Genomic DNA, 227,713 nt, shown 5'->3' on the forward strand with positions numbered 1-227,713 from the left:
GTTGATGGTGATCGACGAGGCGCACTGTATCTCGGAGTGGGGCCATAATTTTCGGCCGGATTATCTGAAGCTGGCCGGATTGTCCCGGAATCTTGGCGTCGAACGGGTCCTGGCGCTAACGGCGACGGCCACTCCCGAGGTGGCGGCCGATATTTGTCGCGAATTCCAAATCGCCGCCGACGACCATATCCATACCGGGTTTTACCGGCCAAATCTGGAGCTGCGGGCGACGGCGTGTAAGACGAACGAGCGCGACGGACTTCTCCGCGAACGATTGCGGAGTCGTCCCAAGGGCCCGGCGATCGTTTACGTGACCTTGCAGGCGACGGCCGAGGAAGTCGCGAAGTTTTTGGCGGCGAGTGGATTTTCCGCCAAAGCCTACCACGCCGGTTTGCCGAGCGAGGATCGGGTGGCGGTTCAGGATTGGTTCATGTCTTCGGCCGATGCGATCGTCGTGGCGACGATCGCCTTTGGCATGGGCATCGATAAGTCGGACATTCGTTACGTCTATCATTACAACTTGCCGAAGAGTCTAGAGAACTATTCCCAGGAAACAGGTCGGGCCGGACGCGACGGCAAGCCGTCGATTTGTGAAATCCTGGCCTGCCGGGATGACGTCGTGGTCTTGGAGAATTTTTCGTTCGGCGACACGCCGGATCGCGAAGCGGTCGGGGAGATGGTCGACGCAATGCTGGCTCATGACGGGGAGTTCGATGTTTCGACCTACGAGTTGTCGAACCAGTTCGATATGCGGCCGTTGGTGGTGAACACGCTTTTGACCTATTTGGAGCTCGCCGGGATCATCGAGGCGACGGCTCCTTTCTACAATGAATATCAATTCGTGCCGCTGAAGAGTTCGTCCGAGATCCTCAGTCGCTTCGATGAGGAGCGGGCGGCTTTTTTGCGGCAAGTATTTGCGTCAGCGGTCAAGGCGAAGAAGTGGTTTCATATCGATTTGGCGAAGACGGCGGGCCGTCTCGATACTACCCGGGACCGATTGGTCCGGGCGTTGAATTACCTCGAGGAGCAGGGCTTCTTGACCCTGAAGGTCGCCGGGCTTCGTCTTGGGTATCGTTTGGTGAAACGTCCGGCGGATGTCGATGGACTGAAGCGGGAACTGGCGGACCGTTTCGCCACACGGGAGCGGAATGATATTTCCCGTGTTCGGCAGGTGGTGGCGCTGGCGGAACATCCGGAGTGCCTGGTTCGCCGCTTGCTGAGTTACTTTGGGGAAACCTTGGAGCGTGACTGCGGGCATTGCGACCGTTGTTTGGGTGAATACAAACGGTCTCGGGCGAACGGAGCCTCGAATGGGACCCGTGGATCGTTCGATTTGACGGCGTTGGGTAAATTGCGGCGGGAACATCCGGACGCTCTCGGAACCCGCCGGCGGGCGGCTCGGTTTTTCTGTGGTTTGACCTCGCCCCGGTTGACGCGGGCGAAACTCACGCGTCACCCGCTTTTCGGCACACTGGCGAATGTTCCCTTTCGCGAAGTGTTGGAGGCAATGGGGGAGGATTGATGTCTGCCGCATGCTACGGAGGAAGCGACCGTAGATAACATGAGGGCGACAAGTGGGAAAGAATTCTCCAACATGTCGCCCGATATGAATAACCAATCGAAAAATAACTTCTCCAAATTGATTAACGGAATCGTCTCGTCCAATGGGCAGGAGGTCAAGCTCGGGATCGATCTTCATGCCCGCGATGGCGTGGCTTGCCTACAGGTGGACGGCAGCTTGCCGCAACGCCCGTTGCGCTTGAAGCACGAGGAACTGGTTCGCCTCGTTGGCAAGTTAGTGGCCGCCGACCTGAAGGTTTATGCCTGTTATGAGGCTGGTCCTTGCGGCTATGGATTATACCGCCAGCTCACCGAATTGGGAGCCACCGTTTTCGTGGTTGCCCCGGTGAGCCTGGCGGGCGGACGCAACCAAAAGACGGATAACCTTGATGCGCGGGGGCTGGTCGACCAACTCGACCGCTATTTGCGAGGCAACAAGAAGGCCTTCACGGTCATTCGTGTGCCAAGCCAGGAGGAAGAACAGGCGCGGGCGAGATCACGTCTGCGCGATCAGATCAAGAAGAGCCGGAGTGGATGGGAGGCACGTGGTCGAAGCGCGTTGCTGGCGCAGGGATTCCACGTGAAAGGCCGTTGGTGGGGGCCGCGCAAATGGAAGGATCTCTGTCTCGAATTACCCGAGTATCTGGTCCAGCAACTTGAGGTAATGCGTGAGATTCTGCTGAAGCTCGACGAGAAGGAAAGGGCCATCAAAAAGGAACTGGTCGAGGAGGTTAAACAGCCTCTGCCGGTCGGAATCGGAGCCCTGACCTGGGTGATGCTCCTGCGGGAGATCTGCGACTGGGGACGGTTTAAGAACCGGCGTCAAGTGGCCGGCTTCGTCGGATTATGTGCCGGGGTTCACCAAAGCGGAGGATCCTCCCGGGATCTGAGTATAAACAAGCACGGCAATCCGCGAATACGCGCCCTGTTAATCGAAGCGGTCTGGCGCATGGTGCGATGGCAACCCGATTACCCGCCCGTGCGCGAGTTGGTCGAGAAGCTTGTCAGCGGCCGGTCTCGGCGCAAGATCGCGGTCGCGGCCGCCCGCAAGCTCGCCATCGATCTGTGGCGGTTGGCCACCGGTCAAACCACGCCTGAGAAGCTCGGCCTGAGGATGCCCGAGGTTGCAGTCGGCTGAGGGCAACCAACTTCCCTTTTTGTTCTTTGATCTTTTTGCCTGAAGCGAACCCGATTTCGGAGTGGAGCGCGCACGTTTCGATGCTTGGACTTTCATCCGTTCCTGTAGATTGTGCCGCTTGCTCCGTCCCTCTTTTCCTCCGGCCTCGCCGGGGGTCGCATAAATTATAATGCGCTGCCTCTAAGGCACGCGCGGATAGCAGTTTGTCCCCCCGGCCAGTTCGAGGGGACCGGGGACGAGAGACATTCCTTTCCGGGGGCAACTCCAAAGGCCAAAAGATTGGGGCTCATTGCCGCCCCCAAACCCCCGCTAGGGGAACTAAGGTAAGAAAGCAGATCTTAAGAATGTCCTAAGAAAAATAAATCAAACAACGGTTTCATTTTCCGCTTGTCACGAAACCCTCATAGCAGCATCGAGTTTTCTCTCAATGGTACTTCCACGATGTTCATCCGGCGAAAGTCGGCATGCTACGGAGGAACCGACCGTAGATAACATGAGGGCGACAAGTGGGAAAGAATTCTCCAACATGTCGCCCGATATGAATAACCAATCGAAAAATAACTTCTCCAAATTGATTAACGGAATCGTCTCGTCCAATGGGCAGGAGGTCAAGCTCGGGATCGATCTTCATGCCCGCGATGGCGTGGCTTGCCTACAGGTGGACGGCAGCTTGCCGCAACGCCCGTTGCGCTTGAAGCACGAGGAACTGGTTCGCCTCGTTGGCAAGTTAGTGGCCGCCGACCTGAAGGTTTATGCCTGTTATGAGGCTGGTCCTTGCGGCTATGGATTATACCGCCAGCTCACCGAATTGGGAGCCACCGTTTTCGTGGTTGCCCCGGTGAGCCTGGCGGGCGGACGCAACCAAAAGACGGATAACCTTGATGCGCGGGGGCTGGTCGACCAACTCGACCGCTATTTGCGAGGCAACAAGAAGGCCTTCACGGTCATTCGTGTGCCAAGCCAGGAGGAAGAACAGGCGCGGGCGAGATCACGTCTGCGCGATCAGATCAAGAAGAGCCGGAGTGGATGGGAGGCACGTGGTCGAAGCGCGTTGCTGGCGCAGGGATTCCACGTGAAAGGCCGTTGGTGGGGGCCGCGCAAATGGAAGGATCTCTGTCTCGAATTACCCGAGTATCTGGTCCAGCAACTTGAGGTAATGCGTGAGATTCTGCTGAAGCTCGACGAGAAGGAAAGGGCCATCAAAAAGGAACTGGTCGAGGAGGTTAAACAGCCTCTGCCGGTCGGAATCGGAGCCCTGACCTGGGTGATGCTCCTGCGGGAGATCTGCGACTGGGGACGGTTTAAGAACCGGCGTCAAGTGGCCGGCTTCGTCGGATTATGTGCCGGGGTTCACCAAAGCGGAGGATCCTCCCGGGATCTGAGTATAAACAAGCACGGCAATCCGCGAATACGCGCCCTGTTAATCGAAGCGGTCTGGCGCATGGTGCGATGGCAACCCGATTACCCGCCCGTGCGCGAGTTGGTCGAGAAGCTTGTCAGCGGCCGGTCTCGGCGCAAGATCGCGGTCGCGGCCGCCCGCAAGCTCGCCATCGATCTGTGGCGGTTGGCCACCGGTCAAACCACGCCTGAGAAGCTCGGCCTGAGGATGCCCGAGGTTGCAGTCGGCTGAGGGCAACCAACTTCCCTTTTTGTTCTTTGATCTTTTTGCCTGAAGCGAACCCGATTTCGGAGTGGAGCGCGCACGTTTCGATGCTTGGACTTTCATCCGTTCCTGTAGATTGTGCCGCTTGCTCCGTCCCTCTTTTCCTCCGGCCTCGCCGGGGGTCGCATAAATTATAATGCGCTGCCTCTAAGGCACGCGCGGATAGCAGTTTGTCCCCCCGGCCAGTTCGAGGGGACCGGGGACGAGAGACATTCCTTTCCGGGGGCAACTCCAAAGGCCAAAAGATTGGGGCTCATTGCCGCCCCCAAACCCCCGCTAGGGGAACTAAGGTAAGAAAGCAGATCTTAAGAATGTCCTAAGAAAAATAAATCAAACAACGGTTTCATTTTCCGCTTGTCACGAAACCCTCATAGCAGCATCGAGTTTTCACTCGATGATTCCTTCCGCGATGTTCATCCGGCGAAAGCCGGCATGCTACGGAGGAACCGACCGTAGCATCGAGTTTTCACTCGATGATTCCTTCCGCGATGTTCATCCGGCGAAAGCCGGCATGCTACGGAGGAACCGACCGTAGCATCGAGTTTTCACTCGATGATTCCTTCCACGATGTTCATCCGGCGAAAGCCGGCATGCTACGGAGGAACCGACCGTATCATCGAGTTTTCACTCGATGATTCCTTCCGCGATGTTCATCCGGCGAAAGCCGGCATGCTACGGAGGAACCGACCGTAGCATCGAGTTTTCACTCGATGATTCCTTCTACGATGTTCATCCGGCGAAAGCCGGCATGCTACGGAGCGACTGCGATAGCGACCCGGATTATCAAAATATCCTGTTGGGCCGTTGCTTTGATTGCGGCGCTGTCTGGTGCACCGAATGTTCTTACCTTTTGAAGAACGACGAGAAGGAGTGTCCGCGCGCTGCGGAACATGAGGAAGAGTTGTCCGATTTCGAAGATTGAAGATGCCCGGGGGAAGCCGGAGCGTCACGCCGGGCTTCGTCCGGCGTGACGATGAAATCCGGACTTACTTGTGAACTTCCGCTTTGCCGCCGGGGCGATCGATGTCGGACCGCAACCCGGAAGCGCTCCCCTGCCGTCCGGCCAGCGACGCGGCGACGGCCCCGAGGAGCAGGCCGAGAAAAGCTCCAAACACCGTGGTGCCCCCGGCAGTGGCGGCTTGTTCGAGGTCTTCTTGTTGGATCTCGACGTCTTCGAGCGCCTCGCGGGCGGGATCACCGAACTCCTGAGCGACTGCTTCGGGGTCGTCGATCTGCTCGGACGCCACCCCGACGATCTCACTGGCCAAGCCGGCCGCTCCACCGATCAGGCCGCCGACCGCGGTGGTGAGAAGCATGAAGGTGACCACCGTCACCACGCCCCAAACCATGAATCCCTCCAGGAGGCCGTCGGTTTTGTTTCCCAACCCGGACATCCGGCCGGCGATCCATCCGCCGCAGTAGAGGGCGATAATGAAACTGACCACGGCCCAGATGACGGCTCCGATCCCGAGTTCCTGGGCGAACTCGGTCCCGACGGCCGGCATGGTCCAAAGGCCGATCGCCATTCCGAGAAGGGTGAGCAGTAGTTGAACGGCCAGGGCGGCGACGGTCCCGGCGATGATCGCGCCCCACGAGAGGCGGCGGCGGTATCCGACCGGTTCCCCGGTTCCGAACCCTGTCGAATGTTTGTAACGGTCTTCCATAATGATCTGATCCTTTCAGGTGTCTTGATTGACGATTTCGGTTTTCAGGAAACGTCCACGGCCCCGGGTGAATTTCCGGGGATGCGGGACGACGACGGATCGGAGTGGAGCCGTTAGAATCGTGAAACGGTCTTTGGCCGGGGAGCTTAGGCCGTGCCAAGGTCCGGGGTGGGGTCGGTTGTCGGAACGAATCATAGGGTTCGTTTCTCAAAATCGTCCTTTGTCCGGCGGCAGCCGCGCCCATTCTGGGGTTCAAATTTCTGCCGGACGGCGGGAAGCGTGCGAAATGCCTGCCTGGAGCCGAAGAATCGTGCGGTTTTCCCCTCAGTCGAGGGATTTCATCAGGATCCGGGAATTGCGTTTGTTCTTGTCGTAGGCGGCGAGCCGCTCCGGGGGGAGGGCGTCGCGGCCGGTTTCCTCGAAGCCGCAGACCGAGTGAAAAAAGGCGAAGGTTTGGGTGGAGAGGGCGATGAGCCGCCGGGCGCCGCGGCGTTTGGCCTCCATGCAGGCGAAGGAGACCATTTTGCGGCCGATTCCGCTGTGTTGGTTGCCCGGCATGACGTAAAGCGAGGCGATCTCGGCGGTCTCGTCGCCGGGATAAAGTTGGATGGTCATGCAAGCCACCGGAGTCTCGTCGATCTCGAAGACGTAGTAGTCGTCGATTTTCCGTTCGATGCTTTGGAGGGAGCGGTGGAGGAGTTCCTCCCGTTTGACCCCTTGGCGGGTGATGTTGTAGATCGTCCGGGCGTCGCGCCGGGCGGCCCGACGGATTTGCTGGTAGTCGTTCCCGTAGATCAACGTGCCGACTCCTTCGCTGGAAAAAATCTCGTTCAGCAAGCCCTCGTAGACCCGCCCGTCGACCAGGTGGACCCGGGGCGGACCGGATTTGATGGCTTTCACCGCGTGGACCGCTTTGCTCCGGGCGTTTTCGCCGATCGCTCCGGGATGTTTTTGGAGCAGGTCGTCCAACGTCTCCATGGCGATTTCCCGTTTCACCGATCCGTCGATTTCGAGGCCGGGGAACGGGCAAAGGAAAATGATTTTGGTCGCCTTGAGCGCGACCGCCAGCTCGGTGGCCAAATGGTCGGAATTGATCCGAAGGGAGCGACCCTCCCGGTCGAAGGCGATCGGCGAAACGATTGGGACGATATTGGCCTCCATCAGGTGTTGGATCGCCTTGTGGTCGACCCGTTCGACTTTCCCGGTGAAAAGCTGATCGGCGCCCCGCTTGATTCCGACCGGAATGGCCCGGATGGCGTTGGTGAGGGCGCACTTCAAGCCGCTTTGGGTCAGCCCCTCCATCACGCGGTGGGAAACCATGGTGGCGGCCTCGATTCCGAGGGCGAGGGTGGTGGAGTCGGTCACGCCGACGCCATGGACGTCGCTGATCGGGATCTTACGTTCGGCGGAGAGGTCGGAAATCTGTTGGCCGATCCCGTGGATCAGGACCACGCCGATGTGGAGGCTCCGGAGGACGGCAATATCGAGGAACAGATTCGGCAGGTTCTCATCGGCCAGGACGCTGCCGTCGATCGCGATCACGAACACCTGGTCGCGAAACCGGGGCACGTATTTCAGGATGCCGCGGAGATCGGTCGGTTTGATGGCGTTGGCTGGATCGGATTGAGTCATGTTGCTGAGAGGCAGGAAGAAAACCTCATTCCGCCCGAAAAGTCCACCGATTAACGCGACCCTCGGTGGAGAGGAATACCTCGTATTCGCCCGGTTCGAGGAATTCGGGCGGGATGATGAACAAGGTCCGGTCGGTATGTTCGGCGGCGAAACGTTCGGGAGGGCGGGGGACGATGAGAATCCTTTGCCCCTGGCGGAAAACGACCAATTGCGGGGCGCGGAAGCCTTCCGGTTTCTCCCACGCCAGGAGGGCGAGGTAAGGTTCGCCTGAAGGAACGACCGGACGAGCCTCGAGGCGCAGGAGTTGTTCACCTTGTTCGAGCGGAGGAAGGTGGCTCGACCAACGGACCACGCGGGGGTCGGACCGCATCATCACCTCGAACGGCACGTCCCGCAGGTCGAGGTCGTCCTGATCGACCGGGAGCCGCGCCATCTCCTCGGGGCCGGCCGCCATGCCGTAGGCGTTGGGAAACGGACGCCAACCGACCTCGCGCAACGCGTGTCCGCCGCGAATCTGAGATTCCTCGTAAGGATGGCGGGCGGCGTCCTCCTTGCGGTGGAAAAGGTTCACCACGGTGTAGAACCCGACGAATCCGACGATGGCCAGGATGATCCAGCGCATCGGCCAAGGTTTGCGAGGAGGCGGTTTGGAATGATTGCTCTTGTCCATCGGAGGAAATTCGTCAAATGAAGTGGGCTGCGGAAAAGGTATGAAGATTTAGGTCGGAACAACGTATTTGCAAGAAGATGCCTGTTTGGATGGTGGAGGTTTTCGGGGCCGCGCAGTTGAATCGGGCCTTTTTATTGATGAATCTGATCGTATTGCCGTTTTGGACGGCGATGATCGTCTTTCCGCATAACCGGTTGGTTTGGAAGATCTCCCACCCGTTTCTGGTGCCGGCGTTGCTCGGGGGCGTGTATTTGTATGCGATTTACCTGTTGGTGACGATCACCGGGGTGCCGCCGCTGGTGGGATTCGAGCTGAAGGCGATGCGGAATTTCGTCAATCACCCGCTGGTTTTCCTGGTGGTTTGGGCACACTATCTGGCGATCGACCTTTTCCTCGGCATGTCGATTTATCGGGATGCGGCCAAACGAAAGATCCGCGCGCCGGTGGAGTTGTTGCTCTGTTGGATTTTCGGACCGCTCGGATTGATGGCTTACGTCGCCCGCCTCGGGTGGATCAAGTTGACGCTGCGTTGAAGGGGCCGATCCGGGAGTTGCTGGAGGTGCGGAGCCAAGGAGGGAGCTTCGTGCTTTAGCCGAAGGCCGTCGGAAAAGGGGAATGGTTTCGGATGGCCGGAGGTCGAACGACGACGGCTGAAGCGCGTCGCTCCGGTGGCCGCAGGCCGTTGGGAAAGGGGAATGGTTTCGGATGGCCGGAAGTCGAACGACGACGGCTGAAGCGCGTCGATCCTATTCGTCGGTCGCTTCGGTGGGCTCCCAGCCGCCGCCGAGGGTTTTGAACAAGGTGGCGGTGGCGGTCAGTTGGTCGCGGATGGTTTCTTCGAGGGAGAGACGGGCGGTCAACAGGGCGCGCTGGGCGTCGAGGAGTTCGATGAAGGAAATGAAGCCTTCGTCGTAGCGTAGTTGCGCCAAATCGCGGGTTCGCTCGAGGGCGGCGACAAGGCGACGGGTGGCGGCCGCGCGTTCGCCGCTCGTTTCGTAAAATACCAGGGCGTCGCGGACTTCGTTGAAGGCGGCGTTCACGGTGCGGTGATATTGGACTTCCGCTTGCTCCGCGACCGATTCGGCGGTTTGGATGCGGGCGCGGGTCCGGCCGAAATCCCAGATCGGGCCGGCGAGCGAGGCGCCGGCACTCCAGGTGGTGGCGCCGGATCCGAGCAAGTCTCCGCCGGAGGTGGCGGCGGTGCCGAGGAGGGCGGCGAGGTTCAACCGGGGAAACCGGTCGGCCCGGGCGACGCCGATGCGGGTGTGGGCGGCGACGAGTCCGGCCTCCGCCGCCCGGATGTCGGGACGACGTTCCAGGAGATCCGATGGAAGGAGGCTCGGCAATTGTTCCGGCAGGGAGATCGAGGCGAGGTCCCCCGAGGGGAGGTCGGCATCATTCCAAAGCTCGGCCGGGTTCGCTCCGGTCAGAATGCCGAGGGCGCCTTCGAGCAAACGTTGGCGTTGGATTCGGGCCGGTAGTTCGGCTCGGGCAGTTTCCCATTCCGTGCGGGCTTGCTGCAGGCTGAGTTCGTCGATGTCGCCGCCGTCGCGCCGGATCTGTTGCAGGCGCAAGGTTTCGGCCCGCGATTCAATGGTTTCCCGGGTGATCGCCACTTGGCTTTCGGCGGCCCGGAAGTCGAAATAGGTGGCGACCAGGTCGGCGACGACGTTGAGACGGACCGCGTCGCGGGCAAAGGTGTTCTCTTGAAGGAGCGCTTCGGCGGCTTCCCTCTCCCGGGCCAGCCGTCCCCAAAGATCGATTTCGTAGCCGAGCGTTCCCGAGAGGACGAAGAGGTTGTTGGTGGAGGGGGTGACCCCCGGAATTCCGATGGCGGCACCGGAAAGGCGTTCGCGTGAGGCGGAGGCCTGGGCTTCGAGGGTCGGGAGTTGGTCGGCGCGGGTCAGTCCGAGGCGGGCCCGGAACTCCTCCACCCGCAAAGCTTGCAGACGGATTTCGAGATTCCGGTCGAGGGCTTGGGCGATCAGGCGATTCAGGACGGGATCGTCGAATCGCTCCCACCAATGTATCCAGTCTTCGGATTCCGTTTCGCCGAAGAGTTCATGGTCGGGCCATTCCGCCGGGAGAGTGGTTGCGGGCGTCCGGTAGTCGGGACCGCTGGCGCAGGCGGCCAGCAACGTGACCGGCAGCCACAAGATGAATTGTTTACGCATGGGATGAGTCACTCCGTTTGGAGGTGATTCGGTCGCGGCGCCAAGTGGCCGCGTCTTCGAGCAATTTGTAGGACAAGGCGACGAACGGGAGGGCTAGAGTGCTGGCGATGACCATCCCTCCGACCACGACGGTGCCGATCTCCTGACGGCTGGCCGCGCCGGCTCCGGTTGCGATCACCAGCGGCATCGAGCCGACGATGAAGGTGAGGGCGGTCATGATGATCGGACGGAAACGTTGACGGGCGGCAGTTTCGGCCGCTTCGAGCGACGACATCCCGGCCCGCCGGTTTTGCGCGGCGAACTCGACGATCAGGATCGCGTTTTTCGCGGCCAATCCGATCAGCACCAGCAATCCGACCTGGAAGTAAATATCGTTCGGAAAACCGCGGAGGATGGCGGCGAGGGAGGCCCCCAGCACCGCGAACGGGACTGCCGTGGCCACCGCCAGTGGAAGCGTCCAGCGTTCGTATTGGGCGGCGAGGATCAGGAAGACCATCAGGAGTCCCATGCCGAACGCCGCGCCCCCGGCTCCGGCGGCCGCCTCGATCTGGAACGCTTCGCCGATCCAGCCAAGGACGATATTCCCTTCGGAGCGAAGACTTGCCGCGACTTCCTCCATGGCCGTCTTGGCCTGACCGGAGGTGTATCCAAAAGCCGGATCCGCCATCAGGCGGGCGGCCGGATAAAGATTGAAACGGTTGAGGATGTCGGCGCCGCTTTCCCGCTCCAAGGTGACCAATGAACTGAGCGGAATCATCTCCCCGGTGGCGGACCGGACGAATACTTTTTGCAAGTCTTCCGGTTGGCTGCGGAACTCGGCTTCCGATTGCAGATTGACCTGCCAAAGGCGGCCGAAATAGGTGAAGTCGTTGACGTAAAGCGAACCGAAGGTGCTTTGCATTGCCTCGAAGATCTGATTGATCGGCACATCCATCGCCTTGCCTTGTTCGCGGTCGACATGGGCCCGGAAGCGGGGGATGCCGGTCGAAAAGGTGGTCATGACGTTGGTCAATTCCGGTCGCTCGCTGGCGGCGGCGACGAAACGTTGGGCCCAGGCTTCGACTTCGGCGCTGCTTGTTTCGCCCCGGATCTGAAGATACCCCTCGACCCCGCCGGTCATGGAAAGTCCCATGATCGGGGGCGGCACGAAAGCCATCACGTTCGCTTCGGGAATTCCCATGCCGAGACCGAAAATCTGTCCGGCGATCGACGCGGCGTCCTGGCCGGGACCGGTCCGGTCGCGCCAGGGAGCGAGATTGGCGAAGCCGAGGAGCGAGTTGGTCCGCAACGAGAAGGAGAACATGTCGAAACCGGCAAACGAGGTGAAGTCGTCGATTTCGTTCATCGCGGTCAATTGTTGCGACAGGGTGTCGCGGACCGCTTCGGTGCGGGGGAGGGCGGAGACCGGCGGCAATTGGGCCACCACCAGGACGACGCCCTGGTCTTCCTGAGGAACGAGGCCGATTGGCATCCGGGTCAGCACGAACAACGTTCCCCCGATCGCCACCAGGAAGAGAGCGAGTCCGACGATCCAGCGGCGGATCAGGAATTGGACGCCGAAAACGAACGTGCCGGTGATCCAATCGAAACCTTTGTTGAAGATCCGGAACGGCGCCGCGACCTCCTTCGACTCGCGGTCGAGCAGGAGCGCGCACATCGCCGGGGTCAATGTGACCGCCACCACCCCGGAGACGACGACCGAGACGGCGATGGTGACGGCGAACTGCCGGTAGAGTTCGCCGCTCAAGCCCCCTAGGAAGGCGACCGGGACGAAGACCGCCACCAGCACCAAGGTCGAGGAGATGACGGCGCCGGTTACCTGCTTCATGGTCTCGATCGCGGCCTCGCGGGCGCGCATTCCTCTTTCGTGCATCAACCGTTCGACGTTTTCCATCACGATGATGGCGTTGTCGACGACGATGCCGATTGAAAGGACCAGTCCGAAAAGGGTGAGCAAATTAATCGAAAAACCGAAAGCCTGCATTCCGGCAAAGGTGCCGATCAGGGAAACCGGAATCGCCGCCACCGGGATCCAGGTGGCGCGCAAATGTTGGAGGAAGAGGAAGGTGACGAGGACCACCAGGACCGTCGCCACGATCAAGGTGATGAACACTTCCCGGATCGAGACTTCGACGAATTCGGTGGTGTCGTAAGGAACCGAATACGTCATTCCAGCCGGGAAACGGACCGACATTTCGTCGAGCGCCGCCCGGACCCGTTGGGCGGTTTCGAGGGCGTTCGATCCGGGGGCGAGGAAGATCCCCATCGGCACCGCCATTTCTCCGTTGTAGGTGGCGGAAAAGGCGTAACTTTGGGCTCCCAGTTCGGCCCGGGCGACATCTCCGAGGCGCAAGGTGCTGCCGTCTTCGGTGGCCCGCAGGATGATGTTTTCGAACTCAGCCGGAGAAGCGAGTTGGCCATGGGTGGTGATGGCGAAGGTGAAGGCCTGGCCCTCGACCGACGGTTCGGCTCCGATGGTGCCGGCGGCGAATTGAGCGTTCTGCTCGCGGATGGCGGCGACCAGGTCGGAAGGCGTCAGCTCGTACTGGGCGAGTTGGTCGGGCCGTATCCAGATCCTCATGGCGTAATCCTGGGCGCCGAAAAGCGAAGCGTTGCCGACTCCCGGAATCCGCACCAATTCGTCGATGACGTTCAGCAGGGCGTAGTTGCTGATGGTCAACGTGTCGTCCTGGGTAGAGGTCAACACCGGCACCATCAGGATGTTGGTGGAGCGGGCTTCGACCCGCACCCCGAGTTCCCGCACCAGTTGAGGAAGGCGGGGGAGGGCGGCCTGGACCCGATTGTTGACGTCGATCGCCGCCTGGTCGGGGTCGGTGCCGATCGCGAAGGAGACGGTGACGGTGAGGAAGCCGGAATCGGTGCTGGTCGATTCCAGATAGACCATGTTGTCGACCCCGTTGATCTCCTGTTCGAGGGGAGCGGCCACCGACTCCGCCAGCACCTCGGCACTGGCCCCGGGATAGACGGCGTTGACGACGATGCGCGGAGGCACCACGTCGGGATACTGTTCCACCGGAAGGTTGAGCAGGGAGATGATCCCCGCGATCACGATGACGATGGAAATGACCGACGAAAAGATCGGCCGGTCGATGAAAAAGCGTAACATCACTCCACCTCGCCTTCCAAAAGCTGAACCGAGACCGGCATGCCATCCCGCAAAGTGATATGTCCTCCGACGATCAATCGGTCGCCGGACCGGAGGCCGTCGAGCACCACTTGGCGACCGTCGGTCAAGGGACCGAGCCGCACCCGGCGGGCTTCGGCGGTCCCGTCGTCGGTGGCCACGAAAACCCGGGGCCCGTCGCGGCCCTCGCCGACGGCGGTTGGATCAATCAGGAAGGCCTCCTCGAATTCCCGCAACACCAGTTCGATCCGAACGAATTGGCCGGGCGTCAGGCGCAAGTCAGGATTTTCGAATACGGCCCGCAACGAAACTGTTCCGGTCCGGGGATCGATCCGGCTGTCGGTGAAATCGACCACTCCGGCGGACGGGTAGGCGGAGCCATCGGCGAAAAGTAGCCGGGCTTCCCGGCGGTCGGTTTCATCCGCCGCCGTCGCGGCCTGGCGGATCGCTCGTTGCGCGGCGGCATCGCTCTCCGGCACGGAAAAGCGGACCTGGACCGGGTTGAGTTGAACCAAAGTGGTGAGCAACGCCCCGCGGTCGATCAAGCTACCCTCGGGGACGGTTTCCAAACCGGTGCTTCCGGCGACCGGCGCGCGGACCTCGGTGTAGCGGAGATGCAAATCCGCCTCCGCCCGTCCGGCTTCGGCGGATGCAACGCGGGCCTCGGCGAGTTCGAGCTCGGAGATGGCGCGATCGCGTTCCCGCTCGCTGACCGCGTCCTGTTCGAACAAGCGGGAAATCCGCCGCCATTCGCGCTCGGCCTGGTTGAAGACGGCTTGGGCGTTGGCCAATTCGGCGTCGGCGTGGCGCAATGCGATCTGATAAGGCTCCTGTTCGATCCGGAAAAGGACGTCGCCTGCCTCGACCGTTCCGCCCTCGGTGTAAAGACGCTCTTCGAGAATGCCGCCGACCCGGGCCCGGACCTCCACCTCACGGGCGCCCCGGACCCGGCCGGGATAATTCGCCCGGATGGTCACCGGTTCCGGTTCGACCACGACCGCGGTGACGGTTGGCGGAGGCATGCCGCCGCCGTATCCGCCGTTGCCATCGGCCGCGGAGTCGCTGCAGGCGGTGAAGGCGAAGGCGGTCGCGGCGAGGAGGAGGCCGTGCTTCGCTCGATTGAGAGCGGATGATGCGGATCGTTTGTTCATTTGGAAATCAGGATCTCCGACGGCGCGGAATCCCGCGACCTTGAAAAGATTCATACATGAATGTAGGATTGATTAGGAGTTGCCATTCGCGAGTCAATCGAGATGTTTGGAAATTTTGCAGAAATATGCCCGGCCGAACCAAAGAAGTATCCGAAGCGACGCGCCGCGACCTGTTGGCCGCAGCGATTGATCTGTTTCTCGAAAAAGGAGTGGCCCGGGTCACGTTGGAACAGATCGCCAAGGCGGCGGGTTACACTCGGGGGGCGATTTACCATCATTTTTCCAACAAGGGTGAAATCATCGAGGCGTTGATGCGGAGCGTCGAATTGCCGATGGAGGAGTTTCTGCAATTCGAGGAACGGCAGGACAGCGCCGATCCGCTCGGGGCGTTGCAGCGGCGTTGCACCAAGGCGATGGGAATTCTCCTGTCGGATGAATGCCGTCGGCGGATCCATACGATTTTGTATCATCGGTGTGAATTCGTGGAAGAGTTGAACCCGGTTTTCCGGCGGATCGTGGAGCGGGATTCGGATTTGGTGGCGATGAGCGAGAAATATTTCGAGCGGGCGCGGGACCTGGGGCAATTACGTCCGGGGGTGAGCCCGGCGGCCGCCGCTTTTTCGTTGTATTCCTTCGCCACCGGACTCCACCGGGCGATGTTGCGCGAACCGTGGCGGGATCAAATCACCTTGGATGTCACCGCCACCATGGATGTTTTCTTCTGCGGATTTCGCGCGCGTTAAGCCCGGTCGGTTGCGGTGGCGGGCGAGTGCTCCGGGGCGGTTTGCCAGTCGGTTTTCGCGGCCCAAAGCCCGCGGTAATGCCGGCGGCAGGCGTAGGCGAGGAAGAGGTTGCCGATGAGCACGAAAATCGCCACCGGTAGACCGGCGGGGTCGAGGAAGAGATGGACCCCGACAATGTTCACCGTGATCGGAAACAGGATCACGGTGGCCAGTGGCACGAAGCGCCCGGCGAGGAAGGCGATCGCGCAGAGCAGTTCCACGCCTTTGACCACCGGGAAAACGTAGACGGCGGCGGCGAGGCCGAGGTTGAACGCCAGGAGATCCCCCTCCATTTCGGGCGGCGTGATCCACTGCAGGAAAAAGGCGACCGATGCGAAAAGAAAAAGGAGACCGAGCAGGACGCGGACGATATGGTAAGCGATTTTCATCGGGAGAGAGAACGGGTGTGCGGTTTAATTTACATACTGGTCGGTATGTTTTGGGGTGGAGGTGATTTTTGTCAACCTTCGGTTTGGGGAAAAGAGCCTTCCTTGGGTGCGTCAAAATGTCGCGGTTGGGGGACGGAGTCGAATTGTTTGTCTCAGTGTGGACAGGTGGCGTGATCGTTGATGTGTGCGGAACTCCGGTCGCCGGGCGGTTTTGGGGGCGGGGAGCCGAAAGTTTTTTTAGGCACGCTTTCTGCAAGGTGTTTATTAAACTTAAGGAGAACGAAACGCCATGGACCCGAGAAAACTTACTGAAATGTCGAGAACCGCCGTCGCCGAGGCGCAGGATCAGGCGCGGCGGCGCAATCACAACGAGGTGGACACGTTGCATCTGCTGGCGGCTTTGTTGTCGCAGGAGCATGGGATCGTGCAGGGAATTCTCCGTAAGATGGAGATCACTCCCAACGCCCTGCAATTGGCGCTGGAACGGGAACTCGAGCGTTTGCCGAGCGTTTCCGGAAGCGTCGACACGTCCCGGATCTATGTGTCCCAGGCGTTCAACAACGCGGTGACCATCGCCGAGCGGGAGGCGAAACAGCTCAAGGACGAGTTCGTCAGCGTGGAGCATCTCTTCCTCGGCTTGATCGAAGGCGGCAAACCGGCGGTGTTGAAGAAGTTGTTCGACAGCTTTTCCATCGACCGGGCCAAGGTGCTGAAGGCGTTGCGCGAAGTGCGGGGGAGTCAGCGGGTCACTTCGGAAAACCCGGAGGCGACCTACGAGGCGCTCGAAAAGTATGGGATCGATCTGGTCAAACAGGTGAAGCGGGGGAAGATCGATCCGGTGATCGGCCGCGACGCGGAGATCCGCCGGGTGATCCGCATCCTTTCGCGCCGGACGAAGAACAATCCGGTTCTGATCGGGGAACCGGGGGTCGGAAAGACCGCGATCGTCGAGGGGTTGGCCCAACGGATCGTCCGAGGGGACGTGCCGGAGGGGTTGAAGGACAAAACCATCTTCTCTCTCGACATGGGGGCGCTGGTGGCCGGGGCGAAGTACCGCGGCGAATTCGAGGAGCGGTTGAAAGCGGTCCTGCAGGAGATCAAGAACAGCGACGGGGAAATCATTCTCTTCATCGACGAACTCCATACGATCGTCGGTGCCGGCAAGGCGGAAGGGGCGATGGATGCGGGCAACATGTTGAAACCGATGTTGGCGCGCGGCGAGTTGCATTGCATCGGCGCCACCACGCTCGATGAATACCGCAAGCATATTGAAAAAGACGCCGCCTTGGAACGCCGGTTTCAGACGGTCATGGTCGACCAACCGACTGTCGAGGACACGATTTCCATTCTTCGCGGGCTGCGGGAACGTTTCGAAGTGCACCATGGGGTGCATATCAAGGACAACGCCATCGTGAACGCGGCGGTGTTGTCGCACCGCTACATCACCGACCGCTTCCTGCCGGACAAGGCAATCGACTTGATCGACGAGGCCTGCGCGATGATCCGGACCGAAATGGACAGCATGCCCGCCGAACTCGACGAATACACCCGCCGGGTGATGCAGCTCGAGATCGAAGAGGCCGCCCTCAAACAGGAGAAGGACGAGGCGAGCCGTAAACGGTTGGAAAGCCTCCGGGAGGAATTGGCCGACGTCCGGGAAAAGGCCGATGTGTTGCGTCGTCAATGGGAGGAAGAGAAGGGAGCGATCGGCAAAGTCCAGCAGGTCCGGGAGCGGATCGAGCAAGTGAAACTGGAGATGCAACAAGCCGAGCGCGCTTATGATTTGAATAAGTTGGCGGAGCTGCGTCACGGACGCTTGCCCGAACTGGAGGCGGAACTCGCCCGGCTGGAAGAAGCCGGACGGGAGGCGACTTTGCTGAAGGAGGAAGTCACCGAAGAGGAGATCGCCGACATCGTTTCGCGCTGGACCGGAGTTCCGGTGACGCGGTTGCTGGAAGGCGAAAAGGAGAAACTGTTGCGCCTGGAATCGGTCTTGCACGAACGGGTGATCGGCCAGGACGAAGCGGTCACCGCGGTGTCGGAAGCGATTCTCCGGGCGCGGTCGGGGATCAAAGACCCCCGGCGTCCGATCGGAAGTTTCATCTTCCTCGGACCGACCGGCGTCGGGAAAACGGAGCTGGCGAAGACGCTGGCCGCCTCGTTGTTCGACACCGAGGAAAACATGATCCGCATCGACATGTCCGAGTATATGGAGAAGCACGCCGTGGCCCGGATGATCGGGGCGCCTCCGGGATACGTCGGTTACGAAGAAGGAGGGCAACTCTCGGAAGCGGTCCGGCGGAAACCGTATTCGGTGATCCTGTTCGACGAAGTGGAGAAGGCCCATCCGGATGTATTCAATATTCTGTTGCAGGTTCTCGACGACGGCCGGATCACCGATTCCCAAGGACGCACGGTCGATTTCAAGAACACCGTGATCATCATGACCTCGAACATTGGCAGCCGTTTCCTGATCGAGGGAATGGGGCGAAACGACGAGACGATTCCTGAGGAGATCCGGTCCAATGTATTCGCGGAATTGCGACGCGGATTCCGTCCGGAGTTTTTAAATCGGATCGACGACATCATCCTCTTCAAGCCGCTCGCCTTGGGCGAACTGGAAAAGATCGTGGAGCTCTTGTTGGAGGATTTGAACCGGCGCTTGGCCGACCGTCGCATCCGGGTGGAGTTGGAACCGGAGGCGAGCAAATGGGTGGCGGAGAAGGGTCACGACCCGGTCTTCGGCGCCCGGCCGTTGCGCCGCTTCCTCCAGAAGCAGATCGAAACCCGTTTGGCCCGGGCCCTGATCGCGGGCGACATCCGCGAAGACCAGACCGTGACGTTCCGGGTGGAAGAGGATGCGCTGGCGTTCCGCGTCGCGTAGGGCCGAGCCGAGATTGAACAGAAGGTCGCGAAGGGAAACGAAGGGTTTCAATCACGACGTCACGTCGTGATTACTGAACTACGCCGTAGTCGGGTTGGCTCCGCCGCCCGACCGCAGCGGCCGAAACTGTTTGTCCTTCTTCGACGTCGAGTGGTGAGACTGGGTTTCAAAGTCGCGGGCATTTCGACCGCGTCGGAAAATGGGGCGGCGAAGCCAACCCCACTACTTACCATGACCTGATTCATGCGGATTGAAGGGCTAAATCGGAGGGTGGCTTCCAGCCGACCTTCTTCTGGGGCGGACGCCGACGGCGGACGGCAGGATGCCATCCCTCCCAGTGGCGGAGAATCATCTCGCTCGTTGCCGTAGTTGGGTTGGCTTCGCCGCCCGACCGCAGCGGCCGAAACGGTTTGTCCTTCTTTGATGTCGAGCGGCGAGACTGGGGCCAGAAATCCGGGCCTTTCGTTCATTTGGATTGAAGGGCTAAATCGGAGGGTTGGCTTCCAGCCGACCTTCTTCTGAGTGCGACGCCGACGGCGGACGGCAGGATGCCATCCCTCCCAGTGGCGGAGATGGAATGAATCCGCTGCGTTCTACTGTCGTCAATACCCGCCGTTTTGCTCTCCGACGGAGGTCCGTTGCGGGGGAGGGCGTTCGCCGGCGGCGGCTCTTTCCTGGGCGGCCCGCTCCCATTGCGGGACCACCGTGCGGAGGAATTCTTCGTTCTCCGCGCGGAGGGCGTCCATGTCGAGGCCGATGTATTCCTGGGCCTTGGCCTTGGTCGAAAGATCGGGCATCGGCACCGGTTCGGTGATGCCGTGGCGGTTGAGGACCCGGTTGAGTTGGAGTCGGGCTTCGCCGGCTTTCTGGATGGCGGTGCCGAGCACGCGGGCCGATTCCTGCGGGGCGTGGAAGCCCATGCCGTTGGAGGCGGCGACGTAGTCCCAACGCCATTGGGCGTGCCGGATCAGTTGCAGGATCGGATGCATTTCCTCTTCGGTCGCCCCGGCCTCCCAAGCGGCGCCGGCCTCGATATGGGCCTTGGTGATCGCGTCTTCGGCCAGGTAGCGGAGATTGGAGATCCGGTCCTGGCGGGTGATCACGTCGCGCCGCAAGGTTTCCTCGCTTTCGCGGTGGCAGACCTGGCACGAGGCGGCGATGTTGTTGAGAGGCGAGACCAGGTGGTGGTCGGTGAATTTGATTCCCCCCTCGCTCCGGTAGGGCATGTGGCAATCGGAGCAGGAGACGCCCCGTTGGTAATGGACGCCGGTGGTGAAGAGTTCGTAATCGGGATGTTGCGCTTTCAGCATCGGAGCGCGACTGATCGAGTGGACCCAGTCGACGTGGCCGATCCGGTCGAAATAAGCTTCCATTTGTTCGGCGCCCATCCCTTCGTCCCACGGGAACATCAGGTAATTGTCCTCTTTGCGGAAATAGTATTCGACGTGGCACTGGGCGCAGACGAGGGAGCGCATCTCCTGGTGGGTGGCGTCGTTGATGTCTTTGCCTTGCCGTTGGAAGGCTTCGACCAGGGCGGGACGGGTGATCCGGAGGTTCATCGTTTTCGGATCATGGCAATCCTGGCAACCGATGTGATTCACGACCTCCGCCCCGAGTTCTTTCCAAGTGGAGCTGTAGAACTCCGCCACGCCCATCTCGTTCATCAGGCGCGGGACGTCGGTGCTTTTGCAGGCCCAACAGGTGCCGGGTTGGGGGACGTTGGTCCGCAAGGTTTGCCGGATGTCCTCGACCGAATAGTAGTGGCCCCGGCCTTGACTATAGTCGCGGGAAAAAGCGTAACCGGCCCACATCACCACCAATTTCGGATACCGTTCGAGGTAGTCAATGTCGGTGGAGCCGGCGTATTTGCTCTGGAAATCGGTTCGGGCGGTGCGACGGTAGCGTTCCCATTGGCGGGGGAAGTTTTGTCCCCAGACCTCGTTGCGCGGTTCCCATTCCGGGAGCGGAGCGATGTGTTGGGTGATGAAGGCCTCCTGGCGGCGCTCGACGATCGAGGCGCCGAACAACCCGAATAAGAATACGACGAGCAAGGTGACGCCGAAGAGCGCCCACCCGACCCATGGTTTTTCGCTGACTAGTTCCGATATCGACTTCATCGTGTTTCCTCCTGCGGACGGCTATAGTTGGCCGGGGCCACGGGTGAGTCGTGGGCGGCCGGATTTGGGTTACGTTCAAAATATTCGTGCATCCAATCGGGCATGATCGGGGTGACCAACGGGACCCGGGCGTCGGGGGCCGAGGCGAGGCTGCGGACGCTGCCGTGGGGGACGTCGCGGTGGCAATCCCAGCAAAGTTTGCCGTCGCCCGCGAGGGCCATCCGGCCGGTGACTTCGGGCAACCGGGTTTTGTGCATTTGGTCGGTGTGGCAGCGGACGCAGTTTTCCTGGACCACCCGGATGCCCGGTTCGTGCATCTGGATCACCTGGGGTTCGAGGCGGAAGGTGAACATGTAGGAGTGGCGGCCGCCGTCCATCGCCTTGAAGGCGTAGTGCCGCAGGAAATTGTCGTGGGGGACGTGGCAGTCGTTGCAGGTCGCGACCCGCCCATGGCTTCCTTTTTGCCAGGTGGCGTATTGGGGGGCCATGATGTGGCAATTCACACAAGTCCGGGGGTCGTCCGACAGGTAGGAGGTGGCGTTCGAAATATGGAGGATGACCAGGCCTAGCCCGCAAAACACCCCGGCGGTCATGATCACCGGGACCATCCAACCGCGCGGCGGTCGAAGAAAGTTCGACAACCGGCGAAACGGTTCGAGGCCGGAGGCCATTCTGTCGCGCATCGAGCCCATTCGTAAGTGGTTATTGAAACTACCCGACTAGAATTCCTTTGTCACCCCTGAAATCGTTTCCAATCAGTTCATTCGGAGAATTCCCCAGCTTCCGGCTTCCGCAGTCGATCCTTCCAGGCGATGTTCTCCTTTTTCACTGTCGCCGGGACCCCCGCGACGAGGCAGCGTGGCGGGACGTCGCGGATCACCACCGCTCCAGCGGCCACGGCGGCTCCATCCCCGATGGTGACCCCTTTGAGGATGGTGGCGTTGAGACCGATCCAGACATCGTCGCCGATCCGGATCGGGGCGGTCGGGGAACGGACCGGATCGAGGGAGTAGGTGTCGCTGTCGCGGATGGTGACATTTTCGGCGATGGCGACCCGTTCGCCGATTTCGATCCGTTCGAAGCAGGCGAGGTTGAGCCGGGAGTTGGCGTATCCGCTGCCGAGGATGAGGTTTGCGCCATCGTTGACGGAAATCTGGCAACCGGTGAAAAGCCGGAACTTCCCCCGGACCTCCAATTTCGCGTCGGCGAAAAGGATCAGTTGCGATGGCAGGAAACAATGATGATCCCACCGGCAACCGAGGTGGAAATTGGAATCGAGTTCGATCCGCGCGGTGGGATCGGCGTGGAAGTGGGTGTTCCGGTAAACGATCATCCGCCGGTTTCCGGCGGTGCGGCGGGCGGCGAAAGTTTTCCAAAGGTCGGCCTGCCGGGCGAACAGCCAGCGGGCTTTCCAGCGGTCGAATGATAGGGCGAAGCTGCTCATTGGATGAAAGCGCGATAAAATGGTTCGAGGCTTACCCTAACCCGGAAACGGACCAATCGGCAACTTGAGTCCAGTCGCCGAGGCGGAGAGGGGGCCTCCCCCCGTGAAACAGACATTCCTGTCTGTCTGAGCCCAACTTCGTCCGACCTGCCTTCCGTCCCGGCTGGCCTTCCTATGCCCCGTTCCGAGTCGACATCTCCGCCTGCTTTAAAACCAATTGGGTAGCGTCCTCGGAGAGGTCCGGTGGGTAGCCGTATTTTGCCAGGAGCCGGCGGACGCTGCGCCGGAGGTTGGCGCGGACGGATTCGCGCTGGGTCCAGTCGAGCTTGGGCATCTTCTCACCATCTCGGTTAGTTCCCGCGCCATGAGGCGGAGCTTCCGGCTGAGGACGAGGTAGGTCCGCACCACCGCCGCCTTCACCCGCCCCCGCAGCATCCACTCAAAAAGCTCACTCCGCTCGCCCGCAACGGCCGGTCATGATTGTCTGCGTCTGGCTTGGCGGGTCTTGTAAAGGCGCTCCGTGAAGCCGCCCTCTTTTTCAAAAGAGGCGGCCTGCGCCGCCACCTGACGATCCAGGAAATAACAACACAGATTCAGCAAAGACAAGGCCGCATTGGCCGCGTAAATGGCAGAGGGCGGAGCTTTTAGGGTGGCTCGACCGCTCCGAAGAGAAGAAGACACGGACAAGGACTGACACGGAGAGAACACAGACGAACACGGACTGGACACGGACTGAAGATTGGGAGGAAATTTCTGTTCTTTCTCCGTGTGTCCTTGAAAGTCCTTGTTCTGTCCTTGTTCTTCGCCCGTCGTTGTATTCTTCGAGGCGCTACGCTCCGACTTCTCCCGCTGACGCTCTTCTTGTATCCATTTTCTGATTTCTGCGAGGCTTTTGCAGCGCTTTCCTTTGAAGCGATGCAGGGCCGGGTGGTCCGGTGTCCAAAGCGGCTCGCCGCGTTGGCGCAGGTAATCTTCGAAGTCGAGGCGGAGTTCCTCCAGGCTGGCCCGGGCGACCTGGGTCAGTTTGAGCTCCATCTTCTTCGAGGTGGCGCTGGCCACCGAGCCCTCGGCGATGTTCTGCACCCCGCTCCGCGCCGCCTGCACCATCTGGTCATGGGTGCGGCTGCGCGGCGGAATGTAGAGGTCGCAGAAACGGACCGTCAGGTCATAAATGAGCTGGCCGAGCTGAAAGCTCTTCAACCGCCGGAATCCGCCATGCTTGGGGATCAGGGGTGGAGGCGTCGGTTCGGGGCGCTTTCGGGGTGGGCGTTGGGGGTTGTTCGGATTCATGAGGGGCAGAGGATTCGGTAGGTATGGACGTCAGGTGGATTGTTTATGACCGATCTTCCCTTGGTGCGTCAAGGCGTCAGGGGGGCGACCCGGTTTCAGCCGTCGACCGATCCCGCGCGTTGGAGTTCCGCATTTATGCGGTCTTCGTTCGGTTCCCGGCGGGGGACCAGCTCCGTCTGGTCCGCGCGGCTTTAAACGGGCAGGAAAGCTCGTTCTCCTTTGTTGGGGCTTCGGAAAGGACCGCCTGAAGGCGGAACTCGTGCGTCATCAAGTCGCAAACGTCTGACAGGTGCGAGACCTGTTCCGGGCAAACCGTGCGCTGCCCGCGAATCGAACCGAAACTGCGTCGCCGCGAGGCGGGGTGGAGAGCAACGGAAAGAGAGAATGCAGACCATAACGAAAGTGAACCTGATACGGCCGTCATGCGGGCCGAGCCTGCGGGTTGTTGAGCGAAGGCACGCGCGACGAATGAGTCGCGACTCATGGAGGGCGGATCCCACGGCAAAGCCCTGCCATGGCTGCATGGAGGTGGTTGGGGATAGTATGCATTCAAGGACGTCTGCGATGAAGATGAGAGATCTGATGGGAAAGGCCGACCTGTGTCCGACACCGTCCCGGAACGAGCGCGACCGGGTTACCAACGCTCAGCCAAATCGGACGTCCCGTCGCCCATCAGAAGTCAGAGTCCTCATAGGAGCGATGATCCCCGGGTAACGCCGGAGTAGCAAAGGAGGGCAGGAAGATGAAAGGAACTCGATTATGACCGAAGGACCACCCCCGTCGCAAGTGCCGGAAACGGCCATCCAGGACGGACAGGCCCGCGAGTTGCGCAAGCGGCTTGGAGCCGACCCTTTGGTCTGGACCGATCCCATGCTGGCAGCCCTCAAATCGGGGGTGAAGGGAGAACAATTACTTCGCCGAGATGGGATTGTTCAGCCTTGAACGAGCCCATCGGGAAGCGTGCCAGTCTCGATAAAGAGCAATCATCAACCGGAGAGCCGGATGCGGGAGATCTGCACGTCCGGTTCGGAGGGAGGGGCGGGGCTTCGGCCCCGTTCCTACCCCTATCAACCTGGGGCATGGGGACCGACCTTGTTTGTCACCAGGCACGGACCGCATAAACCTTACTCCGCAGTTGGAATAGCCGCGAAAAAGCGCAAAGTACACAAAAAGCATGAGATCTTTATGAAAGGCCGATTATTACCAGTCACCCGTTGGGTGAATTGGCTTCCGCCTAAGTTCTTATCTTGCGCCCTTTTGTGCCTTCTCGCGGCTAAAGACTGCTGTTTTAAGGATAAGGCACGGGGACCGGAGGTTAGAGCGGCGGGCGGGCGGCGGTGGAATGTCCTTCATAATTCGTCATTCATCCTTCATAATTTTCTTCCATGTTGAGTTGCGCGGAGGCGGTGGAACTGGAGAAGGAGGTGCTGCGGGGGGCGCCGGAGGCGGAGTGGGAGGCGATGCTGCGGGCCGGAAAGGGGATTGCCGACGGGATTTTGGACGATTACCAGGAAGGAGCGGACTGGCCGGATCATTGGCGGATGTTGATCGTCGCGGGCAAAGGTCACAACGCCGGGGATGCCTTTCTAGCGGCGCGGGAGATGGCGGCGGCGGGTGGAGGGGGTTCGGTCGAGGTGGTTTTCGTTTTCGGAGAGGAGGCCCTGAGTCCGTTGGCGAAGCGGGCGTGGAACAGCCTGCTCGGCGCGACCGGACCGGGGCTCCGGATTCGGACCTTGTCGCTTGATCGCGAAGGAGAGGTCGTCGCGCAGTTGGAAGGTTTTAGCGGGAAGCGGTATCATCTTTGTCTCGACGGTTTGTTCGGGATGAATTTCCGTCCGCCGTTCCGGGCACCGGTCGACGAGGTTATCGATTGGCTCAACCAACGCCTCCGGGCCGATTTCCGGGCGGCGGTCGACTTGCCGAGCGGATTGTCGGACGAACCGGCGGAGCGGGCCTTCCGGGCCGATTTCACTTACATGACCGGGAGCGCGAAACGGCCCGCCTTCGAGCCGCGGAACGCCGAGTGGGCGGGTCGGCTCCGGTATTTGGATCTTGGATTCTTCGAGCGGGCACCGGCGCGATTCGCGGAAGCGGGGCGGGCGGTGTTGTCGTCGGACGTGTTGGACGGCCTCCGGGGATGGCGCCGACCGATGACCCACAAACGGAATTACGGTCACCTTCTGGTGGCGGGTGGGTCGCGGCGGATGCCGGGGGCGATTCTGATGAGCATTCTGGCGGCGGCTCGGAGCGGGGTCGGATTGTTGACGGCGGCGGTGCCGGAGTCGTTGGTCCCCTCGTTTGCGACGGTGGTTCCGGAGGCGATGTGGATCGGTTGTTCGGAAACGGAGGCGGGGGGATTGGCGTTGGACGGACTGCATCGGTTGGAAAATATCCTGCCGAAGGCGACGGCGGTCTTGATTGGACCGGGGGTCGGAACCGAACAGGAAACGCAGGCGATGTTGGAGGAACTGGCGGAAAAGATCGAAGTGCCCCTGGTGATCGACGCGGAAGCCTTGCAGGTCACCCTTGTCGAACGCCTGCGGAGGCGACCGGAAATGAGGGGAAAAGTGGCGGTGACGCCCCACGCTGGTGAATTCGCTCGAATCTCGGGACGGGATTTCGCGGAGGAAGGAGAAGAGTCGCTGTATCAATTCTGTCGCGACACCGGATTCTTGACGCTGTTGAAGGGTCCGCCTTTCACCCGTTTGTGCGACGGCGGGATGATCTGCTACGGTTTGGCGGGCGGGCCGGTATTGTCGCGGGGGGGGAGCGGGGACCTCCTGGCCGGGATCGCGGGAAGTCTGGTGGCGCGCACGCCGGACGACCTTGGGCTGGCGATGCGGCGGGCGATCGTCTGGCATGGTTTGGCGGCGGAAGCTCTGGCCCGGGAGTCGGGTCAGGAGGCGGTGCGGACCACGGACTTGCTCGATTATCTGTCGCGGGTGTTGCGGCGCGGCGGCCGAACGGGATGAACGGGCGGGGGGCGGAACTGGCGGTGTTGGCGCTGCGGCGGGCGGGGGCTCTGGCGGTGATGTTCGGGGTGGTCAGTCTGCTGCTTTTTCTGGCGATCCGGGCGATTCCGGGAGATCCGGTGGCGTTGCGGTTGAAGAATCCCGATCCGGCGCAAGTGGCGGCGGAGCGGGAGCGGCTCGGCTTGGACCGTCCGTGGCCGGTGCAATTCGGGGTGCAGGCGAAACAGTTTTGGACCGGGGAGTGGGGGACCAGTTTCGGAACCGGGAGGCCGGTGGCGGCGGACGTCCGGGCGTATCTTCCGGCGACCTTGGAATTGGCCTTGGCGGCGCTGTTGCTCGGGGTGGCGGCGGGGGGGATTTGGGCGTTGTTGGCGGAGTGGAGCGGAAGCCGGGTGGTCGGGCTGTTGTCGTATTCCGTCGGGATGGCCGGATTGACCGTACCCATTTATTGGATCGGGTTGCTGTTGATCATCGGCGGGAGTCTCTGGCTCGGGTGGTTCCCATCGGGAGGGCGGTTGCCGGCGGGAATCGATCCGCCGGGAGGCACCGGATTTCTATTGGTGGACGCGCTGGCGGCGGGACGGATCGGGGTGGCCGGGGAAGCGGTGCGGCACCTGTTTTTGCCAGCGCTCTGTTTGTCGTTGTATCCGGCGGCGCAAGTTTGCGCGACACTCCGGGCGCGGTTGCGGGAGCCGCGGGTTGGATGGCTGTTGGCCGGGTTGCGGGCGCGGGGGTTGGGTTCGGCGCGGATCTGGCTGGTGCATGTGTTGAAGTTGTTGGCCGGACCGGTGGTGACGATCATCGGGACCACCTTCGGGGTTTTGCTCGGAGGGGCGGTGTTGACGGAAACGGTGTTTTCGTGGCCGGGAATGGGGCGGTACCTGATTGGGGCGGTGTTGGACCGGGACATCTACGTGATTCAAAACGCGTTGTTGCTGGTGGTCTTCCTGGTGTTGGCGGTGGTCCAGGCGAGCGATCTGCTGGCGGCCTGGTTGAACCCGGCGGCGATGCGGGAGGAGGAGTGAGGAAGATGGAATCACGAGGAAACGAAATGAAGTCGGCATCCGGGCAGCGCCAGTTTAACCCTGTGGGATTCAATTGGGTTTCATGCGTGCGGAAAGGCTTTGGTCGTCGAATGACTGTCGAGCGGGCGGCCATCGCCGACCATTTGAAAGCGGTGCGGGGACGCACCCGCACTCCAAAGCGCTTCGCGCAAAAATTTAACCGGCAGGATGACGTCAAGTTAGGATAAAGGATGGGATGGTGGCGGGAAGTTTTGCTCTTGTTGTTGGTCGGCGGGTTGCTGGCGGGGTTGGTGGTGGCGCCGCATGATCCGTTGGCGCAGGAGTTTTTGGAGGAGCGGCTGAGCGGTCCGAGTTGGGGTCACCCGATGGGGGTGGACGGACTCGGGCGGGATATGGCTAGCCGGGTCTGGGTCGGCGGGGCGCACACCCTGTTGATGGGGTTGGCGGCCACGACCGGGGCGTTCGGAGGAGCGGTGGGATTGCTGGTGGTGGAGCGAAGCGGGCCGCGGTGGCTGCGGAGGGGGATCCGGCAGGCGGTCGCGGTTTGGATCGCGATCCCGGTCTTGTTTGTCGGGTTGTTGCTGTTGGTTTTCCTGCGGCCCTCGCCTGGGACGTTGGTGGCGGCGGCAGCGGTCGGGACGACTCCGTTGGCGTTTCGGCAATTGAGGGTTTTGTGGCTGGGCCAGGTGGGGACGGAGTATGTGCGGGCGGCGGTGGTCCTGGGGGCGGGGAAGGTTCGGTTGTTTTGGCGGGAGATTTGGCCGAACCTCCGTCCGGATGTTTGGGCGGTGGTGAAGTTGGTCTTCGCGTTGGCGGTGTTGGAGTTGAGCGGGCTCGCCTTTCTCGGATTGATCGGCGACCCCGACTTTCCGGAGTTGGGGGCGTTGTTGCGGGAGAATCAGCGGTATCTCTTCCTACGTCCCTCGCTCGTGGTTTGGCCGGGATTGGTGTTGAGCGGACTTTTGTTGGCCGTTCAACTCTCCGGAGTGAAGAAGTGAGGGGGCGGCCGGACGGTCAATCCGTTTCGGGATTGGGATGGACGTCGAGTTCGGCGAGCATGGCGCGGAGTTCGGATTCGGGCGCTTCGTGATTTTGTTCGACCGCGAGAGCGAGCGCGCTTTCCAAGGTGCGGTGGGCGGCGTCCGGTTCGCCGGTTCGAAGGTAGGCCTTTCCGAGGAGAATGCGGGGCATCATCCAATCGGTTTTCTTGTCGCAGCAGAATTTCAAATGTTCGATCGCGGCGGCGTGTCGGCCTTCTTCGAAAAGGGCTTGGCCAAGGCTGAAGCGGAAGAGTTCGTTGGCGGGAGCGTTTTCCACCATCTTTCGGAAGTGTTCGGAACGAGCGGTCATGTGAAAAAAAAGATATTAATCGATGAAGATTGCCACTGCGGTCAAGTTGTCGGAACCACCGCGCCGGTTGGCTATTTTGATCACTTCATCGACGATGGACTTCGGTGACGAGTGTTGTTTGAGCCATTGGTGAATTTCGTGCGGGTCGACGTGGCGGGTGATACCGTCGGTGCAAAGGAAAAGCCGGTCGCCGGGCGCGGCGGTGTGGGTCAGCCAATCGACTTCGAGCGGGGAAGGTTGTCCGAGGCACCGGGTGAGCGTGTGTTCCGCGAGGAGCGGGATTTCCGTGCCCGGGACGGTCCGGCGAAGGATTTCGGCTTCGGTGTGGTCGGTGGTCAGTTTGCGCCATTGGTCGGAGCGAAAGAGATAGGCGGCGGAGTCGCCGGCGTGCCCGATCGACACGGTCTCGTCGGTGATCCGGGCGACGGTGAGCGTGGTGCCGGAGCCGCGGACCGGATCGATCTGGGCCCCGAGCTTCGTGATCGCGGAATGGGCATCGGCGAAGGCCTGGGGGAGGTCGAGAGCGCGTTCGTTTTGTGACGCCTCCTTTTGATGGGCCTTGAGGAGGGTGACCGCGAGCCGGCTGGCTTTGTCGCCGCCGGCCAGACCGCCGAGACCGTCGGCCACCGCGTAAAGGTGGTGGGTGGCGTCGTTGAGGAAGGCGTCCTCGTTCCGGCGCCGCATCCGGCCGGTGTGGCTGTTGCCGTGGGAGCGAAACTTCATCGTAATGAAGTGAATGCGACCTGCGGGGATTCGCAAGTGCGGATTTTGGAGAAGGGAGGCGCGCGCGCAGTGGAGCGTTCGAGGTGGGGACCGCGGGAACGCGGGCACACAACCACCGTGACACGGACATTCCTGTCTGTGATAAAACAGGCAGGAATGCCTGTTTCACGACAACAGGCGCGCGGGAGGCATTGCGGAGGCGCGAGAGGAGAAGCTGGCGGGCGGAGGAGACCCCGGCCACATCATTCGTCCGATTTTGTCTGATTCCTGTTCTTGCTTTGTCGGATCGATCAACTAGAAGGGGGGAATGCGGAACTATTGTTGCTTAGTAGGGATCCTCGCAGTCGCTTTTTTGGGGGCCGGATGGGATTCGCCGAATTCGCGCGGAGGCTTGGAGGCCGAGCCGATGCAGTCCAACGACCAGCGGATTGAAATTGCCAACCTTCGGGCGGACGTCCAGGCGCTCGATCGGCGGGTGCGCGAATTGACTTTGGCCATGGAGGAGGTGCTCCGGCGCAACCGGGACCTGCAGAACGAGTTGGAACAGCAGCGGCGGCAAAATGCTCAATCGGATGATTTGGTGCGCCAAGCGCAGTTGGACCGGTCGATCCGGGAACTGGAACGGAAGACCCAGGCGGCCAGCGTTGAACAAAGGCGTCAGATTATCCGGGAGGTGACGACCCAGATCGAGGAATTGGGGAAACAAACCCAGGCGGCGATCGACGCTCTGGCGAGGAATATTTCGAGCCGGCCGGCCCCGGTGCCGACCCGGCAAGTCAGTTTTTCGGATGATTTTCCGCGGGAAGGCGTTTCCTATGTTGTCCAGCGAGGCGATACGTTGTCGGGGATCGCTTCCCGGCACAATTCGACCGTCCGCGACATCCAGAACGCGAATCAGATATCCAATCCCGCCGCGATCCAGGTGGGCCAAACCTTGTTTATTCCACAGAGAGGAAATTGATGGCCAGCAACAAGTCACGACTGGGACGCGGTTTGAGCGGCCTGATATCGGGCGGGACCCGTCCCTCGGCGGCCTCGGACGGCAAATCGGCTCCGGCCGGAAACGGGGCGGCGAAAAAGGAGTCGAAGAGTGATGCTCCTCCGTCGGCCCCCGCCACTGCCGGGATGCCGGGGTATCTGGAGATTCGGGTCGACCGGATCGACGTGAATCCCTACCAACCGCGGAAGGAATTTGATCCGGAGCGGTTGCGGGAATTAGCGGCGAGTATCCAGGCGGAAGGATTGTTGCAGCCGATCGTCGTGCGGAAAGTGGGCGACCGGTATGAGTTGATCGCGGGGGAACGCCGTTGGAGGGCTTGTCAAAGTCTTCAATTGAAGACGATTCCGGCCCGCTTGATCGAAGCGAGCGATGCCTCCTCGGCCTCGATTTCGCTGATCGAGAACTTGCAGCGGGCCGAGTTGAACCCGGTGGAAGAATCGCTCGGCTACGCCAGCTTGATCCGGGACTTCGATCTGACCCAGGAGGAGGTCGCGGAGCGGGTCGGCAAAGGCCGGGCCACGGTGGCGAACGCGTTGCGTCTGCTGCAGTTGACCGGGGAAATCCAAGGTTATCTCGGGAAAGGGCTGATTTCGACCGGGCACGCCAAATTGTTGCTCGGGGTGGAAGGAGAAGCCGAGCAGACCGTATTGGCCCGTAAGATCATCGAGGAAGGACTCAGCGTCCGGGCGGTGGAAAAACTGGTCAAGAATCTGAAGATCCGGAAAGCCACCTCTGGCAACGGCATGGCCGAGCGGACTCCGGCGGAGTCGGAGGTTTCGGCGGTGAAGGATATCGAGAAGCAGATTTCCACCCGGTTGAACACCCGGGTCGCGTTGAAACATTCTCCGAAGAAGGGGAAAATCGTGATCGAGTATTACGGCAACGACGATTTGCAGCGGATTCTGGAAAAGATCGGGGTGACCGGATAGTCCTCTGAGCGGATATCAGCTCATGGACGGCGAGAAATTCGACGGAAAATCGAACAAGGAGGCGACGGCTCCCCGCTTCGTCTTGCCGATCCTGCGGGAATTGCACGGTTACCGGATGGGGACCTTGCGGGCCGATGGGATGGCGGCGACCACCGTCGCGTTGGTGTCGATTCCGCAGACGATCGGTTTCGCGCTCATCGTCGGGATTCCGCCTCAGATCGTTTTGTATGCGGCGATTGTCGGGGTCTTGTTCACGGCGCTTTTCAGTTCCTCGCGGCACCTGGTGGCCGGGCCGACCACCAGCATCAGCATCATTTTGGCCAGCACGATCCACACGCTGCAAGGTCAGTTCGGAGCGGTGGAAATCGTGGTGGTTTTGGCCCTGTTGATCGGTGCGATCCAGGTGATCGCCGGGGTGGTGAAACTCGGGACGTTGAACCGTTTCATCTCGCGGTCGGTGATCATCGGATATACCACCGGGGTGGCGCTGTTGATCGCGGCGGGTCAGATCAACAACCTGCTCGGGGTCGACCGGGCGCAGGGAACGGATTTCATCGCGGTGGTGCTGAATGTGTTGCGCAATGTGTTGGCCGCCAACGTCAACGCCCCCTCGGCGATCATCGGGATCGTGACCCTGGTTTTCCTGTCGGTTGCGTGGAGATTGGTGCCCCGGTTGCCGGCCGGGTTGATCGCCTTGATCTTGTTCGGCTTCGCGGCGGCGGTGTTCAATTTGGAAAAATACGATGTGACGCTGATCGGTGGGATCGGGGAGATCGTGCCGGCGTTGCCGACCTTCGGCGACCGGGCCTTGCCGCAGGATTTGGTCGCCCTGGTGCCGCATTTGATGAGCGCGGCGATCGCTATCGCGATTCTCGGGATGTTGGAAACGGTCTCCCTGGGGAAAGCGGTGGCGATTTCGTCGGGACAGAAAATCAACGCCAATCAGGAAATCATCGGCCTCGGGATCGGCAACATGATGTCGGGTTTGTTCGGCACAATGCCTGGGTCGGCCTCCTTCGTGCGGACCGCCACCAATTATCAGAGCGGAGGGAAAACCCAGATCTCGGCGGTGTTGAGCAGTTTCATCGTGGCGGGGGTGATCCTCCTGTTCGCCCGCTACGCCAACTACATTCCGATCCCGACGCTGGCGGCGATGTTGGTGTTCATCGCCCTGCGTATGATCAACTTCGAGCAAATCATGATCGCGGTCAGTTCGACCCGGTCGGACGCTCTGGTCTTCGCCGCCACCTTTTTGTCGACCCTGTTTTTGCGATTGGACACCGCCATTTACGTCGGGGTCGGATTATCGCTCGTCTTATTTTTGCGGAAAGCGGCCACGCCGCATTTGGTCGAATACGGATTCACCGACAGCGGGACCTTGTCGGAACTCGATTCCTCGGAGAAGCGGAAGAACAACCAGATTTCGATCATCCATGTGGAAGGGGAACTCTTTTTCGGAGCGGCGGAGTTGTTTCAGGATCAAATCCGGTACATCGCCCAGGACGAAGGGATCCGGGTTTTCATTCTTCGTTTGAAAAACGCCCGGCACATCGATGCCACGTCGATCGTCGCCTTGCAGCAATTGCTCGACTTTTTGAACAAGAACAACCGCTTTTTGCTCATCAGTGGAATCAACGACGAAATCGAACGGGTTTTAATCAACAGTGGTTTCATGGCGAAAATCGGTAAGGAGAACGTCTTCCATACCGAGGCGAATCCGACGATGAGCACCAAGCGCGCTTTGTTGCGGGCCTCCCATCTGTTGCAAAGCAGCAGTCCCGACATCCGGATCTTTTACGACCAGGTTCGGAAGAAAGGATTCGATTCGGCTCCGAAAGCCGACGAAAAGACCGGTCCGGTCGATTATCAGATTTGAGACGCGGGTGCGCCTGCGGCCGAATAGACGATAGCAGGCGAAGACGCATAGACGATAGCCGCATAGACGACAAGCGATGGTCTGACGGATGGCAGACCATCGCCAAAAGTGGTTTTTCTTGCTTTTTCCCTTGCGGGGAGGGCGCTTCCGCCTATTTATTTACCCTTTTTCCGGATTTCCATAGAAAGCTAGAGCTTAGATGAACCTTCTTATCGGTTTCTTCACCGTCATTCTCGTTTTGGTCAGCCTTTTGATGTGCCTGATCATTCTCATGCAGCGCCCACGTTCCGATTCCGGCTTGGGGGCGGCCTTGGGCGGAGGTGGTGCGGCCGAATCCGCATTTGGGGCGGAGACCGGCAACATCTTGTCGCGGAGCACCATTTATTGCGCGATCTTCTTTTTCATCGCCACCTTCATTCTCTATCTCGGTCACATGTACACCAGTCACCGGGGAGTGACCGACGTCCGAGGCTTGCCCGAGATGAGGGGTGTCGGTGAGATCGATCCTCCGGCCACTCCGGATGCCGATGAGACCCAGCCTCCTCCGGAAGGAGAAGTCGTTGCTCCGGCGGAAGGCGCCGAGGACGAGGAAGGCGTGGCTCCTTCGCCGCTCGATTGATCCCGCGTCGCGCGGGAAAATGGAGGCGCGGAGGGAACAAACCGCTCCGCCGCTTGATCCATCTCTTGTAATGAGGTCGTCTTTCCTTCCGAACTCCGTTTATCGCGGATCGTTCCCCCGTTGGTTTTTCGCGGGGCCAGTGTTGCTGGCGTTCTTTTTCGGGGCCGTCCTGCCCCTTGAGGCCCAGCGTCGGTTGCCGCCCCGTCCGATCCCTTACAGCGAACTGGAGCGGGAAGAAGGGGAACAGCGGTTGGCCGAAATGCGGCAAATGGGGATCGAAGGTGTTTCCACCTTTTTGTTCGATCTCCGGGTGATGCCGCGCCGCGGTCCGGAAAGCCGGATGCGGGGACAGATGTGGGGAAGCCGCAATGAAATGGGACCGGTTTTCCGGTATGAGATCCGGACCGGGGAAGGGGATCCGGAACGCCGGCTTCGCTTTCTGATCCAGAACGGCCCGCGCCCCGCGATCTGGTTTTACGACACGGCGGATGAAGCGTCGGAGGTGCGCCGATTGGAAGGCCCCGAGTTGTTCGAGGCGATTCCCGGGACTGATTTCACGCCGTTCGACTTGCAAATGCCTTACCTGTTTTGGGAGGACTTCGCCTACGAAGGGTTGCGACGAATTCGGGGACGGTCGTCGCACGGGTTTTTGATGTATCCTCCCGCCGGGACCGCCGAGGACTTCCCGGAACTGGAAGGGGTGCGGATCTACCTCGATGCCGAGTTCAATGCGCTGACCGCGGCCGAAGTGATCGGGCGGGGCGAAGTCGTGTTGCGGTCGTTCAACATCATGGAAATCAAGCGAGTCGAGGGGCAGTGGATTGTGAAGTCGATCGATTACCATGACCGCCGGTCCGATGACAAAACCCGGCTTTCGATCCGGGGCGCCGCCTTCGAGTTGTCTCCGGCCGATTTTCCTTTCACGCCGGAGGAGTTGGACCGGGGATTCCCGACCGTGCCGCGCGAAGAATTCTCCCTCTTTTAATCATCCTGAAATCTACTGCAATGTTGCCTGTCACAAAACGTTTGGGCCTGGTCTTCGACCTGGATGGAACCTTGGTTAACAGCATGCCGATGGTGTTGGCGTCCTTCACCTATGCCATCGAGGTGTTTCAAAATTCTCCCGAGCCGTTGGAGATCTTCGAGAAGCTGGCCGGCCCGGCTGATATCTGCTTGCGCAATCTCCTCGACGACGAGCGGAATCTCCCCGACGCGATGGCCCGGTTGTTGGAATACAACCGGAACCACCACCACCAGATCGTCCCATTCGAAGGGGCGGTCGATTTATTGGAAACGCTGTTAAAGAACGGCACGGAAGTGGCGCTCTGGACCGGACGGGATCGCCGGACGACGGACGAAATTTTGAGCGCGCACAACCTCTGGAAGTATTTCCAAGTGGTGGTGTGCGGCGACGATTTCACCAGTCACAAACCGGACCCGGAAGGGCTGGTGCACATCCTCGACGAACTCTCGTTGAAGAGCAGCGAAGTCTTGTTCGTCGGTGATTCCGATGTCGACGTATTGGCGGGACATGCCTGCCAGGCTCCGACGATGTTGATCCGGCATGGACGGACGGTTTCGAAGCAGATCCGTTCCCTCTGCCGCGAATGGGTGGAGACTCCGCAGCAAGCCTACGAAATCATCGCCGCGAAGGTCTCGACTGAAGGGGTCGGTTGCCTTTCGAAGCGCTGAACTGAACCTAAAAACGCAGTTGGAGTAGCCGCGAAAAAGCTCAAAATACGCAAAAAGCATGGAATAGGCTTCTTTGCGTCTTTGGTGCCTTCTCGGGGCTAAGTAGACCCCGTCCGAAAGGGGGTGGCGTTCGGCGGATCGGCTCTGCTACACACCCCACCGCTCTGGCGAGCGGTCCCCCCCTCTCAAGAGGGGATCTGTTGTGAGCAATTCCGCTCTTGCGAGCGGTTCCCACTCTCTAGAGGGGAACTGTTTGTGAGCAATTCCGCTCTGGCGAGCGGTCCCCCTCTCTCAAGAGGGGATCTATTGTGAGCAATTCCGCTCTTGCGAGCGGTTCCCACTCTCTAGAGGGGAACTTTTTGTGAGCCATTCCCCTCTTGAGAGGGGGGGACCATGCGCGAGCATGGTGGGGTGTGTTGTCTTCCCCGCTGTTACAGCCACGGAGCGACCGAAAACCTTTTCGGATACCCGTTAAATAACTGCTGTTCTTAGGCTTAAGGCTGAAAACCGAACGGCCCCCCGATGGCCCCGAAGGGTCGCCGACCGAAGCGCGCGACAAAAAAACCAACAGGTGTTAATTTTTTTGTCGCGGCTGAGTGGAACGGGCGGGATCAGAGATTGCCGCAGATCGAGACTTCGAGGCCGAGGGCCCGCATGGCGGCTGCTTTGGCGAGGAGACCTTCTTTGGCTTGGTCCCGGGAGGGGGCGTAAACCACTTGGATGTGGTTCGACTTGTGGCGGGCCATCATTTGGTCGCGGTCCACCCCATCGAGCACGGCGTGCATGATCGGCCATTGGGGAGTGGTTTGCTGCCAGCGGTCGGCGGTTTCGTTCTCCGGGAGTTCGACCACTTTCGCGAGACCGGTGTCGAATTTCAATTTGCCGGCTTCGACGAAGACCCGGCTCCAGACGATGTGTCCGGGTTTGCTGATGCCCTTGAGGGTGCCGCCGCCGAGACGGAAATACATCGAAGGTTGCCGTTCGCTGCTGGCGCCGCGGTAGCCGTCGATGAAGTGGGCGGCGGGGGCGGCGCCGGAAATCAGGAACACCCAGACAAAATCGTCGATCCCGTCACCCTGGTATTGGCGGCCCCAGCGAAGGTCGTGGAGGGTGTTCTCCGGCGGGAAACCGAGTTCTTTCCAGAGTTGGTAGGTGACCAAGCCATCGAGTCCGGCGCATTCGTCGACTTCGTTGAAATGGGGAACCGCTTCGCCGGCATAAAGCTCCTTGCCGGTTTCCTCGTGGTAAACCGGGGGACGCTCGACGTTGTTGAGTAATCCTTCGACCAGGTCGGACGCGGGGGCGAGGTCCTTGAGGCCCTGTTGGTATTGGATGCCGATGGTGGCGCAGCCGAATTCGTCGGCGATGCGGACCGCCGCGATGTACATTTTGCACTGTTGGAGGACTTGGTTTTCGGTCAGGTCGGATTCTTCGTTCGACCCGAAGCGGAACTGAATTCCTTTCTCACGGCACCAATCGAATACCTTTTTCGCTTCGTCGTCGGAAACGGTCAGCATTTTGGCGTAAAGGGCGGACTGGCTGAGTCGTTCTTTGAAAACGCCGGTCGGATTGAGGAGTTCGTCGGGGATGATGGCATTGTACATGCCCATGCAGCCTTCGTCGAACACCCCCATGATCCGTTTTTCGCGGATCAGGCGCTCGGCGAATTCCTGGCCTTTGCGGACGGCGTCGCCCTTGAAGCCGTCGTCGAACGGTTTCACGTGCGGGGTCGGGTGTTCGACCTTGCCGGAGCGGAGCCATTGGCGGAGTCCGTTGAGGAAGAAGTCGTCGGTGAAGTCCTCGCTCCACAAGGTCGAGTATTCGACACCCATCCGGGTGAGGGAGCCATTCAGATTGAGCATGCCGACGAGGCCCGGCCAAGTGCCGCTCCAGTTGGCGACGGTGAGGATCGGGCCGCGATGGGTGAAGAGACCGGGGAGGATGTGTTGGCTGTATTGCCAAACGGCTTCGGCGACGATCAGGGGCGATTCCGGATCGATGTCGCGGAAGACTTCGATGCCATGCTTTTGGCTATCGATGAAGCCATGTTTTTTTTCCGAGTCGTAGGGATGTCCCCGGGTTACCGAGTAACCCTCTTTTTCGATCGCTTGGGTGAGCGCGGCTTCCATTTGGGACTGGGCGTCCCAGCAGTTTTGGTTGGCGGCGATGCGGAGGTCGCCGTTGGCGATGAGTGTGATGGGTTTAGGCATGACCGGTCAGTCTAGAGAGAACCGATCGATTGTGGAGATTATTTTCAGGAAAATGCATTGAATTTGACGGAAAAGCGGACCGGGCTGGCCGGTTCGAGTGGAATCACAAATCGTGGCGGATTCCGGCTTGGTCCGGCGGTTCGTTTCTCGGGGTAAGTTCGATGTGGCCGAGGTCGAGGTCCTCGGTTTGAGGGTTTTCGCGGGCGAGATCGTCTTGGGGTTGATATCCGATCAATTGGCGGGCGTCGGTGATGTCGAGACGTTTGTAGCGGTTGTCGCTGATCCCATGGAAAATGGCGAATTGGAGATGATCGGCTTCGATAGACCGGGTGATCAGTTGGACGAGATCGCGGCGGGAGGCGAAGGCATCGAGCATCCGGGCTTTTTCCGGATTTGCGGCCTCCTTTAAGGGTTGGAACGCGCCGATGCGGATCGCGATGGTGGACAAGTCGTGTTTTTCGGCCATGTAGCGTCCCATCGCTTCGCCGAAACATTTGGATACTCCGTAAAGATCCCCCGGATTGACCGGATCGACGGTTTTCACCTGCATGTCGCTCGAGTAACCGGATACGGCGTGGATGGAAGAAGCGTAGATCAACCGGCGGCAGTTCGCGGCTTTCGCGGCGACAAAGGCGTGATAGGTGCCGGTGATGTTGGTCTTCAAGACCGAATCCCACGCGGCCGAAGGACTGGGGTCGGCGGCCAGGTGGACCACGGTGTCGATGCCCTGGCAAAGTTCTTTCATTCGGTCGAGATCCAGGAGATCGCCGGAGACGACATCGCCCAGATAGGTGAGATCCGCGGGATCCTCGTCCTCGGCGACCATGAGGCGGAGGTGGTATTTGCCGTGGGTTTTCCCGGCGAAATAGGAACCGATCCGGCCATGCGCCCCCGTGACGAGGATTTTCCGTTTCCCCGCGTCGTCGCGACGACTCTTGTTCCGGTTTCGCCCGGGTGGGACTTGGGTGAATGAAAGGGCCATGGTTCAACGATACCCGGAGGTCGTGAGATGGACAACTGCGCCGGGTGATTGGAAGGCTCGTGGGAGGGCTTGGTTTGGCTTGAAATAAATAAAACGTCGTGCGACGATTAATTCATGAAGAAGGGACTTCGGCGGGAGCAAATCGTGGAGGCGCTTTCCCGTTTGGGGGAATTGGCTCAGGCGGACGGGGTGGAGTTGGAGATCTGTTTTTACGGTGGCTGTGCGATGATGTTGGCGTTTGATCGGAGGGCGATTACTCGGGACGTCGACGCCATCTTTCATCCTCGGAAACTGGCGTTGCCATGGATCGAGCAGGTCGCGCAGGAACTTGGGTTGCCGCCCGACTGGCTTAACGACGACGTGAGGCAATTCTTGGCTCCAGCGGGGGCGTTTCGTTCCTTGCCGCTGGATCTGCCGGGAATTAGAATCAATGTTCCCACGGCCAGCTATTTACTGGCAATGAAGGCGTTGGCTGGAAGAAGGGCATTGCCGGGATATGGAGGCGATGAAGAGGATCTGCGTTTTCTGATCAAGAAAATGGGAATTCGATCCCTGGACGAAATCCAAGAGCATATCAATCGATATTATCCCGATGACCGTCCGAGTGACGCTGCTTGCGCGATGATCGCTCGAGTTATTAAAGAGGAGACAAGCGAATGAAGAAGACGGTGACACGGCCGGCGACGCTGGAGGAGGTGGCGGAGCAGGCGGAAAGCCTGGAGGATTTCGGCCTTCTGTTACGGGAGTTCAATCAGACGCTGCGGCGGAACGACGTGTCGAGTCGTCCGGCGTTGGCGCGGGCGATCCAGAAGGCGCCGGCTCGGTTGAAAGACCGGTTTGATGGAGGCGAAATCGCGGATGCTTATCTCGCTGCCTTCGGCGAATGGATTGCCCAACAGGCGGGATTGGAATGGCCGGAGTGGACCCAGGAGCCGGCGCGGTCGTGCGAAAGGCCATGGTTTGCGGACGAAGCCCGGGCCTCGTTGTTGGTGTTGGCACCGTCGGCCTTCCGGCGGCGGGGGGTCTTCACCCTGCCCGAAGATGTGGTGCGCCTTCGGCGTGGGCGGCCCAGGGTGAGCCTCGAAACGAAGAGGGAGAAAGCCCGGGAGAGGGACCGGCGTTATCGCGAACGGCTGCGAACGTGGGCGAAAGCCGGACGGGTGGAAGCGGAGGATGTTTTCCGCTCGCGTGGCGGCGGGAAGAGTGGGTAGTTTGATTGGCATCAAGCATGGATGAGCCTCTGAATTCTTCCGCCCCCGTCCCTGATCCGCTATTTCATGCGCCGGCCGAACGACTGTTCGAGGCGCTGATGGCGCAATCGCCGGATCGGATCTACATCAAAGATCTGGAGAGCCGGTTCGTGACGGTGAGCCGGACCATGTTCGATTTTTTCGGGGTGCGATCGCTCGACGAAGTGAAAGGCAAAACCGATTTTGACTTCTTTACGCGGGAACATGCGGAACAGGCGTTTGAGGACGAGCGGCGGTTATTGAGCAGCGGCAAGCCGATGTTGGCGAAGGAAGAGAAGGAGACTTGGCTGGATGGAACGGTGACCTGGGTTTCCAGCACGAAGGTCCCGTTGGTGCTTGGATCGGGGGAGGTAGTCGGTTTGCTCGGGATCTCTCGCGATATTACGGAGCAACGGAAGGCGCAAGTCGCGCTGCGCGAGAGCGAAAGCCGGTTGCGTTTGCAGAATGAAATGATGCAGGAGGATTTCGAGAGCGCCCGCAGCGTCCAGTCGGTCATGATTCCGGGGGAGATTCCTTCGCATGATCGCTTGAAGATCGCGGTGCGCCTGAATCCAATGGTTGCGGTCGGCGGTGATGTCGTGACGTTTCCTCCGGACCCGGGGCGTCGGGCCCTTTTCTTTTTGGGCGACGTGGCCGGGCATGGGGTGCGGGCGGCGTTGTTCACGGTTTTGATCAAGTATTTGACCGACAAGCTGGGCGAGAAATACACGGGCGATCCGAACGCGTTCCTGAATGAATTGAACCGAAATCTAGCCGGTCGGATTCCCGGAGGATTTGTCACCGGTTTGTGCGGACATTTCGAAGAGACGGGGGAAACGCTGAATTTGTGCCTGTCGAACGCCGGCCATCCGGAGGTCTTTTGGTTCCATGCGAAGAGCGGAGAGTTTCGTCGGGTGAGGTTGCGGGGCGGAGCGGTGCTGGGGTTGCCGGTGAGCGCCGGTTCTCCGGCGGATTGTCTGGAATTGGGTGTGGGCGACCGGATCTATGCGTTCACCGATGGTGTGGTCGAAGCGAGGAACGAAGGAGGGGAGTTTTACGGGGTTGAGACGATTCTGGAGGGGGCGGAAGAATGGATGAAGCTGGACCTGGACGGATCTTTGGACGCGTTGATCGCGGATGTTCGGCGCCACTGCGCGGGCCTCGAGCAGCAGGACGATATTTCGATCCTGGCGATCGAGGTGGAAGCCTGAGTCACTCTTGGCCGAGGAGCTCGGCGGCGAGACCGTAGCGAAGATTCAAATACGAATGATGGAAGGCTTCTTTGCCGGTCAGGTCCGCCAATTTCAGGAAAGTCGCCAGGGCGGTCGGGAAGACGTCCGCTCGTCCGGCGGTGAGGCGTGGGATTTGGAGGCGCTCGGAAAGAGGTCGACTGCCGGTCCGTTCGAGAAGGGATCGGAGGTCGTCGCGGGTGAGGAGGGAAGGCATTTCCTCGAGTTGTTTTCCCTGGAGTCCGGCGGCGATGTTGAGGGCGGTGGTGAGAGTGCCGCCGGTGCCGATAGCTATCGCCGTGGAGGGGAGGGAGAATTGGAAGCCGCTGGCTTCGATCACGGCGGTGATCTCGTCGCCGATCCGGCGTTCATCGTCGGCTGTGAAGGGAGCCGACGGGTCGGGAATCAGTTTTTCGGTCAGGCGGACGCAACCCAACGGGAGGCTGACGACCTCGTCGAGTTGTTTGTCGGAAAACCGGAGGCATTCGAGGCTGCCGCCGCCGAGGTCGAAGACATAAAAGTGGGTGGACGTGATGGATGAATCGAGTCGGATGGCGTGTCCGATTAATTCGGCCTCCCGGTCGCCACTGAGGATTTCGGGGATGAGGGAGGTTTTTCGCCGAATCGATTCGACCAGGGCGTCGCCATTGGCGGCGTCGCGGGCGGCGCTGGTGGCGACAATTCGGATGCATTCGGGGTCGTGGGTGCGGGCCTCTTCGACAAGGGCGGACACGGCTTCGGTGGCGCGGGCGATACTGTCGGGGGTCAAAACAGGGTTTTGTAAGCTGATTCCCTGGCCGATGCGGGTTTCCCGGGTGTTTCGGTAGATCATTTTGATCTGGCCGGAATCTTCGGCTCGGGCGGCGACGAGAAGTTTGATCGTGTTACTTCCGATATCGATGACGGCGACTGTACTGGGCATGGGAAATAGGTGGGAACGAGCGGGGCCGGTGGGGGCGCCGACGGGATTGGGAGTGGGGCGTCCGGAGGAAAACGTGGTCGGCATCAGGAGAAGAGCTGATGCATCTGGGCGGTGGGGAAGTGCCGGCCCGGGCACAAGGTACGGTTGCCGTCGACCTCTCGATGGACGGTGAATTGGCCGCGGCCTCCGGTGAGGTCGAACTTCAGGTAGCGGACCAGTTCGGTGAGGGCGGCGATTTGTTGGGAGGATGGGCGGCGTTGTTCGAAATTGCCGACGAGGCAGATCCCGATGCCGACCTCGTTCACCGAGTGGTTACGGACATGGCCGCCCTGAAGCTGCTGCAGCCAGCGGTCGCCGATTTCGATCTCCCCGTTGCCGGAGTCGCGGCCGTTTCCAATCACAAAGTGGTAGGCGAGTCCATTGGGCATTCTCATCTGGCGGCGGTGGAAGCCGTCGTAGATGCGGGCGTTGCCGTTTTCGATGCCGCTGTGGTGGGCGACGATGTATTCCCAGGGGCGGAGTTGGGTCGGGAGTCCCCGTGTCACCCGGACCACTTCGCCGATGTAGCGGTGGGTGCCGGTGTTTCCGGCGGCGCCTGGGATGATCAAGGTTTGCCCGGGATAAATCCGGTCGCCGGTGATGTTGTTGGCGGTCTGGATGGCTCGAACGGTGGTGCCGTGGTCGCTAGCGATTTTCCCGAGGGTGTCGCCGGCTTTGACGGTGTAGGTCCGGGTGGGGGCGGCGGAGCGGATGACCAAGGTTTGACCAACGAGGATTCGGTCGCCGGTGATTCCGTTGCGGGCGCGGAGCTCGGCCGCGGTCGTTCCGAAACGCTGGGCCACGCCGCTGAGGGTGTCGCCCTGGCGGACGGTGTAGGTGACGTCGCCGGTGGCACCGTGGAGCCAACCGTGTCCGGCACCGACCATCGAGGCTGCGGTGGCGGCGGCAGCGGTCTTCAAAAACTGGCGGCGATTCAACATGGTTACCGTAATGCTCCGATCCCGGATTGCGGGGCATGCTTTCCTTTTAGGAGAAAACGGGCGAGGGAAATCTTCAAGACTTTTTCGAGAAGTGATTCGGAGGAGATTTGGGGGAGAGGGGATGATCATCGAAGGTTGCGGACGGGAACGGGAGGGCGATGTGCCTCCTCGAAAACGAGGGAAACACACCCCACCGCTCTGGCGAGCGGTCCCCCCCTCTCAAGAGGGGAATGGGAACACACCCCGCCGCTCTGGCGAGCGGTCCCCCGGCGCGAGGGGGACGAATCAACTATCCAGGGATTAGCGTCTGTGCCATACGGTCGCCTCGGCGACGCTCCATTGGAACTTGCGGGCGTGTTCGCGGATCAGGAACGGGAGGTCGATGCGTTTGACGGATTCGAAATGGGTCCCGAGGGTTTCCTGAAGGGTGTTGAACGTGGTGACCGGTTTTCCGTTGCGTTCGAATCCGCCGAGCCATTGGTCGCGCGGTGTGAAGTCTTCGAGCCAAGTGTAGGGGGAGACGAGAATCAGTTGACCGCCGGGATTCAGGAGATCGGGGAGCTGTTTCAGGAAATCGCCGGGGCGGGGCAGGCGGTCGATGAGGTTGGCGGCCAACACGACGTCGAAGCGGCTGAGATCGGGGCGGAGGTCGAGGGCGTCGCCGACCTCGAAATGGACCCGGTCGCGACGCAGGTCCGCGGGAACACGAGCCGTCAGGGAGCGCTGCAGTTCGCCTTCGGTGGGAGAAGTGTAGGGAAACTCCCCGGCGGCTTGCAGGCGGCGGGCGGCGGCGATGAAAGAGGCGGAGTAGTCGATGCCGACGACTTCCTCGACATGGCGGGCCAATTCAAAGGAGGACCGCCCGACTGCGCAGCCGAGATCGAGCGCCCGGGATCCGGTGGCCGGAAGGCGGGTGGGATCGAGGCATTCGCTGACGCATCGGGCGGGAAAGCCGAGTGCATCCGACGGTCCGAACGGATACGGGAGGATTTCCGAAGCGGTCCCGTAATGAAACAGAAGGTATTCGTGGAGAAGTTTGTCCGATTCGTAATACGGTCGAGCTCCTTCCTTCGCCTCATCCATGGAGAAGGGAGTCGATGTAGGCGGAGGGCCGGAAGTTTTCGATCAACACCTCGGTTTTACCATTCCGGTGCAGACGCACCTGGGAGACATTGATTTCCGGCGTTTTGGTCGGGGAAAAAAGAATGTCGTCATGGGTGGCGTGAGAGGCCTCGGTGAACAACTCGGGCGTCAAGTGGCCGCCGAGGTGGTCGCTGCGGCCAGTGGCGACGTGGACCGTGCCGAGGATTTTTTCGTCCTGGATGTCCCGGCCGGAAACCGGCAACACCTGGGTGCCGAAACCGAGTTCGCCGAGTTCGCCGGTCACCGGGTCGGAGGCGAGTTTTTCGTTGTGGGCCTCGACGATCGCCGGATCTCCCGTGAGGAGCTCCGCTTTCTGAATGCGGCCTTTGGCGACGCGCATCAATCCGATCGTGCCGTCCTCGTAACGCATGGGGAAAACGCCTTCGGCTCCGGTCGGCACATAATAGATTTCGCCGGCCGGGAGGTTGGCCACGTCTGGTCCGTTGCGGCAGAGGCCGTGGCTTTTTTGGGCTTCCTGGCCCCCGAGAAGAAGTCGCAAGGTGTGGGTGTTTCCGCTGATTTCAAAATCGATCTCCGCCCAATCGGCGCGGGTCATGCCGAGACGGAGTTTTTCGGCGGTCCGGCTGACTTCGTCGTAATCGACCGCCAGCCCCGACGAAAGGATGATGTCGTTGACTCCGTGGAGGGTGGCGCCGCGGAAACCATGTTTCTTGGCGGAGGCGGTCAGCGGAGCGGTGGCGGAGTAGGTGGACACGCAGAGAATGATGTCGTAGTTCGGATAAACATCCCGCTCCAAGCTGACTGGTGTGCCATTTGAGTCAAAGGCCTCGTCCGGAAGGTCGAGGTTGCTTCCGCCGGTGGTTCGGTAGGCGAACATCTCGCCTCCCTTCAATTGGAGTTCACGACCGGTTTCTCCCTGGATTCCTTGATGAAAAACCTCGTAGGCATGCCTTTGAACGGTCAGCTCCTGGTTCCGCAGGAACCGGAATTCCTCGATCTCGCGGGGATCATCCAAGTCGATCAAAACGCAAACCCTCGAACCCGGTTTCGGGGCGAAAACGGTTCGAAGAAGCCGACCGAGGTCGAACGGCGGAAACGTCACATTCTCAGGAGAATATACTGTCGTCATCCCGTCAGCGAATCATAGCGCGAGGTGAAATGCAACCATGCCGGGGGAAACTTTCCGGAAGGCGGAACCCACGGAAAGTTCCCCCGGACGGATTACTTCCGGGGACCTTTGTCGAGGTCGTCGAAGTCGCCCCTTAGGGCCATCAAGGCGTATTTTTCGCGGTCGATTTCCTGGCGGGTTCGGACACCCATGCTCCGGAAGAAGCGGACAGGGGGGCACCAGCCGCGGACCGCGTGGTTGAATAGCAGGGCGCCGGTGACGACGGGTACCAAGAGCCATTTGCGGGAGAACGCCACTCCGAGGACTACTCCGAGCAGCGAGACCGTGGCGGCGTTGGCTTCGAGGAATTGTTCGAGATCCCGTTCTTCGTCGAGTTCTTCGATTCGCTCGGAGATCGTCTTCTCGTCCTGGACGGCGTAATACTGGATCCGCATGTCCAGATCGCGGTCGATCTCCGCGTTGATTTCCGGCGGGGTGTGGACCCGGATTTGGTCTTCTCTTGATTTCGGTTTTACCATCGGTTCGTGTCTCCTGTTGTTGGCCGGCTCCCGGACCTGCGAGGTTCCGAGAGGGTTTTAAAAATCGCTAACGTAAGTCTCACCGTCCCGCACGGAGGCCCAGCCGTGGGCTTCCAAGCGTTGAATTTCTTCGGTGCCGGAGCGAATGGTCCGGGTGAATCCGAGCAGGGAGGAGGGGGCGAGACCGTGTTGTTCGAGGCTGCGGCTGCAAACCATAAAGTCGATTCCGCGGTCGGCCAAGCGGCTAAGGCGCTGATCGAACGGGTTTTCCGCGCTCTTGAGCAAGCGGACGCCATCGGCCGAGGCGATGACCGCGATGTCGGCGAGGTTCGCGAAGTTTCGTTGGACGCCTTCGACATTGGTCAGGAACAGGTCGTAAGCAACATCGGTGGGACTGCTGATTTCGAAAACGATCCTGAGACGTTGTTTTTCGTCGACGTTTTCGGTGGCGGAGGCCGGTGCCCGGCCGAAGCCGAGGACAAGCGTAGCCGCGAGGGCCAGCAGGAAAGCGTTCCTGGGCCAAGCGGCCGTGGGACGGACGGTTGAGACGTGTGAGGAGAGATCAGGTTTTGCCATGCGAGTGGCGGTAGCAGAATCCGTTCCGATTCAATGGCAAATCAAAGATAGGAATGTCGGTGTCACGGTGTGGGACAGGTATTCCTACCTGTTTTTTTTAACAGACAGGAATGTCTGTTTCACGGTATTGCAGAATGCGTGTTGGCCGACCGGTGCGGCGTGCCGATTGCATGCTTGGTCGGCTCTTGCCAGAGAAACGTTCCGGACTAATTTTGTAACGGGACTTTCAGGAGAAAGACCAGTCGCTCATGAGCATCGAATTCAAGGACTACTATCAAATCCTCGGGATTCCCCGGACCGCCGGGCAGGACGAGATCAAGCAGGCCTACCGGAAGCTGGCGCGGAAATATCATCCGGATGTGTCCGGGGGAAAGCCTGGAACCGAGGAGCGTTTCAAGGAGATCAACGAAGCGTATGAAGTGCTGAAGGATCCGGCGAAACGAAAGAAATATGATTCCATGGGCTCCGGATTCGATCCGGAGAGAGAGTTCCGTCCGCCCCGCGGGTCGAGCGGTCGTCCAGGTGGAGGCACGCGGGGCGGTTTTGGGGTCGGAGGAACCGGTTTCAGCGACTTCTTTGAAGTGTTTTTCGGCTCGAGGCGGATGGGAACGGACCCGTTTGGCGGTGGAGTGCCGTTTGGCGAGAGCGGAACGGGAATGGGCGGACGTCGTCGGACCGGTCCGGTGAGGGGGAGCGATCTTGAAGCGGATATTTTGGTGACGCTGGAGGAGGCGATCCGTGGTTCGACCCGGCAGGTTAGCGTCGACCGGGGCGTCACGGGCGGGAATGGCGGCCGAATCGAAACCTATCAGGTGAAGATACCGCCGGGCGTGCGGCAAGGGCAACGAATCCGTTTGGCGGGGAAGGGGGAGGCGGGGAGCGGGCCGGGCGTGGCCTCCGGTGATTTGTATCTACGGGTTCGGTTGAGTGAGGACCCGTTTTTTCGGGTCGAAGGCGACGATCTTTATTACGACCTGGCGCTGGATCCCTGGGATGCGGTGCTCGGGACCGCGGTCGAAATCCCGGCGCCATCCGGCAAGGTTTCGCTCCGGATTCCGGCGGGGACTTCGTCGGGAAAGCAATTTCGGCTTCGTCACCTGGGAATGCCCCGGGCGGGAGGCGCCCGGGGGGATCTCTATGCGGTGGCGCGGATCCGTATCCCTACCCGGCTGACTCCGCGGGAAAGGGAGCTTTGGGGCGCGTTGCGCGCGGCGCGCATAGACGATAGACGATAGCTGATAGGGGGCGCGGGCACCGGGGAGGGTTCCCCGGCGCCTTTCGGAAACCGATTAACGGGAGGTGGATCCGTTGGCTGACGAACCGTTGCTGGAGGATTCCGTTTCGGCGGCCCGGGTGGAGCGTTCGCGGAGATCCTGTAGTCGGAGGTGCTGGCGTCGGCGGTATTCGTAAGGGGCGGATGTATGGGAGTGGAGTTGGATGACGCGGATCTGCTGGTCGAGGTTCGCCTGTTCGAGTTGTTGGGCTTCGAGGATGCGTTGTTGTTCGAGGGCGTGGGCGAGGCGAATGCGTCGTTCCTCGGCTTCCCGTTCGGCGAGGGTGCGGGCTTCGGCCTCGCGTTGGAGCGAAGCCAGGGCGGCGGTCAATTTAGATTCAAGCTCGGCGTTCTGTTGTTGATGGGTCGCGGCGAGCTGCTTTTTCTGGGCTTCCAATTCCGCCTGCAATTCGGCCTGGCGCCGGAGATATTCTTCATGGCGAATGCGGGCGAGTTCGGCTTCCCGCTCGGCTTCTTCCCGCGCCCGTTGTTCGGCGAGGGTTCGTTCTTTTTCGGTGGCCAATTGCCGGGCGGCTTCTTCCTTGGCGCGCGCCGCGCGTTCCGCCGCCAAGCGGGCCGCTTCGGCTTCGCGCTCGGCCCGGAGCAACGCTTCCCGCTGTTGTTCTTCATGGGCCGCCAATTCCGCGGCGCGGGCGGCATCGAGGTCCGCTTGGCGCCGGTTTTCGACCTGGACGTAGCCGTAGAATCCGGCGGATCCGAGAATGAGCAAGGCAATGGCTGTGATAATGGCAGTCTTCATGGTGGGTGCGAATCGTGCGGAAAAACCGCGGAATGTCGATTTTCGAATGATGATTAGGTTGATAAAGGATCAGTTCCGCGAGGAAATGTTCCCTCGGTTGAGAGTGACGTAGGGATCGCCTTGCCGACCGTTGACGGGGCGGTTGTGGTCGAGCCATTCGTCGAGCCCGGCGATTCGGCCGGGGAAATGGTTGTGGATGATCTCGAATGGGTTTTGCCGGAGATCGGTTTGCCGAGGAGAGTTGTGCCAGGGGAATGGTTCGGCGAGGACGTTCCAACGGTAGTAGGTGTCGACCACACCGAGGAGGGTGGCTCCGTTGGGCGCTTCGCGATCCCACCAGTCGAAACCGGCGTAGCGGGCGATTTCCATGGCTTGTACCAGCGAGGTCAGGCTGTAAGCGGTGTAAGTGACCCCCCGCTCGCCGCCTCGGCGCTTCACTTCGCGGGGAAGATAAATGGTCTCGTCCATCACCGCGAACTTCCAGTCCGCGCCCCGGTGAATCAGGCCGTTTCGAGGGAGGAAATAACGGTCGAGCTCGGTCAGACCGAGGGCGAGGAGGTCGGGATCCTCGAAGACCACGGCGGCGGTGAGGACGCCGAGAACCCCCGCCTCCTGCCAGTTGTTGCGCCGGGTAGTGGCGACGCGGACGACATGGGGGAGGACTTCCCGGCGCCACCAGGATTCAAACACGGCGGCGTGGCTTGTTTGCCACGATTCGGAGGATTTCAACAGGTCGGCGGCGTAGAGCATCCGGTTGAACCAGGAACCGAGTTGGAGGCCGCGGTCCATGCCGGTGAAGCGGGTGCCGGCGTCGGTCCAGGCGCGGAGGATTTCGGTTGATTTCGCGGCATAGCGTTCGTCACCGGAGTAAAGCCAGGCGAGGGCGGTCACATAGGCGGCGTTGGCTTCGCGCTCCATCAAATCGCGGACCTCGTTGAGGTTGGAACCGACCTGGTAACCTCCCATCACGTGAAGGCGGACGGGAGGAGCTGGGGTGAATTCGAGGGCGGCGTCGGCTTCGCGCAACATCCGGCGGTAGGCGACGTTTTGGGGGGCGGCGCCGGAGTCGATTCGATCGCGGACAATCGCCAACTCGGCCGGGTTCAGGACGGTCATGGGGGTGGCGAAGGTGACCGCCGTCGTATCGATCCGGGAGGCTTCCCGGGAGGTGGTGCAGGCGGCGGAGACGAAAACAAACGCCAGGAGGAGGAGGACGTGATGCGGAAACGGAAACGGTGGGCGGCGGGGCGAGGCCGGGGCTTGATCGGTTGCGGTGGATGGGAACATGGGTGGTTCGGTTGGATTCGACGGGTGGAATGGTTCGGTTTTCGCCGGTTTTGACAACGTCAAACCGGGAGGGTTCTTGGAAAGTTTCGGGATCCTTCTCGCCAAATTGCTGCGGAGATGGCACAGAATTGTGACGAATCCGTGACATGGGGCGGATATAAAGGAGGTGGATTTAAAGTGATGAGCGAACCGACGCCGAAAATTTTGATCGTCGATGACGAAAAGGATGTGACCGAATTGGTCGCGTATCACCTGCGGGCCAAGCGGTGGAACGTCGAGACCTTGAGCGACCCGAACCGGATCCTGGAAGTCAGCCGGCGGTTTTCGCCCGACCTGATGATCGTGGACGTGATGATGCCCGGGATCGACGGATTGCAGATTTGCCGTTTGTTCAAGGCGGATCCCGCCTTCGCCCACGTGCCGATCATTCTCTTGACCGCCCGGGCCGAAGAGGAAGACCGGGTGAAAGGATTCGAGATCGGCGCGGACGATTATGTTTGCAAGCCATTCAGTCCCCGTGAGTTGACCCTGCGGGTGCAAGGTTTGCTGCGCCGTCGGGAGTCCAAGCCGGAGGAGGAGAGCCGTCGGTTTCGGATCGGGATATTATCTTTGGATGAAGAACGCCACGAAGTAACCGTCGACGGAAAACCGGTGGAGTTGACCCCGACCGAGTTCAAGCTTTTGGCCCTCTTGATGGAACGGCGGGGCCGGGTGCAGAGCCGGGAGCAGTTGTTGGTCAACGTCTGGAACTACGATGAAGAAATCGAGACCAGGACGGTCGACACCCACGTGATGCGTTTGCGGGAAAAACTGGGCAAGGCGGCGGAATTGATCGAGACCATCCGTGGCGTCGGCTATCGGATCGCGGGCGAACGATGAGTCCGTGGCTGTTGATCGTGCCGCTGGCGGCCGGGCTGGTTTGGGCGCTTTGGCGGATCCGAAACGAGAACCGTATCATTGATGGGCTTGCCCAATCGTTGCGGGAAGGGCACGGATTCCTCCGCGACACCGCCGATGGATTGTACCGGAAGGCCTCCTGGCGTCGTCTGATCGATTCCGCCAACGAAATTTTGGAGGAAAAAAAGCGGTTGGAGGCCGACCGCGCCGGACAAGTGGAACGGTTGAAAGCGACGTTGAGCAACATGCAGGAAGCGGTGCTGATCGTCGACGACCACGACCGGGTCTTGTTGGCCAACGAAGCATTCCGGCGCCTCTTTCCGGGCGGCGAGGAAGGGGACGAAGGGATTCGGATGGTTTTCCGCAACAGCGCCTTCAACGAGCAGATCGGGGAAGTCCGGGAAGGAAAAACCCCCGGGCGGAGGGAGATCGAATTTTCGGCGGTCGGGGGGACGGTATGGACGGAGGCGAGTGCGTCGCGAATCCCGGGATTCGGGGCGGAGACCGCCGATGCGACGTTGGTGGTGTTGCACGACATCACCCGTTTGCGTTTGTTGGAGTCGGTCCGAAAGGAGTTTGTGGCGAACGTCTCCCATGAACTGCGCACCCCGTTGAGCCTGATCAAAGGTTATGTGGAAACGCTCGCCGACCCGGAAGCGGAGATCCCGGAAGAAGATCGGCGGCGGTTCCTGGGAATCATCGACAAGCATACCACGCGTCTCGAACGGCTGGTGGAGGACCTTTTGGCTCTTTCCCGGTTGGAAAGCGGAAATCCGCGGTTGCGGAAAGAGACGATCGATCTCGGCGGCCTGATCGAAGAAATCGTCGAGAATTTCCGGACCGGGGAGAATGGCGCCCCCGGCCGTTTTTCGTTGAAAATCGAGGCGGAGCCGGTGGCGGTGCGGGCGGATCCGCTACGGATCGCCCAGGTTTTGGGAAACCTGTTGGAAAACGCCATTAAGTATTCCGGAGGGGAAGCCGAGATCGAAGCCGGGTCGTGTCGCGAAGGTGACTTCGTGAAGGTCTGGGTGCGGGACAACGGGGTGGGGATTTCGGCGAAGGATTTACCGCACATCTTCGAGCGATTTTATCGAGTCGACAAAGGGCGTTCCCGCGAAAGCGGCGGTACGGGCCTCGGTCTGAGCATTGTGAAACATATCGTGCAATTGCACGGAGGCCGGGTTTGGGCCAATAGTTCCCCCGGCCGCGGCACCTGCATCTGTTTCACACTGCCGGTGGCGGAAGAGTCGGCGGGTTGAGTCCGGGGAGGCAGGGGCGAGGGGGTCGGTCGAGGGGGGATGTCGCCCTTTCAGGGCTGGCTTTGTGGATGTTGCCTGAACCCAGGGCGTTGCCCTGGGCTGTAGGATGTCGCCCCTTTGGGGCTGGGGATCTGCGGAACGGTCAGACGAAGAAGGATGAATCGCGCCGGTCGGGAGATGTCGCCCTTTCAGGGCTTCGTTTTCAGATGGTCCTGGACCCAGGGCGTTGCCCTGGGCTGTAGGATTCCGCCCCTTCGGGGCTGGGCAGGGCGCGATTGAAAGTGGTGGGAAAAACAGACACCGTCTGTCATTGCGAGGAAGGAGGAACGACTGACGCGGCAATCCACGTTCCGGGAAGAGCATCTGGCCCTGGCGAGTTTTCGGGGATTCGCCCGAGGAACGACTGACGCGGCAATCCACGTTCCGGGAAAGGGGCCGCGGGTCGCTGTTTCGTGGATTGCTTCGTCGGCGGAGCCTCCTCGTAATGACACGACGCGGGGGGTCGAAGCAGGAGCCAACGGCAAAATGAAGGCTTGCGATTCGATTCGGGCCTCGGAACATGGTTCCTTGATGGATTTTCTAAGGTCATGCGAATCGGAATGGGTGCATGGGACCGGGGGCTTCGGACCCGGTGGTGAAGCTTGCCGGACCGGGGTGGTTTCATGCCCGGTGATTTGCCAGGCGGACGGTCCGGCGGGAGAATAGTTTTTCGCACCTTTTTTCGATGCCATTCAGCGACCTACCAAAACCAGCCGCTCTTGTTCTCAAAATTTTGGGGATTTTCCTCTGCCTTTACCTCTTCATCGTCGGAGTGAGTGGCATGGGCGAGGCCTTTAAGCTGTTCGGCAAGGAATTCGCCGAGCGGGTGCTGGCAACCACCGCGAATCCGGTCACCGGGTTGTTCCTCGGCATTTTGGCCACCTCGCTGGTGCAGAGTTCCTCGACCTCGACTTCGATCATCGTCGGGATGGTGGCGGGCGGAGCGATTTCCCTGGAAGGAGCGATCCCGATGATCATGGGCGCCAACATCGGAACGACTTTGACCGCGATGTTGATCTCGCTCGGCCACATCAACCGGCCGAACGAATTCCAGCCGGCTTTCGGCGCGGCGATGTTGCACATGACCTTCAACCTGATCGCGGTGGGGATCCTGTTTCCGTTGGAAATGGCGACCGGCGTCGTCACTCAGGGGGCGACCGTGCTCAGCGATCTTTTCCAGAACATGGGGGGGATGCGGATCAGCAATCCCCTTAAGGCGGCCACGGAACCGGCCATCAAGCTGTTGCTGTTCGTTCTGTTCAACAATGCAATCCTCCTGCTGATCGTTACGGTGGCGCTGACTTTCGCGATGTTGATCGCCATCGTGAAGTTGCTCCGGAGCCTGGTCCTTCGGCGATTGGAAGCGTTCTTCGACCGGTATTTGTTCCTCAACTGGCGCCGGGCGATGGCGTTCGGTTTTTTCCTGACCATCGCGGTGCAGAGCAGCTCTATCCCGACCGCGTTGGTGGTCCCGCTGGCCGGGGCGGGGATTTTGAAGTTGATCCAGGTTTATCCGTTCAACCTCGGGGCGAACGTCGGCACCACCATCACCGCGATGTTGGCCGCTCTCGCGACGGCTAATCCGACCGCGATCACCGTCGCTTTCGCCCACGTGTTGTTCAACCTGCTTGGGATTCTGTTGATCTGGAGCATTCCCCCGATCCGTCAGATTCCGTTGACGATCGCCGAATTTGTCGCCGCCCGGTCGACCCGCAAACGGATCATTCCCTTGGGGATCATCGGTGGCGTTTATTTCGTGATTCCATTCATCGTCATTCTGCTGGTGCGGTGACCGAATCACGCCGGGCGGAAAATCGGCGGATCAATCGCGCGAATTTACCCCTTTGTTTCGGAGAAGTCATCCGGTTGTGACATTGGGAGGCTAGTCTGGAGGTGAGCCTGACGAAAGGCTCGGAAGAAAACCAAGAACCAGACATTATGAAACAAGCACTCAAATTCGCGGGAATCGCTCTGTTGACGACCGCTTCCTTCGTGTCCGCCCAGCTGAGAGTCGATCCCGAACTGCCGGAATATACTCCGGTCTCCGGGATCTCCGGAAACCTGAACTCGATTGGTTCCGACACCCTGAACAACTTGATGCTCCTGTGGGGCGAAGCGTTCCGGGAAATCTACCCGAATGTAAACATCCAGGTCCAGGGCGCGGGCTCGGGAACGGCTCCCGCGGCCTTGATTGATGGGACCGCCCAAATCGGCCCGATGAGCCGCCCGATGACCGGCACCGAAAAGGATCGGTTCGAAGCCCGTTACGGCTACAAGCCGACCGAAGTCCGCGTCGGGATCGACGCCCTCGCCGTATTCGTCAATCGTGACAATCCGATCGAAGGGATGACGTTGCCGCAAGTCGACGCGGTATTCTCCAGCACCCGCCGCCTCGGCGCGCCGGCCCCCATTCTGAATTGGGGGCAACTCGGTCTCTCGGGGGATTGGCGGAACCGCCCGATCTCGCTCTACGGCCGCAACAGCGTGAGCGGGACTTACGGTCTCTTCAAGAGCATCGCCCTCGGCGGCGGTGACTTCGATGGAAACCGTTACCAGGAACAGCCCGGTTCTTCCACCGTGGTGCAATCGGTGACCGCCGACCGTTTCGGCATCGGGTATTCGGGAATCGGATATGCAACCTCCGGAGTCCGGGCGATTCCGATCGCCGCGGAAGAAGGTGGCGAATTCGTCGCACCGACCCCGGAAACCTGCATCTCCGGCGACTATCCGTTGGCCCGCTTCCTGTTCGTTTACGTGAACAAGAATCCCCGCCAGTCGATGGACCGCCTGACCTTCGAGTTCATCCGCTTCATCAATTCCCGCCAAGGCCAGGAAATCGTGGCCCGCGACGGATTTTTCCCGGTTCCCGCCGCCGTGGCCGAGGAGACCGTGAATTCCCTCCGTTGATTTGACCCATCAAACTGGATTTGCCAACGGGGACGTCATTAGGCGTCCCCGTTTTGCTGTCGGGCGGCGGAGTCAATCCGGCTCTCCCAGTGGACCCTCAAAACGTCTTTTCCCTATCTGCGGTCATTCGCGTTATCCGCGGTTCCCAACTTTTTCCCGATTGTGACAAAACCGTCATCCGGTTGTGACAATTCCTCATTAAGCTTCCCGGACCAACAGGATTCATGAGCACCACCACACATAACCCGCCAAAACCCGTCCAAACGCGAACCCGCCCGGCTGTTCCGGAGCGCTTTCAGGTGGCGAGACCGACTTTGTTCTTCGACCGCTTTATGAACCAGTTCATCAAGATCGGGGGACTGGCGGTGATCGGCGCGGTTTGCGCCATTTTTGTTTTCATTCTCCTGCAGATCCTTCCGCTCTTCCGGGGCGCCGAGGTCGCGGAGGACCGGACATTCGCCCTGGGCGAAATCGATATCGTGGAAATGGGCAGCGACGAATGGGGGGAATTACCGTTCTTCGTGACCGCCGACGGCCGCGTGCGCCTGTTCGATACGGTGGACATCGGCGGCGAGCACAACCGGGGATGGTTTGAGTTGCCGTTCGACCGGCCGGCCGATGCCGAGTTTTCGGTGGTCCGCTACAGCGAGCGCTCCGGCGACATCCTTTATGGCACCACCGACGGACGATTTTCGGCGGTTCGTTTGAGCTACCGTCCCTCCTTTCCCGACCGGGGCGGGCGCGAGGTGGTGGCGTCGTTGTCGCCGATTCCCTGGATGAACATCGGCCGGGCCGGTTATCCGATCGTCGATCTGGCTTACGGGGATTCCGGAACCCGGAAGCTCGCGGCCGCCATCCAGCGCATCGAAGGTGTTCCGGGATTGCACGTGGTGACCTTGAGTCAGCGGCGCACCTTGATGGGGTTGGGGGAACTCCGGGTGGACAACTCGTATGATTTAACTGAATACATGCTGGGCGACCCGCGTTTCGTTTTGGTCGGGGGCGAAGCCGATTCGATGTTGGTCGCTACCACGGAGGGAGATGTGAATTACATTTTTCATGACCGCCGTGAGTTTTACCTTCGGCAAACTTTCCGTCCTTTCGGGGATTTGCGCGACGCCCGTATTGCCAGCATGGATTTCGTTCTTGGTGATGTTTCGGTCGTCTTCACCCACGTTTCGGGAGCGATGCGGGTGTTCAGTCTGTTTCCCGATCCGGAGACTGGACGCCGGGTCTGGGGGCAGACCAAGGAGTTCCCGCCAATGCCCGGCGCGGCCTCTTTTTATTCGGCGGGAATGCGTAATAAAGCATTTATGGCCGGTCTCGGGAATTTCGCTTCCCTTCGCTATATGACCACGGAGAACATCCGGTGGGAGGAGGAACTTCCGTTTGAGGTCCAACGAGGATTGATCGGTCCGCGCTACGATCGACTGATCTTTCTGGATACCGAAAACAACCTCCACTATTACCGATTGAGCGATCCACATCCCCAGGCGAGTTGGAAGACTTACTTCGGGCGGATTCATTACGAAGGACGATCGGGGCCGGAGTTCGTCTGGCAATCGACCGGCGGAACTGACGATTTCGAGCGGAAGCTGTCCCTGGTGCCGCTGATCATTGGCACTTTGAAGGGGACGGTCTACGCGATGATGTTCGCGTTACCGATTGCTTTGCTGGCGGCGGTTTACACTTCGCAGTTTCTCGATCCGCGGATGAAAAAGATCGTCAAGCCGACGATGGAGATCATGGCCTCGCTTCCATCGGTCGTCCTCGGGTTTCTCGCCGCCCTTTGGTTGGCCCCGATCGTCAGCAATCAAATTCCGTCGGTCCTGGTGGCGATCATCGGCATCGTCGTAGGAGCTTTTTTTCTTGGGTCGGTTTGGAATCTCTTGCCCGGGAAGATCCGCTACGGAGTCAAGCCGGGGCATGAATACCTGTTGGTCGCTCCAGTGATGCTCCTGTTCGCCTGGATCGGATGGCGGTTGGGTGCCCGACTGGAGGAGATCTTCTTCGTGGTGACCGATCCGGAAACCGGTCGGCGGGTAGCGGACTTCCGCCTCTGGTTTCCGACGGTCACCAACCTGAACTTCGAGCAACGGAACGCGGCGGTGGTCGGCTTTGTTATGGGCTTCGCGGTGATTCCGATCATTTTCACCATCGCCGAGGACTCGATGGCGAACGTCCCTTCCGCCTTTCGATCGGGATCGCTGGCGCTTGGCGCCTCCAGGTGGCAGACCGCCATGCGGATTGTGTTGCCGACCGCATCGGCCGGGATTTTTTCGGCGACCATGATCGGGCTTGGACGGGCGGTCGGAGAAACGATGATCGTGGTGATGGCGACCGGGAACACTCCTGTCACCGATTTCAACATCTTCACCGGCATGCGGACCTTGTCGGCGAACATCGCGGTCGAGTTGCCGGAAGCGCCATATCTCGGAACGCTTTACCGGACGCTCTTTCTTGGGGCGATGGTGCTCTTCCTCATGACCTTTGTGGTGAACACCATCGCTGAAATCATGCGTCAACGCCTCCGGGAAAAATACCGGGCTGTGGAATAAGACGGACGGTGCAGGGATGATCCATTTTTCAACTACAAAACGTATGTATTCGAAGACCAAGAAACCCCGTCCGGCTCCGCCGAAGGGCGAAGTGATGGTGTGGTTTACCGCGGTCGGGCTCGCGGTCGGATTGGCGATGATCCTCGCCCTGCTGGCCCTGATCCTGGTGAACGGTGTCACTGTATTCTGGCCGAAGCCGGTCGCACTGCTTCAGTTCGAAGAAGGCGGGGAGTTCCGCGGCAGCCGGACGGTGGCGGGGGTGATCGTCGCCGAAGGGCCGAAAGACGACCGGGATCTGACGCCCGAGCAGAGGGAGAGCGACGACCCCCGCGACCGCCGCGAGATGCAGTTGTTTCTCGGCAATCGGGATGCCTACGGGGTGGCGTTCGCCCACTTCAATGTCGGGGCCATTGAGGAGATCTCCTATCCGACCGACTTGATCCATGCGGAGCGTCTGGAATGGGGACATGCGATCTTCCGACCGTTGAAGTTGCGCCTGGCAGATCAAACCGAAGTCGCCGCCGACGCTCCGGAGTTCGAGCGGAAGTTGCGGTCGCTGGTGCGAGAGGTAAATGAACGGAGGCGGACGATCGAACGGATCGAGCGGCGTCGGATCGGTCGGATCAATTTGCAGATGCGGGAACTTGAGTTGGAGCGCCGTTTTTACGAAGGGCGGGGAGCGCTCACTCAGGAGGAACGTCGTGCGCTGGAGGGATTGGAGGAACGGATCGCCGCTCTTCAGGCCGAATACGACCCGCTGGCGGCGGAGGCGCAACGACTCAGGAGCCGACAGCACGAGCACCAATTGATTGTTCGGTTGGCGACGGGAGAAGAGCGAACCATGCCGCTCGGGCATTTGGTCGGATTCTATTACCCGAACCAGCTTCACCTCGGACAGAAAACCGTCCTCTTCTTTAGTCATATCTGGGATTTCCTGAGCGGGTTCCCCCGGGAGGCGAACACGGAAGGAGGAATCTTTCCGGCGATCTTCGGAACGTTTGTCATGACGCTCATCATGAGCGTCGCGGTGACTCCGTTTGGAGTGATGGCCGCAATCTACCTGCGGGAATACGCCCGGCAAGGCCCGTTCGTCCGATCGGTCCGGATTGCGATCAACAACTTGGCGGGCGTCCCCTCGATCGTATTCGGAATTTTCGGACTCGGATTCTTCGTCTACTTCATGGGCGGAACGATCGACCGGCTCTTTTTCCCGAAGGCGTTGGCCAGCAACACGCCGACCTTTGGGACCGGCGGAATCATGTGGGCTTCCCTGACGCTGGCGCTGATGACCGTGCCGGTGGTGATCGTCGCCACGGAAGAAGCTCTGGCGGCGGTCTCGCGGGGCGTGCGGGAAGGATCGTTGGCATGCGGGGCCTCGAAATGGCAGACCATTCAGAATCTTGTCTTGCCGGCGGCGGCCCCGGGGATTTTGACCGGCTTGATTCTGGCGATGGCTCGGGGGGCGGGGGAAGTCGCGCCGTTGATGTTGGTCGGCGTGGTCGCTCTGGCGCCCAACCTGCCCCTTGACACGATGTTTCCGTTCATCCACCCGGAGCGGAAGTTCATGCACCTCGGGTTCCATATCTACGACCTCGGTTTTCAGTCGCCCGACTCGGAGGCGGCCAAACCGATGGTCTTCGCCACCACCCTGGTGCTGATCTCGTTGGTGATTCTATTGAATCTCGCCGCCATTTTCATTCGCAACCATCTCAGGAAGAAATACCGCGCATCCACATTTTAAGGACGTTTCATGAGCAACTCAACCATCACAGAACGACAAACCGGCTCGGGCGAACGGCACCCGGCATTCGCTCCCGGGGCCGTGCCTCCGACAGAGAAAGCCGACCAGGCATACATCCGGATCGAGGATTACCGGTTTTGGTACGGATCGACCCAGGTGTTGTTCGACTTGAACCTCGACATTCCAGAGCGTCAAGTGACGGCGTTCATCGGTCCCTCCGGTTGCGGAAAATCGACCCTGTTGCGAAACATCAACCGGATGAACGATCTCGTCGATGGGATTCGTCACGAAGGGGACATCACGATCCATGGAGACAGCATTTACGATCCCTATCTTGAAGTGATCTCGCTGCGGAAACGGATCGGGATGGTGTTTCAGAAATCGAATCCGTTTCCGAAGTCGATTTACGAAAACATCATCTACAGCCTCCGGGTGGCCGGCCGCAAAAAGAAGGGCGAACTGGATGAAGCCGTGGAGCGGAGTCTCCGCGGGGCGGCTCTCTGGGATGAGGTGAAAGATCGACTGCACGAAAGCGCTTTCAGTCTTTCCGGAGGTCAAATGCAGCGGTTGTGCATCGCGCGGGCCATCGCGAACCAACCGGAGATCCTCTTGATGGATGAGCCCTGCTCGGCGCTCGACCCGATCGCCACTGGAAAAGTGGAGGAGTTGATCCATGAGTTGAAGAAGGATTTCACCATTGTGATCGTCACCCACAATATGCAGCAAGCGGCGCGGGTTTCCGACAGGACCGCCTTCTTTTATCTCGGCAAATTAATCGAATATGATGAGACCGAGAAAGTTTTTCTGAATCCATCGGATCCACAGACCGAGGCGTATGTGGCCGGCCGGTTCGGATGATCCCACCAACGAATACACCAGAATGAAACGTTTCTTTGAACAGGAGTTGTTTGTGATGCGCGACCATCTCACCCAGATGGCGCGCAAGGCGGTCGAGCAGGTCCGCCTGTCGGTCGAAGCCCTCGAAAAACAGGATACGCAGTTGGCAGCCTGGATCCGGGCCGAGGACGACGAGTTGGACCGATTGGAAATGGAGGTCGACGCCGAGGCGATCCGCTATATTTCCCTGCGGGCACCGGTGGCGAAGGAACTTCGCATGGTGGTGATGGCGATGAACGTCGGCCATGAAATCGAACGGGTGGGTGACGAGGCCAGCAATATTGCCAAGCGGGTCCAGAAGCTGGCACATCACGAACGGTCGATGCCTCTCCCGGAGGAGATCGCCGAAATGGCCGAACGGGTGGATTCGATGCTGGAACGGGCAGTGGAGGCCCTCCTCGAAGGGGATGTCGAGAAGGCCCTCGGCGTTTGCCAGGCCGACGCGGCGGTCGATGAGATCCACAAGCAGTTTAGTCGGAAAATGACCAAGCGGACCGTGGAGGATTCCAGTGTGGCGCCGGTTGTCATCGAACTCTTGTTCGTCGCTCGTTCGCTGGAGCGGATCGGCGACCATGCGACCAACGTGGCCGAGGAAGTTGTTTACATACAGCGCGGCCAGGATATTCGTCACGCCGCCAAGCCGCCGGAGCAAAAACCGGCGAATTCGAATTGAATTTTCGGATACGTGACAATTCCGACATGAAGTTGTGACATTTATCGGGTAAAAGCTTATTCAGTCTTCGGTTTGTTCCACGAACGGACTGCCGGGGGCCACACCAGAAACTCATTCCATATATGAACCTAATCCAAAGCAAAAAAACCGGGATCGCGGTAAGCGCCGCGATCTGTTTATCCCTGAGCCCGGCGGCGTTCGGACAGAAGGAGCTCGTCGAGGCCTTGGTCGAGAACGGGCACCTCACCGCGGAACAGGCTGAGAAAATCCTGACTCCGGCCCGGCCTTCGATCGTTCCGGCGGGGACGAACTTTAAGGACTTTCGCATCCGCGGTCGCATCCAGACTCAGTTCGGATACGTCCGGGCCGAAGACGATACCGGCAGCGAATCGTACTCGACTCTGGAGTTGAGGCGGGTCCGTCTCGGCGCTCAAGCGACGCTGTTGCAAAACGTCCGGGCGCAAATGGAGATGAACCTCGTTCCGGGATCCGACTTCACCATGCGGTCGGCTTTTCTCCAATGGCGGGAACATGAGCAAGCGTATCTGAAGGTTGGTTACGACCGTCCGGCGTTCGGGTTGGAGCGGACCACTTCTTCGGCCAGCATCTTCACGGTCGAGCGTTCGCATTTGACCAATACCATTATCTCCAATGACATGCTTGGCGCGTCGTTGGAAGGCAAGATTGCTCCCTTCAGTTACGGGGCCGGTGTTTACACCAACCGCGACGGAATGAATCCGGCCAACAACGCCCGTTACCTCTACAACGGCAGCGTCGGTCTCGATCTCGGGCATCTGATGCCGGAGGATCACGGTCTGCGCCTTCGGGCCGACGTGTTGTTGAACGACGACGCCGGTGGTAATTTCGGTTTTGAGGAAGGCTTCGCTCTGAGTGCGGCCTGGACTTACGGTCCGTTCGAATTGAGCGCCGAGTATCTCCACGCCAACACCTTCGGTGGCGACACCACGAACGGATGGTACATCATTCCCTCTTACTTCGTCACCGAGAAGGTCCAACTCGTCGGTCGTTACGAGTGGATGGATTCCGACGCGGGCAATGGGATTCGTTCGCCCAGTCGATACTCGCGTCGGGTGGCCGATCTCCGGGGCGACGGCTACCAGGCCCTCTACGGCGGGGTCAATTATTACGTGAAGGGAGACGCCAACAAGTTCATGGTAGGGGTTGAGCTTGCGGAGTTGGACAACACCGCCCTCGGCGATCAGGAGGCCGTCACTCTCTACGGTGCCTGGCGGGTGCTGTTCTAATCGATCGGCAACCTATTTCATGTGGTGAATCAGCGGGGACGGCGACGTCCCCGCTTTTTTGCCTGTAGCGGTTCGGCGAAGCCAACCCTGTTAAATCTTCGACGGACGTTTTTTCCACCGCTTGCTGATGAGGAATCCGGCGACGAAACCTCCGAAGTGGGCCCACCAGGCGACTCCGCCGGTCTCGGCGTCGGCGGCCATCATTGTCCCGATTCCCTGCCATATTTGCAGGGCGAACCAAGCAATCAGGAAAAGGAAAGCCGGCACTGGAATGATCGGGGCGAACCAAATCGGGACGAACGTAAAGATGAGCGCTTTGGGGAAAAAGATCAGGTAGGCCCCGAGCACTCCGGCGATCGCTCCGCTGGCCCCGACCATTGGGATCGGCGAGAATGGTCCGACCGCGAATTGGGCGAAGGCGGCCCCCAAGCCTGAAAGCAGGTAAAGCAGGAAGTAACGGAACGACCCGATGCGGTCTTCCACGACGTTTCCGAACAGCCAGAGGAACCACATGTTGAAGAGAAGATGGAGAAAACTTCCATGGAGGAACATCGAGGTGACGACGCTCGCCGCGGTTTCGGGGGTGGGGGAATCCGTGAGATTGGCCGGGATGAATCCGAATTGGTGAATAAACGGGAGGAGTTGGCCTTGTTGATGCAAAAACAACTGGTAGCCGAACACTCCGACGTTCGTCAGGATCAAGGCGAGGGTGAGCACCGGCTTCTTCCGGCGGACGTTGTTGTCGAAAAGAGGGACCATGAGCGACGGAGAATACCGGCGACGCGCACGGAAATGCGAGCTCTGAAAAGGACGATAGACGATAGTACCCGGAACGGGAACACACCCCACCGCTCTGGCGAGCGGTCCCCCCCTCTCTAGAGGGGATCGGCGTGAAAAAGTTCCCCTCTTGAGAGGGGGGCCATGCGCCAGCATGGTGGGGTGTGTCGCGATCAGGGGACTCGACGATGATGGGACGCTGGGTTTGCATCCTTGCGGCTTTTCTGGGATAATGTCCTTAGGTTATGAGGTACAAGTGGTTTCCATGGAAGTTTGTCGTTAAAAAACTGGCCAGGCGGCATGGGTTCTTGGATCCGCTTTCGATTTTAGCCCAGATGCAGCGGTTCGCGCAGCCCTCCGAAGTCGGGGAACCGGTGGAATTGCTTCGGGCCGGGATGATTTTTCATGCCCGAGGATTAATGAACGTCCGGGCCATCCAGCATAACCTCGATTGGATCTGGCCGTATTGGGTGGTCCGTCAATTCGATCCGGCCGACGAATCGTTCGTGCCGCGGGCGTTTTCCTTTTCCCATATCAACATGACCCACCGCAATTGGACCGCCGTCGGTCTGCCCGACTGTCCGGCGATGCCAATCGTCGATCCGCGGGGATTGGTGACCCCGTTTTACGACGGCTGGTCGGTCGATGTCTGGATCGTCACCGAGAAAGGTCCGGCCCTCGTTCCGGCTCGGCAGTTGGAGGCGGACCAGGAACTGATTCTCGATCCGACGGTGAAGGTGGTCAGCGGCGCGGAAAAGGCTGGGTTCGGCTTGCGGCAGGAAGTGGAACTGGTCTGGGAGGAAGGGGAACCGCGCTGCCGGATCCGGGTGGCCGGAGCGGCCCCGGAGAAAGCGTGGTTGGCGGTGGCGGTCCGTCCGTACAATCCGGAAGGAGTCAGTTTTATTTACGACCTCTCCTGTTCGAAGGATCGGTCGAAGATCACGGTAAACAAGGAACAGGAGGTCTGGCTCGACCGACCGGCGGAGCGGATCGCGTTTTCGCGGTATCACGAAGGAGATATTTCCAACCATTTGTTCGAAAGTCCGGATACGGACCGGTCCGAGTGCGACGTCGGCATGGCGACGGTCGCGGCGTTGTTTCCGATGGAGGCGTCTGGGGAAACCGCCCTGAGCGTGACCATCCCCCTCGCCGGAGACGAAGAGATGAAGCGGGGGCACACTTACCCGTTGCGGGAAGTGCCGGGATGGACGGAGACCTTGGCGCCCTCCAGTCGGATGCGTGTCGCCGACGAACGGATACAGTTTCTTTATGACGCGGCGGTGCGAACCCTGGTTCTCCATTCGCCGCTGGACGTTTATCCGGGGCCCTACACCTACAAACGCTTTTGGTTCCGGGACGCCGCGTATTTGATCGACGCGCTATTGACGGCGGGTTTCGTCGCGCGGGCCGAACGGGCGTTGGACCAGTTCGCCCACCGGCAGACGGCGGCCGGGTATTTCCGTTCGCAGGAAGGGGAATGGGATTCGAACGGGGAAGCGATTTGGATTTACTGGCGCTTTTGCCGACTCACCGGGCGTAAGCCGAAGCCGGAATGGTTGAAAGCGATTCGCTCCGGGGCGCGGTGGATCGGTCGCAAACGGGAGCCGTCGGGGACTGGCGAGAAACACGCCGGATTGCTGCCGGCCGGGTTCAGCGCGGAGCATCTCGGTCCGAACGATTATTATTATTGGGACGATTTCTGGGGTGTGGCCGGATTGCGGGCGGCGGCGGAGTTGTTGGAGGAGGAAGGCGATTCGAAGGCGGCGGACGGGTTTCGGACGGAAGCGGACGACTTCATGGAAGCGATCGAAACGACGATCGCGGCGACCCGTTCCTACGCCAACCGCGGCTCGATTCCGGCTTCCCCCTATCGTCGGATGGATGCCGGGGCGATCGGATCGATCGTGGTTGATTATCCGTTGAAACTCTGGAAACCCGGCGATTCCCGGGTGATTGCCACAGCGGATTTTTTATATGCCAACTGCTTCGTGAAAGGAGCGTTTTTCCAGGACATGATCCATTCCGGCTTGAACGCCTATCTGACGCTGCACCTGGCGCAAGTTTATCTGCGGGCGGGCCGGGCGGAGCGGGCGTTGGAGTTGGTTGAAAGCGTCGCGACGGCGGCCTCTCCCACCGGTCAATGGCCCGAGGCGATCCATCCCCGGACCGAAGGCGGATGCATGGGGGACGGCCAGCATGCCTGGGCGGCGGCCGACTGGTTGATCGCGGTGCGGAATTTTTTCGTGCGGGAGGAAAAGGAGGAAATTGTGTTGCTCTCCGGCGTGCCGGAAAAGTGGATACCGGAAGATGGCGGAGCGGCGAGTCTCGGTCCGACTCCGACCCGCTGGGGCGATGTGACCGTGTCGGTCCGCCGCGAAGGAAGTGGGATGAAAGTCGTCTGGCAAGGGAAATGGCGGGAAGGAGACTGTCGGATTCGGGTGGCCTTGCCCGGATTCGAAGAGGTGCAAGTTTCGGATGAGTCCGGGGAAGTGTTGCTGAAACGTGCGGTCGGCTGAGGCCCGGGGGCGGATCGGCCCGGTTGTATTCAATTTATTGTGATTGAGAAAATCGAGTCGTGGATTCGCCGACTCCGGCGAAAGATCAGCCGGAGCGAAATCTCGTTGCGATTGCTTGGCTTGATGCCGGAGGAAGGGACGCAGGCGGAGCCTGGGTTGTTGATCATCCAAGTGGACGGGTTGTCCCGGCGGCAATTGGAGCGGGCGATCGTCCATCGGCGGATGCCGTTTTTGCATCGATTGCTGCGGCGCGAGAAATACGAGATGCACTCGCACTACTCCGGTTTGCCGTCGAGCACCCCGGCGGTGCAGGCGGAGGTCTTTTACGGAGTGCGGGGGGCGGTGCCCGCTTTCAGTTATTACGACCGGGAGCGGGGGGAAGTGGTGCGGATGTTTACCCAGGACGCCGGGCTCCGGATGGAGGAGGAGTTGGAGAAGAAAGGGGAACCATTGCTGAAAGGAGGAAGCGCCTACGCCAACATCTATTCGGGCGGCGCCGAGGAGAGTCATTTTTGCGCGCGGGATCTCGGGTGGGGAGGGGCGAAGAAGGCGCCGTCGCGGTTGCGCGGGACGACGGTGTTGATGTTGAACGCCTTCGGGTTTTTCCGGATGCTCGGTTTGATGGCGGTAGAGTTCTTTCTCGCCTGGATCGATTTTTTCCGAGGCTTGGCAAAAGGGGAGAGTTTGTGGAAGGAGTTGAAGTTCGTTCCGGCCCGGGTGGCGGTGTCGATCGGGTTGCGGGAATTCATCGTCGCCGGTGCCTCGATCGATCTGGCTCGGGGAAAGCCGGTCGTTCATTTGAATTTTCTCGGATACGACGAGCAAGCGCATCGGCGGGGACCATCGTCGGCGTTCGCCCATTGGACCCTGCTCGGGATCGACGGGGCGATCCGGCGGCTTTACAGCGCGGCGGTGCGGTCGCATGCGCGGGACTACAGTGTCTGGATTTTCTCGGACCACGGGCAGGAGGAGACGGTTGGATTCGAGCGGGAATGCGGGCGGCCGTTGCGGGAAGTGATGAAAGAAGTGTTCGAAGAAAGCGATTCGCAGGTGTGGTCGCGTCACGCGGACGAACGGCGGGTGCAGGAGGAGCGGGCGCATTGGGCTGGTTTCCGGAAGGCGCCGCAGCGGCGGTTGAACGAACGGCACATTCCGCAAAAGCCGTCGGAAGAGCGGATCGTGATCGCTTCGATGGGACCGGTCGGGCATGTTTACGATCTGTCGGAAAAACCTGGATACGATTGGATGAAGGTGGCCGAGAAAATGGTGGCCCGGGGAGTGCCGATGGTGTTGTTTTGCGGAACCGGCGAGGAAGTCTTCGGGGTGAACGCCGATGGGCAGTTTCAATTGCCGCGGGATGGGGCTGCGCTTTTCGGTCAGGACCATCCGTTTTTGGAAGATGTGGTCCAGGATTTGATCCGTTTGGTGAAACATCCCCGGGCGGGGGACTTCGTGATATCCGGATGGCGGGCGTCGCGTCGGATGCTGAGTTTTCCGGATGAAAACGGGGCGCACGCCGGGCCGGGGCGGGAGGAAGTGCATGGCTTTCTGCTATTGCCGCCGGGAACGCCGATTTTGTCGAACCGGCCGGGATATTATCGTCCGGGCGATCTGCGGCGGGCGGCGTTGCATCATCTCCAGCGTGAGCCGTTTCCGCGGGGGAGTCATTCGGTGCGGGCTCCCGGGCAATTGACGGACCGGATTCGGGTGATGACCTACAACATTCACGGTTGTCTGGGGATTGACTCGAAGCTCTCTCCGGCGCGGATCGCCCGGGTGATCGCGCGGCATCAGCCGGATGTGATCGCCCTGCAGGAAGTCGACGTCGGGCGGACCCGGAGTGGATGGGTGGATCAGGCGAAGATGATCGCGGACCTGTTGTTGATGAAATTTCATTTTTATCCGGCGTTCGAGATCGAGGACGAGAAGTACGGCCTGGCGGTGTTGAGTCATTTTCCGATGAAGCTGGTGAAAAGCGGGGCGTTGCCCGGGTTGCCGGACCGCCCGGATCTGGAGCCCCGGGGGGCGCAATGGATCGCGCTCGATCTGGGCGGAGGGCGGGAGGTGCAGGTGGTCAACACCCATCTCGGGTTGCGTTTCCGCGAGCGGCGGAATCAGGTGGAGGCGATTTTGGGGGAAGAATGGCTGGGGCAGTTGAAGAAGGACGATCCGCTGATTATTTGCGGGGATTTGAACGCGTTGCCCGATTCGTTCGTGCACCGGGAGATTTGTACCCGGTTTTCGGATGTGCAGCAGAAGACGCCAGAGCACCGTCCGTTGCGGACGCTTTATGGGCGTTATCCGTTGGGGCGGATCGATCACATTTTTATTTCGTCGCACTTCGACGCCCAGCGGATCGAGGTGCCGCGGACGACCTTGACGATGGTGGCCTCGGATCATCTGCCGGTGCTGGCGGAGCTACGGTTGAGAACCGCGGATGGCACGGAAAGGTGAGGGAGGGGGAAGGGGGGAGGCACTGGGGGGAGAACCGCAGATGCACTGGGGGCTGTGGCACTGGGGGGCACTGGTTTTTGACCGCAGATGGGCGCAGATAGGCGCGGATGCACTGGGGGGCACTGGGGGGCACTGGTTTTTGACCGCAGATGGGCGCGGATAGGCGCGGATGCACGGGGGGGCACTGGAGGTTTTCTTTAGCCGGCGCGGGTTTTGCGGAATTGGCTGGGGGGGAGGCCGCGGAAGTGTTTGAACTGGCGGCTGAAAAAATAGACGTCGCTGTAGCCAAGGCGTTGGGCGATGGCGTTGATGTCGAGGTGGGTTTCGAGGAGGAGGTGCTCGGCGCGGGCGATCCGTTCGCGGATCATGAATTGGGTCGGGGCGTAGCCGGTGAGGCGTTTGAAGTTGCGGGAGAAATGGACGTCGGAGAGGCCGACCTCGCGGGCGAGTTCGGCGACCTGGTAGGCGGCGGCGGGATTGCGGCGGATGCGTCCGATGATTTCGAGGATTTTTCCGGAGGGTTCGTTTTGGAAAGGACGCTCTTGATTGAGGCGGAGGGTTTGGAGCAGAAAGGAGAGTCCGGTGAAAATCGGGGTGACGTCGCGGTTGCGGATTCCGAGATGGAGGGTGGTGAGGTGGCGGCAAAAATGTTGGAGCCAGACCAGTTGTTGGAATTGTTTGCCGGATAATTCCGCCGCCAGGGCATCGAGTTCGGTCGCGGCCCGTTTCGTCTTGGGAATCAGGTGGACGGCGAAATTGGCGAAGCGGAGGGAGTCCCGCATTTGGCCTTCGAGTGGCTCGTCGGGGATGAAAAGAAAACAGCTTCCGGGAATGAAAGTTTGGGATTTTGCACCGAATCTCATTGTTCCGGATCCTTCGAGCGCGATCCAGAGGTTGTAGTGGGGCCGCCTTGCGCTGTGCCAATTCCACGCGGAAGGGTATTCGTGGATGAAGATATCCTTGAGGGAAAGGTTGGCCGGCAGACTCGGGATTGGCTCGGACATGATGGAATAGTGCAAAAGGATGGCATCATTATCTATTTTCACGCAAGGGGTTTTTCGGTAGGCTGTCCGCCATGAAGAAATCGGAGTCGGTGCGTTTGGGCATCATCGGGGTCGGAAGTATGGGGCGGAACCATGCCCGCAAGGTCGCCACCGGTGGGGTTCCCGGGCTGGAACTGACCGCCCTGGCCGACGCCGATCAGACCCGGTTTGCCGAATTTCCCAAGGCGAAACAGTTCTCCGACGCGGGCGAGTTGATCGTCTCCGGAGAAGTCGACGCGGTATTGATCGCGACCCCGCATTACAGTCACACCTCGCTCGGAATCGCCGCGTTAGAGGCAGGGCTTCATGTGTTGGTGGAGAAGCCGATCTCGGTGCACAAGAAGGATTGTGAGCGGTTGCTGGCGGCCCATGATCCGGCGAAAGGACAGGTCTTCGCCGCGATGTTCAACCAACGGACCGATCCCCGTTACCGGAAGTTGAAGGATCTGATCGATGGCGGAGACTTGGGGCGGGTGCAACGGATCGATTGGGTCGTCACCGATTGGTTCCGGACCAATGCCTACTACCGGCTCGGTGGTTGGCGGGCGACTTGGGAAAAGGAGGGCGGAGGTGTTCTGCTAAACCAATGCCCCCACAACCTCGACCTTTGGCAATGGTTGTTCGGGATGCCGTCTACGGTTTACGCCCGGTGCCGCCTTGGGTGTCATCATCCGATCGAGGTGGAGGATTCGGTCACCGCCATGCTCGAATACGAGGATGGCGCCTATGGGGTGTTCGTCACGACGACGGGAGAGGCGCCTGGGGTGAACCGCCTGGAAGTGGCGGGCGACCGGGGGCATGTCGCGGTGATGCCGGACGGATTGGTTTTCCGCCGTAACGACCGCCCGGCGTCGGAGTTCTGCCGGAGCGCGGTGGATCCGTTCGAGAAACTTCCCTTTATGGAAATGAAATTTCCGACCGAAGGCCGGGGAGAGCAGCAGACCGGAATTCTCAAGAATTTTGTCAATGCGATTGTCGGCAAGGAGGAGCTGATCGCCCCGGCGGTGGAAGGCATCCGTTCGGTGGAATTGGCGAACGCGATGGTGCTGTCGTCGTTTCGCGGACAAACCATTCATTTGCCGATGGACGCGGAGGAATACGCCGCGGAATTGGAACAGAAAATCGACGAATCCCGTCTCAGGAACGAGCGCGGGACCGCAGTCGAGTGCAGTTAGAAAACAATAAGTGATATGAGCAAAGACGGAATGAATTACATGCCGGAAATGAAACCGGCGGAAGTGGTGAAACGGGGCGAGTTTGTGTTCGCCGCCAGCCATTTCGATCACGGCCACATCTATGGGCAGACCATGGGTCTGCACAACGCCGGCGGGGTGTGCAAATACATCTGCGAAACGCGGCCGGAGAAACTGAAGCCGCTTCAGTCGCTGATCGACAACGGCACGAAAGTGGTGAGCGATTTCCGGGAAGTTCTCGACGACCCCGAGGTGCAACTGGTGACCTCCGCCGCGATTCCGAACCAGCGCTGCGAGGTCGGGATGCAGGTGCTCGACGCCGGCAAACATTACTTCACCGACAAATCTCCCTTCACCACCTTGGATCAATTGGCGACCGCCCGAAAAAAAGTGGCGGAGACCGGGCGGAAATACATGGTCTGCTATTCCGAGCGCCTCAGCAGCGAGTCGGCTTGGTACGCCGGGGAATTGATCGCCCAAGGGGTGATCGGACGGGTTCTCCAGGTCTTGAATCTTGCGCCCCACAATCTCGGCGCGAAGTCCCGTCCCGACTGGTTTTTCCAGAAGGAATGCTATGGCGGGATTTTGACCGACATCGGCTCCCACCAGTTCGAGCAATTCCTCGCCTACACCGGAGCAGGCGGCGGCAAGGTAAACTTCGCCCGGGTGGAGAATTTCGCCAATCCGGAGTATCCCGGTTTGGAGGATTTTGGGGAAGCCTCACTCACCATGGACACCGGCGCCTCCTGCTATTGCCGGATCGATTGGTTCAACCCGAAAGCCTCCAAAGTCTGGGGCGACGGCCGGACCTTCATCCTCGGGGAAAAGGGGTATATGGAACTCCGGAAGCTCGTCGACCTCGGCACCGAAAACGAGGGGAACAAGATTCTGTTGGTCAACGAAGACACGAACACCGTCATCAACTGCAAAGGCAAGGTCGGTTTCCCGTTCTTTGGAAAACTGATTCTCGACATCCTCAACGGCACCGAGGAAGCGATGACCCAGGAACACGCCTTCATGGCCGCCGAGCTTTCGATGAAAGCCCAGGAAGCCGCCGACGCCGCTCGTCGCGGATGATTCGCGGCTGAGAGAAAGGGGCGGAGGCGTCCCAGCCTCCTCGCGCGGAGCTCGGGAATGAAACCCTTGGGCTCGGCGAGGAAGCGAGACGCTCCCGCTACCCTGCGATTTCCTCGATCCGTCTGCTTCCAAGCTTGACCTGCGGGGCGGGGAGGCGACTCTTGAAGGTTCGATGAACGAGACATTGCCCGACTTTCTTGGCGCCATTTTTCCGGAGGATCGGATCCTGACCGATGGGCCGGATATGCTCAGTTATTCCTTCGATGGAACGGCTGGTTTGAAGGAGCGGCCGGCCGCCGTGGTTTTTCCGAAATCCGCCGAGGAGGTTTCCCGGTTGGTGAGGGCGTGCCGGGAGCGGAAGATCCCGCTGATCACCCGGGGAAGCGGGACCGGGTTGTCCGGGGGAAGTGTGCCGGCGGCCGGGTCGATCGTGGTTTGTCTGGTCAAGATGGACCGTATTTTGGAAGTCGATACGCGGAATCTCACCCTGACGACCGAACCGGGGGTGTTGACCTTGAAGATCGATGAGACCGCAGGGAAAAACGGCCTGTTTTATCCGCCCGATCCGAGTTCGATGAAGATCTCGACTATCGGCGGCAATGTCGCCAACAACAGCGGCGGTTTGCGGGGGCTCAAATACGGGGTGACCCGCGACTACGTGATGGGTCTCGAAGTGGTTCTGCCCGACGGCGAGATCACCTGGCTCGGGAGTAAATGCGTCAAGGACGTGGCCGGCTACAATCTCCGCGATCTTTTCATCGGCAGCGAGGGAACTCTGGGCATCATCACCAAAATCTTGCTTCGACTGGTGCCGAGGCCCGAAACGAAGCGGACCCTGCTCGCCACTTTTGACAACATGGCGGCGGCGGCGGAAACGGTTTCGGCGATCATCGCCCATCCGATCATTCCGTGCACCTTGGAGTTTCTCGACCGGCGGACGATCCGTTGCGTCGAGGATTTCGCCCATGTCGGTTTGCCGATGGATTGCGAGGCGCTCCTCTTCATGGAAACCGATGGAGCGGAACCGGTGGTGCAGAAGGAGGCCGAGGCGATGGCGGCTTTGGCGAAAGCCAACGGTGCCTTGGAGGTTCGGATGGCGGCCGGGGACAAAGAGGCGTTGCAACTGGCGACCGCCCGGCGAAGCGCCTTTGCCGCGTTGGCCCGGATCAAGCCGACCACGATCCTGGAGGATGTCACCGTGCCCCGCAGCGAACTGGCCCGGATGGTCGAATTCGTGGAGAAGACCGGGGCCAAACATCGGTTGGAGGTCGCGACGTTCGGTCATTTCGGCGATGGGAACCTTCATCCGACGGTCCTGACCAACGAGCGGGACGAAGAGGAGATGAAGCGGGTGCACGAGGCGCTCGGGGAAATTTTCGATTTCGCCATCGCGCTCGGCGGCACCATCACCGGCGAACATGGAGTCGGGCTCGCCAAGAAGGAGTTTTTGCCCCGCCAATACGATCCGGGCAGTTTCGCGTTGCTTCGGACGATTAAGAAGACCCTTGATCCGGAGGGGATTCTCAATCCCGGGAAAATTTTCGAGTGATGTCCCAGCAACCGGTGAAGTCACAACTGAAGGGGCTCGATTATTCGGTGGTGCAGCAATGCATGCACTGCGGCATGTGCCTGCCGACTTGTCCCACCTATGATACCACCCAGTTGGAGCGCAACAGTCCGCGCGGCCGGATCGCCTGGATGCGGGCGATCGCCGACGGGGAGATGGAGATCGACAAGGCGTTTTCCGACGAAATGTATTATTGTCTCGGATGCCTCGCCTGCACCTCCGCCTGTCCGGCCGGGGTCGACTACGCCAAGCTCTTCGAAGCGGCCCGGGCCGACGTCGAGGCGACCGGGGCGGCGGGCGGCGGGCAGCGGACTTTTTGGCGCTGGCTGACGATCCGGACCTTGTTCATGCGGCCGCGGTTGCTCCGTTTGGTCGGACGATTCCTCTGGGTTTACCAAGCGACCGGCCTGTCGGCGTTTTTGCGTCGGATGCGGTTTTTCGGACTGTTGCCGAAGCGGTTGCGCGAACTGGAGCCGGCGACCCCGGTAGTGCGGCGGCGGTTTTCCCACGAGTTGATTCGTCCGGTCGAGAAACCGGAGGGAGGGGCCGCGCGTTATCGGGTTGGATTGTTGACTGGTTGCGTGCAGGATCTGATCCTGAGCGAGGTCAACCGCGACACTGCCGACGTCTTGCGTGCCAACGGCTGCGAAGTGGTGACGCCGCCGGTGCAGCCGTGCTGCGGTTCGTTGCACGCGCACAACGGCGCCACCGATTTCGCCCGGGAATTGGCCAAGCGGATGATCGATCTCTTTCCGGTCGATTCGCTCGACGCGATCATCACCAACGCCGGCGGGTGCGGGAGTCATTTGAAGCATTACTCGACCCTGCTCGCCGACGATCCGGCTTACGTGGAACGGGCCAGGGAGTGGGACCGCAAGTGCAAGGATATCCACGAGTGGTTGGTGCAAATCGATTTCCGGCCGCCGGCAAAGGGGGAGGTGGAGGAGGCGGAGCACATCACCTATCACGAAAGTTGCCACCTTTGTCACGGGCAGAAAGTGAAGTCTCAGCCGCGTCGGATCCTCGACGCGATTCCCGGTCTGCGGCGAAGCGAACTGCCGGAGAGCGACTGGTGCTGCGGGAGCGCCGGGATTTACAACATCACCCAACCGGAGCAGGCCGCGAAATTGGCCGCGCGCAAGGCGGATCACGTCGAACGGACCGGGGCCAAAGTGGTGGCGACGGCCAACCCCGGGTGTCACCTCCAGTTGGAAAACGGACTTCGGGGCAAACCGGCGGCCGTGGAAGTGAAGCATCCGGTGACGCTCCTCGCGGAGGCCTATCGGAAGGAAGCGGCGGCGAAATCGCGTGGAGCTTGACGAACGGATTTTGGAGCGATTGCGGGGGGTGGAGGATCCGTTGACCCCGTTGCCGACCACCCGGGTTCTCGGGGAGGAGTTCGGGGTGTCGCATGTGACGGTTTCCCGGGTGCTTCGACGGATGGCCGACGGGGGTAGGATCTGGCAGGCTGAAAGCGGGCGGTATTACCGTCCGGAGGCCGAAGCGACGCTCGCCCGGGTCTGGCCGGTCAGTTGCCTGGTGCGGAGCCTCAGCGGATGGTCGGCGTGGTATGAACAGATCATGCGCGGGGTGAGTCAGGCTTGCGAGGAGCAAGGACGGGGGATGTTGCTCCATCCGGTGCCCGGGCTGCTGCGCCAGGAGCGGCCCGACGGATTGGCGACCTATGCCTCGGAGGCGGAGCAGCGGGAAGTGTTCGAGTTGTTTCTCCGGCAGAAAGACGAAAACCGCGGCTTCGTGTTGCTCGACGACGCTTGGGCGGACGAGGTATTGGCTGAGTATGCCGGACGGTTGAATGCGCCCCGGATGTTTCTCCGTCCCTCGCCGGATCCGGGGATCTCGGCGTTTTATCCGGACTTCGCCCACGGGGCGATGTTGGGGCTGTCGCACCTGCTTGGGCGAGGTTTCAAACGGTTCGTTTTCGTGCAATCGTATCCGGATTACCTGACTCCCCGCCATTTTCAGGAGGCGTTTCGCGAGGCCTTCGAGTCGGTTGGGGAAATCGGGGCGACGCTGGAGGTTTTCGAAAGCGACGGTGCCAGGCGTTTTCCGGAGTTGATCACGCGGTTGGGGAAGGAAAGTGGCCGGGTGGCGTTGGTTTGTCCTGAAGACAACTTCGCGATCGCCCTTTATCGGGCGGTGACGTCGGCGGGATTGGCGGTCCCCGACCGGATCGGATTGCTGGCGGGGATGGGGAGTCCATTTTTGACCGAAGCGAACCTGACCCGGGTGACGATCGACTTCGCGGAACTCGGCCGTCGGGCCGTCGACGGACCTGTTCGGCCAAAGAACTCCCCGAGTGTTGCGTTTAGTTTGACCTCCGGGGCAACGACTTGAGGGCGGTCTCACGTGACACGGACATTCTTGTCTGTGGGTTGGGAATACGGGTGGAACCGCGTTGCAAGCGGGGAGCGGCGTGCTTTAGCCGCCGTCGTTGGACGTGCGGGTTTCGAGGACGATCATCGTGGCCGACGGTCTTCGGCTAAAGCACGAAGCTCCGGCTTGGGCTCAGAGATCGGGGAGCGATCGTCTTGGCCGACGGTCTCACGTGACACGGGACATTCTTGTCTGTGGGGGGGCGGGAGCCCTACAGGCAGGAATTCACAGACAGGAATGTCTGTGTCACTGGGGACGGAGCATTAAAGCTTTTCGACGATGTGGTCGGCGAGGCCGTATTCGATCGCCTCTTTGGCGGTCAGGTAAAAGTCGCGGTCGGTGTCTTTGGCGATCTTTTCCAGGGACTGGCCGGAGGCGTCGGCGAGGATGTTGTTGAGCTCGTCGCGGAGGCGCTCCATTTCGGTGGCCTGGATGTTGATGTCGACGGCCGGAGCAACCATCCGTCCGGTGATCAACGGTTGGTGGATCAGGACCCGGGAGTGCGGATAAAGGTAGCGGTTCCCTTTTTTCGGGGCGCTCAGGAGGATCGAACCCATGCTGGCCGCCATGCCCATGACGACGACTTTGACCGGCGAGGTGATCAATTTGATGGTGTCGTAAATCGCCATCCCGGAGGTGATCGATCCGCCCGGGGTGTCGATGTAGAAGGTGATCTCCTTGCCGGGATCCATCGTTTCGAGGAAGAGGAGTTTTTCCACGACGCTCTTGGCGGAATCTTCGTCGACCTGGCCCCAGAGGAAAACTTTTCGTTCATCGAGAAAACGACGCTGCAAGTAGGCGTCGAAGGACGGGTTGACCCCGGATTGTTCGTTATCAGGCATAGCTATAAAGTTAGTAGGTTGAAAACCTGCAATTAAATCGAATTGGTCAAATCATGCCAAGTTTCATTTTTCCTTCCTCGCTGATCATCTCCTGGTTCCAGGGTGGATCCCAGACGAGGGAAACTTCGGCGTCGGCGATGTTCGGGAGGGCAAGGATCTTGCTCCGGGCGTCGGCGGCGATCGCCGGGCCCATGCCACAGCCGGGGGCGGTCAGGGTCATTTGGACGTCGACGCGGTGTTTGCCGTCGTCGTCCTGGGTGATCGAACAACCGTAGACGAGGCCGAGGTCGACGATGTTAACCGGGATTTCCGGGTCGTAGCATTGTTTGAGCTGCTCCAGGATGAGCGACTCGGTGATCGGCATATCGGGTTCGAGTGTGGTGGCGGAGGCCTGCCGTTCCTCGCCGAGGGCGTCGGCGTTTTCGCCTGAAATCCGCACCAGACCGAACTCGGCGTTCACGGTGTAGGACCCGCCGAGGGTCTGGGTGATATAAACCCGGGTCCCCTCGGGAAGGGTGATCGGATCGCCGCTCGGAATCATGATCGCTTCGCAATCCCGGCTTAAAACACGTTCCTTGTTGGCCAAAGACATATCCGGTAAAAGGTAGATGGCAACCGGACGGAGTGCAAAGAGAAAAGGCGATGCGACGTTTTCCAAACTTTTTGACCTGTCGGCCGGTGACCATCATGCTGTTGTCGATGAAAGAGACTCGTCGTATCGTAATCACCGGCGTCACCCGCGGGCTTGGTTTGGCCTTGGCCGAATACTTCGTGGGGCAGGGGCACACCGTTTTGGGATGCGGTCGTTCCGCGGAAGCGATAGCGGAGCTCGCGGGACGTTTTTCCCGGCCGCATCGGTTCGCGGCGGTCGACGTGACCGACGGCGAGGCGGTGGCTCGCTGGGCGGCGGAGATCGTGGGCGACGGTGGCCCGCCTTGCCTGTTGCTGAACAACGCCGGCCTTATCAATGAAACCGCCCCGCTCTGGGAGGTTTCCGAAGCGGAGTTCGGTCGGGTGGTCGATGTGAACATCAAGGGACCGGCGAACGTCATCCGCGCGTTCGCGCCCGCGATGATCGAGCGGAAGAAAGGGGTGATCGTCAGTTTCAGCTCCGGCTGGGGACGTTCCGTCTCGGCGGGGGTCGCCCCGTATTGCGCCACCAAATGGGCGATCGAGGGGATGACCCGCGCTTTGGCCGAGGAGTTGCCGTCGGGATTGGCGGCGGTCGCCTTGAATCCGGGCGTCATTGAGACTGAAATGTTGCGGACCTGTTTCGGGGCCGATGCGGCGTCCTATCCTTCTCCTGAAGAGTGGGCGCCCGGGGCCGCGGAGTTTTTGCTCAATTTGTCGGCAAGGCACAACGGCCAGGCTTTGACGGCGCCTTGAGTCCCGCGCGGGCTTGTCATTGGCCCGCCGTCTGGTTCAATCGGCGGGGTGCTTGAAACGACCGAAGAGTTTTGTCCGGCGAAGGTGAACCTGTTTCTGGCGGTGACCGGCCGCCGTCCGGACGGGTTTCACGACCTGGTCTCGGTGATGGCCCCGCTCGATGTCGGCGACCGGGTGCGGATGACCTTACGCGCCGGAAAAGACCGGATCTCGTTGCGCTGCAACGCCACCGACGTGCCCGATGACGAACGGAACCTCGCGTGGAAGGCCGCCGCGGCTTTTCGGCGGAAGCATAACTTTGGCGGCTACTTGGAGCTGGACTTGGAGAAAAACATCCCCTCCGGTGCCGGATTGGGCGGGGGGAGCAGCGATGCGGCGGGGGTGTTGCTCGGTTTGAACCGCTTGCTGGGGGAACCCATGGGGGCGGAGGAGTTGCATCGGCTGGCGGCGGAAATCGGGTCCGACTGTCCGTTTTTCCTGGAGAAACGTCCGGCGGTGGTCCGGGGGCGGGGAGAGCGGATCTCGCCGTTGCCGGAAGGGGCGGCGGGGCGTGTGCGGGGAGTGCGCTTGCTGCTGATGAAACCGTCGTTCGGGGTTCCGACCCCGTGGGCCTATGGGGCGATGGCGCGGGATCCCGCCTGTTATCTGGCTGCTGGTGAGTCGGAAGCGAAATTGGATGCTTGGATTCAGGGGGGCTTTCCGTTGCGGGATCTTTTGTTTAATAACATGGAGATGGCGGTATTCGCTAAGTATCTGCCGTTGCCGACGTTGAAAACCGAGGTCGAGGAAGCGACCGGTGCGGCGGTGTTGATGAGCGGGAGCGGGAGCACGCTTTTGGCGATCGGGGGCCCGGAGGCGTTGGCCGGGGCGGAGCGAATCGCGCGGGACGCGTTAGGTGAATCCGGATGGCTTCGGCAGGCGGCTTTGGGCTGAAAGTTGTTGACCGATGAATTTGCTCGTCGTTTATTTTAGCGCAATGGTTTAATGTGACGGTGTTTGAGAGGATCCGTCATTCGGAAACCTCGCGACGATCGCATGGAGCCCCCGGTGGAAGATTTGATTATAAAAGGCATCCCAGCTTCTGGGGGGGTTGCCCTTGGCCCGGCCGTACTGCTGTTGCAGCGGGAGTTGGAGGTTCCCGAGTATAAGATTTCCGAGAACGATACCCCGGCGGAGATCGAACGGTTTGAGCGGGCGTTGTTGGACACCCGTTATCAGATTACGAAGATCCGCGGCGAGGTGGCTCAGAAGCTCGGAGAGGATGAGGCCCGGATTTTCGACGCCCATCTTCTGGTCATTGAGGATAAAGCGTTGATCGACGAGACGATCCGGGAGATGGAAAACACCGGTAACAACATCGTTTACGCGTTTTACACGGTTTCTAACCGCTACATCGACGCGTTTGCCCGGATCGACGACGAGTATTTGCGGGAGCGGGCTACCGACATCCGGGACGTTTCCCGGAGGTTGTTGCAGAATTTGATGGGGGTCGATTCCCATGGGGGAGCCAAGATGGCCGACGGAGGGGTATTGGTGTGCCATGACATTTCTCCGTCGGAAACGGCCAGCCTCGAAACCGGCAAAGTCCGGGCGATCGTCACCGACGTCGGCAGCCGGACCAGCCATGCGGTGATCATGGCCCGTTCGATCGAAGTACCGGCGGTGGTCGGCTTGCGGGATTTCTCCAAGCGGGTCCGGGCGGGTGATCCGATCCTGGTTGACGGTTACGACGGGGTTATTGTCGTTAACCCATCGGAGCAAACGCTTTATCGTTACGGCCAAATTCAGAAGCAGAAAAAGACCCTCGACGAGCGGATTCGCTCGGTGAGGATGTTGCCCTCTTGCACCCGCAGTGGAAACGACATCCCGATTCGGGCCAACATCGAGGGGATCGATCACATCGACCAAGTCCGGAACACCGGGGCCGAAGGGGTCGGGTTGTTTCGGACGGAATACCTTTTTATGACTCACTCCCGTTTCCCCAGCGAGGAGGAGCAATTCCAAGCCTACCGCCGGGCGGCGGAGAGTTTCGCCCCCCATCCGGTGGTGATCCGCACCATCGATTTTGGGGCCGACAAAGTCGACCGGCATTCGCGGTATTACAACGAGGAGGCCAATCCGTTCCTCGGATTCCGGGCGATCCGGTTTTGCCTCGAATACACCGACGTCTTCAAGGACCAGGTCCGGGCGATTCTGCGGGCCAGCCATTATGGCAACCTGAAGATGATGTATCCGATGATCAGCGGGCGCGACGAATTGGTCAGGGCCAACGCGCTGGTCGACGAGGTGAAAGAGGAACTGAAACGGGATGGGATTCCGTTCGACGCCTCGATTCCGGTGGGCACCATGATCGAGGTGCCGAGCGCCGCCCTATGCGCCGACGCCTTGGCGGAACATTCCGATTTTTTCAGCATTGGGACCAACGATTTGATCCAATACCTGCTGGCGATCGACCGTTTGAACGACCGGATCGCCCATCTCTATGAACCGTCCCATCCGGCGGTGTTGCGGACGATCAAAATGATCGTCGACGCCGCCCATCGGCGGAATATCCGGGTCAGCGTCTGCGGCGAGATGGCCGGTGATCCTATTTACCTTCCGCTGCTGCTCGGCTTGGGGGTCAACGAGATCAGCATCGTCCCGTCGGCGGTTGCGGTCAGCAAATTTCTTATTCGCAACGTCAGTCTCGACCAAATGGTCGAATTGACCGAGAAAGCATTCGAGGCCGACGATGCGAAGAAGATTCTCGTTTTGGCGGAAGCATTTTACCACCAGCACGTTCTGGAACAGGGTCTTTGAGCCCGGGGAACCACGAATCCCCCGTTCAGGACAAAATCATTTCCGGCAAAATCATTGCCCGCGTCCAGGCCTGATTGAAAATGATTTTGCCCCCCATGATTCTGTCAAAGAACATCCTTTTCACATCCTTTCCAGACTTCAGGACAAAATCATTTCCGGCAAAATCATTGCCCGCGTCCAGGCCTGATTGAAAATGATTCTGCCCCCCATGATTCTGTCCAAGAACATCCTTTCACATCCTTTCCAGACTGTAGGACAAAATCATTTCCGGCAAAATCATTGCCGTGTCCAGGCCTGATTGAAAATGATTCTGCCCCCATGATTCTGTCCAGGAGCATCCTTTCACAGCTTATCCCCGTTCAGGACAAAATCATTTCCGGCAAAATCATTGCCGCATCCAGACCTGGTTGAAAATGATTCTGCCCAAGACGGGTGAGTGGCCTCCCGGCGTCAGTTGACTTCGGGGGCGATTTCCTCCGCGGCGATCTCTTCTTCGGCGGCGTCGACGCCGTTGGGGCCGAGGCGGATGGCGAGCCAATCGAAGACGATGCGGAAAGCCTTTTCGCGCTCGGGATCGGATTCCTTGATTGACTGGAGGGAGGCGATGGCCATGCGGGCGATGCCGGTGGCGCTGGAAGGCATCGGATCGCCGGGGCGCATGAAGGAAATCTCTCCCTTCCGCTCCATTTCCTGGGCGGCCAATTCCATTTCCTTGGAACTTCCCCCGAACGCCATTTCGGCGGCGGCGTTCTTTTTGCTCGGCTTGCCGCCCCCTCCGCCGCCCCCGCCGCCGCTTTCGCCGCGCGGTTGCCGTTCGATCCGGGACGGGTATTGCTTGCCATCCTTGCCGGTGACGGTGGCCGGTTGCGGGACGCTGCTCTTCTGGCGCTGTTTGCGGACGAATTCGACCGAGACCTTGCAGACCTCGGCCAGCATGGCGTTGGACCGGTCGGGCCATTCTTCAAGGGCCACCTCGACCGCGTGGCGTTTGTCGGCGGTGGTGCGGAATAGACCGTTGGTGGCGTTGGCGCCGAGCGCGTATTCGAGCGCGGCGGAACGGCCTCCCTCGATCACTTCGGCGGAAATGTCTTCGTAATCGTTGCGTTTGGCGGCGAGAAACCGATGGAAGCCGTCGGCCAACCAGTATTTGGAACCATCGAAAAAGAGCGTGATCGGTGGGAATTCGACCCCGGCTTCCATTTCCTCGGCATAATGCACGATGGCTTCGTCGTTGGTTTCGGCGCGGGTTTGGGTTCCTCCGTAAATGGAAATCTCTTCGAGCTTGATCGCTTGTTTTGGCATAGGGGGCCAAGCTTTCGGGAAGGGGGCCCCCGGGATCAACATGAAACTCCTCCGAGCCGAAACTTTTCCATCGAGCCGATTTGTTGGAGTCCCGCATTCATGCGGTCCGGCATCGTCAGAAGACCGCATGAATGCGGGCACTCCAACAAAGAGACGCTCCACCGCGGAGTGGATATCGGCTAAATGAAGTGCCCTACTTGTTTCGATTCAGGGCGAAGGTGGTGGCGGCCGCGGCAAGGAGGCCGGCGCCGGCGAGGAGCAGGTTGCGGTTTTGGTTCATCCAAAGAGCGGGGCTCTTATCGGTCGCGATGTCGTCGAATTCGCCGTGGGCGCCGCGGTCTTCGGCGATCGGCTCCCAGAGATTGTCCTTGCGCCGGGGATTGCGGCGTTTGTCGGTTTGTTGCCCGTCGTAGGCGGCGCGGGCCAGGTAATGATCCAGCAGTCCGGGGATGAATTTCTGTCCGAGGACCGCCTTCATCGTCGACCAGCCGACCAGAAGTTCCCTCCGGGGATGATGCGCGGCGTAGTAAACCGCGTCGGCCGCGACTTCCGGTTGGAAGATCGGCGGCACCGGTTGGGCTTTTTTCGGCAACCGGCTCCGGACCCAATTGAACTGCGGGGTGTTGATCGCCGGCAGTTGCACCACGGTGAGCTTGATGTTGCTCCCTTCGTGGATCAGTTCGGACCGCAGCGAATCGGTGAAGCCGAGGATGCCGTGCTTCGCGCCGCAATAGGCCGATTGCAATGGGATCGAACGGCGGGTGAGGGCGGAGCCGACCTGGACGATGACGCCGCGATCGCGGGGCATCATCCGTTTCAAGGCGGCCATTGTTCCGTAAACCGTGCCGAGATAGGTGACCTCGGTCGTGCGCTTGAACTCCTCGGGGGTCACTTTCCAAACCGGAGCGAAGACGGAGGTCATGGCGTTGTTCACCCAGATGTCGATCGGACCGAACTCCTCCTCGACCGCTTCGGCCGCTTCTTCGATGGCTTCGGCGTCGGCGACGTCGGCTTGGATGACCATCGCTTCGCCGCCGAGATCCTCCACCTCCTGTTTCGCTCCCCGCAACCCCTCCTTGCCCCGGGCGATCAAGGCGATCCGGGCGCCGTGGCGGGCGAAAGCCTGCGCGGTGGCCCGTCCGACTCCGGCCGAAGCGCCGGTGATCACCACCGTTTCGGGCGGTTTCTCGGGTTGGGTTGGTACGTTTCGTTCCTCTGCCTTGGTCGTGGTATTTGCCCGTTGAATCATAAGGTAACGTAAGGCGGTTTCTCGCCGGTTTCCATCGGGGGAAACCGGAACGAATGATCGGGGGCCGGACCGGGCTTTTGACTTCGCTTTCGCTTGCCGGTAGTTTGCGGAAACGGAACACGAAAACCAGGGAGAGGAGACGATGGGAACGAGGACTGCGGCGGATGTATTGATCGATGTGTTATTGGATTGGGGAGTCGATACGATTTTCGGCATGCCGGGCGACGGTATCAACGGAATCGTGGAATCCTTGCGGGTCCGGCAAAAGGAGATCCGGTTCATCCAAGTCCGGCACGAGGAATCGGCGGCCTTCATGGCGTGCGCCCATGCCAAATACACCGGACGGCTCGGTTGTTGCCTCGCGACCTCGGGGCCCGGCGGGATTCATTTGTTGAACGGACTTTACGACGCGAAGCTGGACGGACAGCCGGTGCTGGCGTTGACCGGACTCCAGTTCCACGACCTGATCGGCACCCATACCCAGCAGGATGTGGAGCTGGACAAATTGTTCATGGACGTCTCGGTTTACAACGCCCGGATCATGGGGCCGGCCCACGTCGAGAACGTCGCCCAACTCGCTTGCCGGACCGCTCTCGCCCGGCGCGGCGTCGCCCATGTGACGTTCCCGGTCGACATGCAATCGATGCCGCTGAAGGAGAAAAAGCCGTCGAAACGGAACGTCACCGGCCACAACCAAGCGATCTTCGCCCGACGGGCGGCGCTGCCGCGCGACGAAGACCTGCGGCGGGCGGCCGACGTGCTCAACGCCGGCAAACGGATCGTCATCATGGCCGGGCGGGGGGCGCTCGGGGCGGCGGAGGAATTGGGGGCGTTGGCGGAAAAACTCGGCGCGCCCATCGTGAAACCGATCTTGGGAAAGGCCTGCGTGCCGGACGACAGTCCCTACACGACCGGGGCGGTCGGTTTGCTCGGCACTCGCCCCTCGCAGGAAGCGATCGAGGAATGCGACACCCTGTTGATGGTCGGAACTTCGTTTCCCTACATTGAATTCATGCCGAAACCGGGCCAGGCGCGGGCGGTCCAGATCGATATCGATCCGATGCGGATCGGATTGCGTTATCCGGTGGAAGTCGGATTGACCGGAGACAGTCGTCGCTCGCTCCAGAGCCTGTTCTCGATGGTGGAGCCGAACAAGCACCGCGGATTCTTGAAGAAGGCCCAGAAGGGGATGCAGAAGTGGTGGAAACTGATGGAGACGCGCGGGACCCGTTCGGACTCCCCGATGAAACCGGAGGTGGTGGCCCACGAATTGAATTTGCGCCTCGCCGACGACGCCATTGTCTCGACCGATTCCGGATCGATCACCACCTGGTGGGCTCGTCAATTGAAGGCGCGGGGGAGCCAAATGTATTCCTGTTCCGGGACGCTGGCCACGATGGCTTGCGGCATGCCGTATGCGATCGCCGCGCAAATCGCGTATCCAGACCGTCAATGCATCGCCTTCGTCGGCGACGGCGGCTTCGCGATGTTGATGGCCGACTTCGTCACGGCGGTGAAATACGGACTGCCGATCAAGGTGGTGGTGATCAAGAACAACTCATTGGCCCAGATCAAATGGGAGCAGATGGTTTTCCTCGGCAATCCGGAGTACGGTTGCGACCTGTTTCCGATGGATTTCGCGCTCTTCGCCCGTGCTTGCGGCGGCTCCGGATTCTCGATCGACGACCCCAGGAAGTGTGGCAAGACTCTCGACCAAGCCCTCGCGACGCCCGGTCCGGTGGTGATCGAGTGCGAAGTCGATCCCCATGAACCGCCGATGCCGCCGAAGGCGACTCCCCATCAAGCGAAGCAATTCGCGAAATCCCTCGCCCGCGGCACTCCGCACCGCGGCAAGATCGCCTGGACCACCGCCGCGAACCAGGTCAGGGAAATGATCTGAGGGGGATTTGTTGGAGTGCCGGCTGGACCGCCGGAAGGCGGGACTCCAATAAATCGCCCGGCGATTTTGGGATCGGCTCATCTTGCCCTTGCCACACCTGCGGGGGGATTGATACAATGAGCGCTTCTTGCGGAAGGGCCGTGGATGGAGGGCTCTCCGTGTTGTATCATTTTTTGGCAGTGGCGAACGATGAATAGACGATCCTTTTTGGAACTTCTGGTGAAAGCGGGGGGAGGCGTGATTGCGGCGATCGTGGCCGTTCCGGTGGCGATCATGGTCGGGTCGCCGTTGATCCGGCGGCGCCGGGATGAGGTTTGGGTGCCGGTCGGGAGTCTGGACGACATTCCGTTGGACACCGTTTTCAAAGGGGTCGTCGAGATTCCATGGAATCGCGGGCCGTTGCGGGAGAAAGGGGTGTTCGTCTGGCGGAGGACCGGCGAGGAAATCGTGGTCTTCTCCCGGAGTTGCACCGATGTTGGATGTCCGGTCACTTGGGATCCGGGAAGCGGCTGGTTCTTCTGCCCGTGCCATGGGGGGATCTTCGACGAGGAGGGCGTGAACCGGGCCGGACCGCCGCCCCGGCCGCTTGATCGGTTCGCCAACCGGGTCCGCGACAATGTCCTGGAAATCGATCTCGCTTCGGTCCCGCCGGTGAGCTGAACGAGGCATCAGACGGATGGGAATGCGACTGATAGCGTGGATCAAAGACCGGTTTGCCCTGGAGCCGGTCAAGGAGAACGCGATCGACCGGCGGGTCGCCAAGGGGTCGTGGTATTTTGGAGACGGGGCGGCTCTGGTGTTGTTGCTCGGCATTTTGGTGGCGACCGGGATCGCGATGACCTTCACCTATTCGCCGGACACCGAGGGAGCGTATGCCAGTGTCGAATACATCACTTACGAGCAAACCCTCGGGTGGTTTGTCCGGGCGCTCCATTATTGGTCGGCGGGAATGATGGTGGTGATGTTGATCTGGCATCTGCTGCGGCAAGTGCTGGTCGGCGGCTACAAATTCCCCCGGGAAGGAACCTGGTTGCTCGGGGTCGGGTTGTTTTTCCTGGTCCTGATCATGTCGTTGACCGGTTACATGCTCCGGTGGGACGAGCGGGCGCTCTACGCGACCCGGGTGGCGCTGAACCATCTTTACAACGTGCCGTTGATCGGGGAACACTTCGTGATCTTTTTCCAGGGAGACATCCAGCCGGGAGACCTGACGCTGACCCGGATCTACGCGATTCATGTCATTGTAGTGCCGTTGATGATACTCGGATTGGTCGGTTGGCATCTGTATTTGGTGATCGCGCACGGGATCACTTCGAAACGGGAACGGATGGAGCCGGTCGAGACGGTCGAGGAGCAACGGAAGCTTTATAAGGAACAGGCGGAATCGGATGAATACGGCGAGCGGTTTTTCCCGTCGACCGCGTTCAAATCCGGGATCTTCGCGGCGGTGGTTTTCGGGATCGTGCTCGCGTTCACTCTGACCCTTGGTCCGGCACCCCTGATGCCGGAGGCGAACATGGTGACGGATTCGTTCCCGGCGGAAGAATGGTGGTGGTGGTGGTATAGTGCGTTGCTGGCGCTGCTCCCTCCATCGATCGCTCCGTGGTTTTTGGTCCTTTTCCCGCTGGCGATCCTGATCGCGATGGTGGCGTTGCCGTTCGTTGATCGGGGGCCGGCCCGGGGGATTCGGAACCGGCCGTTTGCGGTGACGTTTGTGGTTTTGGTGGTGATCGGACTGATGGGATTGAGCGGCCTGCGGCTGCAATCGCCCTGGACCGGATGGCCGTATCCGGATCCGCCGCCGGTGCCCCCTGGAATCGAGCTGACCGAAGGGGCGGAATTGGGCAGACAGTTGTTTGCCCGGAAAGGGTGCAACAATTGTCATGCGGTGAGCGGAGTCGGACCGGGAGTGGCTATCGACATCGCCAGAATCGACTTCGAGCGGGGACCGATGTCGCGGCAGGAGTTGGCCCGTTACATTTTGACGCCGCCCTCGGGGGTGGCGATGCCGAGCTACGAGGGACGGCTGACGGAGGAGGAGTTGAATCGGTTGGTGGAGTTCGTTTTGGTGGCGCAAACCTTTCGGAAAGAGCGATGAAAGGCGGACGAGAAAAAACGCGGATGGCGGCGGCATGGCGCCTGGGGGTCGCACTCCCGTTGTTGATTTTGGGCGGGTGCCATCCCGGGCATCGTCAGTCGGTGGTGCATCCGGCCAGTGCCGAGGCGGCGGAAATCGCCCGGCTCTGGTGGGTGATGTTGTCGGGGTTGTCGGCGGCCTTCGTGCTGGTTTTGGGACTGACTCTTTGGGCGATTCTGCGGAAACCGCAGGAGAGCCCCCGTCCCCCGGGGGGGACGCGTCGCTTCGTGGTCATCGGCGGGATCGCATTTCCGGCGGTGGTCCTGGTCGCCTTGGTTTTTTATTCGCTCCAAGTCACGGTCGCTCTTCGACCGCCCGAAGAAGGGGTGAAGATCGAAGTCACCGGCCACATGTGGTGGTGGGAAGTCCGTTATCCCGAACTCGGAATCGTCACCGCCAACGAGATCCACATTCCCGCCGGGGAACCGGTTCGGATCGCTTTACGGTCGGCCGACGTGATCCACAGTTTTTGGGTCCCCAATTTACACGGAAAAATGGATACGACCCCCGGGTTGGTGAAAGAGTTTTGGTTGCATGCCGACGAACCGGGAAACTGGCGGGGGCAATGCGCCGAGTTTTGCGGACGGCAGCACGCCTTGATGGCGTTCGAGGTAATCGCGCTTCCCCCCGAGGAATTCCAGCAATGGGTGGAAGCCCGGCAACCGGAGAGCACCCCCCAGCCGACCTCGCCCGAGGAGGCGGAATTGTTGGCCCGGGGGAAAGACGCGTTTTTCCGGGCGTCGTGCCATGAGTGTCATGCGATCCGGGGGACGGAAGCCCGCGGATTGGTCGGACCGGACCTGACTCATATCGCCTCCCGGAAAACGCTCGGGGCGGGTGCGATCCCCAATAACACCGGCAACCTGATGGGGTGGATTGTCAACCCGCAGGAAATCAAACCCGGCAATCTGATGCCCCGGACCTTCATGGAGCCGGAAGACTTGCGGGAGATGGTGAAATATTTGCAAAGCCTGGAATAACGACGATGTCCGATTTCGCCTCCATCGACCAAAAGTCGGCCTTTGAAAAAACCTGGACCCGTCCCCCCGGCGTTTGGGGATGGCTCAGTGTGGTCAACAACCAACCGCTCGCCTGCCGGTTCATGATCACCGCCTTCAGTTTTTTCGTAGCCGGCGGTGTATTGGCATTGTTGATGCGGTTGCAATTGACCTTCCCGGAGAGCGAGTTCCTCGGACCACAGGTTTACAACCAGCTCTTCACCATGCACGGCTCGACGATGATGTATCTCTTCGCCGTGCCATTTCTGGAAGGGTTGGCGCTTTATCTGATTCCGCTGATGATTGGGTCGCGGGACATGGCGTTTCCCCGAATGACCGCGTTTAGTTATTGGACCTTTCTTTTCGGCGGCCTCGTTTTTTACGGCAGCTTTTTGGTCGGGGCGATTCCGGACGCGGGGTGGTTCGCCTATGTGCCGTTGTCGGGACCGGAGTATTCCGGGCTCGGGCTCGATTTCTGGCTGCTCGGCCTGATGATGGTTGAGATCGCCGGAATTACCGCCGGTATCGAACTTGTGGTGACTATCTTGAAGTTGCGGTCGCCCGGGATGGGATTGCACCGATTGCCGGTCTTCGCCTGGACGATTCTGGTGACCGGAGTGATGATCATTTTCGCCTTCACCGTGCTGCTGATGGCGACGGCGCTGTTGGAATTGGATCGGGCGGTCGGGACCCGCTTCTTCGATCCGTTGTTTGGAGGAAACGCGCTCCTCTGGCAGCACCTGTTCTGGTTTTTCGGTCACCCGGAAGTTTACATCGCCTTTTTGCCCGCGACCGGGATCGTGTCGATGATCGTGGTCACTTTCGCCCGCCGGACCTTGGTCGGTTATCCCTTGGTGGTGGCGGCGATTCTGCTGACCGGCTTCATCAGTTTCGGGCTTTGGGCGCACCACATGTATACGACCGGACTCCCGGTCTTCGCCCTCAGTTTCTTCGCGGCGGCGAGTCTGATGATCGGAGTGGCGAGCGGTATTCAGATCTTCGCCTGGATCGCGACGCTCTGGGGAACCCGTCCGGTCCTGAGTTCGCCGATGCTCTACATGATCGGCTTCGTCTTTATCTTCGTGCTTGGGGGATTCACCGGCGTGATGGTGGCGGTGGTGCCGTTTGATTGGCAAGTGCACGACACCTTTTTCATCGTGGCGCACCTGCACTACGTATTGATCGGCGGCGTGCTCTTTCCGGTCTTCGGCGGCCTGCATTATTGGCTGCCGAAATTCACCGGACGGATGTTGGACGAGAGGCTCGGGAGATGGAGCTTTTGGCTGAATTTCATTGGATTCAATCTGACCTTTTTCCCGATGCACATCATGGGTCTGCTCGGAATGCCGCGGCGGGTTTACACGTATCCGGCGGAGTTGGAAATCGGCGGTTACAATGTGGTGGCGACGGCCGGATCGTTCATCCTCGGGGCGGGATTCCTTTGTCTGGCGGTCAATTTCTTCCGGAGTCTGTTGCGGGGAGAACCGGCGGAGGCGAATCCGTGGAAGGCCGATTCGCTGGAATGGTCGGTCTCGTCGCCGCCGCCGATTTTCAACTATTTCCGGTTTCCGGTCGTCGCCAGCCGGAATCCAGTCTGGCATCCGGTGAAAGAAAGGTCCGACGAACAGGCGGAGCGGGCGGTGGAAGCGATGGCCGGGGGACCGGTCGGGTGGCGGGCGACCTTGGCTTGCGAACCGGTGAGCGGACGACCGATGTCGATCCATGTGTTGGCCGGACCTTCGAGTGCCCCCTTTCTGATGGCGCTCGGCTTATTGATCGCGTTTCTCGGCGTGTTGACGGAATGGTACGGAGTGTTGCCGGTCGGTCTGGTTTTCGCGGCGATGGCCTTGGTGCGTTGGCTTAGTCCGGACGAAGAGGAGTTGAAGATGATCCGGGAAAGTTCGGTGCCGCAACGGGCGGGATTGCCGGTGTTCGTGACCGGGACCCAATCGGTCGGCTGGTGGGGAATGGTTTCATTGATCGTGGTGTCGGGGGTGGCGTTGGCGGTGCTCGTTTACGCCTACTTCTACCTCTGGCTGTTCTCGCCCGAGTGGCCTCAAGGAGGGCTTGGACCTCCCGGGATGGCGGTGGCGTTGCCGACCCATCTGCTCTTGCTGTTGGCCGGCGGGGCGGCCTACGGCTCATGGGTCTATTATCAAAGGAAGGAAGTGAAACCGACCCTCGGCCTGTTGGTGGGGGCGGCGCTGCTCGGCGCCCTCTTTATCGGGTTGAAACTCTTCGAGCAGACCCGCTTCGACTTTTTGCCGCAGGACCACGCCTACGGATCGATCTTTTATGTGATGGGCTGGTTTCTGATCGCCTATGTGTTGGCGGCGGTGGTGATGGCCGGGGCGATGTTGATCCGGTTGCGGACCCATGAGTGGGGAAGACCGGGGGTGATGACGTTGCACCTGCAATTGACCACGATGTTTTGGGGATTCGTGTCGGCGGCCGGGGCGGTGGTTTTCACGGTGTTGTATCTGGCTTCGCGGGTATTGGGATGAGTGATACGAACGACAAGGAAGTAAAGTCGACCGGGATGCCGGAAGAACCCGTTCGGAGGACCGGCAATGGGAAGTTGGCGGTTTGTCTGGTCGGGGGCGGGGTGGCGTGGCTGTTCCATTTGATCCTCGCGGTGGTGCTGGCGGAATTCGGCTGCGTGGCCGGGTGGGATGCGAACGTTTTTCTCGGGATCAACCTGGTTGCGTGGATGTTGCTCGCGGTGACGGTGGTGGCGTTGGCGGCCTGCGCGGCGGCGACGATTCTGTGTTGGAAGGAGAAGCAGGACGCGAGCAACCGGATCGATGCGGAAATCCGGGGCGGCGGCCCGCTGTTCCTGATTCAGTCGGGGCTGATCGCCAACGTCAGCTTCTTTTTCGTGATCGCGGTGCAGAGTATCCCGATCTTCTATTTTCTAGGCAATTGTTGAGGAAGGCGGATGAAGAAACCGAACGACAAACAGAAAGTAATCTTGCTGGTGGCGATCACGGTCTCCTTTTCGATGGCGGTGTTTTTCGATCTGTTCCTGCGGGGGACTTCCCGTTATCCGATGCCCCCCGAGTGGGAGGTGGCGGGGGGCGACGCCGACCGGGGACGGCAGGCGATCGAACGTTACGGTTGCGGCGCCTGCCATGTGATCCCGGGGGTCCGGGGGGCGAGGGGACGGGTCGGTCCGAAACTGGAGGATTTCATCAACCAGATTTATATCGCCGGGCAATTGGCCAACGTGCCGGAAAACCTGGTGGCGTTTCTGCAGAATCCAGACGAATTCAGTCCGGGGACGGCGATGCCGGATTTGGGGATCACCGAAGAAGAAGCCCGCGATATCGCGAGTTATCTGTATAGCGTGAGGTGAAGCTCCCGACCGGGGGAGGTGAAATGGAAAGGAATCCGTCGCCCGGTTGGCGGAGAAACCGCTGCGGGCGACGGGATTCCCGAGAGGCCGGTTCGGTTTATTCGATTCGGTTGTTCGTCTTGGCCGGGTAAAGGGCCAGGAACAAGCCGAGAACCAAACTGACGGCTCCGCCGAGGAGCATCCAAATCACGCGGTCAGGTGGTGTTCCAGTAAAGAACTCCTGGACCTGGGCGCCGATGCCGTCCGCTTCCATCGCACCGAAGATCAGCAAGCCGATCCCCAGGACGATCAAGACGATTCCCACTGCTTTTGTTGCCATAATCGTTTCCTCCTATTGCAGGATTGTCGTTGGTTAGACCGTTAATTTAACCCGGAGGACGGGAACTGGCAATCGGGAGGACGGATTCGCGGTCGAACGCCCCTTCTAATGGAGCGAAGGGGACGAAGGCTCAGAAGAACGATTCCATTTCGCCGGAATCGTCGGTCTTGAACAGGAGGCGGAGGTCACGGTCGTTGAGCACCTTGGATTTGCCGAGGGGGATGCGGCGGAGGGAGAAACTGCCGATTTGGAAACGTTTGAGCCGTTTGACGCGATAACCGAGGGTTTCGAAGAGCCGGCGGATCTCGCGTTTCTTGCCATGATGGAGGTGGACCTCCCAGTCGGTCGGTTCCTCGCCCCGACCGGATTTCAGGGGAAACGCCTTTTCCACCTTCATTTCTTCGCCTTCGACGGTGACGCCCCGGAGCAAGATCGGGGTTTTCGCGCGAGGGAACGGGCGGTTGAGGGAGACATGGTAGCGCTTGACGACCCGGCTGGCCGGATGCATCAACCGGTTGGCGAGTTCGCCGTCGGTGGTGAGAATCAGCAGCCCTTCGCTGTCGAGGTCGAGGCGCCCGGCGCAGAGAAACCGGCGTTCGGCGAGGTCGGGCGGAAGCAAATCGTAGACGGTTCGTTTGTGGTGGGGGTCGTGGTGGCTGCAAAGGTAACCCTTGGGCTTGTGCATGGCCAAGGTGATCGCCTGGGCGGTCTGGGGTTGGACGAGGCGTCCGCGGACGACGACGCGGTCGCGTCCGGGGACGATACGCTGACCGAGTTCAGCGGGTTTGCCGTTGACGGAGACGTCGCCCTCTTCGATGAGGGTTTCGGCGGCTCGGCGGGAGCAAATCCCGGCGGTGGAAATGAACTTTTGCAGGCGGATTCCTGTTGATTCCGGCATCGGAGGAGATTGAATAGTGAACGGCGAAGAGAAGCTCCGGGAGCTTTCGTTAACGAAGGACTTCCGGCGACCGCAAGGTCCTTGGCGTTTCGCGAGAGTCTTCGTGGTAAACCAAAGACGTAGTTAAGGAAAATGTCGAACGCAACGCAAACCAACCTCTACACCAAAGACAAGCCGTTGATAGCTTCCCTGAAGGAAAATCGGCTATTGAACAAGCCGGGATCGGCGAAGGAGACCCGGCATTTCAGTGTCGATATAGCCGGGAGCGGCATGGTTTACACGGTCGGCGACTCGTTGGGGGTGTTCCCGAGCAACGATCCGAAGGATGTGGAACAGTTGCTCCGGGCGTTGGGGGCGACCGGCGAAGAGCCGGTGGAGCTGCCCAAGTTGGAGGAACCGCTCCCTTTGCGGGAGGCGCTGCTGAGCCGGTTGTCGATCGCCGGACCGACCCGGAAGACCTTGGAGGCGTTCCACGACCGGGCGACCAATCTGGCGGACCGGGCGGAATTGGAGGCCCTGATGTTGCCGGAGGCGCGGGAGAAGGCGATGGAGTTTCTGGCAAACCGGGAGTTTGTCGACCTGTTGGAGGAGTTCCGGAGCGTTCGGTTCACGCCGCAGGAATTTGTCGGATTGTTGAAGCGGTTGATGCCGCGGTTGTATTCGATCGCCTCCTCCCCCTTGATGTTTCCGGAGGAGATCCATTTGACGGTGGCGGTGGTTCGTTACACCACCAACGAGCGGGAGCGAATCGGGGTTTGTTCGACTTATCTGGCCGAGCGATTGCCCCTCGCCGAAAAATCGGCGCCGGTTTTCGTGGCCAGTTCCCATTTCGGGTTGCCGGAGGATGAGGCGGCCGACGTGATCATGGTCGGTCCGGGGACCGGGATCGCGCCGTTTCGCGCCTTTATCCAGGAACGGGCGGTGAAGGGAGGCACCGGTCGGAACTGGCTTTTCTTCGGCGACCAGCATCGGGCGACCGATTATCTCTATGAGGAAGAGTTCGAGGATTATCTGAGGAATGGCGTCCTGGAACGGTTGGATTTGGCGTTTTCCCGGGATCAGGAACGGAAGATTTACGTCCAGGACCGGATGATGGAAAATGGGAAGGAGCTCTGGGATTGGTTGCGGAACGGGGCTTACTTTTTCGTTTGCGGCGACGCCAAGCGAATGGCGAAGGATGTTGATATCGCCCTGCAGCGGATTGTAGCCGAACATGGGAAAATGAGTCCGGCCGAGGCGGGGGAATACGTCAAGGCGCTCCGGAAGGATAAGAGGTATCAGCGAGACGTCTATTGAGGAAGGCCCGCGAACCGCGAGGTTTGGGTTGCAAACTGCATCGGCGGCGACCTGGTGGAGAGGTTGTGTGGCGGATGGTTTTCGGACAATCGCCCTCGATCGAAGCCGTTGGGCAGGCGGATCGGCGGAGGTGGGGGACTGGGGCGGAAGGCTGGCCCGGGGAAATGGATCGTGTTGGCACGGATCCAGCTATGTTTGGACGACTCAATGTTTTCGGACGAACTGCGTACTTTCCAGCTCCTTGATGCGATCCGGCGTGAATGCCGCGTCGGCGAATCGATTTACCGGGCGGCCGCCGCGACTGCGCCGGATTCCGATCTGAAGTATCTGTTCAGTTCGTACGCGGCCCAGCGGACCCGGTTCGACGAGGAATTGCGGTCCGTGCTGGAGACCCTCGGCTGGGTGGAGGGAGCGGAGGTTCCGGTGGAGCGGGAGGTGAGCGGACCGGGGGCCGGGGAAGGGCGGTCCCCCCGGCAGCTTCTGGAAACCTGCGCCCGGGTGGAGGAGGAGACGATTTCCCGGTATAAGCGGGTCCTGGCGGAGGAATTGCCGGACGCCTGCCGGGCGGTGATGGAGCGGCAGGTGGAGGAGTTGCGGGCGGTGCGGGAGCGGCTCCGGGATCTGCACGCGTTGGCCGGGTGACGGTCGGTTTTCGAACGGTTTTTCCCGGAAAAGATTTACCGGGATTTTTCTTTTCCACTTGCCAGCAAAAGCATGGAGGGCATGGTATTGTTCTCTTTTGCGGCTGAAAAGGCAGAGAAAAGACCGGGATGCCGCTTGTTCCTCACCCGGTCACAAAAATATCGAAAACCATCAACCTGTTTGGCCGTGGGCCAAAACGTCGACAGTCCGGGCTCCGAGGAGCGGTTCGGGCATGCCGGCACCGTCAACATAATGAGTAACTTAATGGAAGAATTGCTCGCCGAGAGCAAATTCGAAAACCTCAAACAGGGAGCGATCGTTCCCGGAACCATCACTGAAATCCGCCAGAACGAAGTGGTGGTTGATATCGGAGGCAAGTCCGAGGGAGTCATTCCCGCCTCCGAGTTCGTCGACCTCGGCGAATTGCAAGCCGGATCGCAGATCGACGTCTACGTCGAAAAAGTGGAGGACGTGGGCGGAAACCCCATCCTTTCCTTCGACAAAGCCGAGCAGAAGAAGAACTGGGAAAACATCCTTTCCAAGTGCGAAGAAGGTTCCATCGTGGCCGGTCGTATCAAGGCCAAGGTCAAAGGCGGCCTGATCGTCAGCATCGGCGTCGATTCCTTCCTGCCGGCCTCCCAGGTCGACGTCCAGCCCCCCAAGAATCTCGACCAATACGTCGGGCAAACTTACGATTTCAAGGTCCTCAAGATCAACCTGGACCGGAAAAATATTGTCATTTCCCGCCGCGAACTGATCGAAGAGCAACGGCAGCAAAAGCGCCGCGAGCTTCTCGAAAGCGTGGCTCCGGGCCAAACCCGCCGCGGGGTGGTCAAGAACATCACCGACTACGGCGCCTTCATCGACCTCGATGGCCTCGACGGTCTCCTCCATATCACCGACATGAGCTGGGGCCGCATATCGCACCCGAGCCAAATGGTGAAGCAGGGTGAGGAAATCGAAGTGATGATCATCGAAGTCGACCGCGACAAAGAGCGCGTTTCGCTCGGGCTCAAGCAACTCGCCAAGAATCCGTGGGATCGTATCGAGGAAAAATATCCGGTCGGCGGCAAGGTCCACGGCCGGGTGGTCAATCTCGTCCCTTACGGTGCCTTCGTCGAACTCGAAGAAGGCGTGGAAGGTTTGGTGCACGTTACCGAGCTTTCCTGGACCAAGCGGATCAACAAGCCGAGCGAAGTGCTCAAGGTCGGCGAGGAAATCGACGCCGTGGTTCTTGGCATCCAGAAGGACGACCAGAAGATCTCCCTCGGGGTTCGCCAGCTCGATACCAATCCGTGGGAAATGGTTCAGCACAACTACCGGGTCGGTTCCCGCGTCAGCGGCAAGGTGCGCAACATCACCACCTACGGTGCCTTCGTGGAACTGGAGGAAGGGATCGATGGTATGGTCCACGTTTCCGACATGTCCTGGACCCGCAAGATCAACCACCCGAGCGAGATGGTGAAGAAGGGCGACGACATTGACGCGATCGTTCTCGACGTCGATCCGAGCCAGCAGCGGATTTCGCTCGGTATGAAGCAGCTCGCCGACGATCCGTGGGAGGATATCGAGAGCTACTTCAAGATCGGCGACGTCGTCTCCGGCAAGGTCTCGAAGCTTACCAACTACGGTGCTTTCATCGAACTCAAGAACCAGATCGACGGCTTGGTGCACATCAGCCAGATCGCCGAAGAGCGGGTCGAGAAGGTGAAGGATCATTTGAAACCCGGTCAGGAAGTCTCCGCCCGCGTGATCAAGATCGACCGCGACGAACGTCGGATCGGCTTGAGCATCAAGGCCGCCAACTACAGTTCGGAACAGCTGGCCGCCGAGGCCGCCGTTTACGACACCATGAAGGATGGCGAAGACTTGATGAAGCTCGGCGATCTTCTCGACGAAGCCACCAACAAGTAATCGGTCTTTAAGAAAACCCACCTCCCGGCAACTTCAGGAACCGGGAAGGTGTCCGGCCCCGCCCGCCAGTTATCTTGGCGGGCGGGGCTTTTTTTTGACGGGAGCGGGCGCGCCGGGTGGGGCGGGGTTATCCGTGAATCAAGCGGACGATGTGGCTGCCTTCCGTCGTGATCGTAAAGTCGAATTTCCAACTGTCGGTGGGGAGCCAGTCTTGGATTTTCGAGGGCCATTCCACGGCAATGCAGTAAGGTGGCTGGAGGAAATCCTCGACCATCAACGCCTCCATTTCGTCCGCCGAATTCAAACGGTAGGCGTCCAGATGCAGGAGGTTTCGCTTTCCCCGGTAAACCGAGAAGATATTGAACGTCGGACTGGTGACCGTTTCCCGAATGCCCCAAGCTTCGGCCAAACCCTTGACGAACACCGTTTTCCCGGAACCCAGGTCACCGGTGAGTTCGAAAGTGATGTTCTCCGGGCAGATTTCCGCCACTTTGGCCGCGACCGCCCGCATTTCCTCCGGTGAGCGGGTTTCGATGCCCGCTTTTAGTTCAGCGAAGATGCTCATATCCTTGGATTGTTCCTGAAAGTTCCTCTGGTAATCCGCGAAGCAACGGGCCGTCGGCGTCCGTGTCGCGCCGGACAAGACGGCCGATACAAGTGAGGGAGAGGGGGAATCGCTTTTCCCAATCGGCGACGAAGGCGGGGAGGTCGGCTGATTTCCGCACGGCGATCAGGAGCTCGTGGTCTTCGCCGTCGCACAGGGCGTGATGGAGGGGGGAACGACCGCTTTTCTCCGCCGAGATTTCGGCGTCCCGGGAAACGGGGATTCGGTGCGGGAAAAGCTCGGCTGCGGAACCGGGCGGAATCAGGGCCGGCAAATCCTTGGCCAGTCCGTCGCTGATATCCATTCCCGCCACCACTTCCTCCCGCGCGGCAAGCCATTCGCCTTCCTTGAGGCGTGGTTCGAACGAAAAATGGTGTCCGAGGCGGCTGCCGCCGAGTGCACCGGTGACGAACAGATGATCTCCCTCTGCGGCCCCCTTCCTTAGGAGGAGGCGTGGTCCGGTGCTTTCGCCAATCAACGTCATGCAGGCCGCGAGAAGTCCGTCGGTTTGGCTGATGTCTCCGCCGGACAGCGGAACGCCGTAGAGTGCCGAAGCGTCCCGCAATCCGAGATGAAAGCGTTTCAGCCATTCGAGGGAAGTGGTCGGCGGCAGGAGCAGGGAGAGAACGGCCGTGATCGGACGGCCGCCCATGGCGGCGACATCGCTCAGGTTTCGTCTGAACAATTTTCCGGCGACATCTTCCGGCGCGACGGTTTCATCGAAATGCCGTCCCCAGAGGACGGGGTCGGTCGTGACCAAACCCCGGGTGTTCCCGCCGGAAACCTGGAAAACCGCGCAATCGTCGCCGATCCCTTTGGGAGAAGAGGGGGAGGCGTCGCCAAGCCAGCCCCGAATCGCTTCGATGAGGCGGGATTCCCCGAGGCTGGCGGCCGACTGCGCGCGGTGTGAGTTAAACGGATTCATGGGCGCTGAGGGCGGGACTCACGTCATCAAGCCGCCGGATGCGAGAATGATGATCACTGTATTCAAGTTGAAAATACCATGGAGGAGGATCGGCGTTTTGATGTCTCCGCTCCTCTCGTAAACATAAGCCAAAGCGATGCCGAGGATGGCGAGCGGGACGAAGCTGAAGAGGTTCTTATGAACCAGGGAGAACAGGAGTCCATTGGCGACCAAGGCGGCGATGAGCCCGGTCCTGGCTTTGAGGAAACGGTAGAGGCCGCCGCGGAAGATGATCTCTTCGCTGATTGGGGCGACCACGACGGTGAGGACGATCATCAGGATCAGGAGGAGGGGGGTGTCGATTTGGGCGAACAAAATGACCGAGTCCTGGGCGTCGGCTTCAATGTCGAAGGTTTCAAGGATCCAGTTCCAGCCGTAGGTGATCGGAAAAATGATCGGAATCAGGACGAGAAACGTATAGAAAGCGATGCCGGCGGCTTCGGGCCAGGACCTCTTGCGTTTCACAAACGGCTCCTGGAATTTATCGCGGTAGCTCTTGTAGAGAATAACGACGCCGAGAAGCGCGGCCAGATGGGTGGCAAAACCGAGGAAAACGATCTGTTCGGGCGTATCGGCGATCAGCCACTCCGTCGGCGCGAGGCCGACCGCGACGATTTGGACCAGGATAACAACGACGATGATGGAGATCACTCCGATCACGAAGTTCGGAATGTTCAGGTTCCATCCCGGGACGCTCGCGGCAGGGTCGATCCGTTTCGATTCATGCGAAAAAAAAAGGAAATGAATGAAACAGGCGAGCCCGCCTCCGAGTAGGAGGAGGAGATAAGCCGCGACGAAGCTGTTTTCGATAGGCATGCCTTTCCATCTGAACAAAAAGCGGCGTCGGTGGCGAGCAGGTTTGTCCTGACATCGCGGAGCGGGTGCGGACCGGGCCAATTGGCCTTGCCGCGGGCGGGGGAGGGGTTAACTTGCGGAAGAATGGGAGTATTGCTCTACGTGGGAACGGTTACCTCCGAAGGCGGAAGCGAGGGGATTTATTTGTATGAAGTCGATTTGGCTGCGGGGAGGCTCGTCCCTCGGGGATTGGCGGCGAAGGCGGAGAGCCCGTCGTTTCTGGCGTTTCATCCGAAAAAGCCGGTCCTTTATGCCTTGGACCAGATGGACTCGGATGAAGAAAAGGGGATCGGGGCGGTTTCCGCTTTTGCCATCGAGCAACGCGACGGAAAGCTCCGGCGCTTGAATCAGCGTTCGACCGGCGGTGCGGGACCGTGTCATGTAACAATTGATCCGGCGGGCCGGACCGTCCTGGTGGCAAATTACGGCGGGGGGAGTGTTGCGGCGTATCCGGTGTTTGATGACGGCACTCCGGGGGAACGTTCGGCTTTCGTCCAGCACGAGGGTAGTGGTCCCAATTCCCGGAGGCAAAAGGCTCCGCACGCCCATTCGGTGAATGTCGATCCGGCGGGGAATTTCGCGCTGGCTGCGGATCTCGGGGCCGATCGGATCTTTGTTTACCGTCTGGACCCGGCCGGAGGATTGATGGGCGGGAAGGAGTTCGCGAGCGCCGCGTTGGCACCGGGAGCGGGACCGCGGCATCTGGCGTTTCATCCTGGGGGACGTTGGCTGTATGTCATCAATGAACTCGACAATACGGTGACGGCATTTACCTGGGATGGAGCCGAGGGACGCCTGGAAATGGGGCAGACGTTGGGAACGCTGCCGGATGGTTACTCCGGGGAAAGTTGGACCGCCGAGATCCTGGTCCATCCATCGGGGCGGTTTCTTTACGGGTCGAACCGGGGACACGACAGTATCGTGGTGTTCCAGGTGCGGGACGATGGAACGCTTGAGGCGATCGAGCACGTTTCGACCGGCGGTCGTCATCCGCGGAATTTCGGAATCGATCCGACGGGCCAACTCCTGGTCGTCGCCAATCGTGATTCCGACAACCTGGTGGTCTTCCGCATCGATCCGGAGAGTGGACGTTTGAGTCGGACCGGAGCGGTGGAATCGGTCAACGCCCCGGTCTGCGTGCGGTTCCGCTGTAGCTAAACTCCGCAGTAGGAATAGCCACAAAAAAGCACAGAAGACGCAAAAGCATGGGATAGCTCATGGGCGACCGATTATTACCAACCACTCGTTGGGTGATCGGAAGTTTTTGCCTTTGCGCCTCTTGTGTCTTTTTGCGGCTAAATACAACTGTTGCCGACGCCGTCAGCGGGGGAGTTCCATGGGCGGCGGAGCGGTCGGGTCGGGGGCGAATTGCGGTTGGGTCTCTCCGGTTGGAGGATGCGGGTCCGCGTCCGGCCGCGGTTGAGGGGTGGAGCGGCAAGCGGCCGTCGCAATCAGAAGGACGGCGAGCAAGCCGGCGATTTTGGTGAATCGGATTCCAGTGTGGATCTCAGGCATGTCGTTTGGTCGTTGGTTATTGGTGGTTTCGCGGACCCGGATTATCGAAAGGGTCGATTTCCAAAAGGGATCCGGCCGACAAATGGAAAGAACAGGAAGTATACGCGGTCGAAGGGGGAGGATGCAAATGTAAAGGAATTTGCCGTCGCGACCGGACGGGACTGGCCCTGGTCGCCTGATGTTTGAGATCCTGCTTCGAAGCTGTTTTCGAGATTGAAACGGCGGGGAACTCCGCCCAGCATCTTCGGCTTATCACTGGTTACTATGATTCACCTTCGAGCTGCGGATCCGGGCGTCAGGTTTACTTCCTTCTCATGTCGGCGGACTCTTTGGCCGATTCTTTGGGTGGCGGCGCTGGTTGCGGCGGCGGTGGTTCCCCGGGCGCATGGGGAGGTGAAAGGGGTGACGTTTTCGACGACCGCCGGTGAGTTTCATCTGAGGATGTTACCGGAGGCGGCGCCGGAGACAGTGGAAAGCTTTCTGGCACGGGTGGTCGCGGGAGATTACGTCGGGACCGTGATCCATCGGGTCGAGACCGATGCGGTGGTGCAGGGAGGGGTGTTTCGATTGAATTGGGACCTGGAAGGGCCCGACCTGACGCCGCTGGTGATCGCCCCGCCGGGCGGCCATGAACCCGGATCGCCCGCCTTGCGTGGACGGGTGGCGATGGAGGTGTTGGAAATCGAGGAAGGGACCTTTACGACGGCGTGGTCGGTCAATCTGCGGGATAACACCGACCGCGAGGAAGTGGCCGTGGTCTTCGCGGAGGTTGTGGGAAGCGGAATGGACGTGTTCGAAGCAATCAACGGGATGAGCCTCTGGTCGTGGGGCGTCGGCCCGTTTCCGGCCGCCTTCGGCTCGGTCCCGTGGATGAATTACAATCCGAAGTTCAGTTTGGCTCTGGAGCATTTTGTCCGGGTGGAGTCGACGACGCCCTTCGTGTTCAACTACTGGGGAATGCCGCCGGGGTCCGGCCTGCGCGATTCGTATTGGTTCGGGCGACTCGATGACCATCATTTCGAGGAGGAGGACGGGAAAGGATGGGTCCGGCATCTGGAGCATGACTGGATGTATGGAACCGGACCAGGATTTGCGCAGGGGATCTGGATGTGGGATCACGGTCAGAAGGATTGGTTGTGGACTCGGGCCGACCTTTATCCCTTCTTCTACCGCCATCACGGCGGCGACGGCTTTTGGGTTTACTACCGGACCGGGGGGAATCCCGGTGGAAGGGAGTTCTACGAATATCGCGACAGCAACAATCCGAACGCCGGAGTTTGGCGGACGATTCCCTGAGGGGAACGGGAAAGGTGTTCGAGATCCAATTTCTTTGTTTGAAAACTAGCCGCAGGGCGCCAAGATGCGGCTCCATTCAATTGATTCATCCCATCATGATCGCTCAATTATCTTCGAAAATCCGTCCGATAGTAGACCGGATCAAACGTCCCGCCACCGGGGCCGCCCTGGTGTTGACCACTCTCTTCGCTTTCGGCGGTCATGTGCCGGCCCACGCGGTGGAGGCAGAGAAGGACGATGATCCCGGTGTATTGATCGTCACCAATCTCGGGCACTTCAGCATCCGGTTGCTGCCCAGTGTGGCTCCGCAAACCGTCGACAACTTTTTGACGTATGTGAACTCGGGCGCTTACGACGGTTCGGTGTTCCACCGTTTGGTGGAGAACTTCGTTTTGCAAGGCGGGGGGTTCCGTCTCGTTCCGAACCCGCAGACGGGGTGGTTCCAGGTGAAACATGTGCCGGACAATGCTCCGGTGGTGAATGAATTCAATCTCTCGAATGTGCGGGGGACGGTGGCGATGGCGAAGCAGCCCAACATCGTGAATAGCGCCACCAACCAATGGTTCGTCAACATCGGTAACAACAGCGCGAATCTCGATTTCCAGAACGGTGGGTTTACCGTCTTTGGCCGGGTAGTCGGAAACGGGATGGCGTTTATCGATCAGATCAACGAACTGCCGATCATGGATGCGTCCAATGACGAGTTCGCCCATTATTTGCATTTCAGCTTCAATTCGGTTCCGTGGGCTCCGGGCAACCACGAAGGAAGTTCCGATGTGACGTTGGACAATTTCGTGGTCATTCAGTCCGTGACCGTGTTTGACTTCGCCTTTTGGACCCTGCCGGCCGGCCGCGGGGTCCGTCCGTCGGCCTGGTTCGGCCAATTGGATGACGCGCATTTCGATTATGGGATGCGGGAAGGATGGGTCCGGCACGCGGAGCATCGGTGGCTTTACACCCGCGGCGCCGGAGATCCGGCCGATGGTTTTTGGCTGTGGGACGACATTCAGCAGGATTGGCTTTGGACCCGCCCCGACCTGTATCCGTTTCTTTACCGACACAATGGAGGCGACGGTTTCTGGGTCTATTATCGAACCGGTGGTCAGCCGGTGGCCCGGGAATTTTACGAATATCGGGACGAGGAAGATCCGAACGCGGGCGTTTGGAGGGTAGTGCCTTGAAGGGAAGGTTTGCCTCGTCTGTTCAACCTAAATCAACAAATTATGCATCAAGTTCAGAAAATGGGTCGCGGCCTCGGACCGCTGGTATTTTCCGCCGCGTTGGTCGCGGGCGTTTCCTTTGGATTCACGAACGCTCACGGAGAGCCCTTGCCGGAGGCAATCGGCGCGACGGTTTCGACCAGCATGGGGGATTTCCGGTTGCGGTTGCTGCCGGAAGCGGCTCCGGGAACCGTCGATAACTTCCTGCGATACGCCAATTCCGGCGCCTACAACGGGACCATCATTCATCGGTTGGCCCACGATTTCGTGGTGCAGGGAGGCGGTTTTTCAGTCGTGCAAACTCAACAAGGAATCCAGGCGGTGGCGGTTCCCACCCATCCGCCGATCATCAACGAGTTCCAGTTGTCGAACGTCCGGGGCACCGTGGCGATGGCTAAACTGGGAGGAGATCCGAACAGCGCGACGAGCCAATGGTTTGTCAATCTCGGGGACAACAGCGCCAACCTGGATGAGCAGAACGGCGGTTTCACCGTTTTCGCGGAGGTGATGGATGGCGGCATGACGGTCGTGGATGCGATCAATGACCTGGACGCCTGGAACGCGAGCTCGATCCACGGGGCTTTCAATCAATTGCCCTTGATTGATTACGAAGCTGAAGACGCGTTGGTGCTCCAGCATTTCGTGACGGTCCATTCGGTCACCGCGTTCAATTTTTGGGGGAAGCCGCTGGGCGCGGGAATGCGGAACTCGTATTGGTTCGGGTCGCTGGACGATGGGCACTTCGACCACGGGACGCGGGAAGGATGGCTCTGGCACGGCGAACACCGTTGGCTCTACAGCCGAGCCGCCGCGGATCCGGCCGATGGTTTTTGGTTGTGGGACGACATCCAGCAAGACTGGCTCTGGACCCGGCCGGACATTTACCCGTTTCTCTATCGTCACAACGGCGCCGAACCAGGATTTTGGGTTTACTACCTGACTGGCGGCGCTCCGGATGCGCGTGAGTTTTTTGAATACCGGGACTCCGAAGATCCGAACGCAGGTGCCTGGCGGACGGTTCCCGACGAAGAATAAATCGGGGTGAGGGAGACAGGATGAAAACGAAACGCTGGCTGAATTTATTGTTTGTGGCGTGTGGCGGCGGTCTGTTGGCCGTTTCCATGACAACCGGTTGCGGGGGTGGAGGCGGGGGCGGATCCCCGGATACGAGTAACACCCCTCCGGCCGAAACCCCAGTGCCGCCGAATGGCGGGGAGTCGCCGGATACGCCGCCGATGCCGAGCCCTCCGTCGAGTCAACCATAAGATTAAACCGCTGGAGCGGCGAAGGAAGGGAATGAAAACGATACTTGCGACGGTCTTGATTGGCATCGGACTGATGGGGACGGTGAGCGCCCAGATAGCGATCCGTCAGGTTTACGTGGACGTGGCCGGCCCCGAGACGATTCTACTCAACGACTTTGTGGTCATTGTGACTGAGGATGGTGACATCCCGATTCGATTACGAACCGACGTGGCGCCGAGCACCGTGGCCGGTTTTCTCGAGCTGGTCGAAGCCGGGGCCTTTAACGATAATCTCATTCACCGCTCCGAGCCCGGGTATGCCATTTACGGCGGTGGGTTTCGTTTCTTCGAGCAGATCGGACCGGTCGCGATTTCTGGATTACGACCGGTGCTGCGGGAAGGAAATATGGCGAACCGCCGGGGGACGATGGCGCTCGTGCAGTTTCCCGACGATCCCCCGGGCGACACGACCCGGTGGCGAATCAATGTCAGTGACGCGCAAGCGCAAAGGGACGCGGTTTACGGCACGGTGCAGGTGATCGGCGAAGTCATGGAAGGAGGAATGCAGGCGGTGGAGTCGATCAACGCGCTACCGGTGGTCGATTTCGATGGAGAGCTGAGTTCCCTGCCCGTGACCGAGATGCCGGGGGAGGAATTCGATTTGGGGTTGTTGGTCGTGTCGCCCGGAATCGCGTCGTTGTCGAACGTCTCTATTGTCGCGCAGGTTCCCGAGGATATTGTTTCGGCGAGCCTATCGCCGTCCGGGAGGGAATTGACTCTCACACCGGTTCCGGGTCAGACCGGAAGTTCGGATATCGCTTTGCATTACCACGGCGGTGGGCGGGATTTGTTCACCACGCTTCGTGTGGTGGTGGTTCCGCTCGACTTTTTCGGACGGCCCCCGGGAGGAGTGGTGGATGAGACGTTTTGGTTTGGGACCTTCAACGTGCACGATTTCAACCCCGCCACCCGGCTCGGTTGGATTTGGCATGGCGAGCATGGGTGGTTTTACGTCGCGGGAAAAGGATACCGCGAGGGCATTTGGACGTGGGACCATATCCAGCAGGAATGGCTGTGGACCCGCCGGGATTTGTATCCGTTTTCCTGGGGACACGACCGGCAAGCCTGGACCTATTATTACCGCGGAGGCACTCCGGCCGGCCGGCATTTCTACGATTACGAGGAAGAGGCCTGGGAGTTGGTGAAACCGGAGTGACCGGTGGGGGGGATTCTCTCCCTGCGGTAGAACGCCTGTCCTGTTGGAGTTCCGGCTTTGCCGGTCTCTGAATCGACGTGGGGACCGCCTGAAGGCGGGACTCCAACAAATCGCCCAGATGGAATAGTCCGGGGCTGGATGATCGATCTAATAGGTATGAGGTTGACATGCGAGCCCCGGAAACCCAGGGTGGGACCGTAATGGGTTCAACGGAGAAAACTCTTTTCGACATTCAGGTAAATGGGTTTGCCGGGGTCGACTTCCAGCGGTCAAATCTCGGATTGGAGGACCTGCGGCGCGCGGTGCGCGGTTTGGGCGACCACGGCACCGGGCGTTTTTTCCTGACGTTGATCACCGACTCGGTCGAGTCGTTGGAACGGAAGTTTGAGCGAATTGAGACGTTGCGGAGCGAAGATTCCGTAGTGGCGGAGGCGATTTGCGGGTATCATTTGGAAGGCCCGTGGTTATCGCCGGAGCCGGGTTTTCGCGGAGCCCATGATGCGCAATATATGGGGGCGCCGGATTTGCGGGCGTTCGAACGATTGCAAAAAGCGGCGGGGGGGAATCTTCGTTTGTTGACGTTGGCCCCGGAGTGGGAGGGATCGGTTGAATTCATCCGGACTGTGACGGCGGCCGGGGTGGAAGTCTCGCTGGGCCACACCAATGCGTCGGAAGGGGAGATCGACCGGGCGATCGCGGCGGGGGCGAAATTCTGCACCCATCTGGGAAATGGGGTGCCGGGTCAATTGGACCGACATAATAATGTCATCCAACGTTTGCTCGCCCGGGACGAACTGACGGCGTTTTTCATCCCGGATGGAATCCATATTCCGCCGGGAACTCTGCGGAATTTCGTCCGGGCCAAGCCGAAGGAAAAAGTCCTTTTCACCACGGATTGCATGGCGGCCGCGGGTGCACCGGCGGGCCGTTATTCGATCGGGGCAATCGAGCTCGAAGTGGGGGCGGACCGGGTGGTCCGCATGCCCGGGGCATCCAACTTCGCCGGTTCGGCGCTCTGCCCCGACGAAGGGGTCGAAAACGCCGTCCGTTGGCTCGGATGGACCCCGGCGGAGGCGCGGGCCGCTTTCTCGACCCGGGTGGCCGAGGCGTTTGGCATCGCCGTGCCGGACGCGGAGTAGGAAGCGTCAGGAACCGAGCGGTTGGTCGGCTGGTTCGGGAACCTTATTCCGCAGAAGAGTCCGCCGCAGCCAATCGAGGAGAGCGTTCACGGCCTGTTTGCGGACATGGGAACGTCCCCCGGAGAAATGGACTTTGCGGGCCCAGGAATCCGTAGGGGTGTCGAGGCCGAGATAGACCGTGCCGACCGGATTCGCTTCGTTGCCCCCGCCGGGCCCCGCAAAACCGGTCACGCTCAAGGCATAGTCCGACCCGAGGCATTCGCCGACGCAGGTCGCCATGGCCACGGCGGTTTCGGCGCTGACCGCGCCGTGTTGGGCGAGCATCGTCTCCGGAACGTCGAGGATCTGGACCTTGGCGTCGTTGGAGTAACAGACGACTCCTCCGAGGAACACCTTGGACGAGCCCGGAATATCGGTGAAACGGCTCGCCAGCAAACCTCCGGTGCATGATTCGGCGACCGCTAGGGTCATTTCCTGGCGGCGCAATAACTCGAAGACGACATTCTCCAAAGTGTCGTGGCCAAAGCAGAGGAAATCGTCGCCCAGTTCCCGGGCGATTTGCAGCGCGACTCCTTCCAGCTTTTTGCGGGAAAGGTCCCCGTTGGCGGAACTGATCCGAAGATCCACCATCCCTTCGTGGGGACAGGAGGCGACTTCGATGCCGGGGCAGAGATCAAGCAGCGGTTGGACCTTTTCGATCAAGAAGCTTTCACCGATCCCGGCGGTCCGGATCTGGACGTAGACCTCTTCTTCGCCGAGGATTCCCTTTCGGCGCAGTCGCGGCAACACCTCTTCCTTCAAAATGTCCTCGAGTTCCGCGGGCGGACCGGGGAGGAGGATGGCGGTCTTACCGTGCCATTCCAGCCAAAGACCGGGGGCGGTGCCGACCCGGTTGGTGAGGACCTCGGCGCCCGCCGGCCGGAAGGCGATTCTGCGGTTGATGTCGGGCATCGCTTTCCCACGTTTTCGGTAAAACTCTTCCAGGTGACGTTCGATCTCGGGATCGTGCACCATTTCGAGCCCGAGGGCTTTGGCGACGCAATCGCGGGTGATGTCGTCCGCGGTCGGACCGAGGCCCCCGGTGACGATGACGATGTCGGCCTTCTCCAAGCTGGCGAGAAATTCCTGGCCGATGGCGACTTCTTCGTCGTTGATCACCACGTTTCGTTGGGGATTGAGGCCACATCGGGCCAGTTGATCACCGAGATAAGTGAGGTGCCGGTTCTCGCGAAGTCCGATCAGCAACTCGTTTCCCAAGGTGAGGATTTCCAATTTTGTCGGGTTCATGAAAAGGATAAAATGCTTCAGGGGGGCGGCAGGCGGAATTGCGACGGAAATACAGCTTATCCGGTTCGGGCGGGAAAGCCAGCCGGGAATCGCGGGTTTCGAGGGGATCGCGCGAGGGGCGCGCGGCGAGAGATTAGAGGGCGAGATAGGTTAAAGTGGCGGCGACGGCGCCGAGCACAGTGAGGGCGCAGGCGAATAACGCCCTCCGGATCGAAAGCAGTAATTGTGTTTGTCGGCGGTTGAGGTCGACCATTTCGGCGACCAGTTTGTTCATTGGTTCGGGTTTGGCGGCGGGAACCAGTCCGTTCCAGGCCGTGGGAGACGTTTCCGGGGAGGAGGTCGCCGCCTCGTGACCGGGAGTGGATGTCGAAGCGGCCTCCGCCTTTTTGAGGATGAAAGCGAGATCATGCCATTCCCGCTCCAGTGAGGAACGGCACGGCGTGACCGCCGGGATTTCGCCGGATTGATGCAAGTCGCGCAATTCCTCCAAGGGATAAGGGCCGTCTTCCTCTCCACGATGGAAAAGGTAGAAGCCGGGGCGCGCCGGTTTTTTTCCGTTCATGGCGAAGCGGGGCCGGTCGGGTTCCAAGATAGTGGATCCATTCCTCATAGGATCGCAATCATACGTTGAGAGGAACTGAGTTTCCATCAGGGTCGACCCGTCCGCAGTGTCGGGGGAACTACCTAGTCGGAGTCACTGTAAGGAGTCGGCTGGTTCCGATGTCCGACAGCAGCGGACGGGGCGCGCCTCCACGCACCATCGGGGCATGACGGCCTTATCTACCCTTCTTCGTCCACGGTGGCGGTCGGGTGCCGGGCGATTCGCCAGAAAACTTTGACGGCTTCGGGTGGAACCGGGCCGGACCAAGTGGGGCCCCGTTGCGCCGTGGCGACAGTTACCCATGGGGCGCCTCCTGTCAGTTCCGTGCTCGATTGAACTTCGAACGGCAAGTCGGAGGGATTTTCCACGTGGAGGGTGATCGTCCCGTCACTGTAATGGACGGACGAAATGCGCAAGGTCGTGTCGCCGAGCGGGGCCAGCGTCAAGCGGTGGCCCGTTGCGGCGAGGTGGGCATCGATTTGATCTCGGTAGTGAGGAACAAACGAATCATACGTGGTGGTGGTGGTGCCGTTGCGCGGGTTGCTGCTGGTGCTGATTGCGGCGTGAACTCCGGCGATCGTCAGCAGGCCATCGGCTAACACAAAGGACGGGCTTCCCGAATCGCCGATCTCACCATAAGCGTCATCGGGGTGGGCCGTGCGTGAAACATGTCTGAATCGAAAATTGCGGGTGTCATTCAGGCTAACGCTTCCCTGGGTCGGGCCAAACCAATCTTCGAACTCCTCGATGATCCCGCGGCCGATGCGAGGGCTTTCCGGGCCGCTTCCGTAGACGATGATTTCGCGACCGGTGAACTCGGCTTCGGGAAGGTCGAGGATGGGATAGAATGGGATCCGGTGCGACGCCGGGATATCTTCAGCAAGTTCGCCGATGAATAAATCGGTGTTTTGGTTTTGGTCGTTCTTGAGGTTATAAAACTTTGCGTAGGTGTAGGAACGAAGTTGTCCATCCATCCCGACGAACCGGATTTGGGTGCCGACGGTCGGCCTGAAATGGTTGGCCCCGACGAAATGCCTGGGCGAGATCAACGCGAAGCCCCGGCGGGGATCATTGGCACTCCAACCGACGCCATGAAAGGAATGACTGGCGACCCAGAGGCCCGGGTTGGTCTCAGGCGAGTTCGGAAAGGTTCCGGCCACGAAACGGTGGTGCCGGTCCGGATCAAACTGGTCGATTTGCAGGGCTTCGAGCGCAAGAGGCGCCCAGGCAAGCAGAGCGATGGCGGCTAGCGGAAGCCAGTGGAAAACGTTGGGCGGAAGCATGGCGGTCACGATAACCATGATCTTCCTTCCGTAAAGTCGCGGGAAGAGATTATGGAAGTCTCACGGGACCCACTCGATCTTGAAGAACTCTCGCGACTCCTCCGAGGTTGGGAGGGAGATTTCACCCGTGGTGGAGGCAGGCAGGACGGCGCGGGGAAAGGCGGTCCAGTTGATCAAATCGGTGGAGCCGTGGAGCTGGTAGACCTCGAAAGGGCGAGCTTGGAAGGTGATCGACGTGGCGTCGACGGCGGTGACTTTCAACCGGGAGTTTGGATCGAGCGGGTCGGTGCCGAGGCGGAATTCCTGGAGATTGGTCAAACCGTCTCCATCGGGATCGTCGTGAGCTCCGGAGAGGCCGGCCACCGGTGTGCTCGATCCGAAGTGGGCGGCGCGCCAACTGTCGGGCAATCCGTCGGGCGCCCCGGCCGGTTGGGTGGATAAGAGGAACTGGATGACCCGGACCTCCACCGGAGCGGACTGGTTCACCTCGTCGCTGAAGCGGACGTAAGCACGATCGTAAGCACTTATTCCGGCGGGATCAAATTCCGGCGAATCGCCGAATGCGGCGCTCGGGGTATACGTGAGAATTGAATTGGAGAGGGAGAAACTTCCATTGCTTGACGTGGGAAAGAGCAGTTCCGTGGTGATCTCGTCTCCGTGGAGACTGTAGCCGCGCGCTTCGACTTGATTCACCGCGGGATTCGTCAGCGGTTGGAAGCTGGTGACGGCGCGAATCATCCGGTCGAAACCAAACGGGGGCGCCTCCAATGGATGGACCCGTGCGATTGTGTCGATATCCCAGTCGGCCAATGTCGCGCCTCGTCCGTCGGCTTTCACCGTGTAATACATGATCGCTTCGCTGAGGTAAGGATCGGATTCGTTCGGGGTTTCGCTGGAGTGGGCCAATCCGAGCACATGACCGACCTCGTGGGTGAGCACCTCTTCGAAAGTGACTGGATTTTGCATGGACGCCGCGGTGTGTTTTAGAACCACAAACCCACGGGTCGAGCGATGAAAGGGGAGTCCGTCGACGATACCGCCCCATCCTCCCGGGTTGTTTTGGGAGCCGAAGTTGTCCCTCCAGGTGAAGGATTGACCGCCGATACCAAGGACGTTCGAACTCCCGATCGCGTTGTAGTTGTCATGCAATTGGATCCGGATGCGACCGTCGTTGATGTCCACGTTAGTGGCGGCGGTTCCGAACGACTGAACCCCTTCGAATTCGAAGGTGGCGGAGGAGACGTCGGCCCAGGCGGCGAAGGCGTTTTCCACGGCTTCGAGCGCCGTCGGCAAACTGATGCCCGTCGGCAGTGAGTCCGCGTCGACCAGGTAACGGAGCGGTTCGCCGCGGTCCGGGAGGATGAATCGACGCTCCGGTTGGGAGATGCCAAGGGGGGGAACAGCGCTGACCATCGGATCGGAGGCGACCGAATACCCTCCGGTCGGACTGGACCCCGCGGCAAAGACCGAGAGGTCGTCGCCCGCTTCCCTTTTCGGATACAATTCGCGCAACTGGTTCAGTGGAGTCGTATCGGACATGGGCCGGGCACCGTTCTTGCCGGTTTCCGAGAGGAGACGAGGAGCCCCATCGGGACCGCCGACGGTGACCAGTCGCCCGTCGTGATGGATGGAAAGAAACAGCAACCGATCCTCGCCGGGAACGAACGTCGGCATTTCAGTGATCGTTTCGCCCCGGCCTTCGATCAATCCGCCGCGGTAGCGGAGAACGAGTCGGTCTGGGAAACGGCCTTTGAACGTTTCGTGAATCGTAAAGGTCGCCGCGGTATAAATTCGGTCGTCCTCATCGAGGAACGAGACTACCGTTTCGACCGTCCCGCGAGCGATCGCTCCGGACGTGGCGGCGCGGTCCTCGAGGGATAATGGGACGACCGACGCGGCGAAAAGAAGCGGTGCGAGAAGGAGTGAGAAGAGGGTAGGAATGAAATAACGCATGGGATAGGCGATACCAGAGACGCCGAGGATGTCGACCGAAAATTATGTCTCAGCTCCGGAGGTCAACGTGGGAAAGCTTCGCGCGCCAACCTTCGAAACGATCGGTCAGGAAGGCGTGACGGCGGGCGCTGGGGAGAAACCGCTCGCCGGATGAATCGTCCGTTCTCATCACTGGATTGCCGGCGATTCCCGCGGCGCCGTCGATGCCGTCGGTGTTGGTTCGCCGGATCGGACGGTTGAAGCAATCGGCGGCCAACTGCACCCAAAAGTCGAGTCGACTGCCGCCCCCGAGGATCACGATCTCGTCGTCCGCTTTGAAAAACGTTTCCCCGCCGAGGTGCCGCAGGGCGAACAAAACTCCTTCCAAGGCGGAGTAGGTCATGTCGGCCGGCTCGGCCGGGTGGGTCCAGGCGTTGGCCGATCCCCAGGCATCGGGATAAAAGAAAGGGGTTTTGGACGTGACCGCAGCCTGTTCCGCGAAAGCGACGAAACGCGGGGAATCGACTGATCCGAAAACGAATTCATCGGCCCAGTCGACCGCCGAACAGGCATGGTTGATCGATTTGAGCTCGTAGTAACCACCGGATGGATACGGTCCCCAGAGTCCGTTTGCGGAATAAGGTCCGGAATCGGCGCCCGCGTGGCGGAACAAAACCCCGGCGGTGCCGAGGGTGAGGATCGGCCGGCCCAGGTGGCAATCGCAGGCGAAGGCGCCGGCGGTGTGGTCGTTGCCGACTGGAGCGACTTCGAGATCGGGGTCGAAGGGGGAGGGCGGTCCTTCGCCGCCGCGGGGAAGGGCGACTCCGGGAGGGACGAGACAACCGAGTTGCTCGGGAGTGACCCCGGCGGCGTCGAGTGCCTCCGTCCACCAATGGCCGTCGGTGATCGAGTAGAAACCGCTCATCGCCGCAAGGTTGGCGTCGCTGCCGAGGGCGGCCCCGAGTTGCATGCCGAGCCATGCCGGAAGGCTCGCGATCCGCCAACCGGTCGCGGTGTCGTTCCGGCGTTTCCACCAGAGGACCTTCGAGATCATCTGGCGCGGGGTCAACTTGGCCCAACCGGCCCGCCGATGGAAGGTGCCGCCGAGCGCTTCGGTGAGGGAGGCGGCTTCCTCTCCGGCCCGGTTGTCGGACCATCCGATGAAAGGAGTGATCGGAGCGCCGTCTTCGCCGAGGATGGTGAACGTTTGCGCCTGGCTGGTGAGGGCGATCCTGGTGAAACAGTCGGGACGCTGACGCCCTTTGCGGACGGTGTCCTGGAGCAGACCGAGGAAGCAATCGCGCACCTGCGTCGGATCGAGCTCGGCCCGGTCATTGGTGTGGACCGTGTAGGGAAGCGGGCGCGAGGCGGTGGCCAATCGACGTCCCTCTTCGTTGAAGAGGGCGGCTTTAAAGTTGGTGGAACCGAGGTCGACGGCGACGATCATGGCCGGAAAGTCTAAAGGAGTTCGGTGGCGAGGGCCACGGTGGTATCGACGAAAAGTTTTCCGGCGGAGGAGGGGAAGAGGCTCATCTGGGCCTCGTAGCCATTGGCCGCCTCGGCTTCGGGCGTGACCACGTAGCCTTGGAGCTCGGCGTTCGCCATGGTGACTGGATGGAGCGGGAAGGGGGCGCGCTTCTTCAACTCGAGTCCGAACTCGACGAAAAATTCGCCCGGCCACGCGGGAACGCCACGATCGCCCACCCGGAAGAGTTGGATTTCGGCGGAGCGGTAGCGCTCGCGCAGAGCGGCGGCATCCCCCGATTGCTCGGCCTTGGCCAAGGTAAACACTTCCTCCGCTCCGAAAACGGTGCATTCGGCGGTCCGGACTTTGGCCGGCTCGGCTCCGGCGGCTTTCAGTTCGGCGTAGCGGCGGCGGGCTGCGATCAAGTTCTCCTCGGCGTCCGCCACGGAGGGAAACGTCTTGCCTTCCAGCGAAATGGAGCGGACGGCGGCGGCCAGCGTGACGTCTGACTGGAAGTCGTTGGTCTCGCGTAAGATCGCGGCCAGCCGTTCGCCCAAGGCTTGGCCGATCCGTTCGGCCTCGGCGAACGTTTGGGCGCGGACTACCCGACGCGGGCTTTGATTGCCGCAGACGCCGTTCAGGTAAACCATGCCGACGCCGGGGAACGCTTGTTCGACGGTCTGTCGCGCGTAGGCGATGAAGTCGCCGGAGAAAAGCGTGGAATCTTCGTGGAGCACGGTCGGGTGCATCCCGTAGATCGACAACACCGCCAGCGGTTTCTGGGTGGCGGAGTCGCGGACTAAAAGCAAACCGGCTTCGGGATCTTCCGGGCCGTTCGGGTCGATCCGGTTGCCGCCCGCCAAACCGGAGACGTCGGCGGTCGTCCAGGCGGCTTCGGCGGCGGTCAGGTTTTCCCAAGCTTCGACCACCGCTTCGACGGTCGATTCCCGGGCGGCGGCCAGATAGTCCGCGTCGACCGGGGGAACGACCGGGTCGTCGCGCCACGCCAGCACTTCGGCGACGTGCGGTCCGGAATGGGTGTGAGTCGCCCCGATCATGATGTTGGCGGCGGGAATGCCGGTTTCTTCATGGATTCGAGCGCGACACGTGGCGGTCCAATCGGCGGGGACAAAGACCCAATCCATCGAGAGAAAAACCAATGCGGTCTTTCCGTTCTTGAGGCAAAGGGCGGAGGCGAAGAGCGGGTCGTTGGTCCCGGTGGAGGTCCGCTCGACGTGCGGGTAACCGACGAGGAAGCACGGTTTCGACGGGGTGATGTCGCGGCGGCCGAAACCGGCGGCGAGTCGAGAGCTGTTGGTGGAATGCGATTGGCTCATGGTATTCCCGGGATTAGTAACCGAGGTCCCAGCGGGTTTCGATCGGAGCCGCGATGCTTTCTCCCATCAACACGTCGCTCCGCGTTTGTTGCAGGACGGATTCCGGCACCAACGGTGTTACCGGCCCATGGGTAACCAGTCGACTGACGGTCCGCTGCCACGATTGGAACGCCCCGCCCACGGTGATGGAATGGAAGCAGATGCGATGCTTGGCGGCGAGGATTTCGGCCGGACCGACGGTCGCCGCCTTCGGTGGAACCGCGGTTAGATCTCCGCTGGCGCCGAAGCATCCATGAAGGGAGTTTTGGGCGATGGTGAACGGACTCAAGGTGCAGACCCGGGTGCCAAACGTTTTCCACTCTTCGAGCGAATTGGCGGCGAATTCGGGGGCATCCGGATCGACGAATGCGAGGTGACCGGTCCAGCCGGGACCAACGTAGGCGATGTCGGCGCCCCCGAGGTCCTCCAGGATCGATTGGTAATCCCGGATGGTTTCGTTGCTGAGGAGATGAACCTGGTCTTCCGGCGGACGTAGGTCGGGATCAATGTTGGAAATGAAGAACTTTTTAAAGGCGTGGCCGAAACCGAATTCCCAGGAAAGCGGGGCGATATTGCCATCCTGGTCGGCGTATTCGTCGAGGTTGAACGTATGGATGTGCCGACAGGAAATGCGTTCGCGATTGATTCGTTCGGCGACCTTCACGTAGTCGGGCCACGGGTTGGGCATTAGCATGACCAATCGCTCGCCGGAGTCGCTCGATTCTCGGATTCGCCGGATGATATCCTCAATCCATTCGGTTCCGACCGCGGCGTCCGGCAAGATCCGGATCCGGTAATTCGGATTCGGGTGACGGGTCAACGCTTCGCCATGAAGAGCGCGGACCCGGGCCACCGCGGCTTTGTCTCGGAAAGGAACGAAGCTCGCCGGTTCGAAGGAGAAAGAGGTGGATTGCATGGGTGGTGTGATGGTGGTGTCAGTTGTATGGGTGAAACGGTTACCTGGCGAGCGGGTCGGGTTTGCCCAGCCAGGCAAGAGTATTTGTATGACTGATACGTTGCCGGAGTCCTTCCGGCACGAAATCGAGCGCTTCGACCTCGTCGCGGTAGGTGCTGAGGAGCTGGATGTTGGCATCCTCGTAGGAATAGAACGGAGCGTCGGTGCCCCAGATTAGTTTCTCCGGAAACGTTTCGGCGAGATCGAGCAACACCCGCTTCGGGTTGCTGTAGTCCGAAGGGAAACGCTCCGCCGGCACCGCGACCGTGGGCCGCTCCTGGACCGCGCAGTGGCAATGGATGATGTGGGCGGAACAATCGAACCAGGTGTTCGGCAACTCCGCCACCCGTTTCAAGCTGTCGTGGTGGAAGCGGCAGGAGTGGGCCAGGATGAACCGGATCTTCGGCCGGGCTTCCGCCACCTTGAGGATGTCGGAGCACTGCGACCAGATGTCGGCCGGATTGATGCTGGAGTGGATGAGGAACGGCAGATCGCGCTCCTCGGCGAAGTCCAGCATCCCGACCCCTTGGTCGAGCAGGGAGATGATCGGCGACTGAATGATGGTCGGCTGGATCTTAATCCCGGAAACCGGATACGTTTCGGTGAGGATTTCCCACTCCTTGACTTGGGCGTCCGGGTTGCGGCCGGGATCGGCGATGATCAATTGCCAGAGGCGGTCGCGGACCGCCGGATCCATCCGCGCGATCTCCTCGGCCAACCGGCGGTTTTCGAACCGGTAGGGAACGACGTCCCCTTCCCTCGAAAGGGCTATCCGATTCTCCCGCATCGCTTGAAGATCGAGGGCGAGATAAGAGACGAACGGGAAGACGATCCAAGTGTCGACCCCGGTTCCTTCGGCCTCCAGCAAGAGCCGGTGGAGGTCGAGGGCGTAAGGGGACCATCCCTGCACGTAAAACAGGGGATCGACCCCGACGTGGGTGTGGTTGTCGATTTTCATTCGATGGAACAGGTTTTTTGATTCGCGGCCGATTCGAGGGCGGCGGTGAACAGTTTGTGGCTGATCTGCGCCTCCTTGGGAGTCGCGGCCTGGGCGAGGAGCGCCTTCGGCAGGGGGGCTCCGGCCAATTCGGTGAGATAGGCGGCCCACATTTGGAGAATGGCGTCGGTGAAGCCGAACTCGAAAATACCCCCTGTGATCGACGGGAAGACCGGCGAATAACCGACGCTGACTTCGCGCCAATCCTGGGCACCGCCGCTGTATTCAAGAACTTCGAGCGTGTTCGGGTGGCGGGTGGAGAAACGGGCGCATGCCTTGAGCCCCTTGATTTCGAGATACCACGTATTCGATTCTCCCGGAGCGATCCGCTGGGTCCGCAAGGTCAGCGGGAAATTCTGGCCGTTCGGTCCGGCGGCCTCGCACAGGAGCGTGGCGTTGTCCCAGGTTCCGGTGGCCACGCGTCCCCCTTTGCCGTCGGGACGTTCGGGCATGACGTTGGAGAGGATCGCCCGGACGTTGCGGGGAATCCAACCCGCCCGGAACGGCACGTGGCAGACGTGCATTCCCAAGTCGCCCATGACGCCGTAATCGCCGTTGAATTCGACCATCCGTTTCCAGTTGGCTGGTTTGTCGGGATTGATGTCGCTCGAATGGAGGAATCCGGCGTTGACCTCGAGGATCGTGCCGAACGCCTCCTTTTCGATCATCCGGCCGATCGCCTGGACCGCCGGAAAATACGGAAATTGGGAACAGCACCGGACGACGAGGTCCGGGCGCTTCTCCATTTCCGCGAGGATCGCCTCGTTTGCGGCGAGGTCGATCCCGAACGGTTTTTCACCGAAGACATGTTTGCCCGCCTGGATCGCCGCCGCGTAAACCTCCGCGTGGAGGTTGTGCGGAACGGCGATATAGACGGCTTCGACCTCCGGATTGGCGAGCAACTCCCGGTAATCGGCCGTCGACTGCCGGACCGTCGGAAAATGGTCGGTGAACCATTTCCGCGGTCCTTCGCTGCGATTGCAGACGGCGACGATTTCTGGCCGGGCCGGCATGTCGCGCAGATGGCACCAGCGCGCGGCCGCGCTGGCGAATTCTTTTCCCATCAGCCCGCAGCCGATGACGCCAAAGGAGATCGTTTTCATGAATCCGATTGTTGGGTGATCAGGCGTAGCCGTGTTCTTTTTCGACTTCGGCGATCGCGTCTTCGATCATGTCGAGACCTTTGAGCAAGGTGGCTTCGTCCATCACGATCGGCGGGCTCATCCGGAGGATGTGTCCGGCCGGAATCCAAGCGAGGCCTTTGGCGAACGCTTTTTGGTAAACCAGCGCCCCGGCCTTGTCGAACGGCTCCTTGGTGTTGCGGTCCTTGACCAACTCGATGCCCATGAGGCAACCCTTGGCGCGGACGTCGCCGATGATCGGATGGGCGTCCTTCATTTTGCGCATCCGCTTGAGCGCGACGTTACCGAGATGTTCGGCCCACTCGTTGAGGTTTTCCTCTTCGATGACCTGGGTCGAGGCGAGAGCGGCGGCGCAGGCCATCGGGTTGCCCCCGTAGCTGCTGGAAGCCGAGATCGCTTCGAAGCTTTCCTTGTACGGTTCGCGCACGGCGACACAGGTGACCGGGAAGCCGTTGCCGAAGCCTTTGCCGATAGTCACGATGTCCGGAACAACGCCCCAGTGCTCCATGCAAAGCCACTTGCCGGTGCGGCCCCAGCTGGCGAGCACTTCGTCGATCATCATCAACAAACCACGGTCGTCACAGAATTTGCGCAACTTCGGGAAGAAGTCGTCCGGCGGCATGATCGTTCCACCCCAGCCTTGGATCGGCTCGAGGACGAATCCCGCGACGTCGCCGACGGTGGCCTTGTCGAGGTATTGGTCGTAGAATTTCAAATACGCGTCGGTGTCGATGGTGCCGTCCTCCTTGGTCCAGATCGGACGGTAGGTGTCGGGACGCGGAACCATGTGGGCGCCGGGGGCGCGGACGCGGCCGTAAACATGGGAGCGGATGTGTCCGAGGGAAACGCCGCCGTAGGTTTTGCCATGATAATCGTAGAAGCACGAGACCATTTCGTTCTTGCCGGTGGCGGCGCGCAGGACGCGCAATCCGGCTTCGACGGCGGTGGTGCCTGAGTCGTAGAATTGGAATCCGCTCAAATCTCCGGGCAGAACCTCGGCCAGTTTTTCCACCAACTCGGTTTTGATCGGAGTGGTGAAGTCGTGCGCGTTCATCAACTGGTGGGCCGCTTTGGCGACCGCCTCGCTGATCTTCGGGTGGCAATGTCCCAAGGTGGTGACATAGATCCCGGAGGAGAAATCGATGTATTCGTTGCCGTCGACATCCCGCAGGACGCAGCCCGCGCCGCTCTCGAAGGTGACCGGGAACAGCTTTACCTGGCCGCTCAAGCCCTTGAAGTATTTGGTGCAGCGGTCATGCCACTCCTTCGATTTCGCCCCGGGGGCGGAGGTCACCATGTTCGGGACCTTGCTGAGATCGACTTTGCCCCATTCCAGGGTCGATTGGTTTTTAGTATCTTCCGTGATCATTGTACTCTTATTTTGGATATGATTCAGGTTGGCGAAAGTGATGAAATCGGCTCAAACCACGCGGACATCTCCGCAGAGGCGTCCGGCGGTTTGCAGGAAATTATCGGGGGCGGCCGGGTCGGTGATGAAGCAATCGAAGTCAGACAGACTTCCGGTCCGGACCAAGGCGGTGGCGCCGATCTTCGAACTGTCGGCCAGGAGGCAGGCGCGCCGCGATTTTGCCCGCATCCGCCGGTCGACTTGGGCGAGTTGCAAATCGACATTGTAGATGCTGCCATCGTCGCCGATCGCCTCGGCCCCTTGAAACACCCAATCGGCGGCGAACAGGTCGAGGCAGTATTCGGTGATCGGGCCGGTCAGGTCGGGACTTCCCTTGCGGATCTGACCGCCGAGCAACAGGACCTCGAGGTTCTCGGCGAATTGTAATTCGGAGGCGACCGCCAAACTCGGCGTGATGACGGTGAGGTGGTCGATGGCTTTGAGCAACCGGGCCAATTGGAGGGTAGTGGTTCCGGTATCGATCACGATCCGTTGGCCGGGTTGGATCAAGGAAAGAGCCTCGCGGGCGATCGCTTCTTTTTGGGCGAGTTGGGCTTTCTGGCGTTCCCGGTAGTCGAATTCGAAGACCATACGGTCGGCGATGACCGCCCCGCCGTGGGTCCGTTGGATCGACGATCCCGCCTCCAGCACTTCGAGATCGCGCCGCACCGTCATTTCGCTCACCCCGAGGCGAACCGCCAAATCGCTGATCGCCACCGACGACTTCTCCGCCAGTCGCTCGCGGATGAACCGCTGCCGCTCCGGTGCCGAAAGACGTTTGGCTGTGGTGCGCAATGCCATTGCACCGAACTAAAGATGTTAACTTGTGAAAAGTAAAGCCGGAAACGAACAGAAGTTAACAAATTGGACCCCCGTGGTCGATGATCTTCGGAGGTCAGTCCGGCCGTAGTCGGGTTGGCTCTGCCGCCCGACGGCAGCGGCCGTAAACGTTCGAGTCGAAGTGTGATGTCGGTCGTCGCAAGCGGATGATGTTTTCCGGCGTTGCGACAACACATGATGGGGCGGCAAAGCCAACCCCACTACCCAAAGAGCTATTACCGGATGAAGGAGCGGCGTGCTTCAGCCGCCGTCAGTGCCGTTGCCGCCGGTCTGCGCTTTATGCTTTGGCCGGGAGCGAATCGAGCATCTCGCGGGTGGCCGTGACCAGGATTCTCGGGCTTTCGGGTGATTTGAAGGAGGCCGCGCTGGCTTCATACCCGCCTTCTTTGACCGCTTCTTCGGTGACCAGATATCCTTGGAGAGTGCCGTTCGAATAGGTGATCACGGCGAGGCCGGGGTAGTCGACCATCAGTTCCAGGGCGAATTCCACGAAGACTTCCCCGGGCCAGGCGGCGAAGGTCCAGTCACCCATTTGCAGGAGTTGGAGTTCCGCGGGCAAAACGTATTCCCGGGCGGCACTTTCGATTTCGCCGGCTTCATGCAGTTTGGCCAACTTCAGCAGGCGTTCCGCCCCGAACCAGTCGGTCTCGGCGGTCCGGGTGGCGCGGGGGTCTTCCCCGGCGTCACGCATCCGCTCGAACCGGGCCCGGACTTCGCGTTCGCGGATCACCGCCGCTTCGACGGTCGGAAACTCATTGAAGGGAAGCGTCACTTCGCGGACGGCGACGGAGAGTTCCGCCTCGCTCGAAAAACTCATGCCGTCGACCGCGTCCAGGATGGTGTCGGCGAGGAGATGGCCGAGTCGGCGGGCTTCTTCGACCGTGTTGGCCCGGGCGAAATGCCGGGGGGATTGATTTCCGGCCGCACCGGTCAGATGGATCACCGGCATCCCCGGGAATTTTTCCTGGATGCGGAGGCGGGCGTGGCCGGGGAAATCGCCGCTGACCAAGGTCGAATCCTGATGGAGCACCGTCGGATGCATCGAACAAATCTGGAGCAGTCCGATCGGACGGTTGTCCTCGACGCTCCGGAGAAACAACACCGGGACCTTTGGATTCGACGCCCCCTTTGGATCGCGGCGGTTTCCGCCGACCTCCGCCGAACTGCCGAATCCGCGTCCGATCTCGGCCGACACGGCGTTGCGAATTGCCGCGACTCCGCTGGCGATCGTTTGCGAGGCGACCCAGTTCAGGTATTCCCAGTCGGGCTGACGGTCGGGGTCGTCTTTGCTGAACGGAGCGCTATGCCGACTGACCGGCCCCGAGTGGGTGTGGGTGGCCGCGACCAGGATGTTCTCCGTCGGCAGACCGGTCTCGGCGGAAATGGCCTGACGGATCTCCCGGGCCATCTTTTTCTCCACGAAAATCAGGTCGAGTCCGATGGTCAACCAAGCCGTGTCGCCGTTCTTCAAATACAAAGCCGAGCTGTAGAGATCGGTGTCGACCCCGGTGGAAAAACGTCTCACGTGGGGGTAACCATCGAGAAACTGGGTGGTGGAAGGCGTGATGACGGTGGCGTGGGCGCCCGCTAGGATCGGCATGATTGGACTCCGGTTGAGAAACGGTGATTGACAATGAAGAGACCCAAGTTGTTACTACAAAAGACAAATATGTTGCAACAAATAAAACGGGGAAGGGAAGCGCGCGCGGACCGCCGTCCGCGGCTTTGAACAAGCCGACCCCGTTGTTTGAAAGACCCTTTTTTATGAGCAATTCGATGAGCGCCAATCAGTCTTCGCAGGACAATTTCACCTTTGAACCGCATCCGGTGGTTCCGTTTCGCGACCGGGAAGCGTTGGCCCGGGTGCGCGCGATCAAACGGGAGGATATCGAGAAGCACCCGAACCCGGACTTCCGGATCCGGGTGATCCCGAACAGCGAGGTCTTGATGTTCGGTTTGCTGGAGCGTTTCTACCGTTTGAAGACGGCGATGGACGAGGGAAGGGAAGTGGCGTTCATCATGGGGAATCCGAATCCGGCCTACGTCACCTTGGCCCGGATGATCAACCGGTTCCAGGTCGATTGCTCGAAGTTCTGGGTCTTCGCGATGGACGAATGGGCCGATGAAAACGGCAACATCGCGCCGGAGAGTTATCCGCAGGGATTCCGTCATGCGCTGCTGAAGTATTTTTATTACGAAATCGACGAAAAGCTCCGTCCGCCCGTCTCGCAGTTCCTTTCGCCCGACAACAAGAACATCAACGACTATAGCAAGATGTTGGCCGACCGCGGCGGGGCCGACGCCTGTTTTAGCGGTTCCGGTTGGGCGGGGCACATCGCGTTCATCGACCCGGGCGTGCCGCAATGGTCGCGCGACCTTGAGGAGTTCAAGCAACAAGGCACCCAAGTGGTCGACCTGCATCCGTTGACGGTCGCGCAAAATTCGCTGCACGGGAGTTTCGGATTCAGCGGCGACGTCGGCAACGTGCCGCCAAAGGCCGCGACCATCGGTCCGGCCGACGTCCTCGGGGCGAAGTTTCGGTTGGACATGAACGCCCTTTGCACCAGCGGCACCTTCTCGTCGTGGCAGCGGTTCGTCACCCGTTTGATCGCCCACGGTCCGGTGACCCCCGACGTGCCGGCCTCGATTTTGCAGACGGCTCCGACTGATTTTTACATCTCGGAATCGGCCGCCGCCAACATCGAGCCGCACTGGTACGCCGGGTATTGATCGACGGTTTCAATTCAAGCGTTCTTGGGGGATCGTGAATGGCGGAACCGCTGAAAAATTCGTACGGCGCCGAGATTCCCCGGACCATCGCCGGGATGGTTTCGACGGTTTTCGCGGGGTTCGATCGTGTCGCGTTTCTGCGGGAGACCTTGCACGGTTACGAGACGCTGGAATTAATGGATCGCGGTCGGAGGATCGCGGCGATGCTACACCGGCATCTTCCGTCCGACTTTCCGGAAGCGGTGGCGATTCTGGTTGCTTCGACCCGGGTCGAAATCGAACGGTCGGAACATGCGATGGCCTCCTTCTTGTTCATGCCCCATCTGCATTTCGTGGGGGCTTATGGACTCGATCATTTCGAGGAGTCGATGGAGGTCCAGTATGAGTTGACCCGGTTGTTCACCGCGGAGTTCAGCCTCCGTCCGTTTTTGATCCGCCATCAGCAGGCGACTTTGGAACGCCTCCGCGGTTGGGCGCGGGATCCGGATGTGCATGTCCGCCGTCTGGTTTCGGAAGGAACGCGGCCCCGGCTTCCTTGGGCGTCACGATTGCCGGAGTTCCAGAAAAATCCGGCTCCGGTTCTCGCCCTTCTGGAGATGTTGAAGGACGACCCGGAGTTGTATGTCCGCCGGTCCGTCGCGAATAATCTCAACGACATCGGCAAGGACCAGCCGGATGTCTTGATTGAGACCGCCCGGGCATGGATGACGGAGGCGCCGGAGGACCGCCAACGTTTGATTCGGCACGCTTTGCGATCCGTCGTGAAGCAAGGCGATCCCCGCGCGCTGGAGATTCTCGGTTTCGCCGAGGAGGCGAAGGTCGAGATCCACCACCTCAGCCTCTCGCCCGCCCGTGTGGAGAGCGGCGACTCCGTGACCCTCACGTTTGACATCACCAGCACGGCGTCCCGAAGTCAGCGACTGTTGGTCGATTTCCGCGTCCGCTTTGTGAAAGCGAACGGCACGACCGCCCCAAAGGTGTTCAAATTGAAGTCATTGACCCTGGCGGCCCGGGAAACGGTCTCCTTGCGCAAAACCATTTCCCTCAAAGAAATGACGACCCGTCGGCATTATCCGGGCGAGCATCGCGTCGAGGTGATTTTAAATGGACAGTCGCGACCGGCCGGCAGCTTCGATTTGGTCGAGCGGAGGAGGCGGTGAGAAAACGAGGAATACTGCCTAACCGACCTCGGAACGGCATTACGATGATTGTTTTGGATATCGATTCGCCGGAAGGATTTCATGGCTCGGATGGACTGTCCGACGTCCCACGCCCACACGCTCCGGATGGCCCTGGTAAGATAGGCGGGTTTCCGATTCGCCGGAAGTGCCGCAAATCGGTTCACTTGGACTACGGCATCCATCCCGCTTTGCCTTGACCCAGTTGTTCTATTCTTGCTTTCTGGTCGCATCTCCTTTTCTCATGGCCAACAGCGACTTCACGACTGATCTATCCCATTCCGACCTGGTGTTGAATGAAGCCGTCTCCGCGTTTGGCGCCAGAGTCAGGGAAAAGCTCTCGAATGTCGCTGCGAGCGGTGATCCGGAAGACCAATTGCGTCAAGTCTGGCTCTACGAAGTCTCCGGCAAGCGCGTCCTGACGCAATGGTTCAGCTATCGCAAAGCCAACCGCGAACGCCCCATCATCGGCGACCGCCGCCCGCCAGCCCCCCTCGGCAACATCCAGCCCGACTCCTGGCTCCCCGAATACACAACGGAACTCATCAACGTCCTCACCCGCCTGACAGACCACGAGCCCACCCCGGCCGCCCTGCTGGAAAGAATCTGCAAAGGCGATTTCCCGTTTGAAGAGCTTCAATCATTGGGAGCCTTGGAGGTTGAGAAAACACCCCGAAGCACAAGGCTGACTCAAAACAAGCCGAACTCTTCTAAATCGCCAATGCCTTCGCTGAAAGGTTTAGTTGGACTAAACGCACATGAGCAAAGACGCTTCCGAGATAGCCATTGATATTGCTCGCGAGGCTTATACTCGGAACGAGCTAGTCCTGTTCGTTGGCGCTGGGGTATCGCAAGGTTCTAATCTTCCCGGGTGGGCAGAGCTGCTACGTCCCCTCGCGGCGGAACTCGGCGAAAGCCTCACGGAAATGCCAGCTGCTTCCGATCTAATCCGACTTGCCAAGCGATATGAGATTAAGAAAGGGCGCGCCACACTTGATCGTCGCATCCGAGAGGCACTGAACAACCCTGGAATCGTCCCGAATATACAGCATCATTTGATTGCCGAATCCAAGATAGATAACATTTACACCACGAATTACGATAGCTTAATTGAGCAATCGTTTCGCGACAAAGGAAAGGTAATCAATAAGGTTGTCCGACAATCGGATGTGCGAACTGGTTTTCCACGCATTGTAAAGATTTGCGGCGATCTTCAAGATGCGAACACAATGGTATCCACATTTGAGGATTACCAGTATTTTGAACGCGATAAGGAAACTTTGATGGCCCTCCTAAAGGCGGACCTATTCGTTAAATGCTTCCTGTTTATAGGTTATTCTCTGAACGACCCTTTCTTAGAAAAACTTTGTTTGGAAGCGCTTCGATCTACTGACCGTCGGTTTATTGCTGTCGCAATTGCAATGGGTTGGCCAGAGGAGGATGTTGAGCTTTGGGAGCACTATAATGTGAAGTGTATCCGCCTTCAACCGACAATTACTGATAGCGGGGCGAAAGATTACAACACTCCTATCGCACAGGTCCTCCGATGCATTTTTCGGCTTCCAGCATCCCCTTTGGAGAATCCGCTGGCCGTTCCGCAAGAGGAGGATTCCCTCGCGATCAATGCAACTGACTCTAGAAGGACCACCCATCTAAAGAAGGTAGAATTCGATAAGGAAGGTCGTGAGGGAATTATCGTTGATCCCAAAACCCTGCACACCAAACTATCCGCCCGGGTACGTGACGAGGAACTCGCAACCGTTCTTGACGAACATCGGCAACGGGTCTTTGATAACGCCAAGGCGAGAATGGATGCCGGCGAGCTTCAAGAGGCGCGCGAACGCTTCACTGAGCTTTTTGATTTCCCAAACGCAGATGACTCCTTTCGCCAGCGTCTGCATTTCAACATTGCGTTAGCATGGTATTATGAGGACCAACATGAGGAGGCAGGAGCGGAGATTCGAAATGGGCTAAAGTATCAAGGTCCGGCTAAGCGTACCGCAATTTTTAGCGCTCTCTTGGCACTCTTGGAGGATCGGCCACATGACGTTGCAGTGCTATTGGAAGCTTATCGCTATGATGATAATGATGCGCTTCGCCTCATCGCGCAGGCCCAAAAGGAAATCGTCGGAAGAAACGCCGCAATCGCCGCACTTGAAGAATGCAAGCAACGAGATGGCGTTACGGCGTTGCTTCTGGCAGACTACTATTCAGACGCCGGGCGCTTTAATGACGCCGAGCTTCTTCTGCGCGAACTAATTTCTCAGGACGACGATCCAATTCTTGCTTTCAGGCTGGGAACGGTTCTCGCACTCTCTGTCATGAACAAGCGGGAGGGCCACCAGATGGCCCCATACTCGTTGAAGCGTGAAGAACGAATTCGGGTCGACGAGGCATTTAATCTCTTCAAGCGGGCGGAAGGACCTCTTTCAAAGACGCAATACAGGTCTCTGCGGCTCGGGTTAGCAACGAATCTGGGAGCATGCGCTTCTCTTCTTGGAAATTTCATGGAGGCTGTTCGAGTAGCTGATCGCGGGCTCGAACTAGCACCGGATGATCCGGTTCTATTGGGGAATAAGCTCTTAGCCCTAGCAAACAACAAGCAATATCGGGAAGCTGGAACGGTTGCTGAGCGGCTTTACCAGTGCCAAAAAGATGAATCGGTTCTCGAAAAATGGGCAGCTTGCGAATTTAACGCACAGAATTTTGCCCGTTTGGACGAAGTGTTCAAGACGTGGGAGCGAGATTTCCACAGCCCCTGTGGCGAGTATTACTCCGTAAAGTCCCGTTATCTCAACCAGGCGAAACATATCGAAAGTGCGCTGTCTCTTCTCGAAGAAGGCCTCGAGCGGCACCCGGATGACCCGATGATCCTCCTGGAGAAGGGCCGCCTGTTGGCTGAGAGGAAGGAGAGCGGCGCCGAAGGTGCTATTCGGCGAGCGATGGATGTTGCTCAAGGCGGAGAGAAGTATTTGGCGCGCCAGGAACTCGGCCTGTTTCTTTTCCAGCAGAAACGGTGGGAGGAGGCACTACCAATGTTATTTCGCCCGGATGAATCGGAGGACCCCTTCAATTGTCCGACGATTGAGGAGTATCTTGCCTGCCTCTACAACCTTGGCCGGTTCAGTGAGTGTCACCAATTGATGTCGGACCTGTTACGCGGCGGCATCAGGCCGACTGCGAGGTTTGCTGATCTTGCTTCGCTCGTTCACCTTCAGCGCAGCGATCTTGGTGAGGCTTTGCGTTTTGCTCGCGAAGCGCTCCTGTTGCAGCCCAGCGCGAACCGAACCCTTCGAATGATAGAGCTTCATTTGCGGCTCAATCAGACTGAGCTTGCTGCGCAGGAAGCCGACTCGGCTATTTCTGAATATCCGGACCGCCTAGAGGTCCAAGTCGCCGCGAGCCAAACGAAGTTTATCTTAGGGCATTACAGGGACGCCTTTGGTCATGCTCAAAGGGCTATTTTGTTGGATTCGACAAATCCCATTGGACATCAATATCTAATCCGCGCCGCGCTTCAACCAGTCGATCTAGCTCTCTCTGAAGAGGAAAAATCACAGGTCCGGCGGTCGATTGATTACCTCGTGGAGCGTGGCGACTCCAATGTGTGGGCGGTTCACTTTGACGAGAACTTCACTGAACTCAAGGCGATGCTCCGTGAAAGGAGCGATCGTGTTGACGAATATCGCCGCCTGTATCGTGATAATCAGATACCTTTGTCGCTCATTGCGTCAATTGACGGTCGTTCTTACTATTCGATTTGGAGTAGTTGCACTGCTGGCGATTTCGCGGACTTTCGGATGGCAAGGGGATCTGCTGAAGAGCAGCAGCGAGAACAAGACTGGGCGACAACGAGGGCAATCGTTACGGTCGACGTCTCTGCTCTCTATACCCTCCAGTTGATCGGTCATCTCCCGCTTTTGCTGGACGTATATAGGGAGGTCCGTGTGCCATGGAGGGTATACGAGATTGTTCGCAGTGAGTTCGAGGAGACTCGCCACAATCGAGCGGGCGGAGTTATGAGCTACCGCAAAGGGGATTATGTGTGGGAGGATATTCCGGAAACTGCCTATCGCAGAAAGCAGGAATTTCTCCAGGCAATCCTGAATTTTATTGGGGATGACCGAATATCAAAGGTGGGGTTAGCCGCAGACCTACTTGGCGATGAAGCGGTCAGGAAAGTGGAGCAGGTGATTGGTGAAGAATTTTCGCACGCGGTTTGGGACGCGAAATCGTCCGGATCCCTCTATTATGGTGATGATTTGGCAACGAAGGACCTGGCCAGATCGTGCGAGGGTGTCAGCGGAATTTGCACCCAAGCCTTCTTGCGAGCAGCGGTTGCCAAAGGAGCCCTCACTTCGGAGGAATACGAAAGAGGGATTGGTCGCCTCATTGCTGCAAACTATCACTTCGTCTCCGAATCGGATCTCGTTATTTGGCGGCATCTGGCGGATTCTGGCTTCGAAGTGAATGATTTTCTGCGGAGACTGATTGGCAGGATTCATTTAGAGACTATCAACAAGGAGGTCGCTTATCGGTTGCTTGGAGCATTCACAGCTAGAGTCTGGTTTGATGTCAATGGCCGTGGCGACGGTAGAGAAGCGATTGTCCAGGAGGTGGGCGGTAAACTAGCTACAGCACGCCAAAAGGACTTTGAAAACCATGCCATTTTCTTTCTGACTGGACTCTTTCAGGAACTGAAATTCTTTCCGGAGACCATTTGGACCTGTGTTCGGCTCCTCCAACAGTCTCCAAGAATGCCTCACTTTAGGGCAACGGTTCTGCAACTTCTCTATGAACGAATATTGCAGTTGATTTTGGCTTTGGATGAGCCGGGTATTCGGCGGACCGTTCTGTATGGAAGATTTCTCGCGACCTGGAACACCTACCAGATGATTAAGAGACTAGGTTTGTGGCGGTTGGCATCTACTGGAAATGAGGGTAAAGATGCTCGGTTAAAGCCTTCGAAAAAACGAAAAAGCAAACGGAGAAAACATCGCCGTCGCTAAACTACCGGTGAACTAACCATGAACGAGAAACGACTTTTACAGCGCCTGAGCATCGAGGGTTTTCGCTCGATTCGAAAACTAAAGCCGCTTTCGTTGCGCTCGGGGCTAAATGTGCTGATCGGCGCCAATGGCGCGGGGAAGTCGAACTTTGTCGGGTTCTTCCAGATGCTCGGGCATATGATGGACCGGAACCTCGGGCTCCAAAACTTCATCGCCGAGGGCGGACAGGCGGACGCGTTCCTGTTCCGTGGGGTAGAGACGACCGATGCGATGTCGGCGAGACTCTGGTTCAACCTGAATCGTTATGAATTCGCACTGAAGGCTTCGGACGACGGGCGCTTATTCTTTGCCAACGAGGTCGTCCATTATGATGGTCCGTATTTTGGCGCTAAGGACTACCCTCTTGGCGCGGGACATTTAGAAAGCGGCCTTGTTTCCCGCAAGCCGAACGAGGTGAACAGCGCGCAACAATGGACGCTTGAAACCCTCAAAAGCTGGCGGGTGTACCATTTTCACAATACGAGCCGCAAGGCGCCGATGATGCGGGCGGCGAACGCGGTGGACAATGACACCTTGTGGCCGGATGCGGGAAACATTGCTCCGTTTCTTTGGCGGATGAGGGAGGAGAAGGGCGATTACTACGACCGGATCGTGGCGCACATTCAGCAGGCCGCCCCTTTTTTTGGCGACTTCGTGCTCAAGCCGGATCGCAATGATCAGGTGCAATTGCTTTGGAAGGAGCGCTACTCAGATAAGATTTTCTATCCCCACCAGCTTTCCGATGGCAGCATTCGCTTTGTCTGTTTGGCGACGCTTCTTTTACAGCCGGAGCCCCCGTCGATTATCGTGATCGACGAGCCGGAACTCGGGCTGCATCCTTTCGCCATCACCGTGCTGGCCGGCATGTTCCGGTTGGCCGAAGAGCGAACCCAATTGGTAGTATCGACTCAATCGAGCCCGCTCGTCGATCATCTGAACCTGGAAGACCTGATCGTCGTTGATCGCAAGGAGGGCGAAACGGTTTTCTCGCAACCCGCAGAGGAGGAATTGTCCGAGTGGCTGCAGGACTACTCTCTGGGCGAACTGTGGGATAAGAATCTCTTGGGCGGGAGGCCGCGGAAATGAGCCGCATAAGGGTTTATTGCCTGGTTGAAGGATTCTCTGAGTCGAACCTTGTCGAGCGACTTTTGGCGCCGCATTTGTCCGGCTACGGCGTCGATGTCTTCGCCCCAATCGTTAAAACCCGCCGAGACAGGAAGCTTGGGAAAGTTTTCAAGGGCGGCGGTGACACGATCAGCCATTACCTGAACGATCTTTCGAAGCTCTCTCGCCAATGGCATCGTGAAAAGAACGTCTGGTTCACGTCGATGATGGACGTTTACGGATTACCTTCGGACTTCCCGAATCTCAAGGACGCTCTCAACAAACGGAACCATCTGCAGAAGGTCGAGTTGTTGAAGGAATCTCTCGCGGCAGTGGCGGCGGAGAAGGGAATCATTCGATTCATCCCGTATTTCTCACTCCACGAGTTTGAAGCCCTCCTGTTTACCGACCTCGACGCTCTCGGAACCCTTTTCCTCGATAAGACTTCCGAGATCGCCCTTCTCAAGTCCGATGTCCGGGAGTTCACCGATATTGAAGCGATCAACCACACGGAGAACGGTGCACCTTCGAAGCGGATTGGCCGCCGAATCCCCGCCTATGGGAAATATAAGGCCAGCGATCAAAGCGGGGTCATAACCGTGCTCGAAAAGATCGGTCTTTCGAAGCTTCGACAGGCGTGTCGCCACTTCGACCAGTGGTTGAAGGATCTGGAAGATCTGGGAAAAAAGGTTGATCTACGGTGACTTAAGGTTGCCGTCATTCGCGAGGGCTTCGGGCGGCGGTCCACCGGAGGATTCCCTCTCGCGCGGAGCATCGTTCGGGGAAGAGAACTTCTGCGGAAGATGTCCGAAGCCGGTTTGCTTTTTGACGGTTTTCCCTTGACGGTGGGGGCTCGGTTTGGGTCACTTGTTCTTTTTTCTAACCGTGAAAGTAACCGTATTCGTCACTCCTAAGAAGAACGTGCTGGACCCGCAGGGGGCGGCCGTCAGTCACGCGATGGGCAGTCTCGGCTTTGAGGGCCTGGAGAACGTCCGCATCGGCAAGGTCATCGAGATCGACATCAAGGGGGAGGACACCCCGGATTTCCGGAAATCGTTGGACCGGATCTGTCACGAGTTGTTAAGCAATCCGGTGATCGAGGATTACCGGTATGAAATCCATTGATCGGGACGGTTGAAAATCCCGCGCGAGTCGTGAATGTAGAGCGAGGCCGGAGTCCGGAACGGGCGGCCGGCCATTTGAATCCATTATGAAAATCGCCGTCGTTCAATTTCCCGGGTCCAACTGCGACCAGGATGCCGTCAACGCCTTCGGGCGGGTCATGGGGCTGCCGACCCGCTTGGTCTGGCACAAGGAAACCGGGTTGGGCGACACCGACCTGGTGGTGTTGCCGGGCGGCTTCTCGTTCGGCGATTATCTGCGTTGCGGGGCGATCGCCCGCTTTTCCCCGATCGTCCAGGCGGTGAAGGCCCACGCTGACCGGGGCGGCCTGGTGCTCGGCATCTGCAACGGTTTCCAGATCCTTTGCGAAGCGGGACTTCTCCCGGGTGCGTTGATCATGAACCGGACCCTCGAGTTCCGCTGCGAGACATCGGATCTTTCCGTGGAGAAGGCGACCGAACATTTCAATCCGGCATCGCTCGGAACGGTGGTCCGTCTGCCGATCGCCCATGGGGAAGGGAATTACCGGATCGATGCCGACGCCTTGGAGCGGTTGGAAGAAAACAACCAGGTCCTTTTCCGCTATTGCGAATCGGGCGGGTCGGTTTCCCCCGCGGCCAGCGTCAACGGCTCGATGAACAACATCGCCGGGATCCGCAACGAGGCCGGCAACGTGTTCGGCATGATGCCCCACCCGGAACGGGCGGTGGAGCGTTTCCATCCGAGCCTCGACGGACTCAAGGTCCTCCAGGCGATCCTCGACCAGCAAGCCACTTTATCCTGAGGCGAAAAAACTTTATGACGGCGACGACTCTTCCCGCGAACCCGGACCCGCTCCTCAACGTGACGATCACTCCGGAGTTGATCGCGAAGCACGGCATTCTTCCCGAGGAATACGAGAAAATCCGATCGATCCTCGGCCGCGAACCGAATCTCACCGAACTCGGCATCTTCAGCGTGATGTGGTCGGAGCATTGTTCCTACAAGAACTCCCGTCCGCTCCTGAAAACCTTTCCGGTCGAAAAAGCCGACACCGACGCTCCCTACGGCAAAATCCTGGTGAAGGCCGGGGAGGAAAACGCCGGGATCGTCGACATCGGCGACGGTTGGGCGATCTCGTTCAAGATCGAGTCGCACAACCACCCGAGCGCGGTCGAACCGTTCGAGGGAGCCGCCACCGGCGTCGGCGGAATCATCCGCGACATTTTCACCATGGGCGCCCGCCCGGTCCTCCTGACCAATTCTCTCCGCTTCGGCAAACTGGAGTCGGAGACGGTCAAACGCCTCTTTCGCGGGGTCACCTCCGGCATCGCCCATTACGGCAACTGCATCGGCATCCCGAACGTCGGCGGCGACATCTATTTCGACGAGTCGTACGAGGGCAACCCATTGGTCAACGCCCTCTGTCTCGGCCTCCTCCGCCACGACCAGATCAAACGCGGGGCGGCCAGCGGGGTCGGGAACCCGGTCTTCTACGTCGGCGCGCCGACCGGCCGCGACGGTCTCGGCGGAGCCAGTTTCGCCTCCCGCGAATTGAGCGAGGAAAGCCAGGCCGACCGCCCGGCGGTGCAGAAGGGCGACCCGTTCATGGAAAAACTCCTGATGGAGGCTTGCCTCGAAATGATGGCGGTCCCCGGACTTGTGGTCGGCATCCAGGACATGGGCGCCGCCGGTCTCACCTGTTCCACCTGCGAAACCGCCAGCCGCGGCTTCGTCGGGGTCGAGATCGAACTCGACCGCGTCCCGCAGCGCGAATGCGGGATGAACTCCTACGAGATTATGCTCTCGGAAAGCCAGGAGCGGATGCTGGTGATCGTCCAGAAAGGACGGGAAAAGGAAATCGAGGAAATTTTTGAAAAGTGGGACCTCCACGCCTCCCGGATCGGGGAAGTGACCGAAGGAGACAGGATGGTCGTCCGCCAGGGCGGGGTGCCGGTCGCCGACATCCCGGCGCGGGCGTTGACCGAGGACGGACCGCTTTACCACCGGGAGTCGGCCGAACCGGCCTACCTGAAGAAGACCCGGAGTTGGAAGGCGTCGTCGATCAAGGATCTCGACGAGGCGAGCCTGACCCAATCGTTGCGTACCCTGTTGGCCGATCCGACCATCGCTTCGAAGCGTTGGGTCCACCGTCAATATGACCACATGGTGCAAGCCAGTACGGTGGTGGTGCCGGGAAGCGACGCCGGGGTGGTTCGGCTCCGGTTGGGCGACAAGGAGAAATTCGTCGCGATCACCAACGATTGCAACGGCCGGTTCTGTTACCTCGATCCCTACAAGGGCGGCCTGATCGCCATGGCCGAAGCGTTGCGCAACCTCGCCTGCAGTGGCGCGGTGCCGCTCGCGATGACCGACAACCTCAACTTTGGCAATCCCTACAAGCCGGAAGTCTTTTACACCCTGAAGGAATCGGTCCGGGGCCTCGCCGAAGCCTGCCGTTTCTTCGACGTTCCGGTCGTCGGCGGCAACGTCAGTCTCTACAACGAAAACCAAAACGGGGCGATCGATCCGACCCCGGTGGTCTCGGTGGTCGGGTTGATCGAAGAGGAGAGCCAGATCACCCGTCAGTTCTGCCGGAGCGGCAAGGAAAGCCTGATCCTGATCGGCGGTTATCCGCACGAACTCGGCGGCAGCCAATACCTGGGCACCATCCACGGGCTGAAAACCGGCACCGCTCCGGACGTCGATTTGAAGTGCGAAAAACTCGCCCATGATTTTGTCCGTCAGCAAATTCGTGACGGACGGGTGGCCGCCGCCCACGACGTCTCCGAAGGGGGACTCCTGGTGACCGTCGCCGAGATGCTCTTCGGCGAAAAAACCTACGGGGCGACGCTCCGCTTCAAGACTGGCTCTTCCAAGAAGAAGGTCCGGACCGACGCGCTCCTTTTCGGCGAGAGCCAGGGGCGGATCGTTCTGTCGGTGCCGTCGGAAATGGTCAACTCCGTCCTCGCCGACGCCGAGAAATCGACGTTACAGGCGGAAGTCATCGGGATCGTGACCGACGAAGAGGAGCCGGTGCTCTCCGTGTTGGTGGAGCCCGGAAAGCTCCAGGCGGAGTGGCCGGTCAAGGAGTTGCGGGAATCCTGGGAGACATCGATCGAAAAAAAGATGAGCCGTCCGGGACTCGATTGACTTGCATAAATGGAAAAGAGGTTAATGTAGCATCTCTCTCCACCGCGCCTTTTATCCATGAGTGATCCAGTTAAGCACGAATGCGGCATCGCGATGATCCGGCTGTTGAAGCCGCTCGATTATTATCGCGAAAAATACGGCAGTTGCCTCTACGGTTTCGACAAGCTCTTTCTCCTCATGGAGAAGCAGCACAACCGCGGACAAGACGGAGCCGGGGTGGCCGCCCTGAAGCTCGATATGCCGCCGGGGAAACCTTACATGTTCCGGGAACGGAATGTGAAGGCCAACTCGCTCGACCGCATCTTCCGCCAGATCCTCAAGGACTATAATCGCCTGCTCGGCAAAGGGGTCATTGATCCGAAATCGACCGACTCGGTGAAGGAGAACTTCGAGTTCGCCGCCGAGATCTACCTCGGCCACCTCCGTTACGGCACCTTCGGAGGCTACAATACCAGCGCCTGCCACCCCTATTTCCGCCGCAACAATTGGCCGACTAAAAACCTGCTGTTGGCGGGGAATTTCAACCTGACCAACACCACCGAGCTCAACCGGATGTTGATTGAGAACGGTCAACACCCGATCTTCGATTCCGACACCCAGACCCTACTCGAGAAAATCGGTTATTACCTTGACGAGGAACACGACAACCTCTTCCGCCAGATCCGCACCGAAGGCATGACCGGACGGGAGATCTCCGACGCGATCAGCCAGCGGCTAGATCCGGTCGAGGTCCTGCGGCGGGCGTCGCGCCAATGGGACGGCGGTTACGCCATCGGCGGCCTGATCGGCAACGGCGACATGTTCGTCCTTCGCGATCCGAACGGGATTCGCCCGTGCCACATTTTCAAAAACGACGAAGTGATCGCGATCGCCTCCGAACGGGCGCCGCTGATGACCGGGTTCGGTCTTGCCGCCGACGACGTCCGGGAGGTTCCTCCGGGTCACGCCATCGTGGTCAAGAAAGACGGAACCTACCGCGAGGAGCCGTTCACCGAGCCGGGCAAACGGACCTCCTGCACGTTCGAGCGGATCTACTTCTCCCGTGGCAATGACCCGGATATCTACCGCGAACGGAAAGCCCTCGGCGCCGCTCTCTGCAATCAGATATTGGAGGCGATCGATTACGACCTCGACCACACCGTTTTCAGTTTCATTCCGAACACCGCCGAAGTCGCCTTTTTCGGGATGATGGAGAATTTGCGTCTCTGCCGGCGCAAGGAGGTGAAAGCACAGATCCTCAAGGCCGCCCAGGAGGGAACGATCACCGAGGAATTGCTCGACACCCTGATCATGAGCAACTGGCCGCTCGGCGAGAAAGTCGCCATCAAGGACGTCAAACTCCGCACCTTCATCAGCCAGGAAAAAGGGCGCAAGGAACTTGTCTCGCACGTTTACGACGTCAGTTACGGAACGGTGCGCGAGGGCGTCGACGCCTTGGTCTGCATCGACGACTCGATCGTCCGCGGCACCACGCTGCGGCGGTCGATTTTGAAGATGCTTTCCCGGTTGAAACCGAAAAAGATCATCATCGCCTCCACCGCGCCGCAGATCCGTTATCCCGATTGCTACGGGATCGACATGTCGGAGCTCGGACGGTTCGTCGCCTTCGAGGCGGCGGTCGCGCTGATCAAGGAGCAAGGGCGCGAGGCGTTGTTGACCGAGATCTTCGAAGAGTGTCAGGCGCAATTGAAACTTCCCCCGGCCGAGCAGACCAACGTCGTCGGGCGAATCTACGATTCCCTGTCCTTGGCGGAGATTTCGGCGAAGATTTCGCAGTTGGTGACCCCGCAGATTCCGGATTGGGACGGAACCGTCGAGGTGATTTTCCAGAAGATCGAAAACCTGCACCAAGCCTTGCCCAACCATTCCGGCGATTGGTATTTCACCGGGAATTATCCGACTCCCGGCGGGTTCCAGGTGTTGAACAAGGCGTATATCAATTATTACCGGCAGTTGAGCGGCCGGAGTTATTGAACCGCTGAAAGCGGCGAGGAGCTTCGTGCTTCAGCGGAAAAGGTTCGGCCACGGGAGATCGCCCGCAAACCCTGCTCGTCCAACGACGGCGGCTGAAGCGCGCCGCTCCTAAAGCCGGGATGCCACCTGGAGCTTCGTGCTTTAGCCGAAGACAGTCGACCACGGGGAATCGTCCGCAAACTCCGTCTGTCCAACGACGACGGCTGAAGCGTGTCGTTTCTCATCCGGCGAAAGCCAGGATGCTACCCGCGGCCCGGACCGAGGGGAGCGAATTCGGATTTTTTACCCGTTGTTCCTTGTCAACCGCGGGGAGAGGAGGCAGACTCACCGGCTTTAATCGAAACATTCAACGGAAGACGGGACTTAATGGACGGCGGCAAACAATACGCGGCGGCAGGTGTGGATATCCAAATGGCGGATACGCTCAAGGGCGGTTTGAAGAAACAGCTCAAGCGGGCGAGTCGTCCCGAGGTGCTCAGCGAGGTCGGCGCGTTCGGGGGATTGTTCGACCTCTCCAAGAGTAAATACAAGGAGCCGGTGCTGGTCAGCAGCGTCGACGGCGTCGGCACCAAGCTCCGCCTGGCGTTCGGCACCGGGCTTCACGAGAGCGTTGGAGAAGACATCGTCAACCATTGCGTGAACGACATCTCCGTTCTTGGCGCCGAACCACTCTTTTTCCTCGATTACATCGGGATGGGGAAATTGGCGCCCGGAACCTTCCAATCGGTGGTCGCCGGAATGGCCAAAGCCTGCCGTAAAGCGAATTGCGCTCTGATCGGGGGGGAGACCGCCCAAATGCCCGGTTTTTACCGGGATGGCGAATACGATTTGGTCGGGTCCGTCGTCGGTATCGTCGAGAAGAAGAAGATCCTGACCGGGCAAACCGTCCGCCCCGGCGACAAGATCGTCGGCCTCGCTTCGAACGGTCTCCACACCAACGGATATTCGCTGGCGACCAAGATTCTTTTTACCAAGCTCCGTTACCGGATGGACGACCCGCTGCCGGGCAGCAAAGTTCAGGTCGGAGAAGCGTTGCTGAAGCCGCACACCAACTACGCGAACACCCTCCGGGAGGTCCTGGCGAAATTCAACCAAGGCCGGAGTTCGGCGGTGCGAAAGGACAACGCGATCTTCGGCGCGGTCCACATCACCGGCGGTGGCTTCACCGGGAACATTCCGCGGGTGTTGCCCGCCGATTGCGATGCCGAGATCGACACCTCGGTTTGGACGAAGCCTCCGGTTTTCCAAGTGTTGGCCGACCAGGGTGGGGTGACCTTCGACGAGCTTTACGAAGTCTTCAACATGGGGATCGGCATGACCCTGTTCGTCGACGGCAAAGTCGCCGACGAAGTGGTGAAGGCATTCAAACAGGCGAAGCTGAAAGCCTACGTCATCGGCGAGGTCACCAAGGGCACCGGAAAAGTCCACCTCACCTGAGTCTGGAGTCGACGGACTTTCGCCGAAGAGCGTCGGCCACGGGGACCGTCCGTAAACGCCCTTCGTCCAACGTCGGCGGCTGAAGCGCGCCGCTCCCTCGCCTTGGCTCAGTGAGTAGTGGGGTTGGCTTTGCCGCCCCATTTTCCGCGACGTGCGAAACGCCAGAAATCCTTTCACCCCGACTGCGACGACCGGCGTCAGGCGTTTAGTCGGACGTTCCCGGCCGCTGCCGTCGGGCGGCGGAGCCAACCCGACTACGGCCAGACTGACTCCGCAGGGACGTTCGCCGTCTCCACGCCAAACGTCCCGGACGACACGGAGGTCGTCCCTCCCCCGCGCGCCGCTCCTCATCCGGCGAAAGCCGGGATGCTACCTGGAGCTTTGTGATTAAGTCAAAGACCGTCGGCCAAAAATGCAGAGCGGATGTCCCTTGGAATCGTCCGCTTCCATCATGGCGTCGGACTTGCGGGGGAGCCACTCCTTTGGTAGGGCTAGATTAGGAATTCTGCATCCTTTCAAACCTTGATCGATCTCCTTCAACGTTTTTGGCCGGTGGTTTCGGGGGTGGCGGTGTTGGCGGCCACTTTGTTCGCCGCCGGTCATGCGATCCTTCGCAAACGCGATTCGCGGGCGGCGGTGGCGTGGGTGGGGCTCATTTTGCTTTCGCCGGGCTTCGGAGCGGTTTTCTATTTTTTGTTCGGCATCAACCGGATTCGGCGGCGGGCCAGGGTGTTGAAGGTGGCCGGGCTGAGCGAATCGCCGACGACGGACGACCGGGAGAACGATTCGACGATTCAGATCGCCGGTTTCGAGGGGTTGTGCCGCCTCGGCGACAATGTCATCGGTCTTCCTTTGACCGCCGGAAACACGATTCGCCCGCTTTTCAATGGCGACGAGGCGTATCCGGTGATGCTCGAAGCCATCGGGGAAGCGAAGGAAACGGTGGCGTTGTCCACTTACATCTTCGATAACGACGAGGTGGGGCGGATGTTCAAGGCGGCGTTGGCGGAGGCCGTGGCTCGCGGGGTGGAGGTCCGGGTTTTGATCGACGACGTCGGGGCCCGTTATTCGATTCCGACGATTCTCGGGTCGTTGCGACGGGCGGGGATTCGGGTGGCGCGGTTTCTACCGAGCGTGTTCCCGGGAACGCCGACCTTCATCAATCTGCGGACCCACCGGAAGTTGTTGTGCGTCGACGGACGGAGGGGGTTCATTGGCGGAATGAACATCCGGGTCGGCCATTGGCTGGCGAAGAATCCGTCGCACCCGGTGGCCGATTTGCATTTCGCGGTGGAGGGTCCGGTGGTGGCGCAATTGCGCGACGTGTTCATTGCGGATTGGGGATTCACCACGGGAGAGCGGCTGTCCCGGAAGTTGTGGCAACCGGTCATCCCGGCCGCCGGAGAGTCGATCGCCCGTGCGGTGGCTGATGGTCCCGACGAGGATTTCGACAAGATCCGCTGGATTCTGATCGGGGCGCTCGATGCGGCCAAGCGTTCGGTGAAGATCGTGACGCCGTATTTTCTGCCCGACGACGCCTTGAGCACCGCGATGAATTCGGCGGCGTTGCGCGGGGTGGCGGTCGATTTGGTTTTGCCGGAGAAAGGGAATCTCCGTCTAATCGATTGGGCGACCCAAGCGATCCTTTGGCAAAATGTGAAAACCGGGTGCCGGGTATGGAAAACACCCGGGGTTTTCGATCACAGCAAGGCGGTGGTGGTCGACGAAGAATGGGTCTTTTTCGGATCGACCAATTGGGATCCGCGCAGTCTGCGTTTGAACTTCGAACTGAACGTGGAGGCTTTTTGCCGCAAGCTGGCCGGGGAGATCGACCGGTTCGTCGAGGAAAAGAAAAGCCGCTCGCGGAGGTTGAACCTCGAAGAACTCGACGGACGCCCGTTGCCGGTGAAGTTGCGCGACGGCACGGCCCGGTTGTTGAGCCCGTATCTGTGATCCGGAGAACCTGGTGCGGAAACACGGAAAGTAAGCGATGGATCGGGAGGAAAAGAACCGCAGATGCCGCAGATGGGCGCGGATGAGACGGGACCTGAAGGGGTGGCTGGGGCTCGGTTTTTGGGACCACGGAAAACACGGAAGACACGGAAAGGAAGAAGGGGAGGAACCGCAGATTTCGCGGATGGGCGCGGATGAGACGGGATCTGGAAGGGGTGGCTGGGGCTCGGCTTTTGGGACCACGGAAAACACGGAAGACACGGAAAGGAAGAAGGGGAGGAACCGCAGATTTCGCAGATGGGCGCGGATGAGACGGGATCTGGAAGGGGTGGCTGGGGCTCGGTTTTTGGACCACACACGGAAGACACGGAAAGGAAGAAGGGGAGGAACCGCAGATTTCGCAGATGGGCGCGGATGAGACGGGATCTGGAAGGGGTGGCTGGGGCTCGGCTTTTGGGACCACGGAAAACACGGCAGTCACGTCTCGATTTTACGCTGACGGCGGACGGCAGGATGCCATCCCTCCCAGTGAACTTCCGACGCCGCCGGCCAAATCGGAGGGTTGGCTTCCAGCCGACCTTTTTCCTCTGCCCGGTTTTTTCTTCCGTGTATTCCGTGTCTTCCGTGGTTGAATAACTCTTTCCCAGTGGTCTCAAGTGGCGCCGAAGAGCCACATGAGGGCCTGGATGAAGGCGGCGATCATGGCGAGGCCGCCGGCGAAGAGGGCGGTGATGCTGAGGACGCCGCCGCGGACGTTGGGGGAGAGGGCGGCGATGATGCCGATGACGGCGGCGATGATCGCGATCACCGCCAGGACAAAGCCCCAGAAGGCGCCGGTCAGAAAACTGAGGATCGCCGCGACCACCGCGATGATCGAGGGAATACTGAAGGTTGCTTCCTGTGTTTTTTGATCTGCCATGCACTCAATTTAAGGGGAGTGGCGGTCGGATGCAAACGTCCTCGGGTCGGCCGGACCGGTTGCGGTTCGCCGGGAGTCGGATTACGTTGGTGGGGAAGCGCAAGGGAACTTTTGGATGGAGGATGAGTGGATGATGTGTCGAGTAGGTCAGGTGGCTTTGGGGTTGGTTTTGATGGCATTTTTCACGCCGGGCTCGGCCTTGGCGGATGGGGATTGGTTGAAGTCGTCTCTGATTCAGCAGAGTCGGGTGGAAAACAGGGAGGGCGATCGGCTCGGGCGGGTCGATGATTTGGTTTTCGACCTGGCGACCGGGGAAGTCGCTTTCGTCGTGGTGCGGTCGGGGCCGGTGGGGCTCGCCGGGGATTTGCATCCGGTTCCTCCCCAGGCGTTCGATTTGCAACCGGTCGAGGGGGGGCTCGGAATCGCGGAGGGGGTCGCGTTGATTCTCGATATCGACGAGGAGCGGTGGGAGGAGGCCTCATCGGTCCATCGGGAGGAGATTTCGCTGTTGCATCACGCCGACCGGGGTGGACCCATTTATGCATTTTTCGGGGTTGAATTCGAGAAGCGGGAGTTCGGCGTGGCTCCGACCGCCCGGGAGGAGGCGGAGGAGCGCAACCGGATTCCGGCCCATTGGGACGAGCGGGAGCCGGGGGTGCCGTTGCCCGATCATCCGGGCGGACCGCCGGAGATGCCGGTGGCGGACGGCGAACCTCGTCGGGAAGGAGCGGCCGAGACTCCCGGTCCGGCGGAGGCCCCGAGGGAAAGCGTGGCGGTGGAGCTTCCGGCGGACCGGGAACCGGGGGAATTGGTGACGGCGTCGGAGTTGGACGGCGTGGAGGTTCGGGATGCCGCCGGGGAAAACGCCGGACGCATCGACGATTTCCTGGTCGATTTGGGCACGGGCCGCGCGATGTTCGTGTTGATCGAGCCGGAGACCGGATTTTTGGAAACTCCGGACGAAGTTTATGCGGTGCCGTTGGCGCTGTTGGTGCGGTATGCGCCGGAGGAATTGGAGGTCTTGGTTTCCCGCAACGAGTTGGCGGAGGGGTCGTCGGTTTCGGCCGGGGAACTCCGGGAAGCCGGGCGTGAATTGGAAGAGCTCGACGCGGAAGAACTGCGGGAACAGCCCCGGGTGTTTCGTCTCCGGGAGGAGGATACGGAGCTGTTCGGCCGACCCGGGGAGCGGGATTCCGGCGGAGAATGAACCGGACGAATCGTACCCGGAAACGTATGGTGTTGCTGGACAGGAGAGTCGGCGGTTCAATAACGTGAAGAGTATGGCCCGCATCGAGGAAGGTTTTGATCAGGAAAAAGTATTCCGGGACGCCGAGTTTTTGGTCGGTTGTTTCCGGGAAGTGTTGGAGGAATGTGGCGACCGTTTGTTGGCGGCGGCGTTGAAAGGGGAGCAGCCGACCGGTGAAGCCCTGCCGTCGCGGGCGGCCCAGGCGCAGTCGCTGGTCTTTCAGCTCGTCAACATGGCCGAGGAAAACGCGGCCGCCCAAGCCCGTCGGGGGCGGGAAGAGGAGGGCGGCATTTCGTCGGATCCGGGGCTCTGGGGGGAACGGTTGGACCGTTTGCGGGAGGTCGGATTGACCGGCGAACGGATCGCTGCCCATTTGCCGGAGATTTGCGTGGAGCCGGTTTTGACGGCTCATCCGACCGAGGCGAAGCGGGCGACCATTTTGGAGTATCACCGGGAGTTGTATCTCCTGATTGTGAAGCGGGAGAACCAGATGTGGAGTCCGTCGGAACGGGAGCTGATCCGGCAGGAAATCAAAGCGACGATCGAGCGGATTTGGCGGGCGGGCGAAATCTTTTTGGAGAAACCGGACGTGCCGTCGGAGTTGCGCAACGTCCTCCACTACCTTCGACACGTTTTCCCGGCGGCGGTCATCGCCCAGGACCAACGGTTCCGTCAGGCGTGGACGGCGGCGGGTTTCGATCCGGGGTTGGTCTCGGACCCGGAAGCGTTGCCCCGCTTGCGGTTCGGCGATTGGGTGGGAGGTGACCGCGACGGGCATCCGTTGGTGACGGCGGAAGTCACCCGGCAGACCTTGGGGGAATTACGGGGCAACGCTCTGTCGTTGTTGCGGGAAATGTTGGTCCATCTCGCCGCCCGGTTGGGACTCTCGGAGTTGTGGCAACCGGCTCCGCAGATCCTGCGGGAGGCGATCCGGCGGGCCGCGGCGGAGTTGGGGGAGCAAGGGGAGGCGGCGCTGGCCCGCAATCCGCGGGAGCCATGGCGTCAGTTCGTCAACATGATCCTGGCGAAACTCCCGAAGGCGGGGACGGACCGGTTGCCGCCCCACGGTTACCGGACTCCGGCGTCATTGGTGGAGGACCTGCGGATTCTCCGGCAGTCGTTGAAGGAAATCCTCGCGGTGCCTATCGCCGAAGCGGAAGTTGATCCGATCATCCGGATTGTGAATACGTTCGGGTTTCATTCGGCGGCGCTCGACATCCGGCAAAACAGCGCTTTCCATGACCGGGCGGTCCAGCAGTTGTTGGAGGCCGCCGGTTGCGAGGAAACCGATTTTCCCGCATGGAACGAGGAACGCCGACTCGCTTTTCTCAACCTGGAGCTCGAATCTCCGCGTCCGTTTCTGCCGCCGCGGGCGCGTCCGGGACCCGAGGCGGAAGCGGTGCTCGGATGTTACCGGACCGTCGCGGCCCACATCGAGCGTTATGGGTGCGAAGGGATCGGCGGTTTGATCGTGAGCATGACCCGGAGTTTGTCGGATCTGCTGACGGTTTATCTCTTGGCGCGGGAGACGGGCTTGGTGTTCGACACCGAGGAAGGATTGGTTTGCGAGCTTCCGGTGGTGCCGTTGTTCGAGACATTGGATGATTTGCAACGGAGTCCCGTGATACTGGGCGGATTCTTGAAACATCCGATGACGCGGCGGAGCACCCGGCGCCTGGCGGAGGCGGCGGGGAGGGAAACTCCGGTGCAGCAAGTGATGATCGGATACAGCGACAGCAACAAAGACGGCGGGATCATGGCCAGCCAATGGGGACTCTACCGGGCCCAGGAAGCTTTGGCGAACATCGGGAAAGAGGCGGGAGTGCGTATCCGTTTTTTCCATGGACGGGGCGGAACGATCAGTCGCGGGGCGGGACCGGCACATCGGTTTTTGTCGGCGTTGCCTCATTCGTCGTTGAACGCCGAGATCCGGCTCACCGAGCAAGGAGAGACGATCGCCCAAAAATATGCCAACCGGATCACCGCCACCCATAATCTTGAGTTGTTGTTGGCCGGCACGGCCGGGGCGACGCTGTTGCATTGGAACACTCCGAAGCGGGAACATCGGTTGGAAAACGTGATGGACCGCTTGGCGGGGGTCAGCCGGGAGGCCTATCAGAAACTCGTCCGCAACGAAGACTTTTTCGGTTTCTTCCGTCGGGCGACGCCGATCGACGTGATCGAGCAGAGTCGGATCGGATCGCGTCCGGCCCGGCGGACCGGCAAGCCGACGTTGGCCGATCTCCGGGCGATCCCGTGGGTATTCAGTTGGAGCCAATCCCGGTTTTATCTGTCCGGTTGGTTCGGAGCCGGGAGCGCCTTGGAGGCGTTGGAGCGGGAGGAACCGGAGGCGTTTGAACTATTGCGGACGGAAGGATTGGGATGGGCACCGCTCCAGAATCTTTTGACCAATATCGGTGAAAGCGTGATGACGGCTGATCGCGAAATCATGGAAGCGTACGCCGAATTGGTCGAGGATGCGGAGGCGCGCGCGAGGAATCTCGGTCCGATTCTGGAAGAGTTCGACCGGACGAACCGGATGTTGGAAACCGTTTTGGGCGGCCCGTTGCGGGAACGCTACGCGCGGGTCCACGGGTTGCTTCGGCTACGCCAGGACGGCTTGGGGCGGCTTCATCGTCAGCAGATCGCCCATTTGCGGGAGTGGCGGGGGGCGGAGCTGAGCGAATCCGACCGGGAAGGGTTGTTGTTGAAGTTGTTGTTGACCGTCAACGCGATCGCCAGCGGACTCCGGACCACGGGGTAGTCGAGACTGCCAGCGACTGGGAGAGGGCGAGCCCGCCCTCAGTGTAATTGGACGGGGCCCGTGTCGGTGGGGAACGGGCGAATGGTCAGCGATTCGGCGAGGATTTGGTTTCCGGCCGCTTCGGCCCCGGCGCGGTCCTCGAAGTTGCCTTGGTTGCGAAGGATGATGATGTCGGTCGCGGTGAGGGAACTGTGGTGGATGTTGACCGTGCCGGCCTGCATGAAGATGCGGTTGTGGGCTTTCAGGGTGGAGCGGAGGACGTCGATGGTGCCCTCTTCTCCGGTGACGAGGCTGATGTCTCCCTGCCAGGCAAAGAGGCGGCTGTCGACGACGGCGATGTTCCGGCTGGCGATCGCGGAGATCGATCCGGTTTCCAAGGTGGTCGAACCGTTGGTTCCGAGGATTTCGACGGTGCCGTTCCGGCTTTCCAGATTGATCGCCCCGGCGGGGAGTTCTCCGCCCTGGATCCACGTGGCCAAGTGGGAAGAGTTGCCGATGACCAAGCGGTCTTGGGCGGAGGCGAAGATTTCGGGTGCCCGGGAGGAGACGGGATAAATCGGCATGCCATCCCCGGGGCCCTCGACGAGGGTCTCCGTGGAGCTGGCGTGTAAATGCAAGTAAGGATCATCGGGGAAATAATCGAGCGGCGGGCGGATGATCTGGATTTTGCCCTGGAGCGAGACGTTTCCTTCCAAGGCCGCGAAGGCGACGGCGTCGAGATTGGTGAAGGTGTTTTGGCCGCGGACGGAGACATCGTCGTGGGAGGCGATAAATCCGAGGATGGAGCGGGGATCGGGACCTTGCAACAAGGAGGGCGCTGATTGGTGGACGGTGAAATTCTCGATGGCGATTGCGGGGGAGGTTTCGACGCCGTCGGCGAGGAAAATGAATTCCCTGTCGAGAGGAGAATCGATTTCGAGAAGCCCGGTGAACCGCATCCATTCGAAACCGGAGATCGCCTGGGCCGATTCATCCAGGACATCGCGGCCATCAATTTGGATCTGGATCGGGGCGCTGCGGAAGGTTTCGGTGCCGCTGGTGATGGTCCAGGCTCCGCTCTGGTCGTCCGCCGGTTGCATGAACGCTTGTTGGAAAAACCGCCGGTCAGGGGAATGGGGATTGTCAAAGAGATCGGGATGGGTTTCGCGGATACGTTCGCGGTTCCTTTCCAGCGCACCGTCGGTGTCGACGGGCCCGGTGATGAAATCCCGTTCGAAACGGACCTCGGTGCCGGATCCGGCGATCACCAGTCCGGTGGGGGCGAGCCGGCCGGTCCGAAAAGCCCGTTCCTGACGGCGGGAGGCTTGGTCGAGCAGATTTTCGCTGCCGAGGGGACGTTCGAAATCGTTGATCAAGCCGGAGGTGCGGACCAGGCGGTCGATGTCGAAATCGACTGGCGTCGGAGGGGAGCGGTCCCCTTCGGTGCTGATGGCCATTTGTCCGGCGGAGAGCCTCAGGGTGCGGCCGTCGGGATAGGTCAGCTGGAGATTGCCTTCGAGGACGGCGAGTTTGAGAATCTGGCGTCCCTCGGCGTCGGGGGAAGGTTGGAGGGAGAAGAGGCAGGTGGTGCCGGTGATGGCGGCGGTGGCGGCGGGGGTGCGCATCTGGACCGGTTGCCGGGAACCTTTCGGGACGCGGACTAAAGCGAGGCCGCGTTCGAGATTGAGGATCCGTTGGTCGGGTTCGAAGGAGAAGATGGTGTTCGAACCGAGGCGGGTAAGGAGATCGTTGTCGAAAAGCAATTCCGCCCGGGAGCGTTCGCCGGTGGTGAGGATGTCCCGGCCGCGGACATCTTTGCCGACTTGCGCGGGTTCGATTCGGTCGAGGTTGGACCCGTCGCGGAAATGGACTTCGCGGATCGCTTCGGTGAGGGTTGCGCGGCGGGCCTCCGTGGCTTCGGTGAGGGGAATCGAAACGGCCAGGGCGAACGGAAGGAGGAAATGAGCGACGGTTTTCATGGGATGGGGGATCGGTTAGAAGGAATGGGAGAGTTGGGCGCCGACGAGGCCGGTGATCAAGTCGTATTCGTGCTGGTCGCGGTTCGATCGGTTGGCGGCGAAGTTGGCTTGCAACCGGAGGCTCGACCCGGGGTGGAAGTTCCACGCGAGCGACGTGGTGACCCAGGAATTGAGGTCGTCGCGGCCGTCCTGGAGATAATGTTGATGGGCGAAGCGGTAGCGGATGCGGAACGGAAGGCGTTCGGCGAGTTGGAGGTGGACACCGATGTAGGGGCCGTATTCCAAGCGGGAGAGCGAGCCCGGGCTGGTGTTCCGGAGGTCGGCTTGGGCTCCGAAGAAGGTGGCGGCTTCGCGGACCTCCCGGAAAATTTTGGATACGCCGAGGGTCAGTTGGCTTTCGCGGTAGAAGCGGTCGCCGTTTTCCCGGTCTTCGAGCCGGTTGCCGATCCAGCCGCCGTAAGCCTGGGTTTCGTAAGGGAGCGAGTAGGTGGCGGTGATTCCGATCGTTTGGCCGTTGAAGTCGAGGGGAGTGAGGCGGTCGTAACGGAAAAGCTGATACTGGGCGAAGAACTCGATCCCGAGGGCCGGTTCCCACTCGCGGACCGCCGGAGGTTGGTAGGCGATCCCGGCGGCGGCGGAATAGAAGTAGTCGCTGTTGGATCCGTCGGGCAGGAGGAGCGGATTCGAAGTGTAGCTGGCCGCGACGTCGGCGAAGAGGGTGAAGGGGGGCGGGGGTGGGATCCGGCGGAGGATCAATTGTTCACCGAATTCGTCGTCTTCGAAGAGAAGTGTTTCCTCGGTGGCGGTCAGGCGGTCGGGCTGGATTTGCTCCCGCATCAGTTCGTGCTGGCGCTGGCGGGCGTCACTGGCGAAGAGGGAGGGAGGAAGGAAGGAAAGACAGAGGGAGACGGAGAGGAGAGGAGAGAGGATTTTCATGAAGCGGTGTTGGAGGGTTGTCTGGGGAAACTTTCGCCATGAATCGTGGACGGAGTCAATCCTGGAGATGAGGACGGTCGGGGCGGGATGGGCGACCGGGCGATGCTTGGGCGGATGGACGGGGTTCATGAAACTTGACATGCGGTCGGGGAAAACGGAATCCTTTGCGACCTGGCGACGTCCGGGTATGCGATGGAGATTCCGGTGAAATTCAGTGGGGAGATCGACTCGTTCCTGGCTTGGATCGAATTGGAAAAAGGTTTGGCCAGGAACACGGTGGAGAGTTATCAGGGGGATTTGGCTCAATTCGCGGTGTTCCTGGAAAAGAAAAAAGTGGGCGCCTGGACGGATGTGGACGGAGCGGCGGCCACTGATTGGATTTACTCCCTCAGCGAGAAGGAATACCTGGCGAGCAGTCTGGCGCGGAAATTGACCGCGTTGCGGATGTTCGCCCGGTTTTTAGTGAAGGAGCGCTTGCGGGAGGACGATTTCACCGAGCTGATTTCCGGTCCGAAACTGGTCCGCCATTTGCCCGGGTCGCTGACGTCCGAGGAGGTGGTCCGGCTATTGGAGGCACCGGATCCGGGGACTCCGCATGGCTTGCGGGACCGCGCTTTCCTGGAGTTGTTTTATTCGAGCGGGCTGCGGGTTTCGGAATTGTGCGGGTTGATGCTCCAGCAGATCGATTTGGAGCATGGGTTCCTGCGGGTTTACGGCAAAGGCTCGAAGGAGCGGGTGGTGCCGGTGGGGAGCAAGGCGGTCGAGGCGATGACGGTTTATCTGGAGGCGGGACGGCCGGGGTTGGTGACCGGGAAGACGGGGAGCGCGGTCTTTATTTCGGAGCGGGGGACGGCGATCTCGCGGAAAACGATTTGGTTTCTAATCAAGAAGCATGCCCGGGCGGCGGGAATCGAGAAGCCGGTCAAACCACACCTCTTGCGTCATTCGTTCGCGACCCACTTGTTGGCGGGAGGGGCGGACCTTCGGGCGATCCAGGAGTTGCTCGGTCACGCCGACATTTCGACTACGCAAATTTACACCGCCGTTGAAGGGAGTCGGTTGGTGGAGGAGCATGCGATGTTCCATCCGCGGGGTCGAGGGGGATTGTGAGGGTAAGATTTCAGTTGATAGATTGCGGCAGGTGAAGGGGGCTTTGAGACTGGGAGGGATGGCATCCTGCCGTCCGCCGTCGGCGTCTGTTCAGAAGAAGGTCGGCTTGAAGCCAACCCTTCGATTTGGCCGCACATAAGGCGTTTAACGTAGTGGGGTTGGCTTTGCCGCCCCACCGTTTGGCGTTCGAAACGCGGGAGCCAAGCGATCCCATTGGCGACGCGTGATATCGAACTTTCGGCCATTCGGCTCCGGCCGCTGCTGTCGGGCGGCGGAGCCAACCCGACCACGGGAATGACGTTGCTTGGCTGCCCACTGGGAGGGATGGCATCCTGCCGTCCGCCTTCGGCGCCGGTTTTAGAAGAAGGTCGGCTGGAAGCCAACCCTCCGATTTTGCCCGCACATAAGCCGTTTAACGTAGTGGGGTTGGCTTTGCCGCCCCACCGTTTGGCGTCCGAAACGCGCGAACCAATCGATCCCATTGGCGACGCGTGATATCGAACTTTCGGCCATTCGGCTCCGGCCGCTGCTGTCGGGCGGCGGAGCCAACCCGACTACGGGAATGACATTGCTTTGCTGCCCACTGGGAGGGATGGCATCCTGCCGTCCGCCGTCGAACGAGGGGATTTTGGGTAAAAAAAGACCCGGCGCGCTGGGCGAGCCGGGTCGAGGTGAAAGTGGTTGGTCGCCGCCGGTCAGGAGGCGTTGGCGCGGATCCGTTTCAGGAGATCGTCCTTGCTGGTCATGCCGACGAATTGGTCGACGGTCTTTCCTTCCTTGAAGAGGAGGAGGGTCGGGATGGCGCGAATGTTGAATTGAGCGGAGATTTCCGGCTCCTCGTCCACATTTACTTTCCCGATGGTGACCTGTCCCGCGAGTTCTTTCGCGACTTCATCCAGGATTGGAGCGATCGCTTTGCAGGGGCCGCACCAGGGGGCCCAAAAGTCGACCAAAGTTAATTGGGGCGAGCCGATGGCTTCCCCAAAGTTTTCTTTGTTCAGATTCTTGATATTTTCCGCCATAAAAAAGGGAACGAGGAATTAAAGTTTCATGTAGATCAAAACGGCGAAGGCGATGGCGACGGCGGCCGCGATCGCGTCGACCGCGAGGCCGGCGCCGGAGACCGAGTTCGAATCTTCGGGTTCGGGAGCGCGCTCGGGGGCTTTGGCGGCGGGAGCCGCCGCCGGGCGGGCGCCCGGAGGGGGCGGGAAATTTTTGGGCGGTCCGGAAGGGCGGCCCGGAGGGGGCGGGAATTTGGCTCCGGTCGAGCCGGGCGGTTTGGGGGCGCCGGCGCTACCCCCGGGTCCGGCTTTCCCGAACATGGGCGTACCCGGCTTGTTGGCGGCGGGAGGAGTCGAGCGCGGCGCGTCGGCGCCGGGGCCGGCCGGCCGCTCATCAGCCGGTTTGGGGGCGGGCCGCAAGGAGGGGCCGCCTTCAGAGGCGGGCGGGGAGGCCGGTTTCTCTTCCGGTTTGGCGGGTTCGGCCGGGTTGGCATCGCCGCCGAGACTCAGCTTCAGTCCTCTCGGTTTTTTCGATTCGTCGGCCGGTTTGCCGGCGCCCGATTCGGGCTGGTTGGATGGGTCGTTCTTGTTTTGGTTTTCGTTATCCATGGCTTCGCTGAGTCCTTTTGCAGGAGATGATTGTAAATATGGCAGGTGTTACAAGAAGATAATGCCTTTGCGACGGAGGGGGAAGCGTGGCGAACGGATTCCACCGGCGGAGGGCGGTCAATCCTCCGGCATGTTCTTCCGGAGAATGTCGCCCAGTTCCTCCTTTTCGACCGTATCGATGGTCTTCCCGCGATGGCGGAGATCCTCGAACGTTTTGATCGCCGTCTCCGTCAGTTTTTCGTGGGTCTCCGCCGAACCGCCGACGATGTGGAATTGCTCGGCCTGGGTGATCCGCTTGTGACCATCCTGATTGTCGAGCCCGAGTCCGAGCAGCATGCCCTTTTTGCCCCGTTTTTGATTCACCTGATCAATCTCCCTTATTCGAAGGACATTTCAAGCTCGTTCTCGTCGTCGCCGGACTCGGCTTCCTCGTCGGCTGTTTCTTCGGGGGCGGCGGCGAAGAAGATCTCGGAAAACGAAGCGTCCTGCCAGACTTTGATCTTTTTCAAACGGACCAGTTCGAGGACACCGAGGAAGGTCGAGATGACCATTTTGACCGACGTTTTTTCCACGCCGTCGAAGAGGGCGGAGAAGGAGAAATCCCGTCCGGGACGGAGGTTTTCGAGGATATACTCCATCCGGTCGGCGACGGTGACGGTTTCGTCGTGAATTTCGCCGACGGTCAATTTTTCGGCGAGGCGGCGAAGGACTTGGTTGAAGGCGTGCCAGAGGTCGAGTTTGTCGGCCTTCTTGAGTGGTTTCGGGAGGGGCAGGAGGAGTTGTTGCATTTGGACCAGGCGGGGCAGGAGGTCGGTCTGGGCCACGGCCAGGCGATCGAGGTCTTTGGCGGCCTGCTTGAATTTCTGGTATTCGAGGAGTTGGTGGACGAGTTCCCAGCGGGGGTCAAACTCCTCCTCGTCGGTTTCCGATTCGGCGGCCGGGACGTTTTTCGGGAGGAGGGTCCGGCTCTTGATTTCCATGAGAGTCGCGGCCATGACGAAAAACTCCCCGGCGACTTCGAGTTGCATCCGCTCCATTTCGTAAAGGGTCTTCAGATACTGCCGGGTGACCATTTCCAGCGGGATGTCGTAGATATCGATTTCGTGTTTCCGGATGAGAAACAGGAGGAGGTCGAGGGGACCTTCGAAGGCCGGGAGTTTGACTGGATAGGTGTTGGTTGAAATCACGGGTGGTGAAAAGAGTGGTGGTTCCGCCGATGAATCGGCCGATGTCAGAACGCCAGATAGGAGAAGGAGATGGAGAACCCCGCCGGGCTTTCCCGTTCCGTTCCGGTCCGCAGGAAGACCTGGTAGTTGACATCCCAGGTGTTGTGGAAGTTCTGAATTAATGTGTAAGTTTGCCGGGAAAAACGGTGGCGGTCGGCGTCGTAGCGGATCTCGCCGACCACTCGGTAGGTTTCGTTGAGGCGGCGGGTGAAGGCGGCGGTGTATTCTTCGACCCGGTCTTCGACGTATTCGGTCCCCAGCCGGATCGACCAAAAGCGGGCGTCGGTGATGGTGAGACCGGTAGCCATTTCCCGGGTGTGGAGTTGTTGCGGAGAGAGGCGGTTCAGGAGATCGAAGCGGAGCCAGTAAATCGGGGTGAAGGCGACGGAGGTGTGGACGTCCGAGACGAATTCCTGGCCGGGTTCCCGGGAGAACCGGAGATCGTTGGCGACGAAGACCGAAAGGAGATCGGTGGAGCCGTAAGTCGGATGACGGGTCTGAAAGGCGTTTTCAACCCCGTAGCGCAAAGTGTGGATCTCCGACATTTCGTCGAGGTTGCGGATCTGGCCGAGATCGAGCGGCTGCAACTGGGTAGAGAAGACCTGGCGGTCCACCTGGGGGATGAACTGCGTCCCCCGGTCGGCTCGCGGGATGTAGCGGTATTGAAGCCGGGGCTTCACCACGTGGCGGATGTCGTCGATTCCCCAAAGCTCGTTTTGGTAGTCGTAGACGGCGAAGGCGTTCCCTTCCAGGTCGGCTCCGATTTCGCCGAGCAGCCGGGTGTAGTCGTCCCGTCCCTCAAGAGCCCGTTGGTAATGGGTCACCCGGCCGCCCGCCTTCGGGGTGAAGGTCAGCCAATCGGTGACCACGAACGGACGATTGATCCCGTAGTAGAGATCGAAACGGTCGGAGCGAGTGTTATCGCCGAGGGGATCATTTTCCCGGAGGCCGGCGGCGCTCGCCTGCAGTTGTTGGTAAAGACCAGTTTCGTTCGCTCCGAGGGGCCGGGGAAGAAGATCGAAGCGGACCTCGGGAAGACGTTCCGGAACGACTTCGAAGTCGTTGGGGGAGACCTGGGTGAAGAGTGAGATCAAGTAACCTTCGCCCAGATAAACCGCTTCGACGAAGTTGTTCGGGAATTGGTTTCGTCCGAAAATGCGGGGGCGGAAGTCGCGGGTTACTTCGGAGTCGCTCCAGATATCGCCGACCCCGGTGATCTCGACGGAGTCCCCGATCCATTGTTTGTGACGCCACTCGAGGTAATATCTTTGATCGTCGACCGGACGTCCGATCCGGTCGGTCCCGAGATCGCCCCGGTCGTCGATGAAACCACCCCGGATGCTTCCGTCGAAATAGGTTCCCGGTCCCGGGGACCGGTAGCTCACGCCCGGGCCGAAGAGGAGGCCTCGCCGGTGGTAATAGCCGAGCTCCGGGCCGACCGCCAGTCCGGTGGTGATGGGGGTCCGGGTGCCGACGAAGCCATAGGCCCCGAGGTTTTCGGTGTAACCGGCTTCGGCTTGGGCGTCGGTGGTCAGGCCGCCGGCCAGGCCGCGCATCAGGGAGGGAACGTAAAAGACCGGGACCCGCCCGACCCGAATCGTGACGTGGTCGGCTTCGATCCGTTCGCCGGGATACAGGCGAATGGTCCGGGCGCGCAGGTTGATCGCCCCGGGGCTCGGTTCCCCGAAATAGGCGAGGGTGTTTTCCAATTCGACCAAATCCGGTCCGGCGGAGCCGAAAGCGGCGCTGGCGACGAGCGGCGGTTGGCCGAACCGGATCTCCTCGCCGTTGGCGGTATTGGTCGGGAGGTGGTAATGGATCCGTTCGCCGATCAGGCGGAATTCGGGGGCGGTGATCGCCACTTCCCCTTCGGCGGTGGCTTGGCGGCGGTCCTGGCTGTAAATGATCTGGTTGGCGGTCAGCAGCGGCGCCTCCGGCCGTCGCTCCACCTCCGCGCCCTGGAGAGGCCCCGGCAGAAGCCATGAGGTGCAGCCGGCGAGGGCGGTGAAGCTGATTTTTTTAAGAAACACAGCAATGGGACTACGTTGTCCGGCACCGCTGGACAAGTTCATTTTCCGGCCGGACTCTTGGGATTTTCGGGGGAGCGGTTCAGCCGAGTTCCGACGGTTCGGGAATGAAGTCGTTTTGGATCGACCAAAGCCTGGCGTAATGGCCGCCGGCTTCGATCAGGGTTTCGTGAGGGCCTTGTTCGAGGATCCGGCCATGGCTGAGGACCACGATCCGGTTGGCTTTTCGGACGGTGGAAAGCCGGTGGGCGATGACCAGGACAGTCCGGTTTTTCATCATCCGGTCGAGGGCGGATTGGATTTTGTATTCCGTCAAGGTATCGACGCTCGCGGTGGCTTCGTCGAGAATCACGATCGGCGGATTCTTCAGGATCACCCGCGCGATGGTGAGCCGCTGTTTCTCGCCCATGCTCAGCCGGACCCCCCGCTCGCCGATCGGGGTGTCGAGGCCTTGGGGAAGCTTGCGGACGAATTCCTCGGCGTGGGCGGCTTCCAGGGCTTCCCAGAGCTCCGCTTCGGTGGCGTCGCTCTTGGCCAAAAGGAGGTTTTCCCCGACGGTGCCGTCGAATAGGAACGGTTCCTGGGCGACGAGGCCGATGTTGGAACGGAGCGACTCGAGATCGACTTGGCGGACGTCGGTGCCGCCGATGGTGATCGAACCGCCGCTGACGTCGTAATAACGGAGGAGCAAGTTGGCGATGGTGCTTTTGCCCGCGCCGGTGTGGCCGACGAGCGCGACCGTTTCGCCGCGGGGGATGACGAACGAGAGGTTTTCGATCACTTCGGCGCGGTCGTCGTAGGCGAATGAAACGCCCTGGTAAACGACGTCTCCGGCCGGTTGGGGGAACGGGACCGGATCGGGGGCGTTGGTGACCGCCACCGGATGGTCGAGGATCTCCATCACCCGGTCGCCCGAGGCGCGCCCGGCGCTGAGGAGGTGGTTGAGTTGGTTGAGCCGGTTGACCGGTTCGTAAAGCATGGTGCAGTAAGCGTAGAAGCCGACGAAGGTCCCGGCGGTCATTTCCCCCTGCATCAACAGGTAGCCGCCGTAACCGAGCACCGCGACGGCCCCCGTGCTGGCGATGAAACTGGTCGCCGGGCTGTAGATCGACCAGCGGCGCATCGCTTTCAAGGTCGTTTCTTTCAAGTCGACCGCCCGGTCCATGAACCGGTCCTGCTCGCGGGGACGCAAGGCGAAGGCGCTGATCAGGCGGTGCCCCTGGAGGTGTTCGACGAGGAGGGCGTTCAGGCGGCCGGCGCTCCGCCGCACGAAACCCCAGTTGCGCCGGGTCGCCTTGGCGTGGTTGATCCCGAGGAACAGCAGCACCGGCAACGGCAGAATGACCAAGGTGGCGAGCGACGGTTCGAGCCAGAAAAGCATCCCGGCCACGCCGAAGACAGTGATCACCGCCACCAACCCTTGTTCGGTGCCGTCGAGGATGACCCGCTCGACGTTTTGGACGTCCTCGATCACCCGGGAGGCGATCTCGCCGCTCGGATTCCGGTCATAATACGTCACCGACATGTCGAGCAACTTGTCGTGGACGTCGCGGCGAAGATCGATCAGGACCCGTTGTTCGAGGTAATTGTTGACCCGGATCCGGGCGAAATTGAGGAAATCCCGTCCGAAGAAACAGATCAAGGCGGCGCCGACGCCCCACCAGATGTAGCTTGTCTGTCCGGCGGCGGCGATGTTGTCGATCACCCAGCGGATCACCATCGGAATGGCGATCAGGAAGGCGGTGCTACCGACGGCCAACAACAGCGTCGACAGGAAAGCGATCCTGTATCGGACGAAATAACGGGCGATTCGGAGAATTGGATTCATGCTGGATTCGACTTAACCACTAATCATCGACCCGAACGGGTTGGCGCGATGGTTCAGGCGACGGTGAGGAGTTCCCGCACTTTGAAGTAGTCGACCCGCGAGAGACGGTGACCGATCGCTCCGGCGGCTTCCTCGACGTCGCTGACGCGTTTGATTCCCACGATAGCACAATGGATCGCCGGATGCATCAGGGTGGCGGCCAAAACCAGTTGGACCGTGGTCAATCCGTATTCTTCGGCGATCCCGCCCAACTGGGCAACCCGGTCGCAAAGCATTCGGAAACGCTCGCCGATGAAGTCGGGGTTCGTGTTCCGGAAATCCTCCAACTTTTCCGTCCCATGGTATTTGCCGGTGAGTAAACCTTTGTGGAGCGGGCTGTAAACCAGGACTCCGACGTCGTTCGCGAGGCAGTAAGGAAGGAGGTCGTCCTCGATTCGTCGGTCGAGGAGGGAGTAGGGCGGTTGTTGGGTGTCGAAGCGGCAGCCGGCCGACTCGGCCATCCGGAGTTGTTCCGGATTCCAGTTACTCGCCCCGTAGCAGCGGATTTTCCCTTGGCGTTGCAGCAACGACATCGCCTCGGCGATTTCGAGCGGATCGGTCAGCGGATCGAAGGCGTGACACTGGTAAAGGTCGATGTGATCCATTCCGAGTCGTTTCAGGCTGGCGTCGCAAGCCGAGACGATATGTTCGGCCGACAAATTCGGATGGCGGCTTCCGTCCGGGTAAAAATGCCAAAAAGCCTTGGTCGCCACGACGATTTCGTCGCGCGGCAGATCCTTGAGCGCCTCGCCCATCACCTGTTCGGCGAGCCCGTCGCCATAGGCGTCGGCGGTGTCGTAGAAGTTGATTCCGAGCTCGAACGCCCGCCGCATCGCCCGCTTGGCATCGTCGGAATCCTGTTTTCCCCAAAAACGCGGCGACAATTGCCACGAACCGTAACAAATCGGCGAGACCTCCAGTCCGCTGCGCCCCAATTGAACTCGATGGTTTTCCATTCGACCAAGGTGGCAAAACCCGAGTCGAAAAGCAATGCCTCTCACAGAAGGAAGTGAAGGGGAGGGAAGGGACCCGGAGGTGTTTTGGCTCTACCCGGACAGGACGGAACGAAGCGGAGATGGCGAAGCAATGTTCCGGCTCCTTGGCGTAACCAGAGACGCGGGTTTTCCATCGCTTATGGGTCAGCCGAAAGACGTCTGTCCATCAGGAGAGGCCGTCGCGGCTCCGGGGAACCAGGAGGGATCGCGCAATTTGCGGAAGGCATAGCCGAGGGCGATCATGGAGAGAGGGACGGTCACGAATAAGCCGACCACGAAGACGAGCAGACCGATAAAGTTGATACAGAAAAGCAGTATAAAGAGCAGGAACAAGTTGAAGAGCGAACCCTTGGTAATCGTATAACTTTCGCCGAGCGCATCGATCGGTCCGCGTTTTTCATCCACGATCAGAAAATCGTAAAAGAAAAACATGATGGAGAGAATGATTCCGGGAATAATGAGCAGGACAAATCCGAATAGCGTGAAGATCGCATAGAGGATCGTGGCGAGAATGTATGAGAGCAGCAATCGGTATTGGGAAAAGAGGTCTCCAATTCGCCCTTGGCCGTGATCGCAGAAAGTCAGGCTCACTTTTACCATGCCCAGGGATATCAACATCGACAACAGCATGTCCCCGATGTGAAGGATAAGGCCGACGGCGAACGAGTGCTCGGTCACGGTTTCCGCGATCCAACCCGGCACGACGAATAGGACTCCGGCCACAATCAATAAGCCGATAAAAAAACCGATGTTATTTAGGGTGGTCTGCCAGCCGAACTGAATCGCCTCGCGCTTGGAAAAGGATCCTCTGGTCGCGGTTCGCTCACGCCCGCCGTCCGGGTCGGGTGGCACACTTATCTCTCGGGAAGGAGTCGCGAACGCCCCAGCCAACGCGGACTTTTCCGCCTCGATCCAGTCGGGCATCCCCTCGGTCCAAACCAAGGTCGTCGGTGCGATTTCCCCTTGGGCGATCAGGGTCCGCATTTCCTCTTCGCTAACGGGCCCCAGTTGCCGGTCATCCTTCGCGTAATGCCACATATCGTATTTTTTTATTGGGTTAATAAGGGGCGCGGATACGCGCCGAATGTGTGCTGGTATCGTAAATCAGGTCACGTTGTCAATCTTGCGTGCGACGGGCGAAAAAAACGAATAGCGGTTTGCGCCGTTTCGAAACCTCCTCCATCCGCTGGCGGGGTGAGTCATTGGAATAAACTTAACGAAGATCCGCCACCCCTTCTTCGAGTCCGTTTTGGGTAAACCCACCTCGGGCGCCGTCGAATCTTCAGGCGTTGGAACCATCTGGCTGGAGTTGGGTCAAATCATTGAAGGGCAGGAGCTCAGTGGTTTTGGCCTTTCATGAGTATTAACTGAATCGACAAATAAAAAGCCCTCGGTGGGAGAAATCCATTTAAACGGTATGAACTGCGCAACACTTGACCTTTTTCGGGGGTTTTCCCTATTTACTCAATCGTTATGACACGCACCACCTCTGTATCCACGAACCGCCGTGATGGCGGGTTCACTTTGCTCGAAATTCTGATCGCCATCGCGTTGTTGGCGGCGATCGCGGCGTTGCTGATCGGCAACCTGGACCGGGTCCTCGGGGGGGGGCGGACCGAGGTCGCGAGAATTTTCGTGAACGAGACGATGGAGAATCCTTTGATGCAGTATCGCATTCACATGGGGCAATTTCCGACCACCGAACAGGGGCTGGAGGCTTTGCTCCGGCGCCCTTCGGACGAGGCCACCAATTGGCAGGGGCCTTACGTCCGGCGTTTGTCCAACGATCCGTGGGGGAATCCGTATCAATATCGTTTCCCGGGGGAAAGAAATCCCGAGTCCTATGATCTCTGGTCGTTCGGTCCCGATGGGGTCGACAGCGACGCCAACATCGGCAACTGGGAAAAATCCGAAAGGGATTAGACTCCGGTCGCCGAAGGTTTGGTCCCGGCGCGGCCGGGAGGTTTTCATGAAGCGGACAAGACAACTGCGGGAGAGCTGCGGCGGCCATGGCCGACGGGCTTTCACGGCGATGGAGGTCGTGATGGTGATCACCTTGCTGGCGGCGGTGCTCGCCCTTTTGATCCCGCTTTTTTACCCGATGGAAGGGAAGTTTCTCAAACGCCCGGCGGTGGAACAGGTTCAACGGGCGTTCGCCGAGGCGCATCGTCTGGCCCAGGTCGAGAACCGGGTGATTTTCCTCGATCATGACTCCGAGAAGGAGGTCCTTCGGTTGACGGATGAAGACGGAGAGCTCCGTGGAGTGGTGGAGTTGCCGAAGGGATCGGTGACCCGGCTCCGGTTCTACCGGGTGAAACCGGAACGCGAGATCGCGTCCGAGCCCGCTTTCGAGGCCGAGGAGCATGCCATCCGACGGATTCCGTTCGCCCCCTACGGAACGGTCGCCGTGGAGGCGACCATCGAGACCGCCCAGTCGGCCATCCGAATGTTGTTCGATCCATTTTCCCCGCTCACATGGCACGTTCAATCGGAATAGGGGCCAAACCGATCCGGGGTTTTTCCCTCGCGGAGGTGGTGGTGGCGGTGACGCTATTCACGTTGGCCGCCTTCGTGCTGGGGCGGGCGGTGGTCGACAATCTCCATGTCTTGCATCTGCAAAGCGAGTTCGACGAAGGCCACGTACTCGAAGTGGTGCGGCGGGAGATTCTCACGAAAACGAACCGCACCGCTGTGGAGGCGGGCGGCGAGATCGAGGTGGTGACTCCCCGGCAAAACGGCGGCAACCGCGTGAACGGCGAGGAAAACCGGAACCGGACGGTCCGGGTCCGTTGGGAGGCGGAGGTTTTGGCTACGAAAATCCTCGATGTCCACGCGATCGTGGCGGAAGTGCGCAGTCAGGATGGCGACGACGCCTCGGTGCATCCGTTCCAGTTGTTCGTTTACCGGCCGGGTTGGTCGGAGCGGGAGACGCAGTCGCGGTTGGAGGAGGTCAAGGAAGAGGAGTTCCGGGAACGCTCGCAGGCGCGGGGGGGATTGACGGGAGGGGAACGGTGAAACGCGCGACGGCAGATTCGCGCGGCCTCACTTTCATCGAAGTGTTGGTCGGACTGTCGATTTTCTCGTTGATCATGTTGGGCGGGGTGACGTTGATCCATTCGATGGTGCGGGCCCATTATGTGGTGGAAACGAATTCGCTGTTCGACCGCCATGTCGAGGGAACCGGGAAGTTGTTGGAAACGTTGGCGGTCGCAACGGGTGCCGCCTCACAGACCCCTGGACCGCAATACCGCTGGGAACGGTCGCCGGTGACCCAGCGGCACACCCTCAGCTTCCGGATCGACCGGGAGATGCCGATTTTCGTCAGCGAACTGAATCCATTGCCGCCGCTGACCGCTTTTTTGCAATTCGACGCTGAGAACGAGCAGTTCTGGCTCGCCTGGTTCCCGGATCCGCAATTCACCGAAAACCGTCGCCGGATACGTTACACGCTTCTCTCTCCGTGGGCGGCGGACATCGAGTTCGGTTACTATCTCGGCACCGAGCGGGGCTGGGAATTCGAGCGGTTATCCGGCGGAGAGCGGACCCATGGGAACCGTCGGCCGAACCGGATCGAACTGGTTTTCGAGCGGGCCGGTCAGGTCAAACGCCACACCATTCACCTGGAGGAGGATCGACGCCATGTCTTGCTCTACTGAACGGAGGAAGCGAAAAACCGGGGTGATCCTCCTGGTTGTCCTCGGCATGATTTTGATGATGTCGTGGCTCACCGTGGAAGTTTTGGCGGCGGTGAAGAAGGAATTGCCGAGGAAGGCCGATCCGGCGCAGGAAGCGCAACTCCGCAATTTGGCCTACCAGTTATTGGAAATCAGCTTCGGGGTGTTGGCCGAAATCGATCGGATCGAAGAGGGGATTTACAGTCCGGTCCAAGGGTGGAGCAACCCCTTGGCTTACGCCGGGATCCGCGAAGGAAGCGAACCGTTCCGGCGGGAAGTCCGGTTCGCCGCGCCAACGGCGGACCCGCGGTCGCCTGCCGCGTCAACCGCGGGCGCGGGCGGAGGGGGAAACGGCGAACTTTCGTTGCTGGAGGAGTTGCAACGGGAGGAGGCCGCCGAGGAAACGGATGCCGCTGACGCCGGGTTCGCCGATGCGGAGGAGCGGGACGTTCCGGCGGCGGCGCTTCCGGAGATGTTGACGGAGATCGCGGCGCTCGAATTGCCGCCAGGGTTGCAGGCGCGGATCCGGATCCGGGACGAGTCGGGGAAACTGTCGTTGACCGGCACGAACGAAACCCGCTGGCATCATTTTTTCGAAGCGATGGGTTTCGAGGAAAGCGAGCGGGATATTTTGACCGACAGCCTTCTCGATTGGATGGATCGGGACGACGTCGCCCGCCCGCACGGCGCCGAAACGGCTTTTTACCAGCAGCGCGATCCCCCGTACCGGGCGCCCAACCGTCCGCTCCGCGACTTCCAGGAACTGCGACTTATTCAAGGATTCGAAACCCTTTTCTTCGACGAGGAAGGGACGCCGAACGAGAACTTCCGCCGGTTTCGCGACTCGGTCTCCCTTTATCATCGGGACGAGGTCAATTTCAACACCGCTCCCGCGCTGGTTTTGGAAGCCTTGGCCGAGGAGCAAGGATTCGAAGCCGACGACGTATCCGGCTTTTTGGCCGGCGCCGACGGAACGCCCGGGACCTCCGATGACCGGATCCTGCGCCGGGGGTTGAATCCGGACGATCTGCCCCGCAACGAGGATGGGGAACCGGTGCCATTCGACCGCACCGCCACCACCCTGCACGTGGTGATCGAGGTGACTGGCGGCCAGACCGTCTTCACCCTGGAGGGAATCCTGGATTTGACACGTCGCCACGCCGGTGGGGTTTACCCCTATAGGATCGTGCAACTTTTCGAGAACACACCCGTCTATTAACCTACATTCTGCAATTGAGATCGCCGCGAAAAAGCACAAAAGGCTCAAAACAGGGAGATAAGATCACTTGGATATGAGAAAGCCGACCACCTCTCCAGGGAAACAAATCCCTTCGATCAACTCGTTTTTTTTGAGTATTTTGCGCCTTTTCGCGGCGATCCACTGATTTTCTTCGGATTAACACATGGCCCGATCAACGGAAAACCGACCAGTCCGCTCGGATGAGCCCGTCGACCTCAGCGTCCGGCTGGTCGCCTCGGCGCGTTTTTTCACCGCCACCACTTCGCTGCCGCGCGGCATTCGTCCCCGCGACTTGAGACCGATGGCCGGTGGGCTGGTCGAGGAGCATTCCCCGCTTCCGTTGGAGCAGACGGCGTGGGGGTATTTGGCGGAACCCGGACGGAAAAAAGAAGGAGCGCTGCTCTATTTCGCGGCCGCCCGGACGGCGGTTTTCCCGGAGGTTTCTCCGAAGATCCGGGAAGCGAAAGCCTCCCAGCCGGTTCTTCCGGCGTTTGCCGCCCTTTACGGCCTGCGGATGAAGGCGCCGACCTGGATTTTCCTCGCCGACGACCAAGGGGTGGCGGCGTTGTTGTTTCAACCCGATTCGGGGGTGCCGACGCGGATTCTCGCCCGGTTCGTCGAGGATGAGCGGGTCGACAACGCCAAACTCTGGAAACTCCGGGAGGAATTGGCCGGGGAAATTCGGCGGGATCGTCCGAAAGAGGCGAAAGAGGAGCAAGCGCTGGACGGATTGATCCGCGCGACCGGAAAGGCGGGACGCAACAACCGGGGAGTTTTCTTCACCTTGGAACGGCAAGCGACCCCCGGCGGTTCCTGGTCGGCGTGGAAACGGACCGAGTTGAAGAAGCCGGCCCAGGTGTTGGGCGCCGATCTCCGCGATCACGACGAACTGGAGTCGACCCACCGGACCAATCAATCCGGCAAACGGATCGTCGTCGCCGCGGCGGTCTTCGGGGCGGCCATCGTCGCATTGGTCTGCCTCGAGCTGATCCTTTTCGGACGCAACCAGGAGGCGTTGGAAATCCGTTCGCAAATCGCGGCGCGCGCTTCCGACGTCGAGCGGTTGCAGGAGATCGAGCGGATGAACAAGGCGCTCAACGAAGTGTTCGCCCGGGAGTTTCTGCCATTCGATTGGCTGATGTTGGTCAACGAGCACCGTCCGCAGGAGATCTCCTTCACCAGCTACGGAATCGAAACCGGTGCCGAGGTGGCGATCCAGGGGCAGGCCCGGGAGGTCGGGTTTATCAACGCCTTCGCGGAACGTCTCGGCGGAGATCCCCGGTTCCAATCGGTTCAATTGCAAGACGTCCAAACCGCCCGCGAAGGGGCAACCTTCCAGTTGCGGATCGCTCCTGGCGACATCCGGGCGACGCCGCCACCGACGAACAATCTCGACTCCGGCGACGATTCCGGTGAAGAAGGGGAGGAGCCATGATCCGCGTTCTGCTTAATATGTCGGTCCGCGAGCGTCTCATGTTGGGGGCGTTGATCACGGTGTGTTTGCTGATTTGGGCGAGTCGGCTCTCCGACCGTTGGAGCGACACCGAGCAAGCTCTCAATACCGCCCGGCGGGAAGCGGAGATCCAGCGGACCTGGCTCGGCAACAGCGCCTTCCTTCAGACCCAGCTGGAACGCTCGATGTCCCGGGTCGACACCGGCCGAATGTTGTCCGCCAACGGATTGACCGCTTTGGTTGACGCCTACGCCCGGGAGCATGATCTGCGGCATGAGTTGAGCAGTCCGACGGTCACGCCCGGGGTCGTGTATTCCCGGGCGACGCTCCGGATGAATCTGCGCAACGTTTCGTTGCACGACCTTCTTCGGTTTCATTTTCATATTCTGGAACATCATCCATACGTCGCCCTCGAAGGAGTGGCGATCATTCCAAATCGAGCGGATCCGCGACTTCTGAACGTTCGCCTTCGGATGAGCGCGATTCAAATTCATGAAACCACCGACCGCTGATTCCGGAATCCCTTTCATCACCATGCTTCGTTTGCGCACCACACTCACCGTTTCCTGCCTCCTGGCGGTCTCTCTTTTCATTCAAGCGACGACGTCCGTTCACGCGGAAGAAGAAGTCGTGATTTCGCGGATCGTCGCTTCGCCGATCGGAGACCGGAATCCCGACCAAATGATCGGTCCGATCCGGATGTCGAACATGAACGTCCTCCAGACGATCGATCTGCTGCGGGAGTTCAGCGGCCGGGTTATTCTGCCGGGGGAAAACCTTCCCGAATTGAAACTGAATTTCAACAGCGGCGGGCAACTGCGCCGGAAAGACGCGATCTTCGCGATCGAAAACCTGCTGGCGATGAACGGCGTCCATCTTCGTTTGATGGATGAAGGTTTCGTGGCGGTCACTCCATCGGCCCATGTCGAGCGAAGCGCGCCGGTTCTCCTTTCCAGTTGGCCGGAGGCCACCGATTCCAATCAGATTTACTCCAAACTCTTCCAGTTGCAGAACGTCTCGGAAAATGTCGCTTTCCAACGGGTCCGCAACTTGCTCTCGACCCGCAACCGATCCGGCGTGCAACGGATGCCGGAGGCGAACGCCTTGCTGATCACCGACACGTTGTCCAACCTGCGCCGGATCGACCAACTGTTGAAGGTCCTCGATCAGCCGTCCGCCTTGCGCCACGAGCTCTACACGTTCCAGATCGAACATGGCAATGCCTCGGGGGTGCGTCAGCATTTGTTGCAAGCGCTCCGGTCGGGACTCGCTTCCCGGCTCAGCGAGACGATGATTCATGCCGACGCCCGCAGTAATATCCTCTGGCTCGTCACCCATCCGTCGAACTACGACTTTTTCGCCGAACTGATCCAGGAGTTCGACCAGGAAATCATTCCGTTCACCACCACCGAAATCGTCCAGATCGAACGGGGCAACTTCTGGTCGATCTGGAACGCCGTCAACGGCATCATCCGCACCCAGCAAAACCATTATCGTCAACGTTCCTTCCGCGCCCGGGAAACGACTCTACCCGCCGCGAGCCGACGGATGACGGTGGAAGGAGAGAGCGAAATGTTGGAGTTCGTTTCCGGGGAAAACGGAGACGCCGACACCTTGGCCGTGGAGGAGGCTACCCGGTCCTCCGATCCGTCGGCGGTAATGGTCGAAGAGGCTGACCCGGAACTCCAGTTCAGCCCCTACATCGCCTTGTTCGCCGACGCCTCCAATAATTCGATTGTGGCGTATGGCACCCGGGCCGACATCCGGCGGGTCCGCGCCTTGATCGCCCAGCTCGACATTCGGTCCGCCCCTTACATCCAGACCGAATCGATTCCAGTCGTTCACGCCGAAGCGGACGATTTGCGAAACATCATTTCCTGGACGATTTCCACCCAGCAACGGACTTTCCGCCAAGCCCAGATTCCGGATTCCGGCCGGACCGAGCAGAGCCGTTCGGAGATCGAGGAAAGTTACGAATTCAGCTCCTTCGCCGCCGTCATTTCAAACCGCCGGGACAATTCCCTGCTCGTTCACGGGACCCAACAGGACATCGGGCGGATCCGCGGTTTGATCGAGAAACTCGACGTTGAATCGATCCCGCTCACCCGCAATGAGGTTATCTATCTTGAGCACGCGGAGGCGGCGGCCCTGGGACGGATGGTTCAGTCGATCATTCATTTCCAGCGGCAGGCCTTCGCCCGCCAACGGACCCAGTCCCAGGCGCGGCCGGATGACAACGGCGCGTTGATCGGCGAACAGCCTTCCCTCGGATTCGAGTTCAGTCCCTACGCCGTGGTCAACGCCGACCGGCGGACCAACGCCCTCTTCCTCTACGGCACCGCTCAGGACATCGCGCGAGTCCGCCACATCGTGAAGGAGGCCGACATCCCAGTGGAACCCAGCACCACCACCCGGATTCTTCCGCTGACCCATACCGACGCCAATCAGACCTCCGCGATCATCAATCGCCTGGTCGCCGGGCAGAACCGCGCCCTGGCCCGGGTTCGCAGCGAGACCCGGGGCATCCGCAATCCGGCCGCCGACGGGGGCGACAACCTGTCCGCCGGAATGATCGACGGCGACGAATCGTTGCAATTCAGCCCGTTCATCAGCGTCACCCCCGACAACCGGAGCAACTCCTTGATCGTGTATGGAACCCATGGAGACATTCGCCAGGTCCAATCGCTGTTGCGCGAAGTCGACATTGAGGTGGCCCCCTTCACCCGCAGTGAAATTTTCTTCCTGGAAAACACCCAGGCCAACAACCTCTTTCCGGTTCTCAGCCGGGTCGTCCAGGGGCAGGAACGCGCTTTGCGCCGGGTCCGTTCCAGCATTCTTGAAATCCGCAACATCCGGCCCGACGATCCGGCGGCCGAGGGCGTGGAGATGGCGCTTCAAGGTTTGCAATTCAGTCCTTACATCACCATCACGCCGAACAGTCGCAACAACACCATCATTGTTTTTGGCACCGAGTCCGATATCCGTCAGTTGGGCCAATTGATCGAGGCGAGCGACGTCAAAACCGCTCCCCGCACCCGTAGTCGGACGTTTTTCATTCGGCACGCGAACGCTCCGGATGTGGCGCGGACGATCAACGCTTTGATCAGCCAGCAGCAACGCGTCCGGGAGCGCGAAGCGACTTTGACCCGGGTCTTCCGGCGAAACGGAGAGACTTCCGACGACCGGGAACGGGACGAGGATGGATCCAACGGCGGCGAATCCCGTCTGGGGAACCTGATCGAGGAAACATCCACCACCAGTTTCGCCGATCTGTATTCATTTGACGAGGACCTGCAGTTCAGCCCCTACATCAGCCTGGTCGCCGACACCCGGAGCAATTCGGTGTTGGCTTACGGAACCACCTTCGACCTTGAACAGGTCGGCCATTTGATCGAGCAGATCGACAACGTTCTCACCCAGGTCCGGATCGAGGTAATCATCGCCGAAGTCACCCTTTCCGGCAATCAAGTCAGCGGGCTCGAATCGTTCGGGATCAACTACCGCAATCCGTTCGATTTCCAGGGGAACGCCACCGTGCCCGGCGACATCGGGGTCCGCGGCTCCGCTCCGGGCTTGGACAGCGACGGACGTCCGGCGATGGATTTCGGTTTGGCGTTGCGCGATTTCAGTCTCACCAGCGTCTTCCGGGTCGCCCAACAGGATAACATGGTCAAGGTTCTCTCCGCTCCGTCGATCACCACTTCGCATAACCAGGTGGCGACGATCAACGTCGGGGAAGCCCGGCCGGTGATCACCAGCCTGTCGAGCAACCTGGCGAGCTCGAACCTGGTGACCCGTTCCGAGATCGAGTTCCGCGACATCGGCATCACCTTGCGGGTGCGGCCGTTGGTCGGTGAAGACAGTTTCATTCAGATGGACCTGGAGCAAATTGTCGAAACCGTGATCGACACCCAGACCATCGACGGGAACGTCCAACCGATCATCGGAACCCGCCGGGCGCATTCCTTCGTCAGCGTCCGCAACAGCGAGGTGCTGGTTATGGGAGGTCTCCAATCGGTGGATACGTCCAACCGCGAAGGACGGGTGGCGCTGCTCGGCAACCTGCCGGTCTTCGGCAACCTTTTCCGTCCGAGACAGCAGGGGGAAACCGTCCGCGAACTCGTCATCTTCATCCAACCTTACGTGGTGGAGAGCCAGCCGCGCGACCGGATTTTACGTCATGAAAATTTGGAGAACAGCATGATTGGCGAATCGGTCGACCATTTCATGAAACAGGGACGGTTCTTTGAGATTGAAACCCGGACGGAAGCCCCGGTCCCGGCCGCGGAACCGTCGGCGTCCGAGGAACCATCGGCTCCGCGCGAGGAACCGCGGGAACCGGCCGATTTGCCGCCCGCCCGTCCGGAACCGGTGAGACCGACGGTGGAAGAGGAGGACGCTCCGCAGGCGTTCGTTCCGGATTCGACGTCCAATGGCGAACCGCCTCCGATGGTCCGCCGCATTTCGAGAGGAGCGGGACGATGAGTATTCGAAATAAAACAACGACGGTTGTTCTTGCCGCAATCCTTGGCGCTTCCGTTCCGATGATTGGCACCGCCGAAGAAGCGGCGAAGGCCGATCCGATGGCAGCTTACCGGGCGTTGGTCGACAACTCACCCTTTTTGACGATGGAGTTTCGCCAACGCCGGCAGGCCTCCGCCGATTTGCGGCAAATCAGTTTTCACGGCGGGGTGCAAATCGAGGGGCGATGGCTCCTCTGCTTTCACGATCGCCAGAGGAACGAAACCGTTTGGGTCGCCGTGGGGGAAACCTTTAGAGACCATACCGTCAAGTCCTACGCCGCGGATCAGGGCGAGGTTGTTCTTGAAAAAGGGGGAAATACCACGACCGTACGACTGCAGTAATGGGGAGAGGAATCGACCAGTGAGGCATCCGGGAAATCATATCGACGTTTGCAGTTCTTCAACTCAGCGCTTCGGACTGGGCTGGGCGATGGCCGAACTTTCAGTGCTCAAAACGCGTCCGGTCACCGCGGGTTCGAAGCCCCGAAGGGGAGTCATTCCACAGGTTTTTGGACGAAGCAGGACGATGGCCGCACCTTCAGTGCTCAGGACATGTCCGGTCACCGCGGGCTCCAAGCCCCGAAGGGGAGTCATTCTACAGCCCAGGGCAACGCCCTGGGGTCTCGTTCGATTTGAATCGCCAGCCCTGAAAGGGCGACACTCCGGCCGCCGGGCCCGATCTCGCTGTTCCCAAAACGTTTCGGTCCGGCGACCGGTCGTTGAACCATCCACCGACGCACGCCATGGAAAAAATCCTTAAGATACCGTCCCTGCAACGTCTTCTCGAAGATACCGATCCGCTCGAGGTCCAGCGGATCGACCGGGCGCCCCGGGCTCAAAAACTGGCGGTGTTGTCCGATTTGACCGCGATCAGCGAACGCGAATTGATGGTGATCATCGGCCACGGGATCGGGATCGACATCCTCGACCGCTTCACCCCGGACGAAGAGGAGGCCGAAAAAATCCCCCTTCGGATGATTCTCCGTTACCAATGCCTGCCGATCCATCCGCCGCCGGAGTGGGACGGACATTATTGCCTCGCCACCGCCTGGCCGCCCGATCCGGAAATGATCCAATGGCTCTACGCCCAGATCGGCCGGAAACTGACGTTTTTCATGGCGCTTCCGGAGAAGCTGAACGGATTTCTCACCGAACGCTACGGGGTCGGTTCGGAGAGTCTCGACGATCCCCGGATGCAGGCGCTCCTCGATCGGCGGGAAACGAAGCAGGAGGAAGACGAGGACGAAAACGCCGCCATCATCCGGTTCGTCAATGAAGTGGTCGCCCAGGCGATGCGCGACCGGGCGACCGACATCCATTTCGAGCCGCGCAAGGAGTCGCTCAAGATCCGTTACCGGATCGACGGACAGTTGGTCTCCGTCCCGGTCCCGAAGAACTTGGTCGCCTTCCAGAGCGCGATTATTTCCCGGATCAAAATCATGTCGCGGCTGAACATCTCCGAACGGCGGCGCCCGCAGGATGGACGTATCACCTACGGCCAAGGGCGCGACGAGGTCGACGTCCGCGTTTCGACTTTGCCGACGATGTATGGCGAGAGCGTCAGTATGCGCTTGCTGAACGAACAGAGCCAGCCGACTTCGATCCGCGATCTCGGGTTCATCGACACCGACGAAGCGGCGATCCGCCAGGTGTTGGATCTTCCCCATGGAATCGTGTTGATCACCGGTCCGACCGGTTCCGGGAAGAGCACGACGTTGAGCGCCTTCATGCATCGGATCGGCACCCCGGAGCGAAGGGTGATCACGGTGGAGGATCCGATCGAATACGAGATCCCGGAGATCAATCAAACCCAGGTCAACCATGAGATCGGACTGACCTTCGCCAACGCCTTGCGGAGTGTTTTGCGTCAGGATCCGGACGTCATCATGGTCGGGGAAATCCGCGACCGGGAAACCGCCGACATCGCGGTCCGCGCCTCCTTGACCGGTCACTTGGTCTTGTCGACGCTCCACACCAACGACGCGCCGGGGGCGATCACCCGTTTGATCGACATGGAAATCGAGCCGTTTCTGGTCGCCTCTTCGGTCGAGATGATCATCGCCCAACGCCTTGTCCGACGGCTTTGCCAATCGTGCGCCACCAAGGAAAGTCCCGACTCCCGCTACCTGCGCTCGTGCCTGATCGCGCTCGGGGTCGACCCGACCGAAGCCCGGCATGGAACCAGCCTCAAACGTCCCGCCGGATGCGACGACTGCCGCAACCTCGGCTATCGCGGCCGGATCGGGATCTATGAAATCCTCCGGATCGACGACCGGATCGATGACTTGATTTACAAACAGGCCTCCGCCCGGGAAATCCGGAAACGGGCGCTGGAAAACGGATTGCGGTCGTTGCAGGAATGCGGCTGGCATCACGCCAAACACGGACTCACCGCCCTGACCGAAATCATGCGCTACGCCGATCTCAACGCCGAGGAATCGCGGAAAGGGGAACTCGACCCCGACAGTTCGATCATTTTGTAAGCTCTCTCATCCATGTCCAATTTCGTGTATCGCGCGCTGCGCGCCGGTGGCAAATCGGTGACCGGACGCATCGACGCCGGCAGTCTGCGGGAAGCCCGGCAGAAACTCCGGGAAACCGGCTTGAATCCGATCGAAGTGACGATGGCCACCGCCACCGCGGGGGCTGCCGTCCAAGCGCCGCGGGAAGCCGCGGCAACCGGGGGAAAGAAAAAGGCGGTCGATCTCGACCAACTCCGCCTATCCCGCGCCAAAGCCGACGCCCTCAGCCTCGCTTTTCTGGAGAAGTTGCACCAGTTGTTGGACAACGGCCTTCCCTTGGGCGACGCGGTCAAATCTCTTCACCAACGACTGACCGATCCGACTTTGCATGCGGTGGCCGGAGCACTCTGGAAAGACCTGAGCGAAGGGGCGACCCTTGCAGTCGCGATGCGGAAACGTCCTGCTCTTTTCGATACGACCCTGGCCTCTATGGTCGAAGCGGGGGAGGCGACCGGAAATCTCGAACCGATCCTGGCCAACATCGTCGATCTGATCCGCTCCCGGATAACTCTCCGGAAGAACATCCTGGCCGGGCTTTCGTATCCGGCCTTCATCCTGGTGGTGGTCTTTTTTGTCTTGTTGTTCGTCCTCTTTTATTTGATGCCCCGCGTGCAGGAAATGCTCGATTCGATGGGGGGCGACCTCTCCCTCGCGGCGAAAGCGGTGGTCTTTTTCGCCAGTTCGACGCTGACCTTCGGACCGTTCGTTCTGTTCGGTATCGGCATCGCGGCGTTGGCGGTTTACCAGTGGCGGAAGACCCCCGACGGCAGGCTCACCACCGACCGACTCTTGTTGCGGATCCCGGCGGTGCGGGAAGTGATTCTCGATTCCGAATTGAGCCGGTTGTCCAACCTCGCCGCGATCCTGCTCGGGAGCGGGGTCGACACGGTCGACGCGTTGAAGTTGCTGGAGAAGACGTTTAAAAACGAAGACCTGCGCGGCCGTTTCCGAGCCTGCCGGGCGTTGATCAACGACGGCGCCTCCTTCTCCGACGCCCTGCAAACCTACGGCATCCTGGTCAGCACTGACGCCGACGTTTTGGCCATCAGCGAAAACACCGGCAGTCTGGTCAAAGGCTTCCGCAGCATCTACGACAACCGCTACGAAAGTTTGGAGACCGAGATGAAACGACTGACCGTCCTCACCTCGACGGTCTCGCTCCTCTTCGTCTTCGTCCTGGTCTTCCTCCTCGTCTTCGGCGTGGTCTCCAGCATCATGCAACTGAGCAACTCCGTCCTCGGGGGATAGCCGTGGGATAGGCATTCTTGCCTGTATTTCGACACAGACAGGAGTGTCTGTGTCACGCTCTATATGGACCGTATCGCTTTGTCGAATACCGTCTGGGCGTGCTCGATCGCTTCGCCGGAATGGGCGGTGCTGATGAAGCAGGCTTCGAACGGGGAGGGGGGCAAATAGACGTTTTGCTCCAGGCAGGCGCCGAAGAACCGGCGGAAAAGTCCGGCGTCACTGGCGATCGCCTGGTCGTAATTGCGGACCCGGTCCCGCGAGAAATAAATCGAGAACATCGATCCGGTCTGCGGAGTCTGGACCGGAATTCCTTTGTCCGCGCAGGCGTCCCGGATCGTGCGGGCTAGCGTTTCGCCCATGGTATTCAATCGTTCATACGGGTTCTCGGACTTCAGTAGACGGAGGGCGGCGAGTCCGGCGGCCATCGCCAACGGATTGCCGCTCAGGGTTCCGGCTTGATAAACGGGGCCTTCGGGAGCGAGCTGATCCATGATGTCGCGGCGTCCGCCGAAGGCGCCGACCGGGAGACCCCCTCCGATGATTTTGCCCAAGGCGGTCAGGTCGGGGGTGATCCCTGCTTTTTCCTGCACGCCGCCGAGGGCGAGGCGGAATCCGGTCATCACTTCGTCGAAGATCAACAAAGCTCCGTTGGCGTCGCAAAGCTTTCTTAAACCGGCCAGGTAGCCGGGATCGGGGAGGATCAAGCCGACATTCGCCGGGTAAGGTTCGAGGATGATTCCGGCGATGCTGTCCGGGTTCGCGGCGAAGGCTTCTTCCACCGCGTTCAAATCATTGTAGGGAAGGACCACGGTTTCGCGGGCGAAGCTTTCGGGAATGCCGGCGCTGTCGGGACGTCCATGGGTGAGCGCTCCCGAGCCGGCTTTGATCAAGAGGGAATCGACATGGCCGTGGTAACAGCCGGCGAATTTGATGATTTTGTCGCGGCCGGTGAAACCGCGGGCCAACCGGATGCAGGACATGGTCGCCTCGGTTCCACTGTTGCACATCCGGACTTTTTCCACCGACGGGACCATCTCGATGATCGTTTCCGCCATCTCGACTTCGTAGGGATTCGGGGTGCCGAAACTGGTGCCGTTTTCCAAGGCCTTCGCCACCGCTTCGCGGACGGCGGGCGGGTTGTGACCGTGAATCGCCGGGCCCCAGGTGCAGACGAAATCGGTCAACCGGTCGCCGTCTGCGGTGTGCAGATAGGCTCCTTCCGCGCGGTGGACGAAGAACGGACTGCCCCCGACCGAACGGAAGGCGCGCACCGGTGAATTGACTCCTCCCGGCATCAGCCGGAGGGCTTTCTGGAAAAGTTCCGAGGATTGGCTCATAGGGAGGATGTAAACGGATACGACCCGCAACTCAAGCCGCTATCCGGCGCAAGAACTCTCCGATCGCCTTCAACGCTTCGTCGGAATGGAGTTGGAGGAGAAGGTGGGGGGAATCCAGCCGAATCATCGCGACGTCGGGTCGTTGTTTTTCAATGTATCGGATGTTGTGCCTCCAAATCAGATTGTCGGCGGTCCCGCCGAAAAAGAGCAGGGGCACGCGGCAACCTTTCAGTTCGTCGGTCGCGTCGACCATCAGCGCGGCACGGGCCCGGTGGGCGATCACCCGCGGCGAATGGACGGTGAGGAGATTTCGGGCCATCCGGATGATTTCCGGCGAGGAATCGCGGCTGGCGAGGATCCATCGGATCAGCCAATCCGGGCTGTAGTGCGCAAGCAGGGAAAAAAGACCGGGTCGGGCGAAAAATCGCAGGAAACCGGGGAACGGACGGCGGGCGAACGAGGCGCTGATCACCGCCCCGACCATTCCTTCGGGGGCGGTCGCCGCCAGTTTGATCGCGAGCGGTCCGCCGAACGATTCGGCGATCAACAGGAACGGTTCGGCTGGGAGGCGTTCGCGGACGTATCCGACCAATTCCTCATAACCGAGCGGCGTAGCCTCCGGATAAGGAATGACGAGAGGAGTCACGTTCGGAGGGAGACGCGGGATCACCGGATCGAAGGCGGCGCCGGTGCCGTCCAGTCCGGGGAGGAACACCCAGGTATTTGGATTTTGGAGATCTTGGTTCATGTCGGGCGGAAATTCGCCGGTCGTCACTCAAACGCGGCGTTCGACCGAACGCAAGGTCAGGTGCAGGATCTCGGCGGGGGCGGCGGTGCGCAGGGGGAACCAATTGCCCGCGCCGTTGGAGATCGCGGCGTAGCTTTCCCCGAGACGGTAGAGGCCGGACCAATACCGATACATCGCCGGACCGAACCCGAGGTTCTCGTTGACCATCAGTTGCCCGCCGTGGGTGTGACCGGCCACCGTCAACGGCAGTCCCGCCTCGGCGGCGAAATCGAAGGCGTGTGGATGATGGGCCATCAACAGCGGAAAGGCGTGGGGATCGCGCAGGCGGAGGAGTTCGTTCAACGATCCCCGGATCGCTTCGTCGGAGTAATTTTCGTTGCGCGTCGCGAACGGGTCGCCGCTACCCCAGCGCAAGCCGAGGATCTGTACCCGGACGCCGTGAATCGTTACGGTGTGTTGTTCGTTGACCAGCAAGTTGAGCCCGGCCGCCCGGCATTCCCGGCGAAACGCGTGGGGTCCCGGGATGAGATCGTGATTCCCCTCGCAAAGGAAAACACCGTGACGGGAGTCGATGGCGCGGATCATCTCGATGGCAGCCGGGAGGTCGGCGATGTCGTCGTTGATCAAATCGCCCGGCATCAGGACGAGGTCGGCGTTGAGACGGCTGGTCGTTTCGGCGATCTGGAGCATGGTCGGTCCGGTGGTGAAGACACCGGAGTGGACGTCGGTGAGGTTGACCACGGTGAGGCCGTCGAGCACCGGCGGAAGGTCGTAGAGGGGGATTTCGAAGCGGCGGACTCGGAAACGGCTCAACTGTGGCATCGAGAAGCCGGTCAATCCGACCAACGCCACCGGCGGGACCGTGGCGCCGAGGGTTCGGAGGAAAACCCGGCGGTCGATTCCGCCCTCGGGGGAGTCCCGGCGGGGAGCGTGGCTTGGTTTCCGGCGACGGTGCCGCCAGAAACCCCGGACTCCGGCGACCATCCGGGTCAGCGGGGTCAACAAGAGGCATCCCGGCAGGATGATCAAGTGCCAGATATACATGGCGGCGACGATTGGCCGGGGCAAGAGATCCCGCACCGGAAGATCGAGGCCGCGTCCGATGAAAAAGAGGAAGAGCAGCACTCCCATGGCCGTCCCGAACAACGGAGGGAAAAGCCGGAACTTCCAGGAAAGCCGGTTGCGTCGCAGGGAAAGGTCGGCGATCCAAACCCAAAACAGATTCAGCAGGATGAGGAGGCTCAGGATCAGCCAGAATACCCACATAGAGGAAGTAAAGGTGAGAGAGGTTGGACGCGCATAGAGATTCCTCCATTACAACCTAAGTTTCCCGCTTTCTCAACCCAATTGACGAAGAGCGGGGTTCCCGGAGGGCGGCCAGGGCTGTGGCCGATATGTTGGAGTCCCGCCTTCAGGCGGTCGCCGTCTCAGGAAGGATTCGTAGTCGGGTTGGCTTTGCCGCCCGACCGCGGCGGACGGAGACGGGCTCGCGGCTGAAGCGCGCGGCTCCTTTCATCCGGCGAAAGCCGGCACGCTACAAGAAAGGAGAACGCACATTGCTGCGCCATCTCCGCTTCGCTACGTCCTATCCGTTTCCCATCAGGGCTAGGTGGGTGCGGTTTGTGAGGTTTTTCTTTTGCGGATCGTTCTCTTTTTTGCGGCTATCGCTTGGTTTATGAAAGCGGTTATACAGCGGGTTTCTTCGGCATCAGTCGAAATCGGGGGTGTCGTGACGGGGGAGATCGGAACGGGACTCATGATTCTGGTCGGGGTCGGCCGGGATGATTCCGACGAAGATCTGGCTTGGGTGGCGCGGAAGATTCCGCAATTGAGAATCTTCGAAGACGAGAACGGAGCGATGAACCGCTCGCTCCTCGATGTCGGCGGCGGAATCCTTTTGATCAGTCAGTTCACCCTGTTCGGTAATGTCCGCAAGGGAACACGCCCTTCGTTCAATGACGCCGCGCCTCCGGAGATCGCCCGACCCATGTATGAGCGGATGATTCGGATGCTCGAGACCGATCTGGGAAAGTCGATCGCGACCGGAGAATTTGGCGCGATGATGCGGATCTCCCTGGTCAACGAAGGGCCGGTGACGATCGTCATCGATTCGCGGGATCGCGGCCGGAAATAACCTTCGGCTCATGCTTTGGAATCTTTAAAGGCGTGATATTTTTTAAATAGTTCCGTAACTTTCCCACCAACGTGAAAATCCGACGCCATCGAATCTATGCGGCCAAGTTTATGCCCGGGGTGAATTTGTACCTCGTCGGCTTCATGGCGACCGGAAAAAGCACGGTGGGGCGGGCCTTGGCGGTACGACTCGGGTATCGTTTTTTCGATAGCGACGTCCAGATTGAGCAGAAGCTTGGGATGCCGGTGGCCCGGATTTTCGAGACCGAAGGCGAGGCCGCCTTTCGGCGCTACGAACGGGAATTCATTGAAAGCGGACATCCGGAGAGCGGCTGCGTGGTGGCTTGCGGGGGTGGATTGATCACCCAGCCGGGAATGATCGAATTGTTGAAATCGAAAGGGGTGGTGATTTGTTTGTACGCGACCCCCGAGACGATCTTAAAACGGACCCAGGGCAACAAGACCCGGCCGTTGCTGGAAGTCGAAGATCCGGAAAAGCGGATCCGCGATCTGTTGTCGCAACGGGAACCGTTCTACCGGAAGGCCGGCACTCTGGTGTTGACCGACAACCGAGGGCTTTCCGACGTGGTGGAGCACCTCAAACGGGTCTACATGCGTGAAGCCCGGAGCAGGCGGGCAAAGAGTCCGTGACCGGCGGCAGACGAACGGCTGAGGCGGAGAGGGGAGCATCCGAGGGGCTTACGCTCCTTCAAGCCCCTTTAAGCTCTCAGTCGTCAATCATCGGTCCGGCGGAGGGAGTTCCGGATACCGGGGTTTCAAGGGCGAGCCAATCGGTGAGATCGTCGTCGGTGCAGACGATGGTCCGGGGACGATGGTCTTCATGGAGCAGCGAGGCGTAGGACTTGTCGGCGAAGCGGCGGCAATGCAGGAGAATGCGGGTCCGGTGTTCGGGGGCTCGGACCAGGCGACCGAGGGCTTGGTTGACCCGCTGCATCCCGGGGATTTGATAAACCGCGTGAAAGGCTTCCTCTTGGCGGAGGTTTTCGAGGTTGGCGAGGCGGGCTTTTTGGAGGGCATTGACTTCGGGGAGAGCGGGCCCGACCACCATGGCATGGGCGACTCGGCCGCCGAGGAGATCGATGCTTTCGGCGTAACTGCTCCCGAGAATCAGGAACAAGGCGTCCGACATCACCAGGCTTTCTTCCATGAACGCCGCCTGTCGCTGGAAATCGAGTCCTCTTTCCTGCATCGCGATCCGGATCCAAGGGAATTCCTCGTCGAGGCGGCGGAGGATCGTCTCGGCGTAGCGGTAAGAGGAGAAAAACACGACCACCGGGGCCGGAGATCGACCCACTAACGCCGCGACCGTGGCGGCGGTGGTGCCAACGTGTTCCGCCCGGGAACGGAGCCGGGTGTCGACCCGGACGTCGACTGCCACATCGCAGGCGTCGTGCCGCCAGGGAGTCCGGGCTTCGAGGAAGCCCGCTTCATCGGGATCGAGGCCGCAGGCCTGGTGAAAGCTTTCCAAGGGACCGAAGGTGGCCGACATCAGGACCGATTGGCGAAATCCCCGCAACGTTTCCGCGATGAACGGCCCGGCGTCGATGCAACTGAGGGAAAGCTTGCCCGGCGCGGGAGCCCACAGCAGGCGGTCGAGTTGATCGCTTTCCAGCAGCTGACGCATGGAAAAGAGATCCATGAGCCGCTGGGTGATGACCGGACCGAGCTGCGGATAATCGACCGGGGTGGAACTCAATTGGTCGCAGATCCGGTGGACCAAGGTTTTGACTTCTTCCTCGGTGGCCGGGGAAAGGCGGTCGCACGGGTGAAGATGGGAAAGGAAGTCGATCCAGCGGTCCCAGGCGATGGAAAGCGAGGGGGGGACGCCGAGCAGTTCGAGTTGGGTCATCACTTCCAGCACCTCGGTGATGCCGGTTTGGGCGGAAAACGCGTCGCAAACCCGCCCGGGAAGGTTGTGGGCCTCGTCGACGATCAACAGCGTATCGGATGAATCGAAGCCGGGTTGGTTGAAAAAGAGACCCCGGTTCGAAGGTGAAAAGACGTAATTGTAATCACCGATCCAGATGTCAAGCAAGGGAAGGACCGACCGGGTGATTTCGTAGGGACAGATCCGCGCCCGTAAACCGTTTTCGCGGAGAAAATCGAGGTCGATTTGGTGGTTGTCGCGGGCGAAGGCACGGGCCAGGCCGCTCTCTTCCCAACGTTCCTCGAGATCGGCGAGGAAAGGGCATACCTCGCGGAAACAATGGAAGACGGAGTTGACGCAATGCTCCCCTTTGTTGCGTACCTGGAGAAAGGATACGGACGGTTGGCCCTCCAGCATTTGCCGGAGTTGCGCGGCCGCTTGGATCTGTCCGGTGCTCTTGCTCGTGAGGTAAACGATCCGCGAGGCGTGGCCGCTCTGGAGGCGGCCCAAGGCGAAGTCGAGGATTGCTCCGGTTTTCCCAAAGCCAGTCGGCGCCTGGAAAAGCCCGATCTGCCGGGAGCCGAGAGTGTCGTCGAGATCATCGCGAATGGCTTCCTGGCCCGGTCGCGGCGTAGGGAACGGAGAGTGGAAAGAAAAGTGCCGCAACCGCTCGAGCTGGGTGCGGCGCCGTTCGACGAAATGGTGGAGCCGGCGAAGTTGTTCCTCGAACCGGTTATCCGGTCCCGGGGGGAGCGGGACGGTCTGCGTCATGCCGGTCTGGATCTCGACGAAAACCAGTTCGGCGGTCAACGGGCCGGCGACGTCGTTAGCCAGTGGATACAGGTGCCGGTACGCCTCGAGTTGCAGGAAGTAGGAGGGGTAAAGGTCGCGGAGCTCCGGTTCATGGGCCGGCAGAGGATGCTGGATGGTTTTGATCTCGCGCACGGTGACATGGCCGTCGGGATGGCGGATGACCTGATCGGCCCGGCCCTGCAGTTCGAAGATCCACTTCTCAAACGGCCACCGGGCGGCGATTTTCACCTCAAACGCGGCGTCGGGCGTTTGTTGCTCGAGCTGTTTGCGCAATTCGTTGTGCCAGACCTGACCCAGTTGGGCCCGCCAGAAACCGCCTCCCCGTCCGGCCCCTCCGGACGCGACCGGGCGATCGGTGAATTCGGCGAACTCTCCGATTCCGAGCGTGACGGTCTTGGCTTCGAACGAAATCTGCATCGCTGGCGGAAGATGGCTGCGGGAGAGAAGATAGGCGAACCCGGGGAAAATCAAAGCCCAACTGTACGATCTTGTTCCCGAGGGGCAAAGTCCGGGGTGATTTCCTTTCTTCTTGCTATTTCAAATCGGTTTTGGCCCGATGAGCTGCAATGAGTTCCACATTTGAAGAACGGGTGGCGGTGGTGACCGGCGCCGGGCGGGGAATTGGCAAAGCGATCGCCGAAGGATTGGCCGCGGGCGGCGCCATGGTGATTTGCGTCAGCAAGTCCGCCGCGAGTTGCGGGGCGGTGGCCGAGGCGATCGTCGGGCGCGGGCAAAAGGCGCGGGCCCTGGCGGTCGACGTCTCCGATTCGGCGGCGGTGGCGAAGGCGTGCGCGGATTTGACCGAGGAATTCGGCGCGGTTGACATTCTGGTGAACAACGCCGGGATCACAAAGGACGGTATGTTGATGCGGATGAGCGACGACGATTGGGAGTCGGTGCTCCACACCAATCTCTCCAGCTGTTTCTACTGGACCAAAGGACTGGCCCGACCGATGGCGCGGAAGCGTTGGGGCCGGATCGTCAACATCTCCTCGGTGATCGGCCTGATGGGCAACGCCGGCCAAGCGAACTACGCGGCGGCGAAGGCGGGGATCATCGGATTGACGAAAACAGTGGCGAAGGAGTTCGCTTCCCGGTCGGTGACATGCAACGCGGTGGCTCCCGGTTTTATTCAGACCGATATGACGGCGGAGTTGAGCGAGGAGGTCACCGCGCAGATCCTGGCGCAGATTCCGCTGAAAAAGTTTGGCAAATCCGAGGACATCAGTCATATGGTTGAGTTTCTTTGCTCGGAGAAGGCAAATTTCATTACCGGCCAGGTTTTTACCGTTGACGGTGGCATGGTGATGTGAGCCAAATATCGTTTCCACTAGAATAGCTACTATGGCAGAATCAAAAACTACTGAACAACGCGTTAAAGAGATCATCGTTAACCAGCTGAATGTTAACGAGGAACAGGTCACGCCGGAGGCTTCCTTCCTGGATGATCTCGGGGCTGATTCCCTCGACACCGTTGAATTGATCATGGCCTTTGAAGAGGAATTCAAAGAAGAGATCAAAGGCGAAATCCCTGAGTCGGAAGCGGAAAAGCTCCAGACCGTGGGCGACGTGGTCGCTTACATCGAAGAAAAATCGGGCAAGTAATTTGCCTGTTTGCACAAGTTCGTTTTGCTAATCCGGCGTGGGGGCGGAATCCGTCCCGCGCCTGAATGCTTTCATGGATAAGAACTTTTCCAGCAAGCGGGTGGTGGTGACCGGCATGGGCGTGGTCACGTCGCTCGGAAACGATGTTGAGACTTTTTTCGGCAACCTGCTTGCCGGGAAAAGCGGAGTCGACCGGGTGACCGCGTTCGACACCAGCGATTATCCATGTCAGATCGGCTCGGAGGTGCGTGATTTCGTCGCCACCGATTGGATGGACCACAAGGAGGTGCGGCGCAACGATCGTTACGTTCACCTCGGGATGGCGGCCTCCAAGCTGGCGGTGCACCACGCGAAGCTCGATGTGACGAAACTCGACGCGGAGCGTTTCGGGGTGTTGCTGGCTTCCGGTATTGGGGGGCTTGATACGATCGAAAAGCAGTCGCGCGTTTTGTTCGAGCGGGGTCCGCGGCGGGTATCGCCGTTCATGATCCCGTCGCTCATCGCCAACATGGCTTCCGGGGTGGTGGCGATCGAGTTTGGCGCGCGCGGTCCGAATTACGCGATCGTCAGCGCCTGTTCTTCGTCGACCCATGCGATCGGGGAGTCGTTGCGAATTTTGCAGACGGGCGACGCAGACATCATGATCGCCGGCGGCAGCGAAGCGGCGATCACCGCCCTCGGCTACGCCGGATTTTGTTCGATGAAGGCGATGAGCACCCGGAACGACGATCCGCAGCGGGCGAGCCGTCCGTTCGAGAAATCGCGGGACGGGTTCGTGATGGGCGAAGGGGCCGGGGTGCTGATTTTGGAAACTCTGGAGCACGCCCAAGCCCGCGGAGCCACGATTTATTGCGAGTTGGCCGGCTACGCCGCGACTTGCGACGCGTTTCACATCACCCAGCCGGATGGTGAGGGCCAGGGCCTTTCCGCGGCGGTGCGCAACACCTTGAAAAAGGCGGGGGTCCAACCCTCGGAGGTCGATTACGTGAACGCCCATGGGACTTCGACTCCCTACAACGACCGGTTTGAAACGGTGGCTTTGAAGAAGGCGTTCGGGGATGCGACGAAAGATTTGTTGGTCAGCTCGACCAAGTCGATGACCGGTCACTTGCTCGGAGCCGCCGGGGCGATCGAAGCAATCGCCTGCGTGAAAACGATCCAGACCGGCGAAGTTCCCCCGACCATCAATTACGAGGAACCGGATCCCGATTGCGATTTGAATTACGTGCCGAACACCAAGGTCAGCCGGAAAGTCAAAGTCGCCATCAGCAACAACTCCGGATTCGGCGGTCACAACGCCACGCTGTTGTTCCGGGAACTCGAAGGGTAGTGACGGCGGTTTGGATGCCGCCAGGATCGGAGACAGGCAGAATGTCTGGGTCACCGAACTCCATGAAGGAGAGCGTTTCCGGCGGTGAATCGGTCAAATTGCGGCTTTCAATTGGCACCTTTTTCCTTCTGAATGGTCTTCATGAGCGATGAGGAACTTTCGGATTCGAAGGACCAATTTTACATCTCCGCCTACTTCTCGGGGAGAGTGCAGGGTGTCGGATTCCGTTATCAGACGGTGCAGGTCGCCAAAGGATTCGAGGTGACCGGTTTCGTCAAGAATCTCCCCGACGGTCGGGTGCAGCTGGAGGCGGAGGGACGCCGTCCGGAAGTTGAAGCCTTCGTCGCTGAGTTGGAAGATCAGCTCTCCCGCTACATCCGCCACACCGAGAAACGGGGGGGCAACCGCAAACAGAAATTTTTGGATTTTACTATTCAGTAAGATGCTCTAGGTTCCTGCCGTTGACCGTGTTGGAAGCCGATTTCCGACCGGACCATCAATCGGACCTTTGTCGCATCCATCGCCTATGAGCACTCCGGCAATCAACATCGAAAACCTGACCAAGGATTTTCCTTTCGGTCTGCGGAATCTGAAGCTGCGGGCCGTCGACGATTTGTCGCTTCGCATCGACGACAATCAAGTCTTCGGTCTCCTGGGACCGAACGGGTCCGGGAAAAGCACCACCATCAAGGTCATCCTCGGGCTGCTGAATCCGACCAAAGGAAAGTGCGAGATCTTCGGCGTTCCCAGTAACAAGGTGCAGTCGAGGCAGAACGTCGGTTTCCTTCCCGAAGCGCCGTATTTTTACCGCTACCTCACCGGTTTCGAGATGGTGAAGTTCTTCGGCAAAGTCTGCGGGGTGAAGAAGGATATCCTGATCGACCGCTGCCATGAAGTGATCGAATGGGTCGGATTGCGCGAGGCGGCCAACCGTCGGGTCGGGACTTACTCGAAAGGGATGTTGCAACGGATCGGCCTGGCCCAGGCGCTGGTTCATAATCCCCGTTTGATCATTCTCGACGAACCGACCGCCGGGGTCGACCCGGTCGGTTCGGCGGAGATTTCGGAGTTGATTCTTAAATTGAAGGAGCAGGGAAAGACCATTTTGCTTTGCTCCCATTTGCTCGGTCAGGTGGAGGACATCTGCGACCGGGTGGCGATTCTCAACCGGGGCCAGTTGATCCTGGAAGGGGAGATGCAAGAGTTGGTGAGCCGAAAGGGATTGCAGTCGCTGATTGTGGAGAATCTATCGGAAAAGGCTCTCGGCTCCGTCCGGAAGACGCTGGCCGAGGAAGGGGCGAATCTGACGGCGATCGAGCAACCGCAATCGAGTTTGAGCCGGGTGTTCCTGGAGCACGTTAAGCAGGCTGAAACCAAGCGTCGTCCGTCCAAGGACGAGGGTGCCGCCTCCGGACAAGTGCCGGCGCGGAGAAGAATGGAGTAGGAGATCCGAATATGGAACGAGTGATTTTTTCCCCCGGTCGAATTGGCGTCATAGCCCGCAACACCTTCCTGGAGGCGGTGCGGCAGAAGCTCTTCAATTTCCTGGTGCTGATTGCGATCGGGATGACCGCCAGTTCGCTTTTTTTGCGTGATTTCAATTTCGGCGCTTCGGAGTTGAAATTCATCGCCGACTTTGGATTCGGCGCGATCGTTTTCTTTGGCTCGATCCTGGCGATCGTCGCGACCGCCCAGCTCTTCTTCAGTGAGATCGAAAACCGGACCGCGCTCACCATCCTGGCCAAGCCGGTTTTCCGATCGGAGTTCATTTTCGGCAAGTTCGCCGGGGTGGCGGCGGTTTTGCTGGTTTTCACCGGCCTGATGACGTTGCTCCTGGCCGGGTTGCTTTTCTGGCGCGAGGCCGGATTGGTCGAGGCTAACCCCGATCTGCGGGATGTTACCCTGGTCCATTACGGAGACATCTTCGTGTTCGGGTTTCTGCAGTGGCTGAAGTTCTGTATTCTGTGCGTCATTACGATGATGGTCGCCAGTTTCTCCAACACCAATCTCTACACGGTGGTGGTTTCGTTCTTCATTCTGATTATTTGTCACCTTCAATACATGGCGACCGAAGCATGGGCCAACATCGCCTTCCTGCCGGCTCGCCTCCTGGTCTGGATGTTGTCGCTGGTTTTCCCGAACTTCCAGTTGTTCAACATCGGAGATTCGGTCGCTTTGGGTGAGCGCCTTCAAGGGGTCTTCTTCGGACAGGTGACCTTCTACGCGATCGGCTACATTCTGGTATTCAGTCTTCTGGCGATTTACAGCTTCAAACAGCGGGAAATCTGATGAACTGGCGGGCATACGGAGTCATTCTGCTGGCGCTGCTGATCACCGGCTTCCTGATGCAACCGGTGCAACATCCGGCTTGGGAAACCTTGCGGGAAAAAGAACCCGCCCTCGACCTCGCCAGCCTGGAGGGAGCGTTGGGACAGGGGATCACGGTCGGTTTGCTTGGCGGATTCCGGGCGGTCCTGGCGAATTTCATGTGGTTGCGGGTGAATGCCCACTGGGAGGAATACGATTTGCCGGCGACCCAGACGATGATCAATTTCGTTACCACTATCGATCCTCGCCCGGTTTTTTTCTGGCTGAACGGATCCCGCATGATCGCTTACGACATGTCGGTCTGGCGGGTGCGGGAAATCGATCCCCACGATAACGTGCCGCGCACGGTCCGGGAGCGGATCGACGACGAGCAAGGACAGATCGCCATCCGCTACTTGGAGCGGGGGTTGAATTTTCATCCCGGCCATCCCAGCCTCTACGTGGAAATCGCCAACATCTATCAGCGGAAACGACTCGATCTCGATATGGCCGCCGAATATTACCGGCGCGCTTCGCTGACGCGGAATCCTCCGGCGTTCGCTCCCCGGATTTACGCCGAGTTGCTGCGGAGAATGGAGCGGCATCAGGAAGCTTACGAATGGCTCACGGAGCTCTATCCGCGCCTCGATCCGGAGGCCCACACCCACCGTCCGGACATCGTCCTCGAGCGGATCCGCGAACTGGAGGACCAACTTGAGATCCCGGAAGAGGAGCGCTTCGATCCGCCTTTCCAACCTCAATTGGGCCCTGTTTTCGACTGAGTCGAGCGGGATGCCGCGGCCTTGAAACGGAGCCGGATGATTCGCCTAAAAAGAAGCTTTACATCCGGTCTCGTTCTTATCTTTAGTATGTTGAGTGACAAACTCAAAAAACATTCATCCGATCTTTGATCGCGTTGTTTCGCGGACGGACAAGGAGAAACGATTCGGCCAGACCGGCCGGGTCATTTGGCTCTTCGGGTTGTCGGGCTCCGGGAAGAGCACCTTGGCGGTCGCTTTGGAGAAGCGGTTGTTTGCGGAAGGGTTTGCCACACATCTGCTCGACGGCGACAACGTCCGGACCGGGTTGAACCAGAACCTCGGTTTCTCCGACGAAGACCGGGCGGAAAACATCCGGCGGGTGGCGGAAGTGAGCAAGTTAATGGTGGAGGCCGGGCTGGTGGTGATCAATTCGTTCATCACTCCGCGCCGGGCGAACCGGGAAATGGCCCGCGAAATTCTTGGCGATGACGTCTTGCAGGTCTACGTGCAATGTTCGTTCGAAACCTGCGCCAAGCGGGACGTCAAAGGACTTTACGCCAAAGCTCGCCAAGGGGGCGTCGCCAACTTCACCGGGAAAGACTCCCTCTTCGAGGAACCGCAACGGGCTCATTTCACCGTCTCCACCGAAGGCAAGAAGCCGGAAGAAAGCCTCGAGGAATTATACCAATTCGTCCTCCCGAAGATCCGTCCGCAAGCTTGAGCGCTTCCCGTGCGTTCGGACGATGTATTCACTATTTTGATTTTCCGTTATGACCTCCTATAATCTAACTCACCTCCAACAACTGGAATCCGAAGCGATTTTCGTGATGCGGGAAGTCGCCGCTCAGTTCGAGCGTCCCGTGCTTCTTTTCTCCGGGGGCAAAGACTCGATCGTGATGGTCCGGTTGGCCCAGAAAGCCTTCCATCCGGCGAAGTTCCCGTTTCCGTTGATGCACGTCGACACTGGTCACAACTTTCCCGAGACGATCGATTTCCGCGATCGCCTGGTGGAGTCGATCGGCGAGAAGTTGATCGTCCGTACCGTGCAGGACTCGATCAACAAGGGGCGGGCCATCGAGGAAAAGGGGGCCAATGCCAGCCGCAATGCGTTGCAGACGGTGACGCTGCTCGATGCGATCGAGGAGCACCGTTTCGACGCCGCCATCGGGGGCGCCCGCCGGGACGAGGAAAAGGCGCGGGCGAAGGAGCGGTTTTTCTCCCACCGTGACGAGTTCGGTCAATGGGATCCGAAGAACCAACGTCCGGAACTCTGGAACCTCTTCAATGGACGCAAATCGTTCGGTGAACATTTTCGGGTTTTCCCGTTGAGCAACTGGACCGAGATGGATGTCTGGCAATACATCGCTCTGGAAAACCTGGAGATTCCGAGCATCTATTTCTCCCATGACCGCGAGGTCTTCCAACGGGATGGCACCTGGCTGGCGTTGTCGGAGTTCGTCACGCTTCAACCGGCCGAAGTGGTCGAAAAGAAGCGGGTGCGTTTCCGGACCGTCGGCGACATGACCTGCACCGGCGCCGTGCTTTCGCAGGCCGCCGACGTCACCGACATCATCCGTGAAGTGGCGGCCGCGCGAGTCGCGGAGCGCGGCGGACGGGCCGACGACAAGCGGTCCGAGAGCGCGATGGAGGACCGGAAGAAACAAGGATATTTCTAGTCAGCCTACGGCGCGCCCTTGTTTCAAACCCACGGATAACCGATTACGAAAGACCCACTTTTATGAAGAACGAATATCTCGACATGGATTTGCTCCGGTTCACCACGGCCGGAAGCGTCGATGATGGAAAGAGCACATTGATCGGACGGTTGTTGTTCGATACCAAAGCGATTTTCGAAGACCAGCTCGATGCGGTCGAAAAAACCAGCCAGCAACGAGGTGACGGCTACGTCAACCTGGCTCTCCTCACCGACGGTCTGCGGGCCGAGCGGGAGCAAGGCATCACTATCGACGTCGCTTACCGTTACTTCGCCACGCCGAAGCGGAAGTTCATCATCGCCGACACGCCGGGCCATATCCAGTACACCCGCAACATGGTGACCGGCGCTTCGACCGCGAACCTGGCGATCATCTTGATCGATGCCCGCAAAGGGGTGGTGGAGCAGACCTGCCGTCACGCCTTCATCGCCTCCCTGCTGCGTATCCAACATTTGGTGGTTTGCGTGAACAAAATGGATCTCGTCGACTACAGCGAGGAGGTTTTCAACCGGATCATCGACCAGTTCAAGGAGTTCGCTTCCCGGTTGGAAATCCCCGACATGCGTTTCATTCCAGTCAGCGCGTTGCTCGGCGACAACGTGGTCGATGCCTCGGTGAACATGCCGTGGTATAAGGGCGGCAGTGTCTTGTTCAACCTGGAAACCGTTTACATCGCCAACGACTTCAATCATGTCGACGCCCGGTTTCCGGTGCAATGGGTTATTCGTCCCCAGTCGAACGACCACCACGATTTCCGCGGCTTTGCCGGGCGGGTTTCCGGTGGTGTATTCAAGCCGGGTGACGAAGTGACGGTGTTGCCGTCCGGTTTCACCACCCGTATCAAAGGAGTTCATACGTTCGAAGGGGAAGTGCAAGAGGCGTTCTCCCCGATGTCGGTTTCGTTTACCTTGGAGGATGAGATCGACATCAGCCGGGGCGACATGATCGTCAAGGCCAACAACCCTCCCCGGGTGACCCAGGACATCGAAATCATGGCCTGCTGGTTCGGCGAGAAGAAACTGAATCCGGGCGGGAAATACATCCTGCGCCACACCACCCGCGAATGCCGCTGCATCGTGAAGGAATTGAAATACAAGGTGAACATCAACACCCTTCACAAAATGGAAGGGGAACAGGAGCTCACGCTCAACGATGTCGGCCGCTTGGTGGTCCGGAGTTCTCAGCCGCTCTTTGTCGACAGCTACCGACGGAACCGTTTGACCGGGAGTGTGATCCTGATCGACGAGTTCACCAATTCGACGGTGGCGGTCGGGATGATCATCTGAAGAGAAGAATCCAGAAAAGCGGTTGATCCTAAACACAGATTTTCAACCACTAATAAACACGAATAAACACTATGAAGGGCTGACTGAAACGGCATCTTCGCCCTTCTTCTCTGTGCATATGGTGTTTTTTCGGCTATGCCGACCGTCGGATTTAAGATGATGGGTGGGATTTATGAACACTGAAGTCGGGGACCGGCGGGTGACCGGTGGTCTTTCGGATGCGGCTGGTCATTGGGTGTTGGCGGCGCGGCCGAAGACGTTGGCCGCGGCGGTGGTTCCGGTGGCGGTCGGCACGGCCTTGGCCGTTCGGTATGACGCCTGGCAGGCGCTTCCGGCGGTGCTTTGCCTCGGTTTCGCTCTGTTGATCCAGATCGGGACGAATTTCGCCAACGACTATTACGATTTCATCAAAGGGGCCGACACCCCCGACCGGATCGGTCCGACCCGGGTGGTCGCCGCGGGTCTGGTGTCGCCGACCGCGATGCTCCGGGCGATCTTCTGGGTGTTCGTGGCGGCCTTTCTGGTTGGGCTCAATCTCGTTTTCTTTGGCGGATGGTGGCTGGTTTTGGTCGGGGCGGCGAGTATCTTGTTCGGGATCCTCTATACGGGCGGGCCGTTTCCGTTGGCTTACCGGGGGATGGGCGACCTGTTCGTCCTGGTGTTTTTCGGGTGGGTCGCGGTGATTTTCACCTTTTACGTGCAAGCGGGGTATTTCACGGCCGACGCCTGGATCGCGGGGGTGGCGGTCGGGGCATTGGCGGTGAACATTTTGGTGGTCAACAACGCCCGCGACCTGGAGACCGACGCCCGGGCGAACAAGCGGACTTTGGTGGTCCGGTTTGGCCGGAAGTTTGCCGGAGCGGAGTATGCGGCCGGATTGGCGTTGGCTATGGCGGCCCCAGTGGCGCTCTGGATGAGGGGTTACGGTTTCGCGGTATTGCTGCCGGTGCTGGTGCTGCCGTTCGGGGCAAGGCTGTGCTGGCAGTTGCTGGTGGCCGAGACCGGGGCCGACAGCGGCGCGGTGTTGGGGAAAACGGGCGGACTCCTGTTGATTTACGGCCTCCTCTTTTCGGCCGGGGTGATATTCGCCTGACCCGGTGAGGCTTCGAGCGGATACTCGAGGGCGAACACCGTGCCGTTTTCGCTGGAACGCTGGAGGCTGAGGTGGGCGTTGAGATTGGCGGCGAGGCGGTGACTGATGGCAAGGCCAAGACCGGTGCCGCCGGGTCGTCCGCTTTTTCCCGGTGTGAAAAGGTCGGGCTGGATTTCCGCCGGAATTCCAGGACCTTCATCCCCAACTTCGAACCGGACAAAAGGGCCTTCGCGGACAATTTCAACCCAGATCCGTTTTTCTTTCGGTGTCAGGGATAAGGCGTTGTCGAAAAGATTGATCAGGATCAGGAGGACGATATTGGCGGCGTGCCCGGTCAGGGCGGCATCTCCGGTGCGGCGGGTTTCGAAACGGACGCCGACCTGGGTCGCCTTCGGACGGAGCTTCTCCTGCAGGACCGACTCCAGTTCTTCAAGAGTCAGTTCGTAGGTGGCGGCCATCTCTTGATCGCGGAGGACGTCCACGACGTCGTCGACCAGGTCCTTGATTTTATAGGTGGCGTCGGCCAGTTGTTTCCAGCTTTCGGGGGATTGCCCCGGCAACTCGGCGGTGTTGCGGGTTTGGAAAAAAAGGTCGAGTCCGGTGAGAGGATTGCGGATTCCGTGGATCAGGTGGGCGGTGATCGCCCCCACGGCAGACGTGCGGGCGGCGAGGGAGAGTTCTTTGTTGGCTTTGATCAACCGGTCGGTTTGGGCAGCCAGGGCCCGGTGCGATTCCCGGAGTCGGACGAAGGCCAAGGCGGCGATCAGGATCAATCCGGCGAGACCGAGGGTCAAGGCGCTGCCGGCTTGACGGAGGAGGGTGCGGTCCAAGGCGGCGAATTCCGTTTTCACCGGATCACCGTCGATCAAATATTGGACAATGCTGGAGATCTCGTCCGCCGTGTCTTCGTTTCTCAGTGGAATCAGAATCTCCTGCAACGGAGTGGGACCTTCGACCGGTTCATCCAACGAGAGGTCGAATATGTCGGCCAGTCGGGCGTCGGGATGGAAGTGGGCCACTGGACGTCCTGCGAGCAAAGCGGAATGATCGTCTTCCGTGAGAACGGCTTCGGCGACTTCAAACGGAATGGCGAAATGAAAATCACCGTTGGGGTCGAAGAGACGGACCGCAAGGACGCCGCGGAGCCGAGAGGTCTGGAGGGCGATTTCCAGATCGTCGCGGAGGAGGGCGGGACTGTCGGTCCACTGCAACATACTGGCCACCCCGGCCAGCACGTGCGCGTCGCGGTCGAGGATCTGCTGGCGGACTTCTTGGCGGCTACGCAGAGTCAACCCGGCCACCAGCAAGATGAAAACGGCCGCGATGGTCGCGACCGCTCCCGCCCAGGTTTTCCAGGAGGGCGCTGAGACGGGACCGTTCATTCGAAGTATTTCGCCACTGCCGGACGGTTTGCCTGTTGCATTCGAGTCACCATTTCTTGTCAGGGAGCCGTCGGTGAGGTCAAAACCTCCAAGTCAGACCGGCGGTCCAAGTCTTGACGGAATACTGGCTGGCCGGGTCGTTGGAATCAACCTCTTCCCAAACGTAGCGTCCGAAGAGTTCGATCGATTCGGTCAATTCCCGGCGGACTTCGAATTCGGCGCCCCAGACGTCGCGTTTCAGACCGGGGCCGTCCGGGTCCGTTCGCTGGATCTTATAATCATAGCGGGAAAATCGACCAGTGGCGCTTGTTTCCCATTGCCGGTGCTGAAAGCGGATCTGCTGGGAGATCCGAGCACGGTCATAGGCAAAAAAATCGCTTTCATTGTCCCGGAAAAGATCGTAACCCGCCCGGGTGACGAAACGCCATTGCGACGCTCCGCCGACGTGGTGGCGGAATGTGAGTTCGGGGCGCCAGATGGTGAAATAGAGGTCGGAATCCGGGATCGCCATGCCGTCGCCGGTGAGGGCACGGCGGTCGTCGTGGTCGCGTCGAAGGTATTCGAGACTGAGCGAAAGCTCGCTGTTGGCAGGGGTCCAACCGGCGGAGATCCTGGGACCATATTCCCAGAAATCGTGCACGGGTTCGCGGAATTTCTGTCGGGTGGCCGATCCGGCAAGGGTGGTGAAGGTCTGGTTCGTTGGCCAGGATTTGCGGATCGACGGGTTGACTCCCATGCCATGACCCCGCACCGGGATCCGTTCGTCTGGGCGTTCCTCGGTGGCGATGCTGATCACTTGGGAAAAATACCAGGCGCGGGCCCCCAAGCCGAGGGTGAGATCGGCGGGGGTGGTCACGGTCACTTGCGAAGAGGCGGCGGAGAACGTGTCATTGGGGAGATCGCTGTCGGTGAAATGGAGGTGTTCGCCGTCCACCGCGAAGGAAAAGAGAGTCGTTTCGCCGACTCGGAGCAGAAGGGTTTCGAAACCGGAGAAAATGAACCCGCCCCCGTCGCGGGAGAAGGTGCCGAGGAGGACGTTGTCACGATATCCGCCGCCGCCTGATGCCCGGGTCTCCAGGCTCCAGGGAGAAACGGGGGTCAGCATTCGTTCGAGTTCTTCCAATTCCCATTCTTCAAGCGTCGGAATGTCGGAAAACTCCTTGAGGTCGTCCATTCGGAGCCATTCCGCGAAGAATCGGTCGGTCTCCTCGTTGTCGTCTTCGCCGGCATGGACGCCCGCGAGACACAGGACGGAGAGGAATACCCAAATCGAAGCTGGAATACGGGACAAATGACGGCGGACGACTGAACTCATGCGGACAATCGATACTCAGAAACGGGAAACACGAAGTCGGAGGAATCCGTCGGGAGAAGCCGCCGGAATTGTCGCCTTTCCTTCCCGGATCGCGGCCGGGGGGCCGTCGAGGGTGAATGGGACATCTGCCCATTGGATTAGATCCGTTGAAAACTCCACCGCGTAGTTTAGGTCGGTTTTGCGAAGATCGATAGGGAACGAGAATTCGGTCGTCGATGGGGCCGGGAGGAGAGAGCGGTTGGCTTGGGTGGGGGAGCCGCCGAGTGCGTAGGCCATCAGGTTGGGAAGTCCGTCGCCGCTGGCGTCGACTTCCGGGGTCGACTTGTTCGCGGGGAGGCCGAAGGGTTCGATCCAATCGGTGAACCTTATCGGCGGGGTGCCGCAGCGGGCTCGCCCGGCTCGGAACATCGGCCAGGCGGAGGAGGCCGGCGGGTGAGAACCGGCGAAGGCGTAAAGCTTGCCGTCGCGGCTACCAACGTAAACCGTGCCGTCGGGGCCGATCGTCGGTGATGAGTCGCTGGCGGCGCCGATCGGGTTCTTCCAGCGGAGTTGGCCGCCCGGAGTCACGCAATAGAGGAAGCCATCCCGGGAGGTGAAGTGGATGTCGCCGTTGGCCGAGACGGCGGGGCTCGAGTAGATCGGACCGCCGGTCGGGAAGTTCCAAATCGCGGAGCCGCTGACGGGATTGATTGCGTAGAGGTGGCCGTCGCCGGACCCGAAATAGATGGTTCCGCCAGCGCCGATGGCGGGGGAGGAGTCGACCAGGCCGTTCGTGGGGAATTCCCACCAGAGCACCCCGGATGGGAAAAAGGCGAGGAGCCGGTCTCCGGCGCCGACGTAGATCAGGCCGTCGGCGGAGATTGCCGGAGAGGAAAAGACGACATCCCCGGTGAAATATTCCCAGAGAAGAAGGCCGGAAGGAGATAGGGCATAGACGTATCCATCCCATGAACCGAAATAAATCCGGCCTTCGGCGTCGATGGCGGGGGATGAATCGATCCAGTCACCGGTCGGGAAGAACCATTTCAGTTCCCCATCTGGTCCGACGGCGTAGAAATCGAAATCGCTGGAGCCGAAGTAAATGGTGCCGTCGGGCCCGACCGCCGGGGAGGAGAAGATGGCATCGAACGCTTCGAATTCCCAAAGCAAATTGCCTTCCGGGCTCAGGGCGAAGAGATAAAAATCCCAATTGGTGAGGTAAATGGTTCCGTCCGGGGCGACAGCAGGGGTGGCGGTGATCCAGTTTTCGGTGGGAAAGGACCAGTGGAGGGAGCCGTTCGAACGATTGACGGCGTGAAGGGATTCGTCGTTGCCTCCAATGTAAACGATGTCGTTCCAGGCCAGAGTGGGAGAGGAATCGATCCGGGCGCTAGTGGGGAACGTCCAAAGTGGGGCGGCGTCCGTCGCGGGAATCAGGGTGAGAAATAGGACGGCAACGAGCGATAGAAGGGAAAACTTGGCGAGAGCCCGTTGACGGAGGAATTCCATGTAGGGTGAATTATTCAGGGGGCATGGGGAATTCCGCAAGGCGATTTCGGGAGAAAAGAAAATGGGCGCATCCGGTCGGATGCGCCCATCGAGAGCGGTCAGTTTGATTGACCTGGGAAATTCAATCGCGGTCGCGGGCGTTTTCGCGTCGTTCTTCGCGGAGGTCGGCCATTGCTTCGCGCTGGTTCCGAGCCCATTCCCGTTGCTGTTCGATGATTTGACGTCGTTCTTCGCGCAGAAGCTCCATGGCGGCTTGTCGTTCTTCGTTGGTGGCGTCCTTCAATTCTTCGCGCAAGGCGTGCTGGCGCTCGAGGAGTTCCTCTCGTTGGGCCTGGAAATCGCGGATGCGGTCCTGGACCGCTTGGGCGTGGTCCGGCCGATTGCCCGGGCGCGGTTCAACGCGGTCCCGGTTGGGGCGGAAACCGTGGCGGCCTTGGCGGATCTGTTCGCCGAGGGCATGATGAGCCGCGATCCGCTCGGCGTTTTCTTCCTGATATTGTTCGATGGCGGCCCGACGCTCGGCGGGAGTCTTGTCCTGGAGTTCCTCGGCCAACGCGCGACGTTCCTCGACCAGCTGCTGCTGCGTCTGGTTGAAGAGGATGATCGCTTGCTCGAGTTCCTGGTTCGGATTGGCCTGGGCGATCCCGCCCCATGACAGGACGAGGGCGGCGAGCGTGGCGAATAGTTGTTTGTTGGATGCTTTCATCGCTGGAGGAGAGGAGAGTTCTTGTTTTCGGTCAGAGTGCATGTTCTTGCTGCTATCCTCTACGCAAGATATGTGCCAACTTTCCAAAAGTGGCAAGTCGTTTGTGGAGGCGGGTCCCACGGTGGGGACGACTATAGGCCGGGCGCCCCTTGGGGAATAATCCCGGCGAAAGGGCCAACGGGTGGGAAATATTTCCCAACAGGGGGAGAAGCGTCAGGAGCGGTCGCCCGGTTTTTTCTTTAGCCGGTAGCGGATGTAGTCGCGGGGAACGCCGAGGAGACGGGCGGCGGCGGAAATGTTTTGGCCGGTTTGATCCAGCGCGCGGTGGATCAGGCGGTTGATCGCTTCTTCCAGATCGAATCCGTCATTGGGGAATGCGAAGCCGGGGTTCAGCCAGTCATCCGTGGAGGGAGTTGCCGTGCCGGGAACGGGCGAAGCGGCGGCGGGGATCAACTGTTCGAGGTGGAGTTCCGGACCCTCCTCGAAGACGACTGCCCGCTCCAGGACATGTTGCAGTTCGCGGACGTTGCCGGGCCACGGGTATTGCTCCAGGCGTCGCAGTCCCTCCGCCGAGAGGGTGCGTCGCTCGATCCGGTAGCGCGAAACGAGGGCGCGGAGGAGGTGTTCGGCTAGCGGCGGGAGGTCTTGGGGACGTTCGCGCAAGGGCGGCATCCGAAGGCGATAGAGATCGAGTCGATGGAAAAGGTCGGAGCGGAACTCTCCTTGATCGACAGCTTCGTGGAGATTTCGATTGGCGGCGGCAATCACTCGGACATCGACCGCAATGGTTTTGTTGCCTCCGAGACGGCGGATTTTGCGATCCTCGATGGCGGTCAACACCTTTGCTTGCAAGGGAAGGGAAAGGGAGACGATTTCGTCCAGGAAGAGCGTGCCGCCACTCGCCGCTTCGAAGAGGCCGATCCGTTCCTTGCGGGCGTCGGTGAACGCGCCTCGTTCGTGGCCGAACAGTTCCGATTCGGCCAGCGATTCGGGGAGGGCGGAGCAATTAACTTCAACCAAGGGACCGTCGTGGCGCGGGCCGTGATAGTGAAGCCAGCGGGCGATCGAGCTTTTTCCGGCGCCGGTTTCCCCTTCGATCAGGACGGGGGGGAGGGCCCCGCGGAGCCGCTCGTCGGCGGCGATGATCTTTTCGAGTCGTTCCCGGAGTTCGGCGAGGCCGGGGCTGAAGAGAAACTGGTCCGGGGTCGCTGCCTCCTGCTCGCGGCGGAATTCCTCGAGGCGCCGGGCCTGGCGATGTTGCCGGGTGCGACCGAGGATGAGGGGGAGTTCGGCGACCTCGAACGGTTTGGCGAGAAAGTCGACCGCTCCCAGCCGCATCGCCTCGACCGCGGTGTCGACTCCGTTGTTGGCGGTCATGACCACGACCGCGGCATTGGCGGAAAAGGTTCCTTGACGGAGAAGATCGAGTCCGCAGCCGTCGGGCAAGTTGACGTCGAGGAGAACGAAATCAAAGGGGATTTCCTTGGCCCAGCGCCGGGCCTCGGCGAGATTGGCCGCGACCGCGACCGAGGCACCGGCATCTTCGAGAAACGAAGAAAGCCGTCGGCGGAGAAGAGTCTCGTCCTCGACGATCAAAATTTCGGCCTGTTTCAAGAAATCCATCAGTCAGGGTCGCAAGGCATCATTCATAAATCCCGTGCCTGTTCGAGTTCATAACTGAGAATACTCACGGCGTAATTCGCCGCGGTATCGCAGCGGAGGACCTGGCGGCCGAGCGTGATCGGAGCAAAACCGGCGGCGGTGGCTGCTTCGATCTCGGCGGGGGTGAAATCTCCTTCAGGACCCACCAGCCAGACTGGGCGGGCGGGAAGACGTTTTTCGGAGTGGAAAAAACGGTCGACCGCCGGACGAAGCGGGCCCGCCCCCGGGTGGAGGCTGGCGATCAACCTCAGGTCGAATTCGTCCGCTCCGGACAAGAGTTCGGTGAGTGTCCGGGCCGGAGCGATCTCCGGAAGAAACGCGTTGCCTGATTGTTTGGCGGCTTCGATCGCAGTGGTTTCCCATTTTCCGTGCTTCGATTCGAGCCGTTCTCCGTCAAGATGGACCTCGGTCCGTTCGCTGATCAAGGGAACGATGCGAGCCACGCCGAGTTCGGTGGCCTGGCGGATGATTTGGTCGAAGGTTTTTCCTTTCGGCAAGGATTGGGCGAGGGTGATTCGGTAGGGAGTCGGTTCGATCCGCGAGTGGGAGCAAACCAGCAGGCGGGCGTGACGGCGGTCGGGATCGAGGCACTCGCAAACCCATTCGTCGCCTTTTCCGTTGAAGACCGTCACCGGATCGCCTTTCTTGACGCGGTTTACCCGGACCAAGTGGTGGCTTTCGTCGGGATGGAGGGAGATTTCCCGGGCGTGCGGATCGGCTTCCGGCGCGAAACATCTGAAATCGGGCATGCGCTGTTGGAATCACCCGGAAGCGTTGGACGCAAACAGAAAAGGCGCCGCAATCGCGACGCCTCTCCTGCTACAAACTACAAACAAACTTACTGAAACTATGAACAAGCTATCGTAGGAAAGTTGTTCGTTGTAAGTGAGACGGTTCGGATGGAGGAAACGTTCAAAAAAAAGAAAGAATCTTTTAGAATGCTGATGAACAGCGGGCTGGAGGGCGATTCCCGCAGAAATAACATGGAGCGAAAGCGATAAATTATTCCATCGGGAACGTGTCCCGATCAAAGGTCAGTGGTGAACGGGAAGGGGCATTCTGCTGCAGGTCGACTTGATGGATCGTGCGGGGCAGGGGGAGTTATGAAAAATCAATCGGATTTTCCCGTAAAGATCGACTGCTTCGTTCTTTGGGGTTGCGGTAGGGCCGATCCGCTGCGAAGGTGTCACGCTCACTATGAAGACAATCAAGCTAGGAAAAATAACAACCATCGTTTCCCTCTCCCTCTTTTCCGCCGCTTTTCTCTCCGGGCAAGCTCCGGGCGGGATGGGCCAACCACAGGCGCAAGTCGGGGAGGTCGACGCCGAGAAGATTCTCGAAACCTATGGTTTCATCGTCGGGCTTCAAAGCGGAGTGCGCGATTTCGAGCTTTCGGAAGAAGAATACGCGACGTTCCTGCGCGGCTTGAACCGTGCGCAAGCCGGCGAGGAGGTGCCGACCGACATCGATCGTATTCTCCCGCAATTGCAGAGCTACCTGGGGCAGCGGCAGGCGCAGGTGGTCCAATCGCGCTCAGCCGAGCACCGTGAACGGGCGGCGCAGTTTTTCGCCTCGCTGCAGGAGGAGGAAGGAGTCGAGAGCACGGCGGAAGGTTTGTTTTACCGGATTGAGGAAGAAGGCAGCGGCGAACGGCCGGATTCCGACTCGTTGGTGCGAATCCATTATGAAGGTCGCTTGTTGGACGGCACGGTGTTTGACAGTTCCCGCGAGCGGGGCGAACCGGCCGAATTCCCGGTCGGCGGAGTGATTCCGGGAATGGCGATGGGCCTTCAGAAGATTCAGGAAGGCGGAAAAATAACCCTCTATATTCCGGCCGATCTGGCTTACGGTGATCAAAGTCAGCCGACCATTCCTCCCGGCTCGACCCTGATTTTCGAGGTCGAATTGTTGGAGGTGCTCGACGCCGACCCGGTCAGTGCGTTGCCCGGCTTCGCTCCCCAAGGTCAACCCGGCCAGCCCGGGCCTCCCCCGACCGAGCGCCCCGGCCCGCCTCCGGGTCACCGGCCCGGTTCCCCTCCGTCGCCATAACCGGAGTTGAGTTTGTTTCTGCAAAAGCCTTCCGCGTTCCGCGCGGAAGGCTTTTTTATGGGGAATGTCCGGTCTCGTTTCTTGGGGCATCTCGGCTTTCGAACGCTGCGGCCAACGGTCTTCGGCTTAAAGCACGAAGCTCCGGCTTGGACGTGGCGAAGGGTTCTTTCTGGTAGCATGCCGGCTTTCGCCGGATGAAGGAGCGGCGCTCTTCAGCCGCCGTCGTTGGACGGGCGGAGTTTGTGGCGAACCCTTTGGCCGACGGTCTTCGGCTGAAGCACGAAGCTCCGGCTTGGACGTGGCGAAGGGTTCTTTCTGGTAGCATGCCGGCTTTCGCCGGATGAAGGAGCGGCGCGCTTCAGCCGCCGTCGTTGGACGGGCGGAGTTTGGGGCGAACCCTTTGGCCGACGGTCTTCGGCTGAAGCACGAAGCTCCGGCTTGGATGTAGCGAAGGGTTCTTTCTGGTAGCATGCCGGCTTTCGCCGGATGAAGGAGCGGCGCGCTTCAGCCGCCGTCGCTGGGAAGGGCGGAGTTTGCGGCCGAACTCTTTGGCCGACGGACTTCGGCTGAAGCACGAAGCTCCGGGTTGGGCTCCGCTGCGAGACCCCGGGCCGCCCGTGAACAATAACAGGTGTTGATCTTTGTCGGTTTTAGTCGCCAAAGAGGCGTCGGTTCTCGGATCGAAGAACGCCCACGTAGTTGCGCGAAATGGGGGCAAGGCTGAATGTGCGGGCGGAGCGGCGCAAGCGGTCGAAGATCGCTTCGAACTCTTTCGCGCTGAGTGGGCGCTTTCCGGCGAGGACCGCCGCGACTTGCCAAATGAAGGCGTGCAATTCGTCGCGGGAAGCTCCATCCGGGCGCCGACGCAAGTCGTTGAAGATTTTTTCGAATTCCTGGTCAGACTTGTCGCCGAATTCGTTGCAGAAGGTCAGAATGTGTTGTTCGATGAAATGAAACAGGGGCAGATAATCGCCGGGCGGCATGCGTGGGCCCATTTCCGGCGGACGGCGGTCGCCGCGAAAGAGTCCCCTGAGCGAGTCGACCTGCCAAATCGCGTCATTTTCTCCGTCGGTAAGTTGGATAGTGTTCCGGTCGCTTAAGTTCGGACGTTCGTCGATCACCTCGATGGCGGCTCCGAGTTTCGCGGGATTGAGCCCCTCGCGCTCTACAACCGCCTGGAGGGAAGGATGCAACTCCAGCGTCTTCATCGACTGTTCAATCTTACGGATCTCGTCGTTCATTTCGTGAAAAATACGGGATGCTTGGGCGGATTGACTTGATCTTGCCGGAGGTCCGGAGGCAAGCGTGAATTGAACCTTCCGCCTCGGTGGCGATCGTCGGGCAAGAGGTTCTGACGGGATCTTTGCCGGGCCGATGTTTTTTTCGTGCAGCGGGCGGGGTTTTGGCTCAGGCTGATTCTTTCTTTATGAACCGGGTTTTGAAAATGTTGTTGGACGGGGAGAATCTTTCTCCCGACCAGATGAGCGAAGTTCTCGGCTTGCCGGCCGCTGAAGTGGAGGCGGAGCTGAAGGAGCTGGAGGCGAAGGGCATCCTGCTGGGCTGGCGGCCGATCATCAGCCCCAACGCGGATGTCGAGAACCTGGTCCGGGCCGTTATCGAGGTGAAGATCACTCCGGAGCGTGGCGGTGGATTCAATCGCCACGCCGAGCGAATCAGCCGGTTCGACGAGGTCGAGTCGTGCTACCTGATGTCCGGCAGCTACGATCTGTTGGTGATCGCCCGCGGGCAGACCTTGCACCAGGTGGCGACGTTCGTCAGCGAGCGGCTTTCGACCGTGGAAGGCGTTTTGTCGACCGCGACCCACTTTCTGCTGCGCTCCTACAAGGAGCAAGGTTACTTGCTGCCGGGGACGGGGAACGAGCGCAGTCGTCCCGACATCACGCCGTGAGCCGGGTGCTCGGCGAAGAGCTGAAAAAAGGAGTGAGCATGGATACGCAACGTTTCGTAGCCAAACATATCCTCGGGCTGCCCCGCTCGGGGATCCGGGATTTTTTCGAACTCGTTTCCCAGATGACCGAAGTGATTTCGCTCGGCATCGGAGAGCCGGATTTCGTCACGCCGTGGCACATCCGGGAGGCGGCGATTTTCGCATTGGAAAAGGGGAAAACGAGTTACACCTCCAATCTCGGACTTCCGAAGCTGCGGAAGGCGATCTCGAAATATGTCGAACGCCATTTCGACGTCACCTATTCGCCGGAGCGCGAGATCCTGGTGACGGTCGGGGTTTCGGAGGCGCTCGACATCGCTCTGCGGGCGGTGCTGAATCCGGGAGACAAGGTTTTGTATCATGAACCTTGTTACGTTTCCTACATGCCGTCGATCGCGTTGGCTTACGGGGTGCCGGTGGCGGTCCGGACCTGGGCGGAAGACGGGTTTTCCCTGGATCCGGAGCGCCTGGAAGCGGCTTGGACTCCGGGATGCAAGGTGTTGATTCTCAACTTCCCGACCAATCCGACTGGCGGGGTGATCGACAAGGCCAAACTGGAGCGTATCGCCCGGTTCGCGGTCGAGAAGGATCTGTTGGTGATCAGCGACGAGATTTATTCGGAGCTCACCTTCGAAGGAAACCACACCAGCATCGCCACGTTCCCCGGGATGCGGGAGCGGACGTTATTCCTGCACGGCTTTTCCAAGGCTTTCGCCATGACCGGATTCCGGATCGGGTATGCCTGCGGTCCGGCTCCGTTGATCGAGGCGATGATGAAGATCCACCAATACAGCATGCTTTGCGCGCCGATTTTGAGTCAGGAAGCCGCCTTGGAAGCGCTGGAACACGGGGAGGACAGCGTCGGCCGCATGCGGGAGCAGTATCATCGCCGGCGGGATTATTTCGTCCGCCGGCTGAATGAAATGGGGTTGACCTGCCATTTGCCCGGGGGGACGTTTTATGCGTTCGCCTCGGTCCGCAATACCGGGATGACCGAAAAGGATCTCGCGGTGGAGTTATTGAAAAGCCAGAAGGTCGCGGTGGTGCCGGGGACCGCGTTTGGTGCCAGCGGCGAAGGATTCGTCCGCTGTTGCTTCGCGACCAGTTACGAACTGCTGATCGAAGCGGCCGACCGAATGGAAAAATTTTTGCAAAAAGCCGAGCCGTGTCATGTCTGAGTCCCGAATCGTCGCCCTGGTAGGGCGCCCCAACGTCGGCAAAAGCCGCCTCTTCAACCGGATCGCCCGCAAGCGGATTTCGATCGTCCATGACAAGCCCGGCATCACCCGGGACGTCGTCAGCACGGAGGTCGACGACGACTACACGTTGATGGACACCGGGGGACTCGGACTGGTTTCGGAAGAGGACCGCGCCGATCTGACCGAAGCGGTCGAAGTCCAGGTGCTGGTGGCGGTCCATGCCGCCACGCTGATCCTGTTCGTGGTCGACGGGCGGGATGGGCTGACTCCGCTCGACGAAATGGTCGCCGACCGGTTGCGCCGCGCCGGCAAGGAAGTGGCGTTGGTGATCAACAAAATCGATGACCCCGGGCAGGCGGATCCTTACTCGGAGTTCGCCAAGCTCGGCTTTTCGCGGACGGTTTTGGTTTCGGCCGAGCATGGCCGGGGCGAAGACCGGTTGCGGGAACTGATCGCCGATTCCCTCGGACCCGCTCCGGAGAAGACGGAGGAAGGGGAGAAGCGGATCAAAATCTCGTTCGTCGGTCGTCCGAACGTCGGCAAATCGTCGCTCGGCAATCGTCTGTTGAAATCGGACCGCCTGATCGTGACCGATATTCCCGGCACCACCCGGGATGCGGTGGAGTTGAATCTCGATTATCAAAGCCAGGACGGGGCCGTCTGGCATTTCCGGATGGTCGACACCGCCGGGATCCGGCAGCGCTCGAAATTGAGTTCGCCGGTGGAGTATTTCTCGACCACCCGCTCGGAGCAGGCGATCGCCTCCTCGGACGTCGTTTTCCTGGTCCTGGACGCCCGCGACGGGGTGACGAACCAAGAGCAAAAGCTCGCCGGGCTGGTGTTGGAAAAAGGCCGGGCGATGGTGATCGTGGTCAACAAATGGGATCTCGTCCATGAGGCTTTCCGCGATCAACCGTTGGAAGGATACTCCGACGAACGGGAATTCCGGGAGTCGTTCGAAAAGGCGGTTCGTAAGGAACTGTTTTTCAATCCGGAATCGCCGGTGATTTTCGTTTCGGCGTTGGAAGGATATGCGATGGATCGCTTGTTGAAGGCGGCTCGGAGATTGAATTACCTGCTCGACAAGAAACTGCCGACCGGACGTTTGAACAAACTGCTGTCGGACTTGGCGGCGAAACGGAGTCCCCCGGCGATGAAGGGGCGGCGCTTCAAAATCTACTACGCCGTGCAAACCGGCAACCGGCCGTTCCGGATCAAACTGTTTTGCAACGAAGCCTCCCGGTTGCCGGATAGTTACCGCCGGTATCTTGAAGGAGGATTGTGCGCCGAATTCGATCTCGCCGGGTGCCCGATTCATTTTGAGTTGATCGGGAAGCCGAAACGGAAGTAAGCTTGGGGCTTGGCGCGGGGAATGAAGAACGTTCGTCGCGGCCGATCACTCACATATTTTCGCTTCTCATGATAAGTCGCACGACATACCAGGATGGACCGGCGGTGGAATTGACGACGGACTCGTTCCGTTTGGTGGCCCCTCTTTCTTTCGGCCCGAGAATCATGCATTTCGGTTCGCCGAAAGGGAATAATCTTTTCATCGAATTCAAAAACGAGGAAGGGATGGGGCCGGGGAAAAGTTTTAAACTCCGGGGGGGGCACCGACTCTGGCATGCGCCGGAGCACGCGGTGCGGACTTATCAGCCGGACAATGATCCCGTCGAAATCGATATCCGTTCGAGCGAAGGGAATTTCACGTTGCTGCAAAACACCGAAAAGGCGACCGGTCTGCTGAAGAAGATCGAGGTTTCGGCAGCCGGACCTCGGGCGGCGCGCATCACCCATCAATTGACCAACAAAGGGCTTTGGCCGATCTCGTGCGCCCCGTGGGCATTGACCATGTTCCGGGGAGGTGGACGCGGGGTCATTCCGCTTTTGCCGAAAGGGGAACACCCCCGCGATTTGTTGCCGGAATACAGCTTGGTTCCGTGGCCTTACACCGATTTTTCCTCGCACGGGTGGAGTTTCAACCCAAGTCATATTGGACTGAATACCGCAGCAGTGAAGAGCCCCCAGAAATTGGGAATCACCGGGTATCCCGGTTGGATGGCGTATTGGATCGATGGTGACGTTTTTGTGAAGGCGGCCGCCTATACCCCGGATGGAACGTATCCGGATGGTGGATCGAAAGCCGAAGTCTTTTCGAACGGAGAAATGATCGAACTCGAAACGCTCGGCGAACTGGTATCTCTGAAACCGGATGCCTCCTGCCGTCACGAGGAGTATTGGGGGTTGTTGAGCGGGTTGCCCGAGCCGGTCGACGAGCAAACCGTGGCGAACGAGTGGATTCCGGCGATTGACCAGTGGCGCAAAGAACTTCCGGACGGGAGCAAACCGCAGGGGTGAAGTCGCGGATTGTGTTCATGGGGTCGGATCCGATCGCACTGCCGGCCTTGAATTATTTGGCGAACGAAGCGAAAAACCGGGTGGAGATCGCGGGCGTCTTCACCCAACCCGACCGTCCGGTCGGTCGGGGAAAAAAGATTCAGGCCAACGAAATCAAACAGTGGGCGCTGGCGCACGGTTGTCCGGTGCGGCAACCCGAGAAGCTCGGTCCGGAGGAACACGACTGGCTGAAGGCCGAGCGATGCGACCTGTTGCTGGTGATGGCCTATGGTCATATCTTGCGGCGCTCGTTGATCGAACTGCCTCCCCGGGGGACTTACAATTTGCACGCCTCGCTTCTTCCGAAATACCGGGGTGCCGCTCCAATCCAGGCGGCGCTGGTCGGCGGAGAGGCGGAGACCGGGGTGACCTTGATGCGGATGGTCCGCAAGCTGGACGCCGGTCCGATCGTTGATCAGGAAGCGTTTTCGGTGGAGCGTCTTGAAACCGGTGAAACGGCGGAGCGGAAGATGGCCGCCGCCTGCGTTCCTCTCCTGGAGCGGAATTTGGAGGCACTGTTGGAAGGCGAGGCCTTGGAGCGCGAGCAGGAGGAGGGGCGGGTTACTTATACCCGAAAGCTGGATAAGACGGATGGCGTCTTGGATTTTTCGGCTCCCGCCGTTGAACTGGCCCGCAGGATAAACGCCTTGTATCCATGGCCTGGATGTTTTTTTCCGGTCGGCGATCAGCGGATAAAAATCGGCCGGGCCGACTGGGACGATTCAGAGGTGAAGGCGGAGCCCGGGCGAGTGGTGAGCGACGGCGGGCACGAACTGCGGGTGGCCACCGGCCGGGGGCTCCTTTCATTGTTATTTTTGCAGCGGCCGGGCGGACGGATGTTGCCGGTGTCGGAATTCTTGCGCGGCTTTCCGGTTCCGGCCGGTAGTCGGTTGGAGTCGGTGCCGATGCGCCCGATCGTTGGTTTGGAACCGTTTCCATACATCGGCGGGAAGTAGGCGAAACCCCGATCGTCGGACCGGGGGGACTCCGAGTTGTGCCTAGGCCGGGGTGGTCTACATTAGGCTTGGAGATTTTAAATAATGGCGACGATGTTGATGGGAGAAGCAGGAGCTGAAAGCGTGAAAAGCGGGATCATTCCGGAAACGGTTGCTCCCCGGCAAGTGGCACTGGGCAAGACGCCTCCGTTGAAGGGTTGGACCAAATGCCGCAAGGGAAGCCGGCGGACCTCCGTCGGGGCGAAACGAAGTCCCTTGTGCGCCACGCGAATTACCGGACGACGGCCCGGAGGCAAACGCCGCCGCGTGACGGGAGTTTGAGGCTTGTGGCATGCGCCGACTTTCGCCGGATGTCCATGGAGCAAGACTCGCCTTAAAGCGGGAGGGTGTTGAAGTTTTTGGCCGACGGCGGGGGCGGGGGCTTTTGCGGGAGGTGCTGGGCGAGGAACTCTTCCTGTTTGCGGACAACCCCTTTGATCCCTTGTTTGCCGAGGGCGAGGAGGGCGGCGAGTTCTTCTTCGGAGAAAGTCGCTTCTTCGCCGGAGCCCTGCACTTCGACGTAACGTCCCTGGCCGGTCATGACGATGTTGAAGTCGACCGTGGCGTCTTTGTCTTCGATGTAGTTGAGATCGAGGACGGGCGTCTCCTGGAAGACACCGACGCTGACGGCGGCGACGGAGTCGACGAACGGATTTTCGGTGAGGGCCCCGTCAATGATCGTTTTCTCGACCGCGATCCGGGCGGCAAGGTAGGCGCCGGTGATGGCGGCGGTCCGGGTGCCGCCGTCGGCCTGGAGGACGTCGCAATCGACCCAAAGGGTGTGCCCGGGAAGCTTTTCGAGGTCGATGCAGGCCCGGAGGGAACGTCCGATGAGGCGTTGGATTTCCACGGTGCGGCCGTCGAGTTTGCCCCGGCTGATGTCGCGCTGCTTACGGTCGAGCGTGCTGTAGGGGAGCATCGAATACTCGGCGGTCAGCCAACCGCCGGAAATTCCCTGCTGCCGCATCCAGGGCGGAATCCGCTTTTCCAGGGAGGCGGCGCAGATGACCCGGGTGTCACCGAAGCCGACCAGGACCGAGCCGAGCGCGTGGGGCGCGATGTCCGGCTGGAAGGTGATCGGGCGGAGTTGGTTGGCGCGGCGCTGGTCGGGTCGGACGGACATGGAAGGGAAAATAGACGATAGACGATAGCTGATAGACGATCGTCAATAGACGTTAGAAGTGATAGCTGAACAGCTGAGAGATTATTTGCGTTTGGCTCCGGCGGGTTTCTTGGCTTTTTTGGCCGGGCGGGGAGGGAATTCGAAGCCGATGCTGCCGTTGTCCTTGAGGACGAGAAAGGCGTCGAAGAGCCGTTTGGTGCGGTTGGAGCGGAAGCCCTTCAAGAGGCCGGACTTTTTGTTTTGTAACAACTCCTTGAACTCCTCCGGGACGAGGGCCCGGCCGAGGATGGTGCGGCCGACGCGGAAGGAGCAACCTTCGTCGCCTCGTTTGTAGTTGGCGCAGACGTAGGCGGTCGGGGTCTCGTGGATCGGGCCGTTGTCGAGCGGGCAGGTGGCGATGATCGGGTAATCGGCGAGATTCTCGGCATCCTCTTCGCCGTTCTCGCCGTTGCCGCCGAAATCGAACTTGGCCTTGTTGTTTTCCAGGATAAGGCGGGCGGAGAACGGTTTACCTTTTTTCGAACGGAAACCGTCGATCGGGCCGACTTTGCCTTCCTTGAGCAAGGTTTCGATCTCCTCGTCCTCGAGGCGGCGGTTGCCCATGTTTTTGTAAACGGTCAACTCGCCATCCTGCGAACGGTAGAACCGCATCGCTTCCCGCATCGGTTTGCCGTCGGTGGGGGAAATGAATTTGGTTTCGGGAAGCTCCTCTTCCTTTTCCTCGAAGCCGCGGGTGCGGTCGACCAGTTCGGAGGTGATCTTCTTGATCCCTTCCATGAATTGGTCGCGGGAGAGCTGTCCGTGCTCCATCTGGTGGAGCCGGTGTTCCCATTCGCCGGTCATGGTCGGGCTGGTCAAGGTGTCGACTCCGATGATGCGGAGAAACTCGACCAACTCCTCCGCTTTCGGAGTGGGCGCGAGATCGCGGCCTTCGCGGAGGAGGTATTTTTCGTGGATCAGGTGGTCGATGGTGGCCGCGCGGGTGGCGGGAGTGCCGAGGCCGGAGTCCTTCATCGCTTCGGCCAGTTCCTCGTCTTCGACCATCTTTCCGGCGGTTTCCATCGCCGCCAGTAAGGTCGCTTCATTGTAGCGGGGAGGCGGGCGGGTGGTGTCGTCTTCGGCTTCGACGGAACGGAGTTCCGCCCGGGCTGGAGTGCCGTCGGCGGGAGTCAAGGCCGGGAGGTCGGCGTCGGAGGCCGATTTTCCCTGGACTTCGAGCCAGCCGGGAACGACGAGGACCTTGCCCTCGGTTTTGAAGGCGTGTTCTCCGATCGTTGAGGTGCGGGTGGTGACGTCGTATTCCGCTGGCGGGAAAAAGATTCCGATGAAGCGGCGGCAAACCATGTCGAAAATCTTTTGCTCGTCGTCGCTGAGCGAGCCGCGGAAAGTGCCGGTCGGGATGATGGCAAAGTGGTCGCTGACCTGGGCGTTGTTGAAAATCCGTTTGTTGCCCGGCTTCACCCAGTCGTTTTCCAGGACCTTGTGGGCGTGTCCGGCCAGCGGGCCTTCGAAGGCGCGGAGAACGTCGCGGACGGTTTGGCCGTAGTCTTCCGGAAGGGCGCGGGAATCGGTTCGCGGGTAGGTGAGGACCTTGTGGCGCTCGTAGAGGGCTTGGGCGACCCGGAGGGTTTTGCCGGCGGGGAAGCCGAAGCGGCCGTTGGCCTCCCGCTGGAGCGTGGTCAGGTCGTAGAGACGACCGCACGCTTGGCGGGTCCGTTTCTTTTCCTCGGTGACCTCGGCTGGTTTGCCGGTGATCTCGGCCACGATTTTTTCGGCGGCCTCTTTTTCCCAGAGGCGGTCGGCCCGGTCGTGGGCGTCGTCGCCCTTCTTGAAGGCTGGCTTTTGGTAGAGGCCCTCGTATTCGCCTTCGGTGATCTGGAAGAGCCCCTTGATCCGCCAGTAGGCCCGGGGTTCGAAGGCCCGGATCGCCTTTTCGCGGTCGACCACCATGGTCAAGGTGGGAGTCTGGACGCGGCCGACGGTGGCGACGTTTTGGATGCCGAACATCCGTTTGGTCAAGGCGCGGGTGCCGTTGATCCCGATGAGCCAGTCGGATTCGCTCCGGCAGCGGGCGGCGTCCTGAAGCGGTTTCATCTTTTCGCCGTCGCGCAATTCCTCGAATGCCTTCCGGATGCCGGTGTTGGTCATGGAGACCATCCAGAGCCGTTTCACCGGGAGCTTCGATTTGGCGAGGTCGTAGATGTATTGGAAAATCAATTCCCCCTCGCGCCCGGCGTCGCAAGCGTTGATGACGCAATCGACGTCGTCGCGTTTGAGAAGTTTTTTGAGTTCGTTGAACTTCGCCTTGGTCTTCTCGATCGGCTTCAGTTGGAACTGGTCGGGGATGATCGGAAGGGTTTTGAGACTCCAAGCCTTCAGCTTTTTGTCGATGTCGTCGGGCATGAAGAGCTCGACAAGGTGACCGACGGCGGAGGCGATGATGTACTCGTCATTTTCGTACCAATCATTCTTCTTCGGAACCTTGCCCAACACGCTGGCGAGATCGCGGGCAACGCTTGGTTTTTCGGCAATGACAAGTTTTTTCATAATGTGACGGTTCCGACGACCGGGAGGACCGGACGCCGGATAAATGGAAGGAGGAGAGGGGAAGTCCTACGGGTTTTGATCAGCTTTTCTGGGCGAGACGATCGAGGGCGGTGTCGAGGTTGGCGAGGAGTCCGCGGATGGTCTCCTCGGTCTCGTCGCCCATGTTGGAGATGCGGAAAGTCTTTCCTTTAATCTTCCCGTAACCTCCGTCGATCACGCAGTTGAAATCGGATTTGAGGATTTTATTGAGCGCCCCGAGATCGATGTCTTCGCTGTTGCGGACGCAGTTGAGGGAAATGGAACCGAATTCTTCCGGCGGGAAGAGTTCGAGGCCGCGGCCTTTCACCCAGTCGCGGACCAGGCGGTTGAGGTGGGCGTGGCGGGCGAAGCGTTGGTTGAGTCCTTCGGCGAAAATATCCTCCAGCTTGGAGCGGAGGGCGAAGATGTGCGGAATCGTCGGGGTGCTTGGCGTCATCCCCTTTTCGTGGTTGCTCAGGAACTCGAGAAAGTCGAAGTAGTAACCGCGGTCGGGCAAGTTCTTCGTCCGAGCGAGGGCCCGCTCCGACACGGAAATCAGGGCGAGGCCGGGAGGCATGGCGAGCGCTTTTTGCGAGCCGGTGAGCATCACGTCGATGCCGAGTTCGTCCTTCTTGATCGGAAGGGCGGAAAAGGAGCTGACACAGTCAATGATGGAAATCACCTCGGGAAACTCCCGGAGGACCGCCATGATTTCGGCCAGCGGGTTCATAGTGCCGGTCGACGTCTCGTTGTGGATCAGGGTGATCGAGTCGAACTCGCCGGTGGAAAGTTCCCGCCGGATCGCCTCGGGGTCGATCGGTTGACCCCATTCGAAGCGGAGTCCTTTGGCCTGTTTGCCGCAGCGTTCGGCGACGTCGTTCCACTTGTCGGAGAAGGCGCCGCTCATGCAGTTGAGCACCTTTTTGGCGGTGACGTTGCGCAGGGAGCCCTCCATGACGCCCCAGGCGCTGCTGGTGCTGAGGAAGACCGGATCCTTGGTGAAGAACAGCTTTTGGAGGTTCGGCTGGATCGACTGGTAAAGCTCCACGAAATCGCTGCTGCGGTGGCCGAACACCGGCGTGGTCATCGCCCGGTAGGTTTTTTCGGAAACCTCGACCGGGCCGGGAATGAAGAGTTTGTAGCTCACTTTGCGGATTTTTTGATGATCTTTTGGTTATGGTCGCCGAGGACGATCACGTGCGGTTTCCAGGTACTGGCCTCCTTCTCGTCCATCCAGGCGAAAGCCATGATGGTCAACAAGTCGCCAATCTTGCCCAGGTGGGCGGTGCCTCCGTTCAGACTGAACTTGCCGGAACCGGCCGGGGCGGGAATGGCGTAGGTTTCGAAACGGGCCCCGTTGGCGATGTTGCCGACTAGGATCTTTTCGAACGGTTGGAGGTTGGCTTGCTCCATCAAGTCGCTGTCGATGGCCAGACTCCCCTCGTAATTGAGGCTGCAATCCGTCACCTCGGCGCGATGAATTTTCGATTTTACCAGTTGAAGTAGCATGGAATAGGTCCTTGCGTAAACAGTCTTAACAAGCCGGAAAGCTTCTCTTCGTCAACAAACAATCCGACAATAACGCCATCGCCCCGCCGAAAACAGTCGAAAAACCGCGCTGGAGTCCGCCTCGTTAGACCCCCCATCCGAAAGGGGTTTGCAGCGACCGGACTGGCTCGGTGACACACCCCACCGCTCTAGCGAGCGGTCCCCCCCTCTCAAGAGGGGATCTTTTTGTAAGCAGTTCCCCTCTTAAGAGGGGGGGACCATGCGCGAGCATGGTGGGGTGTGTCACCGCTGTTTCAGCCAAGCGAACGCCCGAAACCCTTTTTTGGATGGGGTCTCGGTGGGGTTCCGGTTTTTGCCGGTCTTTTCCCGACGCCCGGACCGCATAAATGCAGAACTCCAACGAGCGGAACTTAACCCGTTGCGGAAACTCGACAAACGGCTTTCTGGCGGTTTGATTGGAACGTTTCAATTATGACGACGAAAATTCGAATCGGAATCGCCGGGTATGGGAATCTCGGGCGGGGAGTGGAGGCGGCGATCGCGCAGAACGCGGATATGGAACTGACCGGGGTCTTCACCCGGCGGGACCCGGCTTCCGTCGAGACGCTCGGCCGGGAGACGCCGGTTTTCTCGATGGATGATTTGGACGCCTCCCGCGACCGGATCGACGTCTTAATTCTGTGCGGCGGCTCGAAAAGCGACCTGCCGGAACAGGGGCCGGCGTTGGCGGCGCGCTTCAACACGGTCGACAGTTTCGACACCCACGCCAGGATTCCGGAATACTTCGCGGCGGTCGACGCCGCCGCCCGGGGCCGCGGCACGTTGGCGGTGATCGCCGTCGGCTGGGATCCGGGGATGTTTTCCCTCAACCGTCTCTACGGCGAGGCGATTTTGCCGGTTGGCAGCACCTACTCGTTCTGGGGAAAAGGAGTCAGCCAAGGCCATTCCGACGCCATCCGCCGGGTGTCGGGCGTCGCGGGCGGCGTGCAATACACCCTGCCGTCGGAGAAGGCGATCGAGGCGGTGCGGTCGGGGAAAATGCCGGAGTTGACCACCCGGGAGAAACACACCCGCGAATGCTACGTGGTCCTGGCGGACGGAGCGGATGCGGCGGAAGTCGAGCGGGCGATCGTCACCATGCCCGATTATTTCGCCGACTACGACACCACCGTTCATTTCATTTCGGCCGAGGAGCTTCGGCGGGACCATTCGGCGATGCCGCACGGCGGATTCGTCATCCGGAGCGGACGGACCGGCGAGGGGAATGTCGAGACCGTCGAGTATTCGTTGAAGCTCGACAGCAACCCGGAGTTCACCGCCAGCGTGTTGGTCGCTTACGCCCGGGCGGCATGGCGGTTGAAACAAGCTGGGGAAAGCGGGGCGCGCACGGTTTTTGATATTGCTCCGGGATTGCTCTCGCCCAAAAGTCCGGCCGATTTGCGGAAAGAATTATTATGAGCTCGATACCAACCGAATTCGCGGGTGTGACCGCGTTGACCAAGGCCAACGTCTATTACGACGGAAAAGTCCTCAGCCATGCGCTGGTGTTTCCGGACGGCTCGCGGAAGACGCTCGGGATCATTTTCCCGGGCACCTATCATTTCGGCACCGCCGCCCCGGAGCGGATGGAGGTCACCTCCGGCGCCTGCCGGGTGAAGCTCGACGGTGAAAACGATTGGAAAACCTACGGGGAAGGGGCGGCGTTCGAGGTCGCGGGAGACTCCGGTTTCGACATAACCGTCGAGGACGGGATCTGCCAATACGTTTGCTCGTTTCTGACCTGACCGGGGCCGTTTGGAGTGCGCGCCGCGTCCCGGTTGGGGCGGTCGGTAAAAACGGGGGAAAGGGTTGGACTTCCCCCCGGATGCACTCTTAATTTCTTGGTTTCGGATGTTCAGGAAAGCCCGCCTATATCTCGACTCGCGGCTTGCCCGGTTCGCCGAGTTCACGGTCGATGTGATCTACGGACGGCGCCACGGCAAGCGCGCCGCCGTGTTCGGGGCCTTTCTTTACGGACCGTCGCTGATTTACAACCTGGTCGTCCAGGCGCGCCTCTGGTTATATAAGAAGCGGATTTTCCACGACCAGCCGCTCGGCTGCCTGGTGGTGGTGGTCGGAAACCTCACCGTCGGCGGCACCGGCAAGACTCCGGTGGTCGAAAAGTTCGCCCGTTCGCTCGCCGAGCGGGGACGGAAAGTCGCGATCCTCAGCCGCGGTTACAAGAGCCGTCCCCAACCGCTTTGGCGACGGCTCTGGAGGCAACTCAGCCACGGCAAGCTCCCTCCCCCGAAAGTGGTGAGCGATGGCAAAACCGTTCTGCTCGACTCCGAAACGGCCGGGGACGAGCCCTTCATGTTGGCCAAGAACCTCCCCGGGGTGTTGGTCATCGTCGACAAGAACCGGGTGGCCAGCGGTTCCTATGCGATCCGCAAATACGGAGTCGACACGCTGGTGCTCGACGACGGCTTCCAATATCTGCCGTTGAAGGGCCGGTTGAACCTGTTGTTGATCGACAAAACGAACCCGTTCGGCAACCACCAACTCCTGCCGCGGGGGATTCTCCGCGAGCCGGTGAAACACCTGAAACGGGCCTCCTACATCTTTTTGACCAAGTCAAACGGCGTGCCCGATCCCGGTTTGGAACGTCTGATCCGGCGTTACAACAAGCGGGCGGAAATCATCGAGTGCGCCCATAAACCGCAATTCCTGCAGGGGGTCTGGACCGACGAACGTCTGCCGTTGGAAACCTTGAACGGGAAACGGGTTGGGGCCTTCAGCGCCATCGCCACCCCGGAAAACTTCGAGCAATTTCTCCGTGATTTCGGCGCCAGCGTGCTTTACACCAAGCGTTTCCTCGATCACCATCGCTTCAGCGCCGAGGAGTTGGAACAGATTTTCTCCCAAGCGGAGGAAGCGAAACTCGATTTCCTGGTGACGACCGAAAAGGACGCGGTTCGGTTGCCCTCGGAGAAGTTGAGCGAACTTCCTTTGTATTATTTGCGTCTGGAAATCGACATTATCTCCGGCGTGAACGATTTTGAGGAAGCGGTTTCCCGCATCTGCTTCTCCTCGCTCCCGGCCGGAGCAGGCGCTGCCGGGAAATGACGCGCCGACTCTCCACCACAACTACAATGAACGACCCACGCTACCAAAAACTGGCGGAAACCCTCACTGTTTTCTCCACCCGACTGAAAAAGGGCGACAAAGTCCTGATCGACGCTTTCGACATCCCCGACGGCATGGTGATCGCCCTGATCCGGCAGGCGCGCTCCATCGGCGCCATCCCGTTCGTCAACATCCAGCGCGCCCGGATCGGCCGCGAGTTGTTGCGGGAGGGAGTCGAAGAACAGTTTTCCCTCACCGCCAAGGTGGAACTGCAGCGAATGAAGTCGATGGACGCCTACATTGCGCTCCGCGGGGCGGAAAACATTTTCGAAAGTTCCGACGTCCCGGCCGAACGGATGAAAACCGCGATGCGCGTCCTCCGTCCGGTGCTCGATTGGCGAGTGAAAAAGACCCGTTGGGTGGTGACCCGTTGGCCGACTCCCTCGATGGCCCAGCAGGCAAAGAAAAGCACCGAGGAGTTCGAAGACTTCTTTTTCCGGGTCTGCACCCTCGACTACGCCCGGATGCAACCGGGGATGAAGGCGTTGAAGGAGTTGATGAACAAGACCGACCTCGTCGAAATCAAAGGCCCCGGCACCGATCTCCGGTTTTCGATCAAAGGTATCGGCGCGGTTTCCTGCGGGGGCACCCACAACATCCCCGACGGCGAAGTTTTTTCCTGTCCGGTCAAAAACAGCGTCGAAGGCGAAATCACCTTCAACGCCCCGACCATTTACCAGGGGACCTCGTTCGAGCGGATCCGTCTCGTGTTTGAAAAAGGAAAGGTGGTGGACGCCACCGGCACTAACACCGAACGCCTCAACGAAATCCTCGATTCGGACCCCGGCGCCCGTTACATCGGCGAGTTCGCCCTCGGTTTCAACCCCCACATCCGCGAGCCGATGCACGACATTCTTTTCGACGAAAAGATCGCCGGATCGTTCCATTTCACTCCCGGCCAAGCCTACCAGGAAGCCGACAACGGCAACCGCTCCCAAGTCCATTGGGACATGGTCTGCATCCAACGCGAAGATTACGGCGGCGGCGAAATCCATTTCGACGGCAAACTGATCCGCAAAGACGGCCTCTTCGTCCCCGCCGCCCTGAAGAAGCTGAATCCCGACTATCTCCTCAGGTAACGCATCTCCTATTCCACCGACGGGGGACGGACAGCCTCGCGTGGAAGCAGGTGCGAGAAACTCCGATTGAGACAGGCCAACCGTATTGGCATTTCACGCGACAAAGAAATTAACAGCTGTTAGTTTTTTTGTCGCGCAGAGGAGGGGGCGTTGCGGAGGCGATTGCCGAGGGCGGCCCGAAGGGCGAGGCGTTCTTTCCAGAGTTTGCGACCGGGGTAATGGCGGGGAAGGAGTTCGGCCGGCAGGAAGGGATCGATTTCAAGGATCTGCTTCCAATGCGACTGCTCCAGCGCGGCCCAGTCTTTGAACGCTTCGGAATCGATTGGTGCGTCGGAGAGGAATTTCTTTCCCCGTTCCAGCGAATTTGCCAAGAAGGCCCACGCGCGTCGGATGGCTCCGAAATCCCAGCCTTCGTGGACCATTTCGGAAGGAGCTTCATGCCCGGTCGTTCGTCCTTCGAAGAGGAGCAGGGACGAAGGATGACGATCACCGGACAGTTTGTTCCGGATCTCATCCAATGGATGGGGCGACAGCCAGACGCTTCCTTGCAGACACCCGAGGCCATGTTCTCGCAAGACGGTTCGCAACCGGGCACGCGGGGCCTGGGGCGAGGCCGGAAGATCAAACATCAGCAGGCGCCATCGTCCATCCCAGGCGCGGGACCAGTGCATTTCGGGATCTTTGCCGCCAAGGGCCGCGAGCCGGCCTTTCGGAGTCAATCGATAGATCCGGTCGGCTTTGCCGCCTGGCTGACGTTCGAGAAAAGCTTCCGCTTCCAGTCGTTGCAACTGACGCAACATTCCGTTGCGGGCCGCCCAGGCTTCGGAACTTTCGTTGGAATAGCGGAAGGAGGGGCGGAACAGTTCCCCGGCAAAGGAGAACAATTCCCAGAGGAGTAGTTCGGTTGAGGCACGCATGATGCATGAATTATAGGTAACCAAATGTTCACTTCGCGACAAAAAAAGTAACACCTGTTAGTTTTTTTGTCGCGAAGTGAGGGGGGGAAGGTGGGGTCGAGGGGGGAGCTTATTCTGAGAGGGCGGGTCGGGTGGTGGAGGGGGGAGTTCTCCGGAGTGCGGGAAGCATTTGCCGGAGGCCGTCGTGGGGGCTGAGGAGCCAGGCGAGGGCGAAGAGGAGGGAGCCGGCGACGACCATGGCGGGGGCGATCGAGGAATTGAGGAGGAGGGAGAGATGGATGCCGCCGACGGCGGCGAGAATGGAGTGGATCAGGCTCAGCAGGAGCCGGGTGAGGAGGCGCTGGGAGAGGAGGGCGGCGGTAGCGCCGGGGAGGATCAGCATCGCGATCACCAGGATCGCCCCGACCGCTTCGAAGGCGCTCACCACGATGACCGACAAGACCGCCATCAGCGAATAATGCATCACCCGGGCGTTGATGCCGAGGGCGGTGGAGAGGTTGGGGTCGAAGGAACTGATCAGCATTTCCTTGTAGAAGAGAGCGATCAGGGCGGCGGTCGCCAGGAGGACCAACGCCATCCGGACGACCGAGGGCGGGCCGAGGGTGAGTCCGGCGATCTCGACGAAGGGAGCCTCGTAGGCGACCCAGCCGATTTCGCCGAAGAGGACGCATTCGGCGTCGAGTTCGATGGTGCCCGCGAAAAGACTGATCAGGATGACGCCGAAGGCGAAGAGGCAGGAAAAGGTGATGCCGATGGCCGAGTCTTGTTTGATCCGGGATTTGCCGTGGATGAATTCGATGAGGACGGTGGTCAACATTCCGGCGAAAAGCGCGCCGATGAAGAGGGCGATCGAGCCGCGGGTCTGGGTCAGGAGAAAAGCGATGGCGATTCCGGGAAGGACGCTGTGGCTGATCGCGTCGCCGATTAATGCCATGCGGCGGAGGATAAGATAATTACCGATCAAGCCGCAGGCGGCGGTGACGAGAAATCCCATCAGTCCGATCCAGCCGAAGAGGTGCAACTCCTCGCGCCAGGGGCGGACGAAGACATCGTACCAGGAAAAGGGTGGCAGGAGGTCGATCATCGGGTGGTTCGGTCGGTATCGGCCGAAGGGATACGGCCTTGGTGGATGTCGATGGAGCTCGGGATCAGTTTGCCATGGGGGTCGACGGCGGCGTGGCCGAGGCGTCGTTCCAACCGGCGGACGGTGTCCTCGCTGAGAATGTGTTCGATTCGTTCGGCGTCGTCGTGGACGTGGTCGGGGGCGAGTTCCACGGCGTTGGTCAGGTAGAGTTCCCAGAGGCGGTGGTTGCGGACGATGGAGGCGGCCCGGCGCCATCCCCGTGGGGTGAGGTGGGCGACGCGCGCGTCATCGGAAAGGGTGATCAAACCGACCCGGCGGAGGGCGGCGAGGCGGGCGCGGGCCTCCTCTTCGGTTTCGCGGCGATGTTCAGCGAGTTCGCGCAGGGAGACCCCGGGGGTGTTGAAGTTTTGTTTTTCGAGGACGTGGTAGATCGCTTTGAGCGTGTTTTCCCGGGCGGTTCGTTTGCGTCGGGCCAGTTGGCGCCATGCGCGCATCGCCACTCCGTGGCGGGGGCTGAAGGCGAAGGCGGTGAAGAAGAAGAGTCCGGCGGCAAGGACCATGAACGGCCCGGTGGGGAGGTTGTTGCCGAGATAGGAAAGGAACGCGCCGGTGACTCCGGAGGCGATGCCGATCACGGCGGCGAGCAGGATCATGCGGGACATCCGTTCGGTCAGGAGGTAGGCGGTGGCGGCGGGGATGATCAACATGGCGGAGACCAGCACCACGCCGACCGCTTGCAGGGAGATGACGACCGAGAAGGCGAGCAGGAGCATCAAGGTGTGGTGCATCAGGCGGGCCGGGACACCGCTCAGGCGGGCGAAGGCGGAGTCGAAGCTGCTGACGAGGAATTCCTTGTAGAAGAGGGTGAGGAGCAGGATGACGATGGCGGCGACGACGGTCATCAGGCGCAAGTCCTCGGGGCCGATGGCGGCGGCGTGGCCGAAGAGGAAGTCGTTGATTCCGCTTTGGGTCCCGATCGGGAGTTGTTGGGTCATGGTCAGGAGGCAGGCTCCGACAGCGAAATAGCCGGCGAGGACCATCCCGAGGGCGGCGTCCTCTTTCAGTCGGGTGGTGTGGGTGATGAAGGAGACGGTCATCGTCCCGGCGAGTCCGGCCAAGGTGGCGCCGATGAAGATCGCGAGCGGATCTTTGGTCATGTTCCAGAGGAAGCCGAGGACGACGCCCGGGAGGACGGCGTGGGAGAGGGTGTCGCCCATCAGGGCGAGGCGGCGGACGACGATGAAGCTGCCGAGCATCCCGCAGGTGAGACCGAGGAGGATCGAGCCGAAGAGGGCGTAGCGGACAGCGGGGTCGCGGAAGGAGAAGAAGCGGCGGATTTGTTCGAGAACGTCGACTTCGCCGAGGTCGCCGATGCGGGCGGCTTCGGCGGGGAGGGCGCCGAGGAGGAGGAAGAGGAAGAAGAGGAAGAAGAGGGGGAATAGACGATAGACGATAGGCGATAGACGATGGGGGACGGAGGGGGGATTGGCGTTTGGCCGGGTCGGGTGCATGGCAGGGCTGCGGGCCGGGTCAGCCTTGTTCTTTGACCTCTTCGGCGACTTCGGAGAGGATGGTGAGGCGGCCGCCGTAGGTTTGCTGGAGGAGGTCGTGGGTGAAGACTTCGGGGGTCGGCCCGGAGGCGACTACCCGCATGTTGAGCAGGACGAGGCGGTCGAAGTAGGCCCGGGCGGAGGCGAGGTCGTGATGGACGACGATCAAGGTTTTGCCGCGGGCCTTCAGTTCCTGGAACAAGGTGACGATGGCGGCCTCGGTCGCGGCGTCGATGCCGGCGAACGGTTCGTCCATGAAGTAAAGATCGCTTTCCTGGGCGAGGGCGCGCGCGAGGAAAACGCGCTGTTGTTGTCCGCCCGAGAGATTGGAGATCTGGCGGTTGGCGTAAGGAAGCATGTTGACCTTTTCGAGGCATTCGCGGGCGATCTCGTGGTCGCGTTTGCCGGGACGGCGGATGAGTCCGAGCCGTCCGTAACGTCCCATCAAGACCACGTCGAGGGCGCTGACGGGGAAGTCCCAATCGACCGATTCGCGCTGGGGGACGTAGGCGACTCGGGAAAGGTTTTTCCGGGCTGGTTTGCCGAAGATCTTCACCCAGCCGCTGCTGACCGGGACGAGGCCCATGACCGCTTTGATCAAGGTCGACTTCCCGGCTCCGTTGGGGCCGACGATTCCGACCAGTTCGCCCGGGGGGATGGTGACGTCGACTCCCCAGAGGACCGGCTTTTTGTGGTAGGCGACGGTCAAGTCGTGGATTTCGAGCGGGATGGTGGAATCGTCCGTGCTCGTTTTTCCGTTGCGGGAGATCGGTGGATCGCTCGGCATAATGCGGGCGTTATCGTAAGGCCTCGACGATGGTGGTCAAGTTGTAGCGGATCATTCCGTCGTAGGTGCCGACGTCAAAGCCGAGCCGTTCCTCGCCCGGGACGCCGAGGGCGTCGGAGAAGAGTTCTCCGCCGATCCGGGCGCCGGAATCCTGGCTGACCCGGCGGATCGCCCGGGGGGAGACGCTTGATTCGACGAAGATCGCCTTGATGTCGTTGTCACGGATAAAATCGATCAGTCGGGTGATGTCGGCGAGGCCGGGTTCGGTGGCGGTGGAGATCCCCATCAGGCCGACGACTTGGAAACCGTAGGCTTCGCCGAAGTAGTTGTAGGCATCGTGGCTGGTTACCAGGATTCGTTTTTCTTCGGGAAGTTCGGCCGACTTTTCCAACGCCCATTCGTGGAGGGCGAGGAGACGGTTGCGGTAATCTTCGGCCCGGGAACGGAACTCTTCTTCGTGGTCCGGCAGGAGTTCGGTCAAACCGTCGGCCACGGCGTCGACGGCGTGGGACCAGAGGGCGACGTCGAACCAGACGTGCGGATCGACGATGTCGGCTCCGTCGGGCGAAGGGAGCAACCGGTCTTTCGGGAGGGAGTCGGTGAGAGCGAAGACCTTTCGGCCCGACCGTTTCCGTTGTTCGAGGGTGGTTTCCATCAACTCCTCGAAGCGGAGGCCGACGTAGAAAACCGCGGCGGCCCGGTCGAGACGGCGGAGATCGGTCACGGACGGGCGGTAGAGGTGGGGGTCGATCCCCGGCCCCATCAAGTTGTCGACGGCGATCCGTTCGCCACCGATCGCTTCGACCATGTCTTTCACCATGGTGGCGGTGGTCACGACCCGCGGCGGCCCGCCGTCGGCGGACGGCTCGGCCTCGGATCCGGCGCAGGCGCCGAATAGGCCGGCGGTCAATGCGGCCAGCAGGCAAACGGCCGGGCAGCGGGCTCGGCGGGCGAAACGGCGAAAATAAGATTTGGCATTCATAAACGAAAGAAACAAGATCGGCGGCGATGCTGGAACCGATGGAAACCAAGGTTGAACCGCCTCCGGACGCCGACGCGGAAACCCGAATTCATTCCGGAATGATCGTCCAGCTTCGAATTAGAATCAACAATAAAAGTTAGTTTAAGCTAATTAAATCCCGTATTTCGCCGGAACGCCGGCCCGGATCGAATGAAAAAGGTTTCGAAAAGCCCGCCGAAAGTCACGCAAAGCATCGAAGATTACCTGGAGCGGATCTATGAGTTGATCGAGAGCAAGGGGTATGCGCGGGCTTCGGACATCGCCGAGTCTTTGAAACTGAGTCGGCCGAGTGTTTCGATCATGTTGCAGCGGTTGAGCAAGCTCGAGTTCGTGGTGTATGAGAAGTATCGGGGCGTGACCTTGACGGAGCGGGGGCGGGAAGTGGCGCGGCGGATCCGGAGGCGGCATTTGATTCTGACCGAATTCCTGAGCTTGCTTGGGCTTGAACCGGAGGTGGTGGCGAAGGATGTCGAAGGGATCGAGCATCATTTGAGTTCGGAGAGTCTGGCGCGGCTGGAATTGATGGTGCAGCATTGGCGGCGGCACCCGTCGAAGCTGGACGAGATGTTGCGGTCCGACCCCAACGATGATGAGACGAAGGCGGCGGCCAGGGGGGGACGGAAACGGTAAATTTTTTTATAAATTTGGCGTGGACTGATGGCCGGGGGGGCACCAATGTTTGGGAATTCGCTATATGGTGGAGATTAATTGGATCCCTTTCTTGAGTGCCGCGGTTGTGTTGTTGGTCCCCGCAACGCTGTTGTATTCCGCTGCGGTCAAGGACCGGCTCGCGCAGACGCGGAGCGCTCGCTTCCGTTTGGAGAGGATGCTGCTGACCTGGCAGCATTGGTTCGATCTGGCCCGGGGTTTCGGAGCCTCCTATTTGTTGATCGAAAGCATCCGATATTTTCCCGACGAGGGATCTGCTGCTTACCTCCATCCGGATTTTCTGGTGGTCGCGGCGATTTTGGCGGGATCGGTTCTGTTGCAAACCATCCATTACCGGAAGTTTTTTTATTTTACCGCCCCGGTTTTTTTCCTTTGGGGCATGACCTTGGCGTTGGGCGATTGGCAGCCGGCGGTGTTTGCGATCGTTTTTAGCGCCCTCATCGCCCGGCTGGGGGACCATCTCGAATTGAAACTCCCGTTGATGGCGGGTTTGTTCGGGGTTTCCGGTTACTTGCTGGGCGGATTCAGCCTGATGTTGGTTTTGATTTCGGGGTTGATTCTTTTGCCGATGTTGCTCGCGTGGTGTTCCATGAGTCACCTCGTTTGCTACAGTCGAGCGGCTGCTCCGGCGGTCTGACCGGCGATGCGGATCACCGGAGGGAAGGCACGGGGCATACCGCTCAGGACCGGTAAGCAGGATGGCGTGAGGCCGGCGACCGATCGATTGCGCGAGGCGGTTTTCTCCAGTTTGGGCGACCGGGTCGTTGGGGCCCGTTTTTTCGATTTGTTCGCCGGGAGCGGTGCTTATGGATTGGAAGCCTGGAGCCGTGGCGCGGTCGGCGGTATCTTCGTCGAGAAAAACCGAATGATGGTTTACTCGATTCGGGAAAACATTCGGGCGGTTGGTCGGAGTCTCGGGGATCCCAAGCCGATTCCGGAGGTAGTCGGCGGGGATGCGACTCGCTGGAAGCCGCGGGCCGAAGGCGACCAGGTTGAGCTGGTATTCGTCGATCCACCCTATGGGATCGTCGGGGAAGTTGCGCCGGGACTTTTCGAGCGATTTGCCGAGTGGTTGAAACCGAATGGGATTGTGGTATTTGAAATGCCGGGGGAAGCGGTGGTGACGCCTCCGGGCTGGGATTGTTTTAAACGGCTCGGGAAAGGGCGGAGGCAGCCCGGATGTTCGTTCTACCGACGGTCGACCGACGGCTGATCGGGGATTGCCCCAAACCGAATCGTTCGCCATGCGTCGCCCGGGGTTTGCGGATAGATTGAGCGATAGGATCTATCACCAACCGCAGGGAAAAGGAGGACGACGAACATGTCTGGACAACAAACTAAACCGGATGCGCAAATTCACACCAAGATCGAATCATTGGCCGACAAACGGGTGGTCATATCCGGAGGGACGACGGGGATCGGCCGGGCGACGGCGATTCTATTGGCTTCTTATGGAGCGCGGCTCCTGATTTTCGGTCGTCATGAAGACGAATTGAAGGAAACACTGGCCCAGATCGATGCGGCCGGAGGAGAAGGCCACGGAGTGGTCGCCGATCAGGCGAAAGGAGAGGATGTCAAACGGGTCTTCCGTGAAGTGGACGAGAAGCTCGGGGGAATCGACGTCTTGATCAATAATGCGGCGGTGGCGCAAACGCGGCTCTTCGACGCGGCGGAGGAGGAGTGGCGTTACGTCGTCGAAGTTAACTTGATCGGATACTTGGCTTGCACCCGGGAAGCGGTGGCCCGTATGCGGGAAGCTGAAGACGGGCATATTGTAAACGTCGGATCGATGAGCGCCGATTTACGGGAACCGAATCCATTGTATGTGACCACAAAAGCTGGGATCCAGGCTTTCAGTGAATCCTTGCGGAAGGAGGTCAATCCACTCGGAATTCGAGTTTCCCTGGTCGAGCCGGGGCTGACCAGCAGCGATCTGGCGGGTAAGGACGACGCCGACAAAGAGGCGAAGATCCGGGAGCACAAAATGATGAAGGCGGAAGACGTTGCGGTATGTATCGAATATTGCCTGACGCAGCCGAAGCGGATGGACGTGGTGGCGGTGCAGTTACGGCCGCGCCTGCAGGTGATCTAGAGGCGATAGACGATAGCTGATAGACAATAGACGATTGAGGGCGCGACGGCGCGTCACATGCCGCTTCGTTCGAGGGCCTGGCTAAGTTCTTGTTGGAAGGCTTCGAGGTCTTCCTGGCTGGGGCGATAGCCTTCGGCGACGGCGGCGAGCATCAGGCGGCCATGTTGGTCGAGAGCCCAGGTGGAGTTCTTGCCGTCGCTGAAGGTGACGGATCCGCTGGCGATGGCTCCCGGTTGGGTGATCCGGTCGAGATCGACGGTGACGCCACCGGCCCCTTCGGGGGAGGAAGCCCCGGGGGCCTTCACCACTTCGGGGGCGGGTTGGGAGGGCCGTTGTTCGGTGAGTTCGAGTCCGAGATCGTCGACGAGGAAGCGGGTGTCCATGTAGGTCAGTTTCAGATCGAACTCTTCCGCGAGTTTCTGCTGGATCTGGGAGAGACTGATCCCTTCCTCCACCCATTGGGAGACTTGATTCTTCTGTTCGTCGGTCAGTTTCATCGTGAGTTGGTTCTGGTGGTTCAAGTGTTTTTTTCGATCTGGCTCTTGAGGTATTCCACCACGCTACGGACCGATTCGTCTTGTTCCATCATGTTTTCAACGGTGCGGCAGGCGTAGATCACAGTGCCGTGGTCGCGGCCGCCGAAGTTTTCCCCGATCTCCTGAAGGGGGCACTTGGTAAGGGTGCGGCTCAGATACATGGCGATTTGGCGCGGGAAGGCGATGTTGGCCGGGCGTCGGCGGCTGACCATGTCGGAGAGGCGGAGCTGGTAATGTTCCACCACCCGCTTTTGAATTCTTTCGATGGTGATTTGGTGTTGGGCCTCTTCCTGCAGGACATCCTGAAGGAGACGGGCGGCGGTCGGGCAGTCGACCGGTTTTCCGGTGAGGGAAGCGTAGCTGACGACTTTGAGCAACGCGCCTTCGAGGCGGCGAATGTTGCGGGTGATCCGTTCGGCGATGAAATTGAAGATCTCGGCCGGCAGATTGCATTGGAGGGCGGTCGCTTTGCTCCGGAGAATGGCCGTGCGGGTTTCCAGGTCGGGCGCCTGGATGTCGGCGACGAGGCCCCATTGGAAACGGGAGACCATTCGGCTTTCGAGTTTGGAGATTTCGCTGACCGGGCGGTCGCTCGAAAGGATGATCTGTTTCTGCGATTCGAACAAGTCGTTGAAGGTGTGGAAAAACTCTTCCTGGATCCGTTCTTTGCCGCTGAGGAAATGGATGTCGTCGATCAGGAGGACGTCGGCGTTCCGGTACCGTTGGCGGAATTTGGCCAAGGTGTTTTCCTGGATGGCGGTGATGTATTCGTTGGTGAACTTTTCGGAGGAGACGTAGGCGACCTTGGCTTCCTGGTTTTGGCGGAGGACGTGGTGCCCTACCGCCTGCATCAGGTGGGTCTTGCCGAGTCCGGTCGCTCCGTAAAGGAAGAGGGGATTGTAGGCCTGGGCGGGGGCCTGGGCGACCGCCATGCAAGCGGCGTGAGCCAATTGGCTGTTGGATCCGACGATGAAGTTGTCGAACACGTTCCGCGGATTGAGGGCGTGAGAGCGTTTTCCGGAGGGGCCGTTGCCGGCGTGGGTGCGGGTGCGGGAACGGTTTCCGGAAGAGCGCTCATCGGCCGGGAGCCGGCGAACGGGTTCCGGTTCGGCTTCCGTTTTTTCCGGAGCCGGGGCGGCGACGGTGACGATCGCCGCTCGGACCGGGCGGGCCGCGGTTTCACTGCATTTGGCGCTGAGCAATTCCAGGTAATTATCCTGGAGCCAAATGGCGGCGAAATCGTTCGGCGCGCCCAAGGTGATACTCTCTTCGGTTTCTTCCACGCACAACAGAGGTTCGAACCACATTTGGTACACCTCGGAAGGAAAGAGCTGGCGTAGCCCTTCCTTGACTGTCGCCCAAAGGGCTCCACTGGCGGAAACTTCTGGCATCGGGACAATAGAATCAGGCAAATTATTCACAAAACGAAAGTCACTGGGCTCAAAGGCCGCTTGCCCGCCCGCAGAGCGGGGCGGAGCGTAATTCACGCGAACGCTTTCCGGAAGCCGCCGCAGAAGCGGAAAGAACGTGAACCGGGTGGGTTTCGTTTCGTAAGTAGTTGCTTACGAGTTTATTGTGGAAATCGACTGCCGGGTTCTTTTTCATCGCTCTACGGTGCTTCTTCGGGCGGGTCGTGCCCGGGTCCGGGTGGACCTCAAAAAGCGAAGGCAAGTAACTTGAAATCCCGGGACCTTTTCAAGACCAACTTTTCAACAAGTTACTCACAGCGAAATTGAGCATAACTTTTTTCGAAATGAGGCTCGGGAACGAAAGGCTGGAAGAAGGCCGTTCTAGGGGTTTCCCCCAGGTTGCGGTAGGAAAAAACGCAAAAGGTGGCACGCCGATTGCTAGATGAGTCGGGACCGATGTGTGGATTTGGCGGATACGTTTGGGGAGGCCGGTCCGGGGGTGGTTTGGGAGGGGAGGATATCGGTTTTCGGGAAGGCGAATCCGGCGAAAAAAAACCGGCGATTTTTTTTTGGGCGTCGCCCCCGAGGGGTGGAGACGGGCTCAACCTTGTTGGGAGTGCCGCGCCATGTGGGCGATCAGGCGTTCGTTGAATTCGCGGGCGGAGTCGTGGCCCATCCGTTTGAGGGCCTGGACGAGGGCGGCGACTTCGACCAGACGGCAGAGGTCGCGGCCCGAGCGGACCGGGAGGTCGATCAGCGGGACGTTCATCCCGAGGATATTGTAATAGTTTTGCTCGAGGCCGGTCCGTTCCTCCTCCATGCCGGGGGACCATTCCTGGAAATTGACCACCAGATCGATCCGTTTTTCCATTCGGACGCTGCGGATCCCGAACAATTCGGCCACGTTGATGATGCCGATGCCGCGGCACTCCATGTAACCCCGGTTGAGCTCGGAGGAGCGGCCGACCAAATCGGTTTCGTTGATCAGGGAAATATAGGTCAGGTCGTCGGCGACCAAACTGTGGTTGCGCTCGATCAAGGCCAAGGCGCACTCGCTCTTGCCGACGCCGCTTTTCCCTTTGAGCAGGGTGCCGATCCCCTTGACGTCCATCAAAGTGCCGTGTTCAACGGTGGTCGGGGCGAATTCGTATTCGAGGGCGACGGTGGCGAGGTTGATGAAATGTTTGGTGATCATCGACGTCCGGAGGATCGGCAGGCTGGTCTCCTCCGCGATGCGGAGAATTGCCTTGGTCGGGACGTAGTTGCGGGACATGACGATGCACGGGATCATCCGTTTCACCAATTCCCGGAGCATCTGGTATTGTTTCTCGTCGTCGAAACTCTTCAGGTAGGTCATCTCCGCCGCACCCAAAACCTGGATACATTTGTTGGAGAAAAATTTGTAGAAGCCGGTGAGGGCGAGGGCGGGGCGGTTGACGCTTCCCTCCCGGATGATCCGCTCCATGCCGCCGGCCCCGGCCATCAGCTCGACCTTCAGTTTTTTCCCGTGGGTCTTAAAGAAGTGGGAAACGGTGATCCCTTTGGGACGTTTGATCGGAGATTGCGGTTGCATGGCGGTGGCGGTTGGCAGTTGGCGGACGGGAAAGTTACATATTGAAATTTTCGCCCAGGTAGAATTTCCGGCTCTGGGGATCGTTGATCAGGAAATCGCTGGAGCCCTGGCTCAATACCCGGCCTTCGAAGATCAGGTAGGCCCGGTCGACGATGCGGAGGGTTTCGCGGACGTTGTGGTCGGTGATCAGGATGCCGATCCCCTTCTTCTTCAGGTCGAGGACGATCTGCTGGACATCGGCCACGGAGATCGGGTCGACGCCGCTGAACGGTTCGTCCATCAGGAGGAATTTCGGGTTGGTCACCAAGGCGCGGGAAATCTCCAGCCGACGCCGTTCGCCGCCGCTCAAGGTGTAGGCTTTTTGGCGGGCGAGATGGGTGAGATGGAGATCTTCGAGGTGGCGGTGGACCAGTTCGTCGCGCTCCTTGCGATTGAGCGGAAGGGTCTCGGCGATCGCCCGGATGTTCTCCTCGACGGTCAGTTTCCGAAAAACGCTTGCCTCTTGCGGCAGGTAGCCGATTCCGAGGCGAGCCCTTTTGTACATTGGCATCCGGGTGATTTCGTGCCCGTCGAGGAGAACGCTGCCCCGGGTGGCTGGGACGAGGCCGACAATCATGTAAAACGTGGTGGTTTTGCCGGCTCCGTTGGGACCGAGGAGACCGACCACTTCACCGCCGGCGACCTCGACTTGAACGCCGTTGACCACCGGGCGTTTGCTGTAAACTTTGACGAGGTCGCGGGTGACGATCCGGGAGGGAGGAGGCGCCTCGACGGCGGGGGCGGCGTTCGGCTGGGGATGGTCCGGCTCAGTTCCCACGCCGTCTTTCCTCCCTGCTGCGGGGTTGGGTTTGGGCTCCCAAATCGGGCATGGCCGGCAGGGTGATCCGGGCGGGACCCCGGTCGCCCCCTTCGACCACGGCGCGGGTTTCGCCCTGGATGAAGGTGATCCGTTCGCCGGTGACCGTTCCCTGGTCGTCGCGGATGATTGGCGATTCGGTGAGAACGATCAAACCATCCTGGGGAAACACCTCCGCCCGGCCGGAGCGGGCTTCGCGTCCCTCCTGCTCGATCCGGACGTTGCCGATGGCGAAGATCCGCAGGATGCCGCCCGCTTCCATCGCCTCGGCCTCGGGACTTCCGAGGCGGGCCGTGTAGACTTCGAGACGGTCGCAGTAGACCCAAAGATTGTTGCCGGTGACCCGGACGTTGCCGGTCAGAAGAAAGCGGGTTTCGTCGTCGAGCGTCTGGACCTCGGCGTGTTCGCTTTCGAACACCGTTGCCGGAGGTGGCTCGGCAGGAGCGGTCTCGGCGGGCGGGGCAGATTCGGTGGAGGTTGGGGCGGACGGGGCCTCGGCCGAGAGGTTGAATGGCAAGGCGAATGAGGCGACGGCCGCCGCGAAGAAGGAGAATCTGTTCAGGAGAGTCATCAGAGAGCGAGCACGTTGCTCAGTTCTTCAAAGAAGGTTATTTTCACATCCTCGTCAATCTCGACGCGCCGGTCCTCGGCGTCCCAAAGCCAGCGTTGGCCGGTGATGACGAAGTTGTCGCCGTTGACGGTGATGGTGTCGTTGCCGCGCATCAGATTCCGAAGGACCTCCAAGGTGGCGGTCGGACTGATGATCTCGGTTTCGACCCGGTTCGGTTGGTCGGTGTCGAAAATCAACAGGCGGACGCCGGAAAGGTCGACTCGTTCCTCGCTGACATAGCGTCCCTCCTGTCCCCGGAGATCCCAGACCGGATGTCCGTCGTCGCCGAACATCGGCAGGCGGAAGTTCACCACCGGCGCGTCCGGCAGGATCTGGGCCGTGAGCGGAAGGACGAGGGCCGTCAACAAAACCGTCGCGGTCAGCCGCCGCCGGAGACGTCCGGTCGACCGGACGGCGGGGGATTCGGAAATCGGAGAAGGCGAGGACATGGAGGACGTATAACCGGACCCGAGGCGAAATCAAGAGCGGCGGGAACGAAGCAGGTGTTCGCAAATCTCGCGGACCGCTCCGGCGCCGCCCGAGTGGCGGGTGACGTAGTCGGCTTGGGCGACGACGTCGGGGAGGCCGTTGGGGACGCTCACCGCGATGCCGGCCCACGCGAGGGCGTTCAGGTCGACTACGTCGTCTCCCATGTAGCAGACCTGTTCGGCGGTGAGGCCGATCTTGGCGGCCAGTTCGCTCAGGATTTCGCGTTTCTCGCCGGACCCTTGATACAAGTGGGGAATCTCGAGTTCCCCGGCCCGGACCGAGGTAGCTTCGGAGCGCCGTCCGGAGATCCAGGCGACCTCGATCCCCTCCTTCATGATCAGCCGCAAGCCAAGGCCGTCGAGGATGGAAAACGATTTGCTTTCCACGCCGTTGCTGAAAACGGAAACGGTGCCGTCGGTGAGAACACCGTCGACATCCATTGCGAACAATTTGATTTGGGCCCAGCGGGCCGGATCGAACGAAGACATGCGGGAAAAAACTGGTTGAAGATAAGGCCGAACGGCCCCTCCCGTCGGCGGCTTCTACGATGAGCCGGAGGCCGCGTGCGTCAAGCGGAAGAACGAGCGGCGGCAGAAGTCGCATATTTATCTTCGCTCCGGGGCGGCGGTCGGTTATTTTGCGGTTTGGAACCATGGTGCTATCTGGAGGAAGGCAGACGATTTTCGGACGACGATGAAATTGGCGGATTGGATTGAGTTCGACCGTCAGCTCCATTCCCGGACGGGAAGCGGAGCGGAGTCGTTGCGCCGGGTTTTGGAACGTGACCGGAAGATCGGTCGGACCCTCGGGGCCGGGGAAGGCGGGGCGGCGGGGGACGAAGCGCTGTTGGCCGGATGGGCGGCGGGGATCCCGGAGGGGGAGCGGTCCCGGGTCGGGGAATGGGTCGCGGCAGGGATGCGCTGGACGGCGGTGTTGTTGGCGTTGGCGGGACTGCTGGCCGGGGCGGGGACGGCGGCCGGGTTGCTGCGCTACGACGGCACGGAACCGATCAACGTCCTGTTTTTCCTCGGAGTGATCGTCGGGGGCCAACTGCTGTTGTTGCCGTTGTTGGTCGCGGGATTTCTTTTCCGACGGCATCTTCGGGGCGGTTGGGGCTTGGCCCGCGGAGTGGTCGGAGGATTGTTGATGCGGATCGCGGTGTGGTTGGCGAGGTTGGACGGATCGGGCGGACGGGCTTCCCGAGTGCGGGCGGAAATCGGCGATCTCCGGGCCAGGCAGTCGCTGTTCGCCCGGGTGCAACCGGTGCTGGTGGTGGCGTTGATGCAGATATTCGGCGTCGCCTTCAATCTCGCGGTCGTCGCGACCCTCCTGTTTCTGGTGGTATTCTCCGATCTGACGTTTTCGTGGGGGACGACAATCCAAGTGGAACCGGAACGGGTGCATCGGATCACGACGGCGTTGTCCGCTCCGTGGGCCGGCTTCCTGCCGGAGGCCCGGCCGACGCTGGAGTTGGTGGAAAACACCCGGTTCGCGCGCCTGGAAGGGGCGTTCGTGCGGGCCGGCCCCGACGCGGCCTTGCGGGCCGGAGGATGGTGGCCGTTTCTGACGGCGGCGACGGTGGCTTACGGATTGTTGCCCCGCTTGCTCGCGTTGGGGGCGGGGCTCTGGCTGCTCCGCCGGGAGATGCGCCGGGCATTGGCCGAGAGTGTGGAAGTGCAGGCGCTGAAGGAACGGCTTCGGACCCCGCTGGTGACGGTCGATGCCGACCGGACGCCGGAGCCGGTGCGGAAAAAGGAACGGTCAGGGGCCGACCGCTCGGGGCCGCCCGCACCGAAGGAGCTGGA

196 protein-coding genes and 1 pseudogene (2 of these 197 only partly in view) are annotated in these 227,713 nt (G+C 60.2%); 111 read left to right on the plus strand and 86 right to left on the minus strand.

What is annotated here, in order from left to right; all coding sequences use genetic code 11:
• The 4 genes from ACWUI2_RS15800 to ACWUI2_RS15815 all read left to right on the plus strand — a co-directional run.
• Positions 1 to 1,522, plus strand: the 3' portion of a protein-coding gene (locus tag ACWUI2_RS15800) for a RecQ family ATP-dependent DNA helicase (protein WP_486983812.1). The gene continues 419 nt to the left of window position 1, outside the view; 1,522 of the gene's 1,941 nt are visible here — the last part of the coding sequence; the start codon falls outside the window, past its left edge; its stop codon occupies positions 1,520 to 1,522.
• Between the two features lie 39 nt (positions 1,523 to 1,561).
• Complete coding sequence (locus ACWUI2_RS15805; RefSeq protein WP_486981276.1) at positions 1,562 to 2,698, plus strand: IS110 family RNA-guided transposase; 1,137 nt, start codon at positions 1,562 to 1,564, stop codon at positions 2,696 to 2,698.
• 493 nt (positions 2,699 to 3,191) lie between these two features.
• Entirely contained in the window at positions 3,192 to 4,328 is a 1,137-nt protein-coding gene (locus tag ACWUI2_RS15810) for an IS110 family RNA-guided transposase (RefSeq protein ID WP_486981276.1), read from the plus strand.
• A gap of 664 nt (positions 4,329 to 4,992) precedes the next feature.
• Positions 4,993 to 5,283, plus strand: a complete 291-nt coding sequence (locus ACWUI2_RS15815; RefSeq protein WP_486983813.1) for a hypothetical protein — start codon at positions 4,993 to 4,995, stop codon at positions 5,281 to 5,283.
• A gap of 64 nt (positions 5,284 to 5,347) precedes the next feature.
• Here ACWUI2_RS15815 and ACWUI2_RS15820 read toward each other — a convergent pair whose 3' ends face one another.
• From ACWUI2_RS15820 to ACWUI2_RS15830, 3 genes are all read right to left on the minus strand, one after another.
• Complete coding sequence (locus ACWUI2_RS15820) at positions 5,348 to 6,025, minus strand: hypothetical protein (protein WP_486983814.1); 678 nt, start codon at positions 6,023 to 6,025, stop codon at positions 5,348 to 5,350.
• Positions 6,026 to 6,349: 324 nt separating this feature from the next.
• The gene (argA, locus tag ACWUI2_RS15825) at positions 6,350 to 7,657 is read right to left on the minus strand and encodes an amino-acid N-acetyltransferase (protein ID WP_486983815.1); all 1,308 of its coding nucleotides are present in this window, start codon (positions 7,655 to 7,657) and stop codon (positions 6,350 to 6,352) included.
• A gap of 25 nt (positions 7,658 to 7,682) precedes the next feature.
• Positions 7,683 to 8,327, minus strand: coding sequence for a hypothetical protein (locus tag ACWUI2_RS15830; protein ID WP_486983816.1), 645 nt, complete (start codon positions 8,325 to 8,327; stop codon positions 7,683 to 7,685).
• A 77-nt stretch (positions 8,328 to 8,404) separates the two neighbouring features.
• Here ACWUI2_RS15830 and ACWUI2_RS15835 point away from each other — a divergent pair, with 77 nt between their 5' ends.
• A complete protein-coding gene (locus ACWUI2_RS15835; RefSeq protein WP_486983817.1) occupies positions 8,405 to 8,860 on the plus strand; it encodes an ABA4-like family protein in 456 nt (151 codons plus the stop codon).
• A gap of 213 nt (positions 8,861 to 9,073) precedes the next feature.
• Here ACWUI2_RS15835 and ACWUI2_RS15840 read toward each other — a convergent pair whose 3' ends face one another.
• From ACWUI2_RS15840 to ACWUI2_RS15850, 3 genes are read right to left on the minus strand one after another with little or no spacing between them, the layout of a single operon-like run.
• Positions 9,074 to 10,501: an efflux transporter outer membrane subunit gene (locus ACWUI2_RS15840; protein ID WP_486983818.1), complete on the minus strand. Its 1,428-nt coding sequence runs from the start codon at positions 10,499 to 10,501 to the stop codon at positions 9,074 to 9,076.
• Positions 10,494 to 13,628, minus strand: coding sequence for an efflux RND transporter permease subunit (locus ACWUI2_RS15845; protein WP_486983819.1), 3,135 nt, complete (start codon positions 13,626 to 13,628; stop codon positions 10,494 to 10,496). The genes ACWUI2_RS15840 and ACWUI2_RS15845 overlap by 8 nt, the downstream gene beginning before the upstream one ends.
• Positions 13,628 to 14,851 carry an efflux RND transporter periplasmic adaptor subunit gene (locus tag ACWUI2_RS15850; protein ID WP_486983820.1) on the minus strand — a complete coding sequence of 408 codons (1,224 nt, stop codon included), beginning with the start codon at positions 14,849 to 14,851 and terminating at the stop codon, positions 13,628 to 13,630. Before ACWUI2_RS15850 ends, ACWUI2_RS15845 begins: the two co-directional genes overlap by 1 nt.
• Positions 14,852 to 14,922: 71 nt before the next feature.
• On the opposite strand from ACWUI2_RS15850, the gene ACWUI2_RS15855 reads away from it, so the two are divergent.
• Positions 14,923 to 15,540, plus strand: coding sequence for a TetR family transcriptional regulator (locus ACWUI2_RS15855; protein WP_486983821.1), 618 nt, complete (start codon positions 14,923 to 14,925; stop codon positions 15,538 to 15,540).
• Here ACWUI2_RS15855 and ACWUI2_RS15860 read toward each other — a convergent pair.
• Positions 15,537 to 15,968 (minus strand): DoxX family protein, encoded by a 432-nt coding sequence (locus tag ACWUI2_RS15860; protein WP_486983822.1) that lies wholly within the window; start codon positions 15,966 to 15,968, stop codon positions 15,537 to 15,539. The genes ACWUI2_RS15855 and ACWUI2_RS15860 overlap by 4 nt on opposite strands.
• A 289-nt stretch (positions 15,969 to 16,257) precedes the next feature.
• On the opposite strand from ACWUI2_RS15860, the gene clpB reads away from it, so the two are divergent.
• Entirely contained in the window at positions 16,258 to 18,852 is a 2,595-nt protein-coding gene (gene clpB / locus ACWUI2_RS15865; protein WP_486983823.1) for an ATP-dependent chaperone ClpB, read from the plus strand.
• A 602-nt stretch (positions 18,853 to 19,454) separates the two neighbouring features.
• On the opposite strand, the gene nrfA is transcribed toward clpB, so the two are convergent.
• From nrfA to ACWUI2_RS15890, 5 genes and pseudogenes are all read right to left on the minus strand, one after another.
• Positions 19,455 to 20,969 (minus strand): ammonia-forming cytochrome c nitrite reductase, encoded by a 1,515-nt coding sequence (gene nrfA / locus ACWUI2_RS15870; RefSeq protein ID WP_486983824.1) that lies wholly within the window; start codon positions 20,967 to 20,969, stop codon positions 19,455 to 19,457.
• Entirely contained in the window at positions 20,966 to 21,652 is a 687-nt protein-coding gene (nrfH, locus tag ACWUI2_RS15875) for a cytochrome c nitrite reductase small subunit (RefSeq protein ID WP_486983825.1), read from the minus strand. Before nrfH ends, nrfA begins: the two co-directional genes overlap by 4 nt.
• A 77-nt stretch (positions 21,653 to 21,729) precedes the next feature.
• Positions 21,730 to 22,413, minus strand: coding sequence for an acyltransferase (locus ACWUI2_RS15880; RefSeq protein ID WP_486983826.1), 684 nt, complete (start codon positions 22,411 to 22,413; stop codon positions 21,730 to 21,732).
• A gap of 172 nt (positions 22,414 to 22,585) precedes the next feature.
• Positions 22,586 to 22,797, minus strand: a pseudogene (locus ACWUI2_RS15885) (type I restriction enzyme endonuclease domain-containing protein); the annotation flags it as partial.
• A 90-nt stretch (positions 22,798 to 22,887) separates the two neighbouring features.
• Positions 22,888 to 23,703 (minus strand): four helix bundle suffix domain-containing protein, encoded by an 816-nt coding sequence (locus tag ACWUI2_RS15890; RefSeq protein WP_486983827.1) that lies wholly within the window; start codon positions 23,701 to 23,703, stop codon positions 22,888 to 22,890.
• Positions 23,704 to 24,462: 759 nt separating this feature from the next.
• On the opposite strand from ACWUI2_RS15890, the gene ACWUI2_RS15895 reads away from it, so the two are divergent.
• The 5 genes from ACWUI2_RS15895 (at position 24,463) to ACWUI2_RS15915 (ending at position 28,698) form a co-directional block, all read left to right on the plus strand.
• Positions 24,463 to 24,645, plus strand: a complete 183-nt coding sequence (locus ACWUI2_RS15895) for a hypothetical protein (protein ID WP_486983828.1) — start codon at positions 24,463 to 24,465, stop codon at positions 24,643 to 24,645.
• Between the two features lie 443 nt (positions 24,646 to 25,088).
• Positions 25,089 to 26,675, plus strand: a complete 1,587-nt coding sequence (locus ACWUI2_RS15900; protein WP_486983829.1) for an NAD(P)H-hydrate dehydratase — start codon at positions 25,089 to 25,091, stop codon at positions 26,673 to 26,675.
• Positions 26,672 to 27,700, plus strand: a complete 1,029-nt coding sequence (locus ACWUI2_RS15905) for an ABC transporter permease (protein ID WP_486983830.1) — start codon at positions 26,672 to 26,674, stop codon at positions 27,698 to 27,700. The genes ACWUI2_RS15900 and ACWUI2_RS15905 overlap by 4 nt, the downstream gene beginning before the upstream one ends.
• Before the next feature lie 26 nt (positions 27,701 to 27,726).
• Complete coding sequence (locus ACWUI2_RS15910) at positions 27,727 to 27,927, plus strand: hypothetical protein (protein ID WP_486983831.1); 201 nt, start codon at positions 27,727 to 27,729, stop codon at positions 27,925 to 27,927.
• A gap of 3 nt (positions 27,928 to 27,930) precedes the next feature.
• The gene (locus ACWUI2_RS15915; protein WP_486983832.1) at positions 27,931 to 28,698 is read left to right on the plus strand and encodes an ABC transporter permease; all 768 of its coding nucleotides are present in this window, start codon (positions 27,931 to 27,933) and stop codon (positions 28,696 to 28,698) included.
• A gap of 16 nt (positions 28,699 to 28,714) precedes the next feature.
• Here the strand turns inward: ACWUI2_RS15915 and ACWUI2_RS15920 are convergent, their stop codons facing one another.
• A complete protein-coding gene (locus tag ACWUI2_RS15920) occupies positions 28,715 to 29,050 on the minus strand; it encodes a tetratricopeptide repeat protein (RefSeq protein ID WP_486983833.1) in 336 nt (111 codons plus the stop codon).
• Positions 29,051 to 29,065: 15 nt separating this feature from the next.
• Positions 29,066 to 29,773: a PP2C family protein-serine/threonine phosphatase gene (locus ACWUI2_RS15925; protein WP_486983834.1), complete on the minus strand. Its 708-nt coding sequence runs from the start codon at positions 29,771 to 29,773 to the stop codon at positions 29,066 to 29,068.
• A 406-nt stretch (positions 29,774 to 30,179) separates the two neighbouring features.
• Here ACWUI2_RS15925 and ACWUI2_RS15930 point away from each other — a divergent pair, with 406 nt between their 5' ends.
• From ACWUI2_RS15930 to ACWUI2_RS15955, 6 genes are all read left to right on the plus strand, one after another.
• On the plus strand, positions 30,180 to 30,734 hold the full coding sequence (locus tag ACWUI2_RS15930) for a LysM peptidoglycan-binding domain-containing protein (RefSeq protein ID WP_486983835.1): 555 nt from the start codon (positions 30,180 to 30,182) through the stop codon (positions 30,732 to 30,734).
• The gene (locus tag ACWUI2_RS15935; protein ID WP_486983836.1) at positions 30,734 to 31,702 is read left to right on the plus strand and encodes a ParB/RepB/Spo0J family partition protein; all 969 of its coding nucleotides are present in this window, start codon (positions 30,734 to 30,736) and stop codon (positions 31,700 to 31,702) included. Before ACWUI2_RS15930 ends, ACWUI2_RS15935 begins: the two co-directional genes overlap by 1 nt.
• 22 nt (positions 31,703 to 31,724) lie before the next feature.
• A complete protein-coding gene (locus ACWUI2_RS15940; RefSeq protein ID WP_486983837.1) occupies positions 31,725 to 33,578 on the plus strand; it encodes a SulP family inorganic anion transporter in 1,854 nt (617 codons plus the stop codon).
• A gap of 199 nt (positions 33,579 to 33,777) precedes the next feature.
• Positions 33,778 to 34,197 carry a preprotein translocase subunit SecG gene (gene secG / locus ACWUI2_RS15945; RefSeq protein ID WP_486983838.1) on the plus strand — a complete coding sequence of 140 codons (420 nt, stop codon included), beginning with the start codon at positions 33,778 to 33,780 and terminating at the stop codon, positions 34,195 to 34,197.
• A 70-nt stretch (positions 34,198 to 34,267) separates the two neighbouring features.
• Entirely contained in the window at positions 34,268 to 35,182 is a 915-nt protein-coding gene (locus tag ACWUI2_RS15950; RefSeq protein WP_486983839.1) for an outer membrane lipoprotein-sorting protein, read from the plus strand.
• A 20-nt stretch (positions 35,183 to 35,202) separates the two neighbouring features.
• Entirely contained in the window at positions 35,203 to 35,889 is a 687-nt protein-coding gene (locus ACWUI2_RS15955; protein ID WP_486983840.1) for an HAD family hydrolase, read from the plus strand.
• A gap of 611 nt (positions 35,890 to 36,500) precedes the next feature.
• Here ACWUI2_RS15955 and ACWUI2_RS15960 read toward each other — a convergent pair.
• The gene (locus ACWUI2_RS15960; RefSeq protein WP_486983841.1) at positions 36,501 to 38,099 is read right to left on the minus strand and encodes a fucose isomerase; all 1,599 of its coding nucleotides are present in this window, start codon (positions 38,097 to 38,099) and stop codon (positions 36,501 to 36,503) included.
• Positions 38,100 to 38,202: 103 nt separating this feature from the next.
• Positions 38,203 to 39,081, minus strand: coding sequence for an NAD-dependent epimerase/dehydratase family protein (locus ACWUI2_RS15965; protein ID WP_486983842.1), 879 nt, complete (start codon positions 39,079 to 39,081; stop codon positions 38,203 to 38,205).
• Between the two features lie 114 nt (positions 39,082 to 39,195).
• On the opposite strand from ACWUI2_RS15965, the gene ACWUI2_RS15970 reads away from it, so the two are divergent.
• The 3 genes from ACWUI2_RS15970 to ACWUI2_RS15980 are packed head-to-tail and all read left to right on the plus strand — an operon-like array spanning position 39,196 to position 41,521.
• Positions 39,196 to 39,741 (plus strand): hypothetical protein, encoded by a 546-nt coding sequence (locus ACWUI2_RS15970; protein ID WP_486983843.1) that lies wholly within the window; start codon positions 39,196 to 39,198, stop codon positions 39,739 to 39,741.
• Positions 39,738 to 40,292 carry a hypothetical protein gene (locus ACWUI2_RS15975; RefSeq protein ID WP_486983844.1) on the plus strand — a complete coding sequence of 185 codons (555 nt, stop codon included), beginning with the start codon at positions 39,738 to 39,740 and terminating at the stop codon, positions 40,290 to 40,292. The genes ACWUI2_RS15970 and ACWUI2_RS15975 overlap by 4 nt, the downstream gene beginning before the upstream one ends.
• Before the next feature lie 17 nt (positions 40,293 to 40,309).
• Positions 40,310 to 41,521 carry a PP2C family protein-serine/threonine phosphatase gene (locus ACWUI2_RS15980; protein WP_486983845.1) on the plus strand — a complete coding sequence of 404 codons (1,212 nt, stop codon included), beginning with the start codon at positions 40,310 to 40,312 and terminating at the stop codon, positions 41,519 to 41,521.
• Position 41,522: 1 nt separating this feature from the next.
• Here ACWUI2_RS15980 and ACWUI2_RS15985 read toward each other — a convergent pair whose 3' ends face one another.
• The 6 genes from ACWUI2_RS15985 to ACWUI2_RS16010 all read right to left on the minus strand — a co-directional run bounded on the left by ACWUI2_RS15985 (position 41,523) and on the right by ACWUI2_RS16010 (position 46,768).
• Complete coding sequence (locus tag ACWUI2_RS15985; RefSeq protein WP_486983846.1) at positions 41,523 to 42,461, minus strand: Ppx/GppA phosphatase family protein; 939 nt, start codon at positions 42,459 to 42,461, stop codon at positions 41,523 to 41,525.
• 83 nt (positions 42,462 to 42,544) lie between these two features.
• A complete protein-coding gene (locus tag ACWUI2_RS15990; RefSeq protein WP_486983847.1) occupies positions 42,545 to 43,441 on the minus strand; it encodes a LysM peptidoglycan-binding domain-containing protein in 897 nt (298 codons plus the stop codon).
• A 300-nt stretch (positions 43,442 to 43,741) separates the two neighbouring features.
• Positions 43,742 to 44,524 (minus strand): putative 4-mercaptohistidine N1-methyltransferase, encoded by a 783-nt coding sequence (locus tag ACWUI2_RS15995; RefSeq protein WP_486983848.1) that lies wholly within the window; start codon positions 44,522 to 44,524, stop codon positions 43,742 to 43,744.
• Entirely contained in the window at positions 44,517 to 45,674 is a 1,158-nt protein-coding gene (locus ACWUI2_RS16000) for a M29 family metallopeptidase (protein WP_486983849.1), read from the minus strand. The genes ACWUI2_RS15995 and ACWUI2_RS16000 overlap by 8 nt, the downstream gene beginning before the upstream one ends.
• Before the next feature lie 92 nt (positions 45,675 to 45,766).
• Positions 45,767 to 46,192: a hypothetical protein gene (locus tag ACWUI2_RS16005; RefSeq protein ID WP_486983850.1), complete on the minus strand. Its 426-nt coding sequence runs from the start codon at positions 46,190 to 46,192 to the stop codon at positions 45,767 to 45,769.
• Positions 46,193 to 46,249: 57 nt separating this feature from the next.
• Entirely contained in the window at positions 46,250 to 46,768 is a 519-nt protein-coding gene (locus tag ACWUI2_RS16010; RefSeq protein ID WP_486983851.1) for a DsrE family protein, read from the minus strand.
• A 248-nt stretch (positions 46,769 to 47,016) separates the two neighbouring features.
• Between ACWUI2_RS16010 and ACWUI2_RS16015 the strand changes: the two genes are divergently transcribed.
• Complete coding sequence (locus ACWUI2_RS16015; RefSeq protein WP_486983852.1) at positions 47,017 to 48,003, plus strand: DnaJ C-terminal domain-containing protein; 987 nt, start codon at positions 47,017 to 47,019, stop codon at positions 48,001 to 48,003.
• Positions 48,004 to 48,057: 54 nt separating this feature from the next.
• On the opposite strand, the gene ACWUI2_RS16020 is transcribed toward ACWUI2_RS16015, so the two are convergent.
• Positions 48,058 to 48,801 carry a hypothetical protein gene (locus tag ACWUI2_RS16020; RefSeq protein ID WP_486983853.1) on the minus strand — a complete coding sequence of 248 codons (744 nt, stop codon included), beginning with the start codon at positions 48,799 to 48,801 and terminating at the stop codon, positions 48,058 to 48,060.
• A gap of 69 nt (positions 48,802 to 48,870) precedes the next feature.
• Positions 48,871 to 50,088: an alginate lyase family protein gene (locus tag ACWUI2_RS16025; protein WP_486983854.1), complete on the minus strand. Its 1,218-nt coding sequence runs from the start codon at positions 50,086 to 50,088 to the stop codon at positions 48,871 to 48,873.
• A gap of 180 nt (positions 50,089 to 50,268) precedes the next feature.
• Here ACWUI2_RS16025 and ACWUI2_RS16030 point away from each other — a divergent pair, with 180 nt between their 5' ends.
• From ACWUI2_RS16030 to ACWUI2_RS16070, 9 genes are all read left to right on the plus strand, one after another.
• Positions 50,269 to 50,967, plus strand: a complete 699-nt coding sequence (locus tag ACWUI2_RS16030) for a winged helix-turn-helix domain-containing protein (protein ID WP_486983855.1) — start codon at positions 50,269 to 50,271, stop codon at positions 50,965 to 50,967.
• A complete protein-coding gene (locus tag ACWUI2_RS16035; RefSeq protein WP_486983856.1) occupies positions 50,964 to 52,244 on the plus strand; it encodes a sensor histidine kinase in 1,281 nt (426 codons plus the stop codon). Before ACWUI2_RS16030 ends, ACWUI2_RS16035 begins: the two co-directional genes overlap by 4 nt.
• A gap of 724 nt (positions 52,245 to 52,968) precedes the next feature.
• Positions 52,969 to 54,075 carry a Na/Pi symporter gene (locus tag ACWUI2_RS16040; RefSeq protein ID WP_486983857.1) on the plus strand — a complete coding sequence of 369 codons (1,107 nt, stop codon included), beginning with the start codon at positions 52,969 to 52,971 and terminating at the stop codon, positions 54,073 to 54,075.
• A 146-nt stretch (positions 54,076 to 54,221) separates the two neighbouring features.
• Positions 54,222 to 55,190 (plus strand): PstS family phosphate ABC transporter substrate-binding protein, encoded by a 969-nt coding sequence (locus tag ACWUI2_RS16045; protein WP_486983858.1) that lies wholly within the window; start codon positions 54,222 to 54,224, stop codon positions 55,188 to 55,190.
• Positions 55,191 to 55,522: 332 nt separating this feature from the next.
• Positions 55,523 to 57,748: an ABC transporter permease subunit gene (locus tag ACWUI2_RS16050; RefSeq protein WP_486983859.1), complete on the plus strand. Its 2,226-nt coding sequence runs from the start codon at positions 55,523 to 55,525 to the stop codon at positions 57,746 to 57,748.
• A gap of 43 nt (positions 57,749 to 57,791) precedes the next feature.
• Positions 57,792 to 59,489 carry a phosphate ABC transporter permease PstA gene (gene pstA / locus ACWUI2_RS16055; protein ID WP_486983860.1) on the plus strand — a complete coding sequence of 566 codons (1,698 nt, stop codon included), beginning with the start codon at positions 57,792 to 57,794 and terminating at the stop codon, positions 59,487 to 59,489.
• 9 nt (positions 59,490 to 59,498) lie between these two features.
• The gene (pstB, locus tag ACWUI2_RS16060) at positions 59,499 to 60,347 is read left to right on the plus strand and encodes a phosphate ABC transporter ATP-binding protein PstB (protein ID WP_486983861.1); all 849 of its coding nucleotides are present in this window, start codon (positions 59,499 to 59,501) and stop codon (positions 60,345 to 60,347) included.
• Between the two features lie 22 nt (positions 60,348 to 60,369).
• A complete protein-coding gene (phoU, locus tag ACWUI2_RS16065; protein WP_486983862.1) occupies positions 60,370 to 61,059 on the plus strand; it encodes a phosphate signaling complex protein PhoU in 690 nt (229 codons plus the stop codon).
• Positions 61,060 to 61,181: 122 nt separating this feature from the next.
• Positions 61,182 to 62,324, plus strand: a complete 1,143-nt coding sequence (locus ACWUI2_RS16070; RefSeq protein ID WP_486983863.1) for a porin — start codon at positions 61,182 to 61,184, stop codon at positions 62,322 to 62,324.
• Between the two features lie 90 nt (positions 62,325 to 62,414).
• On the opposite strand, the gene ACWUI2_RS16075 is transcribed toward ACWUI2_RS16070, so the two are convergent.
• Positions 62,415 to 63,083, minus strand: coding sequence for a rhomboid family intramembrane serine protease (locus ACWUI2_RS16075; RefSeq protein ID WP_486983864.1), 669 nt, complete (start codon positions 63,081 to 63,083; stop codon positions 62,415 to 62,417).
• Positions 63,084 to 63,436: 353 nt separating this feature from the next.
• On the opposite strand from ACWUI2_RS16075, the gene ACWUI2_RS16080 reads away from it, so the two are divergent.
• Positions 63,437 to 65,617 (plus strand): glycoside hydrolase family 15 protein, encoded by a 2,181-nt coding sequence (locus tag ACWUI2_RS16080; RefSeq protein ID WP_486983865.1) that lies wholly within the window; start codon positions 63,437 to 63,439, stop codon positions 65,615 to 65,617.
• Between the two features lie 39 nt (positions 65,618 to 65,656).
• Positions 65,657 to 68,071: an endonuclease/exonuclease/phosphatase family protein gene (locus ACWUI2_RS16085; protein ID WP_486983866.1), complete on the plus strand. Its 2,415-nt coding sequence runs from the start codon at positions 65,657 to 65,659 to the stop codon at positions 68,069 to 68,071.
• A 197-nt stretch (positions 68,072 to 68,268) separates the two neighbouring features.
• On the opposite strand, the gene ACWUI2_RS16090 is transcribed toward ACWUI2_RS16085, so the two are convergent.
• Positions 68,269 to 69,075, minus strand: a complete 807-nt coding sequence (locus ACWUI2_RS16090; RefSeq protein ID WP_486983867.1) for a helix-turn-helix domain-containing protein — start codon at positions 69,073 to 69,075, stop codon at positions 68,269 to 68,271.
• Positions 69,076 to 69,146: 71 nt separating this feature from the next.
• Between ACWUI2_RS16090 and ACWUI2_RS16095 the strand changes: the two genes are divergently transcribed.
• The 5 genes from ACWUI2_RS16095 to ACWUI2_RS16115 all read left to right on the plus strand — a co-directional run bounded on the left by ACWUI2_RS16095 (position 69,147) and on the right by ACWUI2_RS16115 (position 75,306).
• A complete protein-coding gene (locus tag ACWUI2_RS16095) occupies positions 69,147 to 70,289 on the plus strand; it encodes a Gfo/Idh/MocA family protein (protein ID WP_486983868.1) in 1,143 nt (380 codons plus the stop codon).
• A gap of 15 nt (positions 70,290 to 70,304) precedes the next feature.
• Complete coding sequence (locus tag ACWUI2_RS16100; RefSeq protein ID WP_486983869.1) at positions 70,305 to 71,384, plus strand: Gfo/Idh/MocA family protein; 1,080 nt, start codon at positions 70,305 to 70,307, stop codon at positions 71,382 to 71,384.
• A gap of 172 nt (positions 71,385 to 71,556) precedes the next feature.
• Entirely contained in the window at positions 71,557 to 72,933 is a 1,377-nt protein-coding gene (locus tag ACWUI2_RS16105; RefSeq protein ID WP_486983870.1) for an FAD-binding oxidoreductase, read from the plus strand.
• Positions 72,933 to 74,270, plus strand: a complete 1,338-nt coding sequence (locus tag ACWUI2_RS16110; RefSeq protein ID WP_486983871.1) for a (Fe-S)-binding protein — start codon at positions 72,933 to 72,935, stop codon at positions 74,268 to 74,270. The genes ACWUI2_RS16105 and ACWUI2_RS16110 overlap by 1 nt, the downstream gene beginning before the upstream one ends.
• On the plus strand, positions 74,260 to 75,306 hold the full coding sequence (locus ACWUI2_RS16115; protein WP_486983872.1) for a substrate-binding domain-containing protein: 1,047 nt from the start codon (positions 74,260 to 74,262) through the stop codon (positions 75,304 to 75,306). The genes ACWUI2_RS16110 and ACWUI2_RS16115 overlap by 11 nt, the downstream gene beginning before the upstream one ends.
• Positions 75,307 to 75,608: 302 nt before the next feature.
• On the opposite strand, the gene ACWUI2_RS16120 is transcribed toward ACWUI2_RS16115, so the two are convergent.
• A complete protein-coding gene (locus ACWUI2_RS16120) occupies positions 75,609 to 76,187 on the minus strand; it encodes a ClpP family protease (protein WP_486983873.1) in 579 nt (192 codons plus the stop codon).
• Between the two features lie 46 nt (positions 76,188 to 76,233).
• Complete coding sequence (sufT, locus tag ACWUI2_RS16125; RefSeq protein WP_486983874.1) at positions 76,234 to 76,779, minus strand: putative Fe-S cluster assembly protein SufT; 546 nt, start codon at positions 76,777 to 76,779, stop codon at positions 76,234 to 76,236.
• A gap of 107 nt (positions 76,780 to 76,886) precedes the next feature.
• On the opposite strand from sufT, the gene ACWUI2_RS16130 reads away from it, so the two are divergent.
• The 3 genes from ACWUI2_RS16130 (at position 76,887) to ptsP (ending at position 80,372) form a co-directional block, all read left to right on the plus strand.
• Positions 76,887 to 77,573 carry an SDR family oxidoreductase gene (locus ACWUI2_RS16130; protein WP_486983875.1) on the plus strand — a complete coding sequence of 229 codons (687 nt, stop codon included), beginning with the start codon at positions 76,887 to 76,889 and terminating at the stop codon, positions 77,571 to 77,573.
• Between the two features lie 48 nt (positions 77,574 to 77,621).
• Positions 77,622 to 78,506, plus strand: a complete 885-nt coding sequence (gene ispE, locus ACWUI2_RS16135) for a 4-(cytidine 5'-diphospho)-2-C-methyl-D-erythritol kinase (RefSeq protein ID WP_486983876.1) — start codon at positions 77,622 to 77,624, stop codon at positions 78,504 to 78,506.
• Between the two features lie 102 nt (positions 78,507 to 78,608).
• Positions 78,609 to 80,372 (plus strand): phosphoenolpyruvate--protein phosphotransferase, encoded by a 1,764-nt coding sequence (gene ptsP / locus ACWUI2_RS16140; protein ID WP_486983877.1) that lies wholly within the window; start codon positions 78,609 to 78,611, stop codon positions 80,370 to 80,372.
• A gap of 450 nt (positions 80,373 to 80,822) precedes the next feature.
• On the opposite strand, the gene ACWUI2_RS16145 is transcribed toward ptsP, so the two are convergent.
• On the minus strand, positions 80,823 to 81,674 hold the full coding sequence (locus tag ACWUI2_RS16145; RefSeq protein WP_486983878.1) for a chromosome partitioning protein ParB: 852 nt from the start codon (positions 81,672 to 81,674) through the stop codon (positions 80,823 to 80,825).
• 193 nt (positions 81,675 to 81,867) lie between these two features.
• A complete protein-coding gene (locus ACWUI2_RS16150; protein ID WP_486983879.1) occupies positions 81,868 to 82,923 on the minus strand; it encodes an SDR family oxidoreductase in 1,056 nt (351 codons plus the stop codon).
• A 142-nt stretch (positions 82,924 to 83,065) separates the two neighbouring features.
• On the opposite strand from ACWUI2_RS16150, the gene ACWUI2_RS16155 reads away from it, so the two are divergent.
• The 7 genes from ACWUI2_RS16155 (at position 83,066) to ACWUI2_RS16185 (ending at position 91,313) form a co-directional block, all read left to right on the plus strand.
• Entirely contained in the window at positions 83,066 to 84,823 is a 1,758-nt protein-coding gene (locus tag ACWUI2_RS16155; protein ID WP_486983880.1) for a thiamine pyrophosphate-dependent enzyme, read from the plus strand.
• 189 nt (positions 84,824 to 85,012) lie between these two features.
• Positions 85,013 to 85,483, plus strand: a complete 471-nt coding sequence (locus tag ACWUI2_RS16160; RefSeq protein WP_486983881.1) for a QcrA and Rieske domain-containing protein — start codon at positions 85,013 to 85,015, stop codon at positions 85,481 to 85,483.
• Positions 85,484 to 85,505: 22 nt separating this feature from the next.
• Entirely contained in the window at positions 85,506 to 86,921 is a 1,416-nt protein-coding gene (locus tag ACWUI2_RS16165; RefSeq protein ID WP_486983882.1) for a cytochrome b N-terminal domain-containing protein, read from the plus strand.
• Complete coding sequence (coxB, locus tag ACWUI2_RS16170; protein WP_486983883.1) at positions 86,918 to 87,940, plus strand: cytochrome c oxidase subunit II; 1,023 nt, start codon at positions 86,918 to 86,920, stop codon at positions 87,938 to 87,940. Before ACWUI2_RS16165 ends, coxB begins: the two co-directional genes overlap by 4 nt.
• 5 nt (positions 87,941 to 87,945) lie before the next feature.
• Positions 87,946 to 90,462: a cytochrome c oxidase subunit I gene (ctaD, locus tag ACWUI2_RS16175; protein ID WP_486983884.1), complete on the plus strand. Its 2,517-nt coding sequence runs from the start codon at positions 87,946 to 87,948 to the stop codon at positions 90,460 to 90,462.
• Entirely contained in the window at positions 90,459 to 90,887 is a 429-nt protein-coding gene (locus ACWUI2_RS16180) for a hypothetical protein (protein ID WP_486983885.1), read from the plus strand. Before ctaD ends, ACWUI2_RS16180 begins: the two co-directional genes overlap by 4 nt.
• Before the next feature lie 9 nt (positions 90,888 to 90,896).
• Positions 90,897 to 91,313, plus strand: coding sequence for a c-type cytochrome (locus ACWUI2_RS16185; protein ID WP_486983886.1), 417 nt, complete (start codon positions 90,897 to 90,899; stop codon positions 91,311 to 91,313).
• Between the two features lie 97 nt (positions 91,314 to 91,410).
• Here the strand turns inward: ACWUI2_RS16185 and ACWUI2_RS16190 are convergent, their stop codons facing one another.
• Positions 91,411 to 91,632 carry a DUF3185 family protein gene (locus ACWUI2_RS16190; RefSeq protein ID WP_486983887.1) on the minus strand — a complete coding sequence of 74 codons (222 nt, stop codon included), beginning with the start codon at positions 91,630 to 91,632 and terminating at the stop codon, positions 91,411 to 91,413.
• A gap of 130 nt (positions 91,633 to 91,762) precedes the next feature.
• Complete coding sequence (locus ACWUI2_RS16195; RefSeq protein ID WP_486983888.1) at positions 91,763 to 92,530, minus strand: pseudouridine synthase; 768 nt, start codon at positions 92,528 to 92,530, stop codon at positions 91,763 to 91,765.
• A gap of 132 nt (positions 92,531 to 92,662) precedes the next feature.
• On the opposite strand from ACWUI2_RS16195, the gene ACWUI2_RS16200 reads away from it, so the two are divergent.
• The 3 genes from ACWUI2_RS16200 to rpsA all read left to right on the plus strand — a co-directional run bounded on the left by ACWUI2_RS16200 (position 92,663) and on the right by rpsA (position 96,382).
• Complete coding sequence (locus ACWUI2_RS16200) at positions 92,663 to 93,826, plus strand: sulfite reductase subunit alpha (RefSeq protein ID WP_486983889.1); 1,164 nt, start codon at positions 92,663 to 92,665, stop codon at positions 93,824 to 93,826.
• A 207-nt stretch (positions 93,827 to 94,033) separates the two neighbouring features.
• Positions 94,034 to 94,468, plus strand: coding sequence for a ferritin family protein (locus ACWUI2_RS16205; RefSeq protein WP_486983890.1), 435 nt, complete (start codon positions 94,034 to 94,036; stop codon positions 94,466 to 94,468).
• 252 nt (positions 94,469 to 94,720) lie between these two features.
• On the plus strand, positions 94,721 to 96,382 hold the full coding sequence (gene rpsA, locus ACWUI2_RS16210; protein WP_486983891.1) for a 30S ribosomal protein S1: 1,662 nt from the start codon (positions 94,721 to 94,723) through the stop codon (positions 96,380 to 96,382).
• Between the two features lie 127 nt (positions 96,383 to 96,509).
• Here the strand turns inward: rpsA and tsaE are convergent, their stop codons facing one another.
• Genes tsaE through ACWUI2_RS16225 form a run of 3 tightly spaced genes read right to left on the minus strand, consistent with a single transcriptional unit; the run spans position 96,510 to position 98,766 of the window.
• Positions 96,510 to 96,947 carry a tRNA (adenosine(37)-N6)-threonylcarbamoyltransferase complex ATPase subunit type 1 TsaE gene (gene tsaE, locus ACWUI2_RS16215; protein ID WP_486983892.1) on the minus strand — a complete coding sequence of 146 codons (438 nt, stop codon included), beginning with the start codon at positions 96,945 to 96,947 and terminating at the stop codon, positions 96,510 to 96,512.
• Positions 96,931 to 97,911: a thiamine-phosphate kinase gene (locus tag ACWUI2_RS16220; protein ID WP_486983893.1), complete on the minus strand. Its 981-nt coding sequence runs from the start codon at positions 97,909 to 97,911 to the stop codon at positions 96,931 to 96,933. The genes tsaE and ACWUI2_RS16220 overlap by 17 nt, the downstream gene beginning before the upstream one ends.
• Before the next feature lie 18 nt (positions 97,912 to 97,929).
• Complete coding sequence (locus ACWUI2_RS16225) at positions 97,930 to 98,766, minus strand: CPBP family intramembrane glutamic endopeptidase (RefSeq protein ID WP_486983894.1); 837 nt, start codon at positions 98,764 to 98,766, stop codon at positions 97,930 to 97,932.
• Positions 98,767 to 98,889: 123 nt separating this feature from the next.
• On the opposite strand from ACWUI2_RS16225, the gene ACWUI2_RS16230 reads away from it, so the two are divergent.
• On the plus strand, positions 98,890 to 99,963 hold the full coding sequence (locus tag ACWUI2_RS16230; RefSeq protein WP_486983895.1) for a lactonase family protein: 1,074 nt from the start codon (positions 98,890 to 98,892) through the stop codon (positions 99,961 to 99,963).
• A 162-nt stretch (positions 99,964 to 100,125) separates the two neighbouring features.
• Here the strand turns inward: ACWUI2_RS16230 and ACWUI2_RS16235 are convergent, their stop codons facing one another.
• Positions 100,126 to 100,320 carry a hypothetical protein gene (locus ACWUI2_RS16235; RefSeq protein WP_486983896.1) on the minus strand — a complete coding sequence of 65 codons (195 nt, stop codon included), beginning with the start codon at positions 100,318 to 100,320 and terminating at the stop codon, positions 100,126 to 100,128.
• A 264-nt stretch (positions 100,321 to 100,584) separates the two neighbouring features.
• Here ACWUI2_RS16235 and ACWUI2_RS16240 point away from each other — a divergent pair, with 264 nt between their 5' ends.
• From ACWUI2_RS16240 to ACWUI2_RS16260, 5 genes are all read left to right on the plus strand, one after another.
• On the plus strand, positions 100,585 to 101,616 hold the full coding sequence (locus ACWUI2_RS16240; protein WP_486983897.1) for a peptidylprolyl isomerase: 1,032 nt from the start codon (positions 100,585 to 100,587) through the stop codon (positions 101,614 to 101,616).
• A 95-nt stretch (positions 101,617 to 101,711) separates the two neighbouring features.
• Complete coding sequence (locus ACWUI2_RS16245) at positions 101,712 to 102,797, plus strand: peptidylprolyl isomerase (RefSeq protein ID WP_486983898.1); 1,086 nt, start codon at positions 101,712 to 101,714, stop codon at positions 102,795 to 102,797.
• A 42-nt stretch (positions 102,798 to 102,839) separates the two neighbouring features.
• The gene (locus tag ACWUI2_RS16250) at positions 102,840 to 103,871 is read left to right on the plus strand and encodes a peptidylprolyl isomerase (RefSeq protein WP_486983899.1); all 1,032 of its coding nucleotides are present in this window, start codon (positions 102,840 to 102,842) and stop codon (positions 103,869 to 103,871) included.
• A gap of 261 nt (positions 103,872 to 104,132) precedes the next feature.
• On the plus strand, positions 104,133 to 105,296 hold the full coding sequence (locus ACWUI2_RS16255) for a peptidylprolyl isomerase (protein ID WP_486983900.1): 1,164 nt from the start codon (positions 104,133 to 104,135) through the stop codon (positions 105,294 to 105,296).
• A gap of 200 nt (positions 105,297 to 105,496) precedes the next feature.
• Positions 105,497 to 106,435: an N-acetylglucosamine-6-phosphate deacetylase gene (locus ACWUI2_RS16260; protein WP_486983901.1), complete on the plus strand. Its 939-nt coding sequence runs from the start codon at positions 105,497 to 105,499 to the stop codon at positions 106,433 to 106,435.
• A gap of 6 nt (positions 106,436 to 106,441) precedes the next feature.
• Here the strand turns inward: ACWUI2_RS16260 and ACWUI2_RS16265 are convergent, their stop codons facing one another.
• The 12 genes from ACWUI2_RS16265 to ACWUI2_RS16320 form a co-directional block, all read right to left on the minus strand.
• Positions 106,442 to 107,722 carry a competence/damage-inducible protein A gene (locus ACWUI2_RS16265; RefSeq protein ID WP_486983902.1) on the minus strand — a complete coding sequence of 427 codons (1,281 nt, stop codon included), beginning with the start codon at positions 107,720 to 107,722 and terminating at the stop codon, positions 106,442 to 106,444.
• Between the two features lie 133 nt (positions 107,723 to 107,855).
• Positions 107,856 to 108,332 (minus strand): hypothetical protein, encoded by a 477-nt coding sequence (locus ACWUI2_RS16270; protein ID WP_486983903.1) that lies wholly within the window; start codon positions 108,330 to 108,332, stop codon positions 107,856 to 107,858.
• A 170-nt stretch (positions 108,333 to 108,502) separates the two neighbouring features.
• Positions 108,503 to 109,624, minus strand: a complete 1,122-nt coding sequence (locus ACWUI2_RS16275) for a hypothetical protein (protein ID WP_486983904.1) — start codon at positions 109,622 to 109,624, stop codon at positions 108,503 to 108,505.
• A gap of 42 nt (positions 109,625 to 109,666) precedes the next feature.
• Complete coding sequence (locus ACWUI2_RS16280) at positions 109,667 to 111,559, minus strand: matrixin family metalloprotease (protein ID WP_486983905.1); 1,893 nt, start codon at positions 111,557 to 111,559, stop codon at positions 109,667 to 109,669.
• A 49-nt stretch (positions 111,560 to 111,608) separates the two neighbouring features.
• Positions 111,609 to 112,985 carry an FGGY family carbohydrate kinase gene (locus ACWUI2_RS16285; protein WP_486983906.1) on the minus strand — a complete coding sequence of 459 codons (1,377 nt, stop codon included), beginning with the start codon at positions 112,983 to 112,985 and terminating at the stop codon, positions 111,609 to 111,611.
• 11 nt (positions 112,986 to 112,996) lie between these two features.
• A complete protein-coding gene (locus ACWUI2_RS16290) occupies positions 112,997 to 114,340 on the minus strand; it encodes a neutral/alkaline non-lysosomal ceramidase N-terminal domain-containing protein (RefSeq protein ID WP_486983907.1) in 1,344 nt (447 codons plus the stop codon).
• 13 nt (positions 114,341 to 114,353) lie between these two features.
• Positions 114,354 to 115,295 carry a sugar phosphate isomerase family gene (locus tag ACWUI2_RS16295; RefSeq protein WP_486983908.1) on the minus strand — a complete coding sequence of 314 codons (942 nt, stop codon included), beginning with the start codon at positions 115,293 to 115,295 and terminating at the stop codon, positions 114,354 to 114,356.
• A 40-nt stretch (positions 115,296 to 115,335) separates the two neighbouring features.
• Positions 115,336 to 116,292, minus strand: a complete 957-nt coding sequence (locus ACWUI2_RS16300) for an amidohydrolase family protein (RefSeq protein ID WP_486983909.1) — start codon at positions 116,290 to 116,292, stop codon at positions 115,336 to 115,338.
• Positions 116,289 to 117,434 carry a Gfo/Idh/MocA family protein gene (locus ACWUI2_RS16305; RefSeq protein WP_486983910.1) on the minus strand — a complete coding sequence of 382 codons (1,146 nt, stop codon included), beginning with the start codon at positions 117,432 to 117,434 and terminating at the stop codon, positions 116,289 to 116,291. The genes ACWUI2_RS16300 and ACWUI2_RS16305 overlap by 4 nt, the downstream gene beginning before the upstream one ends.
• A gap of 19 nt (positions 117,435 to 117,453) precedes the next feature.
• Positions 117,454 to 118,842, minus strand: a complete 1,389-nt coding sequence (locus ACWUI2_RS16310; RefSeq protein ID WP_486983911.1) for an aspartate aminotransferase family protein — start codon at positions 118,840 to 118,842, stop codon at positions 117,454 to 117,456.
• A gap of 51 nt (positions 118,843 to 118,893) precedes the next feature.
• Positions 118,894 to 119,682, minus strand: a complete 789-nt coding sequence (locus tag ACWUI2_RS16315) for a DeoR/GlpR family DNA-binding transcription regulator (protein ID WP_486983912.1) — start codon at positions 119,680 to 119,682, stop codon at positions 118,894 to 118,896.
• A 316-nt stretch (positions 119,683 to 119,998) separates the two neighbouring features.
• Positions 119,999 to 121,321, minus strand: a complete 1,323-nt coding sequence (locus tag ACWUI2_RS16320; protein WP_486983913.1) for a hypothetical protein — start codon at positions 121,319 to 121,321, stop codon at positions 119,999 to 120,001.
• Positions 121,322 to 121,485: 164 nt separating this feature from the next.
• On the opposite strand from ACWUI2_RS16320, the gene ACWUI2_RS16325 reads away from it, so the two are divergent.
• From ACWUI2_RS16325 to ACWUI2_RS16380, 12 genes are all read left to right on the plus strand, one after another.
• Positions 121,486 to 122,451, plus strand: a complete 966-nt coding sequence (locus tag ACWUI2_RS16325; protein WP_486983914.1) for a sugar phosphate isomerase family — start codon at positions 121,486 to 121,488, stop codon at positions 122,449 to 122,451.
• A 38-nt stretch (positions 122,452 to 122,489) separates the two neighbouring features.
• On the plus strand, positions 122,490 to 123,611 hold the full coding sequence (locus tag ACWUI2_RS16330; RefSeq protein WP_486983915.1) for a DNA alkylation repair protein: 1,122 nt from the start codon (positions 122,490 to 122,492) through the stop codon (positions 123,609 to 123,611).
• A gap of 262 nt (positions 123,612 to 123,873) precedes the next feature.
• Positions 123,874 to 124,419: a hypothetical protein gene (locus tag ACWUI2_RS16335; protein ID WP_486983916.1), complete on the plus strand. Its 546-nt coding sequence runs from the start codon at positions 123,874 to 123,876 to the stop codon at positions 124,417 to 124,419.
• Positions 124,388 to 128,638: an SIR2 family protein gene (locus ACWUI2_RS16340; RefSeq protein WP_486983917.1), complete on the plus strand. Its 4,251-nt coding sequence runs from the start codon at positions 124,388 to 124,390 to the stop codon at positions 128,636 to 128,638. The genes ACWUI2_RS16335 and ACWUI2_RS16340 overlap by 32 nt, the downstream gene beginning before the upstream one ends.
• A gap of 18 nt (positions 128,639 to 128,656) precedes the next feature.
• Positions 128,657 to 129,763 (plus strand): AAA family ATPase, encoded by a 1,107-nt coding sequence (locus ACWUI2_RS16345; protein WP_486983918.1) that lies wholly within the window; start codon positions 128,657 to 128,659, stop codon positions 129,761 to 129,763.
• Positions 129,760 to 130,485 (plus strand): DUF4276 family protein, encoded by a 726-nt coding sequence (locus ACWUI2_RS16350; protein WP_486983919.1) that lies wholly within the window; start codon positions 129,760 to 129,762, stop codon positions 130,483 to 130,485. Before ACWUI2_RS16345 ends, ACWUI2_RS16350 begins: the two co-directional genes overlap by 4 nt.
• 181 nt (positions 130,486 to 130,666) lie before the next feature.
• Entirely contained in the window at positions 130,667 to 130,906 is a 240-nt protein-coding gene (gene purS, locus ACWUI2_RS16355) for a phosphoribosylformylglycinamidine synthase subunit PurS (protein WP_486983920.1), read from the plus strand.
• 85 nt (positions 130,907 to 130,991) lie between these two features.
• Entirely contained in the window at positions 130,992 to 131,687 is a 696-nt protein-coding gene (gene purQ / locus ACWUI2_RS16360; protein WP_486983921.1) for a phosphoribosylformylglycinamidine synthase subunit PurQ, read from the plus strand.
• A gap of 14 nt (positions 131,688 to 131,701) precedes the next feature.
• Entirely contained in the window at positions 131,702 to 134,035 is a 2,334-nt protein-coding gene (gene purL / locus ACWUI2_RS16365; protein ID WP_486983922.1) for a phosphoribosylformylglycinamidine synthase subunit PurL, read from the plus strand.
• 57 nt (positions 134,036 to 134,092) lie between these two features.
• Entirely contained in the window at positions 134,093 to 136,009 is a 1,917-nt protein-coding gene (locus tag ACWUI2_RS16370) for an amidophosphoribosyltransferase (RefSeq protein ID WP_486983923.1), read from the plus strand.
• A 366-nt stretch (positions 136,010 to 136,375) separates the two neighbouring features.
• The gene (gene purM / locus ACWUI2_RS16375; protein WP_486983924.1) at positions 136,376 to 137,446 is read left to right on the plus strand and encodes a phosphoribosylformylglycinamidine cyclo-ligase; all 1,071 of its coding nucleotides are present in this window, start codon (positions 136,376 to 136,378) and stop codon (positions 137,444 to 137,446) included.
• A gap of 522 nt (positions 137,447 to 137,968) precedes the next feature.
• Complete coding sequence (locus tag ACWUI2_RS16380; protein WP_486983925.1) at positions 137,969 to 139,399, plus strand: phospholipase D-like domain-containing protein; 1,431 nt, start codon at positions 137,969 to 137,971, stop codon at positions 139,397 to 139,399.
• A 652-nt stretch (positions 139,400 to 140,051) separates the two neighbouring features.
• On the opposite strand, the gene ACWUI2_RS16385 is transcribed toward ACWUI2_RS16380, so the two are convergent.
• On the minus strand, positions 140,052 to 140,318 hold the full coding sequence (locus ACWUI2_RS16385; RefSeq protein ID WP_486983926.1) for a hypothetical protein: 267 nt from the start codon (positions 140,316 to 140,318) through the stop codon (positions 140,052 to 140,054).
• A gap of 130 nt (positions 140,319 to 140,448) precedes the next feature.
• On the opposite strand from ACWUI2_RS16385, the gene ACWUI2_RS16390 reads away from it, so the two are divergent.
• Together ACWUI2_RS16390 and ACWUI2_RS16395 are read left to right on the plus strand one after the other, a co-directional pair.
• Positions 140,449 to 141,525, plus strand: a complete 1,077-nt coding sequence (locus tag ACWUI2_RS16390; RefSeq protein WP_486983927.1) for a PRC-barrel domain-containing protein — start codon at positions 140,449 to 140,451, stop codon at positions 141,523 to 141,525.
• Positions 141,526 to 141,598: 73 nt separating this feature from the next.
• Complete coding sequence (locus tag ACWUI2_RS16395) at positions 141,599 to 144,328, plus strand: phosphoenolpyruvate carboxylase (protein WP_486983928.1); 2,730 nt, start codon at positions 141,599 to 141,601, stop codon at positions 144,326 to 144,328.
• Positions 144,329 to 144,366: 38 nt separating this feature from the next.
• On the opposite strand, the gene ACWUI2_RS16400 is transcribed toward ACWUI2_RS16395, so the two are convergent.
• A complete protein-coding gene (locus tag ACWUI2_RS16400) occupies positions 144,367 to 146,286 on the minus strand; it encodes a FecR domain-containing protein (RefSeq protein ID WP_486983929.1) in 1,920 nt (639 codons plus the stop codon).
• A gap of 15 nt (positions 146,287 to 146,301) precedes the next feature.
• Positions 146,302 to 147,222, minus strand: coding sequence for a hypothetical protein (locus ACWUI2_RS16405; protein WP_486983930.1), 921 nt, complete (start codon positions 147,220 to 147,222; stop codon positions 146,302 to 146,304).
• A 192-nt stretch (positions 147,223 to 147,414) separates the two neighbouring features.
• Between ACWUI2_RS16405 and xerD the strand changes: the two genes are divergently transcribed.
• Positions 147,415 to 148,332 (plus strand): site-specific tyrosine recombinase XerD, encoded by a 918-nt coding sequence (gene xerD, locus ACWUI2_RS16410; RefSeq protein WP_486983931.1) that lies wholly within the window; start codon positions 147,415 to 147,417, stop codon positions 148,330 to 148,332.
• Between the two features lie 695 nt (positions 148,333 to 149,027).
• Here the strand turns inward: xerD and trxA are convergent.
• The 8 genes from trxA to ACWUI2_RS16450 form a co-directional block, all read right to left on the minus strand.
• Positions 149,028 to 149,354, minus strand: a complete 327-nt coding sequence (gene trxA, locus ACWUI2_RS16415) for a thioredoxin (RefSeq protein ID WP_486983932.1) — start codon at positions 149,352 to 149,354, stop codon at positions 149,028 to 149,030.
• Between the two features lie 18 nt (positions 149,355 to 149,372).
• Positions 149,373 to 149,942 (minus strand): hypothetical protein, encoded by a 570-nt coding sequence (locus tag ACWUI2_RS16420; RefSeq protein WP_486983933.1) that lies wholly within the window; start codon positions 149,940 to 149,942, stop codon positions 149,373 to 149,375.
• Between the two features lie 117 nt (positions 149,943 to 150,059).
• Complete coding sequence (locus tag ACWUI2_RS16425; RefSeq protein ID WP_486983934.1) at positions 150,060 to 150,305, minus strand: hypothetical protein; 246 nt, start codon at positions 150,303 to 150,305, stop codon at positions 150,060 to 150,062.
• Between the two features lie 14 nt (positions 150,306 to 150,319).
• Positions 150,320 to 151,129: a segregation and condensation protein A gene (locus ACWUI2_RS16430; protein WP_486983935.1), complete on the minus strand. Its 810-nt coding sequence runs from the start codon at positions 151,127 to 151,129 to the stop codon at positions 150,320 to 150,322.
• A 44-nt stretch (positions 151,130 to 151,173) separates the two neighbouring features.
• Positions 151,174 to 153,198: an LPS-assembly protein LptD gene (locus tag ACWUI2_RS16435; RefSeq protein WP_486983936.1), complete on the minus strand. Its 2,025-nt coding sequence runs from the start codon at positions 153,196 to 153,198 to the stop codon at positions 151,174 to 151,176.
• 79 nt (positions 153,199 to 153,277) lie between these two features.
• On the minus strand, positions 153,278 to 155,023 hold the full coding sequence (locus ACWUI2_RS16440) for an ABC transporter ATP-binding protein (RefSeq protein ID WP_486983937.1): 1,746 nt from the start codon (positions 155,021 to 155,023) through the stop codon (positions 153,278 to 153,280).
• 53 nt (positions 155,024 to 155,076) lie between these two features.
• Complete coding sequence (locus ACWUI2_RS16445) at positions 155,077 to 156,018, minus strand: aldo/keto reductase (RefSeq protein WP_486983938.1); 942 nt, start codon at positions 156,016 to 156,018, stop codon at positions 155,077 to 155,079.
• A gap of 183 nt (positions 156,019 to 156,201) precedes the next feature.
• On the minus strand, positions 156,202 to 157,095 hold the full coding sequence (locus ACWUI2_RS16450; RefSeq protein ID WP_486983939.1) for a DUF4339 domain-containing protein: 894 nt from the start codon (positions 157,093 to 157,095) through the stop codon (positions 156,202 to 156,204).
• Between the two features lie 435 nt (positions 157,096 to 157,530).
• Between ACWUI2_RS16450 and gspG the strand changes: the two genes are divergently transcribed.
• From gspG to ACWUI2_RS16505, 11 genes are all read left to right on the plus strand, one after another.
• Positions 157,531 to 157,980 (plus strand): type II secretion system major pseudopilin GspG, encoded by a 450-nt coding sequence (gene gspG, locus ACWUI2_RS16455; protein ID WP_486983940.1) that lies wholly within the window; start codon positions 157,531 to 157,533, stop codon positions 157,978 to 157,980.
• Positions 157,981 to 158,026: 46 nt separating this feature from the next.
• Complete coding sequence (locus ACWUI2_RS16460; RefSeq protein WP_486983941.1) at positions 158,027 to 158,554, plus strand: hypothetical protein; 528 nt, start codon at positions 158,027 to 158,029, stop codon at positions 158,552 to 158,554.
• Positions 158,533 to 159,072 (plus strand): hypothetical protein, encoded by a 540-nt coding sequence (locus ACWUI2_RS16465; protein WP_486983942.1) that lies wholly within the window; start codon positions 158,533 to 158,535, stop codon positions 159,070 to 159,072. The genes ACWUI2_RS16460 and ACWUI2_RS16465 overlap by 22 nt, the downstream gene beginning before the upstream one ends.
• Positions 159,069 to 159,713, plus strand: a complete 645-nt coding sequence (locus ACWUI2_RS16470) for a PulJ/GspJ family protein (protein ID WP_486983943.1) — start codon at positions 159,069 to 159,071, stop codon at positions 159,711 to 159,713. Before ACWUI2_RS16465 ends, ACWUI2_RS16470 begins: the two co-directional genes overlap by 4 nt.
• Positions 159,697 to 160,950 (plus strand): type II secretion system minor pseudopilin, encoded by a 1,254-nt coding sequence (locus ACWUI2_RS16475; protein ID WP_486983944.1) that lies wholly within the window; start codon positions 159,697 to 159,699, stop codon positions 160,948 to 160,950. Before ACWUI2_RS16470 ends, ACWUI2_RS16475 begins: the two co-directional genes overlap by 17 nt.
• A gap of 184 nt (positions 160,951 to 161,134) precedes the next feature.
• Entirely contained in the window at positions 161,135 to 162,406 is a 1,272-nt protein-coding gene (locus tag ACWUI2_RS16480) for a PilN domain-containing protein (protein ID WP_486983945.1), read from the plus strand.
• Positions 162,403 to 162,936 carry a hypothetical protein gene (locus ACWUI2_RS16485; RefSeq protein ID WP_486983946.1) on the plus strand — a complete coding sequence of 178 codons (534 nt, stop codon included), beginning with the start codon at positions 162,403 to 162,405 and terminating at the stop codon, positions 162,934 to 162,936. The genes ACWUI2_RS16480 and ACWUI2_RS16485 overlap by 4 nt, the downstream gene beginning before the upstream one ends.
• Positions 162,917 to 166,909, plus strand: coding sequence for a secretin N-terminal domain-containing protein (locus ACWUI2_RS16490; RefSeq protein ID WP_486983947.1), 3,993 nt, complete (start codon positions 162,917 to 162,919; stop codon positions 166,907 to 166,909). Before ACWUI2_RS16485 ends, ACWUI2_RS16490 begins: the two co-directional genes overlap by 20 nt.
• On the plus strand, positions 166,906 to 167,289 hold the full coding sequence (locus ACWUI2_RS16495; RefSeq protein WP_486983948.1) for a hypothetical protein: 384 nt from the start codon (positions 166,906 to 166,908) through the stop codon (positions 167,287 to 167,289). Before ACWUI2_RS16490 ends, ACWUI2_RS16495 begins: the two co-directional genes overlap by 4 nt.
• A 401-nt stretch (positions 167,290 to 167,690) precedes the next feature.
• Positions 167,691 to 169,430 carry a GspE/PulE family protein gene (locus tag ACWUI2_RS16500; RefSeq protein WP_486983949.1) on the plus strand — a complete coding sequence of 580 codons (1,740 nt, stop codon included), beginning with the start codon at positions 167,691 to 167,693 and terminating at the stop codon, positions 169,428 to 169,430.
• 12 nt (positions 169,431 to 169,442) lie between these two features.
• Positions 169,443 to 170,717 carry a type II secretion system F family protein gene (locus ACWUI2_RS16505; RefSeq protein ID WP_486983950.1) on the plus strand — a complete coding sequence of 425 codons (1,275 nt, stop codon included), beginning with the start codon at positions 169,443 to 169,445 and terminating at the stop codon, positions 170,715 to 170,717.
• Between the two features lie 59 nt (positions 170,718 to 170,776).
• Here the strand turns inward: ACWUI2_RS16505 and hemL are convergent, their stop codons facing one another.
• The 3 genes from hemL to ACWUI2_RS16520 are packed head-to-tail and all read right to left on the minus strand — an operon-like array spanning position 170,777 to position 174,068.
• Positions 170,777 to 172,054 (minus strand): glutamate-1-semialdehyde 2,1-aminomutase, encoded by a 1,278-nt coding sequence (gene hemL, locus ACWUI2_RS16510; RefSeq protein ID WP_486983951.1) that lies wholly within the window; start codon positions 172,052 to 172,054, stop codon positions 170,777 to 170,779.
• Positions 172,055 to 172,085: 31 nt separating this feature from the next.
• Positions 172,086 to 172,802 (minus strand): alpha/beta fold hydrolase, encoded by a 717-nt coding sequence (locus ACWUI2_RS16515; RefSeq protein ID WP_486983952.1) that lies wholly within the window; start codon positions 172,800 to 172,802, stop codon positions 172,086 to 172,088.
• 27 nt (positions 172,803 to 172,829) lie between these two features.
• Positions 172,830 to 174,068, minus strand: coding sequence for a metallophosphoesterase (locus ACWUI2_RS16520; RefSeq protein ID WP_486983953.1), 1,239 nt, complete (start codon positions 174,066 to 174,068; stop codon positions 172,830 to 172,832).
• A gap of 409 nt (positions 174,069 to 174,477) precedes the next feature.
• Between ACWUI2_RS16520 and dtd the strand changes: the two genes are divergently transcribed.
• The gene (gene dtd, locus ACWUI2_RS16525; RefSeq protein ID WP_486983954.1) at positions 174,478 to 174,936 is read left to right on the plus strand and encodes a D-aminoacyl-tRNA deacylase; all 459 of its coding nucleotides are present in this window, start codon (positions 174,478 to 174,480) and stop codon (positions 174,934 to 174,936) included.
• A 71-nt stretch (positions 174,937 to 175,007) separates the two neighbouring features.
• A complete protein-coding gene (locus tag ACWUI2_RS16530) occupies positions 175,008 to 175,586 on the plus strand; it encodes a shikimate kinase (protein WP_486983955.1) in 579 nt (192 codons plus the stop codon).
• A 76-nt stretch (positions 175,587 to 175,662) separates the two neighbouring features.
• On the opposite strand, the gene ACWUI2_RS16535 is transcribed toward ACWUI2_RS16530, so the two are convergent.
• Positions 175,663 to 178,053 (minus strand): ATP-dependent DNA helicase, encoded by a 2,391-nt coding sequence (locus ACWUI2_RS16535; protein WP_486983956.1) that lies wholly within the window; start codon positions 178,051 to 178,053, stop codon positions 175,663 to 175,665.
• Between the two features lie 149 nt (positions 178,054 to 178,202).
• Between ACWUI2_RS16535 and fabG the strand changes: the two genes are divergently transcribed.
• The 11 genes from fabG (at position 178,203) to ACWUI2_RS16590 (ending at position 187,733) form a co-directional block, all read left to right on the plus strand.
• Positions 178,203 to 178,949: a 3-oxoacyl-[acyl-carrier-protein] reductase gene (gene fabG / locus ACWUI2_RS16540; protein WP_486983957.1), complete on the plus strand. Its 747-nt coding sequence runs from the start codon at positions 178,203 to 178,205 to the stop codon at positions 178,947 to 178,949.
• A 31-nt stretch (positions 178,950 to 178,980) separates the two neighbouring features.
• Positions 178,981 to 179,241, plus strand: coding sequence for an acyl carrier protein (locus ACWUI2_RS16545; protein ID WP_486983958.1), 261 nt, complete (start codon positions 178,981 to 178,983; stop codon positions 179,239 to 179,241).
• Between the two features lie 73 nt (positions 179,242 to 179,314).
• Entirely contained in the window at positions 179,315 to 180,571 is a 1,257-nt protein-coding gene (fabF, locus tag ACWUI2_RS16550) for a beta-ketoacyl-ACP synthase II (RefSeq protein WP_486983959.1), read from the plus strand.
• Positions 180,572 to 180,712: 141 nt separating this feature from the next.
• Positions 180,713 to 181,012, plus strand: coding sequence for an acylphosphatase (locus ACWUI2_RS16555; protein WP_486983960.1), 300 nt, complete (start codon positions 180,713 to 180,715; stop codon positions 181,010 to 181,012).
• Positions 181,013 to 181,097: 85 nt separating this feature from the next.
• Positions 181,098 to 182,015, plus strand: coding sequence for an ABC transporter ATP-binding protein (locus tag ACWUI2_RS16560; protein WP_486983961.1), 918 nt, complete (start codon positions 181,098 to 181,100; stop codon positions 182,013 to 182,015).
• Positions 182,016 to 182,026: 11 nt separating this feature from the next.
• Positions 182,027 to 182,860, plus strand: a complete 834-nt coding sequence (locus ACWUI2_RS16565; protein ID WP_486983962.1) for an ABC transporter permease — start codon at positions 182,027 to 182,029, stop codon at positions 182,858 to 182,860.
• On the plus strand, positions 182,860 to 183,660 hold the full coding sequence (locus ACWUI2_RS16570) for a tetratricopeptide repeat protein (RefSeq protein ID WP_486983963.1): 801 nt from the start codon (positions 182,860 to 182,862) through the stop codon (positions 183,658 to 183,660). The genes ACWUI2_RS16565 and ACWUI2_RS16570 overlap by 1 nt, the downstream gene beginning before the upstream one ends.
• Before the next feature lie 94 nt (positions 183,661 to 183,754).
• Positions 183,755 to 184,360, plus strand: coding sequence for an adenylyl-sulfate kinase (gene cysC, locus ACWUI2_RS16575; protein WP_486983964.1), 606 nt, complete (start codon positions 183,755 to 183,757; stop codon positions 184,358 to 184,360).
• 49 nt (positions 184,361 to 184,409) lie between these two features.
• Complete coding sequence (gene cysD / locus ACWUI2_RS16580) at positions 184,410 to 185,315, plus strand: sulfate adenylyltransferase subunit CysD (RefSeq protein WP_486983965.1); 906 nt, start codon at positions 184,410 to 184,412, stop codon at positions 185,313 to 185,315.
• 62 nt (positions 185,316 to 185,377) lie between these two features.
• Positions 185,378 to 186,640, plus strand: a complete 1,263-nt coding sequence (locus ACWUI2_RS16585; RefSeq protein ID WP_486983966.1) for a sulfate adenylyltransferase subunit 1 — start codon at positions 185,378 to 185,380, stop codon at positions 186,638 to 186,640.
• Between the two features lie 172 nt (positions 186,641 to 186,812).
• On the plus strand, positions 186,813 to 187,733 hold the full coding sequence (locus ACWUI2_RS16590) for a 1,4-dihydroxy-2-naphthoate polyprenyltransferase (protein ID WP_486983967.1): 921 nt from the start codon (positions 186,813 to 186,815) through the stop codon (positions 187,731 to 187,733).
• On the opposite strand, the gene ACWUI2_RS16595 is transcribed toward ACWUI2_RS16590, so the two are convergent.
• From ACWUI2_RS16595 to ACWUI2_RS16620, 6 genes are all read right to left on the minus strand, one after another.
• Positions 187,694 to 189,115 carry a sensor histidine kinase gene (locus ACWUI2_RS16595; protein WP_486983968.1) on the minus strand — a complete coding sequence of 474 codons (1,422 nt, stop codon included), beginning with the start codon at positions 189,113 to 189,115 and terminating at the stop codon, positions 187,694 to 187,696. The two genes, ACWUI2_RS16590 and ACWUI2_RS16595, sit on opposite strands and share 40 nt — an antisense overlap.
• 79 nt (positions 189,116 to 189,194) lie before the next feature.
• Entirely contained in the window at positions 189,195 to 190,430 is a 1,236-nt protein-coding gene (locus ACWUI2_RS16600) for a hypothetical protein (RefSeq protein WP_486983969.1), read from the minus strand.
• Between the two features lie 15 nt (positions 190,431 to 190,445).
• Complete coding sequence (locus tag ACWUI2_RS16605; RefSeq protein ID WP_486983970.1) at positions 190,446 to 191,918, minus strand: outer membrane protein assembly factor BamB family protein; 1,473 nt, start codon at positions 191,916 to 191,918, stop codon at positions 190,446 to 190,448.
• Positions 191,919 to 192,039: 121 nt separating this feature from the next.
• Positions 192,040 to 192,624, minus strand: a complete 585-nt coding sequence (locus ACWUI2_RS16610; protein ID WP_486983971.1) for a hypothetical protein — start codon at positions 192,622 to 192,624, stop codon at positions 192,040 to 192,042.
• Positions 192,625 to 192,837: 213 nt separating this feature from the next.
• On the minus strand, positions 192,838 to 194,247 hold the full coding sequence (locus tag ACWUI2_RS16615; RefSeq protein WP_486983972.1) for a sigma-54-dependent transcriptional regulator: 1,410 nt from the start codon (positions 194,245 to 194,247) through the stop codon (positions 192,838 to 192,840).
• A gap of 23 nt (positions 194,248 to 194,270) precedes the next feature.
• A complete protein-coding gene (locus ACWUI2_RS16620) occupies positions 194,271 to 195,035 on the minus strand; it encodes an RsmE family RNA methyltransferase (RefSeq protein WP_486983973.1) in 765 nt (254 codons plus the stop codon).
• Between the two features lie 448 nt (positions 195,036 to 195,483).
• Here ACWUI2_RS16620 and ACWUI2_RS16625 point away from each other — a divergent pair, with 448 nt between their 5' ends.
• Positions 195,484 to 196,335 carry an FKBP-type peptidyl-prolyl cis-trans isomerase gene (locus ACWUI2_RS16625; protein WP_486983974.1) on the plus strand — a complete coding sequence of 284 codons (852 nt, stop codon included), beginning with the start codon at positions 195,484 to 195,486 and terminating at the stop codon, positions 196,333 to 196,335.
• Positions 196,336 to 196,985: 650 nt separating this feature from the next.
• On the opposite strand, the gene ACWUI2_RS16630 is transcribed toward ACWUI2_RS16625, so the two are convergent.
• The gene (locus ACWUI2_RS16630) at positions 196,986 to 197,576 is read right to left on the minus strand and encodes a hypothetical protein (RefSeq protein WP_486983975.1); all 591 of its coding nucleotides are present in this window, start codon (positions 197,574 to 197,576) and stop codon (positions 196,986 to 196,988) included.
• Positions 197,577 to 197,761: 185 nt separating this feature from the next.
• Here ACWUI2_RS16630 and ACWUI2_RS16635 point away from each other — a divergent pair, with 185 nt between their 5' ends.
• From ACWUI2_RS16635 to fmt, 5 genes are all read left to right on the plus strand, one after another.
• Entirely contained in the window at positions 197,762 to 198,244 is a 483-nt protein-coding gene (locus tag ACWUI2_RS16635) for an Lrp/AsnC family transcriptional regulator (RefSeq protein ID WP_486983976.1), read from the plus strand.
• 38 nt (positions 198,245 to 198,282) lie between these two features.
• Positions 198,283 to 199,461 (plus strand): aminotransferase class I/II-fold pyridoxal phosphate-dependent enzyme, encoded by a 1,179-nt coding sequence (locus ACWUI2_RS16640; RefSeq protein ID WP_486985073.1) that lies wholly within the window; start codon positions 198,283 to 198,285, stop codon positions 199,459 to 199,461.
• The gene (der, locus tag ACWUI2_RS16645) at positions 199,454 to 200,833 is read left to right on the plus strand and encodes a ribosome biogenesis GTPase Der (RefSeq protein ID WP_486983977.1); all 1,380 of its coding nucleotides are present in this window, start codon (positions 199,454 to 199,456) and stop codon (positions 200,831 to 200,833) included. The genes ACWUI2_RS16640 and der overlap by 8 nt, the downstream gene beginning before the upstream one ends.
• Positions 200,834 to 200,901: 68 nt before the next feature.
• Complete coding sequence (locus tag ACWUI2_RS16650) at positions 200,902 to 201,840, plus strand: hypothetical protein (protein WP_486983978.1); 939 nt, start codon at positions 200,902 to 200,904, stop codon at positions 201,838 to 201,840.
• Positions 201,798 to 202,835, plus strand: a complete 1,038-nt coding sequence (fmt, locus tag ACWUI2_RS16655) for a methionyl-tRNA formyltransferase (RefSeq protein ID WP_486983979.1) — start codon at positions 201,798 to 201,800, stop codon at positions 202,833 to 202,835. Before ACWUI2_RS16650 ends, fmt begins: the two co-directional genes overlap by 43 nt.
• A 373-nt stretch (positions 202,836 to 203,208) precedes the next feature.
• On the opposite strand, the gene rph is transcribed toward fmt, so the two are convergent.
• The 4 genes from rph to panD form a co-directional block, all read right to left on the minus strand.
• Positions 203,209 to 203,997, minus strand: coding sequence for a ribonuclease PH (gene rph, locus ACWUI2_RS16660; protein WP_486983980.1), 789 nt, complete (start codon positions 203,995 to 203,997; stop codon positions 203,209 to 203,211).
• Between the two features lie 81 nt (positions 203,998 to 204,078).
• Positions 204,079 to 206,544, minus strand: coding sequence for a DNA topoisomerase III (locus ACWUI2_RS16665; RefSeq protein WP_486983981.1), 2,466 nt, complete (start codon positions 206,542 to 206,544; stop codon positions 204,079 to 204,081).
• 79 nt (positions 206,545 to 206,623) lie between these two features.
• Positions 206,624 to 207,709, minus strand: coding sequence for a pyridoxal-phosphate-dependent aminotransferase family protein (locus ACWUI2_RS16670; protein WP_486983982.1), 1,086 nt, complete (start codon positions 207,707 to 207,709; stop codon positions 206,624 to 206,626).
• Positions 207,706 to 208,071: an aspartate 1-decarboxylase gene (panD, locus tag ACWUI2_RS16675; RefSeq protein WP_486983983.1), complete on the minus strand. Its 366-nt coding sequence runs from the start codon at positions 208,069 to 208,071 to the stop codon at positions 207,706 to 207,708. The genes ACWUI2_RS16670 and panD overlap by 4 nt, the downstream gene beginning before the upstream one ends.
• A gap of 471 nt (positions 208,072 to 208,542) precedes the next feature.
• Between panD and ACWUI2_RS16680 the strand changes: the two genes are divergently transcribed.
• The 4 genes from ACWUI2_RS16680 (at position 208,543) to ACWUI2_RS16695 (ending at position 212,315) form a co-directional block, all read left to right on the plus strand.
• Entirely contained in the window at positions 208,543 to 209,529 is a 987-nt protein-coding gene (locus ACWUI2_RS16680) for a diaminopimelate dehydrogenase (protein ID WP_486983984.1), read from the plus strand.
• A complete protein-coding gene (gene ppnP / locus ACWUI2_RS16685; RefSeq protein ID WP_486983985.1) occupies positions 209,526 to 209,855 on the plus strand; it encodes a pyrimidine/purine nucleoside phosphorylase in 330 nt (109 codons plus the stop codon). The genes ACWUI2_RS16680 and ppnP overlap by 4 nt, the downstream gene beginning before the upstream one ends.
• Positions 209,856 to 209,961: 106 nt before the next feature.
• Positions 209,962 to 211,176 (plus strand): tetraacyldisaccharide 4'-kinase, encoded by a 1,215-nt coding sequence (gene lpxK, locus ACWUI2_RS16690; protein WP_486983986.1) that lies wholly within the window; start codon positions 209,962 to 209,964, stop codon positions 211,174 to 211,176.
• Between the two features lie 26 nt (positions 211,177 to 211,202).
• Positions 211,203 to 212,315 (plus strand): aminopeptidase, encoded by a 1,113-nt coding sequence (locus ACWUI2_RS16695; protein WP_486983987.1) that lies wholly within the window; start codon positions 211,203 to 211,205, stop codon positions 212,313 to 212,315.
• Positions 212,316 to 212,434: 119 nt separating this feature from the next.
• On the opposite strand, the gene ACWUI2_RS16700 is transcribed toward ACWUI2_RS16695, so the two are convergent.
• The 5 genes from ACWUI2_RS16700 to ACWUI2_RS16720 form a co-directional block, all read right to left on the minus strand.
• Entirely contained in the window at positions 212,435 to 213,232 is a 798-nt protein-coding gene (locus ACWUI2_RS16700; protein ID WP_486983988.1) for a PaaX family transcriptional regulator C-terminal domain-containing protein, read from the minus strand.
• 109 nt (positions 213,233 to 213,341) lie between these two features.
• The gene (locus ACWUI2_RS16705; protein ID WP_486983989.1) at positions 213,342 to 214,316 is read right to left on the minus strand and encodes a metal ABC transporter permease; all 975 of its coding nucleotides are present in this window, start codon (positions 214,314 to 214,316) and stop codon (positions 213,342 to 213,344) included.
• The gene (locus tag ACWUI2_RS16710; RefSeq protein ID WP_486983990.1) at positions 214,313 to 215,827 is read right to left on the minus strand and encodes a metal ABC transporter permease; all 1,515 of its coding nucleotides are present in this window, start codon (positions 215,825 to 215,827) and stop codon (positions 214,313 to 214,315) included. The genes ACWUI2_RS16705 and ACWUI2_RS16710 overlap by 4 nt, the downstream gene beginning before the upstream one ends.
• Positions 215,828 to 215,846: 19 nt before the next feature.
• A complete protein-coding gene (locus ACWUI2_RS16715; protein ID WP_486983991.1) occupies positions 215,847 to 216,653 on the minus strand; it encodes a metal ABC transporter ATP-binding protein in 807 nt (268 codons plus the stop codon).
• Between the two features lie 10 nt (positions 216,654 to 216,663).
• A complete protein-coding gene (locus tag ACWUI2_RS16720; protein ID WP_486983992.1) occupies positions 216,664 to 217,635 on the minus strand; it encodes a metal ABC transporter solute-binding protein, Zn/Mn family in 972 nt (323 codons plus the stop codon).
• 189 nt (positions 217,636 to 217,824) lie between these two features.
• Between ACWUI2_RS16720 and mntR the strand changes: the two genes are divergently transcribed.
• The 4 genes from mntR to ACWUI2_RS16740 all read left to right on the plus strand — a co-directional run bounded on the left by mntR (position 217,825) and on the right by ACWUI2_RS16740 (position 220,435).
• Complete coding sequence (mntR, locus tag ACWUI2_RS16725) at positions 217,825 to 218,304, plus strand: transcriptional regulator MntR (protein ID WP_486983993.1); 480 nt, start codon at positions 217,825 to 217,827, stop codon at positions 218,302 to 218,304.
• Positions 218,305 to 218,395: 91 nt separating this feature from the next.
• Positions 218,396 to 218,980, plus strand: a complete 585-nt coding sequence (locus tag ACWUI2_RS16730) for a hypothetical protein (RefSeq protein WP_486983994.1) — start codon at positions 218,396 to 218,398, stop codon at positions 218,978 to 218,980.
• A 6-nt stretch (positions 218,981 to 218,986) separates the two neighbouring features.
• Positions 218,987 to 219,556 (plus strand): RsmD family RNA methyltransferase, encoded by a 570-nt coding sequence (locus tag ACWUI2_RS16735; protein ID WP_486983995.1) that lies wholly within the window; start codon positions 218,987 to 218,989, stop codon positions 219,554 to 219,556.
• A gap of 108 nt (positions 219,557 to 219,664) precedes the next feature.
• On the plus strand, positions 219,665 to 220,435 hold the full coding sequence (locus ACWUI2_RS16740; RefSeq protein WP_486983996.1) for an SDR family oxidoreductase: 771 nt from the start codon (positions 219,665 to 219,667) through the stop codon (positions 220,433 to 220,435).
• Positions 220,436 to 220,488: 53 nt separating this feature from the next.
• Here the strand turns inward: ACWUI2_RS16740 and ACWUI2_RS16745 are convergent, their stop codons facing one another.
• From ACWUI2_RS16745 to ACWUI2_RS16775, 7 genes are all read right to left on the minus strand, one after another.
• Positions 220,489 to 220,932 (minus strand): hypothetical protein, encoded by a 444-nt coding sequence (locus tag ACWUI2_RS16745; RefSeq protein WP_486983997.1) that lies wholly within the window; start codon positions 220,930 to 220,932, stop codon positions 220,489 to 220,491.
• 20 nt (positions 220,933 to 220,952) lie between these two features.
• On the minus strand, positions 220,953 to 222,362 hold the full coding sequence (gene dnaA, locus ACWUI2_RS16750) for a chromosomal replication initiator protein DnaA (protein WP_486983998.1): 1,410 nt from the start codon (positions 222,360 to 222,362) through the stop codon (positions 220,953 to 220,955).
• 619 nt (positions 222,363 to 222,981) lie between these two features.
• On the minus strand, positions 222,982 to 223,953 hold the full coding sequence (gene hprK / locus ACWUI2_RS16755; protein ID WP_486983999.1) for an HPr(Ser) kinase/phosphatase: 972 nt from the start codon (positions 223,951 to 223,953) through the stop codon (positions 222,982 to 222,984).
• Positions 223,954 to 223,987: 34 nt separating this feature from the next.
• Positions 223,988 to 224,770, minus strand: a complete 783-nt coding sequence (lptB, locus tag ACWUI2_RS16760; protein ID WP_486984000.1) for an LPS export ABC transporter ATP-binding protein — start codon at positions 224,768 to 224,770, stop codon at positions 223,988 to 223,990.
• On the minus strand, positions 224,760 to 225,380 hold the full coding sequence (locus tag ACWUI2_RS16765) for an LptA/OstA family protein (RefSeq protein ID WP_486984001.1): 621 nt from the start codon (positions 225,378 to 225,380) through the stop codon (positions 224,760 to 224,762). Before ACWUI2_RS16765 ends, lptB begins: the two co-directional genes overlap by 11 nt.
• Positions 225,380 to 225,868, minus strand: coding sequence for an LPS export ABC transporter periplasmic protein LptC (gene lptC, locus ACWUI2_RS16770; RefSeq protein WP_486984002.1), 489 nt, complete (start codon positions 225,866 to 225,868; stop codon positions 225,380 to 225,382). The genes ACWUI2_RS16765 and lptC overlap by 1 nt, the downstream gene beginning before the upstream one ends.
• A gap of 30 nt (positions 225,869 to 225,898) precedes the next feature.
• A complete protein-coding gene (locus ACWUI2_RS16775) occupies positions 225,899 to 226,396 on the minus strand; it encodes a KdsC family phosphatase (RefSeq protein ID WP_486984003.1) in 498 nt (165 codons plus the stop codon).
• Between the two features lie 205 nt (positions 226,397 to 226,601).
• Here ACWUI2_RS16775 and ACWUI2_RS16780 point away from each other — a divergent pair, with 205 nt between their 5' ends.
• Positions 226,602 to 227,713: the 5' portion of a DUF2868 domain-containing protein gene (locus tag ACWUI2_RS16780; protein WP_486984004.1), read on the plus strand. It continues 430 nt past the right edge of the window; 1,112 of the gene's 1,542 nt are visible here — the first part of the coding sequence; it begins with the start codon at positions 226,602 to 226,604; the stop codon falls past the right edge of the window.

This window comes from Verruconatronum alginivorum, assembly GCF_056590205.1.

What these genes read in the sequence shown, in the direction of transcription:
- ACWUI2_RS15805 (WP_486981276.1), top strand. Translation starts at nt 1,562, where the DNA reads ATGAGGGCGACAAGTGGGAAAGAATTCTCCAACATGTCGCCCGATATG.
- ACWUI2_RS15810 (WP_486981276.1), top strand. Translation starts at nt 3,192, where the DNA reads ATGAGGGCGACAAGTGGGAAAGAATTCTCCAACATGTCGCCCGATATG.
- ACWUI2_RS15815 (WP_486983813.1), top strand. Translation starts at nt 4,993, where the DNA reads ATGATTCCTTCCGCGATGTTCATCCGGCGAAAGCCGGCATGCTACGGA.
- ACWUI2_RS15820 (WP_486983814.1), bottom strand. Translation starts at nt 6,025, where the DNA reads ATGGAAGACCGTTACAAACATTCGACAGGGTTCGGAACCGGGGAACCG.
- argA (WP_486983815.1), bottom strand. Translation starts at nt 7,657, where the DNA reads ATGACTCAATCCGATCCAGCCAACGCCATCAAACCGACCGATCTCCGC.
- ACWUI2_RS15830 (WP_486983816.1), bottom strand. Translation starts at nt 8,327, where the DNA reads ATGGACAAGAGCAATCATTCCAAACCGCCTCCTCGCAAACCTTGGCCG.
- ACWUI2_RS15835 (WP_486983817.1), top strand. Translation starts at nt 8,405, where the DNA reads ATGCCTGTTTGGATGGTGGAGGTTTTCGGGGCCGCGCAGTTGAATCGG.
- ACWUI2_RS15840 (WP_486983818.1), bottom strand. Translation starts at nt 10,501, where the DNA reads ATGCGTAAACAATTCATCTTGTGGCTGCCGGTCACGTTGCTGGCCGCC.
- ACWUI2_RS15845 (WP_486983819.1), bottom strand. Translation starts at nt 13,628, where the DNA reads ATGTTACGCTTTTTCATCGACCGGCCGATCTTTTCGTCGGTCATTTCC.
- ACWUI2_RS15850 (WP_486983820.1), bottom strand. Translation starts at nt 14,851, where the DNA reads ATGAATCTTTTCAAGGTCGCGGGATTCCGCGCCGTCGGAGATCCTGAT.
- ACWUI2_RS15855 (WP_486983821.1), top strand. Translation starts at nt 14,923, where the DNA reads ATGCCCGGCCGAACCAAAGAAGTATCCGAAGCGACGCGCCGCGACCTG.
- ACWUI2_RS15860 (WP_486983822.1), bottom strand. Translation starts at nt 15,968, where the DNA reads ATGAAAATCGCTTACCATATCGTCCGCGTCCTGCTCGGTCTCCTTTTT.
- clpB (WP_486983823.1), top strand. Translation starts at nt 16,258, where the DNA reads ATGGACCCGAGAAAACTTACTGAAATGTCGAGAACCGCCGTCGCCGAG.
- nrfA (WP_486983824.1), bottom strand. Translation starts at nt 20,969, where the DNA reads ATGAAGTCGATATCGGAACTAGTCAGCGAAAAACCATGGGTCGGGTGG.
- nrfH (WP_486983825.1), bottom strand. Translation starts at nt 21,652, where the DNA reads ATGCGCGACAGAATGGCCTCCGGCCTCGAACCGTTTCGCCGGTTGTCG.
- ACWUI2_RS15880 (WP_486983826.1), bottom strand. Translation starts at nt 22,413, where the DNA reads ATGAGCAGCTTCGCCCTATCATTCGACCGCTGGAAAGCCCGCTGGCTG.
- ACWUI2_RS15890 (WP_486983827.1), bottom strand. Translation starts at nt 23,703, where the DNA reads ATGAATCCGAACAACCCCCAACGCCCACCCCGAAAGCGCCCCGAACCG.
- ACWUI2_RS15895 (WP_486983828.1), top strand. Translation starts at nt 24,463, where the DNA reads ATGACCGAAGGACCACCCCCGTCGCAAGTGCCGGAAACGGCCATCCAG.
- ACWUI2_RS15900 (WP_486983829.1), top strand. Translation starts at nt 25,089, where the DNA reads ATGTTGAGTTGCGCGGAGGCGGTGGAACTGGAGAAGGAGGTGCTGCGG.
- ACWUI2_RS15905 (WP_486983830.1), top strand. Translation starts at nt 26,672, where the DNA reads ATGAACGGGCGGGGGGCGGAACTGGCGGTGTTGGCGCTGCGGCGGGCG.
- ACWUI2_RS15910 (WP_486983831.1), top strand. Translation starts at nt 27,727, where the DNA reads ATGAAGTCGGCATCCGGGCAGCGCCAGTTTAACCCTGTGGGATTCAAT.
- ACWUI2_RS15915 (WP_486983832.1), top strand. Translation starts at nt 27,931, where the DNA reads ATGGGATGGTGGCGGGAAGTTTTGCTCTTGTTGTTGGTCGGCGGGTTG.
- ACWUI2_RS15920 (WP_486983833.1), bottom strand. Translation starts at nt 29,050, where the DNA reads ATGACCGCTCGTTCCGAACACTTCCGAAAGATGGTGGAAAACGCTCCC.
- ACWUI2_RS15925 (WP_486983834.1), bottom strand. Translation starts at nt 29,773, where the DNA reads ATGAAGTTTCGCTCCCACGGCAACAGCCACACCGGCCGGATGCGGCGC.
- ACWUI2_RS15930 (WP_486983835.1), top strand. Translation starts at nt 30,180, where the DNA reads ATGCAGTCCAACGACCAGCGGATTGAAATTGCCAACCTTCGGGCGGAC.
- ACWUI2_RS15935 (WP_486983836.1), top strand. Translation starts at nt 30,734, where the DNA reads ATGGCCAGCAACAAGTCACGACTGGGACGCGGTTTGAGCGGCCTGATA.
- ACWUI2_RS15940 (WP_486983837.1), top strand. Translation starts at nt 31,725, where the DNA reads ATGGACGGCGAGAAATTCGACGGAAAATCGAACAAGGAGGCGACGGCT.
- secG (WP_486983838.1), top strand. Translation starts at nt 33,778, where the DNA reads ATGAACCTTCTTATCGGTTTCTTCACCGTCATTCTCGTTTTGGTCAGC.
- ACWUI2_RS15950 (WP_486983839.1), top strand. Translation starts at nt 34,268, where the DNA reads ATGAGGTCGTCTTTCCTTCCGAACTCCGTTTATCGCGGATCGTTCCCC.
- ACWUI2_RS15955 (WP_486983840.1), top strand. Translation starts at nt 35,203, where the DNA reads ATGTTGCCTGTCACAAAACGTTTGGGCCTGGTCTTCGACCTGGATGGA.
- ACWUI2_RS15960 (WP_486983841.1), bottom strand. Translation starts at nt 38,099, where the DNA reads ATGCCTAAACCCATCACACTCATCGCCAACGGCGACCTCCGCATCGCC.
- ACWUI2_RS15965 (WP_486983842.1), bottom strand. Translation starts at nt 39,081, where the DNA reads ATGGCCCTTTCATTCACCCAAGTCCCACCCGGGCGAAACCGGAACAAG.
- ACWUI2_RS15970 (WP_486983843.1), top strand. Translation starts at nt 39,196, where the DNA reads ATGAAGAAGGGACTTCGGCGGGAGCAAATCGTGGAGGCGCTTTCCCGT.
- ACWUI2_RS15975 (WP_486983844.1), top strand. Translation starts at nt 39,738, where the DNA reads ATGAAGAAGACGGTGACACGGCCGGCGACGCTGGAGGAGGTGGCGGAG.
- ACWUI2_RS15980 (WP_486983845.1), top strand. Translation starts at nt 40,310, where the DNA reads ATGGATGAGCCTCTGAATTCTTCCGCCCCCGTCCCTGATCCGCTATTT.
- ACWUI2_RS15985 (WP_486983846.1), bottom strand. Translation starts at nt 42,461, where the DNA reads ATGCCCAGTACAGTCGCCGTCATCGATATCGGAAGTAACACGATCAAA.
- ACWUI2_RS15990 (WP_486983847.1), bottom strand. Translation starts at nt 43,441, where the DNA reads ATGTTGAATCGCCGCCAGTTTTTGAAGACCGCTGCCGCCGCCACCGCA.
- ACWUI2_RS15995 (WP_486983848.1), bottom strand. Translation starts at nt 44,524, where the DNA reads ATGGATGAGGCGAAGGAAGGAGCTCGACCGTATTACGAATCGGACAAA.
- ACWUI2_RS16000 (WP_486983849.1), bottom strand. Translation starts at nt 45,674, where the DNA reads ATGACGACAGTATATTCTCCTGAGAATGTGACGTTTCCGCCGTTCGAC.
- ACWUI2_RS16005 (WP_486983850.1), bottom strand. Translation starts at nt 46,192, where the DNA reads ATGGTAAAACCGAAATCAAGAGAAGACCAAATCCGGGTCCACACCCCG.
- ACWUI2_RS16010 (WP_486983851.1), bottom strand. Translation starts at nt 46,768, where the DNA reads ATGGCAAAACCTGATCTCTCCTCACACGTCTCAACCGTCCGTCCCACG.
- ACWUI2_RS16015 (WP_486983852.1), top strand. Translation starts at nt 47,017, where the DNA reads ATGAGCATCGAATTCAAGGACTACTATCAAATCCTCGGGATTCCCCGG.
- ACWUI2_RS16020 (WP_486983853.1), bottom strand. Translation starts at nt 48,801, where the DNA reads ATGAAGACTGCCATTATCACAGCCATTGCCTTGCTCATTCTCGGATCC.
- ACWUI2_RS16025 (WP_486983854.1), bottom strand. Translation starts at nt 50,088, where the DNA reads ATGTTCCCATCCACCGCAACCGATCAAGCCCCGGCCTCGCCCCGCCGC.
- ACWUI2_RS16030 (WP_486983855.1), top strand. Translation starts at nt 50,269, where the DNA reads ATGAGCGAACCGACGCCGAAAATTTTGATCGTCGATGACGAAAAGGAT.
- ACWUI2_RS16035 (WP_486983856.1), top strand. Translation starts at nt 50,964, where the DNA reads ATGAGTCCGTGGCTGTTGATCGTGCCGCTGGCGGCCGGGCTGGTTTGG.
- ACWUI2_RS16040 (WP_486983857.1), top strand. Translation starts at nt 52,969, where the DNA reads ATGCCATTCAGCGACCTACCAAAACCAGCCGCTCTTGTTCTCAAAATT.
- ACWUI2_RS16045 (WP_486983858.1), top strand. Translation starts at nt 54,222, where the DNA reads ATGAAACAAGCACTCAAATTCGCGGGAATCGCTCTGTTGACGACCGCT.
- ACWUI2_RS16050 (WP_486983859.1), top strand. Translation starts at nt 55,523, where the DNA reads ATGAACCAGTTCATCAAGATCGGGGGACTGGCGGTGATCGGCGCGGTT.
- pstA (WP_486983860.1), top strand. Translation starts at nt 57,792, where the DNA reads ATGTATTCGAAGACCAAGAAACCCCGTCCGGCTCCGCCGAAGGGCGAA.
- pstB (WP_486983861.1), top strand. Translation starts at nt 59,499, where the DNA reads ATGAGCAACTCAACCATCACAGAACGACAAACCGGCTCGGGCGAACGG.
- phoU (WP_486983862.1), top strand. Translation starts at nt 60,370, where the DNA reads ATGAAACGTTTCTTTGAACAGGAGTTGTTTGTGATGCGCGACCATCTC.
- ACWUI2_RS16070 (WP_486983863.1), top strand. Translation starts at nt 61,182, where the DNA reads ATGAACCTAATCCAAAGCAAAAAAACCGGGATCGCGGTAAGCGCCGCG.
- ACWUI2_RS16075 (WP_486983864.1), bottom strand. Translation starts at nt 63,083, where the DNA reads ATGGTCCCTCTTTTCGACAACAACGTCCGCCGGAAGAAGCCGGTGCTC.
- ACWUI2_RS16080 (WP_486983865.1), top strand. Translation starts at nt 63,437, where the DNA reads ATGCAGCGGTTCGCGCAGCCCTCCGAAGTCGGGGAACCGGTGGAATTG.
- ACWUI2_RS16090 (WP_486983867.1), bottom strand. Translation starts at nt 69,075, where the DNA reads ATGTCCGAGCCAATCCCGAGTCTGCCGGCCAACCTTTCCCTCAAGGAT.
- ACWUI2_RS16095 (WP_486983868.1), top strand. Translation starts at nt 69,147, where the DNA reads ATGAAGAAATCGGAGTCGGTGCGTTTGGGCATCATCGGGGTCGGAAGT.
- ACWUI2_RS16100 (WP_486983869.1), top strand. Translation starts at nt 70,305, where the DNA reads ATGAGCAAAGACGGAATGAATTACATGCCGGAAATGAAACCGGCGGAA.
- ACWUI2_RS16105 (WP_486983870.1), top strand. Translation starts at nt 71,557, where the DNA reads ATGAACGAGACATTGCCCGACTTTCTTGGCGCCATTTTTCCGGAGGAT.
- ACWUI2_RS16110 (WP_486983871.1), top strand. Translation starts at nt 72,933, where the DNA reads ATGTCCCAGCAACCGGTGAAGTCACAACTGAAGGGGCTCGATTATTCG.
- ACWUI2_RS16120 (WP_486983873.1), bottom strand. Translation starts at nt 76,187, where the DNA reads ATGCCTGATAACGAACAATCCGGGGTCAACCCGTCCTTCGACGCCTAC.
- sufT (WP_486983874.1), bottom strand. Translation starts at nt 76,779, where the DNA reads ATGTCTTTGGCCAACAAGGAACGTGTTTTAAGCCGGGATTGCGAAGCG.
- ACWUI2_RS16130 (WP_486983875.1), top strand. Translation starts at nt 76,887, where the DNA reads ATGAAAGAGACTCGTCGTATCGTAATCACCGGCGTCACCCGCGGGCTT.
- ptsP (WP_486983877.1), top strand. Translation starts at nt 78,609, where the DNA reads ATGGAGCCCCCGGTGGAAGATTTGATTATAAAAGGCATCCCAGCTTCT.
- ACWUI2_RS16145 (WP_486983878.1), bottom strand. Translation starts at nt 81,674, where the DNA reads ATGCCAAAACAAGCGATCAAGCTCGAAGAGATTTCCATTTACGGAGGA.
- ACWUI2_RS16150 (WP_486983879.1), bottom strand. Translation starts at nt 82,923, where the DNA reads ATGATTCAACGGGCAAATACCACGACCAAGGCAGAGGAACGAAACGTA.
- ACWUI2_RS16155 (WP_486983880.1), top strand. Translation starts at nt 83,066, where the DNA reads ATGGGAACGAGGACTGCGGCGGATGTATTGATCGATGTGTTATTGGAT.
- ACWUI2_RS16160 (WP_486983881.1), top strand. Translation starts at nt 85,013, where the DNA reads ATGAATAGACGATCCTTTTTGGAACTTCTGGTGAAAGCGGGGGGAGGC.
- ACWUI2_RS16165 (WP_486983882.1), top strand. Translation starts at nt 85,506, where the DNA reads ATGCGACTGATAGCGTGGATCAAAGACCGGTTTGCCCTGGAGCCGGTC.
- coxB (WP_486983883.1), top strand. Translation starts at nt 86,918, where the DNA reads ATGAAAGGCGGACGAGAAAAAACGCGGATGGCGGCGGCATGGCGCCTG.
- ctaD (WP_486983884.1), top strand. Translation starts at nt 87,946, where the DNA reads ATGTCCGATTTCGCCTCCATCGACCAAAAGTCGGCCTTTGAAAAAACC.
- ACWUI2_RS16180 (WP_486983885.1), top strand. Translation starts at nt 90,459, where the DNA reads ATGAGTGATACGAACGACAAGGAAGTAAAGTCGACCGGGATGCCGGAA.
- ACWUI2_RS16185 (WP_486983886.1), top strand. Translation starts at nt 90,897, where the DNA reads ATGAAGAAACCGAACGACAAACAGAAAGTAATCTTGCTGGTGGCGATC.
- ACWUI2_RS16190 (WP_486983887.1), bottom strand. Translation starts at nt 91,632, where the DNA reads ATGGCAACAAAAGCAGTGGGAATCGTCTTGATCGTCCTGGGGATCGGC.
- ACWUI2_RS16195 (WP_486983888.1), bottom strand. Translation starts at nt 92,530, where the DNA reads ATGCCGGAATCAACAGGAATCCGCCTGCAAAAGTTCATTTCCACCGCC.
- ACWUI2_RS16200 (WP_486983889.1), top strand. Translation starts at nt 92,663, where the DNA reads ATGTCGAACGCAACGCAAACCAACCTCTACACCAAAGACAAGCCGTTG.
- ACWUI2_RS16205 (WP_486983890.1), top strand. Translation starts at nt 94,034, where the DNA reads ATGTTTTCGGACGAACTGCGTACTTTCCAGCTCCTTGATGCGATCCGG.
- rpsA (WP_486983891.1), top strand. Translation starts at nt 94,721, where the DNA reads ATGAGTAACTTAATGGAAGAATTGCTCGCCGAGAGCAAATTCGAAAAC.
- tsaE (WP_486983892.1), bottom strand. Translation starts at nt 96,947, where the DNA reads ATGAGCATCTTCGCTGAACTAAAAGCGGGCATCGAAACCCGCTCACCG.
- ACWUI2_RS16220 (WP_486983893.1), bottom strand. Translation starts at nt 97,911, where the DNA reads ATGAATCCGTTTAACTCACACCGCGCGCAGTCGGCCGCCAGCCTCGGG.
- ACWUI2_RS16225 (WP_486983894.1), bottom strand. Translation starts at nt 98,766, where the DNA reads ATGCCTATCGAAAACAGCTTCGTCGCGGCTTATCTCCTCCTCCTACTC.
- ACWUI2_RS16230 (WP_486983895.1), top strand. Translation starts at nt 98,890, where the DNA reads ATGGGAGTATTGCTCTACGTGGGAACGGTTACCTCCGAAGGCGGAAGC.
- ACWUI2_RS16235 (WP_486983896.1), bottom strand. Translation starts at nt 100,320, where the DNA reads ATGCCTGAGATCCACACTGGAATCCGATTCACCAAAATCGCCGGCTTG.
- ACWUI2_RS16240 (WP_486983897.1), top strand. Translation starts at nt 100,585, where the DNA reads ATGATTCACCTTCGAGCTGCGGATCCGGGCGTCAGGTTTACTTCCTTC.
- ACWUI2_RS16245 (WP_486983898.1), top strand. Translation starts at nt 101,712, where the DNA reads ATGATCGCTCAATTATCTTCGAAAATCCGTCCGATAGTAGACCGGATC.
- ACWUI2_RS16250 (WP_486983899.1), top strand. Translation starts at nt 102,840, where the DNA reads ATGCATCAAGTTCAGAAAATGGGTCGCGGCCTCGGACCGCTGGTATTT.
- ACWUI2_RS16255 (WP_486983900.1), top strand. Translation starts at nt 104,133, where the DNA reads ATGAAAACGATACTTGCGACGGTCTTGATTGGCATCGGACTGATGGGG.
- ACWUI2_RS16260 (WP_486983901.1), top strand. Translation starts at nt 105,497, where the DNA reads ATGGGTTCAACGGAGAAAACTCTTTTCGACATTCAGGTAAATGGGTTT.
- ACWUI2_RS16265 (WP_486983902.1), bottom strand. Translation starts at nt 107,722, where the DNA reads ATGAACCCGACAAAATTGGAAATCCTCACCTTGGGAAACGAGTTGCTG.
- ACWUI2_RS16270 (WP_486983903.1), bottom strand. Translation starts at nt 108,332, where the DNA reads ATGAGGAATGGATCCACTATCTTGGAACCCGACCGGCCCCGCTTCGCC.
- ACWUI2_RS16275 (WP_486983904.1), bottom strand. Translation starts at nt 109,624, where the DNA reads ATGGTTATCGTGACCGCCATGCTTCCGCCCAACGTTTTCCACTGGCTT.
- ACWUI2_RS16280 (WP_486983905.1), bottom strand. Translation starts at nt 111,559, where the DNA reads ATGCGTTATTTCATTCCTACCCTCTTCTCACTCCTTCTCGCACCGCTT.
- ACWUI2_RS16285 (WP_486983906.1), bottom strand. Translation starts at nt 112,985, where the DNA reads ATGATCGTCGCCGTCGACCTCGGTTCCACCAACTTTAAAGCCGCCCTC.
- ACWUI2_RS16290 (WP_486983907.1), bottom strand. Translation starts at nt 114,340, where the DNA reads ATGAGCCAATCGCATTCCACCAACAGCTCTCGACTCGCCGCCGGTTTC.
- ACWUI2_RS16295 (WP_486983908.1), bottom strand. Translation starts at nt 115,295, where the DNA reads ATGCAATCCACCTCTTTCTCCTTCGAACCGGCGAGCTTCGTTCCTTTC.
- ACWUI2_RS16300 (WP_486983909.1), bottom strand. Translation starts at nt 116,292, where the DNA reads ATGAAAATCGACAACCACACCCACGTCGGGGTCGATCCCCTGTTTTAC.
- ACWUI2_RS16305 (WP_486983910.1), bottom strand. Translation starts at nt 117,434, where the DNA reads ATGAAAACGATCTCCTTTGGCGTCATCGGCTGCGGGCTGATGGGAAAA.
- ACWUI2_RS16310 (WP_486983911.1), bottom strand. Translation starts at nt 118,842, where the DNA reads ATGATCACGGAAGATACTAAAAACCAATCGACCCTGGAATGGGGCAAA.
- ACWUI2_RS16315 (WP_486983912.1), bottom strand. Translation starts at nt 119,682, where the DNA reads ATGGCATTGCGCACCACAGCCAAACGTCTTTCGGCACCGGAGCGGCAG.
- ACWUI2_RS16320 (WP_486983913.1), bottom strand. Translation starts at nt 121,321, where the DNA reads ATGCCGATCCTAGCGGGCGCCCACGCCACCGTCATCACGCCTTCCACC.
- ACWUI2_RS16325 (WP_486983914.1), top strand. Translation starts at nt 121,486, where the DNA reads ATGAGCAATTCGATGAGCGCCAATCAGTCTTCGCAGGACAATTTCACC.
- ACWUI2_RS16330 (WP_486983915.1), top strand. Translation starts at nt 122,490, where the DNA reads ATGGCGGAACCGCTGAAAAATTCGTACGGCGCCGAGATTCCCCGGACC.
- ACWUI2_RS16335 (WP_486983916.1), top strand. Translation starts at nt 123,874, where the DNA reads ATGGCCAACAGCGACTTCACGACTGATCTATCCCATTCCGACCTGGTG.
- ACWUI2_RS16340 (WP_486983917.1), top strand. Translation starts at nt 124,388, where the DNA reads ATGAGCAAAGACGCTTCCGAGATAGCCATTGATATTGCTCGCGAGGCT.
- ACWUI2_RS16345 (WP_486983918.1), top strand. Translation starts at nt 128,657, where the DNA reads ATGAACGAGAAACGACTTTTACAGCGCCTGAGCATCGAGGGTTTTCGC.
- ACWUI2_RS16350 (WP_486983919.1), top strand. Translation starts at nt 129,760, where the DNA reads ATGAGCCGCATAAGGGTTTATTGCCTGGTTGAAGGATTCTCTGAGTCG.
- purQ (WP_486983921.1), top strand. Translation starts at nt 130,992, where the DNA reads ATGAAAATCGCCGTCGTTCAATTTCCCGGGTCCAACTGCGACCAGGAT.
- purL (WP_486983922.1), top strand. Translation starts at nt 131,702, where the DNA reads ATGACGGCGACGACTCTTCCCGCGAACCCGGACCCGCTCCTCAACGTG.
- ACWUI2_RS16370 (WP_486983923.1), top strand. Translation starts at nt 134,093, where the DNA reads ATGAGTGATCCAGTTAAGCACGAATGCGGCATCGCGATGATCCGGCTG.
- purM (WP_486983924.1), top strand. Translation starts at nt 136,376, where the DNA reads ATGGACGGCGGCAAACAATACGCGGCGGCAGGTGTGGATATCCAAATG.
- ACWUI2_RS16385 (WP_486983926.1), bottom strand. Translation starts at nt 140,318, where the DNA reads ATGGCAGATCAAAAAACACAGGAAGCAACCTTCAGTATTCCCTCGATC.
- ACWUI2_RS16390 (WP_486983927.1), top strand. Translation starts at nt 140,449, where the DNA reads ATGATGTGTCGAGTAGGTCAGGTGGCTTTGGGGTTGGTTTTGATGGCA.
- ACWUI2_RS16395 (WP_486983928.1), top strand. Translation starts at nt 141,599, where the DNA reads ATGGCCCGCATCGAGGAAGGTTTTGATCAGGAAAAAGTATTCCGGGAC.
- ACWUI2_RS16400 (WP_486983929.1), bottom strand. Translation starts at nt 146,286, where the DNA reads ATGAAAACCGTCGCTCATTTCCTCCTTCCGTTCGCCCTGGCCGTTTCG.
- ACWUI2_RS16405 (WP_486983930.1), bottom strand. Translation starts at nt 147,222, where the DNA reads ATGAAAATCCTCTCTCCTCTCCTCTCCGTCTCCCTCTGTCTTTCCTTC.
- xerD (WP_486983931.1), top strand. Translation starts at nt 147,415, where the DNA reads ATGGAGATTCCGGTGAAATTCAGTGGGGAGATCGACTCGTTCCTGGCT.
- trxA (WP_486983932.1), bottom strand. Translation starts at nt 149,354, where the DNA reads ATGGCGGAAAATATCAAGAATCTGAACAAAGAAAACTTTGGGGAAGCC.
- ACWUI2_RS16420 (WP_486983933.1), bottom strand. Translation starts at nt 149,942, where the DNA reads ATGGATAACGAAAACCAAAACAAGAACGACCCATCCAACCAGCCCGAA.
- ACWUI2_RS16440 (WP_486983937.1), bottom strand. Translation starts at nt 155,023, where the DNA reads ATGAATCCAATTCTCCGAATCGCCCGTTATTTCGTCCGATACAGGATC.
- ACWUI2_RS16445 (WP_486983938.1), bottom strand. Translation starts at nt 156,018, where the DNA reads ATGGAAAACCATCGAGTTCAATTGGGGCGCAGCGGACTGGAGGTCTCG.
- ACWUI2_RS16450 (WP_486983939.1), bottom strand. Translation starts at nt 157,095, where the DNA reads ATGTGGCATTACGCGAAGGATGACCGGCAACTGGGGCCCGTTAGCGAA.
- gspG (WP_486983940.1), top strand. Translation starts at nt 157,531, where the DNA reads ATGACACGCACCACCTCTGTATCCACGAACCGCCGTGATGGCGGGTTC.
- ACWUI2_RS16460 (WP_486983941.1), top strand. Translation starts at nt 158,027, where the DNA reads ATGAAGCGGACAAGACAACTGCGGGAGAGCTGCGGCGGCCATGGCCGA.
- ACWUI2_RS16465 (WP_486983942.1), top strand. Translation starts at nt 158,533, where the DNA reads ATGGCACGTTCAATCGGAATAGGGGCCAAACCGATCCGGGGTTTTTCC.
- ACWUI2_RS16475 (WP_486983944.1), top strand. Translation starts at nt 159,697, where the DNA reads ATGTCTTGCTCTACTGAACGGAGGAAGCGAAAAACCGGGGTGATCCTC.
- ACWUI2_RS16480 (WP_486983945.1), top strand. Translation starts at nt 161,135, where the DNA reads ATGGCCCGATCAACGGAAAACCGACCAGTCCGCTCGGATGAGCCCGTC.
- ACWUI2_RS16485 (WP_486983946.1), top strand. Translation starts at nt 162,403, where the DNA reads ATGATCCGCGTTCTGCTTAATATGTCGGTCCGCGAGCGTCTCATGTTG.
- ACWUI2_RS16490 (WP_486983947.1), top strand. Translation starts at nt 162,917, where the DNA reads ATGAAACCACCGACCGCTGATTCCGGAATCCCTTTCATCACCATGCTT.
- ACWUI2_RS16495 (WP_486983948.1), top strand. Translation starts at nt 166,906, where the DNA reads ATGAGTATTCGAAATAAAACAACGACGGTTGTTCTTGCCGCAATCCTT.
- ACWUI2_RS16500 (WP_486983949.1), top strand. Translation starts at nt 167,691, where the DNA reads ATGGAAAAAATCCTTAAGATACCGTCCCTGCAACGTCTTCTCGAAGAT.
- ACWUI2_RS16505 (WP_486983950.1), top strand. Translation starts at nt 169,443, where the DNA reads ATGTCCAATTTCGTGTATCGCGCGCTGCGCGCCGGTGGCAAATCGGTG.
- hemL (WP_486983951.1), bottom strand. Translation starts at nt 172,054, where the DNA reads ATGAGCCAATCCTCGGAACTTTTCCAGAAAGCCCTCCGGCTGATGCCG.
- ACWUI2_RS16515 (WP_486983952.1), bottom strand. Translation starts at nt 172,802, where the DNA reads ATGAACCAAGATCTCCAAAATCCAAATACCTGGGTGTTCCTCCCCGGA.
- ACWUI2_RS16520 (WP_486983953.1), bottom strand. Translation starts at nt 174,068, where the DNA reads ATGTGGGTATTCTGGCTGATCCTGAGCCTCCTCATCCTGCTGAATCTG.
- dtd (WP_486983954.1), top strand. Translation starts at nt 174,478, where the DNA reads ATGAAAGCGGTTATACAGCGGGTTTCTTCGGCATCAGTCGAAATCGGG.
- ACWUI2_RS16535 (WP_486983956.1), bottom strand. Translation starts at nt 178,053, where the DNA reads ATGCAGATTTCGTTCGAAGCCAAGACCGTCACGCTCGGAATCGGAGAG.
- fabG (WP_486983957.1), top strand. Translation starts at nt 178,203, where the DNA reads ATGAGTTCCACATTTGAAGAACGGGTGGCGGTGGTGACCGGCGCCGGG.
- ACWUI2_RS16545 (WP_486983958.1), top strand. Translation starts at nt 178,981, where the DNA reads ATGGCAGAATCAAAAACTACTGAACAACGCGTTAAAGAGATCATCGTT.
- fabF (WP_486983959.1), top strand. Translation starts at nt 179,315, where the DNA reads ATGGATAAGAACTTTTCCAGCAAGCGGGTGGTGGTGACCGGCATGGGC.
- ACWUI2_RS16555 (WP_486983960.1), top strand. Translation starts at nt 180,713, where the DNA reads ATGAGCGATGAGGAACTTTCGGATTCGAAGGACCAATTTTACATCTCC.
- ACWUI2_RS16560 (WP_486983961.1), top strand. Translation starts at nt 181,098, where the DNA reads ATGAGCACTCCGGCAATCAACATCGAAAACCTGACCAAGGATTTTCCT.
- ACWUI2_RS16565 (WP_486983962.1), top strand. Translation starts at nt 182,027, where the DNA reads ATGGAACGAGTGATTTTTTCCCCCGGTCGAATTGGCGTCATAGCCCGC.
- ACWUI2_RS16570 (WP_486983963.1), top strand. Translation starts at nt 182,860, where the DNA reads ATGAACTGGCGGGCATACGGAGTCATTCTGCTGGCGCTGCTGATCACC.
- cysD (WP_486983965.1), top strand. Translation starts at nt 184,410, where the DNA reads ATGACCTCCTATAATCTAACTCACCTCCAACAACTGGAATCCGAAGCG.
- ACWUI2_RS16585 (WP_486983966.1), top strand. Translation starts at nt 185,378, where the DNA reads ATGAAGAACGAATATCTCGACATGGATTTGCTCCGGTTCACCACGGCC.
- ACWUI2_RS16590 (WP_486983967.1), top strand. Translation starts at nt 186,813, where the DNA reads ATGAACACTGAAGTCGGGGACCGGCGGGTGACCGGTGGTCTTTCGGAT.
- ACWUI2_RS16595 (WP_486983968.1), bottom strand. Translation starts at nt 189,115, where the DNA reads ATGAACGGTCCCGTCTCAGCGCCCTCCTGGAAAACCTGGGCGGGAGCG.
- ACWUI2_RS16600 (WP_486983969.1), bottom strand. Translation starts at nt 190,430, where the DNA reads ATGAGTTCAGTCGTCCGCCGTCATTTGTCCCGTATTCCAGCTTCGATT.
- ACWUI2_RS16605 (WP_486983970.1), bottom strand. Translation starts at nt 191,918, where the DNA reads ATGGAATTCCTCCGTCAACGGGCTCTCGCCAAGTTTTCCCTTCTATCG.
- ACWUI2_RS16610 (WP_486983971.1), bottom strand. Translation starts at nt 192,624, where the DNA reads ATGAAAGCATCCAACAAACAACTATTCGCCACGCTCGCCGCCCTCGTC.
- ACWUI2_RS16615 (WP_486983972.1), bottom strand. Translation starts at nt 194,247, where the DNA reads ATGGATTTCTTGAAACAGGCCGAAATTTTGATCGTCGAGGACGAGACT.
- ACWUI2_RS16620 (WP_486983973.1), bottom strand. Translation starts at nt 195,035, where the DNA reads ATGCCCGATTTCAGATGTTTCGCGCCGGAAGCCGATCCGCACGCCCGG.
- ACWUI2_RS16625 (WP_486983974.1), top strand. Translation starts at nt 195,484, where the DNA reads ATGAAGACAATCAAGCTAGGAAAAATAACAACCATCGTTTCCCTCTCC.
- ACWUI2_RS16630 (WP_486983975.1), bottom strand. Translation starts at nt 197,576, where the DNA reads ATGAACGACGAGATCCGTAAGATTGAACAGTCGATGAAGACGCTGGAG.
- ACWUI2_RS16635 (WP_486983976.1), top strand. Translation starts at nt 197,762, where the DNA reads ATGAACCGGGTTTTGAAAATGTTGTTGGACGGGGAGAATCTTTCTCCC.
- ACWUI2_RS16640 (WP_486985073.1), top strand. Translation starts at nt 198,283, where the DNA reads ATGGATACGCAACGTTTCGTAGCCAAACATATCCTCGGGCTGCCCCGC.
- der (WP_486983977.1), top strand. Translation starts at nt 199,454, where the DNA reads ATGTCTGAGTCCCGAATCGTCGCCCTGGTAGGGCGCCCCAACGTCGGC.
- ACWUI2_RS16650 (WP_486983978.1), top strand. Translation starts at nt 200,902, where the DNA reads ATGATAAGTCGCACGACATACCAGGATGGACCGGCGGTGGAATTGACG.
- rph (WP_486983980.1), bottom strand. Translation starts at nt 203,997, where the DNA reads ATGTCCGTCCGACCCGACCAGCGCCGCGCCAACCAACTCCGCCCGATC.
- ACWUI2_RS16665 (WP_486983981.1), bottom strand. Translation starts at nt 206,544, where the DNA reads ATGAAAAAACTTGTCATTGCCGAAAAACCAAGCGTTGCCCGCGATCTC.
- panD (WP_486983983.1), bottom strand. Translation starts at nt 208,071, where the DNA reads ATGCTACTTCAACTGGTAAAATCGAAAATTCATCGCGCCGAGGTGACG.
- ACWUI2_RS16680 (WP_486983984.1), top strand. Translation starts at nt 208,543, where the DNA reads ATGACGACGAAAATTCGAATCGGAATCGCCGGGTATGGGAATCTCGGG.
- ppnP (WP_486983985.1), top strand. Translation starts at nt 209,526, where the DNA reads ATGAGCTCGATACCAACCGAATTCGCGGGTGTGACCGCGTTGACCAAG.
- lpxK (WP_486983986.1), top strand. Translation starts at nt 209,962, where the DNA reads ATGTTCAGGAAAGCCCGCCTATATCTCGACTCGCGGCTTGCCCGGTTC.
- ACWUI2_RS16695 (WP_486983987.1), top strand. Translation starts at nt 211,203, where the DNA reads ATGAACGACCCACGCTACCAAAAACTGGCGGAAACCCTCACTGTTTTC.
- ACWUI2_RS16700 (WP_486983988.1), bottom strand. Translation starts at nt 213,232, where the DNA reads ATGCGTGCCTCAACCGAACTACTCCTCTGGGAATTGTTCTCCTTTGCC.
- ACWUI2_RS16705 (WP_486983989.1), bottom strand. Translation starts at nt 214,316, where the DNA reads ATGATCGACCTCCTGCCACCCTTTTCCTGGTACGATGTCTTCGTCCGC.
- ACWUI2_RS16710 (WP_486983990.1), bottom strand. Translation starts at nt 215,827, where the DNA reads ATGCACCCGACCCGGCCAAACGCCAATCCCCCCTCCGTCCCCCATCGT.
- ACWUI2_RS16715 (WP_486983991.1), bottom strand. Translation starts at nt 216,653, where the DNA reads ATGCCGAGCGATCCACCGATCTCCCGCAACGGAAAAACGAGCACGGAC.
- ACWUI2_RS16720 (WP_486983992.1), bottom strand. Translation starts at nt 217,635, where the DNA reads ATGAATGCCAAATCTTATTTTCGCCGTTTCGCCCGCCGAGCCCGCTGC.
- mntR (WP_486983993.1), top strand. Translation starts at nt 217,825, where the DNA reads ATGAAAAAGGTTTCGAAAAGCCCGCCGAAAGTCACGCAAAGCATCGAA.
- ACWUI2_RS16735 (WP_486983995.1), top strand. Translation starts at nt 218,987, where the DNA reads ATGCGGATCACCGGAGGGAAGGCACGGGGCATACCGCTCAGGACCGGT.
- ACWUI2_RS16740 (WP_486983996.1), top strand. Translation starts at nt 219,665, where the DNA reads ATGTCTGGACAACAAACTAAACCGGATGCGCAAATTCACACCAAGATC.
- ACWUI2_RS16745 (WP_486983997.1), bottom strand. Translation starts at nt 220,932, where the DNA reads ATGAAACTGACCGACGAACAGAAGAATCAAGTCTCCCAATGGGTGGAG.
- dnaA (WP_486983998.1), bottom strand. Translation starts at nt 222,362, where the DNA reads ATGCCAGAAGTTTCCGCCAGTGGAGCCCTTTGGGCGACAGTCAAGGAA.
- hprK (WP_486983999.1), bottom strand. Translation starts at nt 223,953, where the DNA reads ATGCAACCGCAATCTCCGATCAAACGTCCCAAAGGGATCACCGTTTCC.
- ACWUI2_RS16765 (WP_486984001.1), bottom strand. Translation starts at nt 225,380, where the DNA reads ATGACTCTCCTGAACAGATTCTCCTTCTTCGCGGCGGCCGTCGCCTCA.
- lptC (WP_486984002.1), bottom strand. Translation starts at nt 225,868, where the DNA reads ATGTCCTCGCCTTCTCCGATTTCCGAATCCCCCGCCGTCCGGTCGACC.
- ACWUI2_RS16775 (WP_486984003.1), bottom strand. Translation starts at nt 226,396, where the DNA reads ATGTCTTCGTTCGATCCGGCCCGCTGGGCCCAAATCAAATTGTTCGCA.